At 69.8% G+C, this 223,673-nt stretch carries 207 protein-coding genes and 1 tRNA gene (1 of these 208 running past the window's edge); 101 read left to right on the top strand and 107 right to left on the bottom strand.

Translation table 11 applies throughout. From position 1 onward, the window contains the following. Window positions 1-531 carry the 5' portion of a glutamate racemase gene (gene murI, locus ACFY5A_RS18220; protein ID WP_105675289.1) on the bottom strand. The gene continues 306 nt to the left of window position 1, outside the view, so only the first 531 of its 837 coding nucleotides appear in the window; it begins with the start codon at window positions 529-531; its stop codon lies beyond the left edge, outside the window. A 63-nt stretch (window positions 532-594) separates the two neighbouring features. On the opposite strand from murI, the gene ACFY5A_RS18215 reads away from it, so the two are divergent. Beyond that, window positions 595-1,920, top strand: coding sequence for a nicotinate phosphoribosyltransferase (locus tag ACFY5A_RS18215; RefSeq protein ID WP_223586172.1), 1,326 nt, complete (start codon window positions 595-597; stop codon window positions 1,918-1,920). 6 nt (window positions 1,921-1,926) lie between these two features. Here ACFY5A_RS18215 and ACFY5A_RS18210 read toward each other — a convergent pair whose 3' ends face one another. Genes ACFY5A_RS18210 through ACFY5A_RS18200 form a run of 3 tightly spaced genes read right to left on the bottom strand, consistent with a single transcriptional unit; the run spans window position 1,927 to window position 5,487 of the window. Then, entirely contained in the window at window positions 1,927-2,193 is a 267-nt protein-coding gene (locus ACFY5A_RS18210) for a DUF3039 domain-containing protein (RefSeq protein WP_028503536.1), read from the bottom strand. Between the two features lie 40 nt (window positions 2,194-2,233). Next, the gene (locus ACFY5A_RS18205; RefSeq protein WP_387236341.1) at window positions 2,234-3,799 is read right to left on the bottom strand and encodes a hypothetical protein; all 1,566 of its coding nucleotides are present in this window, start codon (window positions 3,797-3,799) and stop codon (window positions 2,234-2,236) included. Further along, complete coding sequence (locus ACFY5A_RS18200) at window positions 3,775-5,487, bottom strand: ABC transporter ATP-binding protein (RefSeq protein WP_387236338.1); 1,713 nt, start codon at window positions 5,485-5,487, stop codon at window positions 3,775-3,777. The genes ACFY5A_RS18205 and ACFY5A_RS18200 overlap by 25 nt, the downstream gene beginning before the upstream one ends. Before the next feature lie 251 nt (window positions 5,488-5,738). Here ACFY5A_RS18200 and ACFY5A_RS18195 point away from each other — a divergent pair, with 251 nt between their 5' ends. From ACFY5A_RS18195 to ACFY5A_RS18170, 6 genes are all read left to right on the top strand, one after another. Next, window positions 5,739-6,431 carry an NTP transferase domain-containing protein gene (locus ACFY5A_RS18195; protein WP_105675295.1) on the top strand — a complete coding sequence of 231 codons (693 nt, stop codon included), beginning with the start codon at window positions 5,739-5,741 and terminating at the stop codon, window positions 6,429-6,431. 84 nt (window positions 6,432-6,515) lie between these two features. Then, a complete protein-coding gene (locus ACFY5A_RS18190) occupies window positions 6,516-7,505 on the top strand; it encodes a hypothetical protein (RefSeq protein WP_341941713.1) in 990 nt (329 codons plus the stop codon). Window positions 7,506-7,582: 77 nt separating this feature from the next. After that, a complete protein-coding gene (locus ACFY5A_RS18185; protein WP_341941712.1) occupies window positions 7,583-7,885 on the top strand; it encodes a hypothetical protein in 303 nt (100 codons plus the stop codon). 119 nt (window positions 7,886-8,004) lie between these two features. Next, complete coding sequence (locus ACFY5A_RS18180) at window positions 8,005-9,393, top strand: sugar porter family MFS transporter (protein ID WP_341941711.1); 1,389 nt, start codon at window positions 8,005-8,007, stop codon at window positions 9,391-9,393. A 94-nt stretch (window positions 9,394-9,487) separates the two neighbouring features. Then, complete coding sequence (locus ACFY5A_RS18175) at window positions 9,488-11,077, top strand: acyl-CoA carboxylase subunit beta (RefSeq protein ID WP_181155916.1); 1,590 nt, start codon at window positions 9,488-9,490, stop codon at window positions 11,075-11,077. Beyond that, the gene (locus tag ACFY5A_RS18170) at window positions 11,077-11,298 is read left to right on the top strand and encodes an acyl-CoA carboxylase subunit epsilon (protein WP_341941710.1); all 222 of its coding nucleotides are present in this window, start codon (window positions 11,077-11,079) and stop codon (window positions 11,296-11,298) included. Before ACFY5A_RS18175 ends, ACFY5A_RS18170 begins: the two co-directional genes overlap by 1 nt. A gap of 233 nt (window positions 11,299-11,531) precedes the next feature. Here ACFY5A_RS18170 and ACFY5A_RS18165 read toward each other — a convergent pair whose 3' ends face one another. The 5 genes from ACFY5A_RS18165 to ACFY5A_RS18145 all read right to left on the bottom strand — a co-directional run bounded on the left by ACFY5A_RS18165 (window position 11,532) and on the right by ACFY5A_RS18145 (window position 17,199). Further along, entirely contained in the window at window positions 11,532-12,731 is a 1,200-nt protein-coding gene (locus tag ACFY5A_RS18165; protein ID WP_341941709.1) for an ROK family transcriptional regulator, read from the bottom strand. Window positions 12,732-13,033: 302 nt separating this feature from the next. After that, complete coding sequence (locus ACFY5A_RS18160; RefSeq protein ID WP_223586168.1) at window positions 13,034-14,044, bottom strand: hypothetical protein; 1,011 nt, start codon at window positions 14,042-14,044, stop codon at window positions 13,034-13,036. Beyond that, window positions 14,041-15,276, bottom strand: a complete 1,236-nt coding sequence (locus ACFY5A_RS18155) for an ATP-binding protein (RefSeq protein WP_341941708.1) — start codon at window positions 15,274-15,276, stop codon at window positions 14,041-14,043. Before ACFY5A_RS18155 ends, ACFY5A_RS18160 begins: the two co-directional genes overlap by 4 nt. Next, window positions 15,266-15,928 carry a response regulator gene (locus tag ACFY5A_RS18150; protein ID WP_386954791.1) on the bottom strand — a complete coding sequence of 221 codons (663 nt, stop codon included), beginning with the start codon at window positions 15,926-15,928 and terminating at the stop codon, window positions 15,266-15,268. Before ACFY5A_RS18150 ends, ACFY5A_RS18155 begins: the two co-directional genes overlap by 11 nt. Before the next feature lie 44 nt (window positions 15,929-15,972). Beyond that, the gene (locus ACFY5A_RS18145) at window positions 15,973-17,199 is read right to left on the bottom strand and encodes a TRAM domain-containing protein (protein WP_341941706.1); all 1,227 of its coding nucleotides are present in this window, start codon (window positions 17,197-17,199) and stop codon (window positions 15,973-15,975) included. A gap of 23 nt (window positions 17,200-17,222) precedes the next feature. On the opposite strand from ACFY5A_RS18145, the gene ACFY5A_RS18140 reads away from it, so the two are divergent. Together ACFY5A_RS18140 and ACFY5A_RS18135 are read left to right on the top strand one after the other, a co-directional pair. Beyond that, on the top strand, window positions 17,223-17,861 hold the full coding sequence (locus ACFY5A_RS18140; protein ID WP_341942559.1) for a Maf family protein: 639 nt from the start codon (window positions 17,223-17,225) through the stop codon (window positions 17,859-17,861). A gap of 77 nt (window positions 17,862-17,938) precedes the next feature. Then, window positions 17,939-19,705 carry a biotin carboxylase N-terminal domain-containing protein gene (locus ACFY5A_RS18135; RefSeq protein WP_105675316.1) on the top strand — a complete coding sequence of 589 codons (1,767 nt, stop codon included), beginning with the start codon at window positions 17,939-17,941 and terminating at the stop codon, window positions 19,703-19,705. Window positions 19,706-19,770: 65 nt separating this feature from the next. Here the strand turns inward: ACFY5A_RS18135 and ACFY5A_RS18130 are convergent, their stop codons facing one another. After that, window positions 19,771-21,225 carry an NAD(P)H-quinone dehydrogenase gene (locus ACFY5A_RS18130; RefSeq protein WP_181155917.1) on the bottom strand — a complete coding sequence of 485 codons (1,455 nt, stop codon included), beginning with the start codon at window positions 21,223-21,225 and terminating at the stop codon, window positions 19,771-19,773. Between the two features lie 48 nt (window positions 21,226-21,273). Here ACFY5A_RS18130 and ACFY5A_RS18125 point away from each other — a divergent pair, with 48 nt between their 5' ends. From ACFY5A_RS18125 to ACFY5A_RS18115, 3 genes are read left to right on the top strand one after another with little or no spacing between them, the layout of a single operon-like run. Beyond that, on the top strand, window positions 21,274-22,107 hold the full coding sequence (locus tag ACFY5A_RS18125; RefSeq protein WP_105675320.1) for a purine-nucleoside phosphorylase: 834 nt from the start codon (window positions 21,274-21,276) through the stop codon (window positions 22,105-22,107). Continuing rightward, window positions 22,104-23,774 (top strand): phospho-sugar mutase, encoded by a 1,671-nt coding sequence (locus tag ACFY5A_RS18120; RefSeq protein ID WP_387236330.1) that lies wholly within the window; start codon window positions 22,104-22,106, stop codon window positions 23,772-23,774. Before ACFY5A_RS18125 ends, ACFY5A_RS18120 begins: the two co-directional genes overlap by 4 nt. Before the next feature lie 19 nt (window positions 23,775-23,793). Continuing rightward, complete coding sequence (locus ACFY5A_RS18115) at window positions 23,794-24,060, top strand: HPr family phosphocarrier protein (RefSeq protein WP_387236327.1); 267 nt, start codon at window positions 23,794-23,796, stop codon at window positions 24,058-24,060. A gap of 3 nt (window positions 24,061-24,063) precedes the next feature. On the opposite strand, the gene ACFY5A_RS18110 is transcribed toward ACFY5A_RS18115, so the two are convergent. Beyond that, entirely contained in the window at window positions 24,064-25,986 is a 1,923-nt protein-coding gene (locus tag ACFY5A_RS18110) for a transcription antiterminator (protein WP_223586165.1), read from the bottom strand. A 165-nt stretch (window positions 25,987-26,151) separates the two neighbouring features. On the opposite strand from ACFY5A_RS18110, the gene ACFY5A_RS18105 reads away from it, so the two are divergent. The 9 genes from ACFY5A_RS18105 (at window position 26,152) to ACFY5A_RS18065 (ending at window position 34,960) form a co-directional block, all read left to right on the top strand. Further along, window positions 26,152-26,469 (top strand): PTS sugar transporter subunit IIB, encoded by a 318-nt coding sequence (locus tag ACFY5A_RS18105; RefSeq protein WP_387236324.1) that lies wholly within the window; start codon window positions 26,152-26,154, stop codon window positions 26,467-26,469. After that, window positions 26,466-26,747, top strand: a complete 282-nt coding sequence (locus ACFY5A_RS18100) for an HPr family phosphocarrier protein (RefSeq protein WP_387236321.1) — start codon at window positions 26,466-26,468, stop codon at window positions 26,745-26,747. The genes ACFY5A_RS18105 and ACFY5A_RS18100 overlap by 4 nt, the downstream gene beginning before the upstream one ends. After that, window positions 26,744-28,411 (top strand): phosphoenolpyruvate--protein phosphotransferase, encoded by a 1,668-nt coding sequence (gene ptsP / locus ACFY5A_RS18095; protein ID WP_387236318.1) that lies wholly within the window; start codon window positions 26,744-26,746, stop codon window positions 28,409-28,411. Before ACFY5A_RS18100 ends, ptsP begins: the two co-directional genes overlap by 4 nt. Before the next feature lie 11 nt (window positions 28,412-28,422). Continuing rightward, a complete protein-coding gene (locus ACFY5A_RS18090; RefSeq protein ID WP_387236315.1) occupies window positions 28,423-30,039 on the top strand; it encodes a PTS mannitol transporter subunit IICB in 1,617 nt (538 codons plus the stop codon). A 61-nt stretch (window positions 30,040-30,100) separates the two neighbouring features. Beyond that, a complete protein-coding gene (locus tag ACFY5A_RS18085; RefSeq protein ID WP_341941699.1) occupies window positions 30,101-30,532 on the top strand; it encodes a PTS sugar transporter subunit IIA in 432 nt (143 codons plus the stop codon). Next, a complete protein-coding gene (locus ACFY5A_RS18080; protein WP_387236312.1) occupies window positions 30,532-31,689 on the top strand; it encodes a mannitol-1-phosphate 5-dehydrogenase in 1,158 nt (385 codons plus the stop codon). Before ACFY5A_RS18085 ends, ACFY5A_RS18080 begins: the two co-directional genes overlap by 1 nt. Window positions 31,690-31,782: 93 nt before the next feature. Then, window positions 31,783-33,075: a flavin-containing monooxygenase gene (locus tag ACFY5A_RS18075; RefSeq protein ID WP_387236309.1), complete on the top strand. Its 1,293-nt coding sequence runs from the start codon at window positions 31,783-31,785 to the stop codon at window positions 33,073-33,075. Further along, window positions 33,072-34,013, top strand: coding sequence for a bile acid:sodium symporter family protein (locus tag ACFY5A_RS18070; RefSeq protein ID WP_387236306.1), 942 nt, complete (start codon window positions 33,072-33,074; stop codon window positions 34,011-34,013). The genes ACFY5A_RS18075 and ACFY5A_RS18070 overlap by 4 nt, the downstream gene beginning before the upstream one ends. Next, the gene (locus ACFY5A_RS18065; RefSeq protein ID WP_387236303.1) at window positions 34,010-34,960 is read left to right on the top strand and encodes an SDR family oxidoreductase; all 951 of its coding nucleotides are present in this window, start codon (window positions 34,010-34,012) and stop codon (window positions 34,958-34,960) included. Before ACFY5A_RS18070 ends, ACFY5A_RS18065 begins: the two co-directional genes overlap by 4 nt. 8 nt (window positions 34,961-34,968) lie before the next feature. Here the strand turns inward: ACFY5A_RS18065 and ACFY5A_RS18060 are convergent, their stop codons facing one another. The 10 genes from ACFY5A_RS18060 to ACFY5A_RS18015 form a co-directional block, all read right to left on the bottom strand. Then, on the bottom strand, window positions 34,969-35,826 hold the full coding sequence (locus tag ACFY5A_RS18060; protein ID WP_387236300.1) for a carbohydrate kinase family protein: 858 nt from the start codon (window positions 35,824-35,826) through the stop codon (window positions 34,969-34,971). Between the two features lie 27 nt (window positions 35,827-35,853). Beyond that, on the bottom strand, window positions 35,854-36,957 hold the full coding sequence (locus ACFY5A_RS18055; protein WP_387236297.1) for a polysaccharide deacetylase family protein: 1,104 nt from the start codon (window positions 36,955-36,957) through the stop codon (window positions 35,854-35,856). Between the two features lie 6 nt (window positions 36,958-36,963). Continuing rightward, entirely contained in the window at window positions 36,964-38,079 is a 1,116-nt protein-coding gene (locus tag ACFY5A_RS18050; RefSeq protein WP_387236294.1) for an adenosine deaminase, read from the bottom strand. Between the two features lie 51 nt (window positions 38,080-38,130). Then, entirely contained in the window at window positions 38,131-39,423 is a 1,293-nt protein-coding gene (locus tag ACFY5A_RS18045) for a thymidine phosphorylase (RefSeq protein ID WP_341941692.1), read from the bottom strand. Next, window positions 39,423-39,821 (bottom strand): cytidine deaminase, encoded by a 399-nt coding sequence (locus ACFY5A_RS18040; protein ID WP_341941691.1) that lies wholly within the window; start codon window positions 39,819-39,821, stop codon window positions 39,423-39,425. Before ACFY5A_RS18040 ends, ACFY5A_RS18045 begins: the two co-directional genes overlap by 1 nt. A 7-nt stretch (window positions 39,822-39,828) precedes the next feature. Then, window positions 39,829-41,103, bottom strand: a complete 1,275-nt coding sequence (locus ACFY5A_RS18035) for an ABC transporter permease (RefSeq protein ID WP_341941690.1) — start codon at window positions 41,101-41,103, stop codon at window positions 39,829-39,831. After that, entirely contained in the window at window positions 41,100-42,362 is a 1,263-nt protein-coding gene (locus ACFY5A_RS18030) for an ABC transporter permease (RefSeq protein ID WP_341941689.1), read from the bottom strand. Before ACFY5A_RS18030 ends, ACFY5A_RS18035 begins: the two co-directional genes overlap by 4 nt. Further along, window positions 42,359-43,873, bottom strand: coding sequence for an ABC transporter ATP-binding protein (locus ACFY5A_RS18025; RefSeq protein ID WP_341941688.1), 1,515 nt, complete (start codon window positions 43,871-43,873; stop codon window positions 42,359-42,361). The genes ACFY5A_RS18030 and ACFY5A_RS18025 overlap by 4 nt, the downstream gene beginning before the upstream one ends. Window positions 43,874-43,977: 104 nt before the next feature. Further along, window positions 43,978-45,060, bottom strand: coding sequence for a BMP family ABC transporter substrate-binding protein (locus tag ACFY5A_RS18020; RefSeq protein WP_341941687.1), 1,083 nt, complete (start codon window positions 45,058-45,060; stop codon window positions 43,978-43,980). Between the two features lie 148 nt (window positions 45,061-45,208). After that, window positions 45,209-46,324 (bottom strand): mannose-1-phosphate guanylyltransferase, encoded by a 1,116-nt coding sequence (locus ACFY5A_RS18015; RefSeq protein ID WP_105675399.1) that lies wholly within the window; start codon window positions 46,322-46,324, stop codon window positions 45,209-45,211. 215 nt (window positions 46,325-46,539) lie between these two features. On the opposite strand from ACFY5A_RS18015, the gene sdhC reads away from it, so the two are divergent. The 6 genes from sdhC to ACFY5A_RS17985 are packed head-to-tail and all read left to right on the top strand — an operon-like array spanning window position 46,540 to window position 52,148. Then, complete coding sequence (sdhC, locus tag ACFY5A_RS18010; protein WP_105675364.1) at window positions 46,540-46,974, top strand: succinate dehydrogenase, cytochrome b556 subunit; 435 nt, start codon at window positions 46,540-46,542, stop codon at window positions 46,972-46,974. Next, the gene (locus tag ACFY5A_RS18005) at window positions 46,974-47,417 is read left to right on the top strand and encodes a succinate dehydrogenase hydrophobic membrane anchor subunit (protein WP_105675367.1); all 444 of its coding nucleotides are present in this window, start codon (window positions 46,974-46,976) and stop codon (window positions 47,415-47,417) included. Before sdhC ends, ACFY5A_RS18005 begins: the two co-directional genes overlap by 1 nt. A 20-nt stretch (window positions 47,418-47,437) precedes the next feature. After that, window positions 47,438-49,264: a succinate dehydrogenase flavoprotein subunit gene (sdhA, locus tag ACFY5A_RS18000; RefSeq protein ID WP_341941686.1), complete on the top strand. Its 1,827-nt coding sequence runs from the start codon at window positions 47,438-47,440 to the stop codon at window positions 49,262-49,264. Between the two features lie 2 nt (window positions 49,265-49,266). Continuing rightward, a complete protein-coding gene (locus ACFY5A_RS17995; RefSeq protein WP_105675371.1) occupies window positions 49,267-50,034 on the top strand; it encodes a succinate dehydrogenase iron-sulfur subunit in 768 nt (255 codons plus the stop codon). 49 nt (window positions 50,035-50,083) lie between these two features. After that, window positions 50,084-51,298 carry a YihY/virulence factor BrkB family protein gene (locus ACFY5A_RS17990; protein WP_341941685.1) on the top strand — a complete coding sequence of 405 codons (1,215 nt, stop codon included), beginning with the start codon at window positions 50,084-50,086 and terminating at the stop codon, window positions 51,296-51,298. A 10-nt stretch (window positions 51,299-51,308) separates the two neighbouring features. Then, window positions 51,309-52,148, top strand: a complete 840-nt coding sequence (locus tag ACFY5A_RS17985) for an exodeoxyribonuclease III (RefSeq protein ID WP_341941684.1) — start codon at window positions 51,309-51,311, stop codon at window positions 52,146-52,148. On the opposite strand, the gene ACFY5A_RS17980 is transcribed toward ACFY5A_RS17985, so the two are convergent. Genes ACFY5A_RS17980 through ACFY5A_RS17970 form a run of 3 tightly spaced genes read right to left on the bottom strand, consistent with a single transcriptional unit; the run spans window position 52,142 to window position 54,134 of the window. Further along, complete coding sequence (locus ACFY5A_RS17980; protein ID WP_387236286.1) at window positions 52,142-52,816, bottom strand: DUF4166 domain-containing protein; 675 nt, start codon at window positions 52,814-52,816, stop codon at window positions 52,142-52,144. The genes ACFY5A_RS17985 and ACFY5A_RS17980 overlap by 7 nt on opposite strands. Window positions 52,817-52,818: 2 nt before the next feature. Then, a complete protein-coding gene (locus ACFY5A_RS17975) occupies window positions 52,819-53,502 on the bottom strand; it encodes a DUF4166 domain-containing protein (RefSeq protein ID WP_341941683.1) in 684 nt (227 codons plus the stop codon). Then, window positions 53,499-54,134, bottom strand: a complete 636-nt coding sequence (locus ACFY5A_RS17970; protein WP_387236283.1) for an SRPBCC family protein — start codon at window positions 54,132-54,134, stop codon at window positions 53,499-53,501. The genes ACFY5A_RS17975 and ACFY5A_RS17970 overlap by 4 nt, the downstream gene beginning before the upstream one ends. Window positions 54,135-54,194: 60 nt before the next feature. On the opposite strand from ACFY5A_RS17970, the gene trpS (ACFY5A_RS17965) reads away from it, so the two are divergent. Both trpS (ACFY5A_RS17965) and ACFY5A_RS17960 read left to right on the top strand, forming a co-directional pair. Beyond that, on the top strand, window positions 54,195-55,199 hold the full coding sequence (gene trpS / locus ACFY5A_RS17965) for a tryptophan--tRNA ligase (RefSeq protein ID WP_341941681.1): 1,005 nt from the start codon (window positions 54,195-54,197) through the stop codon (window positions 55,197-55,199). A 24-nt stretch (window positions 55,200-55,223) separates the two neighbouring features. Then, window positions 55,224-55,979 (top strand): hypothetical protein, encoded by a 756-nt coding sequence (locus ACFY5A_RS17960; protein ID WP_387236280.1) that lies wholly within the window; start codon window positions 55,224-55,226, stop codon window positions 55,977-55,979. Window positions 55,980-55,991: 12 nt separating this feature from the next. On the opposite strand, the gene pth is transcribed toward ACFY5A_RS17960, so the two are convergent. Then, complete coding sequence (pth, locus tag ACFY5A_RS17955) at window positions 55,992-56,573, bottom strand: aminoacyl-tRNA hydrolase (RefSeq protein ID WP_105672233.1); 582 nt, start codon at window positions 56,571-56,573, stop codon at window positions 55,992-55,994. Window positions 56,574-56,672: 99 nt separating this feature from the next. Continuing rightward, window positions 56,673-57,275 (bottom strand): 50S ribosomal protein L25/general stress protein Ctc, encoded by a 603-nt coding sequence (locus ACFY5A_RS17950; RefSeq protein WP_105672234.1) that lies wholly within the window; start codon window positions 57,273-57,275, stop codon window positions 56,673-56,675. Window positions 57,276-57,498: 223 nt separating this feature from the next. Between ACFY5A_RS17950 and ACFY5A_RS17945 the strand changes: the two genes are divergently transcribed. Beyond that, a complete protein-coding gene (locus tag ACFY5A_RS17945; protein ID WP_341941679.1) occupies window positions 57,499-57,624 on the top strand; it encodes a hypothetical protein in 126 nt (41 codons plus the stop codon). Between the two features lie 118 nt (window positions 57,625-57,742). Beyond that, complete coding sequence (gene gndA / locus ACFY5A_RS17940; RefSeq protein WP_105672235.1) at window positions 57,743-59,191, top strand: NADP-dependent phosphogluconate dehydrogenase; 1,449 nt, start codon at window positions 57,743-57,745, stop codon at window positions 59,189-59,191. A 57-nt stretch (window positions 59,192-59,248) separates the two neighbouring features. Here the strand turns inward: gndA and ACFY5A_RS17935 are convergent, their stop codons facing one another. The 3 genes from ACFY5A_RS17935 to ACFY5A_RS17925 form a co-directional block, all read right to left on the bottom strand. Continuing rightward, complete coding sequence (locus tag ACFY5A_RS17935; protein ID WP_387236276.1) at window positions 59,249-59,974, bottom strand: ABC transporter ATP-binding protein; 726 nt, start codon at window positions 59,972-59,974, stop codon at window positions 59,249-59,251. Window positions 59,975-60,003: 29 nt separating this feature from the next. Then, window positions 60,004-61,458, bottom strand: a complete 1,455-nt coding sequence (locus tag ACFY5A_RS17930; protein WP_387236273.1) for an ABC transporter permease — start codon at window positions 61,456-61,458, stop codon at window positions 60,004-60,006. An 87-nt stretch (window positions 61,459-61,545) separates the two neighbouring features. Then, window positions 61,546-62,430, bottom strand: coding sequence for an SMP-30/gluconolactonase/LRE family protein (locus ACFY5A_RS17925; protein WP_387236272.1), 885 nt, complete (start codon window positions 62,428-62,430; stop codon window positions 61,546-61,548). Window positions 62,431-62,542: 112 nt separating this feature from the next. Between ACFY5A_RS17925 and ACFY5A_RS17920 the strand changes: the two genes are divergently transcribed. Both ACFY5A_RS17920 and ACFY5A_RS17915 read left to right on the top strand, forming a co-directional pair. After that, complete coding sequence (locus ACFY5A_RS17920; RefSeq protein ID WP_105672239.1) at window positions 62,543-63,460, top strand: dihydrodipicolinate synthase family protein; 918 nt, start codon at window positions 62,543-62,545, stop codon at window positions 63,458-63,460. Further along, window positions 63,457-64,176, top strand: a complete 720-nt coding sequence (locus ACFY5A_RS17915) for an SDR family oxidoreductase (protein WP_341941675.1) — start codon at window positions 63,457-63,459, stop codon at window positions 64,174-64,176. The genes ACFY5A_RS17920 and ACFY5A_RS17915 overlap by 4 nt, the downstream gene beginning before the upstream one ends. Before the next feature lie 73 nt (window positions 64,177-64,249). On the opposite strand, the gene ACFY5A_RS17910 is transcribed toward ACFY5A_RS17915, so the two are convergent. From ACFY5A_RS17910 to ACFY5A_RS17900, 3 genes are read right to left on the bottom strand one after another with little or no spacing between them, the layout of a single operon-like run. Further along, the gene (locus ACFY5A_RS17910; protein ID WP_105672241.1) at window positions 64,250-65,557 is read right to left on the bottom strand and encodes an ABC transporter substrate-binding protein; all 1,308 of its coding nucleotides are present in this window, start codon (window positions 65,555-65,557) and stop codon (window positions 64,250-64,252) included. A gap of 50 nt (window positions 65,558-65,607) precedes the next feature. Beyond that, the gene (locus ACFY5A_RS17905; RefSeq protein WP_105672242.1) at window positions 65,608-66,465 is read right to left on the bottom strand and encodes a carbohydrate ABC transporter permease; all 858 of its coding nucleotides are present in this window, start codon (window positions 66,463-66,465) and stop codon (window positions 65,608-65,610) included. Beyond that, on the bottom strand, window positions 66,465-67,295 hold the full coding sequence (locus ACFY5A_RS17900) for a carbohydrate ABC transporter permease (RefSeq protein WP_223586148.1): 831 nt from the start codon (window positions 67,293-67,295) through the stop codon (window positions 66,465-66,467). The genes ACFY5A_RS17905 and ACFY5A_RS17900 overlap by 1 nt, the downstream gene beginning before the upstream one ends. A gap of 331 nt (window positions 67,296-67,626) precedes the next feature. On the opposite strand from ACFY5A_RS17900, the gene ACFY5A_RS17895 reads away from it, so the two are divergent. Together ACFY5A_RS17895 and ACFY5A_RS17890 are read left to right on the top strand one after the other, a co-directional pair. After that, a complete protein-coding gene (locus tag ACFY5A_RS17895; protein WP_105672244.1) occupies window positions 67,627-68,430 on the top strand; it encodes an IclR family transcriptional regulator in 804 nt (267 codons plus the stop codon). 91 nt (window positions 68,431-68,521) lie between these two features. After that, a complete protein-coding gene (locus ACFY5A_RS17890) occupies window positions 68,522-69,682 on the top strand; it encodes a mandelate racemase/muconate lactonizing enzyme family protein (RefSeq protein WP_341941674.1) in 1,161 nt (386 codons plus the stop codon). A gap of 66 nt (window positions 69,683-69,748) precedes the next feature. Here ACFY5A_RS17890 and ACFY5A_RS17885 read toward each other — a convergent pair whose 3' ends face one another. After that, the gene (locus ACFY5A_RS17885; RefSeq protein WP_387236266.1) at window positions 69,749-73,771 is read right to left on the bottom strand and encodes a hypothetical protein; all 4,023 of its coding nucleotides are present in this window, start codon (window positions 73,769-73,771) and stop codon (window positions 69,749-69,751) included. A gap of 101 nt (window positions 73,772-73,872) precedes the next feature. On the opposite strand from ACFY5A_RS17885, the gene ACFY5A_RS17880 reads away from it, so the two are divergent. The 3 genes from ACFY5A_RS17880 to ACFY5A_RS17870 are packed head-to-tail and all read left to right on the top strand — an operon-like array spanning window position 73,873 to window position 77,122. Further along, complete coding sequence (locus ACFY5A_RS17880; protein WP_387236264.1) at window positions 73,873-74,859, top strand: acetylxylan esterase; 987 nt, start codon at window positions 73,873-73,875, stop codon at window positions 74,857-74,859. Between the two features lie 44 nt (window positions 74,860-74,903). Then, the gene (locus tag ACFY5A_RS17875) at window positions 74,904-75,632 is read left to right on the top strand and encodes a response regulator transcription factor (RefSeq protein WP_105672248.1); all 729 of its coding nucleotides are present in this window, start codon (window positions 74,904-74,906) and stop codon (window positions 75,630-75,632) included. A gap of 26 nt (window positions 75,633-75,658) precedes the next feature. Beyond that, a complete protein-coding gene (locus ACFY5A_RS17870; RefSeq protein ID WP_223586144.1) occupies window positions 75,659-77,122 on the top strand; it encodes a cell wall metabolism sensor histidine kinase WalK in 1,464 nt (487 codons plus the stop codon). A 31-nt stretch (window positions 77,123-77,153) separates the two neighbouring features. Here the strand turns inward: ACFY5A_RS17870 and ACFY5A_RS17865 are convergent, their stop codons facing one another. The 6 genes from ACFY5A_RS17865 to ACFY5A_RS17840 all read right to left on the bottom strand — a co-directional run bounded on the left by ACFY5A_RS17865 (window position 77,154) and on the right by ACFY5A_RS17840 (window position 82,698). After that, window positions 77,154-78,701: an FAD-dependent oxidoreductase gene (locus ACFY5A_RS17865; RefSeq protein ID WP_387236259.1), complete on the bottom strand. Its 1,548-nt coding sequence runs from the start codon at window positions 78,699-78,701 to the stop codon at window positions 77,154-77,156. Window positions 78,702-78,729: 28 nt separating this feature from the next. After that, complete coding sequence (locus ACFY5A_RS17860) at window positions 78,730-79,581, bottom strand: FAD:protein FMN transferase (protein ID WP_387236256.1); 852 nt, start codon at window positions 79,579-79,581, stop codon at window positions 78,730-78,732. 15 nt (window positions 79,582-79,596) lie between these two features. Further along, window positions 79,597-80,067 (bottom strand): FMN-binding protein, encoded by a 471-nt coding sequence (locus tag ACFY5A_RS17855; RefSeq protein ID WP_223586141.1) that lies wholly within the window; start codon window positions 80,065-80,067, stop codon window positions 79,597-79,599. Between the two features lie 86 nt (window positions 80,068-80,153). Continuing rightward, the gene (locus ACFY5A_RS17850; protein WP_105672252.1) at window positions 80,154-81,188 is read right to left on the bottom strand and encodes a ribose-phosphate diphosphokinase; all 1,035 of its coding nucleotides are present in this window, start codon (window positions 81,186-81,188) and stop codon (window positions 80,154-80,156) included. A 6-nt stretch (window positions 81,189-81,194) separates the two neighbouring features. Continuing rightward, complete coding sequence (gene glmU, locus ACFY5A_RS17845) at window positions 81,195-82,625, bottom strand: bifunctional UDP-N-acetylglucosamine diphosphorylase/glucosamine-1-phosphate N-acetyltransferase GlmU (protein WP_387236252.1); 1,431 nt, start codon at window positions 82,623-82,625, stop codon at window positions 81,195-81,197. Window position 82,626: 1 nt separating this feature from the next. After that, window positions 82,627-82,698: transfer RNA gene (locus ACFY5A_RS17840), tRNA-Gln, on the bottom strand. Window positions 82,699-82,771: 73 nt separating this feature from the next. On the opposite strand from ACFY5A_RS17840, the gene ACFY5A_RS17835 reads away from it, so the two are divergent. Beyond that, window positions 82,772-83,266 (top strand): MarR family winged helix-turn-helix transcriptional regulator, encoded by a 495-nt coding sequence (locus tag ACFY5A_RS17835; protein ID WP_105672254.1) that lies wholly within the window; start codon window positions 82,772-82,774, stop codon window positions 83,264-83,266. Window positions 83,267-83,272: 6 nt separating this feature from the next. On the opposite strand, the gene ACFY5A_RS17830 is transcribed toward ACFY5A_RS17835, so the two are convergent. After that, complete coding sequence (locus ACFY5A_RS17830; protein ID WP_341941667.1) at window positions 83,273-83,737, bottom strand: Rrf2 family transcriptional regulator; 465 nt, start codon at window positions 83,735-83,737, stop codon at window positions 83,273-83,275. A 61-nt stretch (window positions 83,738-83,798) separates the two neighbouring features. On the opposite strand from ACFY5A_RS17830, the gene ACFY5A_RS17825 reads away from it, so the two are divergent. After that, entirely contained in the window at window positions 83,799-84,548 is a 750-nt protein-coding gene (locus ACFY5A_RS17825; RefSeq protein ID WP_387236249.1) for an SDR family oxidoreductase, read from the top strand. Window positions 84,549-84,566: 18 nt separating this feature from the next. On the opposite strand, the gene ACFY5A_RS17820 is transcribed toward ACFY5A_RS17825, so the two are convergent. Continuing rightward, window positions 84,567-85,508: an NADP-dependent oxidoreductase gene (locus tag ACFY5A_RS17820; RefSeq protein ID WP_341941665.1), complete on the bottom strand. Its 942-nt coding sequence runs from the start codon at window positions 85,506-85,508 to the stop codon at window positions 84,567-84,569. 107 nt (window positions 85,509-85,615) lie between these two features. Between ACFY5A_RS17820 and ACFY5A_RS17815 the strand changes: the two genes are divergently transcribed. Both ACFY5A_RS17815 and ACFY5A_RS17810 read left to right on the top strand, forming a co-directional pair. After that, complete coding sequence (locus tag ACFY5A_RS17815; RefSeq protein ID WP_387236246.1) at window positions 85,616-86,554, top strand: GlxA family transcriptional regulator; 939 nt, start codon at window positions 85,616-85,618, stop codon at window positions 86,552-86,554. Between the two features lie 16 nt (window positions 86,555-86,570). Then, a complete protein-coding gene (locus ACFY5A_RS17810) occupies window positions 86,571-87,491 on the top strand; it encodes a pseudouridine synthase (RefSeq protein WP_387236243.1) in 921 nt (306 codons plus the stop codon). On the opposite strand, the gene ACFY5A_RS17805 is transcribed toward ACFY5A_RS17810, so the two are convergent. The 6 genes from ACFY5A_RS17805 to ACFY5A_RS17780 all read right to left on the bottom strand — a co-directional run bounded on the left by ACFY5A_RS17805 (window position 87,478) and on the right by ACFY5A_RS17780 (window position 94,618). Next, on the bottom strand, window positions 87,478-88,137 hold the full coding sequence (locus ACFY5A_RS17805) for a methionine ABC transporter permease (protein WP_105672260.1): 660 nt from the start codon (window positions 88,135-88,137) through the stop codon (window positions 87,478-87,480). The genes ACFY5A_RS17810 and ACFY5A_RS17805 overlap by 14 nt on opposite strands. Further along, window positions 88,137-89,180, bottom strand: coding sequence for a methionine ABC transporter ATP-binding protein (locus ACFY5A_RS17800; protein WP_387236240.1), 1,044 nt, complete (start codon window positions 89,178-89,180; stop codon window positions 88,137-88,139). The genes ACFY5A_RS17805 and ACFY5A_RS17800 overlap by 1 nt, the downstream gene beginning before the upstream one ends. A gap of 74 nt (window positions 89,181-89,254) precedes the next feature. After that, window positions 89,255-90,166: a MetQ/NlpA family ABC transporter substrate-binding protein gene (locus ACFY5A_RS17795; protein WP_341941662.1), complete on the bottom strand. Its 912-nt coding sequence runs from the start codon at window positions 90,164-90,166 to the stop codon at window positions 89,255-89,257. Window positions 90,167-90,257: 91 nt separating this feature from the next. Continuing rightward, window positions 90,258-91,985, bottom strand: a complete 1,728-nt coding sequence (locus ACFY5A_RS17790) for a Na+/H+ antiporter (protein ID WP_387236237.1) — start codon at window positions 91,983-91,985, stop codon at window positions 90,258-90,260. Between the two features lie 53 nt (window positions 91,986-92,038). Then, window positions 92,039-93,832 (bottom strand): ABC-F family ATP-binding cassette domain-containing protein, encoded by a 1,794-nt coding sequence (locus tag ACFY5A_RS17785; protein ID WP_387236234.1) that lies wholly within the window; start codon window positions 93,830-93,832, stop codon window positions 92,039-92,041. Window positions 93,833-93,859: 27 nt separating this feature from the next. Then, on the bottom strand, window positions 93,860-94,618 hold the full coding sequence (locus ACFY5A_RS17780) for an alpha/beta hydrolase family protein (protein WP_341941660.1): 759 nt from the start codon (window positions 94,616-94,618) through the stop codon (window positions 93,860-93,862). Between the two features lie 101 nt (window positions 94,619-94,719). Here ACFY5A_RS17780 and ACFY5A_RS17775 point away from each other — a divergent pair, with 101 nt between their 5' ends. From ACFY5A_RS17775 to ACFY5A_RS17765, 3 genes are all read left to right on the top strand, one after another. Beyond that, window positions 94,720-96,105: a DUF222 domain-containing protein gene (locus tag ACFY5A_RS17775; protein ID WP_387236230.1), complete on the top strand. Its 1,386-nt coding sequence runs from the start codon at window positions 94,720-94,722 to the stop codon at window positions 96,103-96,105. 106 nt (window positions 96,106-96,211) lie between these two features. Next, window positions 96,212-96,763 (top strand): hypothetical protein, encoded by a 552-nt coding sequence (locus ACFY5A_RS17770; RefSeq protein WP_387236227.1) that lies wholly within the window; start codon window positions 96,212-96,214, stop codon window positions 96,761-96,763. 323 nt (window positions 96,764-97,086) lie between these two features. Next, window positions 97,087-97,557, top strand: coding sequence for a hypothetical protein (locus ACFY5A_RS17765; protein WP_105672268.1), 471 nt, complete (start codon window positions 97,087-97,089; stop codon window positions 97,555-97,557). An 89-nt stretch (window positions 97,558-97,646) separates the two neighbouring features. Here ACFY5A_RS17765 and ACFY5A_RS17760 read toward each other — a convergent pair whose 3' ends face one another. The 4 genes from ACFY5A_RS17760 to ACFY5A_RS17745 form a co-directional block, all read right to left on the bottom strand. Further along, the gene (locus ACFY5A_RS17760; RefSeq protein ID WP_386954944.1) at window positions 97,647-98,765 is read right to left on the bottom strand and encodes a substrate-binding domain-containing protein; all 1,119 of its coding nucleotides are present in this window, start codon (window positions 98,763-98,765) and stop codon (window positions 97,647-97,649) included. 60 nt (window positions 98,766-98,825) lie between these two features. Continuing rightward, window positions 98,826-100,175, bottom strand: a complete 1,350-nt coding sequence (gene mmsB / locus ACFY5A_RS17755; RefSeq protein ID WP_386954946.1) for a multiple monosaccharide ABC transporter permease — start codon at window positions 100,173-100,175, stop codon at window positions 98,826-98,828. Next, the gene (gene mmsA / locus ACFY5A_RS17750) at window positions 100,172-101,692 is read right to left on the bottom strand and encodes a multiple monosaccharide ABC transporter ATP-binding protein (RefSeq protein ID WP_263294988.1); all 1,521 of its coding nucleotides are present in this window, start codon (window positions 101,690-101,692) and stop codon (window positions 100,172-100,174) included. The genes mmsB and mmsA overlap by 4 nt, the downstream gene beginning before the upstream one ends. 154 nt (window positions 101,693-101,846) lie before the next feature. Then, the gene (locus ACFY5A_RS17745) at window positions 101,847-102,860 is read right to left on the bottom strand and encodes a LacI family DNA-binding transcriptional regulator (RefSeq protein ID WP_105672272.1); all 1,014 of its coding nucleotides are present in this window, start codon (window positions 102,858-102,860) and stop codon (window positions 101,847-101,849) included. A 180-nt stretch (window positions 102,861-103,040) separates the two neighbouring features. Here ACFY5A_RS17745 and ACFY5A_RS17740 point away from each other — a divergent pair, with 180 nt between their 5' ends. The 14 genes from ACFY5A_RS17740 (at window position 103,041) to ACFY5A_RS17675 (ending at window position 122,131) form a co-directional block, all read left to right on the top strand. After that, a complete protein-coding gene (locus ACFY5A_RS17740) occupies window positions 103,041-104,528 on the top strand; it encodes an amidohydrolase family protein (protein ID WP_387236224.1) in 1,488 nt (495 codons plus the stop codon). After that, entirely contained in the window at window positions 104,525-105,856 is a 1,332-nt protein-coding gene (locus ACFY5A_RS17735) for a serine hydrolase domain-containing protein (RefSeq protein ID WP_387236221.1), read from the top strand. The genes ACFY5A_RS17740 and ACFY5A_RS17735 overlap by 4 nt, the downstream gene beginning before the upstream one ends. A gap of 141 nt (window positions 105,857-105,997) precedes the next feature. Beyond that, window positions 105,998-107,386, top strand: coding sequence for a serine hydrolase domain-containing protein (locus tag ACFY5A_RS17730; RefSeq protein WP_387236219.1), 1,389 nt, complete (start codon window positions 105,998-106,000; stop codon window positions 107,384-107,386). Next, the gene (locus ACFY5A_RS17725) at window positions 107,383-108,306 is read left to right on the top strand and encodes a serine hydrolase (protein WP_387236216.1); all 924 of its coding nucleotides are present in this window, start codon (window positions 107,383-107,385) and stop codon (window positions 108,304-108,306) included. The genes ACFY5A_RS17730 and ACFY5A_RS17725 overlap by 4 nt, the downstream gene beginning before the upstream one ends. A 55-nt stretch (window positions 108,307-108,361) precedes the next feature. Then, window positions 108,362-109,954, top strand: coding sequence for an ABC transporter substrate-binding protein (locus ACFY5A_RS17720; protein WP_223586128.1), 1,593 nt, complete (start codon window positions 108,362-108,364; stop codon window positions 109,952-109,954). Between the two features lie 16 nt (window positions 109,955-109,970). Next, window positions 109,971-110,969, top strand: a complete 999-nt coding sequence (locus ACFY5A_RS17715; protein ID WP_387236213.1) for an ABC transporter permease — start codon at window positions 109,971-109,973, stop codon at window positions 110,967-110,969. Further along, a complete protein-coding gene (locus ACFY5A_RS17710; protein ID WP_387236210.1) occupies window positions 110,969-112,357 on the top strand; it encodes an ABC transporter permease subunit in 1,389 nt (462 codons plus the stop codon). The genes ACFY5A_RS17715 and ACFY5A_RS17710 overlap by 1 nt, the downstream gene beginning before the upstream one ends. Before the next feature lie 14 nt (window positions 112,358-112,371). Beyond that, entirely contained in the window at window positions 112,372-112,878 is a 507-nt protein-coding gene (locus tag ACFY5A_RS17705) for an oligopeptide/dipeptide ABC transporter ATP-binding protein (RefSeq protein WP_387236433.1), read from the top strand. Further along, window positions 112,875-113,918: an ABC transporter ATP-binding protein gene (locus tag ACFY5A_RS17700; protein WP_105672280.1), complete on the top strand. Its 1,044-nt coding sequence runs from the start codon at window positions 112,875-112,877 to the stop codon at window positions 113,916-113,918. The genes ACFY5A_RS17705 and ACFY5A_RS17700 overlap by 4 nt, the downstream gene beginning before the upstream one ends. Before the next feature lie 19 nt (window positions 113,919-113,937). Continuing rightward, window positions 113,938-117,270, top strand: a complete 3,333-nt coding sequence (locus ACFY5A_RS17695) for a serine hydrolase (RefSeq protein ID WP_387236207.1) — start codon at window positions 113,938-113,940, stop codon at window positions 117,268-117,270. Next, complete coding sequence (locus ACFY5A_RS17690; RefSeq protein ID WP_341941650.1) at window positions 117,270-118,385, top strand: M20 family metallopeptidase; 1,116 nt, start codon at window positions 117,270-117,272, stop codon at window positions 118,383-118,385. Before ACFY5A_RS17695 ends, ACFY5A_RS17690 begins: the two co-directional genes overlap by 1 nt. After that, a complete protein-coding gene (locus ACFY5A_RS17685) occupies window positions 118,382-119,257 on the top strand; it encodes a GNAT family N-acetyltransferase (protein ID WP_387236204.1) in 876 nt (291 codons plus the stop codon). The genes ACFY5A_RS17690 and ACFY5A_RS17685 overlap by 4 nt, the downstream gene beginning before the upstream one ends. Further along, window positions 119,254-120,360: an o-succinylbenzoate synthase gene (menC, locus tag ACFY5A_RS17680; RefSeq protein WP_341941648.1), complete on the top strand. Its 1,107-nt coding sequence runs from the start codon at window positions 119,254-119,256 to the stop codon at window positions 120,358-120,360. Before ACFY5A_RS17685 ends, menC begins: the two co-directional genes overlap by 4 nt. Window positions 120,361-120,508: 148 nt before the next feature. Beyond that, window positions 120,509-122,131, top strand: coding sequence for a helix-turn-helix domain-containing protein (locus ACFY5A_RS17675; RefSeq protein ID WP_341941647.1), 1,623 nt, complete (start codon window positions 120,509-120,511; stop codon window positions 122,129-122,131). A gap of 197 nt (window positions 122,132-122,328) precedes the next feature. On the opposite strand, the gene ACFY5A_RS17670 is transcribed toward ACFY5A_RS17675, so the two are convergent. The 5 genes from ACFY5A_RS17670 to rsmA all read right to left on the bottom strand — a co-directional run bounded on the left by ACFY5A_RS17670 (window position 122,329) and on the right by rsmA (window position 126,721). Then, a complete protein-coding gene (locus ACFY5A_RS17670; protein ID WP_105672283.1) occupies window positions 122,329-122,748 on the bottom strand; it encodes a hypothetical protein in 420 nt (139 codons plus the stop codon). A 111-nt stretch (window positions 122,749-122,859) separates the two neighbouring features. Next, a complete protein-coding gene (locus tag ACFY5A_RS17665; protein ID WP_387236199.1) occupies window positions 122,860-123,708 on the bottom strand; it encodes a universal stress protein in 849 nt (282 codons plus the stop codon). Window positions 123,709-123,846: 138 nt separating this feature from the next. Next, window positions 123,847-124,779 carry a 4-(cytidine 5'-diphospho)-2-C-methyl-D-erythritol kinase gene (locus ACFY5A_RS17660; protein ID WP_387236196.1) on the bottom strand — a complete coding sequence of 311 codons (933 nt, stop codon included), beginning with the start codon at window positions 124,777-124,779 and terminating at the stop codon, window positions 123,847-123,849. 7 nt (window positions 124,780-124,786) lie between these two features. After that, the gene (gene mgrA / locus ACFY5A_RS17655; RefSeq protein ID WP_105672285.1) at window positions 124,787-125,854 is read right to left on the bottom strand and encodes an L-glyceraldehyde 3-phosphate reductase; all 1,068 of its coding nucleotides are present in this window, start codon (window positions 125,852-125,854) and stop codon (window positions 124,787-124,789) included. Between the two features lie 9 nt (window positions 125,855-125,863). Continuing rightward, entirely contained in the window at window positions 125,864-126,721 is an 858-nt protein-coding gene (gene rsmA / locus ACFY5A_RS17650; protein WP_105672286.1) for a 16S rRNA (adenine(1518)-N(6)/adenine(1519)-N(6))-dimethyltransferase RsmA, read from the bottom strand. A gap of 36 nt (window positions 126,722-126,757) precedes the next feature. Between rsmA and ACFY5A_RS17645 the strand changes: the two genes are divergently transcribed. Next, the gene (locus ACFY5A_RS17645; RefSeq protein ID WP_387236193.1) at window positions 126,758-127,984 is read left to right on the top strand and encodes an MFS transporter; all 1,227 of its coding nucleotides are present in this window, start codon (window positions 126,758-126,760) and stop codon (window positions 127,982-127,984) included. Here the strand turns inward: ACFY5A_RS17645 and ACFY5A_RS17640 are convergent. The 5 genes from ACFY5A_RS17640 to rsmI all read right to left on the bottom strand — a co-directional run bounded on the left by ACFY5A_RS17640 (window position 127,966) and on the right by rsmI (window position 133,540). Further along, the gene (locus tag ACFY5A_RS17640) at window positions 127,966-128,841 is read right to left on the bottom strand and encodes a TatD family hydrolase (protein WP_105672288.1); all 876 of its coding nucleotides are present in this window, start codon (window positions 128,839-128,841) and stop codon (window positions 127,966-127,968) included. The two genes, ACFY5A_RS17645 and ACFY5A_RS17640, sit on opposite strands and share 19 nt — an antisense overlap. Before the next feature lie 93 nt (window positions 128,842-128,934). Further along, window positions 128,935-130,512, bottom strand: coding sequence for a methionine--tRNA ligase (metG, locus tag ACFY5A_RS17635; protein ID WP_387236190.1), 1,578 nt, complete (start codon window positions 130,510-130,512; stop codon window positions 128,935-128,937). A gap of 42 nt (window positions 130,513-130,554) precedes the next feature. Continuing rightward, a complete protein-coding gene (locus tag ACFY5A_RS17630; RefSeq protein ID WP_387236187.1) occupies window positions 130,555-132,072 on the bottom strand; it encodes a molybdopterin-dependent oxidoreductase in 1,518 nt (505 codons plus the stop codon). After that, window positions 132,069-132,722 carry a class I SAM-dependent methyltransferase gene (locus ACFY5A_RS17625; protein ID WP_387236184.1) on the bottom strand — a complete coding sequence of 218 codons (654 nt, stop codon included), beginning with the start codon at window positions 132,720-132,722 and terminating at the stop codon, window positions 132,069-132,071. Before ACFY5A_RS17625 ends, ACFY5A_RS17630 begins: the two co-directional genes overlap by 4 nt. Continuing rightward, the gene (gene rsmI, locus ACFY5A_RS17620; RefSeq protein ID WP_387236181.1) at window positions 132,719-133,540 is read right to left on the bottom strand and encodes a 16S rRNA (cytidine(1402)-2'-O)-methyltransferase; all 822 of its coding nucleotides are present in this window, start codon (window positions 133,538-133,540) and stop codon (window positions 132,719-132,721) included. Before rsmI ends, ACFY5A_RS17625 begins: the two co-directional genes overlap by 4 nt. Window positions 133,541-133,575: 35 nt before the next feature. Here rsmI and ACFY5A_RS17615 point away from each other — a divergent pair, with 35 nt between their 5' ends. Both ACFY5A_RS17615 and ACFY5A_RS17610 read left to right on the top strand, forming a co-directional pair. After that, window positions 133,576-135,129 (top strand): dolichyl-phosphate-mannose--protein mannosyltransferase, encoded by a 1,554-nt coding sequence (locus ACFY5A_RS17615; RefSeq protein ID WP_387236178.1) that lies wholly within the window; start codon window positions 133,576-133,578, stop codon window positions 135,127-135,129. Then, complete coding sequence (locus ACFY5A_RS17610; RefSeq protein ID WP_387236175.1) at window positions 135,129-136,019, top strand: DUF2262 domain-containing protein; 891 nt, start codon at window positions 135,129-135,131, stop codon at window positions 136,017-136,019. The genes ACFY5A_RS17615 and ACFY5A_RS17610 overlap by 1 nt, the downstream gene beginning before the upstream one ends. Here the strand turns inward: ACFY5A_RS17610 and ACFY5A_RS17605 are convergent. From ACFY5A_RS17605 to ACFY5A_RS17595, 3 genes are read right to left on the bottom strand one after another with little or no spacing between them, the layout of a single operon-like run. Then, the gene (locus tag ACFY5A_RS17605) at window positions 136,016-136,498 is read right to left on the bottom strand and encodes an Lrp/AsnC family transcriptional regulator (RefSeq protein WP_105672295.1); all 483 of its coding nucleotides are present in this window, start codon (window positions 136,496-136,498) and stop codon (window positions 136,016-136,018) included. The two genes, ACFY5A_RS17610 and ACFY5A_RS17605, sit on opposite strands and share 4 nt — an antisense overlap. A 3-nt stretch (window positions 136,499-136,501) precedes the next feature. Further along, on the bottom strand, window positions 136,502-137,890 hold the full coding sequence (locus tag ACFY5A_RS17600; RefSeq protein WP_387236172.1) for an amino acid permease: 1,389 nt from the start codon (window positions 137,888-137,890) through the stop codon (window positions 136,502-136,504). Continuing rightward, complete coding sequence (locus ACFY5A_RS17595; RefSeq protein WP_387236169.1) at window positions 137,887-138,948, bottom strand: histidinol-phosphate transaminase; 1,062 nt, start codon at window positions 138,946-138,948, stop codon at window positions 137,887-137,889. The genes ACFY5A_RS17600 and ACFY5A_RS17595 overlap by 4 nt, the downstream gene beginning before the upstream one ends. A gap of 310 nt (window positions 138,949-139,258) precedes the next feature. Between ACFY5A_RS17595 and trpS (ACFY5A_RS17590) the strand changes: the two genes are divergently transcribed. Both trpS (ACFY5A_RS17590) and ACFY5A_RS17585 read left to right on the top strand, forming a co-directional pair. Continuing rightward, the gene (gene trpS / locus ACFY5A_RS17590; protein ID WP_387236166.1) at window positions 139,259-140,308 is read left to right on the top strand and encodes a tryptophan--tRNA ligase; all 1,050 of its coding nucleotides are present in this window, start codon (window positions 139,259-139,261) and stop codon (window positions 140,306-140,308) included. 22 nt (window positions 140,309-140,330) lie between these two features. Continuing rightward, window positions 140,331-140,549, top strand: coding sequence for a hypothetical protein (locus ACFY5A_RS17585; RefSeq protein ID WP_105672299.1), 219 nt, complete (start codon window positions 140,331-140,333; stop codon window positions 140,547-140,549). Between the two features lies 1 nt (window position 140,550). Here the strand turns inward: ACFY5A_RS17585 and ACFY5A_RS17580 are convergent, their stop codons facing one another. From ACFY5A_RS17580 to ACFY5A_RS17565, 4 genes are all read right to left on the bottom strand, one after another. Further along, entirely contained in the window at window positions 140,551-142,350 is a 1,800-nt protein-coding gene (locus tag ACFY5A_RS17580; RefSeq protein ID WP_387236163.1) for a thioredoxin domain-containing protein, read from the bottom strand. 25 nt (window positions 142,351-142,375) lie between these two features. Further along, window positions 142,376-142,945, bottom strand: a complete 570-nt coding sequence (msuE, locus tag ACFY5A_RS17575; RefSeq protein ID WP_105672420.1) for an FMN reductase — start codon at window positions 142,943-142,945, stop codon at window positions 142,376-142,378. A gap of 76 nt (window positions 142,946-143,021) precedes the next feature. Beyond that, a complete protein-coding gene (locus ACFY5A_RS17570) occupies window positions 143,022-143,858 on the bottom strand; it encodes an aldo/keto reductase (RefSeq protein WP_223586111.1) in 837 nt (278 codons plus the stop codon). A 20-nt stretch (window positions 143,859-143,878) separates the two neighbouring features. After that, the gene (locus tag ACFY5A_RS17565; protein WP_223586110.1) at window positions 143,879-144,466 is read right to left on the bottom strand and encodes a TetR/AcrR family transcriptional regulator; all 588 of its coding nucleotides are present in this window, start codon (window positions 144,464-144,466) and stop codon (window positions 143,879-143,881) included. Window positions 144,467-144,545: 79 nt separating this feature from the next. On the opposite strand from ACFY5A_RS17565, the gene ACFY5A_RS17560 reads away from it, so the two are divergent. Further along, a complete protein-coding gene (locus tag ACFY5A_RS17560) occupies window positions 144,546-145,331 on the top strand; it encodes an SDR family NAD(P)-dependent oxidoreductase (RefSeq protein WP_105672301.1) in 786 nt (261 codons plus the stop codon). A gap of 5 nt (window positions 145,332-145,336) precedes the next feature. Here ACFY5A_RS17560 and ACFY5A_RS17555 read toward each other — a convergent pair whose 3' ends face one another. Beyond that, window positions 145,337-146,473 carry a heparan-alpha-glucosaminide N-acetyltransferase domain-containing protein gene (locus ACFY5A_RS17555; protein ID WP_387236158.1) on the bottom strand — a complete coding sequence of 379 codons (1,137 nt, stop codon included), beginning with the start codon at window positions 146,471-146,473 and terminating at the stop codon, window positions 145,337-145,339. Between the two features lie 43 nt (window positions 146,474-146,516). Between ACFY5A_RS17555 and hrpA the strand changes: the two genes are divergently transcribed. From hrpA to ACFY5A_RS17540, 3 genes are all read left to right on the top strand, one after another. After that, window positions 146,517-150,347, top strand: coding sequence for an ATP-dependent RNA helicase HrpA (hrpA, locus tag ACFY5A_RS17550; RefSeq protein WP_387236155.1), 3,831 nt, complete (start codon window positions 146,517-146,519; stop codon window positions 150,345-150,347). A 95-nt stretch (window positions 150,348-150,442) separates the two neighbouring features. Next, window positions 150,443-151,387, top strand: a complete 945-nt coding sequence (locus ACFY5A_RS17545; RefSeq protein ID WP_387236152.1) for a zinc-binding alcohol dehydrogenase family protein — start codon at window positions 150,443-150,445, stop codon at window positions 151,385-151,387. Beyond that, the gene (locus ACFY5A_RS17540) at window positions 151,384-152,187 is read left to right on the top strand and encodes an alpha/beta fold hydrolase (RefSeq protein ID WP_387236149.1); all 804 of its coding nucleotides are present in this window, start codon (window positions 151,384-151,386) and stop codon (window positions 152,185-152,187) included. Before ACFY5A_RS17545 ends, ACFY5A_RS17540 begins: the two co-directional genes overlap by 4 nt. A 3-nt stretch (window positions 152,188-152,190) precedes the next feature. On the opposite strand, the gene ACFY5A_RS17535 is transcribed toward ACFY5A_RS17540, so the two are convergent. From ACFY5A_RS17535 to ACFY5A_RS17500, 8 genes are all read right to left on the bottom strand, one after another. Next, a complete protein-coding gene (locus ACFY5A_RS17535) occupies window positions 152,191-152,799 on the bottom strand; it encodes an alkylhydroperoxidase domain protein (protein ID WP_387236146.1) in 609 nt (202 codons plus the stop codon). Then, the gene (locus tag ACFY5A_RS17530; RefSeq protein WP_387236143.1) at window positions 152,796-153,380 is read right to left on the bottom strand and encodes a CMD domain protein; all 585 of its coding nucleotides are present in this window, start codon (window positions 153,378-153,380) and stop codon (window positions 152,796-152,798) included. Before ACFY5A_RS17530 ends, ACFY5A_RS17535 begins: the two co-directional genes overlap by 4 nt. Further along, window positions 153,377-154,393 carry a putative FMN-dependent luciferase-like monooxygenase gene (locus ACFY5A_RS17525; protein ID WP_105672307.1) on the bottom strand — a complete coding sequence of 339 codons (1,017 nt, stop codon included), beginning with the start codon at window positions 154,391-154,393 and terminating at the stop codon, window positions 153,377-153,379. Before ACFY5A_RS17525 ends, ACFY5A_RS17530 begins: the two co-directional genes overlap by 4 nt. After that, complete coding sequence (locus ACFY5A_RS17520; protein ID WP_387236140.1) at window positions 154,390-156,081, bottom strand: dipeptide ABC transporter ATP-binding protein; 1,692 nt, start codon at window positions 156,079-156,081, stop codon at window positions 154,390-154,392. Before ACFY5A_RS17520 ends, ACFY5A_RS17525 begins: the two co-directional genes overlap by 4 nt. Further along, window positions 156,078-156,956: an ABC transporter permease gene (locus ACFY5A_RS17515; protein ID WP_387236137.1), complete on the bottom strand. Its 879-nt coding sequence runs from the start codon at window positions 156,954-156,956 to the stop codon at window positions 156,078-156,080. The genes ACFY5A_RS17520 and ACFY5A_RS17515 overlap by 4 nt, the downstream gene beginning before the upstream one ends. Next, complete coding sequence (locus ACFY5A_RS17510) at window positions 156,953-157,900, bottom strand: ABC transporter permease (protein ID WP_387236134.1); 948 nt, start codon at window positions 157,898-157,900, stop codon at window positions 156,953-156,955. Before ACFY5A_RS17510 ends, ACFY5A_RS17515 begins: the two co-directional genes overlap by 4 nt. After that, window positions 157,900-159,534 (bottom strand): TIGR04028 family ABC transporter substrate-binding protein, encoded by a 1,635-nt coding sequence (locus tag ACFY5A_RS17505; protein ID WP_341941626.1) that lies wholly within the window; start codon window positions 159,532-159,534, stop codon window positions 157,900-157,902. The genes ACFY5A_RS17510 and ACFY5A_RS17505 overlap by 1 nt, the downstream gene beginning before the upstream one ends. Window positions 159,535-159,644: 110 nt before the next feature. Beyond that, window positions 159,645-161,015 (bottom strand): NtaA/DmoA family FMN-dependent monooxygenase, encoded by a 1,371-nt coding sequence (locus ACFY5A_RS17500; RefSeq protein WP_341941625.1) that lies wholly within the window; start codon window positions 161,013-161,015, stop codon window positions 159,645-159,647. A gap of 117 nt (window positions 161,016-161,132) precedes the next feature. Here ACFY5A_RS17500 and ACFY5A_RS17495 point away from each other — a divergent pair, with 117 nt between their 5' ends. From ACFY5A_RS17495 to ACFY5A_RS17485, 3 genes are read left to right on the top strand one after another with little or no spacing between them, the layout of a single operon-like run. Next, the gene (locus tag ACFY5A_RS17495) at window positions 161,133-162,425 is read left to right on the top strand and encodes an O-acetylhomoserine aminocarboxypropyltransferase/cysteine synthase family protein (protein ID WP_387236130.1); all 1,293 of its coding nucleotides are present in this window, start codon (window positions 161,133-161,135) and stop codon (window positions 162,423-162,425) included. Window positions 162,426-162,454: 29 nt separating this feature from the next. Then, a complete protein-coding gene (locus ACFY5A_RS17490; RefSeq protein ID WP_341941623.1) occupies window positions 162,455-163,465 on the top strand; it encodes a Gfo/Idh/MocA family oxidoreductase in 1,011 nt (336 codons plus the stop codon). Further along, window positions 163,458-164,408, top strand: coding sequence for an NYN domain-containing protein (locus tag ACFY5A_RS17485; protein ID WP_387236126.1), 951 nt, complete (start codon window positions 163,458-163,460; stop codon window positions 164,406-164,408). The genes ACFY5A_RS17490 and ACFY5A_RS17485 overlap by 8 nt, the downstream gene beginning before the upstream one ends. A 13-nt stretch (window positions 164,409-164,421) precedes the next feature. On the opposite strand, the gene ACFY5A_RS17480 is transcribed toward ACFY5A_RS17485, so the two are convergent. Next, window positions 164,422-165,561, bottom strand: a complete 1,140-nt coding sequence (locus tag ACFY5A_RS17480; protein WP_387236123.1) for a Gfo/Idh/MocA family protein — start codon at window positions 165,559-165,561, stop codon at window positions 164,422-164,424. After that, window positions 165,561-166,367 (bottom strand): sugar phosphate isomerase/epimerase, encoded by an 807-nt coding sequence (locus ACFY5A_RS17475; protein ID WP_341941620.1) that lies wholly within the window; start codon window positions 166,365-166,367, stop codon window positions 165,561-165,563. The genes ACFY5A_RS17480 and ACFY5A_RS17475 overlap by 1 nt, the downstream gene beginning before the upstream one ends. A 112-nt stretch (window positions 166,368-166,479) precedes the next feature. On the opposite strand from ACFY5A_RS17475, the gene ACFY5A_RS17470 reads away from it, so the two are divergent. From ACFY5A_RS17470 to ACFY5A_RS17460, 3 genes are read left to right on the top strand one after another with little or no spacing between them, the layout of a single operon-like run. Then, entirely contained in the window at window positions 166,480-167,106 is a 627-nt protein-coding gene (locus ACFY5A_RS17470; RefSeq protein WP_341941619.1) for a helix-turn-helix domain-containing protein, read from the top strand. 9 nt (window positions 167,107-167,115) lie between these two features. After that, complete coding sequence (locus tag ACFY5A_RS17465) at window positions 167,116-167,736, top strand: DUF4166 domain-containing protein (RefSeq protein WP_387236119.1); 621 nt, start codon at window positions 167,116-167,118, stop codon at window positions 167,734-167,736. Then, window positions 167,733-168,692 (top strand): epimerase, encoded by a 960-nt coding sequence (locus ACFY5A_RS17460; protein WP_387236116.1) that lies wholly within the window; start codon window positions 167,733-167,735, stop codon window positions 168,690-168,692. The genes ACFY5A_RS17465 and ACFY5A_RS17460 overlap by 4 nt, the downstream gene beginning before the upstream one ends. On the opposite strand, the gene ACFY5A_RS17455 is transcribed toward ACFY5A_RS17460, so the two are convergent. From ACFY5A_RS17455 to ACFY5A_RS17445, 3 genes are all read right to left on the bottom strand, one after another. Beyond that, entirely contained in the window at window positions 168,689-169,063 is a 375-nt protein-coding gene (locus ACFY5A_RS17455; protein ID WP_387236114.1) for a PLDc N-terminal domain-containing protein, read from the bottom strand. The two genes, ACFY5A_RS17460 and ACFY5A_RS17455, sit on opposite strands and share 4 nt — an antisense overlap. A gap of 44 nt (window positions 169,064-169,107) precedes the next feature. Next, window positions 169,108-170,037, bottom strand: coding sequence for an aldo/keto reductase family oxidoreductase (locus tag ACFY5A_RS17450; protein ID WP_387236111.1), 930 nt, complete (start codon window positions 170,035-170,037; stop codon window positions 169,108-169,110). Between the two features lie 98 nt (window positions 170,038-170,135). Then, a complete protein-coding gene (locus ACFY5A_RS17445; RefSeq protein WP_387236108.1) occupies window positions 170,136-170,387 on the bottom strand; it encodes a hypothetical protein in 252 nt (83 codons plus the stop codon). Between the two features lie 93 nt (window positions 170,388-170,480). Here ACFY5A_RS17445 and ACFY5A_RS17440 point away from each other — a divergent pair, with 93 nt between their 5' ends. Genes ACFY5A_RS17440 through ACFY5A_RS17430 form a run of 3 tightly spaced genes read left to right on the top strand, consistent with a single transcriptional unit; the run spans window position 170,481 to window position 171,893 of the window. Then, window positions 170,481-170,864 (top strand): helix-turn-helix transcriptional regulator, encoded by a 384-nt coding sequence (locus ACFY5A_RS17440; protein ID WP_341941613.1) that lies wholly within the window; start codon window positions 170,481-170,483, stop codon window positions 170,862-170,864. An 8-nt stretch (window positions 170,865-170,872) separates the two neighbouring features. After that, complete coding sequence (locus tag ACFY5A_RS17435) at window positions 170,873-171,256, top strand: ImmA/IrrE family metallo-endopeptidase (protein WP_105672324.1); 384 nt, start codon at window positions 170,873-170,875, stop codon at window positions 171,254-171,256. Window positions 171,257-171,290: 34 nt separating this feature from the next. Continuing rightward, on the top strand, window positions 171,291-171,893 hold the full coding sequence (locus ACFY5A_RS17430) for a GNAT family N-acetyltransferase (protein WP_105672325.1): 603 nt from the start codon (window positions 171,291-171,293) through the stop codon (window positions 171,891-171,893). 10 nt (window positions 171,894-171,903) lie between these two features. Here ACFY5A_RS17430 and ACFY5A_RS17425 read toward each other — a convergent pair whose 3' ends face one another. Both ACFY5A_RS17425 and ACFY5A_RS17420 read right to left on the bottom strand, forming a co-directional pair. Continuing rightward, complete coding sequence (locus ACFY5A_RS17425; RefSeq protein WP_341941612.1) at window positions 171,904-172,107, bottom strand: hypothetical protein; 204 nt, start codon at window positions 172,105-172,107, stop codon at window positions 171,904-171,906. Between the two features lie 53 nt (window positions 172,108-172,160). After that, the gene (locus ACFY5A_RS17420) at window positions 172,161-173,165 is read right to left on the bottom strand and encodes a hypothetical protein (protein WP_341941611.1); all 1,005 of its coding nucleotides are present in this window, start codon (window positions 173,163-173,165) and stop codon (window positions 172,161-172,163) included. Between the two features lie 23 nt (window positions 173,166-173,188). On the opposite strand from ACFY5A_RS17420, the gene pgi reads away from it, so the two are divergent. After that, window positions 173,189-174,868 (top strand): glucose-6-phosphate isomerase, encoded by a 1,680-nt coding sequence (gene pgi, locus ACFY5A_RS17415; RefSeq protein ID WP_387236103.1) that lies wholly within the window; start codon window positions 173,189-173,191, stop codon window positions 174,866-174,868. A 31-nt stretch (window positions 174,869-174,899) separates the two neighbouring features. Here pgi and ACFY5A_RS17410 read toward each other — a convergent pair whose 3' ends face one another. The 5 genes from ACFY5A_RS17410 to ACFY5A_RS17390 all read right to left on the bottom strand — a co-directional run bounded on the left by ACFY5A_RS17410 (window position 174,900) and on the right by ACFY5A_RS17390 (window position 179,257). Further along, a complete protein-coding gene (locus ACFY5A_RS17410) occupies window positions 174,900-175,265 on the bottom strand; it encodes a cupin domain-containing protein (protein ID WP_105672328.1) in 366 nt (121 codons plus the stop codon). Beyond that, the gene (locus tag ACFY5A_RS17405) at window positions 175,262-176,227 is read right to left on the bottom strand and encodes an acyltransferase (RefSeq protein ID WP_387236099.1); all 966 of its coding nucleotides are present in this window, start codon (window positions 176,225-176,227) and stop codon (window positions 175,262-175,264) included. Before ACFY5A_RS17405 ends, ACFY5A_RS17410 begins: the two co-directional genes overlap by 4 nt. A gap of 84 nt (window positions 176,228-176,311) precedes the next feature. After that, window positions 176,312-177,676: an NAD-dependent succinate-semialdehyde dehydrogenase gene (locus ACFY5A_RS17400; RefSeq protein ID WP_387236097.1), complete on the bottom strand. Its 1,365-nt coding sequence runs from the start codon at window positions 177,674-177,676 to the stop codon at window positions 176,312-176,314. 95 nt (window positions 177,677-177,771) lie between these two features. Then, complete coding sequence (locus tag ACFY5A_RS17395) at window positions 177,772-178,506, bottom strand: cache domain-containing protein (RefSeq protein ID WP_105672331.1); 735 nt, start codon at window positions 178,504-178,506, stop codon at window positions 177,772-177,774. Then, window positions 178,490-179,257: a FadR/GntR family transcriptional regulator gene (locus tag ACFY5A_RS17390; RefSeq protein ID WP_387236093.1), complete on the bottom strand. Its 768-nt coding sequence runs from the start codon at window positions 179,255-179,257 to the stop codon at window positions 178,490-178,492. Before ACFY5A_RS17390 ends, ACFY5A_RS17395 begins: the two co-directional genes overlap by 17 nt. Window positions 179,258-179,362: 105 nt before the next feature. On the opposite strand from ACFY5A_RS17390, the gene ACFY5A_RS17385 reads away from it, so the two are divergent. Genes ACFY5A_RS17385 through ACFY5A_RS17375 form a run of 3 tightly spaced genes read left to right on the top strand, consistent with a single transcriptional unit; the run spans window position 179,363 to window position 183,163 of the window. After that, window positions 179,363-180,526, top strand: coding sequence for a CaiB/BaiF CoA transferase family protein (locus ACFY5A_RS17385; protein WP_387236090.1), 1,164 nt, complete (start codon window positions 179,363-179,365; stop codon window positions 180,524-180,526). Further along, window positions 180,523-181,713, top strand: a complete 1,191-nt coding sequence (locus ACFY5A_RS17380) for an acyl-CoA dehydrogenase family protein (RefSeq protein ID WP_387236087.1) — start codon at window positions 180,523-180,525, stop codon at window positions 181,711-181,713. The genes ACFY5A_RS17385 and ACFY5A_RS17380 overlap by 4 nt, the downstream gene beginning before the upstream one ends. A 1-nt stretch (window position 181,714) precedes the next feature. Then, window positions 181,715-183,163 (top strand): aldehyde dehydrogenase (NADP(+)), encoded by a 1,449-nt coding sequence (locus ACFY5A_RS17375; protein WP_387236084.1) that lies wholly within the window; start codon window positions 181,715-181,717, stop codon window positions 183,161-183,163. Window positions 183,164-183,229: 66 nt separating this feature from the next. On the opposite strand, the gene ACFY5A_RS17370 is transcribed toward ACFY5A_RS17375, so the two are convergent. After that, entirely contained in the window at window positions 183,230-184,651 is a 1,422-nt protein-coding gene (locus ACFY5A_RS17370) for a flavin monoamine oxidase family protein (RefSeq protein WP_387236081.1), read from the bottom strand. A gap of 206 nt (window positions 184,652-184,857) precedes the next feature. On the opposite strand from ACFY5A_RS17370, the gene ACFY5A_RS17365 reads away from it, so the two are divergent. Next, window positions 184,858-185,553 (top strand): helix-turn-helix domain-containing protein, encoded by a 696-nt coding sequence (locus tag ACFY5A_RS17365; RefSeq protein ID WP_341941602.1) that lies wholly within the window; start codon window positions 184,858-184,860, stop codon window positions 185,551-185,553. Window positions 185,554-185,657: 104 nt separating this feature from the next. Here ACFY5A_RS17365 and nrdF read toward each other — a convergent pair whose 3' ends face one another. The 5 genes from nrdF to ACFY5A_RS17340 all read right to left on the bottom strand — a co-directional run bounded on the left by nrdF (window position 185,658) and on the right by ACFY5A_RS17340 (window position 190,694). Beyond that, the gene (nrdF, locus tag ACFY5A_RS17360; protein WP_105672337.1) at window positions 185,658-186,638 is read right to left on the bottom strand and encodes a class 1b ribonucleoside-diphosphate reductase subunit beta; all 981 of its coding nucleotides are present in this window, start codon (window positions 186,636-186,638) and stop codon (window positions 185,658-185,660) included. Between the two features lie 31 nt (window positions 186,639-186,669). Further along, complete coding sequence (gene nrdE, locus ACFY5A_RS17355; protein ID WP_223586103.1) at window positions 186,670-188,814, bottom strand: class 1b ribonucleoside-diphosphate reductase subunit alpha; 2,145 nt, start codon at window positions 188,812-188,814, stop codon at window positions 186,670-186,672. Then, complete coding sequence (gene nrdI / locus ACFY5A_RS17350) at window positions 188,811-189,263, bottom strand: class Ib ribonucleoside-diphosphate reductase assembly flavoprotein NrdI (RefSeq protein WP_341941601.1); 453 nt, start codon at window positions 189,261-189,263, stop codon at window positions 188,811-188,813. Before nrdI ends, nrdE begins: the two co-directional genes overlap by 4 nt. Before the next feature lie 6 nt (window positions 189,264-189,269). After that, entirely contained in the window at window positions 189,270-189,503 is a 234-nt protein-coding gene (nrdH, locus tag ACFY5A_RS17345) for a glutaredoxin-like protein NrdH (protein ID WP_067118559.1), read from the bottom strand. Window positions 189,504-189,833: 330 nt separating this feature from the next. Next, window positions 189,834-190,694 (bottom strand): GNAT family N-acetyltransferase, encoded by an 861-nt coding sequence (locus ACFY5A_RS17340; RefSeq protein ID WP_387236076.1) that lies wholly within the window; start codon window positions 190,692-190,694, stop codon window positions 189,834-189,836. 213 nt (window positions 190,695-190,907) lie between these two features. Here ACFY5A_RS17340 and ACFY5A_RS17335 point away from each other — a divergent pair, with 213 nt between their 5' ends. The 5 genes from ACFY5A_RS17335 (at window position 190,908) to ACFY5A_RS17315 (ending at window position 195,937) form a co-directional block, all read left to right on the top strand. After that, window positions 190,908-192,071 (top strand): MFS transporter, encoded by a 1,164-nt coding sequence (locus ACFY5A_RS17335; RefSeq protein ID WP_387236073.1) that lies wholly within the window; start codon window positions 190,908-190,910, stop codon window positions 192,069-192,071. Between the two features lie 20 nt (window positions 192,072-192,091). Further along, entirely contained in the window at window positions 192,092-192,850 is a 759-nt protein-coding gene (locus ACFY5A_RS17330; protein ID WP_387236071.1) for an alpha/beta fold hydrolase, read from the top strand. After that, window positions 192,847-194,007 (top strand): acyl-CoA dehydrogenase family protein, encoded by a 1,161-nt coding sequence (locus tag ACFY5A_RS17325; RefSeq protein WP_387236068.1) that lies wholly within the window; start codon window positions 192,847-192,849, stop codon window positions 194,005-194,007. Before ACFY5A_RS17330 ends, ACFY5A_RS17325 begins: the two co-directional genes overlap by 4 nt. An 80-nt stretch (window positions 194,008-194,087) precedes the next feature. Further along, the gene (locus tag ACFY5A_RS17320) at window positions 194,088-194,555 is read left to right on the top strand and encodes an Lrp/AsnC family transcriptional regulator (protein ID WP_105672344.1); all 468 of its coding nucleotides are present in this window, start codon (window positions 194,088-194,090) and stop codon (window positions 194,553-194,555) included. Beyond that, a complete protein-coding gene (locus tag ACFY5A_RS17315; RefSeq protein WP_387236065.1) occupies window positions 194,552-195,937 on the top strand; it encodes an aspartate aminotransferase family protein in 1,386 nt (461 codons plus the stop codon). The genes ACFY5A_RS17320 and ACFY5A_RS17315 overlap by 4 nt, the downstream gene beginning before the upstream one ends. Here ACFY5A_RS17315 and ACFY5A_RS17310 read toward each other — a convergent pair. Further along, entirely contained in the window at window positions 195,934-197,472 is a 1,539-nt protein-coding gene (locus ACFY5A_RS17310) for a PucR family transcriptional regulator ligand-binding domain-containing protein (RefSeq protein ID WP_387236062.1), read from the bottom strand. The genes ACFY5A_RS17315 and ACFY5A_RS17310 overlap by 4 nt on opposite strands. A gap of 97 nt (window positions 197,473-197,569) precedes the next feature. Between ACFY5A_RS17310 and ACFY5A_RS17305 the strand changes: the two genes are divergently transcribed. After that, window positions 197,570-199,054, top strand: a complete 1,485-nt coding sequence (locus tag ACFY5A_RS17305; protein WP_387236059.1) for a CoA-acylating methylmalonate-semialdehyde dehydrogenase — start codon at window positions 197,570-197,572, stop codon at window positions 199,052-199,054. Window positions 199,055-199,082: 28 nt separating this feature from the next. Continuing rightward, window positions 199,083-200,471: an aspartate aminotransferase family protein gene (locus ACFY5A_RS17300; protein ID WP_341941595.1), complete on the top strand. Its 1,389-nt coding sequence runs from the start codon at window positions 199,083-199,085 to the stop codon at window positions 200,469-200,471. A 69-nt stretch (window positions 200,472-200,540) separates the two neighbouring features. Here ACFY5A_RS17300 and ACFY5A_RS17295 read toward each other — a convergent pair whose 3' ends face one another. From ACFY5A_RS17295 to ACFY5A_RS17265, 7 genes are all read right to left on the bottom strand, one after another. Further along, window positions 200,541-201,383, bottom strand: coding sequence for an ABC transporter permease (locus ACFY5A_RS17295; RefSeq protein WP_105672349.1), 843 nt, complete (start codon window positions 201,381-201,383; stop codon window positions 200,541-200,543). Further along, on the bottom strand, window positions 201,380-202,270 hold the full coding sequence (locus ACFY5A_RS17290) for an ABC transporter permease (RefSeq protein WP_105672350.1): 891 nt from the start codon (window positions 202,268-202,270) through the stop codon (window positions 201,380-201,382). The genes ACFY5A_RS17295 and ACFY5A_RS17290 overlap by 4 nt, the downstream gene beginning before the upstream one ends. Then, window positions 202,263-203,441 (bottom strand): spermidine/putrescine ABC transporter substrate-binding protein, encoded by a 1,179-nt coding sequence (locus tag ACFY5A_RS17285; protein WP_387236054.1) that lies wholly within the window; start codon window positions 203,439-203,441, stop codon window positions 202,263-202,265. Before ACFY5A_RS17285 ends, ACFY5A_RS17290 begins: the two co-directional genes overlap by 8 nt. Continuing rightward, a complete protein-coding gene (locus ACFY5A_RS17280) occupies window positions 203,438-204,556 on the bottom strand; it encodes an ABC transporter ATP-binding protein (protein WP_387236051.1) in 1,119 nt (372 codons plus the stop codon). The genes ACFY5A_RS17285 and ACFY5A_RS17280 overlap by 4 nt, the downstream gene beginning before the upstream one ends. 136 nt (window positions 204,557-204,692) lie before the next feature. Continuing rightward, on the bottom strand, window positions 204,693-204,965 hold the full coding sequence (locus ACFY5A_RS17275) for a metal-sensitive transcriptional regulator (protein WP_387236048.1): 273 nt from the start codon (window positions 204,963-204,965) through the stop codon (window positions 204,693-204,695). Between the two features lie 38 nt (window positions 204,966-205,003). After that, complete coding sequence (locus ACFY5A_RS17270) at window positions 205,004-205,414, bottom strand: type II toxin-antitoxin system VapC family toxin (protein ID WP_341941592.1); 411 nt, start codon at window positions 205,412-205,414, stop codon at window positions 205,004-205,006. 3 nt (window positions 205,415-205,417) lie between these two features. Continuing rightward, the gene (locus ACFY5A_RS17265; RefSeq protein ID WP_341941591.1) at window positions 205,418-205,693 is read right to left on the bottom strand and encodes a type II toxin-antitoxin system prevent-host-death family antitoxin; all 276 of its coding nucleotides are present in this window, start codon (window positions 205,691-205,693) and stop codon (window positions 205,418-205,420) included. Between the two features lie 126 nt (window positions 205,694-205,819). On the opposite strand from ACFY5A_RS17265, the gene ACFY5A_RS17260 reads away from it, so the two are divergent. The 3 genes from ACFY5A_RS17260 to ACFY5A_RS17250 are packed head-to-tail and all read left to right on the top strand — an operon-like array spanning window position 205,820 to window position 208,563. Then, complete coding sequence (locus tag ACFY5A_RS17260) at window positions 205,820-207,097, top strand: DUF445 domain-containing protein (protein WP_387236045.1); 1,278 nt, start codon at window positions 205,820-205,822, stop codon at window positions 207,095-207,097. Window positions 207,098-207,100: 3 nt separating this feature from the next. Continuing rightward, window positions 207,101-208,018 carry an arginase family protein gene (locus ACFY5A_RS17255; protein WP_341941589.1) on the top strand — a complete coding sequence of 306 codons (918 nt, stop codon included), beginning with the start codon at window positions 207,101-207,103 and terminating at the stop codon, window positions 208,016-208,018. Further along, window positions 208,015-208,563, top strand: coding sequence for an AAA family ATPase (locus ACFY5A_RS17250; RefSeq protein WP_344011359.1), 549 nt, complete (start codon window positions 208,015-208,017; stop codon window positions 208,561-208,563). Before ACFY5A_RS17255 ends, ACFY5A_RS17250 begins: the two co-directional genes overlap by 4 nt. Here ACFY5A_RS17250 and ACFY5A_RS17245 read toward each other — a convergent pair. After that, window positions 208,538-209,542 carry a LacI family DNA-binding transcriptional regulator gene (locus ACFY5A_RS17245; RefSeq protein WP_387236042.1) on the bottom strand — a complete coding sequence of 335 codons (1,005 nt, stop codon included), beginning with the start codon at window positions 209,540-209,542 and terminating at the stop codon, window positions 208,538-208,540. The two genes, ACFY5A_RS17250 and ACFY5A_RS17245, sit on opposite strands and share 26 nt — an antisense overlap. 169 nt (window positions 209,543-209,711) lie before the next feature. On the opposite strand from ACFY5A_RS17245, the gene ACFY5A_RS17240 reads away from it, so the two are divergent. Genes ACFY5A_RS17240 through ACFY5A_RS17225 form a run of 4 tightly spaced genes read left to right on the top strand, consistent with a single transcriptional unit; the run spans window position 209,712 to window position 214,748 of the window. Beyond that, the gene (locus tag ACFY5A_RS17240; RefSeq protein ID WP_387236039.1) at window positions 209,712-210,962 is read left to right on the top strand and encodes an extracellular solute-binding protein; all 1,251 of its coding nucleotides are present in this window, start codon (window positions 209,712-209,714) and stop codon (window positions 210,960-210,962) included. Between the two features lie 2 nt (window positions 210,963-210,964). After that, entirely contained in the window at window positions 210,965-212,050 is a 1,086-nt protein-coding gene (locus ACFY5A_RS17235; RefSeq protein WP_341941585.1) for a sugar ABC transporter permease, read from the top strand. Next, window positions 212,047-212,886, top strand: a complete 840-nt coding sequence (locus ACFY5A_RS17230; RefSeq protein ID WP_258132419.1) for a carbohydrate ABC transporter permease — start codon at window positions 212,047-212,049, stop codon at window positions 212,884-212,886. The genes ACFY5A_RS17235 and ACFY5A_RS17230 overlap by 4 nt, the downstream gene beginning before the upstream one ends. Continuing rightward, window positions 212,883-214,748, top strand: coding sequence for a glycogen debranching N-terminal domain-containing protein (locus ACFY5A_RS17225; RefSeq protein ID WP_387236036.1), 1,866 nt, complete (start codon window positions 212,883-212,885; stop codon window positions 214,746-214,748). Before ACFY5A_RS17230 ends, ACFY5A_RS17225 begins: the two co-directional genes overlap by 4 nt. 18 nt (window positions 214,749-214,766) lie before the next feature. Here the strand turns inward: ACFY5A_RS17225 and hutI are convergent, their stop codons facing one another. The 3 genes from hutI to hutH form a co-directional block, all read right to left on the bottom strand. Continuing rightward, the gene (hutI, locus tag ACFY5A_RS17220) at window positions 214,767-215,933 is read right to left on the bottom strand and encodes an imidazolonepropionase (protein WP_105672363.1); all 1,167 of its coding nucleotides are present in this window, start codon (window positions 215,931-215,933) and stop codon (window positions 214,767-214,769) included. A gap of 88 nt (window positions 215,934-216,021) precedes the next feature. After that, a complete protein-coding gene (gene hutU, locus ACFY5A_RS17215; protein WP_387236032.1) occupies window positions 216,022-217,674 on the bottom strand; it encodes a urocanate hydratase in 1,653 nt (550 codons plus the stop codon). Beyond that, complete coding sequence (gene hutH, locus ACFY5A_RS17210) at window positions 217,671-219,209, bottom strand: histidine ammonia-lyase (protein ID WP_387236029.1); 1,539 nt, start codon at window positions 219,207-219,209, stop codon at window positions 217,671-217,673. The genes hutU and hutH overlap by 4 nt, the downstream gene beginning before the upstream one ends. A 52-nt stretch (window positions 219,210-219,261) precedes the next feature. On the opposite strand from hutH, the gene ACFY5A_RS17205 reads away from it, so the two are divergent. The 5 genes from ACFY5A_RS17205 to ACFY5A_RS17185 all read left to right on the top strand — a co-directional run bounded on the left by ACFY5A_RS17205 (window position 219,262) and on the right by ACFY5A_RS17185 (window position 223,468). Continuing rightward, the gene (locus ACFY5A_RS17205) at window positions 219,262-220,041 is read left to right on the top strand and encodes an IclR family transcriptional regulator (protein WP_387236026.1); all 780 of its coding nucleotides are present in this window, start codon (window positions 219,262-219,264) and stop codon (window positions 220,039-220,041) included. A gap of 70 nt (window positions 220,042-220,111) precedes the next feature. After that, window positions 220,112-221,302, top strand: coding sequence for an OmpA family protein (locus ACFY5A_RS17200; protein ID WP_387236023.1), 1,191 nt, complete (start codon window positions 220,112-220,114; stop codon window positions 221,300-221,302). Between the two features lie 20 nt (window positions 221,303-221,322). Next, entirely contained in the window at window positions 221,323-221,832 is a 510-nt protein-coding gene (locus ACFY5A_RS17195) for a hypothetical protein (RefSeq protein ID WP_387236020.1), read from the top strand. Window positions 221,833-221,834: 2 nt separating this feature from the next. Beyond that, on the top strand, window positions 221,835-222,542 hold the full coding sequence (locus ACFY5A_RS17190; RefSeq protein WP_105672369.1) for a response regulator transcription factor: 708 nt from the start codon (window positions 221,835-221,837) through the stop codon (window positions 222,540-222,542). Further along, window positions 222,539-223,468, top strand: a complete 930-nt coding sequence (locus ACFY5A_RS17185; protein ID WP_341941579.1) for a HAMP domain-containing sensor histidine kinase — start codon at window positions 222,539-222,541, stop codon at window positions 223,466-223,468. The genes ACFY5A_RS17190 and ACFY5A_RS17185 overlap by 4 nt, the downstream gene beginning before the upstream one ends. Window positions 223,469-223,673 lie beyond the last annotated feature (205 nt).

Below are 223,673 nucleotides of genomic sequence, written 5' to 3'. Positions count from 1 at the left end.
GTCGACGCCGGCATCCCGCAGCGGAGCCAGGTACTCCTCCGCCACCGCGAGGACCTCGGGGGTGCCGGTGATGCCGGCCTCCACGAACTCGACGAACCGCGGGCACGCGGCCGTGAACACCTCGAGGGTCTCGTTCACCTCGAGCATGTCCTGATAGGCGCGGGAGCCGATCGTCCCGACCGTGCCGATCACGCCGACGCGCCCGTTGCGCGTGGTCGAGACGGCGCGGCGCACGGCCGGGCCGATCACCTCGACCACGGGGACGTCGTAGCGCTCTCTGGCGTCGCGGAGCATCGCGGCAGAGGCGGTGTTGCAGGCGATCACCAGCATCTTCACGCCCTGGTCGACCAGGGTGTCGAGGACCTCGAGCGAGTAGCGTCGCACGTCGGCGATCGGCTTGGGACCGTACGGCGAGTGCGCCGTGTCGCCGATGTACACGAACGATTCACGGGGCAGCTGGGCCCTGATGGCCCTCGCCACCGTGAGCCCGCCGACACCGGAGTCGAAGATTCCGATCGGGGCGTCATTCATGACTCCCCAGCCTACCCGCGCGCACGCGACGCGCTCTCCGCCGCGCTCACTAAGCTGAAGCCCATGACGACGTCGACGGCGCTTCTGACCGACCGCTACGAACTGACCATGCTCGCCGCCGCGCTCCGCGACGGCACCGCGTCGCGCCCGAGCGTGTTCGAGCTGTTCTCGCGCCGCCTGTCGGGTGGACGCCGTTTCGGCGTGGTCGCCGGTACAGGGCGCCTGCTGACCCTCCTGCGGGACTTCCGCTTCGGCGACGACGAGCTGCGGTTCCTGCGCGACAACGACGTGGTCGATGCCGACTCGCTGACCTACCTCGAGAACTATCGCTTCACCGGATCGATCCGCGGCTACCGCGAGGGCGAGCTGTACTTCCCCGGCTCCCCCATCCTGACGGTGGAGGGCACCTTCGCAGACGCCGTCGTGCTGGAGACTCTGGCCCTCAGCGTCCTCAACCACGACTCCGCCGTCGCGACCGCGGCATCGCGCATGAGCATCGCCGCGGGCGAGCGCCCGCTGGCGGAGATGGGATCGCGACGGGCCGCCGAGCACTCCGCCGTGGCCGCCGCACGTGCCGCGTACATCGCCGGCTTCGGCGCAACGAGCAACCTCGAGGCCGGTCGCCGATGGGGTCTGCCCACCATGGGAACCGCCGCCCACTCCTGGACGCTTCTCCACGACAGCGAGGAGGACGCCTTCCGCGCGCAGATCGACAGCCTCGGCACCGGCACCACGCTGCTCGTCGACACCTACGACATCCGCACCGGCGTCGAGACCGCGATCCGCGTCGCCGGCACCGGACTCGGCGGAGTGCGCATCGACTCCGGCGACTTGCCGATCGTCGCGGCGGAGGTCAGGGCGCAGCTCGACGAGCTCGGAGCCACGGGCACCAGGATCACCGTCACCAGCGACCTCGACGAGTACGCGATCGCGGCACTCGCCGCCTCACCCGTCGATGCCTACGGCGTGGGAACGTCCGTCGTCACCGGCTCCGGCTACCCCACGGCGAGCATGGTCTACAAGCTCGTCGCCCGGCAGGACTCCGACGGCGCCTGGATCGGCGTCGCCAAGGCCTCGGCCGACAAGGCGTCACACGGAGGCAGGAAGGCGGCGTTCCGCACGCTGACCGACGGCGTGGCGTCGGAGGAGACCGTGGTCGTCTCCGACGGTTTCGAGAAGCTCGACACCCCGTCGGAGCATCCGCAGGGCCGCCCGCTGCAGGTGACATTCGTCGAAGCGGGAGACATCGACACCTCTTACGAGGGCGTCGAAGGCACGGCATCCGCTCGCGCGCACCATCTTCGAGTGCGCGAGGAACTGCCCGTTCGCGCCCTCGCGCTCAGCAAGTCCGACCCGGCGATCCCGACGGTGTTCGTCGACGCCGACTGACGTCGGTCAGCCGACCATCGACTCGTAGATCTCCTTGCAGGTGGGGCAGATCGGGAACTTCTCCGGGTCGCGACCCGGCGTCCACTTCTTGCCGCACAGCGCGCGCACCGGCTTGCCGGTGATCGCGGACTCGAGGATCTTGTCCTTCTTCACGTAATGCGAGAAACGCTCGTGGTCGCCCGGTTCGAGGTTCTCCTCTCGGAGGAGCTCTTCCAGTTCGCGATCAAGCGTTGCCACGCCGCCCTGATCGGGGCTGTCCAGCGGAGTACTCATCCCGCGAGTCTAGTCGCGCGAGGAGCTCAGCGGGCGGGTCTCACGCGGTCTCGACGAACTCCATGAGACGTTCGCCTCCGCGCTCGAACACGCGACCGCCGACGGCGACCCCGATCACCAGCGCACCGGCGCCTGTCGCGATCCCTGCCCACAGCGTGGCGGGGGCGAACTCCGAGCCCTCGACGATCGTGAGCACGAACAGCCAGATCGTCGGGATGCTCAGGACGATGGCGCCGAGGAACGCGGCCGCCGGACCGAACGCTCCGCGCGAGGTCGGCCGCTGCGGCTGCTGGAACGGGCTGTCGCCGGGGCGCGACACCGCGTAGGGCGCGACGACGGAGACGATGCTGGAGATGCCGAGCGCCGAGAAGAGCAGGCTCGCGGCGAGGCCCGTCAGGGGCAGGAGCAGCCGCCAGTCGGAGATCCAGAGCAGCGTGAGCGGCACCGCGATCGCGAGCACGGGCACGGCGACGAGCACGACGGGCACCAGACGTCCCAGCCGATCCGGGATGCCGCGCACCCCGCTCGCGATGTGCGTCCACAGGGCGGTCGAGTCGTAGGCGACGTCGTTGTGCGGCAGCCAGCCGAAGAACAGGGCCATCACCGGCACGGGGACGAGCGCGGCGATCTCGAGCGGGACGCCCGCGACGAGAAGCGGGAACACCGTGAGGACGCCGGCGACGGGCACCACGATGAGGTTCATGATGTAGCGGCGGTCGCGGAGCCAGTAGACCAGACTGCGGGCCGCGATCGCGCCGAACGCGTTGGAGGGCAGGAGCCCGAACCAGCCGAGTCCGGTCCGCTCCCGAGAGGTCACCGGCCGTTCGGTCGTGGTGAGCAGCCGCCTGACCAGCCAGCTCCAGACGACCCAGAGCACTGCGGCCGTGAGAACGGCGATGATGCCGGCGACCCAGGATCCTGCCGTGTCGTCGACGGCCACGGCGAAGAGGAAGCCGGGGCTCGCTGCGAGCGGCGTGAGGCCGACGGTGTCGGTGATCGACGCGACGGCGCCCGGCACGTGCCCGTCCCAGCGAAGGGAGGCGAGGAAGACGGCGACGGGGAACGCGATGATGACGAGGGCGAGGGCGAACAGCGCCGTGAGCTCACGGGAGCGCCGCTCCGGGAGCACCAGCGCGTTCACGGCCATGCCGATGCGCGAGGCCAGCAGCGTGGTCAGCACCCCGAGCAGGGTCATCAGGACGGCGGCGGGCCAGGGGGCGCCGAGCTGCACCGCGACGACGCACACGCAGACGTTCACCGCGAGGAGAGCGAGGCTCGGCACGCTGACGAAGGCGGCCAGCACCAGGATCCACGGCATCTGCTTCTCATCGACGCCGAACACGGCGAACCGACGGGGATCGAGCTGGTCGACGGCTCCGACGAGGATCGGACCGACCAGGAAGCCCAGGAGGATCGCGGCGCTGCCGAGCACGATCACGGTGCGCGCGACGGCGACAGGCACGTCGTCGAGGCTCAGGACCGCGGCGCAGACGACCGCCGTGATCGCCACGACGACGGCGAGCATGACGAGGGTGCGTCCCCGTCGTTCGCCGCGCAGCGCCCCGATCAGGAGCGCAGCCCTCAGTCGGAGAACGTGTGCAGCCACTCGAGCCCCTCCACTTCGCCGATACCGCCGGAGAGCTCGACGAATCGCGCTTCCAGCGTCTGTCCGGCGCGCACGTCCTCGATCGTCCCCTCGGCGAGCACGTCGCCGCCGACGATGATCGCGACCCGCGAGCAGACGCGCTCCACGAGGTCCATGCCGTGGCTGGAGAGGATGACGGTTCCGCCGTGCGACACGTAGGCCCGCAGGATGTCGAGGATGACAGCGGAAGAGACAGGGTCGACGGCCTCGAAGGGCTCGTCGAGGACGAGGACCCGCGGTGAGTGGATCATCGCGCCGGCGAGCATGATCTTCTTCGTCATGCCCGCTGAGTAGTCGGAGACGACACGGCCGAGCGCGTCGCCGAGATCGAACGCCCTGGCCAGGTCTCCGACGCGCTTCTCGATGACGTCGGAGGCGAGCCCCCGGAGAAGTCCGTAATAGAAGAGGAGCTGACGACCGGTGAGCCTGTCGAACGTGCGGAGCCGGTCGGGAAGCACGCCCATCACGCGCTTGGCGGCGAGGGGCTGAGCGGCCTGGTCGATGCCGCAGATCACCACGCTGCCGGCATCGGACCTGAGCAGCCCGGCGACGATCGACAGCGTGGTCGTCTTGCCCGCGCCGTTCGGTCCGACGATGCCGTAGAAGGATCCGGCCGGGACGGTGAGATCGATGCCGTTGACCGCGGTATGGTCGCCGAAGCTCTTCACGAGGCCGCGGATGCGGATCGCCTCGGTCCCCGAATCCGCGGGCACGTCGCGCGCAGGCTCGGAGGCCTCGGCAGGATCGGATGCCGCCGCCCCCGGGGCGATCTCCTCGACGATGTCCGCCCCGGGGCTGTCCGTCTCGGGGCTGTCTGCCTCCTCGATCACGACCTCGTCGGCCGGAACGTGCTCGGCCACAGGGAGGTCCTCCTGCGTCGGAGACTCCCCCGGCACCGATGCGTGCTCGACAGGTTCGCGCTCTTCGGCGACGATCTCCTCGATCGGCTCCGACGTCGACTCCACGGCGACGAGAGCCTCCGCGGCCTCAGCGGCCTTCGCCTCCTCGGCCACCTTCGCCTCCGCAGCCTTCGCTTCCGCGAGGGCCTTCGCTTCTGCGACGGCCTTCGCCTCTTCAGCGGCCTTCGCCTCTTCAGCGACCTTCGCCTCCTCGGCGGCCTTCGCCTCAGCCGTCTTCGCCTCCTCGGCAGCCTTCGCCTCGGCGCGCTTCGCAGCTGCGGTCTTGGCAGCTGCGGTCCTGGCGGAGTTGGTCTTCGCCGTGGCCGTGCGCGCGGAGGTCTTCGCCGCCGCCGTGCGTTCGGCTGCGGCTTTCGCCGCGGCGGTCTTCGCCGGCGTGGTCCGGGGAGCCGGGCTCTTCGCCGCGGCGGTTCCGGCCTTCGCGGCCGCGGCTCGAGCCGTCGACGAGGTGCCACGCGGAGCGGTCGCTCGCGCGGCCGAGTTCTTCGCGGCAGCGGTGCGCGCCGCGGCCGCGGTCGTCCTCTTCGGCGTGCGCGGCGTCTCCGCGTCCTCCGTGCGAGCCGGCTCGGCGATCGCCTCGACGGTGGTGGCGGCCTTCGAGGCCGCTGACTTCGCGGGCGCGCGCTTCACCGGAGGCTTCTTCGCCGGCGCCTTTCGCGCCGGTGTCTTCTTCGCAGGCGTGCTCGCGGCGTCGCCCACCTCTTCGGTGCGGTCGTCGGGGGAAGCAGTCACTGTTCGAGGGTATCAACGGGGTCCCGCCATATCCGGTCCGACGCAACATTTCGCCCTCCGAATCAGCCGTATATCCTGAGTCCTGACGGATGCCGCTCGAATCTGAGTGTTCCGTGTGTACTCGATCACGAAATGGCAACGGGGCCCCAAAGCCCCGGGGCTTCCCAGCCCGAATCGCTACCATGAACTCGGCACGAAGAAGTGTCTGGTCGGTGAACCGACCGTGAACACACTTTCCTTTAGGAGCACTCGTGACTCTTCAGACCGTCATCCTCGCCGCAGGCATGGGCTCGCGCCTCGGCCGTGCACTGCCGAAGCCGCTCACCGAACTGAGCGACGGCCGCACGATCATGCGCCAGCAGCACGACAACATCCGTGCAGCCTTCGGTTCCGACGCTCGCATCACCACGGTGGTGGGCTATCGCGCCGAGACCGTCATCGAGGCGTTCCCTCACGTCAACTACGTCCACAACGAGCGCTACGACGAGACCAACACGTCGAAGAGCCTGCTGCGCGCACTCGGAGCGACGGGCAAGTCCGGCGTGCTGTGGATGAACGGCGACGTCGTCTTCGACCCGATGATCCTCGGCCGCGCCGCCGCGTACATCGAGCGCGACCAGTCGTTCGTCACGGTCAACACCTCCAAGGTCAGCGACGAAGAGGTGAAGTACACGGTCACCGCCGAGGGCTTCATCAAGGAGCTGTCCAAGACCGTCAAGGGCGGTCTCGGCGAGGCCGTCGGCATCAACTACATCTCCTCCGCTCACAAGAAGGCCTTCATGCGCCAGCTGCAGCGTGTCGAGGACCAGGACTACTTCGAGCGCGGCCTCGAACTCGCGATCGCCGAAGACGGCATCCTGCTCGAGCCGATGGACGTCTCCGACCTGTACGCGGTCGAGGTCGACTTCGCAGAAGACCTCGAGCGAGCGAACCTCTTCGTCTGATCCGCTGCTGCTTCGTCCGAATGCCCGCCCCTCCAGGGGCGGGCATTCGGCGTTTTCGCGGGTGCGCTCCCTAGTATCTGAGTCATGGGGACGAAGGTGCAGAAGATCCATTCCCTCCCTGACGGCTCGCCGTGGGACAAGGGAGTACCGCCGACCGGTTCGGACGAGCATCCGTTCGCGATCCGCGGTCTCGATCGCGTGCTGTCGATCCAGCGGCCTCTCGTGCTCGCGCACATCCGGAGCATCCGTCTTCGGCACCCGCACGCGACGCCGGCGGAGATCATCCGCATCCTCGAGATGCGATACCTCGCAGCCGTGACGACCGGCGGCGCCGCCGTGGGGGCGACGGCGGTGATCCCCGGCATCGGAACAGGCGTCACGCTCGCGCTCTCCGGGGTCGAGACGTTGGGCTTCGTCGAGTCGACCGCACTCTTCGCTCAGTCCGTCGCGGAGGTGCACGGCATCGCCGTCTCGAATCCCGATCGTGCGCGAGCTCTGGTCATGACTCTGATGCTCGGCAAAGAGGGCGTCGCGCTGGTCGGCCAGCTCGCCGGACAGGCAGCCGGGCGCGGAGGCACCAGAACGGCCTATTGGGGCGAGCTCGTGACGAAGTCGCTCCCCCGCGCCGCCGTCGGGCCCATGGTCGATCAGCTCAAGAGCATGTTCGTGAAGCAGTTCGCAGCGAAGGGCGGGGCGTCGTTCATCGGAAAGGCATTGCCGTTCGGTGTCGGTGCGGTCATCGGCGGCACCGGCAACCACATTCTCGGCAGGAGGGTGTTGACCACTTCGCACCGCGCTTTCGGCGCCGCTCCTGTCGGACTGCCGCTCGAGTTGGAACCGGTGGACGGCGCGGAGAAGCTCGAGTTGCGGATGCTGCACGGCGCGCAGTTCGTCGGCGGCGCTGTGGCGAGCGCGGCCGGCACGGCTGCACGCGGAGTGACCTGGGCCGGCCGCAAGGCGCTCTCCGTCGGTCGACGCCCGAAGTCGGACACAGCGGAGGTGGAGAGCTTCGGTTCACACGCCCTGCCCGATGACCTCGGAGCCGATTCATCGTCCACAGCGACCGATCGCTGATCCGTTCTCCACAGATCCTTCGGGCTCGGGTCCGACGCGGGGACAGAAGGTCGGCGGCCGCTCCTAGCGTGACCCGCATGCCGAGACCCGCTGTCCCTTCCTTCGTTCCGTTCCCCTCCGCGTACCGCGTTCCCTGGCACGTCTCGCGTGCGGATCCCGCCCACCCCCTCGTGATCAACCACGCGGCAGAACCCGCCGACTTCGTGCGAGTGTTCCGCGATGACGCCGGTCGGGATCGCACGCAGCTGTGGGGGCAGGTCCTCCCCGCCGAGCAGATCGAGGTGTGCCTGTGCGCGGCTGACCTCGACGAGGTGATCGTGACCGTAGCCTGGTTCCGTCAGGCAGACGGGTTGGAGTACGTGTGGAGGTTCGTCGCATGACGACGATCGATCACGCATCCGATCCGTCGGCATCGGTCCGAGTTGACACGAAACCGTCGCGAGGGCCATTCTCACCACACAGGCCGCATCTGATGCATCGGCCGAAGGAAGGCAGCGAGATGCACGCACTCACGGAGACGCCGAAGTTGACGCGTCTCGCGATCATGATCGGCGTCGCGGCCGCAACCGTCGGGATCATCTACGGCTACGACTCGTCGAACATCGGCGGAGCGCTCATCTACCTCACCGAGGAGTTCAGACTCGACGCGGCAGGACAGGGCCTTCTGGCCACCACGGTGGTCGTGGGAGAGATCGCCGGCGCACTCTTCGGCGGCGCACTGGCGAACCGCATCGGCCGGAAACCGACGATGGTCCTCGTCGCATCGACCTTCACCCTCTTCTCGCTGCTGAGCGGCATCGCTCCGAGCCTGGAGTTCCTGATCGCGGCTCGCTTCCTCCTCGGACTCACGATCGGAGTCTCGGTCGTCGTCGTCCCGGTGTTCGTTGCGGAGTCCGCACCGACCCGCTCACGAGGCGCCTTCCTCGTGCTGTATCAGGTGGCGACGGTGTCGGGCATCGTCCTCGGCTATCTCATCGCCATGGCGCTCGCGCCGACCGGGAGCTGGCGATGGATGCTGGGGCTCGCCGCCGTTCCGGGAATCATCATCACCGTGCTGCTCCTGCGCCTCCCCGACACGGCGCGCTGGTACATCATGAAGGGGCGCACGGCCGAGGCGAGAAAGGCCCTCACGGAGATCGAGGGCGACGCCATCGACATCGATGCCGAGATCGAGACCATCACCGCGGGATTCGCGACCGCCCACACCTCCGGCTGGCTCGACCTGCTGCGACCGCCCTTCCTTCGCGCCACGCTCTTCGTGGTCGGACTCGGGTTCTTCGTGCAGGCGACCGGCATCAACGCGATCGTCTATTACAGCCCGAGCATCTTCAAGTCGATGGGCTACACCGACCACGTGACCCAGCTCGGGCTCAGTGCCCTCGTCCAGGTCGCCGGTCTCATCGCGGTCTTCATCGCTCTGCTCGTGATCGACCGCATGGGGCGCCGCCCCGTGCTCCTCATCGGCATCGGAACGATGATCGCGGCGAACGCCCTCCTCGTCGGCGTGTTCCTCGTCGGCGGCGGGGCGTTCGACGGAGCGCTCACCGTGCTGGGCTTCATCGGGCTGATCCTCTTCACCGCCGGTTTCACCTTCGGCTTCGGATCCCTCGTGTGGGTGTACGCCGGAGAGGCCATGCCCGCGCATCTGCGTGCTCTCGGCGCGACCGTCATGCTCACTGCCGACCTCGTCGCGAACGTCATCGTGGGACTCGTCTTCCCCTCTCTCCTCCAGTCGGCGGGCGGCGCGGGCACCTTCGCGATCTTCGGCGTGATCGCGGTGCTCGCCTTCGGTTTCGTCACCTGGCTGGCACCGGAGACCAAGGGACGCCCGCTGGAGGACATCGGCCGGTTCTGGGAGAACGGCGGGTCCTGGACGGCGAAGAGATGAGCCGGATCCTTCGACGAGAGTCGCCAAAGGATCCGGCGCCCCGTTGTGGCGAGCATCCAACGGTCATGCCCGCCCCGACGCTAGGGTGGAAATCGTGACGGAAAAGCCCGAACTCTTGACCACCGCCGGCCGCATCGCAGACCTTCGCGCGCGCTACAACGAAGCCGTTGTCGACGCCGAAAAGGTCGCGCAGGAGAAGCAGCACGCGAAGGGCAAGATGACCGCCCGCGAGCGCATCGAGCTCCTCGTCGACCCCGGCAGCTTCGTCGAGTTCGACGAGTACGTGCGCCACCGCACGACCGCGTTCGGCATGGACCGCAACCGCCCGTACGGCGATTCCGTCGTCACCGGCGTCGGCACGATCCACGGACGCACCGTCGCGGTCTACTCGCAGGACTTCACGACCTTCGGCGGATCGCTCGGAGAGGTCTCCGGCGACAAGATCATCAAGATCATGGAGTTCGCCCTCACCGGAGGCATGCCCATCATCGGCATCCTCGACTCGGGCGGCGCGCGCATCCAGGAGGGCGTGCTCGCCCTCAGCAAGTACGGCGAGATCTTCCGCCTGAACACCCGCTCCTCCGGTGTCATCCCGCAGATCTCGATCATCATGGGGCCGGCAGCCGGCGGCGCGGTGTACGGGCCCGCGCTCACCGACTTCGTCATCATGGTCGACAAGACCAGCCAGATGTTCGTGACCGGCCCCGACGTCATCAAGACCGTCACCGGCGAGGACGTGGGCATGGAGGAGCTCGGTGGCGCACTGACGCACAACACCCGCTCCGGCGTCGCGCACTACCTCGCAGAGGATGAAGACGACGCGATCGACTACGCGCGCACGCTGCTCGGTTTCCTTCCCGACAACAACATGGCGGAGATCCCGGGGTATGAGAGCGGCTTCGAGTGGGAGACCACGGATGCCGACCGCACGCTGAACACGATCATCCCCGACTCCGCGAACCAGCCCTACGACATCCACACCGTCATCGAGCACGTCGTCGACAACGGCGACTTCATCGAGGTCCAGCCGCTGTTCGCCCCGAACATCGTGATCGGCTTCGGCCGCGTGGAGGGCCGCTCCGTCGGCATCATCGCCAACCAGCCGTCGCAGATGGCCGGAACGCTGAACATCGAGGCCGGTGAGAAGGCCAGCCGGTTCGTCCGCTTCTGCGATGCGTTCTCGATCCCGATCGTGACGCTCGTCGACGTGCCCGGCTACCTGCCGGGCACCGATCAGGAGTGGACGGGCGTCATCCGCCGCGGTGCCAAGCTCATCTACGCCTACGCCGAGGCGACGGTGCCGCTGGTCACCGTGATCCTGCGCAAGGCCTACGGCGGCGCGTACATCGTGATGGGCTCGAAGCAGCTCGGCGCCGATGTGAACCTCGCCTGGCCGACGGCTGAGATCGCGGTCATGGGCGGCCAGGGCGCCGTGAACATCCTGTACCGCGGCGAGATCAAGAAGGCCGAAGAGGCCGGCGAAGACGTCGCGGCCGTGCGCACGCGCCTCGCGAACGAGTACACGTACAGCGTCACGAGTCCGTTCCTCGCCGCGGAACGCGGAGAGATCGACGGCATCATCGAACCCGCGAACACGCGCGTCTCGATCGCGAAGGCCCTGCGAGCGCTCCGGGGCAAGCGTGCGGAGCTGCCCCCGAAGAAGCACGGGAACATCCCGCTGTGATGGATCCGTCAGAATCGCTGCCGCCGACCGTCGAGATCACGCACGGCACGGCGACCGAGGAAGAGCTCGCCGCCCTGATCGCGGTCGTCAGCGACGCCTACGCACGCGAAGAGGAAGCCGCGGTCGCGGCGGAGACCCGCGTCTCCGCCTGGTCGCGCACCCAGCGATCGCTGCGCACGCCGTTGCGCCGCGACATCCCGTGGGGGCGCTTCTCGGGGTGATCCCGCGATCCCCTGCGCGGTGCTCCGCGTCCGCATGAGAGAGTCTGCGGATCCGCGGGCCCCCCAGCCCACGGATCACGCAGACACACTTTCGCCGAATCGACTGCGGAATCAGATACCGCGGTCTCCCCAGATCGGCGTACACGCAATAATACATCGATTAGAGTTATTGATGTCAAGAGGACGCGTCGAAATCCTCGCGCCGGAGTTCACTCCTCCAGGCAGAGGGGAAGTCACTCCTCCAGGTAGAGGTCGGACGCCCGCGGGGTGAGCACCGAGTCGAGCACGACGCATGCCGCACCGACCGCGCCGACGTCATCGCCGACCACCGTGCCGTCCACGGGGAGCGTGTGCACGGCTCTCGTGGCGCTGAGCCTGTCCAGGAGCGTCGGGATCTCGGCCAGGTACACCTCGGCCAGGCGAGACCAGAACGGGCCGCCCAGCACGACCCTGTCGACGTCGAGGACATTGGTCAGGGCCGCGATCAGCACCGTCAGATGCTCGGCTGCACGACGCAGCACCTGCAGAGCGGGCTCGTCACCGGAGGCAGCCCGCTCGCACAGCAGCGTGAACCGCGCCTCGACGGCCTCGACATCGCTGCCCTCCCGGTCGTCGACGAAGACTCCGGCGCGCTCGGCCTGCTCGACGATCGCCTGCGGGGTGCACACCACCTCGACGCACCCGCGCATCCCGCACAGGCAGGACGGTCCGTCGGGGTCGACGATGATGTGCCCGATCTCGCCGAAGTTCCGCGTCGAGCCGCGCGCGGGGTCCCCGTCGCGCACCAGGGCCGCTCCGATCCCCGTTCCGAGGTACACGAACAGGAACGAGTCGTCGGCGGGCCCGTGGCCGGTCCACAGCTCCCCCACCGCGGCCGCCGTCGTGTCCTTCTCCAGAGTCACGTCGAATCCGGTCGCCTCCGCCAGGACGGCTCGCAATGGGACCCGGTGCCATCCGTGCAGTTTCGGAGGATCGATGACGGTGCCCTTGGCGGCGTCCAGCGGCCCAGGCGCCGCCACGCCGATGCCTGCGACATCCTCGCGAGCCACACCGGCATCGGCGATCAGCATGTCCACGGCCTGCGCCATGATATCGACGATCCGTCGCGGATCCTTCGCGGGCGTCCGGACGACCCGGCGGCGCACGACGGATCCGGTGAGATCAAGGAGCACGAAGGTGATCACGGCCGGATCCAGGTGGATGCCGATCGAGAAGCGGCTGTCCGCGACCAGGCGCAGGGTGATCCGGGGCTTCCCTGGTCCGTTGATCGTGCGCCCTGCTTCGGTGATCAGACCATCCTCGAGCAGTCGCCGCGTGATGTTCGTCACCGTCTGCGCCGAGAGGCCCGTGGCGTCGGCGAGCTCTATCCTGCTGAGTCCCTCACCGGAACGACGAATCGCCTCCAGGATCACGGATTGATTGAAGTCACCCATGCGGGGGAGATTCGTACCTCGGCGTATGCCCATCGTCCTATCCTTCCGCATCCGCCGCCGATTCGTGTCCCCCAAAATACCTACAGACAACGTTTCCCCGAAGGGAGAGACTTAGGGGGACGCTTCGCGTTCGGCTGGTCTCTCTGTCCCAGGGTAGACAGACGATGATCGGCCACCAGCGGACAGTTTTCGGGTAACTGGGCCGCAACGGCGAGGGGCGGGCGGCTTCGCCGCCCCTCGCCCACTCTCTTCACTCTCGGCTCTGACCCCCTCCCCCGATCAGAGCCGAGATGGGGGCGCCGTTATCGCGCCGCCGGGTCTCGCGGAATCTCGTGCCAGAGATCGACGGAGTCGTCGTCGCTCGACGAGCCGGCGCTGGCACGGCCCACGACCGTCACCGCGACTCTCTCGTCGCGTGCGGCGCGGACGATGACGCGATCGGCATGAGCATCCGCGAGCACCCTGGCGAGCTCATCGCGGATCTCGGCGCGACGCTCCTCCCCGATCTCGTCGAGACCGCCCTCGTCGAACACCGTCACCGCGACGCCCCGGCGCCGAGCGTCGGCGATCGCGTCGCGCACCGCGTCGTTCAGCAGATCCGCCCCGCGGAGCTCATCCCTGAGCCGCCCTTCGGCCAGCCTCGCCTCGAGGCGTTCCTCCTCCGTGAGGTCGCCGTGCGCGGCCACCGTGCGGCTGAGCACCGGACCGGCGACGGCCAGAGCGAACTGGGTGCGAAGCCGCCGTTCGCGCTGACGGACCTGCTGGGTCGCATGCCATGCGGAAACGGCCTGCTGGATGTCGGCCAGTCTCTCGGTGTCGCGGATCGCCCGATCCCAGAACAGCACGAGGAGCCGCGCCACGACGACCCACATGATCGACCCGACGAGCCCCAGGGAGAGCGAGACGAGCAGACCCAGATGGATCGACGAGACCACGACGAGCCCCAGCAGCGTGATCCATCCGATGAGGAAGCGTCGACGGACGATGCAGACGACGCCGAGCAGCCCGATGCCGCCGATGTACCACGTCGCGAACGGGGCCGTGCGGTAGGCGGCGTCCAGCGAATGGGTGGCGAGGCTCGGGATCAGGAAGCTCGACACCGCCGCGGAGACACCCGCCCAGAGCGGCATCCGCACGGTCGTGGCCGAACCCCAGAGGATCGCGATGTTCACGACGACGAGGTACACCGCGATCGCGGCGACCATCAGCAGGGGCGCGCTGGGCTGCTCGATCCACCACACCCCCCTGGCAGCGAAGTACATCGCGAAGCCGACGGCGAGCAGCGTCGCCACACTGCGCACGGTGCGGTTCATGAGCGCTCCCAGCCGAGAGTGACGACCGTGCCGGCCTCACCGGAGTCGATCGACGCGGTTCCGGCGACGCCGGCCATGCGCGCGAGGATCGACGCGCGGATGCCGAGTCTGTCGGCCCCGATCGCCTCGATGTCGAACCCCGGGCCGCTGTCGCTGATCGTGACCCGGATCCCCTCGTCCCCGCGCCCCTCGGCGATGATGTGCAGCCCCCTGCCGCCCGCGTGCGTGACGGAGTTGCCGAGCGCCTGCCTCGCGGCGAGGACGAGCGCCCGTGCCACGCGCCCTGGAAGGAGCCCGATGCCGCCGCGCTCCTCGACGATCGCATCGGCGCCGAGCTCGGAGAGGGCTCTGCGCAGCTCCGCGACGATCTGCGCGACGGCGACCGGTTCGTCGCTGCCCTCCTGGGCGACGGCCGCCTCGGTGTTGGCGAGCCTCGTGAGCGCCTCCCGAGCCATGGCGACGGCAAGATCCTTGGCGCGCTCCCCCTCCGCGCGCTCAGCGGCGATCAGTGCGGCCAGCACGCTGTCGTGCATGAGCGCGGACATCGCCACGCGCTCCTCCTCCGCCGCGGCTGCCGCTGCGGCCGCGGCATAGGCCGACACCGCCCGCCCGCGGACGTCGTCGACGCCGGAGGCCACCGAGCGGAACATCCAGCCGAGGGAGATGATCACGATGCCGAGGATCAGCGTGAACGACACATCGAACGCGGTCGTCACCCAGAACTCCCGAGAGAACTCGCCCTGCACGAGGCGCACGTAGCCGTAGACGAACGGCATCCCCGCGGCCCAGGTGAACTGGAGCCAGAGCGGGAACGCGAGCATCGCCGCCACCACTCCGACGTTGACGAGGAAGAAGATCCACGGCTGCTCCGCGGCGACCTTGATCCGCTGGTCGACGACCACGGGCCAGACGGCGAGCGCGAGCACGTAGGCGACCGCGAAGATGCCCGATGTCGTGCGGACTCCGCGTCCGATCAGACAGGCGATCAGCATCGCGATGAGCGGCACGAAGACCACCAGCAGCATCGCCACCTGCGGAGCGTCCGGGAGAGACAACGATGCGAGCGCGGCGATCAGTGCCTGAACCCCCAGCGCGGCGGAGCCGATCGCGGCCACGGTCGCGAGGATGCGCTCCATGCGCTTGCCCGTGAACCTCTCGAAGCCGGTCTCGGCCCCGCCGGGAGAAGGGATCTTGCTCCAGGCTTCGCGAATGCTGAGCGTGTCAGCCGGCACTCGGCGCACCGCCGGCGGCCACGATTCCGTCCTCCATCGCGCGCCGGAGCAGATCGACCTTCGTCGAAGCCGGGCGCCCGACGCTGACGTACTTCACGCGGATGCGCGAGATGTTCTCCTTCGCGGTGGAGTATGCGACGCCCAGCCGTTCGGCGACCGCCTTGAGCGGCAGACCGGTGGCGTACAGGCGCAGCACCTCGCGCTCTCTGGAGGAGAGCTGCGCGTCGGCGAAGTCCCTGTCCCCGTCGACCGCACTCGCCCACTCGACGTTGTTGAGCGCTTCGCCCTGCGCCACCGTGCGGATCGCGTCGAGGACGTCGTCGAGCGCGGAGGACTTGCTCACCACTCCCGCAGCTCCGGCGGAGAGCGCTTCCCGCACAGCCGCGGGCCGATCGGCCACGCTGTGGATGACCACGCTCGCGCCGTCGTTGACGACCGCCGTGACGTTCTCGGTCACGGTCGTGCCGTCTCCGAGGGTGAGATCGAGCACGACGACATCCGCCGGCGCCTCTCCTGAGGCCGCACGCCAGTCGAGGTACGAGGCGACCGTGCTGCCGGAGAAGACCACCGTCTGCTCGCCGTCGCGCGCGCACGCCGCCTCGAGTCCGAGGCGGACGGACTCGTGATCATCGATGAGTGCGACCCTGCTCATCCGTCCAGCCTACTGAGTTCGTCCAGATGCTTTACGGTCTCGTGTCACCGAGTGAGAAGAGCGACCACCTCGAAGTGGTGGGAATGGGGGAAGAGATCGAAGGCGCGCAGCGTGGAGACGGTCCATCCGTGACCCCGGAACGTGCCGAGATCCCGCGAGAGGGCGACCGGATCGCATGCGACGTAGGCGATGGCGTCGGGCGCCAGCGCGTGCAGCGCGTCGACGACCGCCCTGCCCGCGCCAGCGCGCGGCGGGTCGAGCACGACGGCGCCCGCGTTCGCGTTGGAGGGGAGCGACGCCAGGTAGCGGTCGACTCGGGCGGTGACGGCGGTGGCGTCGATGCTCGAGAGGTTTTCGCTGGCGTGGGCGGTGGCCCTCTTGCTCGATTCGACGGTGACGACGTCGGTGGCGCCGAGATCGCCCAGTGTCGCCGCGAACAGCCCGACGCCCCCGTAGAGGTCGTAGTGCGTGGACGCCTCGTCGACGTGTCCGTCGAGCACTCCGTAGACGGCAGCGTCGAGCACGGATGCGGCACGCGGATGCACCTGCCAGAAGCCGCCTGCGTCGACCTGGAAGCGACGGTCGCCGACCGTCTCGTAGACGACCTCCGGGTCGCGGCGGCGTCCGCGCTGCGGCATCCGCCCCGAGTCCTCGTGCCGGATGATCCGCACCCGCCCGTCGCCGGGCTCGACGAGATCGATGCGGCCGGGCTTGCCACCCTGGAGCGCGAGAGCGGCCTGGGCGACCGCCGGCCGCGCAAGGGGGTGGGATGACACGGGGATCACACGGTGACTGCGCGCGGCGTAGGGGCCGACGATGCCGTCGTCGTCGACGTGCAGGCTCACCCGCGTGCGCCAGCCGGTGCCGTCGCCGGAGTCGACGGCCTCGATCTCGGGCGCCTCGATACCACCGCCCGCGAACCGGTCGAGCGCCTCGGCGAGAACCTGCTTCTTCAGGGTCCGCTGGTGCGGCAGGGCGATGTGGCCGAGGTCCGCGCCGCCTGCACGGTCGTCGGGGTCGCGCGAGACGTCGGCCTCTGCCCACACGTGCGGTCGGCGATGCTCCGACGGCTCCAGAACCTCGACCGTCTCCGCGCGCCAGAAGCTGCGCGACTCGTCGGTCGACGAGGGGTCGAGCCGCGCCCGCACCCGCTCGCCGGGGATCGCATCGGAGACGAACACGACGCGGCCCTCGTGGCGGGCGATGAAGGTGCCGCCGTGAGCGATCCCCGTGATGTCGAGATCGAGCAGCGGTCCTGCGGAAGATGTCATTCTTCGAGGATACGGTGGTGGACATGCGCGTCTGCCTCGCTTCCACCTCCCCCGCCCGCCTCATGCTGCTGCGTCAGGCGGGTATCGAGCCGCTCACCCTGTCTCCCGACGTGGACGAGGACGCGGTCGCGGCAGCGGCAGCCGCCGAGCGCGGTGCGGAGCTGCCTCCGGCCGAGCTCGTGCTCCTCCTCGCCAGGGCGAAGGCCGCGGACGTCGCGCACCGGCTCGCCGCCGAGGGCGGGTTCGACGGGCTCGTGATCGGCGGGGACTCGATGTTCGCGCTCGGCGGGCGCGTCTACGGCAAGCCCTACACGGCGGAGGAGGCGACCAGGCGCTGGCGGGAGATGCGCGGCGCCACCGGCATCCTGCACTCCGGCCACTCCGTGTACCGGGTCTCTCCCGGCGTGGTGCCGACGGAGGCGACGGCGGTCGCCGAGGCGTCCGTGACCTTCGCCGACGACATCACCGATGCCGAGATCGCGGACTATGTGGCGACGGGAGAGCCCCTCCACGTCGCGGGCGCGTTCACCGTCGACAGCCTGGGCGGTGCGTTCATCACCCGCGTCGACGGCGACCCGTCGACCGTGGTCGGCATGTCGCTGTCGACCGTGCGACGCCTCGCCGCCGAGCTGGACGTGCCGTGGACCTCGCTGTGGTCGTAGCACCCCGACACGTTTCTCGTCTTTTCTTGTGGAGAGTCGTCAAATAGATCGGCGGGCTTCTCGCTAGGCTGGCAAGCATGCCTGATATCGCCAAGGTTCTCATCGCCAACCGCGGCGAGATCGCCGTACGCATCATCCGCGCCGCACGCGACTCCGGTATCGCCTCGGTCGCCGTCTACGCCGACCAGGATCGGGATGCTCTGCACACGCGGCTCGCCGACGAGGCGTACGCCCTCGGCGGAGCCACCAGCGCAGAGACCTACCTGCAGATCGAGAAGATCCTGTCGATCGCGCGCCGTGCCGGAGCGGATGCCGTGCACCCCGGCTACGGCTTCCTCGCCGAGAACGCCGAGTTCGCGCGCGCCGTCATCGGCGCGGGTATGACCTGGATCGGCCCGTCCCCCGAGGCCATCGAGGCGCTCGGCGACAAGGTCACCGCACGTCACGTCGCCGAGAAGGTGGGCGCACCGCTCGCCCCCGGCACGCCCGGTCCGGTGTCCGGCGCCGACGAGGTCATCGCGTTCGCGCAGGAGTTCGGTCTTCCCATCGCCATCAAGGCGGCCTACGGAGGCGGCGGACGCGGCCTCAAGGTCGCCCGTGAGCTCGACGAGGTCGCTGAGCTCTTCGAGTCCGCGACGCGCGAGGCGGTCACCGCCTTCGGCCGCGGCGAGTGCTTCGTCGAGAAGTACCTCGACAAGCCGCGTCACGTCGAGACCCAGTGCCTCGCGGATGCCGAGGGCAACGTCGTGGTCATCTCGACTCGCGACTGCTCGCTGCAGCGCCGCCACCAGAAGCTCGTCGAGGAGGCGCCGGCCCCGTTCCTCACCGAGGAGCAGAACCGCCAGCTGTACGCGTCGTCGAAGGCGATCCTCAAGGAGGTCGGCTACGTCGGCGCCGGCACGTGCGAGTTCCTCATCGGCGCCGACGGCACCGTGTCGTTCCTCGAGGTGAACACGCGCCTGCAGGTCGAGCACCCCGTGTCCGAGGAGGTCACCGGCATCGACCTGGTGCGCGAGCAGTTCCGCATCGCCGCCGGCGGCACCATCGACTACGACGACCCCGAGCCCCAGGGCCACTCGATCGAGTTCCGCATCAACGGCGAGGACCCCGGTCGCGGGTTCCTCCCCCAGCCGGGCCCGATCCACGTCTTCAAGACGTTCGGCGGCCCCGGCATCCGCCTCGACTCCGGCGTCACCGCCGGAGACTCGGTCTCCGGTGCCTTCGACTCGCTCCTCGCGAAGATCATCGTCACCGGCAAGGACCGCGCCGAGGCGCTCGAGCGCTCGCGCCGTGCTCTCGACGAGTTCGAGGTCGCTGGCCTTCCCACGGTCCTCCCGTTCCACCGCAAGGTCGTGAACGACCCGGCCTTCACCGCGGAGGACGGCGTCTTCGGCGTCTACACGCGCTGGATCGAGACCGAGTTCGTGAACGACATCCCCGCCTGGGACGGCGAGCTGGAGCCGCTGGCCGAGACCAGCGGGCGCCACACGGTCGTCGTCGAGGTCGGGGGCAAGCGCCTCGAAGTCAGCCTCCCCGACCGTGTCGCCGCCGCCGTGGGCACGGCAGGGCGCCCCGCGGCTGTTCCGCCGTCGCGCCGCAGCCACTCCACGACCGTCAACGCGGGCGCCTCCGGCGACGCGGTGAAGTCCCCGATGCAGGCCACAGTGGTCAAGATCGCGGTCGAGGAGGGGCAGCAGGTCGTCAAGGGCGATCTCGTCGTCGTCCTCGAGGCGATGAAGATGGAGCAGCCCCTGCAGGCCCACAAGGACGGCGTCGTCGGCAACATCAACGCGGATGCCGGCGCCACGGTCTCCGCAGGGCACCAGCTGCTCACGATCAGCTGAGCCACCGGTACGGAAAAGGCGCCCCGCTCCGGCGGGGCGCCTTTTCCGTGCCGGCGTCGGTCCGCTCAGGTGATGTTCGCGTTGACCAGGTGCATCGCGCGGCTCGCGTCGGTGATGCTGCTGGACAGCGAGGGGTAGGCCGCGAAGACGCGCGAGACCTGGTCGACCGTCAGGCGACGCTCGACGGCGACAGCGATCGGGTAGATCAGCTCTGAGGCCTTCGGCGCGACGATCACGCCGCCGATGACGGTGCCGGATCCCTTGCGCGCGATCAGCTTGACGAAGCCGTCTTTGATGCCCATCATCTTCGCGCGGGGGTTCGCGGCGAGCGGCAGCTTGTAGACGAGGCCGTCCGCGACGCCGTCCTCCACGTCCTTCTCCGAGAACCCGACCGTCGCGATCTCCGGCGCCGTGAAGATGTTCGAGGTGATCTTGATCTGCTCGAGCGGGATGACGATGTCTCCGAGCGCGTGGAACACCGCCGTGCGGCCCTGCATGGAGGCGACGGATGCCAGCGGGAAGAAGTTCGTGCAGTCGCCGACCGCGTAGATGTTGGGCACGGACGTGCGCGCCACCTTGTTGACCCGGACGTGACCGGACTCGGTGAGCTCGACCCCCGCGTCCTCCAGCCCGATGCCCGCGGTGTTGGGGATCGAGCCGACCGCCATCAGGCAGTGGCTGCCGTCGACCGTGCGGCCGTCGGAGAGCGTGACCGTCACGCCGTCCTTCGTGACCTCGACGCGGTCGGCACGCGCCTTGGAGAGCACCTGCATCCCCCCGCGCTTGAAGACCTTCTCCAGGACGCGCGCCGCATCCTGGTCCTCACCGGGGAGCACCTGCTCGCGGCTGGAGACGAGCGTCACCTTCGCGCCGAGGTTCATGTATGCCGAGGCGAACTCCGCCCCGGTCACACCGGAGCCGACCACGATGAGGTGCTCGGGGAGCGCCTTCATGTCGTACAGCTGAGTCCACGTGAGGATCCGCTTGCCGTCGGGCTTCGCCGAGTCCAGCTCGCGGGGAGAGGCGCCGACCGCCACCACGATGGTGTCGGCCTCGACGCGGTCGAAGTCGGTTCCGCCCTGACCGGTGGAGACGACGATCGCGTTCGCTCCTTCGATGCGACCGTGGCCGGAGAGGATGCGGACGCCCGCCTCCAGCAGGGTGGAGCGCATGTCCTCGGACTGCTGGCCCGCGAGGGCGATGAGCCGCTTGTTGACGGCGGCGAGGTTGATCGCGATCTCGGGCTTGAGCGGCTTGCCGTGCTCGCCCTTCGCGTAGAACTGCACGCCGAGGTCGCTGGCCTCGGAGATGGCGACGGCGGCGTCGGCCGTCGCGATCAGGCTCTTGGAGGGGACCACGTCTGTGAGGACGGCGGATCCTCCGACGCCGACGCGCTCGACCAGTGTCACCTCGGCTCCGAGCTGGGCGGCGGCGAGAGCCGCCTCGTAGCCGCCGGGACCGCCGCCGAGAACGGCGACGCGCTGAGTGCGCTCGAAAGTGGTGGAAGACATGGAATCCATTCTTCCGCAATCCTGGCGGGGAGCCCTCCACCTTCCTAGAGTGGATCCATGCCCGAGATTCACAGCAACCCCCTCGATGACCCCACCGCGAACCCGTTCGAGGTGGCGGCGACCGCCGCCGCCGACATCGCGCGGCTGAGCGGCGTCGAGAAGCACGACATCGCCCTCACCCTCGGCTCCGGATGGGGCAAGGCCGCCGACATCATCGGCGAGACGGTCGCGACCATCCCGGCCACCGAGGTCACCGGCTTCTCCAAGCCCGCCCTCGAGGGCCACGTCGGCACCCTGCGCAGCATCCGCACTCCCGACGGCAAGAACGTCCTCGTCATCGGCGCGCGCACCCATTACTACGAGAAGCACGGCGTCCGTCGCGTCGTCCACTCCGTCCGCACCGCCGCGGCCACGGGGGCGAAGATCATGGTCCTCACCAACGGCGCCGGAGGCATCCGCGAGACCTGGAAGCCCGGCCAGCCCGTGCTCATCAGCGATCACATCAACCTCACCGCCGACTCCCCTCTCGAGGGTGCGACGTTCGTCGACCTCACCGACCTGTACTCGACGCGTCTGCGCGACATCGCCAGGACCATCGACCCCACCCTCGACGAGGGCGTCTACACGCAGTTCACCGGTCCGCACTACGAGACCCCCGCCGAGGTGCAGATGGCGAAGCACATGGGCGGCCACATCGTCGGCATGTCCACCGCCCTCGAGGCGATCGCCGCCCGCCAGGCCGGCATGGAGATCCTCGGGTTCTCCCTCATCACCAACCTGGCCGCCGGCATCCAGAAGACGCCGCTCAGCCACGCCGAGGTCATCGAAGCCGGTCAGCTCGCCGAGCCGGTGATCACCAAGCTGCTCGCCGACGTCATCGAGGCGCTATGAGCGAGGAGCTTCTCGCCACGGCCCGTGCCTGGCTGCGTCAGGACCCCGATGCGCAGACGCGCGACGAGCTCGCCGGCATCGTCACCCGCGCCGCGAGCGGCGACGAGGCGGCAGCCGCCGACCTGGCCGACCGCTTCGGCGCCCGGCTCGCCTTCGGCACCGCAGGGCTCCGCGGCGAGCTCGGAGCGGGCAGCAACCGGATGAACAGGGTGCTCGTCGCCCAGGCCGCCGCGGGATTCGCCGCGTACCTGCGCGAGAAGGCCGATGGCCGCACGCCGACCGTCGTGATCGGCTATGACGGCCGACGCAACTCCCGGGTGTTCGCGACGGATTCCGCCGAGATCTTCGCCGGGGCCGGCCTGCGCGCGATCCTGCTCCCCCGTCTGCTGCCGACGCCCGTGCTCGCCTTCGCGGTGCGCCACCTCGGCGCCGACGCCGGGGTCATGGTCACGGCGAGCCACAACCCGCCGAACGACAACGGCTACAAGGTCTACCTGGGCGGCGGGAATCAGGGATCGCAGATCGTCGCCCCCGCCGACGCGGAGATCGCCGCGCACATCCAGCGGATCGCGGATGCCGGCGACGTGAAGGCCCTTCCGCGGTCGTCGGCGTACGAGACGGCCGGTGAGGACGTCGTGACGGCGTATGTCGAGGCCACCGCGGCCGTCGCTCCGGCGCCCTCGTCGGCGATCGGCCTGCGCTGGGTCTACACCGCGATGCACGGCGTCGGATGGGAGACGCTCTCGCGCATCCTCCGCGTCGCCGGCTACCCGCAGCCCATGGTGGTCGGCGAGCAGCTCGACCCCGACGCGACCTTCCGCACGGTGTCCTTCCCGAACCCGGAGGAGCCGGGCGCGATGGATCTGGCGTTCGCGCGTGCACGTCGCGTGCAGGCGGACTTCATCCTGGCGAACGATCCGGATGCCGATCGCCTCGCCGTCGCGATCCCCGATGAGACCGCCGAGGGCGGCTGGCGTCGCCTCACCGGCAACGAGGTGGGGCTGCTGCTCGGCGCCCGTGCGGCACGCGCGGCGGCCGGAACGCCCGGCGCGTCCCTCGCGTGCTCGCTGGTGTCCTCCCCCGGCCTCGGCGCCATCGCGGCGCATCACGGACTGGACTTCCATGAGACGCTCACGGGGTTCAAGTGGATCTCCCGCGCACCGGGGATCGCGTTCGGATTCGAGGAGGCGCTGGGCTACCTCGTGAACCCGGAGACCGTCCGCGACAAGGACGGCATCTCCGCGGCGATCGCGATCCTCGGCCTTGCGGCAGAGGCGCGCGAGCGGGGTGCGACCATCGCGACGCTCCTCGCCGAGCTGGGCGAGACCTACGGGCACTTCGCCAGCGGCCAGGTGTCGGTGCGAGTCGACGACCTCTCCGTCATCGGCAACGTCATGCTCTCGCTGAGGACCCTGCCGCCGACCCAGATCGGCTCGCACGCGATCGCCTCCGCCGAGGACCTGCTCCTGGCCGCACCGGGGGCACCCTCCGGAGACGTGCTGCGCTACCGGCTCGCCGACGGGTCGCGCGTCATCGTGCGCCCGAGCGGCACCGAGCCGAAGCTCAAGGTGTACATCGACGCGAAGGGCGACACCGCCGACGCGGCGGCGCAGGCCGTCGCCGACCTCGAAGCGGGAGTCCGCGCGCTGCTCGGAGACCGCTCCTGAGCTGCCGACGGTGGTGACGATGCAGACCAGACGGATCACGATCAGCGCCCACAACGGCGTCCACGCGCGCCCTGTGGCCGAGCTGGCGCGGCTGGCGATGTCGTCCGCGCACCCTGTGATCGTCCGCACGGCTGCGGGCGCGGAGGCCGACCTGAGCAGTGTGCTCGCGGTGATGGACCTCGCCCTCGGCGAGGGCGACGTCGTCGAGCTGGAGACGGCGGATGCCCCGGCATCCGCCGCTCTCCTCGACTCGATGGCGGCCGTGCTCGACCCTCGAGATCGGTGACCGTCAGCCGTCGATGACGGAGACGAGCTCATCGAGGAACGACTCGAACGTCGTACCCCTGCGGACGATCCTCTGCACGCTCTCGCGTTCGCTGAAGACCTCGACGAGCTGCTCGAACACGGTCTGGAATGCAGCGCGGTCGCTCTCGCTGAACGCGGCGAGGGCGACCACCTGCACGCGGCCGTCGCCCCATGCCACCGATCCGTCGGCGACGCCGATCGCGATCGCGGTGCGGGTCGCGGTCATCTGCAGCGCGTGCGGGACGGCGAGCGCGTCGGTGAACGCCGTGGACGACATGCGCTCGCGCACGATCGTGTTCTCGACGTAGTCCTCGCCGATCAGTCCGCTGCGCACGAGCCGATCGCCGAGGCGGCGGATGATCTGCTCCTCGCCCTCGTCGGGGAGAGGGTGCACGAACGCCTCGGCGTCGAAGTAGCGCGACAGCTCCTCGCGGAGCCTGTTGAGACGCCTCGCTCTCCTCAGCCGCGCCGCCGCCTGCTGCACGCGTTCGGCGTCGGTGTCGGAGAAGAACGGGTGGATGCGGACGAACCGCTCCCCCGCGATCCCCGGCTCGATCGTGCTGAGCACCAGGTCGGTCCCGAAGGACGCCCAGTCGGGGTCGACGCTGGTCACGACGCTGGTCACCTCGATCGAGGACCCCAGCGACCGGTCGACACTGGAGCGGAGCAGCTCGTGCAGCTCGTAGTAGCCGGGGCAGACGATGGTCGCGGTGAGGATCGACGCCGCCGCACGGCTGCGTTCCAGTCGCCCGCCGACGTGCATGGCGATGTAAGCGATCTCGTCGTCGTGGATGGGCGAACCCACCCGGTCGTGCAGCCCGCTCGCGATCGAGACCGCGACCTCGAAGATCATCGGATACGTCGACTTGAGCGACCGCGTGAGCGGGTTCCGCGACAGCGCCTGCGTCTCGGCGCGGCGGAGCAGATTCTGGATGTGCAGCGCGAGCCGGAGCACGAAGGTGTCATCGACGAGGTCGAGCTGGTACTCGGATGCCGCCCGCTGCAGCTCCTCGCGCACGGCCCGCTCGACGCGCGGCTCGACGCCGCTGCGTGCGACGTCTCTGGTGGCCGTGTCGCCGGGTGCGACGACGCGCGTGAGCACGAGCGAGGCCAGGTGGGCGCTGTCGCCGTCGCCGAGCGGCACGCCGAAGTGCTCCTCGGCGAGGCGGGCGAGGACTCTCCCGACCTGGGGTATCTCGTCGCGGACCCCTTCCGCCTCCGCGGCGAGCGCATGCCCCGCCGCGACGCGGTCGGCCGCGATGGCGATGTGCAGCAGCACGTCGGAGATCGCGAGCTCGTTGACGAAGTAGCCCAGCGCTCCCAGTTCGTCGACCAGCGCGGACTTGAACGGCCCGACGGCACTCGCGTCGACCGCGTTGCCGACGAGCGCGGTGCGGAACACCTCGGGATGGAAGGACGCGGCATCCGACTCGTCGTGGGCGAGCCTGCTGATCAGGCGGCGCCGCGCCTCCTCCGAGCCGCGGAGCCTCACCTGCTCGCGGTCCCGCTCCAGGGAGAGCCCTGAACCGTCGAGAAGGCCGCGCACCCTGGTGAGATCGGCCTCGAGCGTCGCCTCGCTGACGTGCAGCCGGTCTGCGGCCTGGAAGACGTCGATTCCGCCCGCGTCGTCCAGGAGCATGCGCACCACGGCGTGCAGGCGATGCCGTGGGGTGCTCTCGGCGCCCGTGCGGGTGCGGAGAGCATCGCGTGCGGATGCCCCTGCCCGGTAGCCGGCGGGACCCGACTCGACGGCGTCCGCGCCGGTGACTCTCGCGTTGAGAGCCGCCACGTAGGAGCGGATGCTGCGCGGGGTGACGCCGACCTGATCGGCGAGACTCGCCGCCGTGACCCAGGTGTCATGACGGAGCAGGGTGGTGAGGAGCTGGTCCTGGCGCTGGCGCGACATGTTCCTCCGATCCTCACTCGCGGGTGACGGCCCTGTCCCGCGCATCCCATGATGTCAGCATCCGGGGAGCCAGGGGCGGAAGGCGACGTTCCGCGGGGGCGGAAAGGTTCGTGTTGGCCGCGCACCCCCATCGGCTCACAGACTGTTCTCAGGAAGGCGGAATCAATGAAGATCCTCGTGATTTGCGGTGCGGGCGCGTCGAGCACCTTCGTCGCGCAGCGTCTTCGCCGCGCAGCCGAGACTGCGGGGTTCGACTGGGAGACCTCCGCGGGCACCGCTCAGGCGGTCACCGAGTCCAGCGCCGACCTGATCCTCGTCGGACCGCACCTGAAGGACCGCGCCGCCGATCTGCAGGAGGTCCTGCCGATGCCGGTCGCCGTGCTCCCCGACGATGTCTTCTCCGACCGTGACGGGCGCCGCACGTTCGCGCTCGTCCGCGCCCTCCTCGCTGACAACCGGACCTCTTCGGAAGGAAGATCATGACCGCCACACGCACCGTACGGATCGGCTCATCCCACGGCCTGCACGCCCGCCCCGCGAAGCTGTTCGCCCAGGCGGCGAAGGATTCGGGCATCACCGTCACGATCGCGAAGGACTCGGGCAAGGCCGTCAACGCCGCCAGCATCCTCGGGGTGATCGCCCTGGCGATCGAGTTCGGCGACTACGTGACCCTCACCGCGGACGGCGAGAACGCCGAGGGCGTGCTCGACACGCTCACGGAGCTGCTGACCACCGACCACGACCAGGAGAGCGCCGGATGACCGAGCTCAGAGGAGTCGGGATCGGCCTGGGCGTCGCCCAGGGCCCCGTGGTGCGCATGACGGAGGCCATGCCCGCGCCGCAGAACACCACGAGCACCCTCGGCGCGGACGCCGAGCGGACGCGCGCCCGCGAGGCCGTCGCCGCCGTGGCGCAGGAGCTGACCGCCCGAGGCGCGACCGCAGGAGGATCGGCGCAGGAGGTGCTCGAGGCCCAGGCGATGATCGCCGAGGACCCGACCCTCCAGGACGAGATCGACGAGCGTCTGAACGCCGGCGGCACCGCGGAGTGGGCTGTGCACGACGCATTCGCCGGCTTCCGAGCGACTCTGGAGGCTGTCGGCGGCTACCTCGGCGAGCGCGCCGCAGACCTCGACGACATCGCCCAGCGGGTGCTCGCGCGGCTGCGCGGGATCGACGCCCCCGGCGTGCCCGATCCCGGTCACCCGTTCGTCCTGGTCGCCCGCGACCTCGCTCCCGCTGACACCGCTCTGCTCGACCTGGAGAAGGTGCTCGCCCTCGTCACGTTCGACGGCGGACCCACGTCCCACACGGCGATCCTGGCCAGGGAGAAGGGCATCGTCGCGATCGTCGGCGCCGCAGCGGCCGCAGACCTCGCCACCGGCCAGACGGTCATCGTCGACGCCGCAGCCGGGATCGTCACGGCCGACCCGAGCGACGAAGAGAAGACCCGCGCCGCCGAGCGCGCCGCCGCACGCCTCTCGGCGGATGCGGCACCACTGACTCCCGGCGCCCTCGCCGACGGCACGCGCATCGCGCTGCTGGCGAATCTGGGAAAGCCTGCAGACGCGGCCGATGCCGTCGCGCGCGGGGCCGAGGGCGTCGGGCTCTTCCGCACGGAGTTCCTGTTCCTCTCCTCGGCGCAGGCTCCGACGATCGCGCAGCAGCGCGAGTCCTATCGCGAGCTGCTCGCGGCGTTCCCCGGCAAGAAGGTGGTCGTGCGGATGCTCGACGCGGGCGCCGACAAGCCGCTGGCGTTCCTCAACGACTCGCACGAGGAGAACCCCGCACTGGGGCTTCGCGGCCTGCGTGCTCTGCGCGCCAGCGAGGACATCCTTCGCGAGCAGCTCACGGCACTCGCGGAGGCGGATGCCGAGACCGACGCCGACCTCTGGGTCATGGCGCCGATGGTCGCCACCGTCGAGGAGACCGTGTACTTCACGACCCTCGCGCGTGAGTACGGCCTGAAGACGGCGGGAGTGATGGTCGAGGTGCCGTCGAGCGCGCTGCTCGCCGATCGGGTCCTGGCACACGCGGACTTCGCCTCGATCGGCACGAACGACCTCACACAGTACACGATGGCCGCCGACCGCCTGCTCGGTTCGGTGGCGGGCTTCCAGGACCCCTGGCACCCCGCCGTGCTGCGCCTCGTCCGCGAGGTGGGCACCGCCGGCGCCCGGCTGGGCAAGCCCGTCGGGATCTGCGGAGAGGCCGCGGCCGATCCGCTGCTCGCCGTCGTGCTCATCGGCCTGGGAGCGACGAGTCTCTCCATGGCTCCGTCGGCCCTGGCCGACGTCCGCCGCATCCTCGCCACCCGCACCCTCGACGAGGCGCGCAGCCTCGCTGAGGCCGCCCTCGCCGCAGACGATGCGGCATCCGCCCGAACCGCCGTGACCACCCTCGCGGCTACCCTCCCTCAACACTGAAAGAGACCATCATGACGACGACGTCACCCGCCACCAAGCCCGGTGGCCTCCGAGTGGGCGTGCAGCGCTTCGGCACGTTCCTCTCGGGCATGATCATGCCGAACATCGCCGCGTTCATCGCGTGGGGCTTCATCACGATGCTGTTTATCACCGTCGGCTTCTTCGGCGCCGAGAGCCCGTTCGGCTGGCATTGGTTCCCGGTCTCGGAGATCATCGGCGGTGGAGGGGACTCCGCCACCATCGGTTGGAACGGCGCTATGACGGCGCTGGCCGAGAGCGACGGCAGCAACATCATGGCCTACGTCGGCCTGGTCGGCCCGATGGTCACGTACCTGCTGCCGCTGCTCATCGCCAACACCGGTGGGCGCATGATCTACGGCGAGCGCGGGGGCGTCGTCGCCTCGATCGCGACGGTGGGCGTCATCGTCGGCACGAACATCCCGATGTTCCTCGGCGCGATGATCATGGGTCCGCTCGCCGCGTGGATCACGAAGCAGATGGACAAGCTCTGGGACGGCAAGATCCGTCCGGGCTTCGAGATGCTCGTAAACAACTTCTCGGCCGGAATCCTCGGCATGGTGCTCGCGATCCTCGGCTTCTTCGGCTTCGGTCCGATCATGCTCGGGATCAGCGGCGCTCTCGGAACTGCGGTCGACTGGCTCGTCTCGCTGCACCTGCTTCCGGTCGTCTCCATCATCGTCGAGCCGGCGAAGGTCCTGTTCCTCAACAATGCGATCAACCACGGTGTGTTCACGCCTCTCGGCATCGAGCAGGCGACCGAGGCCGGCAAGTCGATTCTCTTCCTCATCGAAGCCAACCCCGGCCCCGGGATCGGACTGCTGCTTGCATTCACCTTCTTCGGCGTAGGAGCTGCAAAGGCCTCCGCGCCCGGTGCGGCGATCATTCACTTCTTCGGCGGTATCCACGAGATCTACTTCCCGTATGCGCTGAGCAAGCCGACCACGATCCTCGCCCTCATCGCCGGCGGAGCCGCCGGTGTCACGACGAACATGGTTCTCGGCGGCGGCCTCGGCTTCCCAGCTGCTCCCGGCAGCATCATTGCCGTCACTGCGGCGGCCATCGGTTCGGGCGTCGGCAACCTGCTGGTCGTCTACCTGTCCGTCGTCATCGCCGCGACCGTGACGTTCCTCATCACCGGCGTCATCCTTCGGGCCTCTCGTAAGCGGGATCTCGAGGCCGAGGACAACTTCGGCGCAGCCATCGCCCAGACCGAGGCGAACAAGGGCAAGTCCTCGGCGGCGATGGACGCGCTGCGCGGCGCCACCGCAACCGCGACGTCCGAGTCCTCGACGACCGCGACACTCACCGCTCCGATCTCGAAGATCGTGTTCGCGTGCGACGCCGGCATGGGGTCCTCCGCCATGGGCGCGAGCGTGCTGCGCAACAAGTTCAAGAAGGCGGGCATCGAGGACCTCACGATCATCAACCAGGCGATCGCGAACCTCGACGGCACGGCCGATGTTGTCATCACCCAGCAGCAGCTGACCGACCGCGCGAAGGCGCAGTCCCCGAACTCGCTGCACGTCTCCGTCGACAACTTCATGAACTCTCCGAAGTACGAAGAGGTCGTCGAGATGGTCCAGGAACAGCGCGCCTCCGACGCGTGACAGACCGGCGGGGCGGATGCTGCGGCACCCGCCCCGCCACCACACTCAGAAAGGAAACACCATGAGCGTTCTCACCCCCGGACAGGTCCGCATCCACGCGGGGTCCGTCTCGCAGGAGGCGGCTCTCCAGGAGGCCACCGACATCCTCGTCTCCGTCGGCGCGGTGACGCCCGCCTACGTCGAGGCGATGCGTCAGCGTGAGGAGACCGTGTCCACGTTCATGGGCAACGGCCTGGCGATCCCGCACGGCACCAACGAGACGAAGGACGAGATCCTCGCCTCGGCCCTGTCCGTCGTGCGCTACGACGGCGGAGTCGACTGGGCGGGAGAGCAGGCCAACTTCGTGGTGGGCATCGCCGGCAAGGGCGACGAGCACCTCGAGATCCTCTCCCAGATCGCGATCCTGTTCTCCGATGACGACGAGGTCGCGAAGCTCGCGGCGGCGCAGACGGCCGACGAGCTGTACGCCCTCCTCTCGGCGGTGAACGCCTGATGAAGGCGGTCCACTTCGGCGCGGGCAACATCGGCCGCGGATTCGTCGGACTGCTGCTGCACGACGGCGGGTACGAGATCGTGTTCTCCGACGTCGCCGACGAGCTCGTCGACGCGATCAACGTGGCCTCGGAGTACACCGTGCACGAGGCCGGCCCCGGCGGAGTGGATCACGTCGTCACCGGCTTCCGGGCGGTCAACAGCCGTCTGGACCCGGATGCCGTCGCCGACGAGCTCTCCACGGCGGACGTCGCGACGACCGCCGTCGGCCCCACGGTGCTGCGATTCGTGGCTCCGTCGATCGTCGCGGGGCTCCGTCGCCGCAGCGCGGACGCTCCTCCGCTGCAGATCATGGCCTGCGAGAACGCGATCGGCGCCACCGACCAGCTGCGTGCGGAGGTCGAGAAGGCCGCGGGGGCGGATGCCGCGGAGCTGCTGGCGAAGGCCGTGTTCGCGAACACCGCCGTCGACCGCATCGTTCCCGCTCAGGCGCCGGGGCAGGGCGTCGACGTCACGGTGGAGCCGTACGTCGAGTGGGCGATCGAGGCGGGGCCCTTCGGCAAGTCCCGTCCGTCGATCCCCGGGGCGCACTTCGTCGACGATCTCGCTCCGTACATCGAGCGCAAGCTCTTCACGGTCAACACCGGCCACGCGGCGACGGCGTACTTCGGCGCCCGCGTCGGCGCCACCTCGATCGCCGCGGCGCTGGCGGATCCCGATGTGGCGAGAAGCGTCGAAGCCGCCCTGGAGGAGACCTCTGCCGTCCTGACGGCCGAGCACGGGCTCGACCCGGCCGATCTCGCCGCGTACCGGGCGAAGATCCTGGAGCGCTTCCGCAACCCCGAGCTGGAGGACAGCGTCGACCGCGTCGGTCGTCAGCCGCTGCGCAAGCTCTCCCGCCACGAGCGCTTCATCGGCCCCGCCGCGATGGCGAGCGAGCGCGGCCTCTCCACGGCGGGGCTCGTCGCCGCGGTGTCGGCTGCACTCGAGTTCGTCGAACCGGCCGATCCGCAGGCTGTGGAGCTGCAGCAGAGGCTGCATGACGAGGACGCCACGGCGCTGACCGCCGAAGTCACCGGACTCGATCCCGAGCATCCGCTGTTCCGCTCGATCCGGGATGCCGTGATCGCCCGCCAGGGGCAGCTCGGCGTCGTCTAGAGACTTCCTCCTGTGCTCCGGCCGGGGCGGTGCGATACGGTTACGATCGATTCACCGGACCCGACCGGAGCACAGCGATGTGCAGGGAGACTCATGAACACGTACGCCGTCATCGGCGCGGGGCCCTCCGGCCTCGCCGCCGCCAGAGCCCTGACCAGCCGTGGAATCCCGGTCGACGGCTACGAGGCCTCGCACGGGGTCGGCGGCCTCTGGGACATCTCGAACCCGCGCAGCACCATGTACGAGTCGGCGCACCTCATCTCCTCCCGGACGACGACCGAGTTCGCCGAGTTCCCGATGCGCTCGGACGTCGACTACCCGGGCCACCGGGTGCTGCTCGAATACTTCCGCGAGTACGCCGAGCAGTTCGGGCTCACCGGGCTCTTCCGCTTCGAGACCACGGTCACGCGTCTCGAGCCGCGTGACGGCGGCTGGGATCTCACCGCCACCGGTCCCGACGGGACGAGCACCCGCTGGTACGCGGGCGTCGTCCTCGCGAACGGCACCCTCGCCGAGCCGAACGTGCCAGTCTTCCCCGGCGAGTTCACCGGGGAGATCCTGCATACGAGCGCGTACAAGAGCGCGGCGCAGCTCGCCGGCAAGCGCGTGCTGCTGATCGGGGCGGGCAACTCCGGCTGCGACATCGCCGTGGATGCCGTGCACCACGCGGCATCCGTCGACATGAGCGTCCGCCGCGGCTACTACTTCGTCCCGCGCTACCTGTTCGGCAGGCCCAGCGACACACTGAACCAGGGGCGCCCCCTCCCCGCGCGCATCAAGCAGGCCGTCGACACCCGCGTGCTGAGGGCGTTCACGGGAGACCCCGTCCGGTTCGGATTCCCGGAGCCCGACTACCGCATCTACGAGTCGCACCCGATCGTGAACACGCTGATCCTCAACCACCTGGGGCAGGGCGATCTGCGTGTCCGTGCCGACATCGAGAGGTTCGACGGCCCGGTCGTGCGCTTCCGCGACGGGAGCACCGGAGAGTACGACCTGGTGATGCTGGCGACCGGCTACACGCTCGACTACCCGTTCGTCGACAAGACGCACCTGCACTGGCGCGGCGCCTCGCCGCGTCTGTTCCTGAACCTGTTCCCCGCCTCGTTCAACGGACTCTACGTGATGGGCATGGTCGAGGCGTCGGGCATCGGCTGGCAGGGGCGCTACGAGCAGGCCGATCTGCTCGCCGCCTACCTGGATGCCGTCGAGACCGACCCCGCGCGCGCCGCGCGGTTCCGCGACCGCGTGACGGGCTCGCCGTGGCCGGACCTCACCGGCGGGTACCACTACCTGGGCCTGGACCGCATGGCGTACTACGTCAACAAGGACGCCTACCGCGGAGCCGTCCGCCGCGAGAAGGACGCGCTGGAGGCGGGAGCATGAACGTCGACGACGTCGTGCTGACGTTCTCCCCCGGGTCCCTCACCATCCTCAACATCGTCCTGGGCCTCATCATGCTGGGCATCGCGCTGGACACCTCCCCCGAGGACTTCCGGGTGGTCGCCAAGCATCCGAAGCCGTTCGTCATCGCGATCCTCGCGCAGCTGCTCCTGCTTCCCATCGCGACCTTCCTGCTCACCCTCGTGCTTCCCGTGGCGCCGTCGATGGCGCTGGGGATGCTGCTCGTGGCCTGCTGCCCGCCGGGCAACATCTCTCAGGTCCTCACGCACCGCTCCGGGGGCAACGTCGCGCTGTCGGTCTCGCTCACCGCCGTGGGCAACCTCGTCTACATCGTCGCCATGCCCCTCAGCATCACGTTCTGGGGGTCTCTGCACCCGACGGCCCGCACGCTGCTCCGCTCCGTCGAACTCGACCCGTGGCGGATGCTCGTCGAGATCCTGCTGATCGTCGGCCTGCCGTTCGCGGTCGGGCTCCTGATCCGCGCGAAGCTCCCCGCACTCACCCGACGGGTGCAGCCCTTCGTGAAGTGGTTCAGCCTGCTCACCCTGCTCGGCTTCATCCTCGTGGCGCTCGTGGGCAACTGGGCCGTCTTCGTGCAGGTGCTCGGGATCATCCTGCTCGTCGTCACGGTGCACGACGCGGTGGCGCTGGCGCTCGGCTACGGCACGGCCGTGGTCGGCGGGCTCGGCACCCGGGAGCGCAAGGCCATGACCTTCGAGGTCGGCATCCGCAACGCCGGTCTCGGTCTCGGCCTCGTGTTCCTGTTCTTCGACGGTCTCGGCGGCATGGCGATCGTCGCGGGCTGGTGGGGCATCTGGGACATCATCGCCGGCCTCGTGGTCGCCGGTCTCTGGGCGCGGCACACGAAGCATCGGACCGGCTCCGCCACCGGAGACGCGACGCTGAAGGCGGCGTCATGAGCCGCGTGCTCATCACCGGGGGCGGCGGGTTCCTCGGGTCGCACGTGGTCGCGGCTCTCGCCGTTCGCGAGGACGTCGAGCTCGTCGTCTCCGCCGATGTCCGCGCGGGAACTCCGCGCGACGGCATCGTCGACGAAGTGCTGGACGTCACGGATGCCGACGCGATCGCACCCGTGCTGCGGGCGCACCGGATCGACACGGTGGTGCACCTCGCCGCCATCGTCAACCCCGGACGCGACGTCGAGCTCGAGTACCGCGTCGACGTGACCGGCTCCGCCCAGGTGCTCGCGGCCTGCGTCGAGACCGGTGTGCGCCGGATCGTCGTGTCCAGCTCCGGGGCGGCCTACGGCTACCACCCTGACAACCCGGACTGGATCGACGAGGACCAGCCGCTGCGGGGCAACGATGCCTTCCCGTACTCGCGGCACAAGCGCCTGGTCGAGGAGATGCTCGCCTCCTACCGAGACGCGCACCCTGAGCTGGAGCAGGTGGTGTTCCGCATCGGCACCATCCTCGGTCCGACCGTGCGCAACCAGATCACCGCACTCTGGGACGGCCGGCGCCTCCTGCGCATCGCCGGCTCCGACTCCCCTTTCGTGTTCGTCTGGGTCGACGACGTGGCCGCAGCGATGGTGCGCGCGGCGACGGACGGCCCTGCGGGGATCTTCAACGTCGCCGGCGACGGACGGATGACGGTGCCCGAGATCGCCGCACGACTCGGCAAACCCCTGCTCGTGCTGCCCGCCTGGGCGTTGTCGGCCGGCCTGCGGATCGGAAGGACGCTGCGGCTCACCGAGCGCGGCCCGGAGAAGGTGCCGTTCCTCCGCTACCGTCCGGTGCTGGCCAACGCACGGCTGAAGGATGTCTTCGGGTTCGCTCCCTCACGCACGTCGGCGGAGGCTTTCGAGGAGTATCTTGCGACGCATCCGGGGGTCGCTCGCCGCTGACGAGCGGATCAGCCGAGCACGGTGTCGAGGAGCGGATGCAGGTGTCTCGTGCCGAGCACCGTCGCCGCCGACCGCGCCCCGGCTGCCAGCGCCTCCGGAACCGCAGCGCCCGACAGCCGCGCGTCGAGGACGCCCGCGAGGAACGCGTCGCCCGCGCCGTTCGTGTCGACCACGTCAACGGGCTCCGCCGCCACACGGTGCTCGACGCCATCGGCATCCACCCCGACCGCACCGTCGGAGCCGAGGGTGCACACCGCGAGTCCGGCGCCACGATCGATGCACGAGCGCAGGAAGGCGACAGGATCGGCGAGCCTGTCGGCATTGCAGAAGACGGCATCCGCCGCCTCCAGGAAGGGCAGGTGGAACTCCGCCTCGCCGTCGTAGTCGTGCACGTCGACCCAGAGCGGTCGTCCGCTCTCTCGGGCGAGGGGCAGCATCCGCAGCGGCTCGGCGGCGAGATCGAGCACGATCGCATCTGCTGCGGCCATCGCGGCGCGCAGCTCGTCGTCATCGTCGCCCGCGGTGGCGGCGGGGGTCGAGAGGTACAGCGAGACCCGCGCGCCCGCTCGGGTCATCAGGTTGATGTGGCGTTCGGTCGTACCGATACCCCAGCGCACCGGCACTCCGGCAGCGCTCAGTGCGGCGCGCACACGGTCTCCGTGCTCGTCAGCCCCCGACTGCGCGTAGAGCAGCACGGAGCGACCGAGCCCGGTGAGACTCAGCGCCTTCCCCGCGCTGGTGCCGCCGACGGTGTCCCAGCCCGCCTCGGCGAACTGCATGTGCGGCACCGGTTCGGGGAGCCTGTCGAGCACCACGATCGAGTTCCAGGAGGCAGGACCGGCGATCACGACGGAGGCGGAGGGCATGCCCCCATCCTGCCGCAGCGGGCGCACTCAGCCGATGCGCTTGATCAGCGAGTCCACCGTCATCCCGTAGTCGATCCGCACCACCGGCAGCGCGAGCTTGTCGGTGCCGATCCCCACGAGTCCCGGCTCGATGGTGCGTGCCATCTCGTAGCCCGCCTGCGTCACGCCCTGCTTCGCCGTGTCGTTGTAGTGTCCGTACGGATAGGCGATCACCTGGCGCACACCGAGGATGTCCCCCGAGGTGTTGAGATCGGCGGCGATCTGATCCGCCGTCCAGTTGACCATGCGGCCCTTGCCGTTGTCGCCGGCCTGGTGCATGTCGTGGGTGTGCGAGCGCCGCTGCACGTAGATCGACGGCGCAGGATCCTGTCGAGCGGCCGTGATCATGAACGACGTCGACAGCAGCTTGTACTTGTCGATCACCGGGACGGCGAGATCGAACCAGGTCTGGTCGGCGTCGTCGTCGGTGATGATCACGGAGCGCGCAGGCAGATAGAGCTTCCCGTCGATGAAGGCGCTGAGCTCGTCCCAGGTGGGGAGGTAGAAGCCGGTCGTCGCGATGTGGTTCATCTGCGCGTCGAAGTCGCCGATGTACGCGTAGTTGCCGCGCAGCCAGCCCTTCTCCCCCTCGGGGTTCGCCGTGAACTGGTGGTACATGAGGATCGGGATCTTCGCGTTCTCCGCGACGTTCTCCTCCGGCGTCTTCCACGAGGCGAAAAGCTCGACTTGCTGGTCGGTGCACACCACGGGATCGGCGCCGTTCACACGGGCCGCCGGGTCGAACGCCGCCGCTGCTGCCGCCGTGGGATACCAGCCCGCGAACACCTTCCCCTCGATCGCCGGGATCGGGAGGTTCTGATACAGCGCCGCCTGCGACTGCAGCAGGGGATCGGCGGGAGCGCCCTCTCCCGAGAACGTCACCGCGCACGCCTGCGGATCGTCGGCATCGGCGACCAGCTGCTGGGCAGGGGTGAGCGGATGCTCGATCATCCCCGCCTCCGCGCGCGGGACAGGCTCCTCGGGAGCGCGTCCAGCAATCCAGGCGTAGGCCCCGGCCGCTCCCCCTCCCAGGAGCACTACCGCGGTGATGATGAATGCGATGACCTTGCGCTTGCGCTTCCCCCCGGCCATCGTGATCTAGATGTCGAAGCCTTCGGCGATCATCTCAACGAGCTCTTCCCGCTCCTCGACCGGGAGGAAGGCCGCAGCAGCGGCGTTGAACTGGAAGGTCTCCAGGTCGTCGAGGTCGTACTCGAAGGCCTCGACGAGCAGGGCCAGCTCGCGGGTGAGCGAGGTGGCGCTCATGGTGCGGTTGTCGACGTTCACCGTCACGGCGAAGCCGAGCTGGTAGAGCAGGTCGAAGGGGTGGTCGGCGAGCGTCCTGCCCCACTTCTCGATCGCGCCGGTCTGCAGGTTCGACGAGGGCGAGAGCTCGAGCGGGATCTCGCGATCGCGCACCCAGCGGGCGAGGTCGCCGAACTGCACCTGCACCTCGTCGCCCTCCTCCGTGATCACCTCGAGGTCCTCGGCGATGCGCACGCCGTGACCGAGGCGCAGCGCGCGGCCGTCGAGCAGTGCAGAGCGGATCGATGCGAGACCGGCCGCCTCTCCGGCATGCACGGTGACCGGGAAGAAGTTCCCGGCGAGGTAGTCGAAGGCCGCACGGTGGTTGGACGGCGGGAAGCCGTCCTCCGGACCGGCGATGTCGAAGCCCACGGCTCCGCGACCGCGGAAGTCCACCGCGAGCTCCGCGATCTCACGCGCACGGTCGGTGTGCCGCATCGCGGTGATCAGCTGGCCGACGCGGATGCTGCGACCCGCGCGGTCGACGGCGTCCTCGCCCTCCTCGATGCCCTGCTGCACGGCCTCGACGGTCTGCTCCAGCGTGAGGCCGCGCGCGAGATGCTGCTCCGGCGCCCAGCGGACCTCGCCGTAGATGACGCCGTCGGCCGCCAGGTCCTGCACGAACTCCCGGGCGACCCTGGTCAGGCCCTCCTGCGTCTGCATGACGGCGGTCGTGAGGTCGAAGGTCTTCAGGTACTCGACGAGCGACCCGGAGTCGCTCTTCGTCGCGAACCACTTCCCGAGTTCGACGGGGCTGCTCTCCGGCACCTCGAGCCCGATGGCATCCGCGAGCTCGATGATGGTGGCCGGGCGCAGAGCGCCGTCGAGGTGGTCGTGCAGCGACACCTTCGGCAGGCTGCGCAGTGACGCTCCCTGAATGGAGACGTCGCCGTTCGCGTCGATCGACATGGAAGTTCCTCTCGGTCGCAGGTTCGCTCTGTACAGGCTAGCGGTCGGCGCTCAGGCCGTGATGCGCTCGCGCACGATCGGGCCGGAGGCCGGAGCCTCGTCGCCGATCTCCCACGAGCCCGCGAGAGCCTCGAGCGCGCGGGGGAACCGCGCCTCGTCGGCCGCGGACAGCGTGAACAGCGGCTGCCCCGCCACGACACGGTCGCCGGGCTTGGCGTGCAGATCGATGCCCGCCTCGAAGACCACGGGGTCCTCGGCCCTGGCACGGCCGGCGCCGAGACGCCACGCGGCGATCCCGAACGGGAGCGCATCCATGCGCGACACGACGCCGTCGGCGTCCGCCGTGACGACGTGCGTCTCGCGAGCGGTCGGCAGCGCGGCATCCGGGTCGCCGTCCTGGGCGCGGATCATCGCCTTCCAGCTGTCCATCGCACGTCCGTCGTCGAGCGCCTTCTCCACATCGGCATCCGGCTGTCCGGCGAGGGCGAGCATCTCCTTGGCCAGAGCGAGGGTGAGCTCACGCACGTCGGAGGGGCCGCCGCCGGCGAGCACCTCGACCGATTCGCGCACCTCGTTGGCGTTGCCGATCGCGAGTCCGAGCGGCACGTTCATGTCGGTCAGCAGCGCCGTGGTCGCCACGCCGGAGTCGGTGCCCAGCGCGACCATCGTGCGGGCCAGCTCGCGGGCGCGGTCGATGTCCTGCATGAACGCGCCGGAGCCGAACTTCACGTCCAGCACCAGAGCATCGGTGCCCTCGGCGATCTTCTTCGACATGATGCTCGACGCGATCAGCGGGATCGCCTCGACCGTGCCGGTGACGTCGCGCAGGGCGTAGAGCTTCTTGTCGGCGGGGGCGAGGCCGGAGCCCGCCGCGCAGATCACGGCGCCGACGTCGCTCTGCATCTGCGCGAACATCTCCTCGTTGCTGAGCGCCGCGCGCCAGCCGGGGATCGACTCGAGCTTGTCGAGCGTGCCGCCCGTGTGGCCGAGACCGCGTCCGGAGAGCTGCGGTACCGCGACGCCGAACACGGCGACGAGCGGGGCGAGCGGAAGGGTGATCTTGTCGCCGACGCCGCCGGTGGAGTGCTTGTCGACGGTCTTCTTGCCCAGGCTCGCGAAGCTCATGCGCTCCCCCGTGGCGATCATCGCGTCGGTCAGCACCCGGATCTCGTCGCGCTCCATGCCGCGCTGGAACACGGCCATCGCGAACGACGCCATCTGCGCGTCGGACACGTAGCCGCGGGTGTAGGCGTCGACCATCCAGCGCAGCGCCGGCTCGGGGACCATCCCGCCGTCGCGCTTCGCGCGGATCACGTCGACGGCGTCGAAGGGCTCAACAGACATCAGCGAACGTCCTCAAGGTCTCGGGGGCCGAACGCATCCGGCAGTACTTCATCGATGGTGCGGATGCCGGAGACGGTCTCCAGGAGCATCCCGGGCATGGCGTGCTCGAACAGCAGCTGGCGGCAGCGGCCGCACGGCATGATCGTCTCGCCGTCGTTGTTGACGCACACGAAGGCGACGAGCTTGCCGCCGCCCGACATGTGCAGATCGCCGACCAGCGCGCACTCCGCGCACAGCGTCACTCCGTAGGAGGCGTTCTCGACGTTGCATCCGGCGACGACCCTGCCGTCGCTGACCAGTGCGGCGGCGCCGACCCGGTAGCGCGAGTACGGCGCGTACGCCTTCGTCATGGCATCGGTCGCGACCTGTCTCAGGTCGTCCCAGTCGATGTCGGTCATGTCTCTCCTAGGACTTGATGTACGGATCGCCGTCGGCCGCCGGCGGACGGGAGCGTCCGACGAGGCCTGCCACGGCGAAGATCGTGACGACGTACGGCAGCATCAGCATGAACTGGCTGGGCACCGGGGAGCCGATGACGCTCAGCACGCCCTGCAGGTTCGTCGCGAAGCCGAACAGCAGCGCCGCCAGCGTGGCCTTGATCGGGTCCCACTTTCCGAAGATCACGGCGGCGAGGGCGATGAAGCCCGCACCAGCGGTCATCTCGGGGTTGAACCGCGGCACGGAGACGAGCGTGTAGAACGCGCCGCCCATGCCGGCGATGGCGCCGGCGATCAGCACGTTCATGTAGCGCGTGCGGGCGACGTTGATGCCCACGGTGTCGGCGGCCTGCGGGTGCTCGCCGACGGCACGCATGCGCAGACCCCACCGGGTGCGGTACATGCCGAACCACACGACGAACACGACGATGTACATGAGGTACACGACGATCGTCTGTCGGAACAGGATCGGCCCGAGGATCGGGATCTCGCTGAGGAGCGGGATCGGCAGCACCTCGAACGGGGTGACCGTGTTCAGGGTCGCCTGGTTGGGCGCGAGCACCTGCCGGAACAGGAAGGTCGTGACGCCGATGACCAGCACGTTCAGCACGACGCCGACGATGACCTGGTCGACGTAGTAGGTGATGGCGAAGACGCCGAGGATCAGCGCGACGAGCACGCCCGCCGCCATCGCGGCGATGAGCCCAGCCCACGGGGAGCCGGTGGCCGACCCGACGATCGCCGCCGTGAAGGCGCCGGCCAGCAGCTGGGCCTCGATGGCGATGTTCACCACGCCGGCCCGCTCGCCGATCACGCCGCCCAGGGCACCGAAGATCAGCGGAGTGGCGAGTGCCAGTGCACCGCCGAGCAGACCGATCATCGGCAGCGTGCCCGAGCTGCCTGCGGCGGCCCATGACAGGAAGCCGAAGATCAGCGCGATCGCGAAGACGGCGGTGAGCCACAGCGGGATGGCGCGTCGCTTCGACGCCAGGAACCACGCCGCAGCGGAGATCGCGGCCGCGATGATCACGGCGATCCACGCGGTCGCGGTACCGGGCACGACGAGGTTCGGGATCGCGATCAGCTCGGAACCAGCGGTGAGCTTGAACGTCGAGTCGCCCGGACGGGACACGAGCAGCGGAAGCAGCGCGAACAACACGGTGACCACGCTGAAGATGATCGGTGTCTTCCAGGAGACGACCGCGACGGTACGGGGCTCTGCATCGAGAGTCTGCACGCTCATGCCGACACCTCCTTCTTCGCGGCGCGACGCTGTCGGCGGCTCGCGCGACCGGGCTGCGGGAGACCGAACATGGCCCGCACGAGCGGCGGCGCCGCGATGAACAGCACGATCAGGGACTGCACGACGAGGACGATCTCGATCGGCACCCCCTGGGACGCCTGCATCGTGAATCCGCCGGTCTTGAAGGCGCCGAACAGGAGTCCTGCGCCCAGGATGCCGAGCGGGCGCGAGCGCCCGAGCAGGGCGACCGTGATCGCATCGAAGCCGATGCCCGCGTCGATGCCGCCGCTGAAGCCCTTCGGCTCGGTGCCGAGCACCTGGCTGACGCCGGCGAGGCCGACGAGGGCTCCGGCGATGAGCATGACCGTGAAGTACATGCGCCCCACCGAGATGCCGGCGGTGCGGGCGGCTGCGGGGTTCTCCCCCACGGCGCGGAAGCGGAAGCCGAGGCTCGAGCGCTCCAGCAGCCACCACGTGATGGCCACCGCGACGAGGGCGAGGAGGAAGCCGAGGTGCAGCTTGTACATCGGGCCGAGGATGAGCGGGAAGATCGCGTTCTCCGCCATGGGCGCGGTCTTCGGGTTGTTCGAGCCCGGCGCCTGCAGCAGTCCCTGCGTCGCCAGCATCCAGGCCAGGAGGTAGAACGCGATGTGGTTGAGCATGATCGTCACGATCACCTCGTGCGCACCGGTGCGAGCCTTGAGGAGACCGGCGATGCCGGCCCAGATCGCACCGGCGACGATGCCGGCGATGAGCGCGGCGATCATGTGCAGCGGGAACGGGAGGTCCCATGCGGTGGCGACGTATCCGGCAGCGGCAGCCGCCATCAGCATCTGCCCCTGGCCGCCGATGTTGAAGAGGCCGGCGCGGAACGCGAGTCCGACGCCGAGGCCGGCCGCGATCAGCGGCGTGGCGAACTTCAGCGTCTCCGTCAGCGGACGGATGCCGATGAGGAAGGAGTCGGCGTTGAAGTTGTAGATCGATCCGCGGAAGAGAGCGGCGTACGCGCCTCCGACGGCGCTGCCGATCGCGTTCAGCGTGTCCATGGGCGCCGCGAAGAAGTAGCTCGACGCCGCCTGGACCTCGGGGTCCGTCAGCGCGATCATGAGCGAGCCGACGATGATGGCCGCGAGCACGGCGAGGACCGAGACGAGGGCGTTGCCGCTGACGATCTCGGTGAGAGCGGCGCGCCACTTCGAGGGCGCCGGAGCCTCCGGCGCGGTCGTGGCCGCGTCGGGCTGGGTCTGGGCGGAGGTCATGCCTGGGCTCCTTCGTTCGCGGCGCCTGCCATCATCAGACCGAGGGTGTCGCGCGGGGTGTCTCCCGGGACGATGCCGACGATCTTGCCGCGGTACATCACCAGGATCCGATCGGCGAGGGCGGTGACCTCGTCGAGCTCGGTGGAGATCACGATCACGGGGACGCCGGAGTCGCGCGTCTCGATCACGCGCTTGTGGATGAACTCGATCGAGCCGACGTCGACGCCGCGGGTCGGCTGCGCTGCCACGAAGAGCGACAGGTCGCGGCTCAGCTCGCGGGCGAGCACGACCTTCTGCTGGTTGCCGCCCGAGAGACGCCCTGCGGCCTGCGTCGGCCCCTGGGTCCTGATGTCGAACTCGGCGATCTTCTCGCGGGCGAAGTCATCGCGCACGCGCAGCTGGAGGGCGCCGTTTTTCACGAACGGGGCGCCGTTGGAGCGGTCGAGCATGAGGTTCTCGGCGATCGAGAACTCCTTCACGAGACCGTCGACGCCGCGGTCCTCGGGGACGAAGCCGACGCCGACGTCGAGGATCTGCTTGACGGTGCGGCCGACCAGCTCCTCGCCGTTCAGGCGGATGCTGCCGCGGACCCTGTCCTGCAGGCCCATCAGCGCCTCGGTGAGCTCGGTCTGGCCGTTGCCCTGCACGCCGGCGATGGCGAGGACCTCGCCGCCGCGGACCTCGAAGGAGGCCTCGTCGACGAGGACCGCTCCGGTGACGTCCGTCACGGTGAGGTTCTCGACCACCAGGGAGTTGGTGCGGAGGTTCGGGGCGTCCTTGTGGACGGTGAGCTCGACCGCACGGCCGACCATGAGGGAGGCGAGCTCGGTGTTCGACGCGGTCGGGGAGGCCTCTCCGACGACCTTGCCGAGACGGATCACCGTGATGCGGTCGGCGACCTCGCGGACCTCACGGAGCTTGTGGGTGATGAAGACGATGGCGGTGCCCTGCTCCTTGAGCTGGCGCATCGTCGCCATGAGCTCGTCGGTCTCCTGCGGGGTGAGCACGGCGGTCGGCTCGTCGAAGACCAGGATGCTGGCCTCGCGCGACAGCGCCTTGATGATCTCGACCCGCTGCTGCACGCCGACGGGGAGGTCCTCGACGACGGCGTCCGGATCGACGTCGAACCCGAAGCGGTCGGAGATCTCCTTGACCTGGCGGCGGGCGGCGGCGAGGTCGAGGCGACCGCCGAAGGTGGTCTTCTCGTGGCCCAGCATCACGTTCTCCGCCACGGTGAAGACGGGGACGAGCATGAAGTGCTGGTGCACCATGCCGATGCCCGCGTTCATCGCGTCGCCGGGGCCGGAGAAGTGCTGCACGACGTCGTCGATGAGGATCTCGCCCTCGTCGGCCTGGTAGAGGCCGTAGAGGACGTTCATCAGGGTCGATTTTCCTGCGCCGTTCTCGCCGAGAAGGCAGTGGATCTCTCCGGGCTGGACGACCAGGTCGATGTGGTCGTTGGCCGTCAGTGCGCCGAACCTCTTCGTTATGCCGCGCAGCTCGAGCTTCATGTGTCCGATCCTATTCATGACATCGCCGTGCTGCCCAGAGATCGCCCGGGCAGACGACATCGGGGAGGCCGACTGGGCCGGCCTCCCCGATGCTGTGGTGGTTGTTACTCGCTGAGGTACGAGGTGACCTTGATCTTGCCGGAGATGATGTCCGCCTTGATCGTGTCGACCTTCTTCACGAGCTCGGCGTCGACCTTGCTCTCGAAGTTGTGCAGCGGGGCGATGCCCACGCCCTCGTTCTCGAGGGTGCCGATGTACGGCTCACCGGAGAACTTGCCCTCTGCGCTGGACTTGACGGCCTCGTAGGTCGAGACGTCCATGGCCTTGAGCACCGAGGTGAGCACGAAGTCGGCCGTGGTCGGGTCGGTGTTGAAGAGGTCGGCGTCGGCGCCGATCAGCGCGATGTCCTTGCCCGAGTCCTTGATGGCCTGGAGGCCGGACTGGTAGATCGGACCGCCGACCGGGAAGAGCACGTCGACACCCTGGTCGATGATGTTCGTCGCGGTGGTCTTCGCGTCCTGGTTGGCCTCGAAGCCACCCGTGAAGGAGCCGGTCTTGCCGTCCCAGCCGATGACCTCGACGGCCGTGCTGTTCTCGGTGTTGTAGTAGTCGACGCCCTGCTTGAAGCCGTCCATGAAGATCGTGACGGTCGGGAACTCCATGCCGCCGTACGTTCCGACCTTGCCGGTCTTGCTGTAGCCGGCGGAGAGGTAGCCCGCGAGGAACGCGGCCTCGGCCGTGTTGTAGAGCAGCGGCTTGACGTTGTCGGGCTTGCTGTCGCCGCCCGCGTCGTCGATGAGGATGAAGTCGGTGTCGGGGTTGGCGGTCGCCGCGTCGACGGTCGCCTGCGAGAGCGCGAAGCCGACGGTGACGATCGTGTTGCAACCCTCGGAGACCATGTTGTCGATGTTGGGGCCGTACTCGGTCTCGGCGTTCGACTCGGCCTTCTTGAGCGTCACGCCCAGCTCTTCGGCGGCCTTGTTCGCGCCCTCGAAGGAGAGCTGGTTGAACGACTTGTCGTCGAAGCCTCCGGCGTCGGAGACGATGCACGGAGTGAAGTCGGATGCAGCGGGCTTGTCAGAGCCGCCCGGCTTGTCGGTCGGAGCCTGGCCACAGCCGGCGAGGGCGAAGATGACGCCCGCGGCGACGGCTGCGCTCAGCAGCTTCTTGGTGGTGGAGATGGTCAACTCATGCCTCCCTCAGCGAACCCGCGGCCATCGCGGATCGCTCAAAGTTACCTACTGTTTCGACGTTTGGGCATATCCGGCCCGCACCTGCTGGCGAATGGTTACAAAGCTGAAATCAATCCAGCAGATGAGCATGCAAGCGTGCTCATCAGAGCACGTCGCCTCGCCCCGTCAGCTTCAGCGACTCCACGACGCCCTTGACGCGCTGCGCGTGCTCGACCGTGGTCACCAGCAGGGCGTCCGGGGTGTCCACCACCACGATGTCCTTCACCCCGACCAGGCTGATCACGCGGCTCGTCTGACTCACGAGGATGCCGCTCGCCGCATCCGACAGCACCCTGGCCTTGGGGCCGAGCACGGCGAGGTCGTTCTTGCGGCCGTTGGTGATGAGCTTGGTGAGAGAGGCGAAGTCGCCCACGTCGTCCCAGTCGAAGTGGCCGGGCACCACGGCGAGGCGGCCGCGTTGGGCCGCGGGCTCCGCGACGGCGTAGTCGATGGCGATCTTCTTCAGGCGGGGCCAGATGCGGTCGACGGCGGGGCCGCGACGGTCCCGGTCGTCCCACGCCTCGGCGAGCTCGATGAGCCCCGCGTGCAGCTCCGGCTCGTTGATCGCCAGCTCGTCGAGCAGCACGCTCGCCTTGGCGATGAACATGCCCGCGTTCCAGAGATAGCTGCGGTCGGCGATGTACGCCTTCGCGGTCTCCAAGTCGGGCTTCTCGACGAAGCTCTCCACGAGAGACGCCTCGCGGGCGCCGTCGACGACGAGCTCCTCCCCCTGCTTGATGTAGCCGAAGCCGATGGCGGGCTCGGTCGGCGTGATGCCGATCGTGCAGATGTACCCCTCGCGCGCGACCTCGACGGCATCCCGCACGGCGAACTCGAACACGCGGGTGCCGCGGATCACGTGGTCGGCGCTGAACGAGCCGATGATCACGTCGGGGTCGCGGCGGTGCAGGATCGCGGCGGCCAGGCCGATCGCCGCCGCCGACTCGCGCGGCTCCGACTCGAGGAAGACGTTGAGATCGGGGATGTCGGGGAGCTGCTCCTCCACCGCGGCGCGATGCGCGCGGCCGGTGACCACGGCGATCCTGTCGTGCCCGGCGAGCGGCTCCAGCCTGTCCCACGTGTCACGCAGCAGCGAATGACCAGAGCCGGTGAGGTCGTGCAGGAACTTGGGGGCGTCCGCCCGCGACAGCGGCCAGAGCCTGCTCCCGATGCCGCCAGCAGGGATCACCGCGTAGAAGTCCTTGATCGGTTGGGTCACCTGGCCAGAGTACCCGCCGCCCATCATGCGCACAGGCTCTCGACACCATGCGGAAATCCTCTCGACATCGAGACACTTAGGTTGCCCTTCGTCGCTCTCAGCGATCTGACAGGAATAGGATGGACACCGATCGGCCGTGCCTGATGTGATGACAGGCTCACACTTGGACCACGCACTGCACGCGACCGAGTCACTTCGATCCAGGGAGGACGACCGTGTCCACAAGCGCTCGCTTGACACCGTCGATTTCGGAAACCACGTCAAAGACCCCGCGCGGCACCCTCTATCGGGGCCGCGAAGGCATGTGGTCGTGGGTGCTTCATCGCATCACCGGAGTCGCCATCTTCTTCTTCCTGTTGGTGCATGTGCTCGACACAGCGCTCATCAGGGTGTCGCCGGAGGCGTACAACGCGGTGATCGGCACCTACAAGAACCCGATCATGGCGCTGGGCGAGGTCGTACTGGTCGCCGGCATCGTGTTCCACGCGATGAACGGCCTGCGCATCATCGCGGTCGACTTCTGGTCGAAGGGCGCCAAGTACCAGCGTCAGCTGTTCTGGGTCGTCATCGGCGTCTGGGCCGTGCTGATGGCCGGCTTCGTGCCGCGCCACCTCGCGCTCGCGTTCGCCGGCTTCGGAGGAGGACACTGATGACCGCTCAGACCGTCGCGGCCCCGATCCGCCGTCAGCGCGGATTCAACCTCGAGAAGTGGGGCTGGCTCTTCATGCGCGGCTCCGGCATCGTGCTCGTGGTGCTGATCTTCGGCCACCTCTTCATCAACCTGATGGTCGGCGAGGGCATCCACGCCCTCGACTTCGCATTCATCGCCGGCAAGTTCGCCACGCCGTTCTGGCAGTGGTGGGACGTGCTGATGCTGTGGCTCGCGCTCATCCACGGCGCCAACGGCATGCGCACCATCGTCAACGACTACGTCACGAACAACACGGCACGCAAGGTGCTCATCTGGGCACTGGGCCTCGCAGCCGGCCTCCTCATCCTCCTCGGCACGCTCGTGGTCTTCACGTTCGACCCGTGCCTCGGAGTGACCGAGTCGAGCACCCTGTGGGACACCTGCCAGGCCGTGGCTAACTGATAGAGAAGGCATACGAAAAAGTGACTACTGAGGCGCAGGAGTCCGTCGTCCGCGACGGCGTGCACTACCACCAGTTCGACATCGTCATCGTGGGCGCCGGCGGCGCCGGCATGCGCGCCGCCATCGAGGCGGGTCCCGGGGCCAGGACCGCGGTGATCTCCAAGCTCTACCCGACGCGCTCCCACACGGGAGCAGCGCAGGGTGGCATGGCCGCCGCCCTCGCGAACGTCGAGGAGGACAGCTGGGAGTGGCACACCTTCGACACGGTCAAGGGCGGCGACTACCTCGTCGACCAGGACGCGGCGGAGATCCTCGCCAAGGAGGCGATCGACGCGGTCATCGACCTCGAGAACATGGGCCTGCCCTTCAACCGCACCCCCGAGGGCAAGATCGACCAGCGCCGCTTCGGCGGTCACACCGCCGAGCACGGCAAGACCCCTGTCCGCCGCGCCTGCTACGCCGCGGACCGCACGGGGCACATGATCCTGCAGACGCTGTTCCAGAACTGCGTCAAGCTCGGCATCAACTTCTTCAACGAGTTCTACGTGCTCGACCTGCTGACGGTGAAGGATGCCGACGGCAAGACCCAGGTCTCTGGCGTCGTCGCCTACGACCTCGCCACGGGCGAGCTGCACGTCTTCCAGGCCAAGGCCGTGATCTTCGCGACCGGCGGCTTCGGCAAGATCTTCAAGACCACCTCGAACGCGCACACCCTCACGGGAGACGGCGTCGGCATCGTGTGGCGCAAGGGCCTCCCCCTCGAGGACCTGGAGTTCTTCCAGTTCCACCCCACCGGCCTCGCCGGCCTCGGCATCCTCCTCACCGAGGGCGCCCGCGGCGAGGGCGCGATCCTGCGCAACGCCTCGGGCGAGCGCTTCATGGAGCGCTACGCCCCGACCATCAAGGACCTCGCTCCGCGTGACATCGTCGCCCGCTGCATGGTGCAGGAGGTCCTCGACGGCCGCGGCGCCGGGCCCCACAAGGACTACGTGCTGCTCGACTGCACGCACCTCGGCGCGGAGGTCCTGGAGACCAAGCTCCCAGACATCACCGAGTTCGCCCGCACGTACCTGGGCGTCGACCCGGTCGTCGAGCCGGTCCCCGTGATGCCGACCGCGCACTACGCGATGGGCGGCATCCCCACGAACAACAACGGAGAGGTGCTGGCGGACAATGACACGGTCGTCCCCGGTCTCTACGCCGCCGGCGAGTGCGCGTGCGTCTCGGTGCACGGAGCCAACCGCCTCGGCACCAACTCGCTGCTGGACATCAACGTGTTCGGCAAGCGCAGCGGCCGCAACGCGGTCGAGTACGTCAAGACCGCGGAGTTCGTCCCGCTGCCCGAGAACCCGGCGGCATTCGTCTCCGACATGCTCGAGGGACTGCGGAACAACCAGGGCACCGAGCGCATCGCCGTGCTGCGCAAGACGCTGCAGGACGAGATGGACAAGGGCGCTCAGGTGTTCCGCACCCACGAGTCCCTGCAGCACGTGCTCGGCGTCATCGCCGACCTGCGCGAGCGGTACAAGAACGTCCACGTCGACGACAAGGGCCACCGATTCAACACCGATCTGCTCGAGGCCGTCGAGCTGGGCTTCCTGCTCGACATCGCCGAGGTCGTCGTCTACGCGGCGCAGAACCGCGAGGAGAGCCGCGGCGGCCACATGCGCGACGACTTCCCGAAGCGCGACGACGAGAAGTACATGCAGCACACGATGGCGTACCTCACGGGAGACGCGCACTCCGCCGACCCGAGCGACCACATCCGGCTGGACTGGAAGCCCGTCGTGTTCACGAAGAACGAACAGGGCGAGTTGAACTACCCGCCGATGGAGAGGAAGTACTGAGCATGGCGAACGCAGTCGCAGAAGCACCGGCAGCAGACTCGGCATCCGAGGTCATCCAGTCCTTCATCGTCACCTTCAACATCCGCCGTTTCGACCCCGAGGTCGACGCGGAGCCGCACTGGGTCGACTACGACGTGGAGCTCTACTCCACCGACCGCGTGCTCGACGCGCTGCACAAGATCAAGTGGGAGGTCGACGGCTCGCTGACCTTCCGCCGCTCGTGCGCCCACGGCATCTGCGGCTCCGATGCGATGCGCATCAACGGCCGCAACCGCCTCGCCTGCAAGACGCTGATCAAGGACCTCGACATCTCGAAGCCGATCTACGTCGAGGCGATCAAGGGTCTGCCGCTGGAGAAGGACCTCGTCGTCGACATGGAGCCGTTCTTCGCCTCCTACCGCGAGGTGCAGCCGTTCCTGGTGGCGAGCTCCGTGCCCGAGAAGGGCAAGGAGCGCATCCAGACCATCGCCGACCGCGAGATCTTCGACGACACCACCAAGTGCATCCTGTGCGCCGCGTGCACCTCGTCGTGCCCCGTGTTCTGGACCGACGGGCAGTACTTCGGCCCGGCCGCGATCGTCAACGCGCACCGCTTCATCTTCGACTCGCGCGATGACAACGCCGCCGTGCGCCTCGACATCCTCAACGACAAGGAGGGCGTGTGGCGCTGCCGCACGACCTTCAACTGCTCCGAGGCCTGCCCCCGCGGCATCGAGGTGACCAAGGCCATCGCCGAGGTCAAGCAGGCGGTTCTCCGCGGTCGTCCCTGACCTCTCTCACGCTGTTCGACACGCCTCCGCCCTTGGATAGGGTGGAGGCGTGTCTGATTCCGGTGGCGCCGCGCCCGAAGCCGGTCGCCTCGATGTGGCCGTCGAACGCGCCACGGCGCTGACCCGGCGCACGCTCGGCCTCTTCCCCGTGCGCGTCTGGCGCCACTTCCTGCAGCACAACGGGTTCCTCCTCGCCGCAGGCGTGAGCTATCAGGCGCTGTTCGCGATCTTCGCAGCGATCTACCTCGCGTTCGCGATCGCCGGCCTGTGGCTGGGAGGGAGCACGGAGGCGGTCGAGGGGATGATCGGGGTCATCAACAGCTACATCCCCAACCTGATCGTCCCTCATGGTGGCCTCATCACTCCCGATCAGGTGCAGGAGATCGCTGCGAACACGACAGGGGTCCTCAGCGTCACCGGTCTGATCGCCCTCGGCACCGTGATCTGGACGGCGATCGGGTGGGTCACCTTCTCCCGACGCGCGACGAGGGACATCTTCGGCCTGCCACCGGACCGCCGCAGCTACGTGCTGTTGAAGGCGAGAGACCTGCTGGCCGCGCTGATCTTCGGCGTCGCACTGATCGCCGGCTCGCTGCTCAGCTCGGCGAGCGCGGGGATCCTGAGCTGGCTCCTCGACCTGCTGGGCTGGGACACGGGCTCCGGCGGACTGAACCTCAGCATCCACATCGGCACCGTCCTCATCTCGTTCGTGCTGCTGTCGTCGGCTCTGGCCGCCATGGTCCGCTTCCTCACCGGAACGTCGCTGCACTGGCGCATCATCTGGCCCGGTGCTCTTCTCGGCGGCGGCGCGATGACGATCCTCCAGTTCGGGGCCGGCTTCCTGCTGAGCTACACGCCCTCGAATCCGCTGCTGGCGACGTTCGCGATCTTCATCGGCCTCCTGCTCTGGTTCCGCATCAACGGCGTCGTGATGCTGGTGGCCTCCTCCTGGATCGCGGTGGCGGCGTCCGACCGTGACGTCCCGCTGTTGCAGCAGACCGAGGCGGAGAGGCGGCTGGCGGAGTACCAGGCGCTGCTGACCGCGGCGCGGATCCGCGTCCGTGAGGCCACGGCCGCGCTCGACGCCGCTCCGTGGCACCGCGCCTGGGCGGCGGGGCGCGACCTGCGCGCCGCCGAGGCCGACCTCGAGGCTCTCGAGGCCGCCGCTCCCCCGCCCGCCGAGCCCAGCACGCCGATCGCACAGCGCCTCCTGAGCGAGCTGAACCGGCCCAGGTCCCCCCGGAATGTCGGCGGCGCCCCATAGGCTTGTGTCCATGTCTCATCTGCGCATCGCCACGGTCAATGTCAACGGGATCCGCGCAGCGGCTCGCAACGGGATGAGCGGATGGCTCGACACCGCAGACGTCGACATCCTGACGCTGCAGGAGGTCCGCGGGCAGGACGAGCACCTGGAAGCGGCCCTCCCCGGTTGGACCTTCGTGCACGACGAGGCGAGCGCCAAGGGTCGCGCGGGAGTCGCCATCGCCAGCCGCACCCCCGCGATCGCCTCGCGCACCGACTTCGGCGACCAGGACTTCGATTCGAAGGGCCGCTGGATCGAGGCCGACTTCGAGATCGGCGGGCGTCCGCTCACCGTGGTGAGCGCGTACGTCCACACGGGCGAGGCCGACACCCCGAAGCAGGACGAGAAGTGGAAGTTCCTCGACGCGTTCTCGACCCGTCTCGCCGAGCTCGGGAAGGATGATGCGCTCGCGCTCGTCACCGGCGACCTCAACGTCGGGCACCGCGAGCTCGACATCAAGAACTGGCGCGGCAACCGCAAGAAGGCGGGCTTCCTCCCCCGTGAGCGCGCCTACTTCGACCGCTTCCTCGGCGAAGCCGGTGCGGATGTCGAAGGGGTCGACGGCTCCGTGGGCACCGGTCTCGGCTGGGTCGACGTGGGGCGCCGGTTCCACGGTGAGGTCGACGGCCCGTACACCTGGTGGTCCATGCGCGGCCAGGCCTTCGACAACGACTCCGGCTGGCGGATCGACTACCACCTCGCGACTCCGGCCCTCGCCGAGCGCGTCACGGCCTATCACGTCGCGCGCGCCGCGGCCTACGACCAGCGCTGGAGCGACCACGCGCCGGTGGTCGTCGACTACAGCTACTGATCCTCGACGCTCGAGTACCGATACCAGCCCCGGTACTCGAGCAGGGTTCCTGCGAGCGGATTCCGCACGGTGACGGCGATCGTGCGTCGGGCGTTGTCGTCGTCCCATCCGTCTTCGACGTCCACGTGCACGGCGAGGATGCCGCGGAGGGCGATCCGGCGGCCGCCGAGACGCAGTGCCGCGCGGCGGGTTCGCATGCGCAGGGTCCCGCCGTCTCCGACCGCGCACTCCTCGATGAGCTCGACGCGTCCGCGCTCGCCGAGCAGCGTGCGCACGAGTCCGGGGTGCACGCTGGTGGTCATCACATCGGAGACGCGCTGCGCACCGCTCGGGAAGCGGAACTCCCGCGTGGTGTGGAGCGTCACCCTCTCGATCACAGCGTCCCCGACCGCCACCGTCGTCACGGTCGACTCGGTGAGCACCGAGAACGGCACGTCCGAGGCGATGCGCGTCACGACGGCATCCCTCCCCAGCAAAGGCATCGCGAGGGCGTTGAGCAGACGGTATCGGCTCCCGGCGCGCGCGAACACGCCCTCGCCCCGGGCGTGCGACGCTGGTGTGCGCATCTGGGCGGCGATCTCGGGGTGCAGCAGCGCGGCGTCGGCGCCCAATGCCCGCAGGAACGCCTCTCCGCTCCCGACCGGAACGCCCTCCCGATCGCCGGGCATGATCACTCTCGCCGTTCCTCGCGGTACGGCTTCACCGTCTCCGGCATGCCCTGTCCGTCGACGAAATCGCAGGTGAACGTGCCCCGGTACCCGAAGAGGAAGCCCAGCACGTCGTTGCGCACCTCCAGATCGATGACGTAGCATCCCCGCTCGTCATCGAAGCGCTCGGTGAGGTGGGCCCGTCCGCTGAACAGCATCGGGAAGCGGAACGCGATCGGCCCCTCGTAGAAACGCTGGGAGCCCGAGGTGAGCCGCAGCCCGCCGTCGTCGGTGACGGCGAGGTCGAGGTCGACGGCCAGGTGCTGGTGCGTACCCAGGTAGTCGACGATCCGGCCCCTGCTGTCGCTGTAGATCATCGTGGCATCGAAACGGCGTCGGAGACCCGGCCTGATCTCCATGGTCCGCACGAACGTGACGGTCTCGCGCCCCAGGCTGTCGACGTACGCATGGTTGTCGATCTGGAAGGGGATGTCGGTCCCTCGGTCGGGGAACAGGATGTTGCGCAGCGTGCCGATGGCGAGGAACGGCAGTGTCCACCACGGGCCTCGGCGCACCTCGTTCATCACGCCCCGTCCGACGCAGCCATAGCCTGCGGCGACCCCCACGCCGAAGCGGCGCTGCATCTCCGGATGCAGGCGCGCGAAATCGGCGCCGAGCGCCCTGGCGAAGATCCCGTCGGCGCTCATGCGTGCAGCTCCGACAGCGAATCCGGCGCCTGCTGCATGATCGTGCCTCCTGCGGCGACGGGACGTGACAGGCACCTCCTCGCGTGGGCGCGCTGTCGCCGACCGGGCATGACGGAACGCCAGAACCCGGTGGCCTCCGGCGGCACGTCCTGCTCCGCCCAGAGCCGCAGCCTGTCGAAGCTCCATGCGGTGAGCCACCACACGAACGGGCGCGTGACGAGCGGATCGAGGAGGCGTCCGAGCAGCCCCCACCCCGGCGCGTAGTCGTATCCGGTGATGAAGCGGACGCCGTCGCCGGTGGGAACATACCGCCAGTATCCGCGGCCGGCGCCGAGCGGCGAGAGCGGGTCGGCGGTGTCGAAGAGGAGGGCGGAGGTGCGCTCCCCCGCGCGACCGCGCCTGTCCCCTCGCGAGACGCCGGTGCCGCGGATGGTGTGGATGCCGAGGTCGAGCTCGTACGCGAACTCCTGCGCGCCGTCGTCACGGACACGCGTAGGCCGGATCGTCGTGAAGCGGCCGTCCCAGCGCACGTGGTGCTCCGGGGTCTGCGTCAACTCCCAGACGCGCTCGATCGGCGCATCGATGAGGATCTCGACGTACAGCGCTCGTTCCCTCCTGCGTCGTTCTCCCATAGCCACAGGGTAGAGGATGCGGAACGCGGCGCCTCGTCGCACGGCGCATAGGATTGACGGGTGAACAAACCTCGCCTGTACTCCGGAATGCAGCCCTCCGCCGACTCCCTCCAGATCGGCAACTACATCGGCGCGCTCCTGCAGTGGCGAGAGCTGCAGACCTCCTACGACGCGTACTTCTCCGTCGTCGATCTGCACGCGCTCACCGTCGCGCAGGACCCGGCCGAGCTCCGCGAGAAGACGCGCCGCACCGCGGCGCAGTACATCGCAGCCGGCATCGAGCCCTCGCAGTCCACTCTCTACGTGCAGTCGCACGTGCGGGCGCACGCCGAGCTCGCCTGGATCCTCTCCACGATCACGGGCTTCGGCGAGGCCGGGCGCATGACGCAGTTCAAGGACAAGTCGGCGCGTTACGGAGCCGACGCGACGAGCGTGGGACTGTTCACGTATCCGGTCCTGATGGCCGCGGACATCCTGCTGTATCAGACCGACGTGGTGCCTGTGGGAGACGACCAGAAGCAGCACGTCGAGCTCACCCGTGACCTCGCCGAGCGCTTCAACTCGCGCTTCGGCGAGACGTTCGTCGTACCGCGCCCCGTGATCCAGAAGGACACGGCGCGCATCTACGATCTGCAGAACCCGACCTCGAAGATGTCGAAGTCGGCCGAGAGCGATGCCGGCGTCCTGTGGATGCTGGACGACCCCGCCAAGTCGGCGAAGAAGATCATGCGCGCGGTGACCGACACCGAGGGCTCGGTGCGCTTCGACCGCGAGACCAAGCCCGGGGTCTCGAACCTGCTGACGATCTATGCGGCCCTCACCGGTCGTCAGGTCGCCTCGATCGAAGACGAGTACGCGGGCCGTGGCTACGGCGACTTCAAGAAGGGTCTGGCCGAGGTCGTCGTGAACGAGTTCGAGCCCGTCCGCACCCGCGCGCTCGAACTGCTGGACGACCCCGCCGAGCTCGACAGGATCCTCGCGGCCAATGCGCAGCGCGCGGATGCCGTCGCCGACGCCACCCTGGGCGACGTCTATGATCGCGTCGGGCTGCTGCGGCGCATCTGATCGCGGCGGCCCTAGGATGGGGGCGTGACTGATCCGCAGCTGCCCCCGCCCTCCGGCGCCCTTCCTCCCGTGCCCCCTGCCCCGCAGGGTGCGGATACGACGTCACCGCAGATGCCGCCGGTTCCTCCGGTCGCTCCCCCTGTCGCGCAGCCTTCGCCCGCCTTCCCGGCAGAGCCGCCCGCGTACCCGGCGCAGCCTCCGGCATACCCGGCGCAGCCGCCGGCTTTCACGGCGCAGCCCCCGGCGTTCCCGGCGCAGCCCCCGACATACCCGGCGGCGGCGCCCGGCGTTCCCGCTCCCGGCCCCGCGTACCAGGCTCCTCCCGGTGCGTATCAGGTCCCGGTGGGCGGCTATGCGGCCCCCGCAGGAGCCTACGCCGCACCGGAGGCGGCATCCGCGAAGCCCTCGGGCCTGCTCGGCACCCTCTCGCTCATCTTCGCCGTGGTGGCCGCGATCGTGATCCCGATCATCGCCGGAGTCTCCGGCTTCGAGATCGGCCGCCACCTCCCCTCGTCGGGGTTCGACGCGAGCGATCCCGAGTTCCTCTCGCTGCTGTCCCCCGCGCGGGACCAGGTGCTCTGGACGGAGATCTCGTTCTGGGTCGGCACGGTGCTCGGCATCGCTGCGATCGTCGTCGGCATCATCGCGATCGCCAAGAAGCAGCGGCGTGGCCTCGGCATCGCCGGCCTGATCCTCGCCGTGATCGGCGCCGGAGGCTTCTGGGTGATCCTGCTGTTCTCGGTCTCGATCGGCACCGCGACGGGCCTCGGCGGCTCCTGAGCCCCGACAGGATCAGCGCGGCGCGTGGTGCTTCTGCTGCGCCGCGAGCAGTCCTTCTGCGACGAGGAGCTCGACGGCATCCGCCGCGTCCGAGACGAGGATGGGCAGGTTCGCACGCTCGTCCTTGCCGAACGGAGACAGCACCCAGTCCGCGGGATCCTGTCGTCCGACCGGCCGTCCGATGCCCACGCGCACGCGCGGGAAGTCGGGGGTGGTGATGGCGCGCGCGATGTCGCGGACGCCGTTGTGCCCTCCGTGGCCTCCACCGGTCTTCAGCTTCACGGTGTCGAAGGGGATGTCGAGCTCGTCGTGCACGACGATGATCTGCTCCGGCGGCACCGAGTAGAAGCGCGCGAGGGCCGCGACCGGTGTGCCCGACACGTTCATGAAGGTGTTCGGCTTCGCGAGCACGAGCTTGTCGCCGCCGGGCCGCAGCCAGGTCTCCACGACCCGCGCTCCGCCCTTGTGCTCGCGGAAGCTCTCGTTCCGACGGGAGGCGAGCTCGTCGACGACCATCTGCCCGATGTTGTGCCTCGTCGTCTCGTACCGGGGTCCCGGGTTGCCGAGTCCGACCACCAGCCAGGTGGATGCCATCTCATCGTCCTTTCGCCCGCGCGTCCGCAGGACTCGGTCAGGATACGACAGAGGGGGCGCGATCTGCTCGCGCCCCCTCTGCGGTGAATCGGTCGGAGATTACTCCGCGGCGGCCTCGGCCTCGGCGGCGGCGTCCGCCTCATCGTCCGCGGCGGTGCCGGAGGACGGGACGGAGATCGCGACGACGAGCACCTCGGGGTCGGAGAGCAGCGTCGAGCCCTTGGGCAGGACGACATCGGCGGCGGTGATGTGCGCGCCGTCCTCGAGACCCTCGATCGACACCTCGAGGTTCTCCGGGATGTGCGTGGCCTCGGCCTCGATGGACAGGGTGGTCGCGTCGAGGTTCGCGATGGTTCCGGAAGCGGACTCGCCCACGAGAACGACGGGGATGTCGATCGTGACCTTCTCGCCCTTCTTCACCACGAGCAGGTCGATGTGCTCGATGATCTGGTGCACCGGGTCCTTCTGCACGTCCTTGACCAGGGTGAGCTGGTCGCCCTTGCCCTCGATCTGGAGCTCGAGAACGGCGTTCGCGCGACGGATGATGAGCGAGACCTGGTGGCCGGGCAGTGCGACGTGCACCGGCTCGGTGCCGTGGCCGTAGATGACGGCGGGGATCTTGCCGGCGGCGCGGAGGCGGCGGGCGAAGCCCTTGCCGAAGTTGCTGCGCAGCTCGGCCTGGACCTTGGTGTCTTCAGACATGTGGTTCTCCTTCGGGACACGCAGCGGTGCGCCACGCGGTGGTCTCTTCGTCATGATCTCGAACGCAGACGCGCGAGAAAGCCACCGGGCCTGCTCCGCCGCGTCGATAACGGACGCCTGCGCACGCGCAGAAGCGTCCCTCGCCGAGGTACATCCTCAATGGTACCCGATCACCCGATAGGCTGTAGCCACCGATCATCCCACCCAGATCACGGAGAATCCCATGCTCGACGGCGCCTTCCTCTCACACGCACTCGCATGGCTGATCGGCGCGATGACGGTCTGCGCGGCGGTGTTCACTTTCGCCGCGCTGTTCTCCCTCGGCCGCTCGGGCTACCGCAAGGACTGACTCCCCCGCGCCTCCTCGTTCGTCGGATGCTCCGCGCATCCACGACACACGCGCGCTCCCGCTCTCCACGTCGCGATAATCTGGGTTCATCCCCTACTTCACGATCGAGGAGCCCTCTGTGCCCGAAGCATCAGCGAACATCGGAGTCGTCGGACTCGCCGTCATGGGTTCGAACCTCGCCCGCAACCTCGCGAGCCGCGAGGGCAACACCGTGGCGATCTTCAACCGCAGCTACGAGAAGACGCAGTCCGTGCTCGACGCGCACCCGGAGGCGGGCTTCATCCCGGCCTCCACCTACCAGGAGTTCGCGGACTCTCTGCAGAAGCCGCGCACCGCGATCATCATGGTCAAGGCCGGCGGCCCGACGGATGCCGTGATCGACTCCCTGGTCTCGGTCTTCGAGCCCGGCGACATCATCGTCGACGGCGGCAACGCCTTCTTCCCCGACACGATCCGCCGCGAGAAGGCCGTCCGCGAGACCGGCATCAACTTCGTCGGCGCCGGTATCTCCGGCGGTGAGGAGGGCGCACTCCTGGGCCCGTCGATCATGCCCGGCGGTTCCGACGAGTCGTGGGTGACCCTCGGCCCGATCCTGAAGTCGATCGCCGCCGTCGCCGAGGGCGAGCCGTGCGTCACGCACGTCGGCCACGACGGCGCCGGCCACTTCGTCAAGATGGTGCACAACGGCATCGAATACGCCGACATGCAGCTCATCGCCGAGGCGTACGACCTCATCCGCCGCGGCACGGGCAAGTCGCCGGCCGAGATCGCCGAGATCTTCGCCGAGTGGAACAAGGGCGAGCTGGAGAGCTACCTGATCGAGATCACCGCCGAGGTGCTGCGCCAGATCGACGCCGCCACCGGCGAGCCGCTGGTCGACGTCATCGTCGACCAGGCGGGCGCGAAGGGCACCGGCGCATGGACCGTGCAGACGGCCCTCTCGCTCGGCGTCCCGGTCTCTGGCATCGCCGAGGCCACCTTCGCCCGCTCGCTGTCCTCGCACCCCGAGCAGCGCGCCGTGGCATCCGCCCTCCCCGGCCCCGACGAGGAGTTCGCCGTCGCCGATCAGGAGGCGTTCATCGAGGACGTGCGCCTCGCGCTGTACGCGTCGAAGATCGTCGCGTACTCGCAGGGCTTCGACGAGATCCGCGCCGGTGCAGCGGAGTACGACTGGAAGATCGACCTCGGCGCCATCTCCAAGATCTGGCGCGGCGGCTGCATCATCCGCGCGCAGTTCCTCAACCGCATCGCCGACGCCTACGACGCCGAGCCCGGTCTGCCCGTGCTGATGACGGCGCCGTACTTCGCCGAGGTCTTCGGTCGCGCCCAGGCGGCGTGGCGCCGCGTGGTCGTCGCCGCTGCCGAGGCCGGCATCCCCGCTCCCGCGTTCTCCTCGTCGCTGTCGTACTACGACGGCATCCGGGCCGACCGCCTGCCGGCCGCCCTCGTGCAGGGCCAGCGCGACTTCTTCGGCGCGCACACCTACAAGCGCATCGACAAGCCCGGCACCTTCCACACTCTGTGGTCGGGCGACCGCACCGAGATCGAGGCGGAAGACACGCACTGAGCGCGTCCGACACCATGACGAAGGCCCCGGCTCACCGCCGGGGCCTTCGTCATCTGCTCAGCGCGTGATGTCCTGCACGCGTCCGTTCGCCAGACGCAGCCGCCGCGTCGCCCGACGGGCCACGGCCGAATCGTGGGTGACGACGATCATCGTGATGCCCTCGGCGCACAGGTTCTCCAGCAGCGTGAGGATCTCGTCCCGCATGCTCTCGTCCAGATTGCCCGTCGGCTCGTCGGCCAGCAGCACCCGAGGGCGCTTGACGATGGCCCTGGCGATCGCGACCCGCTGCTGCTGTCCTCCGGAGAGCTCGGTCGGCAGGTGCCTACCCCGGTCGTCGAGGCCGACGTGGGCGAGCGCGGCGGCGACCCGCGACTCCCGCTCCGCTCGTCCGAGCGACAACGGCTCCAGCGCCATGTTCACGTTCTCCGACGCGGTGAGCGTCGGGATCAGGTTGAAACCCTGGAACACGAACCCGATCTCCTCGGCGCGAATCCGATTGAGCTCGCGCGCGGACGCACGGGCGAGCTCCGCTCCGCCGAATCGGAGCGATCCGGATGACGGCCGGTCGAGAGCGCCGAGGAGCTGCAGGAGCGTCGACTTCCCTCCGCCCGTCGGCCCCTGGATCGTGACGAACTCGCCCGGCATGATGGCGAGGTCGACGCCGGTCACTGCGGTGACCGTGCGCCCCTTCTGCGCGTAGGTGCGGGTGAGACCCTCCGCCTGGTAGAGCGGAACCCCTGGTTCCGTGTCCTCCGCCGAGTGCACTGCTTCTGCGATGCTCATGTCTGATTCTCCTTGTCCGTATGAGTCCGTCATGCGACCGAGCGCAGTGCCTCGGCCGGGCTGAGCCGTGCGGCCCGCCATCCTCCGAAGGCGCCGGCGACCAGTCCACCGAGGACGGCGAGGCCCACCGCGGCGGCGAGCACCCAGGGGGTGAACGGCGCGTGGAGCACGATGTCCGCCGCCTGCTGCACCTGGAACATGCCGCCTCCCGTGGGGCCGCCCTGACCCCCGGGACCGCCCTGTGCACCGCCGCTCGAGGCGGCGACCGTCGGCTTCAGCACGTTGATGAGCACGATCCCCGCGATGCCGAGGACGAGGCCCGCCGCTCCGCCGATCAGCCCCTGGAGCATCGACTCCACGGCGACCTGACGGACGACCCTGCCGTTGGACCAGCCGATCGCCTTGAGCGTGCCGAACTCCCGCGTGCGTCGCGAGACGCCGGAGAGCGTGAGCAGCACCGAGATGAGCACGGCCACGGCGAGCACGATGACCGACAGCCACGTGCCGAGGTTCGTGATCAGCGAGGTCGCGCTCGAGAGCGACGCGGACACGGTGGAGGCGAGCTCGGACTGCGAGGTGACCGTCGCATCGGGCAGCTCCTTCGTCAGCGCCGTCTGCACCGCATCGATCCCCGATGCGGAGTCGGCCTGCACGTAGATCGTCGAGACGACGTCGCCCGCGCCGGAGAGCTCCTGCGCGGTGTCGAGCGGCAGATAGACGTTCGCCGCGGTGTCGGCGGTGTCGGAGGTCGAGGCGACGATGCCGACGACCTGCACGGTCGAGCCGGCGACGTCGATCGTGCCGCCGACGGCGATCTCGTTCGTCGCCGCGTAGGTCGCATCGACGAGCGCGACGAGCGCCCCCGCATCGCCGCTGGTGAAGGCGCGGCCGTCGCTGACTTCGACCGAGGCCAGCGGTCCGACGGATGCCGTCCCCGGGTCGATCCCCAGCACGGAGAACGAGTCGATTCCGAACGAGCCGCCGCCCGATCCGTCTGCGCCGCCCTGCGGGGCGGTCTCGCCCTCCTGGGGAGCACTCTGGCCACCCTGCGGAGAGAATCCTCCGCTCGGCATCTCGCCCGTGAACGTGGAGTCGGTCAGGCTGAGCGCCGCGGATGCCCCGGCAACGCCCTTCGTCGAGGACACCGTGTCGAGCACCGAGCTCTCCAGAGTGCCGCGCATGAAGTCGGTCCGCAGCGTCGAGCGACTGAGGGTCGTCGTCTCTCCGTCTGTGCTGCCGTCGTCAGCGCCGAAGTCGAAGCGCTGGGGTCCGCCCTCCCCCGGCTCTGCTGCGGCGCCGGTCACGGTGAGGTCGGTGCCGACCCCGTACACCGACTCCAGCGCCTGGGCCTGCGCATCGCGGACTCCCGTGGTGAGCGCGTTGACGACGATCACCAGGCCGATGGCGATCGCCAGGCCGATGGCGACGATCAGCGTCTGTCTCTTGCGGCCCGCCAGTTCGCGCCGCAGATATGTCCCGTACATGTGTCTCCTTCCTCCGCGCGATTTCGCGGGTGAGGATGACGGTATGCACCACCGCTATGGGGACCTGAGGGACGCCCGATGGGAAGCCTATGGACGCGGATGCCGCCCGCGCCACGGCAGCGCGGGCGCGCCGGGAGCATCGACCTCGACACCCAGCAGCGCGCCGTCCGCGGTCGATGGATGCTCCAGCCCCACGCTCGCCGTCGTGATCACGAGGAGTCGGTCGACGAGGGCGACGGCGGTCGGTCGCTTCGCGGGGAGCTCGATCGTCTCCACGAGCCGACCCGCGGGAGAGTAACGACGCACTTCTGCGGCATCCCAGACCGCGACCCAGAGCATGCCCTCCTCGTCGATGGTCATGCCGTCGGGGTTGCCGCCGTCGACGCGGCACACGGTGCGCCGTCCGGAGAGGCGCCCGTCCGGGGCGACGTCGAAGGCCTCGATGCTGCGATGGGGCAGCGTGTCGATGTAGTAGAGCGTCGAACCGGAGTCGTCGAAGACGAGCCCGTTGGACACGGTGACCCCGCCGAGCCTCTCGGTGGCGACGCCGTCCGCGTCGATGCTCCACAGTGCGCAGTGCGGGTCGCGGGGCATCGACTGACTGCCCACCCAGAAGCGTCCGGCGGGGTCGCACCCGCCGTCGTTCATGTAGTCGCCGGGTGCGGCGAGGTCGGCGATCAGCGGGACGACCGACCCGTCGTCCCCGACGTGGACGAATCCGCGGTCGACGGCGACCGCCCACCCCGCTCCCGCATCGGCGAGCGGAGCGGGAGCGCCGATCTGGGCGCCGACGACGACGGAGGGGCCGGCCACGACCCTGCCGTCGGCGATGCTGCCGCGATGGAACCTGCCGGTCGACATGTCGATCCACGCCAAGGTTCCGTCGCGCGCGTCCCAGCGCGGGGACTCCGCCTGAACGTAGCGTTCCTCGGAGAGGATCTCGACACGGCGTGAGCGGGGGGAACGCGACATCGGGGCCAGCTTTCAGTGGTAGTCCATAACCGTTATGTGGCAGACTATCTCACAATGTGCATAACGCTTGCGTGAATGCGAGACTCCGATTGCGAAAGCAGGGAACTGGCCAATGCCTCCGACACTCCACGGCTTGATGCCGATCCTGGCGACCCCGTTCGACGAATCGGGCGCGCTCGACCGGCCGGGCCTCCGACGCCTGGTCGAGTTCCAGCTCGCCTCCGAGGTCGACGGCGTCGCCGTCTTCGGGATGGCCAGCGAGGGGTTCGCCCTCACGACCGACGAGCGGCGCACCATCCTCGCCGACGTCGTCGAGGTCGTCGACGGGCACGTCCCCGTCATCGCCGGCGTGAACGGCACCTCGACGGCCACCTCGATCGAGCAGGCGCTCCTGGCCGAGGAGGGGGGCGCTCACGCCCTCATGGTCCTCCCGCCGTTCATGGTCAAGCCCCCCGCGGCGACCCTCGTCGACTTCTACGGCGATGTCGCCGCGGCGACATCGCTGTCGGTCATGGTGCAGGACGCCCCCGGCGTCACCGGCGTCGTCATGCCGCCCGCGCTCATCGCGCAGCTCGCCCGCCTCGACAACGTCGACTCGGTCAAGGTCGAGGCTCCGCCCACGGCCCCCAAGGTGGGCGCCGTCGTCGAGGCGATCGGCGACGCCGACTTCGCCGTGCTCGGCGGGCAGAACGCCCAGTTCTGCCTGGAGGAGTACGCCCGCGGCGCCGTCGGCACCATGCCGGCGTGCGAGTTCCCCGATCTGCTCGGCCCTGTGCTCGCCGACTTCGTCGCGGGGCGCGTCGACGAGGCGCGCGCCGGCTTCCGTCGTATGCTCCCTCTCGTGCTCATCGGACTGCAGGGCGGCATCGCGTGGGCGGTGCACAAGGAGATCCTCGTCGCGCGCGGCATCATCGAGCACGCGACCGTGCGGTACCCGGCATCGCGACTCGACGAGGGCAGCCGCGCCGCGGTCGACCTCGTGATCGAGGAGCTCGCTCTTCCCGCCGTCCCGTCAGCGGTGCGCGTGTGAGCGGCCGCGGCGTCCTGCTCATCGGCGCCAGCTCCGACATCGGCCTCGCGATCGCGCGCGCGTTCGCGTCCGACGGCGACGCCGTCGTCGGCGTCGGCCTCGAGCCCTCCGACGATCCAGTCTTCGCCCGCTACCTCGTCGCCGACTGCAGTCGGCCCGAGGCCGCGGACACCGCTGTCGCAGACGCCGTGCAGGCGCTGGACGGCCTCGACGTGGTCGTGCTCGCCGCAGGACGGATGCCGGTCAGCCCCGCGCACTCGACGAGCGACGACGACTGGCGCGGGGCGCTGGGCGCGACCCTCGACTCCGCGTTCTTCGTCGCTCGCGCGGCGCTCCCGCATCTCGCTCGCGGCGCGGCGATCGTCGCCGTCACGTCCGTGAACGCCTCCCTCGCCGCGCCTGGCCTGCCCGCGTACGCGGCGGCCAAGGCCGGCGTGGCCGGCCTCGTGCGTCAGCTGGCCCTCGAGTACGGCCCCCAGGGCATCCGCGTCAACGCGGTCGAGCCCGGCAGCATCTCCGCGATCGACACCGGAGAGAGCGAGGGCTACCCGCTCGGACGGATCGGCAGACCGGAGGAGGTCGCCTCCGTCGTCGCGTTCCTCGCATCCGACGCCGCGTCGTTCGTGACCGGCGCCTCGATCGCGGTCGACGGCGGTCTCTCCATCTCCTCCCCCGCCGCGTGGCTCAAGCCCGTGCTGCGCGAGCGCTGGCTCTGAGACCTCACTCCTCACATCGAGACGACGAATGCCCCGCCGGAGAATCCGGCGGGGCATTCGTGTGCGGTGGCTGCTACTTGTTGGAGTCGAGCAGCCCCTGCACCTCCTTCTTCAGAGCGTTGAGGCCGGCCTGCACGTCGACCTGGCCGGCGAGGATCGTGGCGATGCCACCGCCGATCGCGGCGTCGATCTGCGCGGTCACGGCCACGCGATCCCACGCAGCGCCTCGCGCGTGCTCGGAGACCTCGGTCCGGAACGCCGCCTGGAACTTGTCGGCGGCGAGAGCGGGGATCTGGTCGGCGACCGTCTTCGCCGCCGGCGCCACGGCCGACCGCTCGTACAGCGCCGTCGCCGCCTTCACGTTGGTCGCGGCGTAGGTGATGAACTCGCGGCTCGTGAGCTCGCCCTCACCCGCACTCGCGAAGAGGCCGCTGCCCCACGCCCGGTTGTACGACTTCTTGCTGCCGACGGTCGGACGGGAGATCGCGCCGATGTTGTCGACGATGTTCTGCGCCCCGCCGTTGGTCTTCACGAAGGTCGACGCGAGGGGCGCGTCGTCGTACAGGGCCGTCCTGCCGCTGGCGAACAGGATGCGGGCATCGCTGCGCGCCACGTTGGTCTGTGTGAGGCCGTCGTCCTGCAGGGACTTGTACCAGGTGATCGCCTTGACGCTCTCCGCGTCGCCGAGCGTGCAGACGAGGTCATCGGTCACGACATCGCTGCCGAACCCCCACATCCAGTGCACGGCATCCTTCAGCTCCGAGGCCTTGGTCACCGCGGCGTACGGGATGAGCGAGGAGTCCTGGGACTTGATCTTCTCGAGCGCCGTCGCGAACTTCTCGACGGACATGCCGGAGGTGATCCCGACGCTCTTCGCGATCTCGCCGTTGGTGATGAGGCCGATGCCGGCCGCCGTCAGCGGCAGGACGAGCAGCTTGCCGTCCATCGTGTACGAGTCCAGCACGCCCTGCGGGATGCCGAGGCCCTTGGCGAGGTCGGTGAGGTCGGCGAGCACGTTCATCGGGGTGAGCACCTGCCATCCGCCCGACTGCCCGACGCCGAGGAGCTTGCCGGAGCGTCCGGTGAGGGCGAGCTGCGTCGCGGCCTGGTCGTACGGGTAGATGACCGGTGCCACCTTCACGCCGGCCTTCGACGAGAACCCGTCGAGGATGCCCTGCCACGCGGGCTTGAGCGCCTCCTCACCGAGGGAGTTGCCGTAGAAGTTGATGGTCTTCGCCTTCGTCGCCGCGTTCGTCGCGGTGACGGAGCCGGGACCGGCGGGGGTGGCGCAGCCCGCGAGGGTGAGGGCGCCGAGGGCGACCAGGGCTGTGCTTCCGCCGAGGAAGGCACGGCGGCTCAGCTGCGTGTTCGTGATGGTCATGGAGACTGCTCCTTCATCGAGTTGTTCGGGTCGAGATGGTCATGGCGGCGCTATCCCTTCACCGCTCCGGCGGCGAGGCCGGAGACGAAGTAGCGCTGGAGGAGGACGAAGATGATCACGAGGGGAAGGGACGTGATGAGCGATGCCGCCATCAGCGCCGGCCAGTCGGCCGTCCCCTCGCGGATGAACGCCTGCGTGAGCCCCGCGGGCAGGGTCTGCTTGTCCGGTCCGGCGAGGGTGAGTGCGAAGAGCAGATCGCTCCAGCCCCGCATGAAGGCGAACATCGCGGCGGTGATGAGCCCCGGCACGACGAGGGGGAACACGATGCGGAACATGGTCCCCGTGCGCGAGAGTCCGTCGACCTTCGCGGCCTCGAGGATGTCGTCCGGCAGCCCGTCGATGATGCCCTTGAGCAGGAACACCGTGAGCGGGAGTGTGAACGTCGTGAACGAGATGATCAGACCCGTGTAGGTGTAGAGCAGCCCGGCGGAGCTGAGCATCAGGTAGAGGGAGATCAGCAGCAGCGCTCCGGGGATGAGCTGCCCGATGAGGAACATGAACATGATCGCGTTGCGCCCGCGGTAGCGGAACTTGGAGAGCGAGTAGGCCATGAGCCCGCCGACCAGGACGGCCAGCACCGCGGTGCCGGTCGAGACCACCACGCTGTTGCCGAGGTTCTTGATCAGCGCATCGTTCTGGAAGAAGCCGATGAAGTTCTCGAACGTCGGATCGACCGGGAAGAACGGACGGTCCTGCGCGAAGACGTCCTCCTTCTTCGTGAACGCCGTGGCGGTGAGCCAGTAGATCGGCAGCAGTCCGAACAGCGCGAGCAGCACGAGGCCGATGCGTCCGGGGAGCGAGAGGCGGGGGCGGATGATCGACTCTCCGATGTCGCGGCTGCGGCTCATCACTTCTCCAGTCGTCGGTTGAGGAGCAGGTACCCGCTCGAGATGATCGCGAGGAGGACGAGCCAGAGGGCGCCCATCGCGGAGGCCTTGCCGAGTTCGTAGCTGCCGAACGCGAGCTGATAGAGGCTGAGCGCCAGGGTGGTCGTCGAGTCGCCGGGGCCACCGCCGGTCATCACGAAGATCGTGTCGAAGTTGCCGAAGTTGTAGATGAACTCCAGCACTGCGACGAGGGCGACGGGACCGGCGATGTGCGGGAGCGAGATGTAGCGGAATCGCTGCGACCGCGTGGCGCCGTCGATCGTGGCCGCCTCGATCTGCTCGCTGGGGAGCGTCTGGAGCACGGCGAGTGCGACGACCATGATCCAGGGGAACGAGTGCCAGGTCTTCGCGATGATGACCGCGGCCATGGCGCCGACGGGGTTGCCGAGCATGCTGATCTCGGGAAGACCGAAGACGGCGAGCACGTGGTTGACCACGCCGTAGCTGTCGTTGAAGATCCAGGCCCAGAGGAAGGACACCACGACGCCGGGCAGCAGCCACGGGAGCATGAGCGCGCCGCGGAGGATGTTGCGTCCGCGGAGGCGGGAGTTGAGCAGGATCGCGAGCGCGACGCCCAGCACGAGGGGGAAGATCGTGGAGAGCGACGAGAAGACGAGGGTGGTGCCCAGCCGGGCGACGAACTCGTCCCACACCGCGACGTAGTTGTCGAACCCGACGAAGGTCCGCTCCGGGCGGAGGAGCGACTGGTCGTACAGGCTCGTGCCGATGCTCGACACGAGCGGGAAGATCGCGATCACGAGGAACAGCAGGACCGCGGGAAGTGCGATCATGAATCCGAAGGTGCGATCCTTCGCGCCCAGCGTCGAGCGTCGCCCGGAACGCGGTTCGACCCGTTCGCGTGTCTCGGGCCGCTCGAGGGTGGCTTGTGGCATTGCTTTCACTTTCGAGTAGGGAAGATCCCGTACGGGATCGTGCGCGTCGTCGTCACAGTCGTCGACGTTGACGTGCGGCTAGTCAACCACAATGCGGATGCGAAATCCACAAAATGCATAAGACACCCACATTTGCCTTGCTCGATGCCACTTCTCTCATTAGGATGACTGGCAGCGGCGTGGAGCCGCGACGCCGCTGATGCGGCGCCAGCAAGGAGGAGGAGTCGACATGGCATCGGAATCGGTGGGAGGCACCCAGACCGTCGAACGGGCGATGTCGCTGCTCGCATGCTTCACCGAGGAGTCGGGAGAGCTGCGCGTCTCCGAGCTCTGCACGCTGACGGGCCTCGGCCAGTCCACGGTCTCGCGCATGATGTCGGCACTCGACCGCATGAAGTTCGTGGTGCAGGACGCACGCACCGGCCTCTACCGCCTCGGCCCCGCCGCGGTCGCGCTCGGCACGATCGCCCTCAACGGCTCTCCGATCCACCGCGCCTCCCGGCAGATCGCGCAGAACCTCGCCCGCCGCATCGAGATCGGCGTGAACGTCGCCGAGCTCAGCGGCTTCACCTTCACCTACCTCTGCAACTTCGAGGGCGCGCTCGCACCGAAGTCGTTCGCGATGGCCGGCCGCACCGGCCCGCTGCACGCCACGGGCCTCGGCAAGGCTCTGCTGGCCGGGATGCCGTCGGCCGCGGTCGACGAGTACTTCCAGCAGTCCCCGCAGCGCTTCACCCCCCACACGATCGTCGACCGCGACGCCATGCAGACAGCCCTCGACGAGACCCGCAGCCGCGGGTACGCGACGGAGATCGAGGAGCTCGCCTTCGGCCGCGCCTGCATCGCGGCGCCGATCCGCAACAGGGCGGGAGAGGTCGTCGCCGCGCTCTCCGCGAGCGGACCGCTCTCGGTGCTGGATCTGCACGCACCCCATCAGGAGCTCGCGCTGCAGCTGATCGAGGCGGCCGACGAGATCTCCGTGGCCCTGGGCTACAGCCCCTCCCGCTCCGCGTCGGCGTTCGCCGCGCTCTGACCCGCGGCGCGGCATCGACCGCGACGCTCGAATCCCCCGCCGAGGCACCCGCCATCGGCCTCTTCCCTCACGACTGTCTTCGGAGACCCCTGTGAAAATCGCGCGCGTGCAGACCTTCCCGCTCTTCCTGTCGAGGGAGGAAGCCGACGACTCCTACGCGGGCGACACGGGCGTGGCGCATCGCGGCTACGTCATCCGACCGCCGTGGCGGAGCCTGTACTCCCCCGGCTACGAGACCCTGATGGTGAAGATCGAGACCGACGACGGCCTGGTCGGGTGGGGAGAGGCGCTCGCCCCCGTCGCCCCTGAGGTCGCCGCGGCGATCGTGGATCGCCTGCTCGCGCCGCTCATCATCGGGGAGGACCCCCGTTCGGTGCGGACGCTCTGGCACCGCATGACGGAGTCGATGCGCGAGCGCGGCCACCTCACCGGTCATCAGGCCGACGCGATGGCGGCGGTCGACATCGCCCTGTGGGACCTCTGGGGGCGCGCGACCGGACTCTCGGTGTCCGAACTCGCCGGCGGACGCTTCGCCGAGGTCCTGCCCGCCTACGTCTCCGGCATCCGCGGGGACGACGACGTGGAGCGCGCCGACAAGGCCGCCGCGCTCGTCGAGGCCGGCGTTCGCCGCATCAAGCTGCACCTCGGCACCGACATCCGCACCGACCTCGCGACCTTCGACGCGATCAAGGCGGTGCACCCTGACCTCGATCTCGCGCTCGACGCCCACTGGACGTACCGCCTCGGGGAGGCGAAGGCGCTCGGCCGGGAGCTCGACGACCGCAGGGCCTGGTTCTTCGAGGCGCCGCTGGCTCCGGAGGACGTCGAGGGGCACCGCGACCTCGCGGCGAGCCTCGCCACCCCCATCGCCGTGGGCGAGGCGATGCGCAGCCGCTTCGAGTTCGCCGACTGGCTCAGCCGCCGGGCGGTCGGGCTCACGCAGCCCGACATCGGACGCACGGGCATCACCGAGGGTCTCGCGATCGCCGCCGTCGCCGACGCGTTCCACGCCCAGGTCGCCCCTCACCACTCGGCCGCGTTCGGCATCGCGATGGCTGCGGGCGTGCACGTCGCGGCGAGCTCCGCCTCCCTGCTCGCGTTCGAGTACCAGCCGTTCACGCTTCCGGTGGCGAACCGCATCCTCACCACTCCGCTGGAGGTGCAGCCCGACGGCGGCTTCATCGTCCCCACCGGCCCCGGCCTCGGCGTCGAGGTCGACGAGGACGCGGTCCGCGGGTACGTGCGCAGCTGAGCGCAGCCGACCACGCACACGAGAAGGGGTGCGCCGGGATCTCTCCCGGCGCACCCCCTTCTCGTGTCAGTCGCCGATCCGGACGAACTGCGCCGCGCTCACGCGGTGGATGCTCGTGTTGCGCACCTCCAGCTTCACGACGCCGACCGCGCCTGCGCCGTAGCGGAACGTCCCCAGCGAGCGCCAGGCCGCGGCGCCGACGGTCTGGTCCACGATCACCTCCGTGCTGCCAGACTCGTGCTGGACGATGTAGGCCGCAGACGTCGTGGTCGTGGGGTTCGTCGGGTACCACACCGACACCCGGTAGAGCCCCGCCTGCGGCAGGTTCGCGTTCCAGGTGACCGTGCTGCCCACCGAGTCGGCGTCGCTGTAGCGGGTGCGCGTGCCGTTCCACCCGGAGAGCCCGCTCGGGTACCACCGCCCCGCCTCGAGATACCCGGGCCACGGGGACTGCGTGTGGGCGATCACGCCCTCGTCGGCGACCCGCACGAGCACCCCTCGCCGCAGTGTCTGATCCAGCCGCGCCTCGAACCTGATCGTCGATCCGGGCGCGACGGTCGGTCCCGCCGTGACCGTCCACGAGTGCGTGAGGTCGGACCGCGGCGGCACCGTCACGACGGCATCCCGCTGGGCGATGCTCCACGCCGTGGTTCCGTACAGCGACAGCGTCGCCTGCAGCGGGGTGACGCCCGTGTTGATGACGAGCGCGGTCAGGGTGGCGACGGCGCCGGGACCGCTCACGATCTCCTTGTCCGAGGTCAGCGACACGAGGCGGCGCCTGTCGATCACCTCGATGGGAGCCGGACGCAGAGCGATCGGCGCCCCTCCGGGCACCGACAGGGATGCCGTGATCTGCACCTCCCCGAGCGGAGCAGCCGCCGCGATGACCGCCGCCGCCTCCACGCGGGCGGTGCCGTGCGCCGGGACGGACACCGCCGGCACCGGGCCCTCGAGCTGCCACCCGGTCGGGAGGGTCGCCGTGACGGACCCGCTGATCGCCGCGTTCGTGGCGTTGCGCACCTCGATCGTCAGCGGCACGCGATCCCCCGCCGTCCCCGTGGCCTGGGCGACGACGTCTCCCGCGACGCCGGAGTGCGCGCCGCTGATGCGCGACGGCAGCCGCAGCGTGACCTCCGACGTGGTGACGCCACCCGCCGTGACCGTGTAGCTGAAGCTCTTGGTCGGGTCGTCGACCCCGATCGTCCATTCGTAGGGGTAGCCCTTGGCCGGCGCCTGCTGCACGGGCTGCGAGCCGATGCGATAGCTCAGCGTGGCCGCCTGCTCGGTGTCGATCTGGACGTAGGCGTCGTACCCCTCCCCGCCCGGCCTGACCAGCAGCAGCCCGCGGACGAGCCCGTACTCCCCCGACGGATCGGAATCGACCTCGCTGAAGCTGTCGGATCCGTGGTCGACGATGTCGTCGGAGGGCAGCGCGGGGCGCTCGACGGTCACATTGCGCACGACGAGTGCGAGCAGGCCGTGCCCCGGGACCGTGACCGTGACCCTGCCGTTGTGCCCCGAGACGGACGAGCGACTGCCGTCCGCCGCGACCAGTTCGACGACGGGTGCGGAGCCGCGAGGGATTCCGGTGAGGTCGCTGGACAGGTCGACCACGACCTGCTGCGCACCGGCGGCGGAGTTGGTGAGGCTGAGGTAGAGCGCGTCGTTGCCGACGCCGCCGATCCAGTTGACCAGGGGGTTGTCGAGCGAGATGAGACCCGCCGGGAGGTACGGCCAGACCCCGGTCTCGCCGAAGAACGTCCCGGGGGCGTGACCGTACGCGAAGAACTTGAAGTACGCGAAGTCGGCCTCGAACACGTGCGGGAAGTCGATGCTGCCCGAGCTGCGGTAGAAGCTCTCGCTGATGAGGTAGTCCATCGCGAGCCCCAGCTGCGCGGGGGCGTGATGGAAGTAGTACCCGGTGATCCCGACGGGCCCGCTCGTGGCGAAGTCGGGCTTCATGTGGGCGACCTGGAACTGACGTCCGTAGTAGCCGGGGTAGGTCGTGAAGCGTCCGATCACCATGTTGTGCGCCACATCGGCGAGCAGATCGTCACCGGTGTGGTGCGCGAGCCGGAGCAGCGCCCCGGCCCAGCACGGGTTGAAGACGTAGCCGCCTCCCGGATCGGTCAGCGAGCTGACGCCCAGCTTGAACGACGAAAGGGCCTCGAACGTGAGTCCTGACGGCGAGACGTACCACGCGGGAACGGTCTCGGTCGCGACGCTCGTCGTCGGATAGCTCGGGAGCGAGCTGCGCGTCTCCCAGTCGTACTGCTGAGTGATCACGTGACCCTCGGGGACGGTGACGTTCTGATCGGGGACCGGACGCACGGCCGTCTGGGTGATGAACCGCTGGGCCTCGCGGTACGCGCCGTCGAGGAACTCCGTGTCGCCGGTGACCTCGAACAGCTCGAGCAGGTCGACCCAGTACTTCGAGAAGCTGTAGGCGAATCCGCCGGGCGGCTGGCCGTTGCTGCGGTACGGGGTGAGGATCTGCTCGCGCGTGTACCGCTTGCCGATCAGGCTCGCCTCCGCGAGGTACGCGGGGTCTCCGGTGATCCGGTACGTGGCCAGGGCGTTCGAGAAGGGCGCCCTGCTCTGCCCGACGACGCCGGCCTTCGTGGCCTGCACGGCGAGGCGCTGGATCGACGCGTTGCGCCCGTGCGTGAGCTGATAGAGGGACGCGAGGTTCACGGCATCCGTGGCGATCTTGCCCAGCCGGTACTGCGTCGTGTCGTTGTACACGGGGCTGCCGATCACCGGCGAGTGCCCGATGCCCTTGCGGGAGAGCTGGTACTCGATGAGCGGTCGCGCTCGCCGCTCGTACAGGGTGCTGTCCGCCGTGCCCGTGAGGTAGTGCGCCGCCAGCACGACGCCGCTCGCGGCGGTGCGGACGGCATCCTCGTTCTCGACGTCGACGAATCCCTTGGCCCGGCTCCACCAGCCGGAGAACGACGGGATGTAGTCGGTCGAGTCGTCGCCGTTCGGCTCGATGGCGATGAGCTCGGTCATCGAGTGCACGGCGTCGGTCAGGGAGCGGTCGTAGACGTTCCGCCGATACGCGGTGAGCCCGTACTCGTCGCGGCACAGCCGGGTGTAGGTGCCGTACAGGGTGTCGGCGCGGGCGGCGATGCCGAAGGCGAACCCGCGCTGCTGTCCCACCGTCATGGCGGTGCGCAGCCCCGGTTGCGGGGAGTACATGCTCGGCACGACGTCGAGGCTGTCGTTGCGCAGGCTCATGCCGTAGGGCTGGCGATCCGACATGAGCTGACGCTCGTGCACGAACTCGGCGACCTCGGCAGGGAGGTACAGCCCCGAGGTGACCGCGACCCCGCCGACCTCGTACTGGGTCAGCGCCATCGGCGCGAAGAGCTCCCATGCGCCGAGGGGCGCCGAGCCGTCGAGGACGGAGAGCGCGTGCTGGTACGAGCCGCAGAGCACCTCGTCGACGTCGTCCAGCGACCTCGTGTCCTGGCTCTGGTACCCGACGATGTAGTCGCCCGCCGTCTTCGCCGTCAGCACGTAGTGCGCCTCCGGGTTGTCGCCTTCGAGCCGCCAGCGCACGACCAGGTCGACGTCGTCCGTGCTCGTGCGGAGCTCGATCGCCTGCGGTCCGAGCACCTGATACGACGTGAAGCCCAGCCAGCTCGTCGCCAGCGGTCCGTAGAGCTCTGGAGCGCTGCCGGACGGCAGGGTGCCCGTCAGCACGACCCACTGCTCGTCGAAGCGGTGCGCCTGATCGGTGATGGGCAGCCAGGCGCCGTTCCGCTTGACCTCGAGGTCGCGGACGATCGTCTCCCCGCCGTCCCATGTGGCATGGTGGAACGTCATCCGGTGGTTCTGCCCCACGAGCTGTGCGACCTGCGTCAGTGCCAGGTTGGGCTTCGTCAGCCGACGCAGCGCGTCGGGAAAGGCCCCGCCGGTTCCGGTGACCGTGGCTCCGACGCCCGTCATCGACGCCGAGGCCGATGACGGGCTGCCCCCGAGGACCGGAGGCAGCACCCCGGCGATCACCAGCATCCGCAGAACCGCCCGACGACTCCAGAGCGTGGCGTCGTCGCCGGGCCCCGTGTTCGAAATTGAATCCATGATGCACATGATGCAATCTGTATGCGACAATGTCAACGGATGCCCACACGCCGATACGATGGCGCCGTCGGATCGCCCTCACCCCCGAGAGGACTCACCAGGTGCCCCAGGACACGCCGGAAGAGCTGACGGAGTACGCACTGAGCGCTCTGCTCCTGCCGCCGGCTCCGCCGATCGAACCGGACGACTTCGACGAGTTCTGGACGGCGACCCACGAGGAGTTCGGCGTCGGCACCGTGGAGTGGGCGACGACGCACGAGCTCGCCCCGACCGACACGCATCGCGTCTCGGCGCTGGCCTTCGCCTCGTCCGCGGGCGAATCCGCAGCGGCCTACCTGATGCTGCCCCTCGACCCCTCGGCGATCCGCCGTGGTCTCGTCGTCGGTCACGGCTACGGGGGCCGCACCGCCCCGGATCCCGATCGCGTCCCGTCGGATACCGCCGCGATCTTCCCGTGCGCCCCCGGCACGCACCCCGGCACGCCCAGCCGCTTCCCCGCCGTCCCCGATGAGCACGTGATCGCCGGGATCGCGCACCGCGACACGTACTCGCACCGCTTCGCCGCCGCCGACATCTGGCGCGCCGCGACGATCCTGCTCGACATCGCGCCGTCCGCCGCGCCCGCCCTCGACTTCAGCGGCAGCAGCTTCGGCGGCGGCATCGGCGCGATGGCCCTCCCCTGGGATCCGCGGTTCCGCCGCGCTGTCCTCGACGTCCCGAGCTTCGGTCATCACGCGATCCGCCTCACCCGGCGGTGCACGGGCAGCGGAGAGGCCGTCCGCCGGATGCTGCGCGAGCATCCGGAGCACCGACCCGTCATCGACTACTTCGATGCCGCCATCGCCGCACGGCGGCTGCGCATCCCTACCCTCACGACCGCCGCGGTGCTCGATCCCGCCGTGGATCCGCGCGGGCAGTTCGCCGTGCATCACGCGATCCCGGCGCCCTCGCGCCTCGGCGTGAGGGCGAACGGACACCTGGACGGCCCCCTCGGCGCCGCGGCCGATCGCCTCGCCCTCCAGCAGGGCATCGACTTCCTCGCGCTCCCGGCGGATCGCCTCGCGCCGGAGCTCCCAGACAACACATAGCGCTCTCCATAGAAATCACATAGGAGATTCCGCAGAATGGGTGCATGAGCACTGTGCATCCCGATCTGCGCCGCCCCGACGGCTCCCCCCTGCGCATCCTCGCCGTCGACGACGAGCAGATGCTGACCGACCTGCTCGCGATGGCGCTCCGCATGGAGGGCTGGGAGGTGCGCACCGCGTCCTCCGGCCTCGAAGCGCTGCAGGTCGCACGCGAGTTCGAGCCCGATGCGCTCGTGCTCGACATCATGATGCCCGACCTCGACGGCATGTCGGTGCTGCGGCGGCTGCGCGAGTCGGGGAGCCTCGTCCCCGTGCTCTTCCTGACCGCGAAGGATGCCGTCGGCGATCGCGTCGCCGGGCTCACCGCCGGCGGCGACGACTACGTCACCAAGCCGTTCAGCCTGGAGGAGGTCATCGCCCGCCTCCGCGCGATCATCCGGCGCACGGGGCACGCCACGGCCGACGACGGTCAGTCGATCCTGCGCGTCGCCGACCTGACGCTCAACGAGGACAGCCACGAGGTGGTCCGCGACGGCACCGAGATCGAGCTCACCGCGACGGAGTTCGAGCTGCTGCGCTACCTCATGCGCAACGAGCGCCGCGTCCTGTCGAAGGCGCAGATCCTCGACCGCGTCTGGAGCTACGACTTCGGCGGCAAGTCCTCCGTCGTCGAGCTGTACATCTCCTACCTGCGCAAGAAGATCGATGCGGGTCGCACGCCGCTGCTGCACACGGTGCGCGGCGTCGGCTACATGATCAAGGCCCCTCAGTGAGCATCGCGAGGATGCCGCGGCGCCCGATGAGCCTGCAGACGCGGCTGATGTCCGCCGTGATCGGGTTCGTGTCGCTCATCCTCGTGATCGTCGCGGTCATCACCAGCGCCATCCTGGGGCGGACGCTGGAGGATCAGCTCGATCAGAAGCTGTTCACCACCGCGAGCGAGGTCGTCGGACGCATCGATCAGCTCCCCGGGAGCTTCGCCACCACCGAGCAGGCACTCTCGGGGATGCCCGTGGAGAACGGGTCGCTGTTCGCCGTCTCGAGCCAGGCGGGCACGGGCGGCATCGTGCTGAGCAGCCAGAACAACGAGCTCACCGGGGGCGCCCGCAGCCTGACCAAGGCGCAGCTGGTGCAGATCAACGATGCTCTGAACGGCGGTCGCACCGCGACCGTGACGATCGAGAGCCTCGGCTCCTACCGCGTCGTCGTGGCCACATCGCCCGTCTCCCACTCCGTCGTCGTCGCGGGTCTTCCCCGCACCGGCATCCAGAACCAGATGGCCACCCTGTTCACGGTGATCGTGCTCGCGACGCTGGGCGGGCTGATCCTGCTCGCGCTCACCACGGCCATCACCATCCGCCTGAGCCTGCGCCCGCTCCGGGCGATGGCCGCGACCGCGACCCGCGTCGCGAACCAGCCGCTCGACCGCGGCGAGGTCGACATCACCGAGCGCATACCCGCATCCGAGGCCGACCCCCGCACCGAGACGGGGCTGGTCGGCGCCTCCCTGAACAAGCTGCTCGACCACGTCAACACCTCCCTGGCCGCGCGCCAGAAGAACGAGGAGCGGATGCGGCGCTTCGTCGCCGACGCGAGCCACGAGCTGCGCACTCCCCTGGCGTCGATCCGCGGGTACTCGGAGCTCTCTCTGCGCGCGCTCGGCCAGCAGGAGGGCCCGGCGGTGATCGAGAGCACGACCACGTCTCTCGAACGCATCCAGGCGCAGTCGCTGCGGATGACGCGCCTCGTCGAGGATCTGCTGCTCCTCGCTCGCCTCGACGAGGGCAGGGAGCTCGTCTACGGTACGGTCGACCTCACGCAGCTGGGGCTGGAGGGCGTGTCGGATGCGCGCCCCACCGCACCCGATCACCGCTGGAACATCGAGGTCCCCGACGAGCCCGTCGTGATCGTCGGGGATGCCGGCCGCATGCACCAGGTGGTCACGAATCTCCTCGCCAACGCGCGCACCCACACTCCCGCCGGCACCGAGATCACGCTCAGCGTGAGCCGTGAGGGCGAGGAGGCGGTGCTGCGGGTGCACGACGACGGCCCCGGCATCGACCCGGCCGTCCGCGAGGAGCTGTTCGCGCGGTTCGCCCGCGGGGACAGCTCGCGCGCCAGGCAGACCGGAGGCACCGGCCTCGGGCTCGCGATCGTCAAGGCTATCGTCGAGGGGCACCACGGGCACATCACGGTCGAGAGCGTTCCGGGGAGCACGACGTTCAGCGTCCGCCTCCCGATCGAGCCGGTCGTCGGCGCTTGAGCCCGGTGCGGGCGTCGCGTCCTCGTGACGCTCAGTACCCGGCGAAGGCGTCGGTCGTGAGGCTGTGCGCCTTCTGCAGGGCCGGAGCGAGGTCGGCGATCAGCCGCGGAGGGCCGGAGATGAAGGCGTGCCGAGCCGCGATGTCGGGAACGTACCGGTCGAGCTCCGCGGCGTCGAGACGCACGCCCCGCGCCCAGGTCCAGTGCGCGGGGAGATCGGCCGGCTCCTCGCGCGTGAACACGACGACCCGGGCGCCCGTGGCGGCCAGCTCGTCGCGTAACGCCAGCTCGGCGGGCTCCGACGCCACGTAGACCAGCACGACGTCTCGGGTCTCCCCCGCCAGCTGCAGCTGGCGCAGCTGGGAGACGAACGGCGTCACGCCGATGCCGGCCGCCACCATGAGCACCGGCGCCTGCGAGCGCGGCAGCAGGAAGTCGCCCCAGGTGCCGGTGACGGCGAGAGTCGCACCGGGCTGAGCGGCCGCCAGCGCGCGCTTGTAGCTGGACGGATGCTTCTGGTCGCCGTCCTTGTAGGCGATGCGCAGCGTCGGCAGATCGCCCGGGGCCGACACGATGCTGAACTCGCGCCTCGTTCCGCGAGCGTCGGGACGGCGGTGCGGCACGTCCAGCTCGAGGTACTGCCCCGGGAGGAACCTCAGCCTGCTCCTGGTGCGGAACGTCAGCTCCTGCACGGTCGGGGTGATGAACTCCCGCTTCTCGAGGGTGAGCCGCACCGAGCCGCGCACGGCGAACGCGAAGGCGAGCAGGTTTCCGATCAGCAGCGCCCGCTCCTGACCCAGGGTGATCCCGCCGATCAGGATCGGCCAGCCCGCGAGGACGCCGACGAGCGCGGCCACGGAGAACTGCTGCCACCGCCGCGGCGGCAGGGTCAGCGGCTCGGAGAGCATGAACGCGCCGAGGAACAGGTAGGGCGACTGCATCAGCGCGAACGACAGCGCCGTCGCGAGGTCGAAGGGAAGCCCTCCCTGCGACAGCTGGACGTACTGCCGCAGCAGCGCGACGACGATCGCGACGAGGAGGAAGACCAGCACGATCCGCACCTTCTCGGTGCGCCAGAGCACGATCAGTCCGAGGAGCGCGACGGGGACGAACAGCGCCGGCGTGCCGACCCACCACGACGAGAAGGTGCCGAGACCGGTGATCGTGACCACCGCGGCGCCGAACGCCGCCGGGTTGAGGATGTGACGGCCACGCCAGGCGATCACGTACTTCGAGATGCTGGCGAGCGCCCCGGCCAGAGCCAGTCCGCCGAGAGAGGGGAGATCGGCGCCCGGCTGCAGCACGAACAGCAGGATGAGCGCCGTGACCAGAGACGACTCGATGCGCCACGGCAGCCGCAGCACCCGCTGCGCGGCGGCATCCACCGCCGAGATCACGACCGCCAGCACGGCGAAGGAGACCACCAGCGCGAGCGGAGTCGGCGAGACGAGCCCGAAGAAGGAGAGCACCTCGGCGAGTGCGGCCAGCGCGAGCAGCGAGAACAGCACGAGCCGGTACATCGACAGTGCCCCGAGGAGCGCGAGGACTCGCTGCCTGACAGTGGTGAAAGCGGTGATCACGGCTTCTACTCTTCCCTACTTCTCCGGGTCAGGGGCGGGCGACGAACAGCTCGGCCCTGCAGTCCGCCGAACGCTCGATGCGTCCGTCGGTCGTCATCCGCACCCACTCGACGCCCCAGTCGTCGGCGAGCTCGGGGCCGCCGTCGAAGAAGAGCGCGGTGGCGACGGCATCCGCTCTCATCGCATCCGCGCCGATCGCCCAGGTCGCCGCCCAGGTCTGCACCGGGACGCCGGTGCGCGCGTCGAGGACGTGGTGGAGTCCGTCGCCCCAGGCCCGGCGGTTGATCGCGGACGCGCAGAGCGCCGCATCCTGCAGGGAGACGATGCCGACGGCCTTCGTGGGGTCGAACGGATGCTCGAGGCCGATGCGCACCGCACTCCCCCGCACCCTGAGGTCTCCCGCCGCGTCGACCACGAGGTCTCCCGGCACGTAGGCCAGGAGCCCGAACACGAGGTCGACGAGCCGGCCCTTGCCGAGCGCGCCGACGTCGAGGAGCACGGGAGACGAGACCTCAGCATCCCGGTCGCTCCACGAGACGAGAGACGTCCAGTCGGACGGAGCGGCGACGGGGTCTCCGGCGCGCAGCGAGTACGCCGCGTCGTAGCCGAGGGCTTCGAGACCGGCGCCGACCAGCGGGTCGACGGCCCCCGCGGTCGCCGTGGAGAGCTCGCGGTAGAGGCTCAGCATCGGCCCCGCGTCGGGAGACGTCAGGCGCCCTCCGTGCGCGGCCAGCCGCGTGACGTCGGAGTCGGACCGGAAGCGGGACCACTCCCGATCGAACCGCTCGATCTCCGCCGCGACCGCCGCGCGATCGTCGGACGAGAGCTCCCCCTCGATCTCCCAGCGGGTGCCGATCGCGTCGAAACGCCAGATCGTCATCGCCCCGTCAGGCGCCTAGGAGGCCGCCTGCTCCTTGATCGACTCGACCGCCTGGTTGAAGCCGCCGCTGGTGAGCGAGGAGCCCGCGACGCGGCTGACCTTCAGATCGGAGAGCGGGACGCCGACCGCCTCGTCAGCGATGCCGCCGATGAACTTGCCCTGGTACTCCTCGGTCTCGCGCGCCTGCGGGTCGCCCGTGACCTCGACCTCCGTCACGACGCCGTCGGCGATGGTGAGCGACACCGAGATCTTCTCGACGGTCTCGGGGGTCTGGTAGGAGCCGTCGGCCGTGTAGGTGCCGTCCTTGTAGGTCGTCGAGCTGCTGTCGCTCGGCGCCGAGGAGGAGCCGGAGCCGGTGTCTCCCCCGGTGGAGGCGCTGTTGTCCGCGTCTGCAGCACCGGAGCAGCCGGCCAGGACGAGGAGTCCTGCGACGCCGACGAGAGCGGATCCCTTGCGGACGGAGGTCGGTACGGTCGTGCGGATCATGATGGTCCTCCCGGCTGTGTGCTGGTCGACGATCTGTCGATGCATTCGACCGTATGCATTCGTCCTATGTGGCCGCTGTGCCTCTGCTACGCGTCTCCGCCGAACATGCTCGTCACGGAGCCGTCCTCGAAGACCTCGTGGATGGCGCGAGCGAGCAGCGGGGCGATCGGGAGGATCGTCAGCTTGTCCCAGCGACGCGACTCGGTGAGCGGGATCGTGTCGGTGATGACGACCTCGTCGATCGACGAGTCCTGCAGACGCTCGGATGCCGGGTCGCTGAAGATCGCGTGAGTCGCGGCCACGATGACGCGGTGCGCGCCGTTGGCTTTGAGCGCCTGCGCCGCCTTCACGATCGTGCCGCCGGTGTCGATCATGTCGTCGACCAGGAGGCAGGTGCGCCCCTCGACGGTGCCGACGATCTCGTGCACGGAGACCTGGTTGGCCACCTTCGGGTCGCGACGCTTGTGGATGATCGCGAGAGGAGCGCCGAGGCTGTCCGACCAGGTGTCGGCCACGCGGACGCGGCCCATGTCGGGCGAGACGACCGTGAGGATCTCGCGGTCCTCCTTCGACAGCGTGCGCTGGAAGTAATCCAGCAGCACCGGCTTGGCGAAGAGATGGTCGACGGGGCCGTCGAAGAAGCCCTGGATCTGCGCGGCGTGCAGGTCGACGCTCATGACGCGGTCGGCGCCGGCCGTCTTGAGCAGGTCGGCGACGAGACGGGCGCTGATCGGCTCACGACCGCGGCCCTTCTTGTCCTGACGCGAGTAGGGGTAGTACGGGGCGACGACGGTGATGCGCTTGGCGGACGCGCGCTTGGCCGCGTCGATCATGATGAGCGTCTCCATGAGCCACTCGTTGACCGGCTCGCCGAACGTCTGCACGAGGAAGAGGTCGCAGCCGCGGATCGAGACCTCGAAGCGCGCGTAGATCTCCCCGGACGCGAACGTGCGGTGCTCGACCGGAGCGATCTCCGTGCCGAGATCAGCGGCGACGGCCGCTGTCAGCTCGGGGTGGGAGCGTCCGCCGGCGATGACCAGCCGCTTCTTCGTCTTGGCGACGAGACCGGGGGCCACATCGTTGTCGCGGTCCAGTTCGACCGTCTTCTTCTTGCGCGCCATTGGTCCCTACTCCGCCACTCGGGCCCGGGCTGCGGCATCCGCAGCGTCCGTGCCTGCCCTGTTCTTCTCGACCCAGCCCTCGATGTTGCGCTGAGGCGCGACGCTCATGGCGAGCGATCCGGCGGGGACGTCCTTGCGGACGACGGCGCCGGCGCCCGTCTTGGCGCCTGCCCCCAGCCTAACGGGCGCGACGAGGGTCGTGTGCGACCCGGTGTGCACCTCGTCCTCGACGATGGTGCGGTGCTTGTTGACGTCGTCGTAGTTGGCGGTGATGGTGCTCGCGCCGAGGTTGACGCCCCGCCCGATCGTGGCGTCGCCGACGTACGAGAGGTGCGGGACCTTGCTGCCCTCGCCGATCTCGGCGTTCTTCGTCTCGACGTAGGCGCCGATCTTGCCCTTGGCGCCGAGGACGGTGCCCGGACGGAGGAAGGAGAAGGGGCCGACCGTGGCCTCCGCGCCGATCACGGCGAGGGTGGCGTCGGTGCGGCGGACGATCGCGCCCTCCCCCACCTCGCAGTCGACGAGAGTCGTGTCGGGGCCGATCACCGCACCGGCGGAGATGGCGGTGGCCCGCAGGATCTGCGTGTGCGGGAGGATCGTCACATCGGGTGCGAGGGTCGCATCGTCGTCGATCCACGTCGTCGCCGGATCGATGATCGTGACGCCCTCCAGCTGCCAGCGGCGCACGATGCGCTCGTTGAGGAGCCGGCCCACCAGGGCGAGCTGCGCACGATCGTTGACCCCGAAGGTCACGGTGGCGTCGGAGACGACGGATGCCGCGACTCGGTCGCCGTCGCGGCGGAGGAGTCCGGGGACGTCGGTGAGGTACATCTCGCCCTGGGCGTTGTCCACCCCGATCTCGGGGAGGTAGCGGCGCAGCGTCTCCGCGCGGAAGACGTACATGCCGGCGTTGATCTCGCGGACGGCGGCCTCGTCGGCGCTGGCGTCCTTCTGCTCGACGACGCGGTCCACGCCGCCGTCGGCGTCGCGGATGACGCGCCCGTAGCCCGTCGGGTCGTCGACGACGGCGGTCATCAGCGTCGCCGGGGCGCCCGCCGCGCGGTGCTCGTCGAGGAAAGAGGAGAGCGTGTCGGCATCGGCGAGCGGGCAGTCGCCGGAGAGCACGAGGACGTCGCCGTCGAAGTCGGTCGGGAGCGCGTCGACCGCGACCTGCACGGCGCGGCCGGTGCCCGGCACGTCATCCTGGTCGACGAAGATCGCGTCGGGGTAGTCGGCGGAGAGCGCCGCGACCACCTGGTCGCGCTCGTGACGCACGACGACCTCGATGTGGTCGGCGCTCAGCCGTGCGGCGGTGGTGAGCACATGCCCCACCAGCGGACGCCCCCCGATCGGGTGCAGCACCTTCGGCAGGCGCGACTTCATGCGCGTGCCCTGGCCTGCGGCGAGGATGATGATGGCGAGATTGTTCCCAGTCATGCTCCGCCGCCAGGACTCGAACCTAGACCTCACAGCTCCAAAGGCTGTCGTGCTGCCATTACACCACGGCGGACCGCGGCATCCGAGTGGGGGCCGCCCGTCAAGTCTGCCATGCTCGCCCCTGTGCGTACGGCGATAATGGACGGATGAGCGAGGCGGATGAGGTCGACCGGATCGTCGGAGCGTGGAACACCCAGCGCCCCGACCTCGACTTCTCCCCCCTCGAGGTCCTCTCCCGCATGGACAGGCTGACCCGGCTGCTCGACCGCGCCCGCCGCGACGTGTTCCGGCGCAGCGATCTGGAGCCGTGGGAGTGGGACGTGCTGTCCGCCCTCCGTCGGGCGGGGGCGCCGTTCCAGCTCTCCCCCAAGCAGCTGCTCCAGCAGACGCTGGTGTCGAGCGGAACCATGACGAACCGCATCGACCGGCTCGTCGGACGCCGCTTCGTGCGCAGGGAGGCCGACCCCGGCGACGGCCGCAGCGTGCTGGTGATCCTGACGGACGACGGGCGGATCAGGGTGGATGCCGCGATCACCCGTCTCGTCGATGTGGAGGCCGACCTGCTGCAGGGTCTGTCCCGCGGCGACCGCGATCGTCTGGCGGGGCTGCTCCGCAAGCTCAGCCTGAGCTTCGACGCCTGAGAGCCGTCAGCCGAGGAGCCGACGGTTCTTCTCGATGACCGACGCCGGCAGTCCGTCGACGATCCCGGCGAGGGTCACGTTCGCCAGCGACGCCCGCCAGGCCTCGTGCGCCGCACGCATGGCGGACGCCAGCGCACAGGGGTTCCGGCAATCCTCCGGGCGGGCGGCGCCGCGCCCCTGCTGACGCAGCTCTCGGCACACGTAGGGGTCCGCCGCGCCGTCGACCGCGGTGACGAGGTCGAGGATGCTGATGCGCTCCGGCTCCCGCGCCAGCCGGAAGCCGCCGCGCGGCCCCGTGCTCCCGGTGAGGATCCCTGCGCGCACGAGCTTGGCGAGCTGCTTGGAGAGGTACGGGCCGGCGACGCCGAAATGCTCGGACAGCTGCGCCGCGGACACGGTCGAGCCCGGCGGGAGCTGTGCGATCACCGTGGCGGTGTGCAGCACCCATTCCGACGTCTCGGGAAGCTTCACTTGCTCATCCTACGCGACACCCATATTGTGGACATGCAATATCCATGATTAGGGAGCGGACATGCGCATCGCAGTGGCAGGCGGAACGGGACGGATCGGACGACTGGTGGTCGCCGAGCTCGAGAAGGAGGGACACGACGCGGTGTCGCTGACCCGCGGAGAAGGCGTCGACCTGCGCAGCGGGGACGGGCTCGCCGCACGACTCGAGGGCGTCGACGCGGTGATCGACGCCACGAATCCCCCGGTCGCGGACCAGGCCGAGGCGGAGGCCACGTTCACGACGATCTCGCGCGTCCTCCTCGAGGCGGAGCGGTCCGCCGGAGTCGGGCACCACGTGGCGCTCTCGATCGCCGCACTCGACACGGTTCGAGGCAACGCCCACTACTTCGGCAAGCGCGCCCAGGAGCGCGAGGTGGCGGCGGGTGCCGTGCCCTTCACGATCGTGAGGGCGACCCAGTTCCACGACTTCCCCGCGATGATCGCCGAGTGGTCGGTCATCGACGGCGAGGGCGTCGTCCCACCGCTGCTGCTGCAGCCGATCGCCCCCGCCGACGTCGCCTCGACCCTCGTCGCCGCCGCGATCTCGGCACCGCTCCAGGGGTCGTTCGACCTCGCGGGCCCCCGAACGGAGGATGCGGTGGACATGGCGCGCCGCACCCTCGCCGCGAGGGGAAGCACCCTGCCGCTGCGCGCGTCCTGGCGCGGCGCCGCACTGGGGATCGAGTTCGCCGGCGAGGTGCTGCTCCCCGGCGAGGACGCCCGGATCGCGCCGACCACGTTCGACGACTGGCTCGCCGCCGGGGCGCGCTGACGCGCCCCGGCGCACGGCTCACAGGCGGGGATCGACGACCACGACCACCTTGCCGGTGACACGGCCGGACTCGACGCGCTCCTGCGCGGCGGCGAGCTCGTCGAGGCCGAACTCGGAGTCGAGGTGCACGGTCACCGCCTCGGACTCGGCGAGGGCGGCGATCTCCGCGAGCTGCCCGCCGTTCGCGGAGACGAGGATGCGCTCGACCGGTCCGGCGCCCCACGACGCGAGCTCGGCCCTGCGCTCGTCCGTCAGCCCGGTGATCGTGACGACGGAGGTCCCGGCCGCGACCGCCCCGCGCGGAGGCAGGGTGTCGTCGACCGTGATGATCACGGCATCCACCGGGGCGATCGCCGCGAGTGCGGCCTCGTCGCGGTAGTCGACGGTCTCGCTCGCACCCCAGGAGCGCAGCAGCTCGTGCTTGGCGGGGCTCGCGGTCGCGACCACCTCCGCGCCCCTCGCGGCGGCGAGCTGGATGGCCAGATGGCCGACGCCGCCCGCGCCGCCGAGCACGAGCACCCGTTGCCCCGAGCGGACGCCCGCGGTCTCGAGCGCCTGCCATGCGGTCAGGGCGGCGAGCGGGGCAGCCCCTGCCTGCGCGGTGCTCCATGTGCTCGGCGACGCGGCGAGATCCCCGGCGGCGACGACGGCGTACTCGGCGAGGGTGTGCGCGGCGGCGGGGAACGCGGCGAGCGCGAACACCCGGTCGCCCTCCGCCCACTCGTCGACGCCGGGCCCGACGGCCGAGACCACCCCCGCGACGTCCCACCCCGGGAGGTCCGTGTAGATGATGGGCCCGAAGTCGACGGCGGCGGCGCGGATCTTCACGTCGACGGGGTTGAGGCCGGCGGCGCCGACCCTGACGAGCACTTCTCCGGGGCCGGGAGACGGGATCTCGGTGTCGATGACGGAGACGACCTCAGCCGCCGCCCCTGCACCCGAGTACTTCGCTGAACGCACTGGTCTGCCTTTCTCTCGTGCGGCCGATCCGACCGCTCCACCCAGCCTGGCCTGTCGATCATCGCCCCGACAGTGGCCGGATGGTCAATATGTGTCACGATATAGCCATGCACCGCATCGTCGTCGTCGCCCTCCCCGGAGTCTTCCCGTACGAGCTGGGGATCCCCGCCCGCTTCTTCCGCGCTGCCCACCGTGACGGCGAGCCGCTGTACTCCGTCACCACCTACACCCTCGACGGACTCCCCGTGCCCACGAACGCCGATTTCACGGTGACCCCGGCCTCCGACCGGCGCGCGCTCGACACCGCGGACACGATCATCGTGCCCCCGTGGAGCGCCGCAGAGACCTCCGACGACCCGATCGGACTGGCCGAGTTCGGCGACCGGCGGATCGTCAGCTACTGCACCGGCGCGTTCACGGTCGCGGCATCCGGACTCCTCGACGGCAAGGAGGCGACCACCCACTGGTGCTCGTCGGACGAGTTCGTTCGGCGCTTCCCGCTGGTGCGCATGCGCGAGGACGAGCTCTTCGTCGACACCGGCCGCGTGCTGACCGCCGCCGGGGCGTCTGCCGCGGTCGACGCCACCATGCACCTGATCGCGAACGACTTCGGCGCGGCGGTCGCGGCGACGGTCTCCCAGGTCACGCTCGCGGCACCGCACCGCGGCGGCGGTCAGCGGCAGTTCGTCGCCAGGCCGGCGGTGGCGTCCTCTCCGACGGTCGGCTCGGCGAGCGACATCCAGACCTGGCTGATCTCCCGCATCGACGAGCCGCTGTCGCTCACGGACGTCGCCGATCGCTTCGGGATGAGCGTGCGCACCCTGACCCGCCGTTTCCGCGCCGAGACGGGGCGGACGGTGGGCGACTGGTTCGCCGACGCCAGGGTCGACCGCGCCCGCGAGCTGCTGGAGACGACCGACCTCCTCGTCGACGACGTGGCCGCGCGTTCGGGCTTCGCCACCGGGGCGGCGCTGCGCAAGCACTTCCGCGACCGGATCGGACTGGCCCCGCAGCAGTACCGCTCCCGGTTCACGCAGGCCGCGTAGGCTTGACCGAATGGGCATGCCCTCCCCCCTCCCCATGCGCGACGGCGTCGGCGCGACCCGTCTGCACGTGCCGATGAGCGGCGCCTGGCCGACGATCTCCGCCTACATGGTCGAGCGGTTCTTCCATATGGACCCGGAGCGGCTGCTCGTGCGCTTCGACCGCGGTGAGATCGTCGCCCGCGACGGCAGCGTACTGGCCAGGGACACCCCGCTCGGCGCCGAGGAGTTCGTCTGGTACTACCGCGATCCGCCGCCCGAGAAGGACATCCCCTTCGAGATCGTCCTGCTGCATCAGGATCGCGACCTCGTCGTCGTCGACAAGCCGCACTTCCTGCCGACGACACCCGGAGGCAGGTTCCTGCAGAACTCGGCGCTGGTCCGCCTGCGGAACCTCCTCGACATCCCGGAGCTCACCCCCATCCACCGCCTCGACCGCGCCACCGCGGGTCTGCTGATGTTCTCCGCGCGTCCCGAGACGCGGGGCGCGTACCAGCTGCTGTTCGAGAACCGTCAGGTGCAGAAGGTGTACGAAGCGGTGTCGGCGCGACCGGCGGACTGGGATGCCGCGATGCTCCCCCTGGTCTACCGCAACCACATCGTGAAGCACCGCGGCGAGGTGCGCGTGCGGGTGGATGCCGAGCGCGAGCCGAACGCGGAGACCCTGATCGAGCTGATCGCCGCCGATGAGCGCGTCGTGCACACGCTGCTGCGCCCGCACAGCGGCAAGATGCACCAGCTGCGCGTGCATCTCGCCGCCCTCGGTCTCGGCATCCTCAACGACGGGTTCTATCCCGTGCTGCAGCCGGAGAAGCCCGACGACTTCGACGCCCCCCTCCAGCTGCTGGCGCGGGAGCTGCGCTTCGTCGATCCGCTGAGCGGCGCCGAGCGCGAGTTCGCGACCGGACTCGCCCTGAAGGACGCCCCTAGCGCCGCATGACCTTGCGCGCCAGACGGGTACCGAGCACCTGCACGAGGTGCACGAACACGACGATGAGGATGATCGCGGCCCACATCACGACCGGCTCGAACTGCCGGAAGCCGTAGATCTGGGCGAACGCACCGAGGCCGCCGCCGCCGATCAGACCCGCCATCGCGGTCATGTCGATCAGCGCCACGACGATGAACGTGTACCCGAGGATCAGCGGCCCGAGCGACTCGGGGATCGCCACGGTGAACAGGATGCGCAGGGGCCCCGCGCCCATCGACCTCGCCGCCTCGATCACGCCGGGCGAGACCGACACGAGATGCTGCTCGACGATGCGCCCGATGGCGAAGGAGGCCGCGAGGCCGATGATGAAGGCGCCGGCGGTGGTGCCGATGCCGACCCCGACCACGACGCGTGCGAGGGGCTGCGCGACCGCCATGAAGATCACGAACGGGATCGGGCGGAAGAAGTTCACGACGAGGTTGATGAGGAACGAGACGACGCGGTTCTCGACGAGTCCGCCGGGCCGCGTGACGTAGAGGATCACGCCGATCAGGAGGCCGAGGATCCCGGAGATCACGAGGGCCACGGAGGTCATGTACAGCGTCTCGAGCGCGGACTTCCAGAACTCCGGCCACAGTTCCATCAGACGTTCCATCAGCGGACCTCCTCTCCGGCGATCTCGGTGACGTCGACGCGCGTGCCGATCTCGGCGAGCGCCCGGTCGATCGCGGCGCCGTCGCCGCGGATCGCGAGCGTGAGATGCCCGAAGGCGCGTCCGCGGATGTCGTTGATGCCGCCGAAGATCAGCTCGAAGTCGAGTCCGGCGCCGGCGAGATCGAGGAACACCTGCGCCTGGGAGGAGTCGCCGTCGCGGAACGAGAAGGTCACGATGCGACCCCGGTGCCGCTCACGCAGCACCGCCAGCTCTGAGGGCGAGGGGATGCCCTTGACCACCGTGCCGACGAAGCGCTGGGATGCCGGGTTCTGAGGCGAGGAGAACACGTCGAACACATCTCCCTGCTCGATGACACGGCCGTTCTCCATGACGGCGACCTTCGTCGCGATGGTCTGGATGACGTCCATCTCGTGCGTGATCACGACGATCGTGACGCCCTGCTCTCTGTTGACCCTGGAGAGGAGCTCGAGCACCTCGTGGGTGGTCTGCGGATCGAGGGCGCTGGTGGCCTCGTCGGCCAGCAGGATCGCCGGGCCGGTGGCGAGGGCGCGGGCGATGCCCACGCGCTGCTTCTGCCCGCCGGAGAGCTGCTCGGGGAACGCCTTCGCCTTGTCGGCGAGACCGACGAAGCTGAGCAGCTCCGTCACACGCGCGTCGATGTCGTCCTTCGACCAGCCGGCGAGCTTGAGCGGATAGGCGATGTTGGCCCTGACCGTCTTCGCGGCGAAGAGGTTGAACTGCTGGAAAATCATCCCGATGCCGCCGCGGATCCTGCGCAGCTCCCGTTCGCCGAGCGCCGTGATGTCGACGCCGTCCACGGTGATCGTGCCGCCGGTCGCGGGTTCGAGGGCGTTGATGAGTCGGACCAGGGTGGACTTGCCCGCCCCGGAGTAGCCGATGATGCCGAAGACGTCGCCCTTCTCGATCGAGAGGGTCACGTCGTCGACGGCGACGACGTCGCCCGCCCCGGCGGACCGCGAGGGGTACGCCTTGGAGACGTTCGAGAGGGTGACGATCGGCATGTGCTGCTCCGTGTGGTGCGTGGCGACGAAGAATCGGGTGGCGCTGAGCGCCACCCGATTCTCTCAGTCGCTGACTACTTCTTGTCCTTCGCGTCCTTCTGGACCTTCTCGAGCGAGGCGACGAGGTCGGCGACGGGCGTCTGCAGCGGCACCGCCGTGTTCCCGGACGACTCCTGGAGTCCGGCCTGGACGTCCTTGTTCGTCTGGAAGATCTCGACGAGCTTCTTGTAGGTCGCGTTGTCGGCGTCTTCGGCGCGAGCCGCGAAGATGTTCACGTACGGCAGCGCGTTCGGGGACTCCGGGTCGTCCTTCGCGATCGCGTCGTCGAAGGTCAGACCGGCGTCCTTGACGAAGTCGTTGTTGATGATCGCGGCCGCGACGTCGGGCAGCGAGGTCGGGATCAGGGCCGCCTCCAGCGCCTTCACCTGGACCTTCGACTTCTCCGTATCGACGTCGGCGAGGTCGGAGTAGGGCGTGCCACCGCTCTTCAGCTCGACGAGACCCGCCGACTGCAGGACGTTGAGCGCGCGAGCCTGGTTGGACGCGTCATCCGGAACGGCGACGGTCTCGCCCTTCGGGATGTCCTTCACGTCGTCGTACTTCTGCGAGTACAGGCCGAGCGGGTAGATCGCGGTGGAGCCGACCGGCACCAGGTCCTTGCCCGAGGCGTTGTTGTACTCCGCGAGGTACACGATGTGCTGGAACTGGTTGAGGTCGATCTCGCCCTCGGCGAGCGCCGGGTTCGGCTGCTCGTACGAACCGAAGTCGACGAGCTCGACCGTGATCCCCTCGTCCGCCGCAGCCTCGACGAAGGGCGCCCACTGCGCGTCGCCCTTGCCGACGACGCCGATCTTGACGGTCTCGTCCTTGGCGGAGTCGCCGCTGCCGGCGCCGGCGTCGCTGGACGCCGTGGCGCAGCCCGCGAGGGCGACGAAGAGCGGGACCGCGGCCAGCGCGGCGAGGATGGACGTTGTGCGACGAGTCATGTGAAGAGTTCCTCTCTTGGGGGGACTCTTCAACGGTAGGCAGGGCCTCCCCGCCCCGAGGAATCGGGTGTCACACGGCGTCACAGCCGGATCAGTCGAACTCCTCGATCCCCTGCAGGCGCACCTGCTCGAGGTCGAGACGCGCGGAGATGCGGCGCACCACCACGTCGTCGACCGTGCCCGAACGGCGAAGCCCCAGCAGCACCTCGCGCTTGCGGTCGAGCAGCGCGAGCTTGAGGCGCGTGTGCTCCTCGTGGCGGATGAGCGGGGACCGCTGCGCGACGTCGACCGCGGTCGATGTCGCGATGATCTGCAGACTCGAGCCGTCGACGGCATCCTCCCGCTGCTCCACGAGCTCCAGGCCCGCGCTGCCGCCGCCGTAGGGGTCCGGCTCGTCGAGCATGGCGTCGAGGGCGCTGGCCTCGGCATCCACCGCCGCTTGCTCCCTGGCGAGAGCGCGCGCGTTCGCGTACTCGAGCATCAGGTAGCCTTCACTGCGCACGCGGTCGAGGATCTCCTGGCCGACGCCGTGCTCGGCCGCGAGGTCGTCGAGCGCCGCGAGCGCCGCACCCGAGATGGTGCGCTCGGCGAGCTCGTACTCCTCGACCTCCGCCGTGTCGACGGGGAGCTTGGCCCAGCGCACGACGGCCGGCAGGAGCGGACCCTGTACGAGCAGGCTGAGCAGGATGACGCCGGCCGTGACGACCACGACCTCGTCGCGTCCTTCGCCGCCGATCTCGACGGGGATGGAGAGCGCGATCGCGAGGGACACCGCTCCGCGCATGCCGGCGAACGTGGAGAGGAGGCGGACGCGTGCGGCGAGACCCCGTGGTGGTCGCGCGTCGGTCGGGCGGCGCACCACGGCGCTCAGCAGCTGGAACAGGTAGCGCACCGCCAGCAGAGCGATCCACACTCCGAGCGTGATGAGCACGAGGCGGCCCACGGCTGCGGCAGAGATCTCGTGCACGACGTACTGCACCTCGAGCCCGATCAGCACGAAGAGCGCGCCGTTGAGCAGGTAGACGCCGAACGGGAAGGCGGCCTCGGACTGGCGGCGGGAGGATGCCGTGGTGATGCGCGGAGACACGTACGCGATGACGAGTCCAGCCACGACGACCGCGAGCACACCCGAGGCGTGCATGATCTCCGCCAGCAGGAACGCCGTGAACGGCACGAGCAGCAGGGTCACGTTGATGACCGCCGTGCTCGTCGACCGGCGCAGCAGCAGATACGCGAGGGCCGCGATCACCGCGCCGGCGAGCACGCCGCCGACGTACGAGACCAGGACGGTCCAGGTGATGCTCAGCGGCGTGACGTCACCGCCGACCGCGAGCGAGATCGCGATGGCGTACAGCACGAGGGCCGTGCCGTCGTTCGTCAGGCTCTCCGCCTTCAGCTTCATGAACATGCGCCGCGGCAGCAGTCGCCCGAGGGCCGCGACGGCCGTGGCGTCAGGAGGGGCGACGGCGGCGCCGAGGATGAGCGCGATCTCCCACGGCATCCCGAACAGCACGCCCACTCCGGCGACGGCGAAGGCCGAGGCCACGACGAGCAGCGTGCTCATCGGCAGGATGTAGCGGAAGTCGCGCCGGATCGACCGGAGCGACGTCGTCAGGCTCTCCCAGAACAGCATCACGGGCAGGAACAGCAGCAGCACCGTCTCCGGCGGCAGCTGCACCTCGCGCAGCTGCGGCACGAAGCCGAGCAGCAGCCCGAAGACGACGAGGACGAGGGGCAGTGCGACGCGGATTCGCGGAGCGAGCAGGGTTCCTGCGAGGATCGTGAGTCCGAGCAGGACGGTGACTTCTAGACCTTCCATCTCTACCTCCCAACAGCGGTGAGAGAAGGATATTCCCCGTTCGGGGGTTCAGGTCAGCCGATCTCCTCCGTGAGCTCGAACCAGCGCAGTTCGAGCTCCTCGATCTCCGCCTCCCGATCCCCGATCGCCTTCATCTTCTCGCCGAGTCCGGCGTAGTCGGACTGGTCGTGGTCGGCGAGCGAGTGCTTGGCGGCATCCACCTGCTCCGTGAGCTTCTGGATGCGCCGCTCCAGGGCGGAGACCTCCTTCTGCGCGGTGCGCAGCGCCGCTCCGTCCAGCCCCTTCGGAGCAGCCTTCGCGGCTCCGGTGGACGCCTTGGAGGGCTCGGCGTCCTGCAGCTGACGCAGGCGCAGGTACTCGTCGACTCCGCCGGGGAGGTGCCGGAGTCTGCCGCCGAGGATCGCGAACTGCTGGTCGGTCACGCGCTCGAGGAAGTACCGGTCGTGGCTGACGACGAGCAGCGTGCCCGACCACGAGTCGAGGAGGTCCTCGATCGCGGCGAGCATGTCGGTGTCGAGGTCGTTCGTGGGCTCGTCGAGGATCAGCACGTTGGGCTGGTCGAGCAGCACGAGCAGCAGCTGCAGACGGCGCTGCTGACCTCCGGAGAGGTCCTTCACCGGGGTCGAGAGCTGGGCGGACGAGAATCCGAGGCGCTCCAGCAGCTGCCCGGGAGTGAGGTCCTGCGCCTTCGAGCCGTTGCCCATCGTGTACGAGGTGCGCAGACCCGAGATGACCACGCGCACCGGGTCGTTCCAGTGCTGGTCGAGCTCGTCGAGGCGCTGGGTCAGCGTCTGCACCTTGACGGTCGTGCCGCGCTTGACACGCCCGACCGTGGGTTCGACGGTGCCGGAGATCAGGCCGAGCAGCGTCGACTTGCCCGCGCCGTTGACCCCGAGGATGCCGGTGCGCTCCCCCGGCGCGATGCGCCACTCCACATCGCGCAGCACCTCCTTGTCGCCGTAGGACACCCCCACGTCGAGAAGGTCGACGACGTCTTTGCCGAGGCGGGAGACGGCGAGCGACTGCAGGGAGATCTTGTCGCGGATCTCGGGGACGTCGGCGATGAGCTCGTTGGCGGCGTCGATGCGGAACTTCGGCTTGGCCGTGCGTGCCGGGGCGCCGCGGCGCAGCCAGGCGAGCTCCTTGCGCGCGAGGTTCTGCCGCTTCGCCTCGGTGGCTGCGGCCATCCGGTCGCGCTCGACGCGCTGCAGGATGTACGCCGCGTAGCCGCCCTCGAAGGGCTCGACGATCCGGTCGTGCACCTCCCAGGTCTCGGTGCAGACCTCGTCGAGGAACCAGCGATCGTGGGTGACGACCATGAGGGCCCCGGAGTTCGGGCTCCACCGCTTCTTCAGGTGCCCGGCGAGCCAGGTGATCGCCTCGACGTCGAGGTGGTTGGTGGGCTCGTCGAGCGCGATGACGTCCCAGTCGCCGGTGAGCAGCTTCGCGAGCGAGACCCGTCGGCGCTGGCCGCCCGAGAGCGAGCCGATCTCGGCATCCCACGGCAGATCCCGCAGCAGCCCGTCGATGACGTCACGGACCTTCGCGTCGCCGGCCCATTCGTGCTCGGGGGTGTCGCCGACGACGGCCTGGCTGATCGTGAGACCGTCGCCGAGGGTGTCGGCCTGGTCGAGCACGCCGATCGTGGTGCCGCCGCGGACCGTCACGCGGCCGGAGTTGGGTTCCTTGATGCCTGCCAGCATCCCGAGGAGGCTGGACTTGCCGTCGCCGTTGCGGCCGACGATGCCGATGCGGTCGCCCTCCTCGATTCCGAGGGTCACGGAGTCGAAGACGACCCTGGTCGGGTATTCGAGCTGGAGGGCTTCTGCCCCGAGAAGATGTGCCATGTCACTTCAAGGGTAGTCGCGCTCGCCTCACCCGACGGCCGGGCCTCCGAACAGCTCGGGGAGGGAGGCAGTGAACTCCTCGAAGTGGCTGTACCAGACGGTGTGCGCAGCGCCGGGGATGCTGCGCACGTCGACCCCGTGCTCCGTGAGCCTCCGCACGTCGGCATCGCTCACCCACGAGCTCGGCTCGGCCCTGACGACGATCGACCCCGGAGCCGGCGGCCACTCGCCGTCGGTTCCGCAGGAGACGGATGCCAAGGTCTCCGGGTCGAACCGCTCGGCGGCACGAGCCTCGACCTCGGCATCCCTCTCGGAGTAGAAGGGGCGGCTCCGGCGCAGGGCATCGGCATCCACGCGTGCGAGGCGGTCGCACTCGTACCGGTCGACGAGCTCAGCGCGGTCATGACCGCCCTCGATCGACAGCGCGGCATCGACGTAGACGGTGAGGCTCGGGTCGAGAGCCGCGGCGGCCGCTGCCAGCACGGTGGCCCCGTAGGAGTGCCCGACGGCGTGGAGCGGCCCCTCGGGCGCGAGCCGCCTGATCGTCTCGACGACGGCGGCTGCGGCCTCGTCGACGGTGAGCTGCGGGTCACGGGGAGAGCGTCCGTGGCCGGGGAGATCGAGGGCGAGCACACGGTATCCCCGGTCGACGAGGAGCGGGATGACGCGCCACCAGCTCTCGGCTGATCCCATCGCTCCGTGCAGGAGCAGGGCGGTGCGGAGCGGGGGCGTCGCCGCACCGCCCGAGTCGGCGGAGTCGGCCGTGTCGAGGGCGTGGAGGAGCATCCGGTCAGTCAATCACGGTCGTTATCCTTCTGTGACATTTCGAAGTCTGCGAGCTGTGGAATCTTTGTTCGAATGTCGGTGGCCCCTGGTGTACTGGACTCATGACCGCACTGATCGACGCGACCGACTCCCAGATGGCGATGCTCGCCGATCTGGTCGAGTCGCTGGAGATCGCCGATGCGACGGTGAACGCGATGATGGCGGCCCGCGACGGGCTGTTCGCGCTGGCGGGTCGGATGGCCGTCGACATCGCGAAGCAGGGCGATCACCCCGATCGGGGCGACATGACGATCCGCGCGGTGGCGGCCGAGATCGGGCAGCGGCTCCGGGTCAGCGACCGCACGGTCGAGCGGAAGATCGGCGAGGCGTCGTGGCTGGTCGACGGCTTCCCCGCGGTGTGGCAGGCACAGGGCGCGGGGCGCATCACGGCCGCGCACACGCACGTCATCATCGACGCCGGCGCCCAGCTGACCGACGACGACCAGCGGGCGGAGTACGCCGAGGCCGTGCTCGCCGTCGCCGAGGTCGAGTCTCCGAATCGGCTGCGGGCACTCGCGAAGCGCATCGCCGAGAGGTTTCAGGAGCAGACGATCGACGACCGGCATCGGGCCGCCCGCGAGCGGAGGCGCGTCTGGGCGACGGAAGGCGAAGACGGCATGGCCGATCTCCACGTGCACGCCCCGGCCGTGCTGGTGCACGCGATGAAGGACCGCGTGTCCGAGATGGCCCACCGGATCCGCACCGAGAACATCCGCGAGGCGCGCGAAGCAGCAGCCGACGGCATCCCCTTCGACCCCGACACCCGGTCCGTCGACGAGATCCGCGCCGATCTCTTCGCCGACCTCGTGCTCTCCGGCACCCCGGTCGCCCACGACAGCGCAGACGGCCTGCTCGGCGAGATCCGCGGGCGTGTGGAGATCACCGTGCCCGTGCTCACCCTGATGGCGGAGGATGCCGCGGAGGCGACCTCGGCCGACGGGGACGCGTCCTCGACGACGCCGCCTGCGCTGCTCGACGGTGTCGTGCCCATCGACGCCGACACCGCTCGTGCGCTCGCAGGCTCTGCGACGGGGTGGGACCGAGTGCTCACCCACCCGATCACGGGTGCGATGCTCGCGGTCGACCGGTATCGCCCGTCGGAGCAGCTCAGACGGCACCTGAGGGCACGCGATCAGCGGTGCCGGTTCCCGACCTGCGGGATCGCCGCCAGGAAGTGCGACATCGACCACAACGATCCGGCGTCCACGGGTGGCGCGACCGCCGAGTGCAACCTCTGCTGCTTCTGCCGCAGGCATCACACGCTCAAACACGCCTCGCCGTGGCATGTCGAACATCACCCCGGCGGAGTGCTCGAATGGACGAGTCCCGCCGGCCGCACCTACACCGACACTCCCCCGGTACCGCACACGGTGTTGTTCGTCGCCGAGGCCGACGGTGCGCCCCCGACGGGGACGGCACTGCTCGCACGCGCCCGGGCGCCCTTCTGAGTTTTCGGTCTTCTGATCTCCTGAGCTCACGCGCGCGCATTCCCGCACGATCATGGCCTGTGGATAACTCCGGCGACGCATTCGCGAATCCGGTTACCGTGTGCGAGTGATTCTCCAGAGAACAGCCGCCCACTCCCTCAGCGGACTCGGCGCCCTCGCACTCATCGCGGGAGCAGTCGCCGGATGCGCACCCACTCCCACCCCGACGCCGACGCCCACCGCGGCCTTCGCGAGCGAGGAGGAGGCTTTTGCAAAAGCCGAGGAGGTGTACCGGGCGTTCAATGCTCGATTGAATGAAGTCGATCTCAGCGATACGAGGACCTTTGAACCATTGTTCGAGCTCTCCAGCGGTTCATTCGAGGCTGCAGATCGCGAGGCCTACTCCACGATGCATGCCGATGGTTTCATCATGAGCGGAGAAACAAGGGTTCTCTCCTTCGACGGAGTGAGGTCCAAACCACCCTTTACCACCGTCGTTGCGAACGTCTGCCTCGATGTGTCATCAGTTTCCATCGTCGACTCGTCCGGGGTGTCCCAAGTGAGCTCCGACCGTCCTTCTACTTACGCACTTGAGATCACCTTCGTGTCCGAGAAGAACCACAGCCTCTCAATCGACTCCGCAGCGGAACGAGAGGATGTCGCATGCGTAGTGGAGTAGCAGCGATTTTCGCGATCGGAGGTGTCCTGCTCATGACCCAGCTTCCGTCCCAAGACTCGACAACTGATCCGGAAAACCCCTTGGGGAGCGCGGCCATTGCAACGGGGCGATCATCGCTCACAGTCAGCAGCTCAGCGACCCAAATGGGCACGACTCCATCTACGGGCCAGAGGGATGTCAGCTCTGACGACTCCGACTCCCCTTCGTCGCCCCCGTCGTCCTACGACGCCGACGGGTGTCTCATCACGACGGACGAGGATGGCCGCTGCATCCGCGCGCGGATACGGGCCAACCCTGACGGGACCCCCGCGCCCTCGATCACGATGACCGACCTCGCGCAGTTCGCCCCTCCGGCCGCGGACTTCGCCGTCGAGCCCGGCAACGCCGGAATCGCGGGCATGCCGACGAACCTCCTCGGAGCCGCCTCCGTCCGGACACAGACCGGGACGCTGTTCGGCAACCCGATCAGCGTTCGCTTCACGCCCATCGCGTACGACTACTCCTACGGCGACGGCTCCACCGCCACGGTCACCGTCCCCGGCCGCACCTGGGAAGAGCTCGGCCAGGCGCCGTTCACCCCGACGCCGACCAGCCACGTCTACTCCGCACGCGGCACCTACACGGCCGCCCTCAGCATCCGCTACTCCGCCCAGGTCGACCTCGGCGGCGGCTGGTTCCCCGTGATCGGCGAACTCACGATCGACAGCCCCAGCCAGCAGATCCGCATCTTCGAGGCCCACACGGCCCTCGTCGCACGCACCTGCCTCGAGAATCCCGCCGCGGTCGGCTGCTGACCCGACCATCGCCTCATACAAGAAGACGAGCCGTCCGGACCAGAAGGTCCGGACGGCTCGCGCGTCCCCAGGAATCGGAGCGCTGCTGCTTACTGGTACGACTTCACGATCTCGAGCAGGCTCGGGACGTTCGCGTACGCCTCAGCGGCGTTGGCCTTGGTGACGATGATCGGCTTCAGCAGGAACGCCGGGACGACCTTCACGCCGTTGTCGTACGACTCGGTGTCGTTGACGTCGACCTTCTCGCCCTTCTGCAGCTGCTGGACCATCTTGATGGACTGCTCGACGAGCAGCGTGGTGTCCTTGTTGATCGTGGAGTACTGGATGCCCTCCATGATCGACTTGACCGACTCGACCTCGGAGTCCTGACCCGTGACGACCGGAACCGGCTTGCCCGCGCCCTGGACGGACGTGATGATGGCGCGAGCCAGCGTGTCATTCGGCGACAGGACGCCGTCGAGCGTCTCGGTGCCGTACGACGAGGTCAGCAGCGAGTCCATGCGACGCTGGGCGTTCTCGGCCTTCCAGCCGTCGGTCGCCGTCTGCGCGATCTCGGTCTGACCCGAGACGACCTTCAGGTCGCCCTTCTCGATCTCCGGCTTCAGCACGCTCATCGCACCGTCGAAGAACACCTTCGAGTTGGCGTCGTCAGGCGAACCCGAGAACAGCTCGATGTTCCACGGCGCGTCGTGACCCGAGCGCTCCTTCAGACCGTCGAGCAGAGCCTGGCCCTGCAGCTCGCCGACCTTGAAGTTGTCGAACGCGACGTAGTAGTCGACGGCCTTGGTGTTCTCGATCAGACGGTCGTAGGCGATGACCGTGACGCCCTTGGACTGAGCATCCTCGACCTGGGTCGCGAGCTGCTTGCCGTCCTTGGCGCCGATGATGATGACCTTGGCGCCGCTGGTCACGAGAGCCTGGATCTGGTTCTGCTGCTCGGCGACCGTGTTGCTCGCCGGGGCGTACTGCACGTCGGCCTTGAAACCGGCCTTCTCGAGTCCGCTCTTGAACAGGTCGCCGGCCAGCACCCAGTTCTCACTGGTCTTGTCGGGAAGGGCGACGCCGATCAGGGCATCGGCGGCGAAGCCCTTGCTGGCCTCCGTCGAGGTGCCCCCGCCGGTGTCTCCCCCGCGCTCCGAGGAGCACCCGGTGAGAGTGAAGGCTGCCGCTGCGACAAGCGCTGTCGCGGTGACGATGATCTTCTTCATGTGATCTCTTTCTGTGGTGAGGGACAGATGCTGCACGCGGGCGGCGCGTGCAGCATCCGCCTACTTTCCGCTCGTCTTCTCGACGGCGGGGGCCTGATAGGTCTGAGTGGGGTCGAAGGTCGCGCTGCCGGGTTCGTTCCTGCGACCGAAGTTGCGCATGATGAACCCCGTCACGGAGGGGCGTCCCTGCCGCTTGTTCCACACGTCGACACCGACGGCGAACAGCAGCACGAGACCCTTGATCATCGACACGAGGTCGGCGCCGGCGCCCATGAGGGCGAGTCCGTTGTTCAGGAACGCCATGACCAGACCACCGATGATCGATCCGATCACCGTGCCGATGCCTCCCGACACCGCGGCGCCACCGATGAACACCGAGGCGATGGCGTCGAGCTCCCAGCCGTTGCCGTCCTGAGGTCCGGATGCCGCAGCGCGGGCGACGTAGATCATTCCGGCGAGCGAGGCGAGCACGGACATGTTCATCATCACGAAGAAGTCGACCCAGCGGTCCTTGACGCCCGACAGGCGGGCCGCCTGCCGGTTGCCGCCGACGGCGTAGATGTGACGGCCGAACACCGTGCTGTTCGTGACGAACGAGTACAGGATGACCAGCACGAGCAGGATGATGCCCGACACCGGGAAGCTCGTGCCGGGGCGCCCGGTGGCGAACAGCCAGCCCGCGACGAGGATGACGGCGGAGAGCACGACGACCTTGACGACGCTCACCCACAGGGGCGCGGAGTCAGAGCCCATCTTCTTCTGCACGCGGCGGGTGCGGATCTCCCAGAACACGATCCATCCGGCGCCGAGGATGGCGAGGATCATGGTCGGCACGTTGAACGGGACGGGCAGAGCGACCTCGGGCAGGTAGCCGGCGCCGATCACGCGGAACCCAGGAGGCACGGGGATCGTCGTGGACTGGCCGATGAACTGGTTCGCCCCGCGGAAGAGCAGCATGCCGGCCAGCGTCACGATGAACGCCGGGACCCCGACGTACGCGACCCAGAAGCCCTGCCAGGCGCCGACGACCACGCCGACCCCGATGCCGAGCACGATCGCGAGCGGCCAGGGCAGGCTCCACTCGGTCATCGCCTTCGCGACGATGATGCCGGTGAAGGCCGCGACCGAGCCGACGGACAGATCGATGTGCCCCATGATGATGACCATCACCATGCCGATCGCGAGGATCAGGATGTAGGAGTACTGGTTGACGACGTTGATCAGGTTCTCGGGCGACAGCGTGAGACCCGTCCCCTTCGCGAGCCAGGTCAGGATCTGGAAGAACACCAGGATCACGATCAGGCTGCCGAGGATGCCGAACTGGCGGAGGGTGGACTGTCCGCCGCCGAACATCTTCGTGATGTCGCCGAAATGGAACGGGCGCTTCGTAGGAGTGAGATCGGTACTCATGCGGATGCCTTCTGGTTCGTGGAGGTCATGCTGCGCATGAGAGCCTCGGGTGTCGCCTGGTCGGCCGGGATGCAGTCGGTGACCCGACCTTCGAAAACGGTGTAGATGCGGTCGGAGATGCCGAGCAGCTCGGGGAGCTCGCTGGAGATGACGATGACGCCCTTGCCCTGCGCGGCGAGCTGGTTGATGATCGCGTAGATCTCGTACTTCGCGCCGACGTCGATGCCTCGCGTCGGCTCGTCGAGGATCAGCAGGTCGGGGTCGGTGAACATCCACTTCGCCAGCACGACCTTCTGCTGGTTGCCGCCGGACAGCTTGCCGACGCCCTCCTCGACCGACGGGGTCTTGATGCGCAGCGCCTTGCGGTAGTCCTCGGCGATCGCGAACTCGGCCCGCGAGTCGACGACCCCGCGCTTCGCGATCTTCGAGAGCTTCGCGGCGACGACCGAGCGCTTGATCGTGTCGAGCAGGTTGAGCCCGAGCACCTTTCGGTCCTCGCTCACGTACGCGAGACCGTGCTTGATGGCCGACGCCACATCGGGCAGCTCGATCTCCTTGCCGTCCTTCACGATCGTGCCGGAGAGGAACGTGCCGTACGAGCGTCCGAAGATGCTCATCGCGAGCTCGGTGCGTCCTGCACCCATGAGGCCGGCGATGCCGACGACCTCGCCGCGGCGGACGTTGAGGCTCGAGCCCTTCACGACCATGCGCTCGGAGACCGTCGGATGCTGCACCCACCAGTCCTTGACCTCGAAGAACACCTCGCCGATCTCGGGCTCGCGGTCGGGGTAGCGGCTCTCCAGCGAGCGGCCCACCATGCCGCGGATGATGCGGTCCTCGTTGATCTCGCCGCGGGAGATGTCGAGGGTCTCGACCGTGCGTCCGTCGCGGATGATCGTGATCTCGTCGGCGATCTGCTCGATCTCGTTGAGCTTGTGGCTGATCATGATCGACGCGATCCCCTTGGCCTTGAGGCCGAGGATCAGGTCGAGCAGGTGCTGCGAGTCGTTCTCGTTGAGCGCGGCGGTGGGCTCGTCGAGGATGAGCAGCTTGACGTCCTTGTTGAGCGCCTTCGCGATCTCGATGAGCTGCTGCTTGCCGACGCCGAGGGTCTTGATCGGCGCGTCGGGGTCTTCGTCGAGGCCGACCCTGGCGAGCAGCTCGATCGCACGCTGCTTCTGCGCCTGCCAGTCGATGCGCCCGAAGCTGCGGATCTCATTGCCGAGGAAGATGTTCTCGGTGACGGACAGCTCGGGGATCAGCGCGAGCTCCTGGTGGATGATCACGATGCCGGCCTGCTCGCTCGCGGCGATGTCCTTGAAGCGCTGCTCCTGCCCGTAGAGCAGGATGTCGCCGTCATAGGTGCCGTACGGGTACACACCCGAGAGGACCTTCATGAGGGTGGACTTTCCCGCGCCGTTCTCACCGCAGATCGCGTGGATCTCTCCCGCGCGGACGGTGATCGACACGTCGGACAGTGCCTTGACGCCCGGGAACTCCTTGGTGATGTCTCGCATCTCCAGGATCGGGCCTGACACGACCGGCAACGTTGCTGTGGTGCTCACGGATCTTCCTCGCGCCTTTGCGGTCATCTTCCATGTGACCGTTCACATTGGTTTATATGGTCCACTCTCCACGGGGCAGTGTCAAGCCCGTGATCGAATCGTGCCCTTATCGCGGCGCGGACGACTCCCGCGGACGCAGCATCGTCTGCAGCGCGCCGAACTCCGGCACCGCCTCACCGCGGATCTGAGCGAGCAGGATCCGCACGGCTCTCCTGCCCAGCTCGGGGAAGTCCTGATGCACCGTCGTCAGCGACGGGGCGACATGTGCCGCGACCGGAATGTCATCGAAGCCGACGACGCTCACATCCTCCGGCACCCGCACACCCGCGACCCGGAAGCCGTGCATGAGGCCGATAGCCATCTGGTCATTGGCCGCGAAGATCCCGGTGAAGTCCCGGCGCCGCGACAGCTCCTGACCGGCGAAGAAGCCGAAGTCCGCCGTCCAGTCGCCGCGGATCGGCGGGAACGTGGGCAGATCGGCCTCCCTCAGCGCATCGAGGTAGCCCCGCATGCGCGACTCCGCCTCGATCCAGTCCTGCGGCCCGGCCAGATGGAGGATGTCGGTGTGCCCGAGGGATATGAGGTGCTCCGTGGCCGCCCTGGCTCCGGCGACCTGGTCTGCGGAGTGGCTGACGCCGTCGGATCCGGACGCCGTCTGCAGCGTCACGAAGGGCATGTCGACGGTCATGCCGCGCAGGACATGGAACACCCGCACCTGCGGGGCGAGCACCACGATGCCGTCGACCTGCTCCCGCGACAGCTGTCGCAGCGCATTGCCGATCGCCTCCGGCGTGGTGGCCGAGAGGTTCAGCGTCGAGACCGAGTACCCCTCCTCGCGCGCGGCATCCTCGATCCCCACGATCGACGAGGTGGGACCGAACTCCCCCACCGTCGCCGACAGGATGCCGAGCATGTTGGACTTGCTCGTCACGAGCGCCCTGGCCGCGAGATTGGGCCGGTAGTCGAGCACGGAGATCGCGTCGAGGACCTTGGCCTTGGTCTCCGGACGGATGCTCGGATGATCGTTGAGCACCCGGGAGACGGTCTGGTGCGAGACCCCTGCCAACCGGGCGACGTCGCGGATGCTGGGCATCCGTGCGCGCTCTGAGGCCGTCGACATCACAGCCTCCTCGCATGTGCACGGTCACATCTATCGTCCCCATTATGTCTCTCCCCGCCCTCCGGCGCACCTCCGAGCTGCGCGGCGGGGTGCGCGGCTTGTGCTCCGGTACCGGATGACCCGTCTGATTTCGTGCCCGCGCACCGGACTCCCCCGCACCCGTGATGCCACGCTGGGCGCGTGAACACACTGCTGCGCGGCGGCCGGGTCGTCGACCCGAAGACCGGCGCCGACCGGATCGCCGACCTCCTCATGTCCGACGGACGCATCGCCGCCGTTGGCGTCGATCTGATCGCTCCCCCCGGCACCGCGGTCGTCGACGTCCGCGGGCTGATCGTCGGCCCCGGCTTCGTCGATCTGCACAGCCACGTCCACTCCATCGCCGGACAGCGGCTGCAGGCGATGGACGGCGTGACCACCGCGCTCGACCTCGAGGCCGGCCTCATGCCGGTGGCCGAGGCGATGGCCAGGGCCGCGGCCGACGGTCGCCCGCTGAACTACGGCTTCTCGGCATCCTGGGCGCAGGCGCGGGCGTTCGCGCACCTCGACCGCGTCCCCGTCGCCGACTTCACCGCGTCGATGGACCTGCTCGGCAACGGGGAGTGGCAGCGATCGTCGAGCGCCCCCGAGCGCACGCGTTGGCTCGGCCTGCTGGAGGGCGAGCTGGCCGCCGGGGCCCTCGGCATCGGAGTCCTCATGGGCTACGCGCCCCGCTCCGATCCCGACGAGTACCTCGCGCTCTCCCGCCTGGCCGCGGCGGCGCACGCCCCCACCTTCACGCACGTCCGAGAGCTCATCGAAGCCGATCCGGCGACACCGATCGACGGGTCGGAGGAGCTCGTGCGCGCCGCCGCCGAGACCGGGGCGGCCATGCACCACTGCCACGTGAACAGCACGTCCCTGCGGCACGTCGACCGCGTGCTCGCGCTCCTCGATCGCAGCCGTGCGGCCGGGTCGCGCGTGACCGTCGAGGCGTACCCGTACGGCGCGGGGAGCACCGCGATCGGCGCGTTCTTCCTCGCCCCCGAGAAGCTGCGGGGACTCGGCATCACGCCGAGCTCGCTCGTCCTGGTCGACACCGGCGAGCGCATCGCCGACGAGGCGCGCCTCCGCGAGGTGCGCGCCGCCGACCCCGGCGCCACGTGCATCGTCACCTTCCTCGACGAGGCCGATCCGCTCGACCGCGCGCATCTGCACCGGGCCCTCGCCTACCCCGACTCGATCGTCGCGAGCGACGCCATGCCCGTGTCCTGGACCAGCACCGCCGGCGCCCCGACCGCGTACGAGCAGCGGGAGTGGCCGCTGCCTCCCGGCGGTCACACGCACCCGCGCACGGCGGGCACCTTCGCGAAATCGCTGCGCCTCATGGTCAGGGAATCCGAGACCTGGACCTGGGTCGAGGCCTTCCGACGCTGCTCCTACCTTCCGGCGCGGGTCCTCGACGAGGTCTCGTCCGCCATGCGCGGCAAGGGGCATCTCGCCGTCGGCGCCGACGCCGACGTCGTCGTGATCGACCCCGTGACGATCACCGATCGCGCCACCTACGCCGATCCCACGCGGCCCTCCCAGGGCGTGCGGCAGCTGTACGTGCACGGCATCCCCGTCGTGCACGCCGGGGAGATCGTGACCGATGCCTTCCCCGGTCGCGCGATACGAGGAGACGCATGATGACCGAAGACCTGCAGTCCTTCCTGGACGCCACCGCCGCCGAACTCGGCGTGCCGGGGGCCGTCGTCGGCGTGCTCGACGGCGACGACGAGCTCATCGCCGTCACGGGCGTCGCCTCCACCGAGACGGGTGCGCCGGTGACCGCGCGCACCCTGTTCCAGATCGGCTCGACGTCGAAGACGTTCACCGGCACGGCGGCGATGCGCCTCGTCGACGACGGGCTGCTCGACCTGGACGCCCGTGTGACCGACATCCTCCCCGACTTCCGCCTCGGCGATGCCGCGGCCCTCGACGCCCTGCGCGTTCGACACCTCCTCACCCACTCCGGCGGATTCCTCGGCGACGCCGACGAGCAGCCGGGATGGGATGCCGACTCCCTCGCCCGCAACGTCGCGAGCTTCGCCGAGCTCCCCCAGTTCTTCGCCCCCGGCACGATCGCGTCGTACAGCAACGCCGGGATCCGCCTTCTGGGGCGCATCGTCGAGGTCGTCGCGGGCGAACCGTTCGAGCAGGCCGTACGACGCGTCGTCCTCGATCCCCTCGGGATGGCCGACACCTTCTTCTTCCCGTGGGAGGTGATCGCCCGCCCCCACGCGCTCGGCCACGTCACGGCGGAGGACGGCACCGTCTCCCCCCTCGGCCAGTGGCCGATCACGCGCGACATCGACCCCGAGGGCGGGCTCGTCTCCTCCGTGGGCGATCAGCTGCGCTATGCGCGGTTCCAGATGCGCGGGGAGAGCGAGGGCACTCCGCCCGTGAGCGAGGCGACCAGGCTCCGGATGCAGCAGCCGCAGCTCAGCGCCGGTCCGCCGGTCGACGCGATCGGCTTCCCCTGGCTCCTCTCACACCACGGCTCCGCCCGGCTCGTGATGCACGGCGGCAACATCGCCGACACCCAGCTCAGCGAGTTCGTGATGGCCCCGGACCAGGATCTCGCGATCACGGTGCTCACCAACAGCAGCGCGGGCAAGGCACTCGGGACGAGGGTCATCGACTGGTGCTTCGAGCACCTCCGCGGGATCGCTCCGGAGAAGACGCCGGTCGGCCAGCGCACCACCGATGCGCTCGACCAGACGGTCGGGCGGTACGACGCCGGCCAGTGGCACTACGACGTCACGCGGGTCGGAGACGCACTGGAGTTCACGATGGTGCTGCGCGAGGACATCGCCGCCCTCGGCATCCCGCCGCGCCCGCCGCTGCGGCTGGGCGTCCGCGGAGACCGGGCGCTCGTGACCGACGAGGGCGTCGCCGTCGGCCGGCTGCTCGACGCCGCGGAGGGCGGCCCCGACCTGCTGCACATCGGACTCCGCGCCGTGCGACGACGGTGATCCGCGGGGCTTCGTCCGCGAGCACCAAGCTCCCGGCAAGTCTCGTCGCCGCCGACCAACGGCGTCTCCGCACACGCGAATAGTCTCGGCCCATCGCCGTCGCACCCCTATCGACGGCGCACTCGATGAAGAGGAGCGCACATGTCCGACCTGAACGAGATCGGCGTCTGGCTGCGGGACAACCTTCCCGCCCTGATCGCCGACGCGCACATCCCCGCCGCATCCGTGGGAGTCCTCGCCGGAGGCGAGATCTTCACGACGTCGGCCGGCATCCTGAACCGGAACACCGGAGTCGAAGCCGATGACGACTCGGTCTTCCAGATCGGCTCGATCACGAAGACGTGGACGGCGACGCTCATCATGCAGCTGGTCGACGACGGCCTCCTCGACCTCGACGCCCCCGTGCGCGACGTCGTGCCGGAGTTCGCCATCGCCGACGACGCCGCAGCCTCGGCGATCACCGCCCGGCAGCTGCTCAGCCACGTGAGCGGCTTCGAGGGCGACCTGTTCAACGACACCGGGGTCGGCGACGACGCCGTCGAGAAGTACCTGGCGACCATCGCCGACGCGCCGCAGCTGTTCGCACCCGGCGAGCGCTTCTCGTACAACAACGCCGGATTCGTCGTGCTCGGCCGCATCATCGAGGTGCTGCGCGGCATGCCCTTCGACCAGGCCCTCCGCACCCACCTGATCGCCCCGCTCGGGCTCACGCACGTCGCCACCTCGGCGCCGGAGGCGATCATGTTCCGCGCCGCGCTCGGCCACGTCCCCTCCGGCGACGGCGACGAGCCCGTCCCCGCCCCGGTCTGGAGCCTGGTCCGCTCGAACGCACCGGCGGGCTCCATGCTCGCCATGACGCCGCGCGACCTGCTCGGCTACGCCCGCATGCACATCGAGGGAGGGATCGCCGCCGACGGCACCCGCGTGCTCTCCGAGCAGAGCACGCGCGCCATGCAGGAGCAGCAGGTCGAGCTGCCCGACCTCGGCGTCCTCGGCGACGCATGGGGCCTGGGCTGGGAGCTCTTCGACTGGGACGGTGCACCGGTCATCGGACACGACGGCGGCACGATCGGACAGAGCGCCTTCCTGCGCATCGTCCCGTCGGCCGGAGTGGCCGTGGCGATCCTCACCAACGGAGGACGCGCGGTCGAGGCGTACCAGACCATCACCGCGAAGGTGCTCAGCGCCCTCGCCGGGGTCACGATGCCCGCCCTCCCCGAGGTCCCCGCCTCCCCCGTCGAGGTGGACCTCGATCGCATCCTCGGCACGTACTCGTCGTCGGTCTCGGATTCGGTCGTGAGCGTCGACGACGACGGACGGATCTGGCTCGAACGCACGATGAAGGGCATCTTCGCCGAGCTCGGCCCCGCACCCGAGCCCGTCGAGCTCGTCGGGTGGAGCGGCGACAGCCTGCTCCCGCGCGAACCGCAGCACGGCATGCACATGCCCCACGCCTTCGTCGGAGACGACGGAGAGGGTCGCGCTCTCTACCTGCACACCGGCCGCGCCGACCGTCGGATCGACGCGTGAGCGCCGCGCCCGCGGCGACGGCTTCCACCGCGGTGGAGGCCGACATCGCCCGGATCTTCGCGGATGCCGGAGCCCGAGGCTTCCTGCACGCCCGCGAGATCGGCGTCGAGGACGGTCCGGAGGTCGGCGTGGGATCGGACGACCCCGTCGCGCTCGCCTCGGTGTTCAAGATCCTCGTGCTCACGGCCTTCGTCCGTGACGTCGCCGCGGGCGCGCTCGACCAGACCGCGCGCACCACCGTGACGGCGCGGTACCGCATCGGCGGCGTCGGGACCGCAGGGTTCGCCGACGATGTGGAGGCCAGCTGGCGCGACCTCGCCCTCCTGATGATGACGATGAGCGACAACGCCGCCACCGACGTCATCTACCACCGCCTCGGCGGCGACGCCGTCGACCGCGTGATCTCCGACCTCGGTCTCGATCGCACGGCCCTCATCGGCTGCTGCGAAGACCTGTTCGCCTCGGTGGTGGAGGACCTGGGCGGCTCGCCCGATGACGACCTCGACGAGCTGCTCCTCTCGGCCTCCGCGGAGGACCTGCTCGCACTGCGCGCCCTCGACCCCCCTCGCACGTCCCACTCGACGCCGCGGGACGTGACCACGCTTCTCACCGCCCTCTGGACGGATGCGGCGGCTCCGGCATCCGCGTGCGAGCAGGCGCGCACGATCATGGCGCAGCAGATCTGGCCGCACCGGCTCTCGTCCGGATTCCCGAACGGGGTGCAGATCGCGGCCAAGACGGGCACGCTGCCCCGCTGGCGCAACGAGGCCGGCGTCGTGACCTACCCCGACGGACGGCAGTTCGCCGTCGCCGTGTTCACGCTCGCCGACACCCTCGCCGACCGTCAGCCACTCGTCGACGCGTCGATCGGCCGTGCGGCGCTGGCCGCGGTCGAGCACCTGCGCGGACTCGCGGACTGACCGTCGTCACCTCTGTCCCCCCACACCTCACCCGACTCACTGCTGGAGGCTTCTGATGCGTTCTCGTACCCCGCTGGTCGCGCTGTTGAGCGTGACGGCCCTCGCCCTCACCTCGTGCGCCGCCGGCGCGAACACCGGCGGTGGAGGGAGCTCCGGCACCCTCGTCGACGGCAAGACGTTCACCTCGGTCATCTCGACCGACCCCGGCAGTCTCGATCCGTTCGTCACGGTGATGTCGGTCGCCCGCTCCATCGACCGGTTCCTCTACGGGCGGCTCGTCGAGGTGCTCGAAGACGGCAGCGTCGTCTCCGGCCTCGCCGAGAAGTGGGAGTCGGACACCACCCAGGCTGTCTTCACCCTCCGCGAGGGTCTCACCTGTGAGGACGGCACTCCGCTCACGGCATCCGACGTCGCGGCGAACATCACGCACATCACCGACCCGGCCAACGGCTCACCGCTGATCGGCCTTCAGGTGCAGCCGGGCACGACCGCGACGGGCGACGACGACGCGCGCACCGTGACCGTCACCAGCGGGCGCCCCGATGCGTTCCTCGTGGAGAACATCGGCAGCATCTCCATCGTCTGCGGCTCCGTGATCGACGACCCGAAGGCTCTCGCCGCCGGCGAGGGCTCCACCGGGATGTTCACGATGGGCGAGATCGTCCCGAACAGCCAGTACACCCTCACCCGCCGCAAGGACTTCACCTGGGGTCCCGGCGACTGGGACCCCGACCAGAAGGGGCTCCCCGACGAGGTCGTGTTCCGCGTCGTGCCGAACGAGACGACATCGGTGAACCTCGTGCTCTCCGGCGAGGTGAACGCGGCGCTCGTGCTCGGCCCTGACAAGAAGAGGCTGCAGGATGCGGGCCTGTTCCACACCGAGATCCCGACGCCGGGCGGACAGCTCGTCTTCAACCAGAACGAGGGCCGCCCCACCGCCGACCAGGCCGTGCGCGAGGCACTGGTCGAGTCGCTCGACCTCGACCAGCTCCGCAAGGTGCTCACCGGCGGCGAGGGCACGGTGCCCACCGGCCTCGTCACGGTCTCGCCGAACCCCTGCCGCGCCGATGTGGTGAGCGGCTTCCTGCCGAAGTTCGACGCGAAGGCGGCTGCCGCAGCCCTCGACGACGCGGGCTGGACGCTCGGCGCCGACGGCGTCCGCAGCAAGGACGGCGCCCCGCTGGAGCTGCGGATGATCTACCCCTCGCTGTTCGGCGACGCCGGCAACGCCGCCGCCGAGCTCATCCAGTCGACCTGGAAGGAGCTGGGCGTCTCGCTCACCGTCACCGCGGTCGACTCCCCGAAGCTCAGCGAGACCCTGTTCTCCACCGGCGACTGGGACGTCTCGGCCGCACCCCTCACCGTGGCGCTGCCGAGCATGCTCGTTCCCTTCTACTCGGGCCCCACGCCGCCGAACGGCACGAACTTCGCCGGCGTCGACAACCCCGAGTACACGGCAGCGGTCACCGCCGCGGCGCAGAAGGCCGGCGCAGACGGATGCGACGACTGGGGCGCGGCCGAGCAGGCGCTGTTCTCCACGACGAGCGTCGTCCCCTACGCGAACATCGTGCGCTCGACCTTCGCGAACAAGGCGACGTTCACCGAGGGCGACGGCATCGACCCCACGTCGATCCGCATGTACGAGTAAGGACCGGAAGCAGCCGATGGCCAGCTCCACCACCACTCAGGCGATCCTGATCAGATCCGCACGGTCGGACAACCCGTGGGTGTCCTTCCTGGTCCGTCGCGGAGGACAGTTCATCCTCTCGGTGTGGGTGCTGGTCACGGCTGCCTTCCTCATGATCCACCTGGTCCCGGGCGACCCGGTGCGCGCGGCGCTGGGGATGAACGCCCCCGTCGAGCTGGTCGAGGCGCGCCGCGCGGCGCTCGGCCTCGACCAGCCCCTCGCCGTGCAGTACGTCCGCTACATCGGCGGACTGTTCACGGGAGACATGGGCTCGTCGATGCTCACGAGCCAGCCGGTCTCCGAGATCATCTCCACCCGTCTGCCCGCGACCCTCCAGCTGGCGATCCTCGCCGTCCTTCTCGTCCTGCTCGTCTCGGTCCCGCTCGGCGTGACGATGGCCGTCGCCACGCGCGGCGGCCGACGACGCGGCCTCGAGCTGGGCTTCGCGACCGGCAGCGTCGTGCTCGCGGCCATCCCGGAGTTCCTGCTCGCGGTCGGGCTCGTCTACATCTTCGCCGTCTCCCTCGGCTGGTTCCCGGTCGCGGGCAACACGGCGCCGTTCGCTCTCGTGCTCCCGATCGTGGCGCTCGCGCTCGGACCGATCGCCGTGTTCTCGCGGATCATCCGCGTGGAGGTGCTCTCCGTGCTCGGTCAGGACTTCATACGCACCGCGAGGGCCAAGCGGCTGGCACCTCATCGCATCTACTCCCGCCACGCCCTCCCCAACGCGATGACCGCGACGCTCACGCTCACCGGTCTCCTGCTGACGGGGATGGTCGCCGGCACCGTGCTCGTGGAGAACGTGTTCGCGTGGCCAGGACTGGGCACCATGATCGTGCAGTCGATCCTGTCGAAGGACTACTCGGTCGTCCAGGGCATCGTGCTCGTCTACGGCATCGGCGTGCTGCTCGTGAACCTCGTGATCGACGTCATCCTCGCGATCCTCGATCCTCGATCCACCATCCGGGAGGCCTGATGTCCGCGCGCACCGTCTGGGCGGGCATCGTCCGCTCGCCCCTGGGGATCACCTCCCTCGCCCTCGTGACCCTCGTCGCACTGACCGCGATCCTCGCCCCGATCCTCTGGGGCGCGCAGGCGGAGCAGGTCGACCCCACCGCCATCACGCAGGGCCCCAGCGCCGCCCATCTCCTCGGCACAGACGCCCTCGGCCGCGACGTGCTCGCCAGGGTCATGGTCGCCACGCGGCTGTCCGTGCTCCTGGCCGTCATCGCCGTCGTCATCGGCGTGACCGTCGGCGCGGTCCTGGGGACGGCCCCGTCCGTGCTCCCCCGATGGGCCGGCCGGCCGATCGCCGGGTTCGTGAACATCGCCGTCGCCTTCCCCGGGCTCCTTCTCGCTCTGTTCTTCGCCGTGATCTTCGGCGTCGGGACGACCGGCTCCGTGCTCGCGATCGGCTTCGCGATGGCCCCGGGCTTCGCCCGCCTCACCCAGACGCTCTCCTCGGCGATCGCCGGGCGCGACTTCATCTCCGCGGCGCAGGTCGCGGGCGTCTCCCGATTCCGGATCCTGATCAGGCACATCCTCCCCAACATCGGAGAGCCGCTCATCGTGAACGCCACGGTCGCCGCCGGCTCTGCCCTGCTCGCCTTCGCCGGGCTGTCGTTCCTCGGACTCGGCGTGCAGGTCCCCGCCTACGACTGGGGCCGACTGCTCGGGGAGGGCCTCAACCGCATCTACCTCAACCCGGCGGCCGCACTCGGCCCCGCGGTCGCGGTCGTGATCGCCGGACTCGCCTTCAACCTCCTCGGTGAGACCGCGGCCGCCGCGCTCGGCGGACGCTCCGCCCGGCGCCGTGCGCGACTGCCCCTCGTCGCCCGCAGCGGCGCCCCCGTGCCCGCGCAGGTCGACGGCGAAGAAGTGGTGCTCCGCGTCGACGACCTGCGCGTCTCCTTCCCCTCCCCGGCCGGATGGCTCACGCCGGTGCGCGGCGTGACCTTCGACATCCGCCGCGGTGAGGCGATCGGCGTCGTCGGCGAGTCCGGCTCCGGCAAGAGCCTCACGGCGCTCGCGGCCGCGAAGCTCATCGAGACCCCGGGACATGTGTCGGCGGCAGCCCTCGACTTCTGCGGCACCTCGCTGCTCACGACACCCGACCGCGCACTCCGCGGGCTCCTCGGCACGTCGCTGGCCATGGTGTTCCAGGACCCGATGACCTCGTTCAACCCGACGCGGCGGATCGGATCGCAGCTCGCGGAGGCCGCATCGGAGCATCAGGGCCTGAGCAGACGTGCGGCGATGGCCAGGGCGGTGGAGCGGCTGCAGGCCGTGCGCGTGCCCGCGGCCGAGCGGCGGGTGCGCCAGTCCCGCACGAGTTCTCCGGCGGCATGCGCCAGCGCGCGATGATCGCGATGGGTCTGATGAACCACCCTCGTCTCATCATCGCCGACGAGCCGACCACGGCCCTCGACGTCACCGTCCAGCGCCAGGTGCTGCAGCTGCTCGCCACGGTGCGGCGCGACACGGATGCCGCGATCCTGCTCATCAGCCACGACATCGCCGTCGTCGCGCAGACGTGCGACCGCGTGCTGGTCATGTACGCCGGACGCATCGTGGAGGATCTCCCCGCCGGCGTCCTGCACTCCGATGCGCAGCATCCGTACACCCGTGCCCTCCTGGATGTGATCCCGGAGCTCGACACCGACCGCGACATCCCCCTCCGCACCATCCCCGGGCGACCGCCCGCACCCGGCGCCTTCCCCGCCGGGTGCGCGTTCGCGGATCGCTGCCCGATGGCATCCGCGCTCTGCCGCGAGAGCGACCCGGAGCTGACGGCCGCCTCCGACGGCCACCGGGTCGCGTGCTGGCATCCGATCACGAAGGACCCCGCGACTCCGCGGCTCGAACGAGAGGCGGCGACCCGATGAGCGAACTGCGCTTCGACCACGTCAGCGTGCGCTTCGGCTCGCACCGGTCGGGCCTCACGGCCGTCGACGACGTGAGCCTCGTCGTACCGACCGGATCGGTCGTCGGCCTGGTCGGCGAGTCCGGTTCGGGCAAGTCGACCCTCGCCAGGGCGGCGATCGGACTGGCCCCGATCAGCGAGGGCGCGATCACCCTCGACGGCGCCGACGTCCGCGGATTCCGTCGGCGCCGGCCGATCCAGATGGTGTTCCAGGACCCCTTCTCGTCTCTCGATCCGAGGATGACGATCGGCGAGTCGATCTCCGAGGCCCTCCCCCGCGAGCTTCGTCGACCCGCTGCGCGCCGCGCCGAGGTCGCGCGGCTGCTCGAGCTGGTGAGCCTCGACCCGGAGCGCGCTTCCTCGCTGCCCGCTGCACTGTCCGGAGGGCAGCGTCAGCGCATCGCCCTCGCCCGAGCTCTCGCGGCCCGCCCCGAGGTGATCATCGCCGACGAGATCACCTCTGCTCTGGACGTGTCGGTGCAGGGCTCCGTGCTCAACCTCGTGCGGGAGCTGCGGGGCGAGCTCGACCTCACGATGCTCTTCATCTCCCACAACCTCGCCGTGGTGCGCTACCTGTGCGATCGCATCGCCGTGATGTACCTCGGGCAGATCGTCGAGACAGGACCCACCGAGCAGGTGCTCGCCGATCCGCAGCATCCGTACACGAAGGACCTGCTGCAGGCCGCGCCGACCAGGACAGGCGATCTGCTCGCGATCGACCCCCTCGCCCCGATCGGCGTCGAGCCCGCCGATCCGCATGCGCCGCCGAGCGGATGCCGGTACCACCCGCGCTGCCCGATCGGGCCCGCCGCTCGCCCCGACCGTCAGCTCTGCCTGACGTCGGCCCCCGTGCGCCCCCACGGTCTGCACGGCGCGGCCTGCCACTTCGCCGGCACGGATTCGACCCTCCCGATCGGAACTGTGCCCGAACCCCAAAGCACCTCCGCTGTTTCGGACGCGGGCACAACACGCCACGCCCTCGCAGCGGACACAGTGGACTGACCTTCCGATTGGAGCCCTCATGACCCGCGTCACCGTCGACGACCTCCTGTCCATCAGCTCGCCGGAGCAGCCCGCCCTCTCCCCCGACGGGTCGCGCGTCGTCTACGTGCTGCGCACCGCGGACAGGGAGGCCGACGGCTACACCCGCTCGCTCTGGCAGGTGCCGGCCTCGGGAGGCGATCCCGTCCGGCTGACCCGCGGCACCGCGGACACGTCGCCCGTGTGGAGCCCCGACGGATCGAAGCTCGCGTTCCTGCGTGCGCAGGACGGTCCGGCCCAGCTCTGGCTCCTGCCCGCAGACGGTGGGGAGGCTCGTGGCCTGACGACGCTGCCGCTCGGTGCCGGAACCCCGGTGTGGAGCCCCGACGGCACCCGGCTCGCCTTCGCCGCGCCGGTCGACAGCGCTGCGCTCCCCGGTGACGACGCCGCGGCGATCCTCGCCAGGCGCTCGGCGCCGAGCGCCGCGGATCGTCTCGGCTACAAGGCGGACGGCGCGGGGAACCTGGGCACGCTCGTGCAGCAGCTGCACGTCGTTGATGCGGAGTCCGGCGCCGTCACCGCGCTCACCCGCGGTCACGCGCACGCCTCCGACCCGTTCTGGTCGCCGGACGGCGGCCGGCTCGCCTTCTCATCGTCCCCCGACGACGACGCCGACCTGACGATGCGGATCCAGGTATACGTCACGTCCTCGACCGACCCCAACAGCGCCCCGGTGCGGGTCAGCGCCGACGACGTCCAGGCGAGCGCGGTCGGCTGGACGCCCGACGGGCTTCACATCGTCGCCGTCGGGCGCACGAACACCGCGGTCGGCAACGCCGGTCTCCTCCTGTTCCCCGTCGGCGGCGGCTCGCCGGTCGACCTGACCTCGTCGGTCGACCGCAACGTGATGCCCGGCGGGCCGGGCTACCCGGGCGGCATGCCCCGGTTCTCCGACGACGAGACGCTCGTGTTCTGCCTGCGCGACAACGGGTACACCCACCTGTACCGGGTCGCCGTCGACGGCTCCGGCATCCGTCCCCTCGTGGACGGCACCGCGAACGTCTCCGGGCTCTCGGTGGCGGGTCCGACCGCGGCGATCGTGCTCGCGACGCCGGACTCCTTCGGCGACGTGGCCGTCGTCGACATCGCAGACGGGGAGATCCGCACCCTCACGTCCTACGGCACGACCGACCTGCCGATCCTCCCCGCCGAGGAGCGCCGGTTCACCATCTCCGACGGCACCGTGGTCACCGGCTGGCTGCGACGGGACCCGGATGCCGAGGGCCCGGTGCCGCTGCTGCTGGATGTGCACGGCGGCCCCCACAACGCCTGGAACGGCGCCGCGGATCTGACCCACCCGTACCACCTGGTGCTCGCGCAGCGCGGCTGGGCGATCCTCACGATCAACCCGCGCGGCAGCGACGGCTACGGCGATGCGTTCTTCTCCGCCGTGTCCGGAGGGTGGGGCGTGCGCGACGCGAACGACTTCCTGGAGCCGATCGACCAGCTGGTCGCCGAGGGGGTGGCCGACCCCGCCCGCCTCGCCGTCACCGGCTACAGCTACGGCGGCTTCATGACCTGCTACCTCACCTCCCGCGACGATCGCTTCGCGGCTGCCGTCGCCGGCGGCGTCGTCACCGACCTCTTCTCGATGGGCGGCACCTCCGACGTCGGCCACTACCTCTCCGCGAAGGAGAACGGGGGCCTCCCCTGGCGCGACGAGGAGCGCATCTCGGCGCAGTCCCCGTACGCGCACGTGGACAGGGTCGTCACCCCGACCCTGATCCTGCACGGTGCAGCCGACGAGCGCTGCCCCGTCGGACAGGCCGAGCAGTGGTTCGCCGCCCTGCGCGAACGAGACGTCCCCACGCGCCTGGTGCTCTACCCCGGCGGTGCTCACCTGTTCCCGCTGTCGGGTCCGCCGTCCCACCGCGCCGACTTCTCGCAGCGGCTCATCGACTGGGTCGAGCAGTACGCCCCCGCCGCCGGAGTCCGCGGCCGCGCTCGGCTCGACGCCCGGCACTGGCAGCAGCGGCTCAGCGTCCTCGCCGCCGCGCACAAGGTCCCCGGAGCGACCCTCGGCATCCTCCGCCTCGGCGAGGATCCGGTCTACGCGCATCACGGCATCCTGAACGCCCGCACGGGGGTCGCCGTCACCGACGACTCGCTGTTCCAGATCGGCTCAATGACCAAGGTGTGGACGGCGACGGCTGTCATGAAGCTCGTCGACGAGGGACGCCTCGACCTCGACCGTCCGGTCGTGGAGTACGTCCCCGAGTTCCGCTCCTCCGACGACGACATCACCCGCACGGTCACCATGCGGCACCTGCTGAACCACACCAGCGGCATCGACGGAGACGTGTTCACCGACACCGGACGAGGCGACGACACGCTCGAGAAGTACGTCGCGCTGCTCGACGGGGTCGCGCAGAACCACCCGATCGGCGCGACGATGTCGTACTGCAACTCGGGCTTCGTGCTCGCCGGCCGTGTGATCGAGAAGATCACCGGCACGACGTGGGACCAGGCGCTGAAGGATCTGGTGATCACCCCGCTCGGGCTCACCCACTCGGCGACCCTCCCCGAGGAGGTGCTGCTGCACAGCGCGGCCGTCGGGCACACCGAGATCGGCGAGGACGGCCCGCAGGTCGCCCCCGCGTGGATGCTGCCGCGGGCGATGGGCCCCGCAGGTCTCGTCTGCTCCACGACGGCCGACGTGCTCGCGTTCGCGCGACTGCACCTCACCGGCGGGCTCGCCGCCGACGGTACCCGTGTGCTCTCCGCCGCGAGCGTGGAGCGCATGCAGCAGCGCGAGGTCGACGTGCCGAACCCCTACACGCTGGGCGATGCGTGGGGCGTCGGCTGGATCCTCTTCGACTGGAGCGGCCGCAGGCTCTACGGTCACGACGGCAACACGATCGGACAGTCCGCGTTCCTGCGCGTGCTGCCCGACGAGGGGGTCGCCGTCACGCTGCTGACGAACGGCGGCAACGCGCACGACCTCTACCTCGAGCTCTACGAGGAGATCTTCTCCGAGGTCGCCGACGTGCATCTGCCCGCGGAACAGGCTCCGCCGCAGGAGCCCTACGACGCCGACGTCTCCGAGCTGCTCGGCACCTACGATCGCGAAGGGGTCCGTTCCGAGGTCTTCGCATCCGAGGACGGCGTGCGGCTGCGCACCACGATCACCGGGCCCCTCGCCGCGCTCCTCCCCGACCCCGTGCAGGAGCACCCGCTCGTGCCGGTCAGGGAGAACGAGTTCGTGCTCCGCCCCGAGGGGATGCAGGCCTGGAGCTCCGTCGTCTTCTACCGCCTCGCCACGGGTGAGCAGTACATGCACTACGGCGTCCGCGCGGCGCCGAAGGTCTCGTGATGAGCGTCGGAGAGGTCGTCGGCATCGACCGGCTGATCGCCGACGTCGAGGAGCTGATCCGGTGCGAGTCTCCCTCGGGAGACCTGGATGCCGTGGCCCGCAGCGCCGAGGTCGTCGCCGCCCTCGGAGAACGAGTGCTGGGCGTCGGCCCCGAGCGCATCGTGATCGACGGCAGGACGCATCTGCGCTGGCGCTTCGGCGAGCCGCGGGTTCTCCTGCTCGGACACCACGACACGGTCTGGCCGGTGGGCTCGCTGGAGACGCACCCGTTCGCGGTGCGCGACGGCGTCCTGCGCGGCCCCGGCTGCTTCGACATGAAGACGGGTGTGGCGATGGCCCTGCACGCGGTGGCCGCGCTGCCCGACCGCGACGGGGTGAGCATCCTCATCACGGGTGACGAGGAGCTCGGCTCGCCGACGTCGAAGGAGCTCATCACGACCGAGGCCGACGGGTGCTCCGCCGTGCTCGTGCTCGAAGCCGCCGCCGAGGGCGGTCATCTCAAGATCGCCCGCAAGGGGGTGTCGCTGTACCGCGTCGTCGTCACCGGTCGCGCGGCCCACGCGGGTCTCGAACCGGAGCGCGGCGTGAACGCCTCGATCGAGGCTGCGCATCTCGTCCTCGCCGTCGCGGCGCTGGGCGACGCGGATGCCGGCACGACGGTGACCCCCACGCTCCTGCGCTCGGGGAGCACGACCAACACGGTGCCGGCCGATGCGGAGTTCGCGGTCGACGTGCGCGTGCGGACCGTCGCGGAGCAGGACAGGGTCGAGGCCGCGATGCGCGCCCTCCTTCCACGCACCCCCGGCGCGCTCGTCCGCATCGACGGCGGGCCGAACCGGCCTCCGATGGAGACCTCCTCCTCGGCCGCGCTCTTCGCCCGCGCCCGCGACATCGCGGAGCGCCTGGACCTGACCCCGTTCGACGGAGTCGCCGTGGGCGGCGCGTCAGACGGGAACTTCACGGCGGGGCTGGGCGTGCCCACCCTGGACGGTCTCGGCGCCGTCGGCGGAGGAGCCCACGCCGACGACGAGCACGTCGAGGTCGACATGATCGCCCAGCGGCTCGCCCTCCTCGAGACGCTCGTCGTCGAGGTCCTGGCTGGAGAAGGGGCATGACCATGACGGACGACGTCGCACAGAGGTCCGCGCGCGACGAGGCCGCCGACCTCGCGAGGGCCGCGGCCGACGCCGCGGGCGTCGAGATCCGCCTCCTCTCGACGGTGACCGAGTTCGCGCAGGTCGCCGCGCTCTTCCAGAGCATCTGGAGCGCAGGCGGTGATCGGATGCCGGTGAACGTGGAGACCCTGCGCGCGCTGTCGAAGTCGGGCAGCTACGTCGGAGGGGCGTTCGACGGCGACGAGCTCGTCGGCGCGTGCTTCGGCTTCTTCGCGGCCCCGGAGCGGCGTGCGCTGCACAGTCACATCGCGGGCGTCTCGCAGCGCATGCGCGGCCGCAGCGTCGGCTTCGCCCTCAAGGTCCACCAGCGCTCCTGGGCGATCGACGAGCAGCTCGACGAGATCTCCTGGACCTTCGACCCGCTGATCAGCAGGAACGCGTACTTCAACCTCGTCAAGCTCGCCGCGACGCCGACCGCGTACCACCGCAACTTCTACGGCCACATGAGCGACGCCCTCAACGGCGACGACGACACCGACCGGATGCTCGTCACCTGGTACGTGCACGATCCGCGGGTCGCCGCGGCCTGCCGGGGCGAATCCTCGCGGGACTCCGACCCCGCTCCGGAGGGCGAGCCCCTGCTCACCGTCGGAGACGACCAGGACCCCGTGCGGCATCCGACCGGGGCGCGCTTCGTGCGGGTCTCGCTCCCCCGCGACATCGAGGCGCTGCGGGTGACCGCTCCCGAGCACGCGACGCACTGGCGTCTCGCGCTGCGCGACACCCTCGGAGATCTGCTCGACGACGGAGCGCGCGTGCTCTCCTTCGATCGCACAGGCACCTACACCATCGACAGAGGAGAACTGCAATGAAGCTCACCGGATTCGAGCTCCGCGTCATCGAGATGCCGCTGGTGTCGCCCTTCCGCACCTCGTTCGGCGTGCAGACGGTGCGCGAGGCGCTCATCGTGCGCGCCGTCACCGACGAGGCTGAGGGCTGGGGCGAGGGCGTGGCGATGAACGACCCGCTCTACTCCTCGGAGTACGTCGGGGCGAGCGTCGACGTGATCACGCGCTTCCTCCTGCCCGCGCTGGCTCAGGTGAAGGACCTCGACGCGAACGCCGTGGCGCCGACGCTGGCGAAGTTCAAGGGCCACCGGATGTCCAAGGCGGCCGTCGAGCTGGCGATCCTCGACGCCGAGCTGCGGGCGAAGGGCGTTCCGCTGTCGCGAGAGCTGGGCGCGGTGCGCGACGCCGTCGACTGCGGCGTCTCGGTCGGCATCATGGATTCGATCCCCGAGCTGCTGGATGCCGTGGGCGGGTACATCGACGAGGGCTACGTCCGCATCAAGCTGAAGATCGAGCCCGGCTGGGACATCGAGCCGGTGCGCGCCGTGCGGGAGCGCTTCGGCGACGACGTGCTGCTGCAGGTCGACGCGAACACCGCGTACCACCGCGGAGATGCGCGGCACCTCGCCCGACTGGACCCGTTCGATCTCCTCCTGATCGAGCAGCCCCTCGACGAGGAGGACCTGATCGGCCACGCCCAGCTCGCCGAGGCCATGACGACCCCGATCTGCCTGGACGAGTCGATCGTGTCGGCCAGGGCCGCTGCGGACGCGATCGCCCTCGGCGCCTGCTCGATCGTGAACATCAAGCCGGGCCGGGTCGGCGGCTACCTGGAGGCCCGCCGCATCCACGACGTCTGCGTGGCGAACGACATCCCCGTGTGGTGCGGAGGGATGCTGGAGACGGGCATCGGCCGCGCCGCCAACGTCGCCCTCGCCGCCCTCCCCGGCTTCACCCTCCCCGGAGACACGTCGGGGTCCGGCCGCTACTACTCGAGCGACATCACCGATCCGTTCGTCGTCGAGAACGGCGCGCTCCGCGTGCCGACCGGCGCCGGCATCGGCGTGACGCCGCACGCGGACGCTCTGGACGCCGTGACCACCCGGACGGAGTGGATCACGTTCTGACGCGCTGATCCCACCCGGACCTGTGGGGCACGACGAAACATCGGTATTCTTTCGTCGTGCCCCACAGGTCCCCCCTCCCCGCACGCCGCCTACTGTGGGGTCCGTGCTCATGTCAGTGACGACACGACCCCGCGCCAGCCTCGGCCGTGTGATCGAAGATCTCGGCAACACCCTGCTCGAGGTGGTGAGCGGCGCGGCCGACCGCGACGTCGAGATCGAGACGGTCATCATCCACGACGTGCTCGACGACGCGATGCCGATGCGCGGCGCCCTCGTCCTCGGCGTCGGGCTGAGCGATCCGGAGGAGATCGCCGAGCTGCTCAGGGCCCTGGGCTCCCAGCAGGCTTCCGCGCTCGTGCTGCGCGCCCCGGTCAGGGCCGAGCCCTCGGTCACCGCCGCGTCGGAGGAGACCGGGATCCCCGTGCTGGCGCTCACGCGAGGCGCGTCGTGGGCGCAGCTGACCGCCATGCTGCGCTCCCTCATCGCGGAGGGCGACGTCGGAGACCAGGGGGCCCAGACGCTCGGAGGGATGCCGTCGGGCGACCTCTTCGCGCTCGCCAACGCGATCGCGACGCTGCTGAACGCCCCCGTCACGATCGAAGACCGCAACTCCCGCGTCGTCGCGTTCTCCGGGCGACAGGACGAGGCGGACCCGGCCCGCATCGAGACCGTGCTCGGGCGGCAGGTGCCGGAGCGATTCGCGCGTCAGCTCGAGGAGCGCGGCGTCTTCCAGGAGCTCTACCGCAGCGAGGACCCCATCGACGTCGGCCCGGTCGAGAACACCGAGGGACTCCCCTCGTATCCGCGGGTCGCCCTCGCGGTGCGCGCGGGCGACGAGATTCTCGGGTCGATCTGGGCCGCCGTACAGGAGCCGCTGTCGTTCGATCGGGTGCAGGCGCTGAAGGACTCCGCCGGTCTCGTCGCCCTGCACATGCTGCGTCTGCGGGCCGGCGCCGATGTCGAACGCCGCCTGCGGGCGGACCTGCTCGCGACCATCCTGGAGGGCGGTCCCGGCGCCTCGGACGCGACCGCCCGGCTGCGGTTGAACGACCACAGCTGCGTCGTGCTGGCCCTGTCGGCATCGGATCAGCTCGGCGCGGATGCCTCGGCGGACGCCCGCAGCATCGCCGAGCGCCACCGCATCGCCGACGCGTTCGCGGTGCACCTGGGCGCGGTCTACCTCCGGTCCGCGGTCGCCCTGATCGGCAACGTCGTCTATGCCGTCGTCGGCATACGCCCTGGACACAGCGACGCCGACATCCGGGCCGCCAGGGTCGCCGCCGACTTCCTCGGGCGCCTGGGGGCCACCAGCGAGATCCGGGTCGGCGTCGGAACCGTCGCAGACGACAGCACCGGCATCCCCTCATCGCGGGCGAACGCCGACCGCGCACTGCGGGTGCTGCGGCAGTCACCGCAGCGCGAGCCGGTCGCGCTCTTCTCGGCGGTGCAGATGGAGGCCCTGCTCGTCGAGCTCGGCGACCTCGTGCGCGCACGTGGGGAGCGCCCGACCGGTCCGGTCGCTCTCCTGATCGAGCAGGACAGAGAGCGCGGCACGCGTCTCGTCGAGACGCTTCGGGCCTGGCTCGACGCCTTCGGCGATGTGAGCGTCGCCGCCGCGCGCGTCTACACGCACCCGAACACCTTCCGCTACCGGCTTCGTCGGCTGTCGGAGATCAGCGGTCTCGATCTCTCCGACCCCGATGCGCGGTTCTCCGCGATGGTGCAGCTGCGGCTGCTCGCCGCCGACGCGAGCGCAGGCTCCCCGCGATAGTCCGATATTTCTCCCAGCGATCTCCCAGGTCGAAAGCATGTCCCCCATTTGGGGGACATCGGAATATCGGGTTAGTCTCGAAGAGCAGCTGGGGCTGTCTGCTGGGTTCTGGGGACGCAGCGTGACTGACGCACTCCGCAAGGAGGCTCGCGCCCTCCCGGGGACCCGAAACCCGAGAGGGCGCGATACGCGCCCGATCAGCCGCGGGGAGCGAGACCCGCATACAGCAGCCCCCCGGACTGCGGGTCCGCGAGCACCAGCACCTGCTCCCCCACCCGCGGGATCTCCAGTCGCGACACCAGCGCCTGGATCGCCACCGCCTGCGCCCCCACCTGGAGCGTCAGCACGATGCTCGGATTGTCGTTGATCGTCTGCCCGGTGTCCTGCATCCCGAGCACGGTCGCCTCCTGCGTCGGCACGCCGGCCGCCCGCAGGGCCGCCACGTGCTCCGCCTGATGGATCGACGACGTCGCCTGCTTCATCGCGTCGGTGAACTCGCTGCCCATGAAGGCCTTCGTCATCTTGCCCATGAACCCCCGCCCGGCCGCGATGTCGTCGGCCATCTGCATGGCCTCCTCCTGGCGGTCCTGCGGCGACTTGCGGTTGAACAGTCCCATGATCACTCCCTGTGGTGGTTTGCGTACCGCCACGCTAGGAGACTCCGGCGTCTACCGATCACGGGTCCGGATGAACCGCCGATGAACGTCCGGCTTCGGCGGAGAGCCCGGTCACCGGACGATCGCGGTCGCGGTCGCGAGCCTCGCGAGCACCTCATGGCTGATCGAGCCGAGCAGGAACCTCGCGATCGCCCCCCGGCCGTGCGAACCGAGAACGGCCAGCCGGGACGTCGCCGCGATGCCGTTGATCACCTCCGACGGATATCCGCGCTGCGTCCTGGCGTCGATCCGAAGGTCGGGATAGTCCTGGCGGAGACCGGCGAGAGCGAGGGCGAGCGTCTCCTCGGCCATCGCGCTCATCGACTCCAGATAGCCGTGGGGGTAGGCGCCGCTGTGCCGGGGCGCGGGGAGGGGAGTCCAGGTCGTGACCGCGATGAGCGGCTCGCCCAGCCGGTCGGCCTCACTCGCAGCGAAGCGGACCGCGGCCTCCGACACGGGCGATCCGTCGACGCCGACGACGACACCGGTCCGTCCCGCGGCGTCGAGGTCGTGGTCCGGCACGACGACGACAGGGCAGTGGGCGCCCGCGGCGATGCGGATGCCGTGCACCCCGCGCGCAGGACCCGTCCCTGGACCGCGATAGTCGCTGCCGATGACGAGCAGAGCGGACGACCTCGACGCCTCGATGAGGAGCGCGACCGGGTCTCCGGCATCCGTCCGCGTCTCGACCGACAGCCCGCGGGCACGCAGCGTCTCCGCCTGCCCCTGGAGGAACTCCTCCGTCGCCTGCAGCGCGTCGGAGATCACGGACGACGCGCCGACGGCGCCTGCCGCGCCTCCGACGATCCCGTACAGCACGATGCGCTGCTCCCGGTCCGCTGCACGCTGGGCGGCCCAGGCGATCGCATGGGCTCCCGCCGACGACTCCACCGCTCCGACGATGATCGCTTCAGACATCATGACTCCCGTCCGGAACGCCGCCATGACGGCACCTGACCGTCGAAGGACGTCCTCTCCTCACCGTACCCTCGGGGCCGTCGCAGGTGTGGGCCGCAGAGCCGGGGATAATCCCCCTCCAGCGTGGCTCGGCGGTCGGGCTCAGCCCATGATGCGGGCGCCGGGCACCGGCCCGTGCACGTGCAGCGCATCCACTCCGGTCTCACGCAGCGCGGCCTGGACGTGCTGCGCGCCCTCCGGATCCGCGCACAGCAGCGCGATGGTCGGGCCGGAACCCGACACGATCCCCCGCAGCGCCCCTGCGCGGATGCCGTCAAGGATCGTCTGCTCCAGATCGGGGCGCACGTCGAGCGCCGCCGCCTCCAGATCGTTGAAGAGGCACTCCGCGAGCGCCTCGGGGTCGCCGGACCTCAGCGCCTGCAGCACCGCGACAGGGACGTCGAGGGACAGCGGAGGATCGTCGGCGAGCGCGCCCTCCTCATCGCGGAGGGCGTCCAGACGTCCGTACACGACCGGCGTCGACAGCCCCTCCTCGCTGGTCACGAGCACCCAGTCGAAGCGTCCGCGCGCGAGCGCCGGATTCAGTTGATCGCCGCGCCCCGTGCCGACGGCCGTGCCGCCGTGCAGCGCGAACGGCACATCGGCGCCGAGCCGCGCCGCGAGCTCGTGCAGGCGCGCCTGCGAGAAGCCCGTGCCCCACAGCGCATCGCACGCGACGAGCGCCGCCGCCGCGTCCGCCGAGCCGCCGCCCATCCCGCCCGCGACGGGGACGCTCTTGCGGATCTCCAGAGCGACGCCCCCCTCGTAGCCGGCGGCGGCCGCGAGCAGCTTCGCCGCCCTCATCGCGAGGTTGCGGTCGTCGAGGGGCACCGTATCCGGGTCCTCCACTCCGCGCACGACGAGGGAGAAGTCATCCGCGTGCCTCGCGATCACGTCCTCGTAGAGGGAGACCGCCTGGAACACCGTCGCCAGCGCGTGATAGCCGTCGTCATGCCGTCCGCCGACGCCGAGGTACACGTTGATCTTCCCCGGTGCGCGCACGTGCACGCGGGGCGACGACGATGCCATGCTCATGACCCGCTCAGAGCTCCGAGGACTTCGCCCACAGGTTCACGTCGATCGCGCCGGCCAGCTCATCGATGCGCGCGAGCTCCTCGACGGTCAGCTCCGGACCGTTCACCGCGGCGATGTTCTCGTCGAGCTGCTCCGGACGGGAGGCGCCGATGAGCGCCGAGGCCACCACCGGGTCGCGCAGCGTCCACTGCAGCGCGAGCTGGGCCAGCGACTGGCCGCGCTCGCGCGCGACCTCGTTCAGCGCGCGGAGCGTCTGCACGGCCTCCTCGGTGAGAGGGGCGTCCGGCAGCGATCCGCGCTTCTGCGCCCGGGTCGCCGTGCCGTCGCCGAGGTACTTGTCGGTGAGCAGCCCCTGCGCGAGCGGGGTGAAGGCGATCGCGCCGAGCCCGCTCTCCCGGAGGGTGTCGGTCAGGCCGTCCTCGACCCAGCGATTCAGGATCGAGTAGGCCGGCTGGTGGATGACCAGCGGGGTGCCGAGCTCCCTCGCCACCTCGACGGCCTCCGCCGTGCGCTCCGCGCTGTACGAGGAGATGCCGACGTAGAGCGCCTTGCCCTGACGGACGAGCGTGTCCAGCGCGCCGACGGTCTCGGCGATGGGCGTCACGGGGTCGACCCGGTGCGAGTAGAAGATGTCGACGTAGTCGAGCCCCATCCGGGTCAGCGACTGCTCGGCGCTCGCGAGGATGTACTTGCGGCTCGCGAAGTCGCCGTAGGGGCCGGGCCACATGTCCCATCCCGCCTTCGACGAGATGATGAGCTCATCGCGGTACGGACGGAAGTCCTCGGCGAAGATGCGGCCGAAGTTCTTCTCCGCTGATCCGTAGGGCGGGCCGTAGTTGTTCGCGAGGTCGAAGTGCGTGATGCCGTTGTCGAACGCGTGACGCAGCAGCGCGCGCTGGTTGTCGAGCGGGATGTTGTCGCCGAAGTTCCACCACAGGCCGAGCGAGATCGGCGGGAGGTACAGGCCAGAGCTGCCGACCTGGCGGTAGCCGAACCGCTGGTAGCGGCTCTCGTCGGCCGCATACGGGCGATGCAGTTCGGGGACGTCGGGTCGGAAGCGCGGAGACTCTGTCACCGTGCCAGATTAGTCCTCCGCGGCGGACAGGGCGTGCTGAGCGATGCGCTGATAGTCATCGACCGTAAGATCCTCGCCGCGCGCCGTCGGGGCGACGCCGGCGGAGACGAGCACGGCGGATGCCGCGGCGGAGCTGCCGAAGAGCCCGGACAGCGCCTGGCGGAGCATCTTGCGACGCTGGTTGAAGGCCGCGTCCACGATCTCGAAGGTGCGCCGTCTCTCCTCGATCGGGCCGCGCTCGCCCTCGGCGCGGTCGAACCCGACCAGGAGGCTGTCGACGTTCGGCACGGGCCAGAAGACCTGGCGCGACACGGTGCCCGCGAGCTTCCACTCGCCGTACCAGGCCGCCTTCACACTGGGGGCGCCGTAGATCTTGGACCCCGGCTTCGCCGCGATCCGCTCGGCGACCTCGGCCTGGACCATGACCACCCCGCGCTGCAGATAGTCGAAGTTCTCCAGGAAGTGCAGCAGCACGGGGACCGAGACGTTGTAGGGCAGGTTCGCGACCAGCACCGTCGGCTCGCCGGGCAGCTCGGTGATGCGCAGCGCATCCGCGTCCACCACCGTCAGCCGCTCGGGGTCGACCCCGTGCTCGACGGCCGTCTGCGCGAGACGGGCGGCGAGACGGTGATCGATCTCGACGGCGGTGACGGATGCCCCCGTCTCGAGGATCGCGAGGGTCAGCGACCCGAGGCCGGGACCGACCTCCACGACGCGCTCCCCCGGCTGCACGCGGGCCGCGTGCACGATCTTGCGCACGGTGTTGGCGTCGACGACGAAGTTCTGTCCGAGCTTCTTGGTGGGGGTGACGTCGAGCTCGGCGGCAAGACTGCGGATCTCGGTGGCGCCGAGGAGGGTGACGGTCATCCTCCCATTGTCCCCTACCCTCAGTAGTCTTCTGGGATGCCCTCCATCGGTGAACTGATCGCGCCCCGCCGCATGGGTCGGGACTTCCGGTGGCTGCTGGCGTCGTCGTGGACGAGCAACGTCGGAGACGGGGTGGCTCTCGCCGCCGCTCCCCTGCTGATCGCGTCGATGACGTCCTCGCCGATCCTCGTCGCCGCCGGCGCCATCCTGCAGTTCCTGCCGTGGCTGGTCTTCGGCCTGCACGCGGGGGCCATCGCCGACCGCTTCGACCGCCGCCGCCTGGTGATGATGGCCAACACGGCGAGAGCGGTCGTGCTGCTCGCCCTGTGCGTCTTCCTCGTGACGGGCACCGCGAACATCTGGGTCGTGCTCGCGGTGGCGTTCCTGTACGGCACGGCCGAGGTGTTCGTCGACACCGCGGGCAGCACGCTGCTGCCCATGCTGGTGCAGCCGGCCGACCTCGGGATCGGCAACGCACGACTGCAGGCCGGATACCTCGTGGCGAACCAGTTCGCCGGCCCTCCCCTCGGCGCGTTCCTCTTCGCCGCGGGCACGGCGTGGCCGTTCCTGCTGGAGGTCGTGTGCGTGGGGTTCGCCGTCGTGCTCATCTCCCGCATGGCGAAGACGCCGGTGCCGCCGCGCGAGACCCACGCCCCCGTGCACACCGACATCGCAGAGGGCGTGCGCTGGCTGTGGCGCAATCCCCCGGTGCGGATGCTCGTGCTGATCATCCTGCTCTTCAACGTCACGTGGGCCGCCCCGTGGGGCGTGCTGGTGCTCTACGCGACCGAACACCTGCACATGGGCGCCGTGGGCTACGGCGCCCTCACGACGGCATCGGCGGCCGGCGGTCTGCTCGCCACGGTGAGCTTCGGCTGGCTGGAGCGCCACGTGTCGTTCGCGACGCTCATGCGCGTGGTGCTGTCGCTCGAGGTGGTCATGCACCTCGCGTTCGCCCTCACCACCGCGGGCTGGGTCGCCCTGATCATCATGTTCGTCTTCGGTGCGTACGCGTTCGTGTGGGGCACGATCTCCACGACCGTCCGGCAGCGGCTCGTCCCCGCGGCTCTGCAGGGCAGGGTGGCCTCGGTCAACATGGTCGGGGTGTTCGGTGGCATGGTCATCGGCCAGGCGCTCGGCGGAGTGATCGCCGAGGTGTGGGGTCTCACCGCGCCGTGGTGGTTCGCCTTCGCCGGAGCGGCCCTCACGCTGCTGTTCGTGTGGCGGCCGATCTCCGCCATCGTTCAGGCGAAAGCGCCGTAGACGCGGAGCGTGTTGGCGGCCAGCTGCGCGCACAGCTCGTCGACGTCGACCTCGAGCTCGGCGGCCATGAAGCGCACCGTGATCGGCACGAGGTAGGGCGCGTTCGGGCGCCCGCGCAGCGGAGTCGGGGTGAGGAACGGCGCGTCCGTCTCGACGAGGATGCGCTCGATCGGGGTGACCTTGAGCGCATCGCGGAGGTTCTGCGCGTTCTTGAAGGTCACGTTGCCGGCGAACGACAGGTGGTAGCCGGCATCCGCGCACGTCCTCGCCATGACGTCGTCGCCGGAGAAGCAGTGGAAGACCGTGCGCTCGGGGGCGCCGACCCTCGTCAGCGTCTCCAGCACGGCGTCGTGCGCGTCGCGATCGTGGATCTGCATCGCGATGCCGTGCTTCTTCGCGAGCGCGATGTGCGCCTCGAACGACTCGAACTGCGCATCCCTGCGGTCGGGCTCCGTGCGGAAGAAGTCGAGCCCCGTCTCGCCGATCGCACGCGTGCGGGGGTGCGCCGCGAGCTCGTCGATCACCGCGATCGCCTCGTCGAGGCGCCCCTGCTCCGCGTACACCGGGGCGTCGTTGGGGTGGATCGCCACGGCCGCGAGGACGCGGGGGTCGGATGCCGCCGCCTCAACCGCCCACCGCGACGACTCGATGTCACCCGAGGCCTGCACGACACCGGCGATGCCGACGGCCTGCGCCCGATCGAGCTGCTCCGTCAACGAGAGCGGCTCGTCGCCGTCGAGGATCTCCAGGTGCGCGTGGTTGTCGTACACCGGGACGGCGAGGGGCTCAGGAGCCGCGGGGTACCGCAGATCCTTGCGCCCGTCGCCGTCCCGGGACTGCACGTAGGTGTGAGCCACAGCGTTTCGTCTCCTCGCTTCGCTCGTCGCTCAACGACCGGGTGGTTCCTCATCCCGTTCGTTGAGCGAGCGAAGCGAGACGAAACGCAGGTGTCAGACGGTCGACTCCACCCGCGGGAACAGCGGTGCGAGACCGTTGACGCTCGTGCCGGGGCGCAGCACACCCCAGGCTCCGGCCTCGCGGATCGGCTGGTCCTGCAGACGTCCGAGCGTCTCGGCCGCGCCCAGCGCGATCCACAGCTTCTCGGTCGACTTCGGCATCACCGGCGAGAGCAGCACGGCGAGGGCGCGCAGCCCCTCCGCGCACGTGTACAGCACGGTGCCGAGGCGGGCGCGCTGATCCTCGTCGCGGGCCAGCGCCCACGGCTCGTTCTCGGTGATGTAGCCGTTGAGCGCGTCGACGATGGTCCAGATCTCCTTGATGGCCTCGTCGATGCGGAACTGCTCGATCGCGGCGTCCGCGTTCGACGCGGCATCCGCGACGATCCGCTGGATCTCCAGGTCCTTCTCGGTGTACTCGGCCGCGGGCGGCACGATCCCCTCGAAGTACTTCTCGATCATCGCCGTGGTGCGCGAGGCCAGGTTGCCGAACCCGTTGGCGAGCTCGGCCTGGTAGCGGGCCGACAGGTCCTCCCAGGAGAACGATCCGTCCTGCCCGAACGCGATCGCCGACAGGAAGTAGAAGCGGTACGCGTCGGAGCCGAAGACGTCGGTGATCTCGGTCGGCGCGATGCCGGTGAGCTTCGACTTGGACATCTTCTCGCCGCCGACGAGCAGCCAGCCGTGCGCGAACACGCCCTTGGGCACGTCGAGCCCCGCGGCCATCAGCATCGCGGGCCAGATGACGGCGTGGAAGCGGAGGATGTCCTTGCCGACCACGTGGTACGCGGGCCAGCGACGGGCGAACATCTCCTCGTCCTCGCCGTAGCCGACGGCGGTGGCGTAGTTGAGCAGCGCGTCGACCCACACGTAGATGACGTGGGAGCTGTCCCACGGGACCTCGATGCCCCAGTCGAACGCGGACCGCGAGATCGACAGGTCCTTGAGGCCCTGGCGCACGAACGAGACGACCTCGTTGCGCGCCGACTCGGGGCGCACGAAGTCGGGCTCGGTCTTGTACAGCTCGAGCAGGCGGTCCTGGAACTCGCTGAGCTTGAAGAAGTAGTTCTTCTCCTGAAGCAGCTCCAGCGGCTTCGAGTGGATCGCGCAGACCTTCAGCCCCTCGAACGGTCCGGTGCCGTCGAGGATCTCGGACTCGGGCTTGAACTCCTCGCAGCCCACGCAGTACAGCGCCTCGTACTCGCCCGCGTAGATGTACCCGCGGTCGTAGATGGCCTGTACGAACTTCTTGACGCGCTCCTCGTGCCGCGCCTGCGTGGTGCGGATGAAGTCGTCGTTCGCGACGTCGAGGGTCGCCAGCTGCGGGAACCATGCCTCGGTGACGAGCTTGTCGACCCACTCCTGCGGCGTGACGTTGTTCGCCGCCGCGGCGCGGAGCATCTTCTGCCCGTGCTCGTCGGTGCCCGTCAGCATCCAGGTGTCGTCACCGCCCTGGCGGTGCCAGCGCGCGAGCGCGTCGACAGCCACCGACGTGTACCCGTGGCCGATGTGAGGCACATCGGAGGGGTAGTAGATGGGCGTGGTGATGTAGAACGATTCGCCTGCGGGCATGGGGACAATTCTAGGTGGGATGCCGAGGGTCGTTACGCCGCGTCAGCGCACCGTCACCGAGATGCGGTGCCACCCCGTGGCGCCGTCCGGAGCAGGAGGCGCGAGCGCGTCGGTCTGCGTGACGCCGTCGGCGCCGACCGCCCGGCATTCGATGTCGTGCTGCCCGCTCTCGGCCGCCCACGGGAGGCTCCACTGCACCCAGGTGTCGTCGGAGATGGCCGTCGCGAGCGTCGCGGGCCGCCACGGTCCTCCGTCGATGCGCACCTCGACGCCGCGGACGCCGACGTGCTGCTGCCAGGCCATGCCGGCGATGACCGTGTCGCCCGCGTCGACCGAGCCGCGCGGCACGTCGATGCGCGACTGCAGCTTGATGGGTCCGCGCTCCGACCACCCCCGGGTCGTCCAGTACGCCGTCGCGCGGTCGAAGCGGGTGACCTCGAGCTCGGTGACCCACTTCGTCGCCGACACGTAGCCGTAGAGCCCCGGCACCACGAGCCGCACGGGAAAGCCGTGCGGGATGGGCAGCGGCTCGCCGTTCATCCCGATCGCGAGCAGCGCATCGCGATCGTCGGTGAGCGCTTCGAGCGGGGTGGACGCCGTGAAGCCGTCGATCGACGTGGACAGGACCATGTCGGCATCCGCATCCACCCCGGCGCGGGCGAGCACCTCTCGCACGGGGAGGCCGAGCCACCGCGCGTTGCCGATGAGATCGCCGCCGACGGTGTTGGAGACGCACGCGAGCGTCACATCGGCCTCGGTGAGCGGCGAGGCGATCAGCTCGTCCCACGTGAGCACGACCTCCCGATCGACCATCCCGTGCACCCGCAGCGACCAGTCCTTCGGGTCGACCTGGGGAACGACGAGCGCCGTGTCGATGCGGTAGAAGTCGGCGTTCGGCGTGACGACCGGCGCCAGGCCGGGGATGCCGAGCTCCGCGGTCGCAGGGACGGCCGGCGCCGACGTCGCGGGCGCGGGCAGTCGGAGGGCGGCGCGCACGGCCTCGACGGCCCTGGATGCTCCCGTCGCGATGCGCGACGCCGCGACGGCCAGGAGGCCCGCGGCCGTCGCAGCTCCCGTCCAGATGAGGAACCGCCGCCGATCCTGGTCCTGGGCGCTCTCCTGCTCGGTCTCGCCGAGAGACACGAGCGCGCGCAGCGTCATCGCTCCGGCGCCGCCCGCGACGAGGGAGGGCAGCGCCGCCAGCAGGCCGAGGTCGGTGCGGATGACGGCGATGACCGCACCGGCGACGCCGATCGCCGCGACGACGGCCGCGCCGACGGAGCGACGCCGTCGCTCCAGCATCCCCGCACCGAAGGCGACGGCCGCGAGGACGATGGCGATCCCGGTGAGCAGGGCGATCTTGTCCCCCGTGCCGAACAGGGCGATCGCCGTGTCCTTCGCCCAGGCCGGGGCGAGGTCGATCAGCGCGCCGCCGACCGCGGCGAACGGGCTGGCCGACGCGGCGAAGAACGCGGCGACGAGCTCGCCGAGGCCGGCGCCGAGCAGCACGGCGACGATGCCGAGCACCCCCGGCCGAAGCCCCGATCGCCTGCGCGTCATGGAGAGAGCGTACGCTCTCGCCGCGTCGACGGAGAGCGGACCGCCGCGACCGCCGCATGCGGGCGCACGCTGATCTCCGCCGCGTCGCACCCGCGGACCTCGGTGCGTGTCACCTCGAATCCGGCATCCGCGAGCATCTCACCCACGGTCGCCGGCGTCCAGAACCAGGCCGGCGCCACACGATGGTCGAAACCCTGCCGCGACGGCCCGTCGAAGAAGCCGAGCAGAAGACCTCCGCCGGGCGCGAGCGCGCGGGCGAACTCCGCGAGCACGGCGGGGACGTCGTCCGGTTCGGTGTGGATCAGCGAGTACCAGGAGAGGATGCCGCCCAGCGAGCCGTCCTCGACGGGGAGCGCGCGGAACGAGCCGACGTCGAACCTCAGCTGCGGGTGCGCGGCGCGAGCCGCGGCGATGAACGCGGCCGACAGGTCGATGCCGCGCACCTCGCGTCCCCCTCGGGCGAGGAACTCCGCCCACAACCCCGGACCGCATCCGGCGTCGAGGAGCGGACCGGAGCACGTGTCCCGCCACTGCGCGATCGTGTCACGGTCGCGCTGATCCATCTGCGCGAGCGTGCCGGCCACATCGATGTACTGGTCCGCACGCTCGTCGTAGGCGGCGCCGACCGCGGCATCCGCGGAGAGCGTCACGGCTTCTTCGCGGCGAGCGCGGCCTGGTACAGATCGCGCGAGGACAGGCCGGTGAGTCCGGCGACCTCGGCAGCGGCCTCCTTCAGCCTGACGCCCGACGCCACGAGCGACTGCACCTGCGCCAGCGCGTCGTCGGGCGAGGCCTCGCGGCGCGGTGCGCCCTCGACGACGACCACGATCTCGCCCTTCACGCCGTCGGCGGCCCACGCTGCGAGCTCGGATGCCGAGCCGCGGCGCACCTCCTCGTAGAACTTGGTCAGCTCGCGGCACACGGCGATCCGCCGGTCGTCTCCGAAGGCGGCGCCCATGTCGGCCAGCGACGAGGCGAGCCGGGACGGGGACTCGAAGAACACCATGGTGCGCGGCTCTGCGGCGAGCGCGCGGAGCGTCGAACGCCTCTCCCCCGGCTTGCGAGGGAGGAAGCCCTCGAAGGTGAAGCGGTCGGTCGGCAGGCCCGAGATCGCGAGCGCCATGAGCACCGCGCTCGGGCCGGGGATCGCCGTGACCGTGACCCCCTGGGCGACGGCCTCGGCGACGAGACCGTAGCCGGGGTCGCTGATGGCCGGCATCCCTGCATCGCTCACCACGACGACGTCCGATTCGAGGGCGAGTGCCGCGAGCTCACCGGCCTTCTGCTTCTCGTTGTGGTCGTGCAGGGCGATCAGCCTCGGGCGGTTCGCGATCTGCAGCGCCTGCAGCAGCCGGCCGGTCGTGCGGGTGTCCTCCGCGACCACGACCTCGGCGTTCTCCAGCACCTCGATGAGGCGGCGAGAGACGTCGCCGAGATTTCCGATGGGCGTGGCGGCGAGGATGATCACACGCTCAGCCTATGCGCGTTGTCTAGGCTGTACCCGTGACCGCGCCCGTGCCCCTGCTGCCCGCCCCCGAGGAGCGCCTCACCCGCTACGGACAGCTGCGCGACAGCATCCTGCGCAGCCCCGACTGGGGGCGGATGATCCACTGGTTCGCGCCGCTGGTCATCACCCTGCTCGCCGGTGTGCTGCGACTGGTGAACCTCGGGCACCCCCATCAGCTGGCCTTCGACGAGACCTACTACGTCAAGGACGCCTGGTCGCTGTGGACCCTGGGGTACGAGGGGACGTGGGGTGAGAACGCGAACGAGGCGTTCATCACGCTGCAGCAGCTCCCGCTCGACGCGAAGGGCGCGTTCATCGTCCACCCGCCTCTGGGCAAGTGGCTGATCGCTCTCGGCATGGCTCTCGGCGGACCCGACAACAGCGTCGGCTGGCGCCTCGCCACCGCTCTCCTCGGCACCGGGACCGTGCTGCTCACCTACCTCATCGCGCGCAGGCTCACCGGCTCGGTCGTCGTGGCGACGGTCGCGAGCGGGCTGCTCGCGATCGACGGGCTCAGCATCGTGCTCTCGAGGATCGCCCTCCTCGACGGCATCCTCACCTTCTTCATCATGCTCGGCGTCCTGTTCGTCCTGTACGACAGGGAGCGCACGATCCCTGTCCTGGAGCGCAGGGACGACGACGCCCCCGATCCGATGTGGGGGCGCGTGCTCTGGCGGCGCCCGTGGCTCGTCGCCGCCGGGCTCGCCTTCGGCGCCGCGTGCGCCGTGAAGTGGTCGGGGCTGTACGTCCTCGCGGCCTTCGGACTCTACGTCGTGGTGACGGATGCCCTCGCCCGGCGCCGGGCGGGAGTCGTGCTGTGGCCGACCGCCGCCGCCTTCAAGCAGGGCCCCGTGTCGTTCGTGCTCCTGGTGGTCCCGGCGTTCGCCGTGTACCTCGCGAGCTGGACGGGCTGGCTCGTCACCTCTGGCGGCTACAACCGCGACCTCGACCCGAACCCCTTCGCCTCCCTCTGGCGCTACCACCAGGCGATCCTGAACTTCCATGTCGGCCTCACCAGCGGGCACCCGTACGCGAGCCCCGCGTGGGAGTGGCCCCTCCTGCTGCGTCCCACCGCGGTGTGGGTCGGCGCCGAACCCAGCGGGTGCGGCACCGACCACTGCATCGCGGTGATCTCCAGCATCCCGAACCCGCTCATCTGGTACGCGGCGGTGGCGGCATCCGTCTACCTGCTCTACCGTCTGGTGCGCAGCTGGATCGCGAAGCAGCCGCTCGACCCCGCGCTCACCTACCCGCTGATCGGGCTGGCCGCGACCTACGTGCCGTGGCTGCTGTTCCCCGAGCGCACGATCTTCCAGTTCTACACGGTCGCGATGATGCCGTTCATGGTGATCGGGCTCGCCGTCACGATGCGCGTGATCGCGGGGCGCCGTGAGGATCCTCTGCACCGGCGGCAGTCGGGTGAGCGCACCGTGCTGATCTTCCTGGCGTTCGCGGTGCTCGTCTCGGCGTTCTTCTACCCGGTGTGGACCGGCATGAGCGTGCCCTACGACTTCTGGCTGCTGCACAACTGGCTGCCGGGCTGGGTGTGATGGACGCCGCTCACCAGCTCGCCCTGCAGGATCAGAAATTCGCGCAGAGCACCGAGGACATCACCGTCGTCACGGGCCCCAACGGCGTCTCCGCTTCGAAGCACGGCGCACAGCACCCGTCCGGACCGGCCGAGCTGTGGGCCGCGTCGATCGAGATCGCGGCCTGGATCGACGGGGACATCGACGCCGGCGCTCCCCTCATCAGCGAGAGCTGCCGACTGGAACAGCTCGTCGACGACGACGGCCTGGCCACTCTGCGCGGGCGGCTCACCGGCGACAGCATCCTGACCGTGCGGGTGCGGCGCTCGAACGGCTACCTCTCCCCCGAGGAGGCCGATGCGCGACGCCAGCTCGAAGAACGAGGCTTCTCGTTCGCCGACCCGCGCCGCTTCCTCCTGGTCGAGGTTCTTCCCGCCAGGTCCGTCCCCGCGCTGGAGTCGTTCCTCGCGGCGCGGACGACGCCGAAGACCTTCCTGTCCGCCGATCTCGGCGCGCTGACCGAGGACCGCTCCACGGGGTGGTACTCGATGCGGCGGGGGTGGATGGGACACGACGCCGAGGTGTCGATCGTCTCGTCGACGGATGCGCGGATGGCGACGATGTGCGGCACGATCGCCACGCTCCTCTCCGCACCCTCGGAGTGGCAGTCGGCGGCCACGGGGTTCGCCGCCGAGGCGCTCCTCGCGCTATACAACGAGAGCTGGGCGGAGAGCGAGGAGGCGCGGCTGACGGGCGACGAGTTCGCCGCCCGGTTGCGACTCATCTCGATCCACGTCGCGCACGACGACGGCTCGTTCTCGCTGGAGTTCGATGACGCGGACATGTTCGGCGGGCACGGCGTGCATCTGGACGGCACGCTGACCGGCGAGTTCTCGAACGCGGGTATCTAGCCGTTCTCCGCCTCGGCGACGTGCTCGACGAGCGGGAGCACGCGGCCGGACAGGTGGGTGCGCATCGCGATCGAGGATGCTGTGCGCGCCACCCCCGGCACCAGCGCCACCCTGTCGAGGACCTCCTGCAGCTGGGCGGCGTCCCGAGCGACGAGGCGCAGCTGCATGTCACTCGCCCCGGTGACGGTGTGCATGTCGACGATCTCGGGCACTGCGTCGGCGAGGGCGACCGCGACCTCGTCGTGGCCGACCTTCTGGTCGATCTCCACCAGGCAGAACGCCACGACCGCGTAGCCGAAGCCGGCGGGGTCGAGCTGCGGCACGATCGCCTGGATCACGCCTCCCTCGTGCAGACGCGCGAGCCTGCTCGTCGCGGTGCCCCTGGCGACGCCGAGCCGCCGTGCGCACTCGAGGATCGGCAGCTGCGGCTCCTCGGTGAGCAGGCGGATCAGCGCCGCATCGAGACGGTCGATCCGCACGGGCTACTCCCGCACCACGCCGGGCCGTGCGACGCCGCGCGTGAGGCGGGCGACGACGAGGAGCACCGCGGTGAGGCCGATCGTGAGCAGCAGCTGCACGCGGGCGCCCTCGTCGATCATCGCGAGGGCGATGACGACGCCGAGCAGCACCAGGCACACCCACGACAGCCACGGGAAGCCCCACATCCGCATCGGCATCGCCTCGCCGTCGCGGTCGGCGCGACGACGGAGGATGATCTGCGACACGGCCGTCGCGGTCCAGATGACCAGGATCGTCGAGCCGACGACGTTGAGCAGCGCGGGCAGCACGGCGTCGGGGTAGATCCAGTTCAGTGCCACGGTCACGAAGCCGAACGCCACCGAGGCGAGCACGGCGATGTAGGGCACGCCCTTGACGCTCGTGCGGGTGGCGACGAGGGGGGCGAGGCCGCGCTCCCCGAGCGAGTACGCCATGCGCGAGGCGCCGTAGATGTTCGCGTTCATGGCCGAGAGCAGCGCGATGACGACGATGAGGTCCATCACGAGCCCCACGCCGGGCACGTTCAGCGTGTCGAGCACCGCGGAGAACGGCCCCTTCTTCACCGCCGGGTCGTTCCACGGGAGCACCGCGACGATCACGAAGATCGAGCCGACGTAGAAGATGAGGATGCGCACGAGCACCTCTCGGACGATGCGGCGGATGTTGCGAGAGGGGTCATCGGACTCCGCCGCGGCGATGGCCACGACCTCGGTGCCGCCGAACGCGAACACCACGATGAGCAGCGCGGCGGCGATCCCTGTCATGCCGCTCGGAGCGAAGCCGCCGTGGTCGACGATGTGGGAGACGCCCGTCGCGGGGACGCCGGGGATCAGCCCGACGATGGCGCACACGCCCACCACGAGGAAGGCGATGATCGCGGCGACCTTGATCGCGGCGAACCAGAACTCGAAGCGTCCGTAGTTGCGCACGCCGAACAGGTTCACCGCGGTGAGGGCGACGACGAAGACCAGCACCCAGGCCCAGGCCGGGATGCCGGGCACCCACTGGGCGATGATGCCGCCGGCACCCGTCGCCTCGGCGGCGATCACGACGACGAGCTGGATCCAGTACAGCCACCCCACGGCGCTGCCCGCGCTGCGGCCCATCGCCTTCTGCGCGTAGGAGCTGAACGCCCCGGAGCTGGGGCGGGCGGCGACCATCTCGGCGAGCATCGCCATCACGAGGACGACGATGCCGCCGGCGACGAGGTAGGAGACGAGCACGGCGGGACCCGCGATGCTGATCGCCTGGCCGGATCCGACGAACAGGCCGGCGCCGATCGCGCCGCCGAGCCCCATCATGGAGATCTGCCGACGGGTGAGTCCCGGATGCAGGCCCTTGGTCGTGGTCGTGGTGGTGGGCACCTCGGTCATACGGTCGCCTCCTTGCGAACGAGCGTGGCTGCCACGCGGTCGATGTCGTCGATGCCGCCGGACGAGATGCGCACGCCCTCGCCGGGGAAGGCGCGGGCGATCACGCCGCCCTCGTGGAGCAGCGCCTCCAGCTCCGAGGTGCGCTCCCCCGCGGGCACCCACACGAAGTTCGCCTGAGAGGCGACGGCCGGCCACCCGGCATCCACGAGGAGAGCCTGCAGGCGGTCGCGCTGAGCGACGACCTCCTCGATGCGCACGGCGAGCTCGTCCTCGGCATCCAGAGATGCCCTGGCCGCCGTCTGCGCGAGGTCGGTGACGCCGAACGGCACCGCGACCTTGCGCTGATTGTCGGCGACCTCGCGCGGGGCGATCGCGTAGCCGACGCGGAGACCGGCCAGCCCGTAGGCCTTCGAGAACGTGTGCAGCACCGCGACGTGCGGATGCCGTCGGAACAGCTCGATGCCGGCGCCGTAGCTGTCGGTGCGGTCGAAGTGCACGTACGCCTCGTCGATCACGACGAGGATGTCGTGCGGCACCGCGGCGACGAAGCGCTCCAGCTCCGCCGCGCTCACGACGGTGCCGGTGGGGTTGTTGGGGTTGCACACGAAGATCGCACGGGTGCGCGGGGTGATCGCGGCGAGCATCGCGTCGAGGTCGTGCGCGTGCTCGGCGTCCAGGGGCACGGCCACGGGGACGGCCCCGGCGATGCGCACGAGCGAGGGGTAGGCCTCGAACGATCGCCACGCGAACATCACCTCGTCGCCCTCGCCCGCGACGGCGTGGATGAGCTGTGCGGCGAGCTCCACCGAGCCCGCGCCCACCGTGACGAGCGCGGCGTCGACGTCGTACCTGGCCGCGAGGGCGTCGCGCAGCGCGGCGGCGCTCATGTCGGGATAGCGGTTGATCGTGCCGAGACGATCCTGCACGGCGGCCACCACCGAGGCGAGCGGCGGGTGCGGAGACTCGTTCGAGGAGAGCTTGGACGCGCCGGCCGGCGCCGAACGGCCCTGACGATAGGCGGGAACGGCCTCGAGGCCTGGACGGGTGGGGAGGGTCATCGTCAGAGCATCCTTGCTGAGATCGGAGGCGACCGGCGTCGGCCGCTGTCGCGCAACACTAGACCGGATGCCGCCCGCTGGGCAAACGGTGCAGCATTCCCTGCGCAGGGCGCGCAGCCGAGCGGGTACTTCCCTCGAATCGCTGAGCAGTCTGCACACTGATCCCCCCGACGTAGGATGGATGCATGCGTTCTCTCCTCTCGGTGAGCTGGCGGCTGCGGTAGCAGCCCTCTGACGCATGTCTCGCGGGCTGCACGGCGGCCCGCGACCCGCGGATGTCCGTTCGTGCACCCATCGACCTGGAGCACACATGGATTCCTTCACCGCGACCGCCGCACGCATGCCCTCCCTGGAGCGCCGCATCGCCGACGACCCGTCCGGCTTCCGCATCCTCACCGGAGAGCGCCCCACCGGCGCCCTCCACCTCGGCCATCACTTCGGCACGATCAGGGAGCGCGTGCGACTCCAGGAGCTCGGGGTCGAGACCTTCGTGATCCTCGCCGACTATCAGGTGATCACCGACCGCGACGCGTCGGACGGCGTCGCCGCGAACGTCCGCTCGGCGATCCTCGACTACCTGGCCGCGGGGCTCGACCCCGAGCACACGACGATCTTCACGCACTCCGCCGTGCCGGAGCTCAACCAGCTCGTGCTGCCGTTCCTCAGCCTGGTCAGCGAGGCGGAGCTGCACCGCAACCCGACCGTGAAGGCCGAGCACGCGGCATCCGGCAGGTCTCTGAGCGGACTGCTGCTGACGTACCCCGTGCACCAGGCCGCCGACATCCTCTTCTGCAAGGGCACCCTCGTGCCCGTGGGGAAGGACAACCTCCCCCACGTGGAGATCACCCGGCTCATCGCCCGACGGTTCAACGAACGCTACGCCGAGGTGTTCCCCGAACCCGAAGCGCTCGTGACGGAAACGCCGGAGCTGCCGGGACTCGACGGACGAAAGATGTCGAAGAGCTACGGGAACGCGATCTCCCTCTCGATGACGGCGGACGAGACGGCTGCCCTGATCCGCCGCACCCCGACCGATTCGGAGCGCCTCATCACCTTCGACCCCGAGCGACGCCCCGGAGTGTCGGGGCTGCTCCAGGCCGCGGCGGCATGCCTCGGCACGACCCCGGAGCGCGTCGCGGAGGAGGTCGGCGCGGCGGGCTCCTCCGGACTCAAGACCCTCGCGACCGAGGCCGTCAACGGCTTCCTCGCCGGGCATCGGTCCCGCCGGGCCGAGCTCGCCCAGGAGCCGGGTCTCGTCGACGACGTGCTGCGCAGGGGCAACGCCCGCGCCCGCTCGATCGCCGACGCCACCCTGCGCGAGGTCAGGTCCGCGATGGGCATGGGCTACGCCAACGTCTGATCTCACGGTCTACGATCGCCTCATGGCGGCCCCGGCAGGATTCGAGTACGTGGTGCGCGGAGGCGACGTCGTCATCCGCCACCACGGCACGACGGCGACCGTGCTGCGCGGAGCGACGGCCGCCGCCTTCCTCGCCGAGGTCGACGCCGGCGACCCGCAGCTGCTGATGGCGCGGGTCACCGGCAACTACCGCCGCGGCAACGAACGCGCGGCGAAGCGGCATCCGCGCAACGCGAGCTGACTCAGCGCGTCGCGACGACCTCCGCCGGATCGCTCACGGGGAGACGGCCCACGAACGCACGGCAGTCGTGCACGCGCTCCGGCACCGCGTCCTTGCCCTCGAACAGCTCGAACCCGGCCTCCGCGAAGGCGCGCGCCTGCGCGGGCGAGACCACGGCGACCGCCTCGGCATCCGCCGCGCGCGCCGCGACCGCGAGAGGGCCGTCCGGCGCCGATGTCACGGCGACGACCTGCCGCGGCGGATCGACGAGCCCCGCGGCCGCGCGCAGCATGCTGCCGTGCGCGAAGGGCTGCGCCACCGAGGCCGCGCCGTGGACGCGCACGATCTCGGACGCCGCCTCCCGATAGCGCTCCCCCGCTCCCAGCCGCCACGCCGTCAGAGCGGCCGCCGCCACGGCGGACGCATCCGACGGGAGGTCGCCGTCGGAGTGATCGGGTGAGGCGGCGATGCCCTGCGCGGACAGCAGCGGATCGCCCGCGACACCGGCGAGCGCCTGGTCGAGCAGCTCCCGCGCCGTGACCGCCCATGAGACCTCTCCTCTCGCCAGGGCGAGCGCGAAGAGCCCGTCGGCGAGCAGAGCGAGATCGGATGCCGTCGCGGCGGCGGACGACGGGATCCCCGCGAGCGATGTGCGCACGAGCCGGCCGTCCGGGGCGCGGTTGGCGCGCAGCACGGACTCCGCCGCCTCCGCCGCGGCGTCGATCCAGGTGCTCTCCCCGAGGCGGGCTCCCGCCCGTGAGAGCGCCCCGATCGCGAGTCCGTTCCAGCCCGTGATGATCTTGCCGTCGACCTCCGGGGGCTCGAGACCGGCGCGCTCCTGCGCGGTCCTCGCGTAGTAGCCGCCCTCGCTGCGGGTTCCGTCGATCCACGACTCCGAGTCCTGGGCGGCGCCGAACCCTCCACCCTCGCGGCGCAGGGAGCCCCGCAGGAACGAGACCACTCCCTCGGCCGTCGCATCGTCGCCCGAGGCGAGAGCGACGTCGAGAAGCTGCGCGTTGTCGGTCAGCATCCGCTCGTAGTGCGGCACCGTCCAGTCGCGCTGGGTGGCGTAGCGGAAGAACCCGCCGTCCCGATCCCGCAGTTCGGAGCCGACCATCGCGAGGAGCGCTCTCTCGGCGGCGGCGGCCGCCTCGGGAGCCTCCCGGCGCACCAGCGGCGTCTGCAGGAAGCTCAGCGCGGTCGCCACCGGGAACTTCGGCGCTCCGCCGAACCCTCCGTGGACCCGGTCCTCCCTATGGGCGATCGCCGTGGCCGCAGCGGCCAGGTCAGCGGCGGTCGGCAGGTCGGAGGGCGCCGACCCCGTCGCTCTCGCGAGCGCGGCGGACACCGCATCCGCCGACTCCTCCGCCTGCGCGCGCCGCAGCGTCCAGGCCTCCCGCACCGCCGCCAGCACCTCGCGGAACGACGGCATCGGCGGACGCGGCTCCGGCGGCCAGTAGGTGCCGGCGTAGAAGGCGCGGCCGCGCGGGGTCGCGAACACGGTGAGCGGCCAGCCGAGGCTCTGCGTGAAGGCGGATGCCGCCGCCATGTAGGCGCCGTCGACGTCAGGGTGCTCCTCCCTGTCGACCTTCACCGCGACGAACCCCTCGTCGATCAGCGCCGCGATGGCCGGATCGGCGAAGGACTCGCGCGCCATCACATGGCACCAGTGGCAGGTGGAGTAGCCGATCGAGATCAGCAGCGGCACATCCCGTCGCTGGGCCTCGGCGAAGGCCTCGGGACCCCAGGGGTACCAGTCGACCGGGTTCTCGGCGTGCGCGCGCAGGTACGGGCTGAGGGTGTCGGCGAGCCGGTTGGTCATAGCCTCACCGTACGCCGCCGTCGGATCAGCCGGCGAGCAGCTCCACGGGTCTCGTGGCCGCGTAGCCGACGAGGGGCAGCGCACGCTCAGCGGCGAGGGCGATCCTGCTGTGCAGGACCTCGGAGCTGATCTCGTACCCCGCGAAGTCCGTGTCGCTCGCGTACACGCCGAGCGGAAGCGTGAGCGCCTGGAAGAACGCGAACAGCGGACGCAGCTGGTGCTCGATGATCAGGGCGTGGCGCTCGCCGCCGCCCGTGGCAGCGAGGAGCACCGGCTTGCCGACGAGCTCGTACTGCCCCACGAAGTCGAACAGGTGCTTGAACAGACCTGTGAACGACGCCCGGTAGACGGGGCTGCCGACGATCAGCAGATCGGCCTTCTCGACCGCGAGGAGCTTGTCCTCCACCCGCGCGGGCAGCTGGTCGCGGCGCAGCGCACCGGCGAGGTCCGGACCGATGTCGGTGAGCTCGATGAGCTCGAACTCGATGTCGGCGCGCTCGGCGATCGCGGCGCCGATGGCGCGGATGAGAGCGGTGGTCTTGCTCGGTTCGTGCAGGGAACCCGAGACGGCGACGACACGGTAGGCAGCTGTCATGCCGACGAAGCTACCCGCGACGACGCCCTGTGTCGCGGGCCGCGACACAGGGCGTCATGCAAGGAACGAGAGGGACTCAGTTCACGTCGTCGGGGTGGGAGCCGACGCGGCCCGACCCGTCCAACGGGTCGAGTGCGTCGATCGCGGCGATCTCGTCCGCGGTGAGCTCGAAGCCGAAGACGTCGAGGTTCTCGCGCAGGCGCTCGGCGCGCACCGACTTCGGGAACACGATGTTCCCCTTCTGCAGGTGCCAGCGCAGCACCGCCTGTGCCGGGGTGACGCCGTGGGCGGCCGCGGCATCCGCGACAGCGGGCACGCCGAAGAGGTCGTACTTGCCCTGGCCGAGCGGACCCCACGCCTCGATGCGCACGTCGTGGGCTTCGGCCCACGCGACGACATCGCGCTGTTGGTAGGCCGGGTGCAGCTCGATCTGGTTCACCGCGGGCACGACCCCCGTCTCCGCCACCGTGCGCTCCAGGTGGGGCACCAGGAAGTTCGAGACGCCGATGCTGCGCGTGAGCCCCGCCTCGCGCAGCTCGATCAGCTTCGCGAAGGCGTGCACGTAGTCGTCCTTCGCCGGCGTCGGCCAGTGCACGAGATAGAGGTCGACGCTGTCGAGGCGCAGCTTGTCGAGGCTCTCGCGGATCGCGGCACGGGGCTCGTCGTCGTGGTGGCGGTCGTTCCACAGCTTGGTGGTGACGAACAGCTCCTCGCGCGGGATGCCGGATGCCGCGATCGCCGCCCCCACGCCCTCCTCGTTGCCGTAGATCGCGGCCGTGTCGATGTGCCGGTAGCCGATCTCGAGCGCCTCGCTCACCGCGCGCTCGGTCTCCGCCGGCGGCACCTTGAAGACGCCGTAGCCGAGCTGCGGGATGGAGTGGCCGTCGTTCAGTTCGAGAGCAGGAATCGTCATGATCTCCACCCTACGACCGCTCAGTCGAGCCCGGAGATCCCCGCGGACATGAGCCGGAACATCTCGACGGCGAGCACGTCGGGCCGTGGTCCGTCGTCGGTGGAGGCCCACTCCTCGAAGGCGATGCGGATCGCGTCGGTCGCGACGGCGGCGAGGATCCGCGCATCGGCTCCGGCCGCACCTCGGCCCTGCAGGATCTCCCTCAGCCGCCGTTCGGAGTCGTCGTTGACGCGCAGCCACACGTCGCGCAGCGCATCGTCGGACTCGATCCCGATCAGCAGCGCGCGCATGACCTGGAGGTCTCCCTCGCCGTCGGCGCCGAGTTGTCCGGCGATCACGGCGGGGATGCGCTCGCGGAGGGCACCGTCCCCCGCCTCCGCGAACGCCGCCTGCCAGCGGGCGGCGCCGACCGTGAGGATCGGCGCGATCGCGTCCTCCTTGCGCGCGAAGTAGCGGTAGAACGTGCGCACAGACACCCCGGCGCGCTGGGCGATCTGCTCGGCGGTGACCTGCGCCACGCTCTGCTCCGCGAAGAGGGCGGCCGCCGCGCCCGCGATGTCGCGCTCGGTCGCAGCCTTGCGCCGCGCGGTCAGGGTCTGCGTCTCCACCGCCCCAGAGTACTGGTTGGCACATCGTGCCACTCAGGCATATCCTGCCAGGTGATCACACATCGACGAAGGGAAGATCATGAACCGCTACGAAGGACGTCGGGCGCTCGTCACCGGCGGAGGCTCTGGCATCGGCCAGGCCACCGTGCTGCGGATGCTGAGCGAGGGCGGCAGCGTCGTCGCCGCCGACGTCAGCGCCGCCGGCCTCGACGACACGGTCGCGAAGGCAGGGGCGCTCTCCGACCGCCTCACCACCGTCACCATGGACATCGGAGACGAGGCGTCCGTCCGCGCCGGGGTCGCCGCCGCCGTCGAGGCCCTCGGCGGGCTCGACGTGCTCGTCAACGCCGCCGGCATCCTGCGCTCCTCGCACACGCACGAGACGACGCTCGACCAGTTCGAGCAGATCATCCGCATCAACCTGGTCGGCACGTTCCTCGTGATCCGCGAGGCGATCCCCGCGCTGCGCGACGGCGCCTCGTCGGCCGTGGTGAACTTCAGCTCGACGTCGGCCGGCTTCGCGCACCCCTACATGGCCGCCTACGCGGCCAGCAAGGGCGGCGTGCAGTCGATGACCCACGCGCTCGCCGCGGAGTACGCCAAGAGCGGCATCCGCTTCACGGCCGTGCAGCCGGGCTCGATCTCCTCCGGCATGACGGACGGCTCAGGCCAGAGCCGGCAGAGCGTGGGCCCCGGCCTGCCCGAGGACGCCGACATGAGCCTCTTCATGAAGCTCGCCCCCGCGATCGGCCAGGGCTTCGCCGGACCGGAGTCCGTCGCCGGCGTCGTCGCGATGCTGGCGAGCGAGGACGGCGCCTTCATCACCGGCACCGAAGTGCGCATCGACGGCGGCACGCACTTCTGATCGACTCACCTCGTCGGCACCGCAGCCATCGCCGTGGCCGCGGTGCCGACGAGCCGCTCCAGCGGACCACGTCCGAAGAAGATCGAGCACACGGTGGCGAGCAGGAGCAGGACGATGGCCGTGAGCGCCCAGAACGCGTTGCTCTGGATGAAGCCGCCGGGGCCCGCGATCAGCGACACCGACACGACGTGCAGGCTGTATGCCGACAGCGGCATGGACCCCAGGGCGCCGAGCGGCAGCAGCACCCGACGCAGCGGGCGGCTCAGCAGCAGGCACAGCGCGATCACCACGAGCACGAATCCCCCGGAGCCGAGGATCTCGGCTGTGCCCCCGGAGTGCGGGTACGACGCGAAGATCGCCGACAGCACGGCGCCGAAGGGATCGGCATCGGCCAGCGCGTCCGGATATCCGCTCCAGCCGTCGCCTCCCGACCACGCCCCCTCGGACTCCGACGTCCCGATGCCCGCGACCGCTCCGACCACCTCGAGCGCGAAGCCGATCACCGCGAGCCCGAGCCCGACGCCGAACGCGACGAGGGCGGTCTCGACGCGCTCGACCCGCAGACGGCCGAGTGCCAGGCCGCCGAGGACGAACGCCAACCAGACGGTGATCGGATAGGAGCCGTACAGGGCGAAGGAGATCCCCGCGCCGTAGGGATGCAGCGTCACGGCGGTGATCAGCGCCAGCACCGCGGGCCCGGCGACGGCGAGCAGCCCCGCGAGCAGGAGCAGGTGCGAGGGACGCCACCGCAGGAACGGGATGATCGCGACGTAGAGGATGCCGTAGAGGGTGAGGATCACCGCGATCGGGGTGTTGAACATCTCCAGCACCAGGCCGATCGCGAAGATGACGGCGCCCCGGCCGACGAGGTTGAGTCGCAGCGCCGGCATCCTGGCGGGATCCGGCAGCTCGCTGCGCCCGGTCATGAGCGCGATCGAGACGCCGGCGAGCACCGCGAAGAGGATCGACGAGCGGCCGTGCACGATCGCCAGCCAGGTCGAGGGGTCGAGCAGATCGAACTCCCCCGTCTCGCCGACGTGGGCGCCGGCCATGCCGAGGATCGCGAGGCCGCGGGCGATATCGAGCCCCAGGATCCGCGGAGGGAGGCCGAACTCGCGGAACCATCGCAGCACTCTCGTCACCCGATGATCGTATGCGCTCGATCCCGGCATACGATGGAGGGCTATGTCTTCTCCCGTGATCTCCTACCCCCCTGAGCTGCCCGTCAGCGCGGCCAGGGAGGAGATCGCCGACGCCATCCGCGACCACCAGGTCGTGATCGTCGCCGGTGCGACGGGATCGGGAAAAACGACGCAGCTGCCGAAGATCTGCCTCGAGCTGGGCCGTGAGCGCATCGCCCACACCCAGCCGCGCCGCCTCGCCGCGCGCACGATCGCCGAGCGCGTCGCCGAGGAGCTGCAAGTCGAGCTCGGCGGCGCCGTCGGCTACAAGGTCCGCTTCACCGACCAGGTCTCCGACGCCACGCGCATCGCGCTGATGACCGACGGCATCCTGCTCAACGAGATCCACCGCGACCGGCTGCTCCGCCGCTACGACACGATCATCATCGACGAGGCCCACGAGCGCTCCCTCAACGTCGACTTCCTGCTCGGCTACCTCGTGCGGATCCTCCCCGAGCGCCCCGACCTCAAGGTCGTCATCACCTCGGCCACGATCGATCCGGAGAGCTTCGCGGCGCACTTCGCCGATGCCGACGGGCGCCCCGCGCCGATCATCGAGGTCTCCGGCCGCACCTACCCCGTCGAGGTCCGCTACCGCGCGCGCACCGAGGAGACGGAGGACGACGAGGTCGCCGAGATCGTCACGGCGCTGCGCGAGCTCGACCGGGAGGCCCCGGGCGACGTGCTCGTGTTCCTCCCCGGAGAGGCGGAGATCCGCGATGCGGCCGACGCGGTGCGCGGCGCCTACCGCTCGCAGACCTCGCCGGTCGAGGTGCTGCCCCTGTACGGGCGGCTCTCCGCCGCCGAGCAGCACCGGGTCTTCGAGCGCTCCACGGTCGCGGGGCTGCGGCGTCGCGTCATCCTCGCCACGAACGTCGCCGAGACCAGCCTCACGGTGCCGGGCATCAAGTACGTCGTCGACACCGGCACCGCGCGCATCTCGCGCTACAGCAACCGGTCGAAGGTGCAGCGCCTGCCGATCGAGCCGGTGTCGCAGGCGTCGGCCAACCAGCGCTCCGGTCGCGCAGGGCGGACGAGCTCCGGCATCGCCATCCGCCTGTACGGCGAGGACGACTACGACAAGCGCCCCGAGTTCACCGAGCCCGAGATCCTGCGGACGTCACTCGCCTCCGTCGTGCTGCAGATGCTGTCGCTCGGCTTCGGCGACATCACCGAGTTCCCCTTCCTCACCCCTCCGGATTCCCGCGGGGTCAAGGCCGCGTTCGATCTGCTCACCGAACTGGGAGCGGTCGCCGACGGCAGGCTCACCCGCATCGGCCGGGACCTCGCGCGGATGCCGATGGACCCGCGGTTCGCCCGGATGCTCGTCGAGGCCTCACGCACCGGCGTCACCGCCCAGGTGCTGCCGATCGTGGCCGGCCTGACGATCCAGGACGTGCGCGAACGCCCGTCCGCAGACGCCCCACAGGGGGTGCGCGACGAGGCGGAGCGGATGCACGCGCGCTTCGCGGATCCGACCAGCGACTTCCTCGCCGTGCTGAACCTGTGGAACCACCTGCGCGAGCAGCAGCGGGAGCTCGGCTCCAGCGCGTTCCGTCGGATGTGCCGCAGCGAGCACCTGAACTACGTGCGCGTGCGGGAGTGGTTCGACGTGCACCGGCAGCTGCGCTCCCTGGTGCGCGAGAAGGACGGCTCCGGCACCGCCGACCCCGACGCGATCCACAGGGCGCTCCTGTCCGGGCTGCTCTCGCAGATCGGCATCATCGACGAGCGCAGCACCGGCAAGGGCAGCACTCCGAAGAAGCGGACGGTGTCTGAGTACCGCGGGGCCCGCGGCATCCGCTTCTCGATCTTCCCCGGGTCAGGGCTGCGCAAGAAGAGCCCGCGCGCCGTGATGGCGGCCGAGATCGTGGAGACCTCGCGGACGTTCGCGCGCACGGTGGCCGAGATCGACCCCGCATGGGCCGAGTCCCTCGCCGGAGACCTCGCGAAGCGTCAGATCAGCGAACCGCACTGGTCGAAGGATGCCGGAGCGGCCGTCGCCTTCGAGAAGGTGACGCTGTTCGGCGTGGAGATCATCCCCCGGCGCCGCGTGCAGTTCGCCCGTATCGACCGCGCCGCCTCTCGGGAGATGTTCGTGCGGCACGCGCTCGTCGAGGGCGAGTGGGACCCGACCCGGATCGACAGGAGGGTGAGCGCGTTCTGGCGCAGCAACGCCGAACTGCGCAAGCGCCTCGAGAAGCTGGAGGAGCGCGAGCGCCGCCGCGACATCCTCGCCGGAGACGAGGCGGTGTTCCGCTTCTACGACGAGCGCATCCCGTCCGACGTCTTCGACGTGCGGTCCTTCGAGAAGTGGTGGCGCGAGGCCCTGACGTCGACGCCGAAGCTCCTCGTGATGCGCGAGGCCGATCTGCTCGACGACGACGGCCGCGCGGACCAGAGCGAGTTCCCGACCCGGTGGACGCAGGGCGACCAGGTGCTCGGGCTCGCCTATCGCTTCGAGCCCGGCGCCGCCGACGACGGCGTGAGCGTCGTGGTGCCGCTCGCACTCCTCGCGCAGATCGAGGACACGGGCTTCGACTGGCAGGTGCCCGGACTGCGCGCTGAGCTCATCACCGGACTCCTGCGCGCCCTCCCGAAGGCCATCAGACGGCACGTGGTGCCCGCAGCGGACTGGGCGGAGAAGTTCGGCGTCGAACTCGCAGGACAGGGACCGGAGTCGCACGACGGCCGCCCGTCACGCACCCTCAAGGAGGCGCTGGCCCGTCTCATCCAGCCGCTCGCCAACCAGCTCGTCTCGGCTGCGGAGTTCGAGGACGATCGGGTGCCGGCGCATCTGCGCATGAACTTCCGCGCGGTCGATGAGCGCGGACGCGTGGTCGGCTCCGACCGCGACCTCGCCGCGCTGCAGAAGGGTCTGGCCGACCGCGCGCGCAGCAGCGTGGCTCGTTCGGTCGCCTCCCCTCGTCCCGCGGGCGCGAAGGGACCGTCGGCACCGGCCGCCACGGCCTCCATCGAGCGCAGCGGGCTCACCACGTGGACCTTCGGCGATCTCCCCGAGGTGCTCGACACCAGGGTCGCCGGCGGAGTCGTGCGCGGATACCCGGCGATCGTCGACCAGGGCAGGACCGTCGCGGTGCGGGTCGAGGCGACGGCGGATGCCGCGGCGGCGGCGACCCGCGACGGCGTGCTGCGCCTCGTGCTCCTCGCCGTGCCGACGCCCTCCTCGTACATCCAGGAGCACCTGACCAGCCAGGAGAAGCTGGCGCTCGCGGCATCCCCGTACCAGAACGCGGCGGCGCTCATCGAGGACGCCCGCACCGCCGTCGCCCGCCGCGTGCTCGATGCGCGAGGGCCGCTGCGCACCGAGGCCGCGTTCGCTCAGGCGAGGGACGCCGTGTCCGAGACGCTGGTCGACGACCTGTTCGCGTGCGTGTCGCTGGTGGCGCGCATCCTCACGAAGGCGCGCGAGGTGGAGCGCGGCATCAAGTCGCAGAACTCCCTCTCCCTCCTCGGGCCGCTGAACGACATCCGCACCCAGCTCGCAGGGCTCCTGCACCCCGGGTTCATCTCGGCGGCCGGTGTCGACCGGCTGGCGCACTTCCCGCGCTACCTCGACGGCATGCTCGACCGGCTGAAGACGCTCGCGAGCGAGCCGGGCAAGGATCGTTCGCGCATGAGCGAGTTCGAGCGGATGGCGAAGGCGTTCGAGGATGCCGGCGGCACGATCCCGCTCGCCGCCGACGCCGCGCCCGCCCTCGTGGAGACGCGGTGGCTGCTGGAGGAGTACCGGATCAGCGTGTTCGCGCAGCGCCTCGGCACCGCGCAGCCGGTGTCACCGCAGCGCATCACGAAGGCGCTCGCGGCCCGCTGAGGGGTTGCCGGAGCTAGCCTGGAGACATGGCTCGCGCGATCGTCTACACAGCGCCATCCGCCCCCTTGATCGGTTCCCGGAGCTAGCCTGGACGCATGGCTCGCGCGATCGTCTACACAGAGTTCGGTTCCCCTGACGTCCTCCACCTCAGCGACATCCCCGACCCGGTCGCTGGTGCCGGCGAGGTCGTCGTCCGCATCGAGGCAGCGGGGGTGAATCCGATCGACGCGAAGCTCCGCGGAGGCAGGAGGCCCTCGGCCCCGATCACCGAGCCGCGCAGAATCGGCTTCGATGGCGCCGGCGTGGTCGAGGCCATCGGCGAGGGCGTGGAGGGGTTCGCCGTGGGAGACCGCGTCGCGATCCGCGACACGCTCGGCACCTACGCCTCGGCGCTCGCGGTCCCGGCTGCTCATCTCGCCCCGCTCCCCGACAGCGTCACCGTCGCCGAGGGCGCGGCGATCGCGATCCCCGCAGGTACGGCGTATCAGGCGCTGCGCTCACTCGCCGTGACCGCCGGCGACGTCCTCCTCATCCACGCGGGCTCCGGGGCTGTCGGCCAGGCGGCCGTGCAGTTCGCGGTGGCCTGGGGTGCGACGGTCATCGCGACAGGGAGCCCGGCACGACACGATCAGCTGCGCGAGCTCGGCGCGATCCCCGTCGCCTACGGGGACGGGCTGCTCGATCGCGTGCGCGCCGCCGCGCCGCACGGAGTGACCGTCGCCCTCGACTGCGCAGGCACCGACGAGGCGATCGAGACCTCGCTCGCCCTCGTCTCCGACCGCGACCGCATCGCGACGATCGTGCGCGGACCGGACGCCGCGTCCTTCGGCATCCGCGCGTTCTCCGGCGGATCGCCGATCCCGCTCACGGAGCAGGAGCTCGCCTGGCGCGCCGAGGCGCTGCCCGCCACGATCGCGCTCATCGCCGCGGGCGACTTCACGATCGAGCTCGGTCAGGAACTGCCGCTCGCCGAGGCGGCGCGGGCCCACGAACTCGTGGAGTCCCACGCCGCCGACGGCAAGCTCATCCTCGTCCCGTGACTCTGATCACCGTCGCCTCCGGGCGCGCGCAGCTCGCCGCCGAGGCGACCGGTCACGGCGGCGCCGTGCTGATGATCCACGCCGGTGTGACCGACAGGACATCGTGGGACTCCCTGGTCGCGCGGCTCGGAGACGGTTTCCGCACGGTCAGGTTCGACGCCCGAGGGTACGGGGAGACCGCCTACGAGACCGAGGACGGGTGGTCACCCGTCGCAGACGCGCTCGCCGTCTTGGATGCCTGCGAACCGGGCGCCGCAGTCGTGATCGGATGCTCGATGGGCGGCAGAACGGCGCTCGATCTGGCGCTCGCGCACCCGGACCGGGTGTCGGCGCTCGTGCTCATCGCACCAGCCGTGAGCGGTGCTCCCACGCCCGTACTCGCCCCGAGGGTTGCTGAGCTGGATCGACTGATCGACGCAGCGGACGCCGACGGAGACGTCGATGAGGTGAACCGCCTCGAGGCGATCGTCTGGCTCGACGGGCCGGAACGCCCCGGTCGCGCCTCGCACACGGCCCGCGAGCGCTTTCTGGCGATGAACGGCGTGGCCCTGCGCGCAGCCGATCCGGGTGAGCAGTCCGAGCCTGGTGACGCCTGGACGCGCCTCGGCGATATAGCGGTGCCGACGCTCGTCGTCGTCGGCGACCTCGACCTCGACCACATCCGGCGCTACGCCCTCCACGTCGCCGCGAGTATCCCCGATGCGACGTTCCTCGAGCTGCGGGATGTCGCTCACCTCCCCCATCTGGAGGCGCACGACGGAGCACTCGACGCCGTCGCGGGGTTCCTTGCGGCGCGATGAGGATCAGTCCGGCGCAACCGGACGCCCGATCGACAGCATGAGCCGGTTGGCCCAGTTGAAGAACGCGGCGCCGTGGATGACGTCGGAGATCTCGAGATCGTCGAGACCCGCCGCACGCAGCCGGGCGACCTCGGCGGGGCCGAAGGCGCTCGGAGTGTCGGTGAGGGCGACGGATGCCGCGACCACGGCGTTCCACCGCTCGCCGAGATCGGCGTCCGTCCCCTCGTCGAGCAGGAGGTCGACGTCGTCGGGCCGCTTGCCGTAGTGCGCTGCGAACCGCGAGTGCACGGAGGCGCAGAACACGCAGCCGTTGCGACGAGACGCGGCCGTCGCCGCCAGCTCGCGCTCCGCACGGGGAAGCCCCTCCGCGACGTTGTAGAAGATGTCCTTGTCGACCAGGGTGCGCGCCTTCAGCACCTCGGGGTCGCGCGCCAGCAGCCGGAAGTAGTCGTTCTTCGCGCGCGCCGCCTCGACGAGTCCGTCGTAGTGGCGCTCGGTGAGCTCCTCCTCGGCGAGCGGCGCGAGGTGGGGTCGCCAGCCGACCTCGGCACGCGTGAAGGCGTGCGGATGCGGGGCGTCGTGGTGCACGAGCAGGGAGTCCGCGACGGTCATGCCGCCGCCCCCAGAACGCGGAGGCCGGTGACGACTCGCTGCTGGAAGGCGAGGAAGGAGACGAGCTGCGACAGCGTGACGATGCCGTCGGCCGACCAGCCGGCGTCCAGCAGTCGCTCGATGTCGTCGCCCGACGCCTCGCGCGGCCGGAGCACGAGCAGGTGCGTGTGCGCGAGCGCAGCGGCCAGCCGCGACCCGAGCGCATCGACGACGTCACCGTCCGGCGTGTAGCGGGGCCCGTCCGTGCTCTCGGAGCGCAGCCCCTCCTCCGTGTAGGCGCCGTACGGGCCCGTCGTCGCGGCCTCGGCGGCCTCCGCGAGGACGATCGCCGCTCGCCGCGGGTCGGCGGCGAGCGCGCGGTCGGCGTAGAACGTGCCCGTGGCGTCGGTGTCGCCGGCGAGCCGCGTCGCGAAGGCCGCGACCAGCTCCCGCTCCTCCTGCGAGACGTGCGCGACGGAGACGGGCCGGAACAGCGCATCGAAGCTCGCCTGCAGCTGCTCCCTGGTCACCGGACGGCGGCGCCGCAGCTCGTCGAGCTCGGGCGTCACCCCCGCGATCTGATCGACGATGTCGGTGGTCATGCCTTCTCCTTGATGGTGTCGAGGGTGTAGCCGAGGGCCGGGGCGACCCTGTCGGCGAAGAGCTCGATCGAGCGCAGCACGTGCTCGTGCGGGGCGTCGACCGAGTGCACCTGGAACGCGACCTCCGTGGCCCGCGCGAGCGTGGTGTCGGCGGCGAGCGACTCGGCGACCTCGTCCGGCGTGCCCAGGTGGGTGTCGAGCGCCGCGATGAGGTCGTCGAGGTCGTCGCCGGGGATCGTCTGCCCCTGACTCCGGAAGCCTTCGGCGGCCCGGCGCAGCCCGACCTCGGCGAAGCGCAGCGCCTCGGCCCTGTCATCCGCCACGAACACGGTGCGGGACGCCGTGATCCGCGGCGCGACGCCCTCGGGCAGCGCCTCGAGGTAGGCGTCGATGATCGGGTCCTGCAGTGCCGACAGCGGGGCGTGCAGGTCGTCGGCGCGACGCGGCTGCGTGCGCGAGAGCAGCAGGCCGTGACCGTGCACGCCGGCCCTGTGACCGCCCGGCGCCGAGAAGGTCGCCTGCCAGATGCGGTCGGCGAGCGAGCCGGCATCCGGGTAGAGCGTGTTGTCCGCGCCGATGTCGCGTCCGGCGAGCGCGTCGAGCAGCACACCGAGCTTGCGGTCGTAGGTCGCCGCCTTCGCGCGCACGTCCTCCCCGAAGGGCGCGAACGACGACGGCGTGCCGCCGCTGCCGAGACCGAGGTCCAGCCGCCCACCGGAGAGCAGGTCCGTCACGACCGCGTCCTCGGCGACCCGCACGGGGTCCTCCAGAGGCAGAGTGATGACGCCGGTGCCGAGGCGGATGCTCGTGGTGCGCGCCGCGACGTTCGCGAGCAGGACGAGCGGCGACGGGAGCCCTCCCTCCGCCGCGCGGAAGTGGTGCTGCGCGACCCAGGCGCGGCCGACGCCGTACCTCTCCGCCTGCTGGATCTGCTCCGTCGCGAGCGCGTAGCGCTCCGCCGGGGCGGCGTCGTCGAGCAGCCGGGTGAAGAAGGCGACGGTGGGCGCGGTCATGAGAGGGCTCTTCCTGTGAGTGCGGCGGTGAGTGAGGCTGCCGGTTCGGCTGTGCGCTCGGCTGCGCGTCCCGGGACCGCGGCGAGCAGTTCCCTGGTGTAGTCGTGCTGCGGGTCGCGGAAGAGCTCCTCGGTGGCGCCCTCCTCGACGATCCGGCCGCGGCGCATGACCGAGACCGTGTGGCTGATCCTGCGGACCACCGCGAGGTCGTGCGAGATGAACAGGTACGTGAGCCCGAGCTCCGCCTGCAGCGAGGCCAGCAGCTCGAGGATGCGCGCCTGCACGGTGACGTCGAGGGCGGACACCGCCTCGTCGAGCACGAGGATCTCGGGGTCGATGGCCAGCGCCCGCGCGATCGCGACGCGCTGCCGCTGGCCTCCGGAGAGCTCGCGCGGAGTCCGCCTGGCCAGATCGGCGGGCAGCGCCACCCTGTCGAGGAGGGCGAGAGCGCGCTCGCGCCGCTCGGCCTTCGACCCCACGCGGAAGTTCTGCAGCGGCTCGGCGACGATGTCGGCGACCTGCTGTCGCGGATCGAGCGAGGCGAAGGGGTTCTGGTACACGAGCTGGATCCGTCGTCGCAGCGCCCGCAGTCCCTCGCCGGACACCCCGGTCACGTCCTCCCCGTCCAGCCGTATCGTTCCGGCATCCGCCCGCTGGAAGCGCGTGATCAGCCGCGCCGTCGTCGTCTTGCCCGACCCCGACTCCCCCACCAGCGCGTGGGTCGTGCCGCGGCGCACGCGGAAGGAGACGTCGTCGACCGCACGGAAGCTCTCGCGCCTCTTGACCCGGAACTCCTTCACGAGCCCCTCCGCGACGATCGCGTACGGATCCTCCGCGGCGACGGCGGCGGCATCGCGCAGGAACGGCGGCGCCTCGGGACGACGGAAGCCGGTGACGAACGCCGGGGCGTCGGCGAGGAGCTGCCGCGTGTAGGCGTCGGAGGGGGCCGCCAGCACGTCGGCGCTCGCGCCCTGCTCGACGATGGCGCCGTCCTTCAGCACCACCAGCTGCTGGGCGCGGTCGGCGGCGACCCCGAGGTCATGGGTCACGAGCAGGATGCCGGTGCCCTCCTCGCGCCGCAGCTCGTCGAGCAGATCGAGCACGCGCCGCTGCACCGTGGCGTCGAGCGCACTGGTCGGCTCGTCGGCGATGAGCACGCGCGGACGCAGGGCGATCGCCGTGGCGATCAGCACGCGCTGGCGCATGCCGCCGGAGAGCTCGTGCGGGTACTGGCGCGCCCGCAGGTCGGGGTCGTCGATGCCGACCCGGTCGAGCAGCTCGAGCACGCGGGCGCGGCGACGGCGGCGGTCACGATGGCCGTGCAGGCGCAGGATCTCCTCGACCTGCGCGCCGATCGGCCGCACGGGGTCGAGGGAGGTCACCGGATCCTGCGGCACGAGGCCGACGATCGGACCGCGGATGCCGCGCAGCGCCCGGTCCGACCACCCCGAGACGTCGAGGTCGCCGAGGCGCACCGAGCCCGCGTCGACGCGGCCGCCCTCCGGCAGGAGCCCCAGGATCGCGTGCGCGGTCGTGGACTTGCCCGATCCGGACTCCCCGACCAGGGCGAGGGTCTCCCCCTCGTTCAGCTCGAACGACACCCCGTGCACGACCTCTCGGCCCGCATAGGAGACCCGCAGGTCGGTGGCGGTGAGAACGGTCCCGCCCGTGGGAGCGTTGACGGTCATCGGATGTTCCTTCCGAGACGGTGGCTGATGCGGTTGGCGCTGAGCACGACGGCGACCACGACGAGACCGGGGAGGGCCGTGAGCCACCACGACGTCCCGATGTAGTTGCGTCCCTCCGCGATCAGCAGACCCCACTCCGGGGTGGGCGGCGGGGCTCCGTACCCCAGGAAGCCCAGGGTGGAGATCGCGAGGATCGCGGTGCCGAACTGCAGGGCGGCGAGCGCGACGATCGGCGTGAGCGAGTTCGGGAGCACGTGCCGGCGGAGCACGGCGAAGAAGGTGCCCCCGCTCCCGTACGCGGCCTCGACGTACTCGGTGCGCCGCACCCGCGCGACCTCGGAGCGCATCAACCGCGCGAAGGCGGCGATGCTGCCGAGACCGACGGCGATCGCGGCGTTCACGGTCCCGAACCCGAGGAGGATGATGACCGAGAGCGAGAGCAGCAGTCCGGGGATCGCGAGCAGCACGTCGACGACCCGCATGAGGATGTCGTCGACGATGCCGCCGAGCGCCCCGGCGACCGCGCCGATCAGGGTGCCGAGGCCGAGCCCGACCGTGACGGCGATGAGCGCCCCGGAGAGCGAGTGCACCGACCCGTGCACGACGCGCCCGAACAGGTCCCTGCCGAGGGCATCGGTGCCGAACCAGTGCGCCCCGCTCGGCGGGAGGAGCTTGTCGGCCGGCGCCCCGGAGAGCGGATCCCCCGGAGCGAACGCCCCGGGGATCACGGCCCACAGCACGACCAGCGCGACGAGGGCCACCGCGACGTAGAGGCCCCACGGGCGACGAGGCCGACGGGGTCGACGGAGGGCGACGACCTGGGCGACGTCCTCGGACACCGGCGCGGGGGCGGGAGGAGCGACGAGGGCGGTCATGAAGGGACTCCGATCGCGGGGCGGACACGCTGACGCGGGTCGATGAGCGGGGTGACCAGATCGACGGCGAAGGAGATGAGCACGAAGCCGAGGGCGGACAGCAGCACGACGCCCTGCAGCACCGGGATGTCCTGGTTCGCCACGGCCTGTTCCGTGAGCCTGCCGATGCCCGTGCGTCCGAACACCGTCTCGGTCACGACGGCGCCGCCGACGAGCTCGCCGAACAGGACGCCGGCGATCGTGAGCGCGGGGACGGCCGCGTTGCGCGCGACCGATCGCGTGAGCACCCACGCCGGAGGGGCGCCCTTCGCGCGCACCACGGTGATGAAGGGCTGCGCCTGCACCTGATCGACGGCGCGCACGAGCACCTGGGCGAGAGGAGCCGAGATCGGGACGGCGAGCGTGAGCACCGGCAGGATCAGCCCCCGCACCGGATCGGCGCCCACGATCGGCACCCAGCCGAGGCCGAAGGAGAACACCTGGATGAGGAGGATGCCGAGCCAGAACACCGGCACGGCGACGAAGAGGCCGGGCACCTGACGCAGTCCGTCGCGGAGCCACGCGAACGGGGCCAGAGACGACACGGCCGCGATGAGCACGGCGAGCAGCAGGGCGACGACGAGACCGAGCGCGGCCAGCAGCAGCGTCGCGGGCAGCGCCTCGGCCAGCATCCTGAGCACCGGGGTGCCGAACTGGGTCGAGTAGCCGAAGTCCCCGGCGACGAAGCCGAGGCCCGCGTGCAGGTACTGCTCCCACCACGGCACGTCGGCGCCGTAGGCCGCGCGGATGCCGTCTAGCTGCTCGGGCGAGAGCCCCAGACTCGGGTCGGAGAACTTGATGAGGATCGCATCCCCCGGCAGCAGCTGCAGCAGGAAGAAGGTGGCCGTGAAGGCCGCGATCAGAACGATCGCGGCCTGCCCGGCTCGTCGGAGGACGAAGGCCATCAGTGCTCCTGGAGCCAGACCTCGGAGAAGGTCGGGCGGCCGACCGATTCGGACGCGAAGCCCTGCACGTAGGTCGCCGCGCCGTACACCTGCGGCTCCTCGAACAGCGGGATGACGTACGCCTGCTCGGCGATGTAGTCCTGCACCGCCTGCGACGCCTTCACGCGCTTGTCGGCGTCGGGCTCGGAGGCCACGGCGAGCAGCAGGCGGTCGAGCTCGGCGTCCTCGGAGATGAGCACGTCGCGGTTCTTCGTGAAGAACTGGCTCTTGATCACATCGAGATCGGCGCGGCCGACCATCGAGTGATAGAAGCCCGTCTTGAGCGGATCGCGCGTGTCCTCGGCGTAGCTGCCCGCGTCTCCGGGCTTGACGATCAGCTCGACGCCCGCCTTGGCGAGCTGCTGGGCGACGAGCTCGAGCGTGGCCTTCGACTGCGGCTGCGGCTTGGCCTCGTAGACGGTGATCGAGAGTCGCTGGCCGTCCTTCTCGCGGATCCCGTCGCCTCCGACCTCCCACCCGGCCTCATCGAGGAGCTTCTTCGCCTTCTTGAGGTCGTAGACGTAGTGCTCGGACTCGTCCTTGTAGCCGAGCGCCTCGGAGGAGAGCACCGACGTGGCCACCGGGTAGTTCTCGGTGAAGAGGGTGTCGACCACCTCCTTGGCGTCCACCGCCGCGACGAGCGCCTGCCTGACCGTGATGTCGCTCAGGATCGGGTTCCCCGGGCGGAGGGCGATCGAGTTGTTCACACCGCGGGTCTGCGGCGCGTACAGCGTGAAGCCGGCGCCCGAGACGCGGGCCTCGTCGAAGGCCTGGACGTACCGGACGAGGTCGGCCTGGCCGGCGAGCAGCGAGCCGATGCGCACGGAGTCCTCCGGCGTCACGATCACGTGCACGTCGTCGAGGTACGGGCGACCCTGGTTCGCGGCGCTCTCGGGAGCCCACGCGTAGTCCTTCCGCGCCTGGAGCGTGTACTCGGTGCCGAGCTTCTCCCCCGTCACGGTGAAGGGCCCGGAGCCGATGATCTCGGCCGCGTTGCCGGCGCCGAAGTCCTCGATCGTGCCGTCCAGCGTCTCCGGCGAGAGCAGCCCCGAGTTGATGGTCGACGTCGCCTGCAGGAACCCGGGCGACGGGGCGGAGAAGCGGAACGTGACGGTGTCGTCGTCGACGACCTCGCTGCTGGCGTAGTTGTTCACCGCCTCGGAGACCGTGAGCCCCCGATCCGGGGCTCCGAGCCCGTAGGTGTCGAAGTTCTTCGCGACCGCCGCGGCGTCGAGCGGGGTGCCGTCGGAGAACGTGACCCCGGGGCGGAGGTCGAAGGTGTACTCGGTCGCGTCGTCGTTCACGGTCCAGTCGGAGGCGATCCAGGGCTCGATCTCGAGCGTCTCCGGGTTCTGCCACGTCAGACGAGCGGTGATGTTGTTGACGATGCCGCCGTTCGGGTAGAAACCGGCCTGCGGCGGGTACAGGTTCGTGTACGTCTGGTGCTCGAGGTAGGTGAGCGTGCCGCCCGTGACGGGGTCGCCGCCGGCGGAGGGTGCGTTCGCCGGCGCCGGAGACGAGGCGCAGGCGGCGAGACCGGCCGCCATGACGAGCGGGAGTGCGACGGCGACGGCGCGGACAAGGCGACGATTCATGCGGGGGCCTCCTGGAGGGTTCGGGTATGCAGGGTGCGACTCACGTTAGGGACGAGGGATGCCGGGCGACGATGCGGCGGACACGACCGTTCACGAGCGGTCACCCGCTGTCACGCATCGACATGCGACGTAATGCGCAGGCGGTCGCGGAGGGTGCCGCCGTCGCGTCCGAGCAGCCCTCTGCGGCGCAGCTCGGGGGCGGCGAGCCGGGTGAACGCCTCGAACTGCGCGGGTTGGAAGGCGGAGAGGACGTTGAATCCGTCGGCCGCCCCCTCGTCGCGCCAGGTCTCGAAGTGGTCGGCTATCGCCGAGGCGCCGCCGACCACGAAGGCCGCCGGCACCGCGTGCGCGGCCACGAGATGACGCCAGGTCACCGGACGCTCTCCGCCGACGCCGAGCCCGGCGATGCGCGCGACACGGGCGATCAGCGCCTCTCCCGCCGATCCGAGCCGCGCGGCCTCGTGGGCGGTCACCGGCGCATCGAAGGACGCGGCCCTGAGCGGGTCGTCGGCGGCGACCCCGAGCGCATCCGCCACCGCCTCGACCGTGCGGTTCGGAGGGAAGGCCGTCCGATCCCGCTGATGCCCCTCCGCCAGCGGCACGAGGAAGAGCAGCCTCTCGACGATGCGGTGGGCCTCGGCATCCGACTCCGCGACCACCGGGAGCACGGGGGCGATGACCTTCACGTCGTCGGGAGAGCGTCCGGCCTCTGCCGCGATGTCTCGCAGAGTGCCGCGCGTCGCGATCGCGTCCGCGAGGGTCGGCGCCGCGATGAGCGCGAGATCGGCCTCGGTCGCGGCGAGGTGACGCGACCGGGGCGAGGTGCCGGCGTGCACGATCGGGATCTGCCCCTGGGGAGGTCGGGCGACGTTGAGAGGACCGTCCACCCGCACGTGGTCGCCGCGGACGTCGGCGGGGCGCAGACCCTCCGGATCGATGAGCACGCCGCGCTCGGCATCGGCGACCCAGGCGTCCTCCCTCCACGAGTCCCACAGCCGGCGGAGAGCGGTGACGAACTCCTCCGCCCTGTCGTAGCGGCCCTCGTTGTCGGCGTGCGCGTCGCGGCCGTGATTGCCCGCAGCCCGCGGCTCGGCGCCGGTGACGAGGTTGACGCCGGCGCGGCCCCCGGAGAGCACGTCGAGCGAGGCGAGCGAGCGCGCCGTCGTGTAAGGGTCGGCGTAGGTGGTGTTCACCGTCGCGATGAGCCCGATGCGGGAGGTGAGCCCGGCAAGGAACAGCACGGCGCTCACCGGGTCGATCCGCGCGAGCAGGTAGGGGTCGCGGAACTCGAGGTCGGGCCCGGTGGCCAGCCAGTCGCCGAAGAAGAGGTAGTCGAGACCGGCATCCTCCCCCTCCTCCGCGATGCGCCGCAGGACGGCGTGGTCGGCGGACGGGTCGCGGTGGGCGCCGGGGTGACGCCACCCGGAGGGGTACGCGCCGAGAGTGCGCACCATGGCGCCGATGATGAGCGGTTCGGTCATGGCGGCCACGGTACGAGCGGTCGCTCCACCGCGCCACGGCGGCGATTCGGGGGTTCACGCGGTGCAACAGTTCGACACACGCCGAAGCACGGACCGCTCGCTCATCACAATGGTCTGATGAGCGAGTTCGCGACCCGGCAGATCCAGGCCGGCTACGTCCCAGGGACACCCCAGAACAGCGCCGTGCCGCCGATCTACCAGACGGCCGCGTACCAGTTCTCCTCGCTCGCGGATGCTGCGGACCTGTTCGCGCTGCGCACCACGGGCAACCTCTACAGCCGCAACGCCAGCCCGACCCAGCAGGTTCTGGAGGAGCGCGTCGCGGCGCTCGAGGGCGGCGCCTCCGCGGTCGCCGTCGCCTCCGGTCAGGCCGCCGTCGCGGTGACCCTGCTCGCGCTCGTCGGCGTGCGCGGCCACATCGTCGCCGCGAACCAGCTCTACGGCGGCACCGTCGACCTGTTCCAGGACACGTTCGAGGACTTCGGCATCGGGGTGACCTTCGTCGATCAGGACGACCCTGATGCCTGGCGGGCCGCGATCCGTCCGGAGACCCGCGCCCTGTTCGCCGAGTCCGTCGCGAACCCGGTCGCTCAGGTGCTCGACATCAGACTCGTCGCCGACATCGCGCACGAGGCCGGTGTGCCGCTCGTGATCGACAACACCGTGGGGACGCCGTACCTGGTGCGCCCCGGCGAGCACGGCGCCGACTTCGTCGTGCACTCGGCGACCAAGTTCCTCTCCGGGCACGGCACCTCCCTCGGCGGGGTCGTCGTCGACCAGGGCACGTTCGACTTCGGAGCCGAGCCCGACCGCTGGCCGCAGTTCACCGCCCCGTACAAGCGCTTCGGCGAGCTCGTGCTGTGGGAGCGGTTCGGCATCGGGCAGGCGTTCGCGGCGCTGGTGAAGTCGAAGTACGTGCACGACCTCGGCCCGTCCCTCTCGCCGTTCAACGCCTGGCAGATCCTGCAGGGTATCGAGACCCTCGACCTGCGCGTGTCGCGGCAGAGCGCCACCGCCCTCGCCGTCGCCCGCTTCCTCGCCGAGCACCCCTCGGTGTCCAGGGTCAACCACCCCGGTCTCGAGGGCAATCCGTGGCACGGGCTCGCGCAGCGCTACCTGCCGGACGGCGTGCCGTCGGTGTTCTCCTTCGACCTGGCCGGCCCCGCGGACGAGGGCGCCCAGGAGCGCGTCGGCCGGGTGATCGACGCCCTGCGGGTGGTCCGTCTCGTCGCGAACATCGGCGATGCGCGCAGCCTGGTGGCGCACCCCGCGTCGATGACGCACTCGCACCTGAACGCCGAGCAGCGCGAGGCGGCCGGCATCTCGCTCACCACCATCCGACTGTCCGCCGGCCTCGAGGATCCCCGCGACCTCATCGCCGACCTGGATCTGGCGCTCGCGAAGGCCTGACCGCGCCCCTCACCCTCTACGCTGAGACCATGACTGGTCTTCGTTGGGGAATCCTCGCGACCGGCGGCATCGCCGGCGCGTTCGCATCCGATCTGCGCAGCGCAGGGCTCGATCTGGTGGCTGTCGGCTCACGCTCCCAGGAGTCCGCCGACGCCTTCGCCGCCGCGCACGGCATCGCCCCCGAGCACACCCATCCCACCTACGAGGCGCTCGTCGCCGACCCCGACGTCGACATCGTGTACGTCTCGACGCCGCATCCGATGCACCACGACAACGCGCGACTCGCGCTCGAGGCCGGCAAGCACGTCCTCGTCGAGAAGGCGTTCACGGTCAACCGGGCGGAGGCCGAGTCCCTGCAGCGCCTCGGCGCCGAGCGCGGCCTGCTCGTGATGGAGGCCATGTGGACCCGCTATCTCCCGCAGATGGTGCGGATGCGCGAGCTCATCGCCTCTGGCGCCCTGGGCGAGATCCGCACGGTGTCGGCCTCGCACACCCAGCTCCTCCCCTCCGACCCCGCGCACCGCCTCAACGCGCTGGAACTCGGCGGCGGCGCTCTGCTCGACCTCGGCATCTACCCGATCTCGTTCATCTGGGACGTGCTGGGCGCCCCGACCAGCATCCAGGCCGCGGGCCGTCTCGTCGAGACCGGCGCCGACGCCGAGGTCGCCACGGTCATGGTCCACGAGGGTGGCGCCGTCTCGACGAGCTTCTCCTCGTCGAGAGCGGCTGGGTCGAACACGGCGTCGATCCTCGGCACCAGGGCGCGCATCGAGATCCAGCCGGCGTGGTCGTCGGCATCCACCCTCCGCCTCATCGCCCCTGACGGCACCGTCCTCGAGGAGATCGGGGGGCCGCCGGCTCCGGATGCGCCCCGCGGCATGGAGCACGAGGCGCACGCCGCCGAGCGCCTCGTGCGCGACGGGCTCCTCGAAGGAGACATCCTGCCGATCGCCGAGACCGTGGCGATCATGGGCACGCTCGACGAGATCCGCGCTCAGATCGGCGTGACCTACCCCACAGAGGAGTCGCACAATGGCTGAGGCATCGGAGGCCCGCGTCGCGGTCTACCTCGACTTCGACAACATCGTCATCTCCTGGTACGACCGGGTGCACGGGCGCAACGCCTACGGCAAGGACCGCCAGCGCATCACCGAGCGCCCCGACGACCCTGAGGTGACCGAGCGCCTGCGCGCCGCGATGATCGACGTCGGCGCCATCATCGACTACGCCGCGTCGTTCGGCACCCTCGTGCTCACGCGCGCCTATGCGGACTGGTCGTCGCCGGTGAACGCCGAGTACCGTACGCAGCTCGTGGCCCGCGCCGTCGACCTGGTGCAGCTCTTCCCCGCCGCGGCGTACGCGAAGAACGGCGCCGACATCCGCCTCGCCGTGGATGCCGTCGAGGATATGTTCCGTCTCCCCGACCTCACCCACGCCGTGATCGTCGCCGGCGACAGCGACTACGTGCCCCTCGCCCAGCGCTGCAAGCGGCTGGGGCGCTACGTGATCGGCGTCGGCGTCGCCGGCTCGACCGCGAAGTCCCTCGCGGCCGCGTGCGACGAGTTCGAGTCTTACGACTCGCTGCCTGGCGTGGTCAGGCCGACGCGGATCGCCGCCCCTGCCCCCGTGCCCGAGACCGTCGAGCCCGCCGCCAAGGCCAAGACGGCGCCCAAGGCCAAGGCCTCTCGCACGAAGGCCGCATCGACGGCGGATGCGCCCGCTCCCGCGAAGCTCGACGAGCAGGGCGAGGCGACCGCGCTGCTGCAGCGCGCGCTGCGTCTGGGCCACGACAAGGCGGATGCCGACGAGTGGCTGCACAGCTCGGCGGTGAAGACCCACATGCGGCGCATGGACCCGTCCTTCAGCGAGAAGGCCCTGGGCTATCGCTCGTTCTCCGACTTCCTCAAGTCGCGCGATGACATCGCCGAGCTCGAGGAGACCGGCCACGAGCGCCTGGTCAGGCTCCGCGAACCCGCGGCCTGACCAGGCGCCCGCCTCAGAACGTCCTGGCGTACGGGTCGAACGACGCGTCCAGCGCCCCGACCTCGTCGAGAGTGCTCTCCACGGCGACGAAGGAGCGCGAGGCCGCGGCCTCCTCGATCGACAGCAGCGTGTCGAGCACGTGGTAGCCGAACTCGCCGGTCGCGACGTGCGGACGGCCGTCGCGCACCGAGCGCACCATGTCGAGCAGTCCGATGCCGCGGCCGGAGAGCACGCCCTCCTGCTCGACGTCGACGATCTCCTGCTGGATGGGCTCCGGCGGGATGAACATCCGCGTGAGCGGGCGGGTGATCGAGATCGCACCGCCGAAGGTGTTCGGATCGGGGATCACGAGGGTCCCCTCCGTGCCGGTGATCTCGACGATGCCCTGACGGAGCATCGGGGAGTCGGTGCTGTACAGGCTCTGCGCCTGACCGCCGCCCTCGAAGTCCATCAGCACGCTCAGCGTCGAGGGCACCTCGACGGGGAACTCCTGTCCGGCCAGAGGCCCCTGCTGCACGCGCCGCGTCTCTGCACCCTTCAGCCCGAGTGCGGCCACGGTCGCGACCGGGCCGAACACGTGCACGAGGGTGGAGACGTAGTACGGTCCCATGTCCAGCAGCGGACCGCCGCCCTTGGCGTAGAGGAAAGCGGGGTCGGGGTGGAAGATCTCCGGACCCTGCCACTGGAAGGTGGTCTGCGCGAAGAGCGGACGGCCGATGTCGCCGCGGGCGATCAGACGCTTGGCGGTCTGCACCCCCGGGCCGAGCACGGTGTCGGGCGCCGCGCCGACGCGGAGGCCTGCGGCATCCGCCTTCTCCAGCAGTCCGCGCGCCTCCTCGCGGCTCACGCCGAGCGGCTTCTCGGTCCACACGTGCTTGCCGGCGGCGATGATCGCCTCGGAGACCTCGACGTGCACGGCCGGGATCGTGAGATTCACGACGATGTCGATCTCGGGGTCGTCGAGCACGACATCGACGCCCCCGGAGCGTGGCACTCCGTATTTCGCCGCCTGTGCAGCGGCGCGCTCGACGATCACGTCTCCGATGGCGAGCACCCGTACGTCGGGAAAGGTGGTGAGGTTGCTGAGGTACTGGTCGCTGATGTTGCCGGCGCCGATGATGCCGACACCCACCGTCGCGCTGTCGGCGGCCATCAGCCGGCCACGTTCTCGTCGAGGTAGACGCGGCTGCGCTCGACGGCGTCGAGGAGGTCGCCCTCGTAGTGGTCGAACTCGACGATCGCGAGCTCGAGCGCCGGTGCGGCCGCGATCGCCGCGACGAGCGGCACGGCGCCGTCTCCTGCGGGGACCTGGTCGGCGGGCGGGTACGCGTTCACGAGCTCAGGATCGAGCGTGCCGTCCTTGGCGTGCACGGCGATGACACGGCTGCCGAGGCGCTGCAGCAGGGCGACGGGATCGACGCCGCCTCGGGCGACCCAGTACAGGTCGACCTCGAGCACGACGCGCTCGTCGAGGAGCCCGGCGAGGACTTCGAGACCGGTGACGCCGTCGAAGACCGCCTCCAGCTCGTGGGCGTGGTTGTGGTATCCGACGCGGATGCCGGATGCGGCGCCGATCTCTGCGGCCGCGTTGAGCAGGCGCGCGGTCTCCGCGATCTGCTCGACCGATTCCCAGCGGGCGGGCTCGGTGTAGGGATCGATGACGGTGCCCATGCCGAGCGTCTTCGCCGCAGCGAACACCTCGGCGGGGGTCGGCACGGGGACGCTGGTGCCGCTGCCGTCGGGGTTGACGAAGGACTCCGAGGCGAGGAAGGCGTGACCGCTGGGTGCGACCAGGCCGGCGGCGGCGAGGGCCGCGGCGAGCGGCTCGGCGCGGTGCACGAAGTCGTAGGGCTCGACGGCGACGAATCCGCGGGCGACGACGGCGGCGAGCGTGCCGTCGAGATCGGCGTCGAGCTCGTTCTTGAGCGTGAACAGCTGGATGGATGTCTGAACCGTCATCGGTGGTGCTCCTTCGTGGTCTTCGGTGACGCGCGGGCCGGTGCCGCCCTGTGCACAGGAGGCTATCACCGAAAACCTCCAAGCGGAAGTTTTAATTCGATAGACTCGCGTCATGTCCGGACAGAACGAGCGCCCACGCCAGCGGGGGGCCTACGCCAAGGGCGTCGCGCGCCGCCAGGAGATCCTGGACAGGGCGATCGAGGTGTTCGCGGCGAGAGGCGCCGACCGCACGAGCCTGCGCGCGATCGCCAAGGAGGTCGGCGTCACGCACGCCGCCCTCACCCACTACTTCGGCTCGCTGGAAGAGCTCCTCGTCGCGGTCTACCTCGCCAGCGGCGATGAGGACGACGAGCGCCAGCCCATCCCCGACGACATGACGCCGGTCGAGCTCATGATCGAGTCGGCCCGCACCAACCGCGAGGTGCCGGGGCTCGTGCAGCTGTACTCCTCGCTCATCGCCACCGCCCTGGAAGAGGGGCACCCCGCCGCGCGGGAGTTCGCGACCACCCGCTTCGCCCGGCTGCGCGACGAGCTCTCCGAGCGCGTACGGCTGCAGCAGGAGTCGGGCCTCATCCGCGACGACGTGCCGCCGGACGCGGTCGCCGCTCTCGTCATCGCGGCATCCGACGGCCTGCAGACGCAGTGGCTGCTCGACGACAGCGCCCCGCAGCACGACGCCCTCGCCGCGCTCGAGCGGATGCTCCGCTCCCCGGCACGACCTCCCGCACGAGGTCGGTAGGCTCGGAGCGTGACGCCGGTTCCGCAGTCCCCGTATGCCAGGGCGCTCGGCGACCGCATCGAGGAGCTGCATCCGCGCCTCCGCGAGTACTTCCGCGGCGTCCCCGACGGTCATGTCGGCATCGGCGAAGGGGTCTTCCAGCGCGTCGGCACTCCGCGCCGCTGGCTGTGGCCCCTGCTGCGCACACTGGAGCGCCGCGGCGTCGTGGCCGCCCGGTGGGAGCGCGACGTGCCGTTCCGGGTCGAGAACGTGACCGTGGCCTCGCGGGCGATCGGCATGCGCCGGTTCGACTTCCCCACCGGCGCCTGGACCATGCGCGATGCCGTCGTCCTCTCCCGCCACGGCCGCGTCGTCGATGAGCTCGGCGAACCGGGCGTCGTCGTCGCGTGCTTCGACGTGGACGTGCGAGACGGCGCCCTCCGCCTCACGAGCCGCGCAGTCGGCGTCCGCCTCGGTCGTCTGCGGCTCCGCGCGCCGCGCGCGCTCTCCCCCGTCGTGCGCCTGACCGAGAGGTTCGACGACGAGGTCGGACGCCAGCGCATCGCCCTGACCGTCGATGCGCCGTTCATGGGACGCGTGTACGAGTACCGCGGAGACTTCGACTATCGCATCGAGGAGGCACAGGGATGAGCACGGGTCACGTCGTGATCGGCGGTTCCACCGGATTCATGGGCGGATACCTGCAGCAGCGGCTGCGCGAGGCCGGGCGAGAGGTCATCACGATCTCCCGCTCGAACGCCGACCTCCACTGGGGCGACCAGGCGGGCATCGACCGCGCTGTCGACGGCGCCGCTCTCGTCATCGGCCTCGCGGGCAAGAGCGTGAACTGCCGCTACACCCCGGAGAACCGGGCGGAGATCTTCCGGTCGCGCCTGGACACGACCTCCTCCCTCGCCACAGCCATCGCTCGGGCCGACACCCCGCCGCCGCTGTGGGTGAACTCCTCGACCGCCACGATCTACCGCCACGCCGAAGACCGCCCGATGACCGAGTCCACGGGCGAGATCGGAACGGGCTTCTCCGTCGAGGTCGCCACAGCGTGGGAGAAGGCCCTGTTCGCGCAGGATCTCCCGTCGACACGCAGGGTGGCCCTCCGCAGCGCGATCGTGCTGGGCGACGGCGGAGTCCTCGGCCCGCTCCGCGCCCTCGCGAAGCTCGGCCTCGGCGGCCCCCAGTACGACGGTCGCTGGCCCGTGAGCAGAGCGCGGCGTGCGGCCGGCACCGGCCACTTCCCCGGGGCGAAGCGTGGACGGCAGCGGTTCAGCTGGGTGCACGTCGAAGACATCGCCCGCATCATCGACTTCCTCGAGCAGACCCCGTCGCTCGACGGCCCGGTCAACGCGGCGTCACCGAACCCCGTCGACAACGTCGGCTTCATGGCGGCGGTCCGGTCCGTGCTCGGGGCGCGCATCGGGCCGCCGATGCCGCGATGGATGCTCGAGCTCGGAGCCATCGGCATCCGCACCGAGACGGAACTCGTGCTGAAGAGCCGCTGGGTGCTGCCCGAGAAGCTCACCGCCGCGGGCTTCGAGTTCCGCTATCCGCTTCTCGACGAGGCGCTGCGGGAGTCCTTCGCGCGGGCTTAGCTCTCTGCCGCCGGCGGCTGGTCGCGCTTGCGCTTCTCGAGCTCCTCGCGGAGCCGCCACTCCTCGATCTCACGGTCGAGGTCGGCGATCTGCTGCTCTGTGGTCCGCAGATCGGCGGGCGGAGCCGGCGGAGCGGGCGCCGTGCGGGTCGTCGGAGCGGCGCGGCGCATCTGCGGGATCCGGATGCCGCCGTCGCCGTAGTCCCTGCCGAGCGCGAACCAGAGCAGGCCGCCGATCAGCGGCAGGAGGATGACGAGGATGATCCACACCATCTTCGGGAGGTACTTCACCTGCGAGTCCTCGCGCGTGATGATGTCGATCAGCGCGCCGACCATCAGCGCGATGACGAGGAGCGAGAACAGGAACGGCATGATCTCAGGGTAGACGACGCCCGCCGGATCAGGGCAGCACCGGATCAGGGCAGCAGGTGCCCGGCCGCCCGGAACAGCTCGTACCACTCCGCCCTGGTCAGCTCCACGTCGGCTCCGGCCGCGGCATCCCGCACCCGCTCGGGCGTCGTGGTGCCCAGCACCACCTGCATCTTCGCCGGGTGGCGGGTGATCCACGCCGTCGCGATCGCGATCGGGGCGACGCCGTAGGAGGCCGCGAGCCGGTCGATCACCGCGTTGAGGTCGGCGTACTCGGGGTTGCCGAGGAACACCCCGGTGAAGAAGCCGCCCTGGAACGGCGACCAGGCCTGGATCGTGATGCCGTTGATGCGGCAGTAGTCGACGATCCCGCCGCCGTCGCGGACGACGCTCTGCTCCTCGCCCGCCATATTGGCGGCGATCGGCTGGGCGATGATCGGGGCGTGGGTGATCGACAGCTGCAGCTGGTTCGCGATGAGGGGCTGACGAACGGCGGTGCGCAGCAGGTCGATCTGCCGGGGCGTGTGATTCGAGACGCCGAAGGCGCGGACCTTGCCCGCGGACTCCAGCTCGTCGAAGGCGCGAGCGACCTCGTCGGGCTCGACGAGGGCGTCGGGGCGGTGCAGGAGCAGCACGTCGATGTACTCGGTCTGAAGGGCCCGCAGCGAACCCTCCACCTGGCCGATGATGTGCTCGTAGGAGAAATCGAACATCCCTCGATCGGGGACGATGCCGCACTTGGTCTGCAGCACGATCTCCTCGCGCTCCGCCCGGCTGAGCTGCAGCGCTCCGGCGAACCGCTCCTCACAGAAGTGTATTCGCCCGCCGTAGATGTCGGCGTGGTCGAAGAAGTCGATCCCCGAGGCCCTGGCCGTGTCGTAGAGCGCGCGGATCTGCGCATCATCCTTGTCGTCGATGCGCATCAAGCCGGCGATGACGGCGGGGGCGGCGGCGGAGCCGAAGGGCACAGTCTTCATGCGTGCAACGCTACCCTCATGCGCGCAGCGCTACCGGGCGGAATGGTGAGGGAGCGCGCGCTCATCCTCTCGCTGATGCGGCCGTGCGCCGCTGATCATCAGCGCTGATGATCAGTCGCTCGCGAGGCGTCGCCGCTCGACTGCGGGAACAGGGTCGCTATCGGGATGCCGAGCGCGACGGCGATGTCTGCGAGGTCGGTGACGGTGAAATCGGTGCGCAGCGTGAGCTTGTCACGCAGGTCGTCACGGTCGATGCTCGCCCGTGCGGCCAGCCATCGCTCCGTGTGCCCGGAGGCGGCGAGCGCGGACCTGACGGCGTCAGCCACCTTTCGTCGCACTTCTGTCGTCACCTGACGACACTATCGCCCCGACTGTGAGCGATCAAGCGTTCAGCAACCAGAATGACGGCATCTTGGCTTCACCCCGGTGCTATCGTGACACGGGTGAAGACACAGGGCGAGCAGTTCAACGCGGCCGTGGGTCGCCAGCTGCGGGCCGAGATCGCCGCCGGCGGCAGCAGCATCGCCGCGATGGCGCGCGAGGTCGGCATCGCGAGAAGCGGACTCGACAACTACGTCACCGGCAAGCGCTCCATCCCGATCCCCGTGCTCTACGGCGTCTGCGTCGCCCTCGACGTCGAGCCGCACGTCGTCCTCGCCCGCGCAGAGGAGCGGCTCCGCGCCGACGACGCCCGGCGAGCGGGCGCCGGAACGGTCACGCCCATCCGCCGCCGCTCCGATGTCCCCGGTCGACGCGAAGATGATGCTGAGGTCGCCTTCGAATCGCGCCTCACCCACGACGGCGACACGGACGACCTCTACCAATAGGAGAGCGCATGGACCAGCTCCTTCCCCTCATCGAGGAGCATGGCCTGCGCATCGTCGAGAGGCCCGGAGGAACCCCGGGCGGTTTCGACCCGTGGTCACGCACGATCCGCCTCGCTCCCGGCATGAGCGAGCGAATGAAGAGGAGCGTGCTCGCGCACGAGCTGGCGCACGCCGTCCTCGGGCACCTTCCGACGACGAGGGCCTCGCTCCGCGACAGACAGGAGCGTCGAGCCGACGAATGGGCGGCTCAGCTGCTGATCACGCCCGCCTCGTACGCCGAGGCGGAGGCGACCCGCGGCCCCCACGCGCCCAGCATCGCCTTCGAGCTGGGGGTCACCGTCGAACTGGTCTTCGGGTTCCAGCGTCTGCTCCAGCGGGCCCGTGCGGCGTGACGCCGCATCGTCGCCGCGCTGGTTGAATGGCCGCATGGCCTTCCGCACCGCTCCGCTCCCCGTCACCCTCACCGGACGCCTCGTCGAACTGCGCCCGCTCGACCGCTCGCACCATGACGGCCTCCTCGACGCCCTGCAGGAGGGTGACCTGTGGCAGACCGCCTGGTACACGTCCGTGCCGTCTCCCGACGGCCTCGCCGCGGAGATCGACCGCCGTCTCGGTCTGATCGAGTCGGGTGAGATGGTGCCGTTCACCGCGTTCGATGCGTCCGGCCGGGTGCTCGGCCTCACCTCGCTGTACGATCTGGTCGCCGATGTGCCCCGTGTGCACATCGGCTACACATGGAATCGTCCTTCGGCGCACGGCACCGGCACGAACGCCGAATCGAAGCTGCTCCTGATGCAGCACGCGTTCGAGACGCTCGGCGCGTTCCGCGTCGGACTGACGACCCAGTGGGTGAACTTCCAGTCGCGCGCCGCCATCGAGCGACTCGGCGCCAAGCAGGACGGCGTGATGCGGGCGATGAGCCGCTACCGCAACGGCGCCCTGCGCGACAGCGTCGAGTACTCCGTCATCGAGCCGGAGTGGCCCGCCGTCAAGGCGAACCTCGAGGCGCGTCTCGCGAAGAGGCGCTGAGGCGCGGGTGCTACTCCGCGGCCTTGCCAGACCAGTTGTTCGAGCGGCGCGTGGCCGAGCCGCCCTGGCGCATCATGAACGCGAGCGACAGGCTCACGATCAGCAGGCCCGCGACGAACACGATCGCCTGGAAGTCCTCGAGCGACTGTGCGAGACCCATCAGGTAGATGCCTCCGAGGAAGAGGATCATGAAGAAGATGAAGCTGAGGATCACGGGGTCTCCTGTCGTAGCGGCCGCCTACCAGGATACCTCCGCCCGTTCGCTGCTCAGACCGCGCGCGAGAACGTGATGACCTCGTCCCGCCGGGACTTCGCCACGACGAGACCCGCGAGCTCCAGCCTGCGGAAGACGCGTCGAGGCAGCACCGGCAGCTCGGCGGTGCGCCCGGGAGGCGCCTTGGCCAGACCGGCGAACAGCGACAGGTCGACACCGGGACCGCGCACCTCGATGCGCGCGTACTCGCTGCGGCAGCGCCAGCGCAGGTGCTCCAGCTCGGAGAAGCGCACGACGGATGCCGAATCGCCGAGCCGGATGCGGATCTCGTCGTTCCCGAACGCCACCGTGCACTCCTTCGTGCGCTTCCTGAGCGTCGCGGTGAGCACGAGGTAGGCGGGAAGCCCGAGCACCAGCCCCATGAGGACGATGGCCAGACGGGGCGGGAAGCGCATCACGACGTCGCTGAAGGAGATGAGCAGGGCGATGCCGATGAGACCGACGAAGACCGTGATCCCGATGATCGACAGGGTCAGCTCGCGCATCCGCATCTCGATCGCCGGGAACCGCACGAACGAGCCGTCGCCGCGCTCATCGCGCTCCCACTCCGGAGGGACGCGCACCGGAGTCCTCTTGCGCTCGCGCCGGGTGAGGGCATCGGTCACCCGGCCCAGAAGACCCAGCACGATCCACCCCGTCGCGGGGATCGCCGCCATCCAGAGCACGAGGAGCACGCCCTTCACCGTGTCGGGGAGCGGGTCGAGCAGGCGCGACCCGTACTCCGTGACGACGAGCATGGTCGCCACCAGGACGATCGCGACGGCGAGGTGCAGCACGAGCCCGTTGCGCCGCATCCCGAAGGTCGCGTTGACGAACGCGAGGCCGAAGCACCACCCGCCGACGAGCATGAGGAGGAACTGCGGGAGGTCGATGTCCTGCGTGCCCAGTGTCAGCGCGGTCGCGGCCGCGAGCAGTGCCGTCCCCCAGAGCACCGGGTTGAACAGCATCCGCCGCCACAGCGGCACGACGATCCGTGCCGGTGCCGTCGTCTCGCTCATCCTCGCAATCCTAGGATGTACCCATGACCGCTCCCGTTGACCCGACCCGCACGTCCGCCTGGTCCGAGCTCACCGCGCTCCGCGGCGGGTTCGTCCCCGACCTTCGCGGCTGGTTCGCCGCCGACCCCGCGCGTGCGGAGCGCTTCTCGCTCCCCCTCGCCGATCTGCACGTCGACCTGTCGAAGAACCTCGTCACCGACGACGTGCTCGCAGCGCTCCTCCGCCTCGCGGAGGAGACCGGGGTCGCCGAGCGCTACGCCGCCATGCTCTCGGGGTCGCATCTCAACACCACCGAGGACCGTGCCGTGCTGCACACGGCGCTGCGCCGCCCCGCGAACGCCTCTCCGGCCCTCGTCGTCGACGGGCAGGACGTGGATGCCGATGTGCACGAGGTGCTCGGCGCGCTCTCGGCCTTCGCCGACCGCGTCCGCTCCGGCGACTGGCGCGGCATCACCGGCAAGAGGGTGACGCACGTCGTGAACATCGGCATCGGCGGCTCCGACCTCGGCCCCGTCATGGTCTACGAGGCGCTCAAGCCCTATGCGGATGCCGGCATCCAGGCCCGTTTCGTGTCGAACATCGACCCGACCGACCTCGCGCAGAAGACGTCGGACCTCGACCCCGAGACGACGCTGTTCATCGTCGCGTCGAAGACCTTCACGACCCTCGAGACGCTCACCAACGCCCGGCTCGCCCGCGACTGGCTGTGGGCCGGTCTCACGGCATCCGGAGCGATCGACGGCGGCGAGCAGTCCCGCACCGATGCCGTCGCGCACCACTTCGTCGCGGTCTCCACCGCGCTCGACAAGGTCGCGGCCTTCGGGATCGACCCGACGAACGCCTTCGGCTTCTGGGACTGGGTGGGCGGTCGCTACTCGGTCGACTCCGCCATCGGCCTGTCGCTCGCGATCGCCCTCGGAGCCGACACGTTCCGCGACCTCCTCGCGGGCTTCCACGCCGTCGACGAGCACGTGCGCACCACTCCCCTGGAGCGCAACGTCCCGGTGCTGATGGGGCTCCTGAACGTCTGGTACGTGAACTTCTTCGACGCGCAGTCGCATGCGGTGCTCCCCTACGCGCAGCAGCTCAGCCGCTTCCCCGCGTACCTGCAGCAGCTCACCATGGAGTCCAACGGCAAGTCGGTGCGCTGGGACGGCACGCCCGTCACCACCGACACCGGAGAGGTCTTCTGGGGCGAGCCCGGGACGAACGGCCAGCACGCGTTCTACCAGCTGATCCACCAGGGCACCCGGCTCATCCCGGCCGACTTCATCGCCTTCGTGAACCCGGCCTACCCGCTCACCGACGGCGGGCAGGACGTGCACGCGCTGTTCCTGGCGAACTTCCTCGCGCAGACCAAGGCGCTCGCGTTCGGCAAGACGGCCGCCGAGGTCGAGGCCGAGGGCACCACAGGGGCGCTCGTGGCCGCCCGCACCTTCGCCGGCAACCGGCCGACGACGTCGATCTTCGCGCCGGCGCTCACCCCGCAGGTGCTCGGCCAGCTCATCGCGCTCTACGAGCACATCACGTTCACGCAGGGCACGATCTGGGGCATCAACTCGTTCGACCAGTGGGGCGTCGAGCTCGGCAAGCAGCTCGCCATGCAGATCGCCCCGGCGATCGAGGGCGACGCGGATGCCGTCGCCGCGCAGGACCCGTCGACGAAGGCGCTGCTGGAGTACTACGCGGAGCACCGGAACTAGTTCCCGGCCGCGGTGCGGAGGACCGGTCAGGTCAGCGGAGCTCGCGCAGCTCCGAGGTCATGTCCCCTCCGGCATCCCCGGTGTTGACCGTGCCCTTCGGCTCGAACAGGAGGGCGTGGACCTCGTCGTCGGCCTTCGGGCAGTGCTCGACGCCGCGCGGCACCACGTACACGTCGTTCGGGCCGAGGACAACGTCGCCGTCGCGGAGCTGGATGGTCAGGGTGCCGCTGATCACCATGAACAGCTCGTCGGTGTCGGGGTGGGTGTGCCAGACGAACTCGCCCTGCAGCTTCACCACCTTGACGTCGTAGTCGTTCACGCTGGTCAGCCGATGCGGCTGCCAGTGCTCGGTGATGGCCGCGAGGGCGTCGTGCACGTTGCGAACGTCGTCTGTCATACGGCGGAGCCTATCGCCCGTGCACCCGGCACCCTGGTCTGCCCGGTGATCCACGGGGAGAGCGGGGTGCGCAGCGCGACCAGCCCCAGGGCGAGCGGCACGAGGATGCCGAGGGCGAACTGCGCCCACGGCGGCGCTCCCAGCCAGAGCACGAGCGGATGCAGCAGGACCACGGTGAGCAGCGGCAGGGCGAGAAGAGTGCAGGCCCTGGCGAAGCGCCCTGGGCGCACGACGCTCTCGGCCACGAGGATCAGGCCGATCGAGATCGCGCTCGACGCGAGAGCGGACACGGCCGGTGTGCCGTCGTCGCCGAGTTTGATGTCCAGCGGCGCCGCCGCGCCGACCGCGACGAGCACGGCGCCGACGGTCAGGGCCACCACGCCGGAGACCAGCGGCATCGCGATCCGGTCCCGCGCCCGACGCAGCGCATCGCCGACCAGCAGGTAGAGCAGACAGGTGGCGATGTAGCCGATGCCCAGGGGCGTGCGCGACAACGGTCCGCTCCACGCCCACGCCGCGAGGGCGCCCGCGATGCCGATGCCCCACTGCACGGCGTACGGGAGCCGCTCCATCGCCCGGAACACGACGGCGGTGAAGAACAGCGCCGAGACGAACCACAGCGTCACGTAGGGCATCTGCGCGAACCGGCCGCCCTCCACACCTCCGGCGATCGTGTGCAGCGCATCGACCGGCTTCACGAGCAGCAGTACCGCGGTCAGCACGGCGAACGCCGCCAGGTAGGGGCGCCCAAGGCTGAGCGCGCGACGGGAGACCTCCGTGCGCAGCATCCGTCCGGGTTTCCAGAGGTACCCCGTCAGGATGAAGAACACGGCCACGTGCCACGAATACAGCCACGCCTGCGTGACGTCCTTCGTGAACGCGTGCCCAGCGACGATCGCGGCGACCGCGAGGAGCCGCACGAGGTCGATCGCACCGGAACGGTCGGGGAGCTGATCGAACATCACCCCAGTATTCGCCGGGCTCCCTATGAGCGCAGCGGGCTTGACGGATGCGTGCGAGCGACCCTCTTGGGCGATCCGATCCGATCAGCCGATGCGGATCATCTTCTTGTTCACGAACTCGTCGGCCCCGAAGCGGCCGAGCTCACGGCCGGAACCGCTGCGCTTGACGCCGCCGAACGGCAGCTCGGCTCCGTCGGCGCCGACGACGTTGACGAAGACCATGCCGGCCTCGATCCCATCGGCGACGCGCAGTGCCTGCTCGGGGTCGGTGGTGAAGACGTACGACCCGAGACCGAAGGGCGTGTCGTTGGCCAGCTCCACGGCCGCCGCCTCGTCGGCCACGCGGAAGACCTGGGCGACCGGGCCGAAGAACTCCTCATGGAACGCGTCGCTGCCGGGAGCCACGTCGGTCAGGATCGTCGCCGGGTAGTAGTTCTCCCGACGAGTGCCGCCCGAGTGCAGCGTGGCCCCCTGGGCGACCGCGCGGTCGACCTGCTCGGCGAGGATCTCGGCGGCGCGAGCCGACGAGAGCGGCCCGAGAGCGGTGCCCTCCTGCGCGGGGTCGCCCTCGACGACAGCGTTCATCGCTGCGGTGAACCTGTCGAGGAACGGCTGGTAGAGCTCGTCGACGATGATGAAGCGCTTCGCCGCGTTGCACGCCTGTCCGTTGTTGTCGACGCGGGCGAGCACGGCAGCCTCGACGGTCGCGTCGAGATCGTCGGTGGAGAGCAGGATGAACGGGTCGGATCCGCCGAGCTCGAGCACGACCTTCTTCAGGTGTCGTCCCGCGATCTCCGCGACCTTGGCTCCGGCGCGCTCGGACCCGGTGAGCGAGATGCCCTGCACCCGCGGATCGGCGATGACCGTCTCGATCTGCTCGTGCGAGGCGTAGAGGTTGACGTACGCCCCCTGCGGGTACCCCGCGTCGAGGAAGATCCTCTCGATCGCCGCGGCGGACTCGGGGCACTGCTCGGCGTGCTTGAGCAGGATCGGGTTGCCGATCACGAGGTTCGGGCCCGCGAAACGCGCGACCTGGTAGTACGGGAAGTTCCACGGCATGATGCCCAGCAGGACGCCGAGCGCAGAGCGTCGCACGAAGGCCGACCCCTCTCCGGCGAGGAGCTCGATCGGCTCATCCGCCAGCAGCGACTCGGCGTTGTCGGCGTAGTACTCGAAGATCGCGCTGGCGAACTCCACCTCTCCGACGGCCTGCTCGATCGGCTTGCCCATCTCGCGGACGATGATCTCGCCGAGCTCCTGGGCGCGCTCGGCGTGCAGCTCGGCCACGCGGCGCATCAGCGCCGCCCGCTCGGCCACCGTCGACGTCTTGGTCCAGGTGAGCCGCACCCGCTCGGCATCCGCGATCGCCTGCTGGAGGGCGTCCTCACCGATGGTGTCGTACGTGCGCTCGATGACGCCGGTCGTCGGGTTCGTCACTGCGTAGGTCATGGGGCTCCTTCGATCCATGCGGGCGCGCGCTCGATCCGCACGCTGTTGAAAAAAGATACTACACAGGATGTTTCAGGAGGAGGCGTGACCCCTGATCATCCTCGCACCGGGTCCGGCTGCGGGTCCATGACGACCGCGAACGGCGCGCTGCGGCACGCCAGCGCGGCGCCGTCCTGCCATCGAGCCCGCGAGCCCGGCACGATCTCCGGCACCGTGGAGAGCACCACCCGGCCACCCGCTCCGACCAGCGCCAGCGGGGCGGAAGAAGCGGCGAAACCGGGAAGGAGTTCGCGCTCGAGGGTGCTCACGGCGATGTCGGCGCCCACGACGCCGACCACGGTCGCGGATTCCGACGCCCCCGACGACAGCGGCATCGTCACCGTCACGATGTAGTCGCAGGTGCACAGATGATCGACATAGGGCCCGGTGACATGAGCCCGCCTGGTGTCGACGGGCACGCGATACCACTCGCGATCACGGAAGTCCCGCACGTACTCGACGTAGCCGCGGGCGGACAGGTCGAGCGGCGTGGGCTCTGTCGTGGTGCGAAGCACCGGGTTGGTGCTGAGGGGCCCCAGCCACCACGCGAAGTGCATTCCGCCCGGCCCCTCGGATGCGTCGTCCGCGATCGCACCGGCACCGACGAGGAGCGGATTCGCGCGCGCCAGCTCCGGCACCACCAGAGACTCCACGCAGGCATCGAGTTCGACACGGCGGTCTCCCCCCTCGGCCAGCACCTGCTCTGCGCGCTCCCGCCAGCCGTGCAGGGTCGCCACGACGCCGTCGAAGAGGTCGTCGGCGTGCGCCGCGGCGTCAGCTCGTGCGTCCATCGCTCACCTCCTGCCGTGCGCCCTCGATGCGGCTGGCCAGCACGCGCCGGAGGAGCGCCTGCTCGAGCGCTTCCACCGCAGAGCGCGCAGCCCCCGGCTGCCGCCGCTGGACCGCACGGAGGATGCGCCGATCGGCTGCTCTGACGTCGCTCCGCGTGGCCTCGTCGTCGAGACCCGCCAGCAGCACGGAACCCGACTCCGCCTGGAGACGGATCTGCTCGCGCACGAGTCGCGGAGACTGGCTCAGCACGGCGAGCTCGAGCTGGAAGCCGCCCTGGTTCATCCGCGCAGCCGCAGCCGAGGAGTAGTCCGCCGCATCCAGCCAGCGCGTCACTCTGGCGACCTCGTCCTCGGTGGCGCGCCCCGCGGCGGCGGCCGCCGATGCGGACGCGAGCGCTCCGAAGATCACGGCGATGTCGGCGAGCTCCATCGGACTCAGACGCCGCACTCTGGCAGCGAGCATGTCGTCCTGGTCTCCGCCCTGCCCGACGACGAAGCTCCCTCCTCCGCGACCGCGGCGGGTCTCCAGAACCCCGGCCGTGCGGAGGATCCCGAGGGCCTCGCGCACCGTGATGAGCGCCACGCCGAAGCGGCGCACCAGCTCCGGCTCGCTGGGCAGCCGCTCACCGGGCTGCAGCACACCGAGCGCGATGCCGTCGGCGAGCCGCTGCGCCACCTGCTCTGCGCGACCGGCGTCGGTGAGCTGAGCGAACACGGCCGCCTTCACGCCGGGTCCAAGGTTCGAGGGCATGTCCTCACGATAGTCGAGCCCGGCCTCACCGAACGCTTGAGCGCTTTGAAAGATTCCATATAGGATCAATACCGGTTGCACGCTGCACCCGACATGCGAAGGCGGATGACGATGACCGATTCAGCGCGCTCCGGACGACACGGAGTCCTCGACGGCGTGCGCGTCGCGGACTTCTCCCGGGTGCTGGCCGGCCCCTACGCCACGATGACTCTGGCCGACTTCGGCGCCGACGTCCTGAAGATCGAGCCGCCGCTCGGCGACGACACCCGGCACTGGCTGCCTCCGATCGACGAGAACGGGATGGCCACCTACTTCGGCAGCGTGAACCGCAACAAGCGGTCTGTCGCGCTCGACCTGACCGACGAGACCGATCGCGCGCGCGCACTGCGGCTGGCGGCATCCGCCGATGTCGTCGTCGAGAACTTCCGTCCAGGCGTGATGGCGCGCTTCGGCCTGGACCACGACGCCGTGCGCGCGGTCAATCCGGCTGTCGTCTACTGCTCGATCACCGGTTTCGGCGACGGGGCCGGCGCAGCCCTGGCCGGCTACGACCTGCTCGTGCAGGCCGTGGGAGGGCTGATGTCGATCACCGGAGACCCCGACGGCCCCGCGGCCAAGGCCGGCGTCGCTCTGGTCGATGTGCTGTGCGGGCAGAACGCCGTCGCGGGGATCCTCCTCGCCCTCCGCGAGCGCGACCGCAGCGGGGTCGGACAGCGGATCCAGGTCGACCTCCTGCACAGCCTGCTGTCGGCTCTGACCAACCAGGCCGCCTCCACCCTCGCCACCGGCACGCCCCCGCGGCGCCTCGGCAACGAGCATCCGTCGATCGCGCCGTACGCGCTGTTCCGCGCCGCCGATCGCGACCTCGTGATCGCCGTCGGCAACGACAAGCAGTTCCGCGCGCTGTCCGCCGCGCTCGGCCTGCCGGATCTCCCGACGGATCCGCGCTTCGCGAGCAACGCCGACCGCGTCGCGCACCGCGACGAGCTCACCGCCATCCTCGAGCATCGCCTGGCGACCGCCCCGGCGACGGAGTGGGTCGCGCACTTGAGCGCCGCGGGCATCCCCGCCGGCCTCGTGAACGACGTGGCCGAGGCGATCGCCTTCGCCGAACGGCTCGGACTGGACCCGGTCGTCGAGCTCGGCGCATCGCGCACGATCGCGAGTCCGATCGGCCTGAGCGAGACCCCCGCGGACTACCGCACCGCGCCCCCTGAACTGAACGACGCGCACCCCGCCGCATGGCTCACCGGAGAGGAACTCCCATGACACACGCCCCCCGCATCGACACCGTGTTCGACTTCGACGCGCTGCTCACCGACGAAGAACGCGACTGGCAGCAGCGAGCGCGAGCGTTCGCGCAGGAGCGCATCCAGCCGGTCATCGAGCAGGACTTCGAGGACGCGCACTTCCGTCGAGAGCTGATTCCCGAGCTCGGAGCACAGGGCTTCCTCGGCATGCACATCAGCGGATACGGATGCGCGGGCGCCGGCGCCGTGTCGTACGGCCTGGTGTGCCTGGAGCTGGAGGCCGCAGACAGCGGCTGGCGCACCTTCGTATCGGTCCAGGGTTCGCTGGCGATGAGCGCGATCGCCAAGTACGGCTCCGAAGAGCAGAAGCAGCAGTGGCTGCCGCGGATGGCGACGGGAGAGGCCGTCGGATGCTTCGCCCTCACCGAACCGCAGGGCGGGAGCGACCCCGCAGCGATGACCACCACCGCTCGGCGCGACGGCGACGACTGGGTGATCGACGGCGCCAAGCGCTGGATCGGACTGGCGTCGCTCGCCGACGTCGCGATCGTCTGGGCACGCGTCGACGACCCCGCGTACGGCGAAGGGGGACGCGCGGTGCGCGGCTTCCTGGTTCCGACGAGCACGCCCGGCTTCACGGCGACGCCGATCGCAGGAAAGCTGTCGATGCGCGCATCCGTGCAATGCGATGTCACGCTCGACGGCGTGCGGCTGCCGAGCGACGCGATCCTCCCCGGCGCCGAAGGGCTCTCCGGCCCGTTCGGGTGCCTGAACGAAGCACGGTACGGGATCATCTGGGGCGCCATGGGCGCCGCCCGCAGCTGCCTGGAGGCGGCGCTCGGGCGATCGATCTCCCGCGAGGTGTTCGGCAAGCCGATCGGCGCGAACCAGCTCACCCAGGCCAAGCTCGCCGACATGCTGCTCGAGGTCGAGAAGGGCACGCTCCTCGCACTGCACCTCGGCAGGCTGAAGGAGCGCGGTGCTCTGACTGCGGCGCAGATCTCCGTCGGCAAGCTGAACAGCGTGCGCGAAGCGCTGAAGATCGCGCACCAGGCCCGCACGATCCTCGCAGGAGACGGGATCACGAACGAGTTCCCGGTGATGCGGCATGCCGCCAACCTCGAGTCCGTACGCACCTACGAGGGCACCGACGAGATCCACCAGCTCGTCATCGGACGCGCCCTGACCGGCCTGAGCGCGTTCTGACATGAGTGCGCACGATGCCATGGAGCGCGCCGTCCTCGCCGCCGCCCGTTCCGGCCTCGCCGAGTCCTCGCGTGCCGATCGCGCGGTCTGGCTGCGCGCGATCGCCGATGCGCTCACCGCGCACGCCGACGAGCTGATCGCGCTCGCCCACGTCGAGACCCATCTGAGCCTCGCGAGACTCGGCGGAGAAGTGGTGCGCACCGCCACCCAGTTGCGCTTCTTCGCCGACGTGATCAGCGAGGGCTCCTACCTGGAGGCCACGCTGGACAGCCCTGACCCAGCGTTGATCCCGCCTCGGCCCGACCTGCGCCGCATCCTGCGGCCGCTCGGGGTGGTCGCGGTGTTCGCCGCGTCGAACTTCCCGTTCGCGTTCTCCGTGCTCGGCAACGACACCGCCTCGGCGCTGGCCGCGGGGTGCCCCGTCGTCGTGAAGGCCCATCCCGGCCACCCCGGGTTGTCCCGCCGGGTGGCCGAGATCGCCCGCGAGGCGCTCGTGGCCGCGAACGGCCCCGCAGACGCGCTGACGCTCGTGGAGGGCCTCAGCGCAGGAGCCGCGCTCGTCCAGCATCCGCTCATCGCCGCCGTCGGATTCACCGGATCCACCCGCGGTGGGCGCGCGCTGTTCGACCTCGCCTCCGCCCGCCCCGCGCCGATCCCGTTCTACGGCGAGCTCGGCTCGGTGAACCCGGTCGTGATCACGCCGCGGGCGGTCGCGGCATCCGGCGCCGGCATCGCGGCCGGCCTGGCCGGCTCGTTCACGCGCGACGGCGGGCAGTACTGCACCAAGCCGGGGCTGGTGTTCGTGCCGCCGAGCGCCGAGTTCGACGAGGCCTTGACCGCAGCCGTCGCCGCATCAGCCGGGCAGCAGTTGCTCACGAGCGGGATCTCCTCCGCGTTCGGGGAGGGCGCGGCGGAGCTCGAGGCGGAAGCCGACGTGGAGGTTCTCGCGCAGGCGCCGCCCGTGGACGGGGAGGCCGCGCCCGTGGTCGCCGCGATCGGCGCCGACGCCTTCCTCGCAGAGCCGGAGAGGTTCCAGCAGGAGCACTTCGGTCCGCTCACCCTGCTGGTGCGGTACGACTCCCCCGCACAGCTCGATGCCGCCCTGGCCGTGCTCGAGGGGAGCCTGACCGGCACGGTCTGGTACGCACCGGATGACGACGATGACGCTCTCGTCTCGGCGGCGACGACGGCGCTGTCACGGATCGCCGGGCGCGTGCTCTACAACGGCTGGCCGACCGGCGTCGCGATCGCGTGGAGCCAGCACCACGGCGGCCCCTGGCCGGCCTCCACGGCGTCCGTGCACACCTCGGTCGGAGCGACGGCGATCCGACGCTTCCTCACTCCGATCGCGTACCAGGACGCCCCGCAGAGCGTGCTCCCCGCGGAGCTGCGCGACGGCAACCCGCTGTCGGTGCCGCGTCGCGAGGACGGACGTCCGGTCAGGGGCTGACCCGCTGCGGAGGAACGACGAAGGGCGGTGCCGATCGGCACCGCCCTTCGTCCTGTCACATCGAGGTCACACGCGTTCGGACAGACCCTCCGCGATCCGCGCGGCGGTGTCCGTGCCGATCCGCACACCACCGTCGACGTGCTGGTATCCGCTGCCCTGGATGTCGCTGCTCGCGAAGAACATCGGCCCGACCGGCTGGTTCTGCTGGTGACCCCAGCGGCTCAGACCGCCCAGATCGTAGCTCGTGGCGAATGCTCCGCGGGTCCACTGCTCGCTCCCCCAGTCGGAGACGTAGTAGGCCACGGGCTGCGTCGCCTCCTCGCCGAAGTACGCGGCGAACGAGTGCAGGATCGCGCGGCGACGTTCCTCCTCAGGGAGCGCCCATGCACGGTCCGCGGCCTCCCCCGCGATGAATCCGACGAGCATCCCTCTGCTCTCGTGCGGAGAGCTGTTGTCGTAGACCTCGCAGACGAGCTCGTGGGAGGCGAAGCCGGTCCCGCTGAGACCCCTTTCGCGCCAGAAGGGACGATCGTAGGCGGCCTGCACCTTGATCACGAGACCCATCGACACGTGCTGATGAGCGACCTGCCTCTCCCGCGGCAGCTCCGGCACGTAGTCGATGCGCGAGTACAGGTTCGGCGGGACCGCCACGACCGCGAAGCGCGCCCGCACCCGCAGTCCGTCGCTGACGGCGAGCACCTCGCCGGGTGCGCCGTCGCCGTCCGCACTCCAGTGCAGCGAGCGCACGGGGGCGTTCACGCGCACGACGTCCGCGCCCAGTTCGGCGGCGATCTGCTCCGAGACCGACTGCATGCCTCCGACCACGCGCTCGTCCAGCAGCAGATCCTCGTCGATGAGGTTTCCGAAGTTCTCCGCCGAGGCGATCATCAGCAGCGCCTGCAGCACGGAGAAGGCATGGGCAGGCTTGGTGAGCATGCCGGCGGCGATGTAGTGCTCCACGATGCGACGGGCCTGAGGGTCGCCGGAATGCTCGGAGAGCCAGGTGGCGAATGAGATCCGATCCAGCTCCGCCGCCCGAGGGTGCGCCCACGGCGCACTCACGTCCATCTGCGCCGCCAGCTCGTCCAGCCCCTCGACCAGACGCCCGATCTCGGCCAGCGTGGCCGGAGCGACCGGGAAGTCCCCGTCGAACTCGTGGCGCACCCCGTCGGGGGTCACGAAGACGGAGTCGCCCTCTCGGTACCGGTGGAAGGTCTCCTTGCCCAGCTCGGCGAGCAGGTCCTTCAGCGCAGTCTGCTCGACCGAGATCCACTGCCCGCCGATCTCGAAGAACGAGCCGTCGATCGTCTGAGACCAGGTGCGTCCGCCCACGCGATCCCTGGCCTCCAGCACGGCGACCGAATGCCCGGCCTGCGTCAGGCGGCGCGCGGTGACGAGACCGGATATGCCCGCACCGATCACCACGACGTCACGGTCGAGGACCTCCGTTTCGTTCACGTCTCCGGCAGTGGATCGTGCACCCGTCATGGTCTTCCTCTCGCTCCGGACCGCGCAGGGCGGACCCGCTCACAGCGTGGCCGGAGTACCGAGCCGAATCAGCGCTGATGGCCCTCCGAGCCTAGGCAAGCGGTCGCATCACGCTCCATGAGATCACCGGGAACGTACATTTATCGGGCCCAGGAGCGCATAGAATCAGCTCGAGTTCACTTCCGATCGTTCATTAATGAGAACCCATGTCGACATCGCGTGCCGCCGCTGCGCCGTCCGTCCGGCGCGCGCCGGGAAGGCCCCGCGAGCGCGTGCTCGATCGCGACCTGATCGCCGAGGCGGCGTTCGCCGAGATCCGCGCCGCGGGGATCCGCGGACTCACGATGCGTGCGCTCGCGCGACGATTGGGGGTGACTCCCAGCGCCCTCTACAACCACGTCTCCTCCCGAGACGACGTGCTGGCGCTGCTGCAGGAGCGCTTCGCCGCCACCGTGGACACGACGGGCTTCGGCGTCGTGCCCCTTCGCGAGGCGCTCTCCCGCTGGGCCTGGAGCTATCTGGAGAGTCTTCGCGCACGTCCGGAGCTGGTGCCGCTCATCGTCGCGGTCCCTCTGGCTCATACGCCCTACACGGCGCTGATGTATCAGCGCGTGGTGACCGGGTTCACCGAGGCGGGGTGGCCGGACGAGAGCATCATCACCGCGATGAGCATCCTGGAGACCTACATCTTCGGCGCCACCGCCGATTCGGAATCCCCGGATGACGTGTATCAGCCCAAGGATCCGGGCCGCTCTCCTGTGCTGGCGCGCACGGCAACGGCGTTCGCCGCCACGGTGGCCGAACGCGACCTACGCCCGCGCGACCTGCTGTTCACGATCGGCCTCGATGCGCTCCTGACCGGGATGCACCACCGCTGGGGGGCGAGCGGACGCGCCCGCTGACGCAGAACACCGCGGACACGACGAAGGCCCCAGGGTGTTCGCTCAGCTCGAGCGAACACCCTGGGACCTTCGTCGTCACAGAGTCTGCGAACGGCGAGCTCCGTCTAGAAGTCCCAGTCGTCGTCTTCCGTGGCCTCGGCCTTGCCGATGACGTAGGACGAACCCGAACCGGAGAAGAAGTCGTGGTTCTCGTCGGCGTTCGGCGAGAGCGCCGACAGGATCGCCGGGTTCACGTTCGTGACGGTCGACGGGAACATCGCCTCGTACCCGAGGTTCATCAGCGCCTTGTTGGCGTTGTAGTGCAGGAACTTCTTGACGTCTTCGGTGAGGCCGACGCCGTCGTAGAGGTCCTGCGTGTACTGCACCTCGTTGTCGTAGAGCTCGAACAGCAGGTTGAAGGTGTAGTCCTTCAGCTCCTGACGGCGCTCCTCGGTCTCGTTCTCGAGCCCCTTCTGGAACTTGTAGCCGATGTAGTACCCGTGCACGGCTTCATCACGGATGATGAGGCGGATCAGGTCTGCCGTGTTCGTCAGCTTCGCCTTCGACGACCAGTAGATCGGCAGGTAGAAGCCCGAGTAGAACAGGAACGACTCGAGCAGAGTCGAGGCGACCTTGCGCTTGAGCGGGTCGTCGCCCTGGTAGTAGTCCATGATGATCTGAGCCTTCTTCTGAAGGTTCGGATTCTCGGTCGACCAGCGGAACGCCTCGTCGATCTCCTTGGTCGACGCGAGCGTCGAGAAGATCGAGGAGTAGCTCTTCGCGTGCACCGACTCCATGAACGCGATGTTGGTGTACACCGCCTCCTCGTGCGGAGTGATCGCATCGGGGATCAGCGACACGGCGCCGACGGTGCCCTGGATCGTGTCGAGCAGCGTCAGGCCGGTGAACACGCGCATCGTGAGCAGCTGCTCGTCAGCGGTCAGCGTGTTCCACGACTGGATGTCGTTCGACAGCGGCACCTTCTCCGGCAGCCAGAAGTTGTTCACCAGACGGTTCCAGACCTCGAGGTCCTTGTCGTCGATGATGCGGTTCCAGTTGATCGCCTGCACGCTGTCGACCAGCTTGATCGGGGTGTGGGGAGTCATCTTCTCGTCGTTTCTCGGGTTCAGGGACAGGTCAGAGCATGCAGGAGACGCACTCGGTCATGTCGGTGCCCTCGAGCGCCATCTGACGCAGGCGGATGTAGTAGATCGTCTTGATGCCCTTGCGCCATGCGTAGATCTGCGCCTTGTTGATGTCGCGCGTGGTGGCCGTGTCCTTGAAGAACAGCGTCAGCGACAGGCCCTGGTCGACGTGCTGCGTGGCGGCGGCGTACGTGTCGATGACCTTCTCGTAGCCGATCTCGTACGCGTCCTGGTAGTACTCCAGGTTGTCGTTCGTCATGAACGCAGCCGGGTAGTAGACGCGACCGAGCTTGCCTTCCTTGCGGATCTCGATCTTCGACGCGATCGGGTGGATCGACGACGTCGAGTTGTTGATGTACGAGATCGAGCCGGTCGGCGGCACGGCCTGCAGGTTCTGGTTGTAGATGCCGTGCTCCTGGATCGACGCCTTGAGCGCGACCCAGTCCTCCTGCGTCGGGATGTGCTTGCCCGCGAAGAGCTCCTTGACCTTCTCGGTCGCCGGCACCCACGCCTGATCGATGTACTTGTCGAAGAACTCCCCCGATGCGTAGGTCGAGTCCTCGAACCCGTCGAACGCCTGCTTGCGCTCGATCGCGAGGTTGTTCGAGGCGCGCAGTGCGTGGAACAGCACCGTGTAGAAGTAGATGTTCGTGAAGTCGATGCCCTCTTCGGAGCCGTAGTACACGTGCTCGCGAGCGAGGTAGCCGTGCAGGTTCATCTGGCCGAGGCCGATCGCGTGGGAGCGGTCGTTGCCGTCCTCGATCGAGCGCACGGAGCGGATGTGGCTCTGGTCGCTGACCGCGCTCAGCGCGCGGATCGCCGTCTCGACCGTCTGGCCGAGGTCATCGGCATCCATCGACAGCGCGATGTTCATCGAGCCGAGGTTGCAGGAGATGTCCTTGCCGATCTGGTCGTACGACAGGTCGTCGTTGTACGTGGTCGGCGTGTTCACCTGCAGGATCTCGCTGCAGAGGTTGGACATGTTGATGCGGCCCTTGATCGGGTTGGCCTTGTTCACCGTGTCCTCGAACATGATGTACGGGTAGCCCGACTCGAACTGGATCTCGGCGATCGTCTGGAAGAACTCGCGCGCGTTGATCTTCGTCTTCTTGATGCGGGGGTCGTCGACCATCTCGCGGTACTTCTCGGTGACGGAGATGTCGCCGAACGGCACCCCGTAGACCTTCTCGACGTCGTACGGCGAGAAGAGGTACATGTCCTCGCCGTTCTTCGCGAGCTCGAACGTGATGTCGGGCACGACGACGCCGAGCGACAGCGTCTTGATGCGGATCTTCTCGTCGGCGTTCTCGCGCTTGGTGTCGAGGAACCGCATGATGTCGGGGTGGTGCGCATTGAGGTACACCGCACCGGCGCCCTGACGGGCGCCGAGCTGGTTGGCGTAGCTGAAGGAGTCTTCGAGCAGCTTCATCACGGGGATGATGCCGGAGGACTGGTTCTCGATCTGCTTGATCGGCGCACCCGCCTCGCGGATGTTCGAGAGCAGCAGCGCCACTCCGCCGCCGCGCTTGGAGAGCTGGAGGGCGGAGTTGATGCCGCGGGCGATCGACTCCATGTTGTCTTCGATGCGCAGGAGGAAGCAGCTGACGAGCTCGCCGCGCTGGGCCTTGCCCGCGTTGAGGAACGTCGGGGTCGCCGGCTGGAAGCGGCCGGAGATGATCTCCTCGACCAGCGCGACGGCGAGCTTCTCGTCGCCGTCGGCGAGACCGAGGGCGGTCATCACGACGCGGTCCTCGAAGCGCTCGAGGTAGCGCTTGCCGTCGAACGTCTTGAGCGTGTAGCTCGTGTAGTACTTGAAGGCCCCGAGGAACGTCTCGAAGCGGAACTTCTTGCCGTACGCGAGATCGTTGAGCTTCTGGATGAACTCCATCGAGTACTGCTCGATCACGGCGGGCTCGTAGTACTCCTTCTCGACGAGGTAGTCGAGCCGCTCCTTGAGCGAGTGGAAGAACACCGTGTTCTGGTTGACGTGCTGCAGGAAGTACTCCCGCGCCGCGCGCTTGTCGGCGTCGAACTGGATCTTGCCGTCCGCGTCGTACAGGTTCAGCATCGCGTTGAGCGCGTGATAGTCGAGGCCCTCATAGTTGGGGTTGGCCTTGAACGCCACTGTCTCGGTCACTGCGTCCTGCTCGTCAACTGTGGTACCCACCGTCGCTCCAATCCGTCGGTCACCCGATCGACATCGTCCTGTGTGCCGAAGATTTCGAGCCGGTACAAGTGAGGCACGTGGCACTTGCGGCTGATGATTTCGCCGGCGAGGCAGAAGGACTCGCCGAAGTTGGTGTTGCCCGCGGAGATGACTCCGCGGATGTGACGCCGGTTGTTCTCGTCGTTGAGGAACCGGATCACCTGCTTGGGCACGGCTCCGCGCTCGACGCCGCGCCCCTCACCCCCGCCATAGGTGGGGGTGATGAGCACGAACGGCTCGTCGATGACGAGCGGTTCTTCCTGCGGTCGAAGCGGAATACGACGGGCCGGAAGCCCGAGCTTCTCAACGAAGCGTGCGGTGTTGCCCGACACGCTGGAGAAGTAGACCAGGAGCGGCGCAGCGGTCGCGACGGCGCTCATGGGTGATCAGGCCAGACGGGACGCGAGCTCGTCGATCTTGTCGGGACGGAAGCCCGACCAGTGGTCCTCATCGGTCACGACGACCGGCGCCTGCATGTAGCCGAGCGACTTGACCTGCTCGAGCGCCGCCGGGTCCTCCGACAGGTCGTGGATCTCGTACTCGATGCCCTTGGCATCCAGCGCACGATAGGTGGCGTTGCACTGAACGCAGGAAGGCTTCGTGTAGACCGTGATCGACATCGTGAATCCCCTCAAATCTCTGGTTTATCCGGCAGACCCCCGCCGGGAGTTCAATACTACATATAGGGACGGACATTGGAGGCGACCACAAGGGGTAGTAGTTACATCCGTGTAGTTTTCCACCGTTCTCCACCGATACAACACAGGTTCTCCACCGTTTCTTCCACAGCCCCGAGGGTGTCGAACCGGGCGTCGAAACGCGTAATCTCGCGGCTCCGGAGAGCCCCGCTCGGATCCATCCACAGGGGGCACGCTACGCGCGGCATCCGACATTCGATTTTCTGTGGAAACTGCGTTCCGGCGTGTCGCGGCGTGTCCGCGACACGGACCTCAGCGCACCGACGGACGACGCTGCCAGGTGGTCGTGACGGGCCGGTAGCCGAGGCGCGACCAGAACGGCCCCGACTGCGGATTCGCCACCGAGTAGTCGAGCCGCACGGAGCCCGTCCCCTCCCCCGCGAGGATGCCGTGGACGGCGTCGATCACCCTCCGGCCCAGTCCGGCGCCGCGCGCATCCGGGGCGAGGTACATGGCGTCGAGGTAGGCGCGAGGCGGAGAGCCGGGGGTCTCCGCCTCGGGGAAGGCGTGCACGTAGCCGAGCGCCGCGCCGTCCTGCTCGATCAACCACGTCCAGTCCGGCCAGGACCGCAGCCGATCCGTCATCGACGCCAGAAGGAGCTGCTCCGCCCCCGGCCTGCGGAACACGGCGCCGAAGTCGGCCTCATGGGAGAGGAGAAGGGCGTCGAAGGCGGCGAGCGCCGGGGTGTCGGATGCCGAGGCCGCACGCAGCAGCGCCCCGTCTCCGAGTCCGTGCGCGTCGGCGAGTCCGTGCGCGGCATCCGATCGGCCGGAGGAGGACAGCCTGCGGACCGCGTCGATCGTGACGGGAGCGAAGCCCCTCGTCAGCAGGGCGAGGACGAGGTCGGTGTCGTCGCTCGGCAGCCGCACCGTGCAGGACGACTCCTCATCACCGGGCTCCTCGACGGCGATCACGTCGTCCAGCCAGACGTCGAGCACCTCCCCCACGGCCGCGCGGCGGGCGTCCCGGTCGCCGTCTCCGCAGGTCAGCTCGAGGGTGTGGCGACGCAGCGCGCCCCACAGCGCCTCCGCCTCGTCGGCGCGGAAGGAGGAGAATCCAGCCGTCGCCTCGGCCGGAACAGCTCCTCGTCGGGCTCTCAGCACCTCGGTCATGGGGTCCTCCTCGGCGACCCGACCGGGTGCCGGGTCCGCGGTCCACGTTCGCGCGCATGCCCGCGAGTGAGCAAGAGGACGCGATCAGCCGTTCACCAGGAGGCAAGCGCCGTGCGCGACCGCACACGCGGGTTCCTCCGTGTCCCCGCCGCCCGGTAGCGTTGACCCGTGGCGGGATATCGGGATCTTCTTCGCACGCCGGGAGTGGCGCGCATGATCGCTGCTCAGCTGACCGCGCGCTTCCCGAACGGGATGAGCTCCCTCGCGATCCTGCTGCACGTCGAGCAGCAGACCGGCTCGTACGGCGCCGCCGGTCTCGTGCTCGCGGCGACCAGCGTCGGTCAGGCCGTCGCCGGTCCGATCACGAGCCGGTGGATGGGTGTCTGGGGCATGCGGCGCGTGCTCATGCTCACGCTCAGCGTGTGCGTCGTCGCCGTCCTGGGTCTCGCCCTGCTGCCTCTCACCCTGCCGGGATACATGATCCTCGGTCTGATCGCCGGGCTCTCCACCCCGCCGATCCAGGCAGCGGTGCGGACGATCTACCCCAAGCTGGTGAACTCGTCCCAGCTGACGCCGCTCTTCTCCCTCGACGCCTCCCTGCAGGAGATCATCTGGATCCTCGCTCCGGTGGTGATCACCCTCGTGTCCACGCAGATCGGCACGGTGGAGGGCCTGCTGCTCGTGGCGATCGTGCTGGTCGGCGGCGGCTCGTGGTTCATCCTCTCCCCCGAGGTCGGCCGCGTCCGCATCCCGCGCAGCCGCAACCCCCTCGGCACGGTCGTGCTCAAGCCTCCGGTGATGCTGGCGACCGTGATCGGCTTCCTCCTGATCGGCGCGTGCGCCGCGGTCGAGGTCGGCGTCGTCGCCACCTTCGAGCACGGAAGCCTGGAGGCGGGGCTCGTCCTCGCGGTGTTCTCCGCGGGCAGCTTGGCCGGCGGACTCGCGTTCGGCCACCTCCCCATCGGCCCCTGGGCGATGGCCAGGCGACTGCTGATCGTCACGGTCGGCCTCGCGCTGACGATGGTGATGCTGAACGTGTTCTGGCTCGGCGGCACCCTGATCCTCGCGGGGATCGGCATCGCCCCCGCCCTCGCGATGCTCTTCGCGATCACCTCGGCGAGCGTGAAGTTCAGCGAGACCGCCGAGGCGTTCGGCTGGGCGGGTACCGGTCAGCTCATCGGCGCGGCTGCGGGCTCCGCGGTCGCCGGCTTCCTCGTCGACGTCACCGACTGGCGCGGCGCGTACCTCGCGGCCACGCTGTTCGCCGCGGTCGGGCTGGTGGTGTCGATCGTGTTCGTCCGTGCCTTCCCCGACCTGCGCGGCCGCGACGCGAGCCCTCGCCCCGACACGGAGCCGCTCGCCGTCACCCCGTCCTGAGCGGATCGTAAGCTGGGCTCATGCCCGCGCCGCTCACCCTCCCTCGCATCTCCTGGGGAGATCCCGCGTCCTCCAGACGAGCGCTCCTCGTGCACGGTCTCGGCTCCTCGGCCGCTCTCATGTGGCGTCTGGGCGACGCCCTGGCCGGGGCCGGATGGCACGCCACCGCCGTCGACCTGCGCGGCCATGGAGACGCACCCCGCTCCCTCGACTACACGATCGCGGCGTACGCCGCCGATCTCGCGGCGACCCGCCCCGAGGGCGACGGGGCCTGGGATGCCGTGATCGGCCACTCCCTCGGCGGCGCCTCCAGCACGGTGGCCGCGGCGTCCTCTCCCGGATGGACGCTCCGACTCGTCCTCATCGACCCTGCCATCGTGCTCGACGGACGCGATGCGAACGTCATCCGCAAGAGCCAGGAGCGCGCGTTCGCCGACAACCGCATCGACGCCGTGCGCGACGAGCATCCGCACTGGCACCCGCAGGACGTCGAGCTGAAGGTGGACGCCGTGCACCGCGCCAGCCGCTGGGCGGTCGAGCAGACGAGCGTCCAGAACCGGCCGTGGGATGTCCGCCCAGAGGCTGCGCAGCTGTCCGTCCCCACGCACGTGATCGCCGCGGATCCGACCGTCTTCAGCCTGTTCCGCGGAGACTCGGCCGCGGAGATCATCGCATCCAATCCGCGTCTCACGATGAGCGTGGTCGAGGGAGCCGGCCACTCGCTGCACCGCGACAAGCCGGAGGAGTCCGTGCGTCATCTGTTGGAGGCCCTGTCATGAGCGAATTCGATCCCGCCGCGTACCTGCCGGACGACCTCCTGGAGCGCATCCGCGGGCGCGCACCGATCCACGACCGCGAGAACACCTTCCCCCAGCAGGACCTCGACGAGCTGCGGGATGCCGGCTACCTCTCGATCCTCGTGCCTGCCGAGCGCGGGGGCGCAGGGCTGAGTCTCGCCGAGGCCGCGCTCCTGCAGCAGCGGCTCGCCGGTGCGGCCCCGGCGACCGCGCTGGCGATCAACATGCATCTCGTCTGGACGGGCGTCGCGAAGGTCTTCTCCGACCGTGGGGTGCCTGGCCTCGAGTTCGTGCAGGACGGCGCCGTCGCCGGGGAGGTCTTCGCGTTCGGCATCAGCGAGGGCGGCAACGACCTCGTGCTGTTCGGCAGCGACACCGCCGCCGAGCCGACAGGAGACGGCGGCTACTCCTTCACGGGGACGAAGATCTTCACCTCCCTGGCCCCGGTCTGGACGAAGCTCGGACTGCACGGGCTCGACACCACGAGCGACGACGCCCCGAAGCTCGTGTTCGCCTTCGTGGATCGCACGGCGGCCGTCGAGACCGGAGACGACTGGGACACCCTGGGCATGCGTGCGACCCAGTCGCGCACCACCCGGCTGAAGGGCGCGGTGGCGGATGCCGCGCACGTGGTCCGCCGCATCGACCCGGGGCCCACGCCCGATCCGATCGTGTTCGGCATCTTCTCGGTGTTCGAGATCCTGCTCGCCTCGGTGTACACGGGCATCGCACGCCGCGCCCTCGATCTCGCGGTGCTGACCGCGCAGAAGCGCACCTCGAAGAGGACCGGCCTCGCCTACGCGCAGGACCCGGACATCCGCTGGCGGATCGCCGACATGGCCCTCTCCTACGATGCGCTGCCGCCGCAGATCGCCGCGCTCGCGCGCGACGTCGACGAGAGCGCAGACCACGGCGCCCGCTGGTTCTCGCTGCTGTCCGGTGTGAAGCATCGTGCGATCACCACCGCCAAGCACGTCGTCGACCAGGCGATGCTCACGGCGGGCGGCGGATCGTACTTCTCCTCCAACGAGCTGTCGCGGCTCTACCGCGACGTGCTCGCCGGGGCGTTCCATCCCTCCGACCCCGAGTCCGCGCACGCCACGGCGGCGAGCGCGTGGCTGGGCCCGATCGAGGCCTGAACCCGCGATTTCGCAGATTTTCTGAATTTCTCCTGCGGAATCGGTTGCCGATCGACCCTTGATGATGCGAGGATCGCACCATGGGTTCGACGAAGAAGCTCCCCACCCTCGACGACGTCTCCAAGACGATCATCGAGCTGCTCCAGGAGGACGGGCGCCGCTCGTACTCCGATATCGGGCGCGTCGTCGGCCTCAGTGAGGCCGCCGTCCGCCAGCGCGTGCAGCGCCTCACCGACTCCGGGGTCATGCAGATCGTCGCGGTGACCGATCCGATGCAGCTCGGCTTCAGCCGGCAGGCGATGATCGGCATCCGCGTGACCGGCGACACCCGGGTCGTCGCCGAGGAGATCGCCGCGATCGAGGCGATCGACTACGTCGTGATCACGGTCGGTTCGTTCGACATCCTCGCCGAGGTCGTGTGCGAGGACGACGACGATCTGCTCGCGCTGATCAACGACAGCATCCGACCGATCGACGGAGTCCTGTCGACCGAGACCTTCATCTACGCCAAGCTGCAGAAGCAGCTCTACAACTGGGGGACCAGATGAGCACCACACCCACCGAAGCCGAACTCCAGGCGATGGCCAAAGACCACCTCTGGATGCACTTCACCCGGCAGTCCACGATGGAGAAGTCGGGCGTGCCCATCATCGTCAAGGGCGACGGCCACCGCATCTGGGACTCGAAGGGCAAGGAGTACTTCGACGGCCTCGCCGGCCTGTTCGTGGTCAACGCCGGTCACGGCCGTCGCCGGCTCGCCGAGGCTGCGGCGAAGCAGGCGTCTGAGCTGTCCTTCTTCCCGCTGTGGTCGTACGCCCACCCCGCGGCGATCGAGCTCGCCGATCGGCTGGCCGAGGAGGCGCCGGGCGACCTGAACCGCGTCTTCTTCTCCACGGGCGGCGGCGAAGCGGTCGAGACCGCCTTCAAGCTCGCCAAGCAGTACTGGAAGCTGATGGGCCAGCCCACCAAGCACAAGGTCATCTCGCGCGCGGTCGCCTACCACGGCACCCCGCAGGGCGCTCTGGCGATCACCGGCATCCCCGCCATGAAGGCGATGTTCGAGCCGGTCACCCCCGGTGGATTCCGCGTGCCGAACACGAACTTCTACCGCGCCGCCGAGATGGGCGCGCCGTCTGACGACATCGGGCTGTTCGGCCGCTGGGCCGCCGACCGCATCGAGGAGATGATCCTCTTCGAGGGCCCGGAGACGGTCGCCGCGGTGTTCCTCGAGCCCGTGCAGAACTCCGGCGGATGCTTCCCGCCGCCTCCCGGCTACTTCGCCAGGGTCCGCGAGATCTGCGACAAGTACGACGTGCTGCTCGTGTCCGACGAGGTCATCTGCGCCTTCGGTCGTCTCGGCCACACCTTCGCGTGCACGGGACTCGGCTACGTGCCCGACATGATCACGTGCGCCAAGGGCATGACCAGCGGCTACTCCCCGATCGGCGCGACCATCGTCAGCGACCGCATCTACGAGCCGTTCTCGAAGGGCGACACGACCTTCTATCACGGCTACACCTTCGGCGGGCACCCCGTGTCTGCGGCGGTCGCGCTGGAGAACCTCGCGATCTTCGACGAGGAGAACCTCAACGCGCACGTGCGGGAGAACTCCCCCCTGTTCCGCGCCGAGCTCGAGAAGCTCAGCGACCTGCCCATCGTGGGCGACGTCCGCGGCGACGGGTATTTCTTCGGCATCGAGCTGGTCAAGGACAAGACGACCCGCGAGACGTTCGACGACGCGGAGTCCGAGCGCCTGCTGCGCGGCTTCCTCTCCCCCGCGCTCTACGAGGCGGGGCTGTACTGTCGTGCCGACGACCGCGGCGACCCCGTGATCCAGCTCGCACCGCCGCTCACGATCGGGCCGTCCGAGTTCCGCGAGATCGAGCAGATCCTCCGCGATGTGCTGACCCGCGCGCAGGGGGTCCTCTAGTTCCCCGCGGTGCTCCGCCTCGCCAGCAGCGCGAGGTGGAGCGCCGCGAGCGTCTCGCCGTCGTCGAGGTCGGCGTCCAGCAGATCGCCGATCAGCGTGATCCGCTGGTAGAACACCGACCGGGAGAGATGGCTGGCGGATGCCGCCGCAGAGCGGTTGCCCGGATGAGCGACGAGTGCGCCGAGCACGTCGAGCAGATCGCCTCGGCGTTCGCGGTCGTACGCGACGAGGGGTGCGAGCATCCGCTCGCTGTGCGCGTGCAGGCGGTGGTCGTCGCGCAGTGAGGCGACCAGGCGCTCGAGTGGACGATCGTCGACGCGACGCACCCGAGCGCCCGCGTCGGAGCGATCGCTCGCCGCCAGGTCGCGCGCGGCGCGGAGGGAGGAGAGCAGATCGAGCACGCCGTCGGCCGGCGGCCCGACGAAGACCGCCCGCTCGCCGCCCGCGATGCGGACCACCAGCTCATCGGTGAGCATGTCGGATGCCGGCAGCGACAGCAGCGCCACGTCGTCGTCGCCCACCCGGGCGGCCACCACGGCGCATCCCGCCTGCCTGGCGCGATACGCGAGCTCGCTGGCCGAGCGTGCGCCGCGAGCGACGATTCCGTGGCACTGTCGATCCGCGACGGCGAAGCCCCCGGCGGCGAGGCGCGCGGCGATGTCGTCGGGGCTCGCGAACCGCGCCCCCAGCAGGTCGTCGATGATGCCGCTCTGGGCGAGCACCGACCACTCGGCGTCGCCACCGTCGGCGAGGCACCCGAACGCGAGCGCGGTCGCCCCCTGCTCCAGCACTGTGAGGCGACCCGCAGGATGCGCGGGTCCTGGCAGCGCCAGGAGCGTCCCCCACCGCACCCCTCTCGCCTGCACCGGGACGCGATCGGCATCCCCGAGATCCCTCAGCGCCTCGGCCACCGGCATCCGCAGCGCCTCCAGCGCGATCACCTCGTGAGCGAGGTTCTCCAGGACGACAGGGGCGCCCAGCGCCTTCGCCGTCTCCGACACCACGACGTCGGCCGGGGCTCCCTGAAGGCTCAGCGCCGTGAACAGCTCGTGCAGTCGCTGGCGCTCACGAAGCGCGTCGGTCTGCGCCGCGATCAGCGCCCGGTGCACGGCCTCGGTGACCGTGACGAACTTGATCTCCGCGTGCAGCGCGATCAGCGCCAGCTCCACCTCGACGCACACGTCGATCACGGGATCGGGGACGCGCGCGTGCCCGGAGCCGAGCTCGACGACGATGCCCGCGATCCCCGCACGATGCAGCGCCTGTGCGAACGAGCGGAGCTCCCCCGCATCCGACGGCCACCCCGCCCCGGTGCTGAGCAGCAGCTCTCCGCCGTCGAGCAGACGGGCGACGGCGGCGCTGTCGGAGACATGCGCCCAGCGCACCTCGGCGTCGAGGGCTCGTCCCCCGATGATCACCTCCGGAGAGCCTGCCTGCAGCACCGGCTCGGCGAGCACGTCCGCCACGGTCAGCAGCGCATCCCGTCGCGCCGGACGATCTGTCTGATCTGCGCCGAAGTCCTGACGTTCTGACATCGCTGATCGCTGTTCCCCTCTGTGATCATTGAGAAGTACCAGCGTATCGAACCCCGGTCAGAGTGTTCGATCAGCGCTTCCAGCTCGAAGGAGAACCGTGGACATCGTTCGTCACGTCATCGACGGAGTGGAGACCGCCGAGGCGGCCCGCACCGGCAAGATCTTCAACCCCGCCACCGGCGAGGTCGCCAGGGAGGTCGCGTTCGCGTCGACCGCCGAGGTCGAGACCGCCATCGCCGCCGCTGCCGCCGCTCTGCCCGCGTGGCGCGAGACGAGCCTGATCAAGCGCGCCGACGTGTTCTTCCGCCTGCGCCAGCTTCTCAAGGAGCGCACCCCCGAGCTCGCCGCGATCGTCACGAACGAGCACGGCAAGGTGCTGTCGGATGCCGCGGGCGAGGTGTCGAGAGGCATCGAGAACGTCGAGTTCGCCGCCGGTCTCGTGCACCTGCTCAAGGGCGAGCGCAGCGAGCAGGTCGCCCGCGGCGTCGATGTGCACTCCGTGAAGCAGCCGGTCGGCGTCGTCGCCGCGATCACCCCCTTCAACTTCCCGGTCATGGTGCCGCTGTGGATGGTCGCCTCCGCGATCGCCTGCGGCAACACGGTCGTCCTCAAGCCCAGCGAGAAGGACCCGTCGGCGGCGATCTGGCTCGCGAAGCTCTTCCAGGAGGCGGGTCTGCCCGCCGGCGTCCTCAACGTCGTCAACGGCGACAAGGAGGCGGTCGACGCGCTGCTCGAGTCGCCGCGCGTGAACGCGATCAGCTTCGTGGGGTCCACCCCCATCGCCCGCTCGATCTACCAGCGCGCCTCTGCCGCCGGCAAGCGCGTCCAGGCGCTGGGCGGCGCGAAGAACCACATGGTCGTGATGCCGGATGCCGACATCGACGCCGCGGCCGACGCGGCGATCTCGGCGGCCTACGGATCAGCCGGCGAGCGCTGCATGGCCGTCTCGGTGCTGGTCGCGGTCGGCGACGTCGCCGACGACCTCATCGCCGCGATCTCCTCGCGCATCCAGGGGCTCACGATCGGCGACGGAACGGATGCCGCGAGCGAGATGGGTCCGCTCATCACGCGCGAGCACCGCGACCGCGTCGCCTCCTACGTCACGGGCGCAGCGGCCGAGGGCGCGACCGTCGTCGTCGACGGCACCACTCAGCAGTTCGACTCCGACGGGTTCTTCATCGGCGTGAGCCTCGTCGACCACGTCCGTCCCGGCATGAAGGTCTACGAGGACGAGATCTTCGGCCCCGTGCTCTCCGTGGTCCGCGTGGAGAGCTATGCAGACGCCGTGGAGCTCGTGAACTCCAACTCCTACGGCAACGGCACCGCGATCTTCACGCGCGACGGCGGCACCGCACGTCAGTACGAGTTCGACATCGAGGTCGGCATGGTCGGCGTGAACGTGCCGATCCCCGTGCCGATCGGCGCGTACTCCTTCGGCGGCTGGAAGGACTCGCTGTTCGGCGACTCCCACATCTACGGCCCCGAATCGGTGCACTTCTACACTCGGTCCAAGGTCGTCACCACCCGCTGGCCCGACCACACCCCCTCGCAGATCGACCTGGGCTTCCCTAGCAACCACTGATCGGACACGGTTCTCGAAAGGCACCGACATGACGAACTACACCGACCGACACGGAGCCGCGCACGCGCTGCCCGACGCGGCTGCCGAGGCTCAGGTGCGTGCGGACGACCGCGGGCACGTCTTCCACTCGTGGAGCGCGCAGGGTCTCATCGACCCGCTTCCGGTCGCCGCGGGCGAGGGCTCGACGTTCTGGGACTACCAGGGCAACGCCTACCTCGATTTCTCCAGCCAGCTGGTGAACCTGAATCTGGGGCACCAGCATCCCGATCTCGTCTCCGCGATCCAGCAGCAGGCCGGGCGCCTGGCGACGATCCAGCCGTCCGTGGCGAACGACGTGCGCGGTGAGCTCGCACGGCTCATCGCCGAGGTCGCGCCGGACGGCATGGAGAAGGTCTTCTTCACCAACGGCGGCGCCGAGGCCAACGAGTACGCCGTGCGCATGGCGCGGCAGTCGACCGGGCGCCGCAAGGTGCTCTCGATGTACCGCAGCTACCACGGCTCCACGGCCACGGCGATCTCGCTCACGGGCGACCCTCGGCGCTGGGCGAACGACACCGTCGACTCCGGCGCCGTGCGCTTCTTCGGGCCGTACCTGTACCGCTCGCCGTTCCACTCGGAGACGCAGGAGCAGGAGGCCGAGCGCGCGCTCGCCCACCTCGAGCAGACCATCCAGCTCGAGGGTCCGCAGACGATCGCGGCGATCATCATCGAGACCGTCGTCGGCACCAACGGCGTCCTGATCCCGCCGCCCGGCTACCTGCGGGGCGTGCGCGAACTGTGCGACCGCTACGGCATCGTCTACATCGCCGACGAGGTCATGGTCGGCTTCGGTCGTCTGGGCGAGTGGTTCGGCATCGACGCGTTCGACGCGAAGCCCGACCTCATCACCTTCGCGAAGGGCGTGAACTCGGGCTACGTCCCGCTCGGCGGCGTCGTCATCTCGGACTCCATCGCGAAGGCGTTCGACACCGTGCCCTTCGCCGGCGGCCTGACCTACTCCGGTCACCCGCTCGCGTGCGCTGCCGGTGTCGCCACGTTCGAGGTGTTCCGTCGTGACGGCATCCTGGAGCGCGTGCGCGACCTCGGCGCCCGCGTGGTGGAGCCGACGCTGCGATCCTGGGCCGAGAAGCACCCGAGCGTCGGCGACGTCAGAGGACGCGGCCTGTTCTGGGCGATCGAGCTGGTGCGCGACAGGGAGACCCGAGAGCCGCTGGTGCCCTTCAACGCCTCGGGAGCGGATGCCGCGCCCATGGGCGCCTTCGCCGCCGCCGCGAAGAAGGCCGGCGTCTGGCCGTTCACGCACTTCAACCGCGTCCACGTCGCTCCCCCGCTGGTCATCTCCGAAGAGGAGCTCGTGCGCGGCCTGTCCGCGATCGACGAGGCCCTCACCGTCGCGGACGAGCACGCCGCGAGCTGACCCGTTGCAGAGAACTCCTCCCGAGCCGCACAGGTTCGGGAGGAGTTCTCGCGTTCGGGAGGTGACCTCTCAGCCACCCGCCATCGTGCGGGCGATGTCGGTCGCGGAGTCGCCGGCCTTCTTCAGCACCACGGCCACCAGCGCGAGCGCCAGCAGCGTCACGAGCAGCATGATCGTCGACACCGCGGCGATCTCGGGGCGCAGGCCGCTGCGCAGTGCGCTGAGCACGTAGACCGGCCACGGGGTCGTGCCCGAGACCTGGACGAACGCCGAGACGACGGTGTTGTCGAGCCCGAGTGTGAACGAGAGCAGGAATCCGGCGAGCACGGCCGGCATCGCGAGCGGCAGCGTCACCTTCATGAACGTGCGGAACGGCGGGGCGTACAGATCCGCGGACGCCTCCTCGAGCCGCGCGTCCAGACCCACCAGCCTCGCCCGCACGATGTACGACACGATCGCGATGGAGAACAGCGACTGCCCGACGACGAGCCGCACCGTGCCGTCGTTGAAGACGCTCATCCCCAGGTCCTGCCCGAGGAACACCATCCACGGCAGCAGCGCCACCGCATCCACGATCTCCGGCGTCACCGAGATCAGCAGCAGCATCGCCAGGAACCAGCCGACCCACCTGCCGGGCGTCCGCGCCATGGCGATGCCGGCGAGCGTTCCCAGGGCGGTCGCGAAGACCGCCGCGAGCAGGCCCGTGCGCAGAGACACCAGGACGGCGTCGCGGATCGCGGGCTTCGTGACGATGGCGGCGAACGAGTCGAACCCGAAGTGGTCCCACGACACGAGCAGCCGACCGACGTTGAAGGAGTACACGATGATCACGATGATCGGCAGGAACAGGAAGAGGAACACCAGAGTCGCCCAGATCGGCAGAAGGTGTCGTGCGATGCCGCGCCTGGTCATGATGCCTCCCCGAGGATGAGCCGGTTGCGTCGTCGCACCGGGATCGTGACGAGCCACAGCAGCAGCGCCGCCACCCCGATCGACAGGGCGATGGTGAGGATGAGCAGCACAGCCATCGCCGAACCGAGCGCCCAGTTCTGCGCCGTCTGGAACTGGCTGGCGACGATCTGGCCGACCATGTTGCCCTTCGCGCCGCCGAGCACGGTCGCGGTGATGTAGTCGCCCATGAGAGGGATGTACACCAGAAGGATGCCGGCGATGATCCCGGGGCGCGCCATCGGCACCGTGACCCGCAGGAACGTCGTGACGCTGTTCGCGCCGAGGTCCTTGCTCGCCTCGCGCAGCGGTCCGCTGACGCGGTCGAACGCGACGTACAGCGGGAGGATCATCAGCGGCAGATAGTTGTAGACGACGCCGAGGAGCACCGCCCCTCTGGTGTTGAGCATCTCGAGCGGGCCGGGGATGACGCCGATGAACTGCAGCGCCTGCGAGAGCCACCCCTCGGGGGCGAGGATCACCTGCCATCCGATGGTCCGCACCAGGAAGTTCGTCCAGAACGGCACCATGACGAGGGCGAGGAGCATCCCCCTCCGCGACGGCGCGGCCTTCACCGCGATCCAGTAGGCCACGGGCGCGCCGATCAGGAGGCACAGCAGCGTGCCGGTGACGCCGACCCAGAGCGTGTTCTGGAACGTCGTGAAGAAGGTCGGCGACAGCGCCTCGACGTAGCGGTCGAACGACAGCCTGTCGTTCGAGTTCGTGGCGAAGATGCTCGGCTTGTAGCCGAAGCTGTACCAGATCACCACGCCGATCGGCACGAGGAAGAAGATGATGAGCCACACCCACGCGGGGAGGGCGAGGCCGAAGCGGATCCTGAGCTTACGCACCGGCGGCCGCCTTCGTCGCGTTCCAGATCGAGACGATCCGCTCCTGCGCCTCGGTGAACTCCTGCTCGTGCATCGTCTCCACCTGCGTGTCGTCGAAGTAGACCATGTCGAGCCTCTCGAGCCCGGCGTCCTCCGCCTTCTTCTGCGTGCCCTGCACACCCGTGTCGTAGCCGATGTAGTCGACCTGCGCGAGCTGCACGTCGGGCGCGATCATGAAGTCGATGAACGCGTGGGCGGCCTCGGGGTGCGGTGCGCCCTTGGCGATCGCCCAGTTGTCCATCCAGAGCTCGGTGGCGGGGGCGCCGAGCACCCACTGCCAGCGTTCGGGGTCGTCGGACTCGTTCATGCCGGTGCGCGCGTCGCCGCTGTACGACTGCACGAGCGCGGCGGAGGCCTGCGGGATCACCTGCCCTCCCGGCGCGGAGTCGAAGGTCGAGACGTGCGGGGCGAGCTCCTTCACGAGAAATCTCTCGCACGCGTCGAGGTCCGCCTTCCTCGTGGTGTTCCAGTCGATGCCGTGCGACCAGAAGTAGATGCCGCACATCGGAGCGGGATCGTCGAGCAGCGACACCTTGCCCGACGCCTCGTTCTGCGCCGCATCGATGAAGTCCGCCCAGTCGGTCAGCTCCCTGGAGATGACGCGGCGGTCGTAGACGAACCCGGTCGTGCCCCATGCCTTGCAGATCGAGTACCTGTTGTCGGGGTCGAAGGAGCGATGGATGAAGTTCGGATTCATCGTGGCGAAGTTCGGGATCAGGTCGAGGTCGAGCTCCTCGAGCAGCCCGTTCTCGGCCATCGGCGTGACGAACAGGCCGCTGGGCACGACGATGTCGTATCCGCTGGTGCCCCGCGCCGCGACCAGCTTCGCGATCAGCTCCTCGTTCGAGTTGAAGGCGTCGACGACGATCCTGGGCCCCTTCTTCGCGCTGAACGCCTCGAGGATCTCGGGGGCGTCGTAGTCGCTCCACGTGTAGATCGACAGCTTGTCCTCGAGCGGACCGCCGTGAGCCTGCGGGGCTGCGCCGACCTGGCCGGGAGCGCACGCGGTGAAGAGCACCGTCCCGGTCGCGGCGAGCGCCGTCGCGAGGAACCCTCGCCTGGTCAGCTCGGTGCGGATGATGTGCGCCGCTCCGCGGTTCGCCAGCACGCGCACCGGGGGCGCCCCGGTCATGCGGCGGCCTTCGGCAGCGCGATGACGTGCGTCGCCGTGGCGGGGATGCCGTCGGCGGCGAACAGCCGCACGTCCGCGGCATCCCATACGCAGCGCACATCGTCATCCACCTGGATCCGCGGCGCCGTGGGGGCGGGCATCCTCGAGAGGAAGGTGGACTCGCCGCCGACCTGCACGGCGACCTGCAGGGTCTCGCCGAGGTGCGACACCCCGAGGACACGACCGGGGATGCCGGCCTCTCCCTCCGCCTCGAGGCGCACGTACTCGGGCCGAATCGCGGCCACCGCCGGCTGCCCCGATGCGACCCTCTCGCCACCCCACCGTCCGCCGATCACGCCGATCCCGGTGTCGAGGGAGGAGCCGTCGGCGCGCACGGCGCCGTGCACGAAGTTCTGCTGTCCGATGAAGGACGCCACGTACGCGGATGCCGGTTCGGCGTAGATCTCCGCGGGCTCGGCGAGCTGTTCGATGCGGCCGGCCCGCATCACCGCGATGCGGTCGCTCATCGACAGCGCCTCGGCCTGATCGTGGGTGACGAAGACGAACGTGGTGCCGAGCCTCGCCTGCAGCAGCTTGAGCTCGAGCTGCATCTCCTCGCGGAGCTGACGGTCGAGCGCGGCGAGTGGCTCGTCGAGCAGGAGCACGCTGGGCCGGTTGATCAGCGCGCGCGACAGGGCGATGCGCTGCTGCTGCCCTCCGGAGAGCTGGGTGGGCTTGCGATCGGCGAAGCGGCGCAGCTGCACCATGTCGAGGGCCTCGGCGACGCGCTCGCGCTGCTCGGCCTTGGGCACCCTGCGCTGCTGCAGGCCGTACGCCACGTTCTCGGCGACGGTCATGTGCGGGAACAGCGCGTAGGCCTGGAACACGGTGTTGACCTCGCGCTTGTGCGGAGGCAGGTCGAGGACGCTGCGACCGGAGATGCGGATGTCGCCGGCATCCGGATACTCGAACCCGGCGATCATCCGGAGCGTCGTCGTCTTGCCGCAGCCGGAGGGCCCGAGCAGGGAGAGGAACTCGCCGGGCCGGATGTCGAGAGTCAGATGGTCGACGGCCGTGGCTGCGCCGTAGAGCTTGGTGACGCCGTCGATGCTGACGCCGCCGGTGGAATCGGGCATGAAGCCTCCCCATTGAGAATCACTGGGGGACAGTCAAACACACGAATCGCGTCAGGTACAGCGAAAACCGAGGCAAGTTGGGCTTCTCGCAACGATTTCCGTTGCGAGATTACGAATCAACGTGCGATCAAGTCGTCTACTTCGAATCGAAGTCGAACGCCTTGAGGAGCTCGACGACCGCCTTGTCGCGTTCGTCGCCGCCCTCCTCGAACATGTGCGTGACGTGCGTGCGAAGGTGGTTCTCCAGCAGGAGCCTGTTGAGGGAGTCCAGGGACTTCTGGATCGCACGGGACTGCGTGATGATGTCCATGCAGTACTCCTCGTTCTCGATCATCCGCGCGACTCCGCGCATCTGGCCCTCGAGGATGCTGGTGCGGTGCAGGGCGCGCTTCTTGATGTCTTCGATCACGGAATCGAGCGTACTCGCGTGGGCCGGACGTCGGCCGATCAGCTCGAGAAGGGGTTGATGACCGCGAGCCCGGGGACGTCGAAGTCCTTCTCGTTGCGAGTGACGACGGTCAGCCCGTGGTGCAGTGCGGTGGCGGCGATGAGCGCGTCCGCCCACGGCCGCCGATTCGGCACGTTGAGCGCGGCGCACGTCCGCGCGATCTCGGGAGAGACGGGGAGGATCCGCGGGCCGAGGCTCTGGCGGATCACACTCAACCACTGCCTGAGCGCCCTCGCCTGCTGCGGGTCGCGTCTGTGAAGGCCGAGAACTCCGAGCTCCAACTCGTAGTCCGTGATCGCACTCATGTGCAGGGCGTCAGGGTCCACTCCTTCCATCCACGTCCGCGCAGCGCTTCCGATCTCTCCCCCGCGCCGCGCCTCGGAGAAGGTGTTCGTATCGACCAGATACATCGCTCAGAACTCGATCGGAGGGCGACCGAAGTCGTTCTTCCGGTCGGCGACGATCTCGTCGATGATGCGGTCGAACGCGCCGTCGTCGTGCGCGAGGTCGTCATCATGCATCGCGAGAAGCTCGAGCATCGACCCCGGTCGGGCTGGAACGATCCGTTCGTACTCCTCGATGCTGAGCAGCACATACGCCGGCTCGCCGTGCTTGGTGATCAGCACCGGCTCACCGTCGGCGACGCGCTGCGCACGCGCGACGGACTGATTGAACTCTCGAGCGCTCATGGTGAACATCGTGCACCTCGATTCAGAATGTAGTGATGGTACTACACAGGTGACCCTGTCTGGGCGCCGAGACGCTTCATCCCCCCGACCACGCCCCGCCCGGTGATCGCGTGAAAGGATGACTCCATGCCGCGAACACCGATGACGCAGCTCTCTCCCGCCGACCAGGACCGACTGCGCGCGCTCCGCCGCATGAAGGCCGTCGCGCTCGGCGCGCTGATCTTCATGGCGCTCGCCTTCGTCATCGCCTTCGCCCTTCAGGAGCGCGTCGGCTGGCTCTCCTATGTGCGGGCCGCGGCAGAGGGCGGCATGGTCGGCGCCCTGGCCGACTGGTTCGCCGTGACGGCGCTGTTCCGGCATCCGCTCGGCATCCCGATCCCGCACACGGCGATCATCCCGAGCCGCAAGGACGAGATCGGCCGCACGCTCGGAGAGTTCGTGGAGACGAACTTCCTCGCGGCGGACGTCGTGCGCACGAAGCTCTCCAGCACCCCGATCGCGCTGCGGGCCGGCGAGTGGCTGCGCGAGCCCGCGCACGCCGAACGCGTCGGCACGGAGGGAGCGACGGTCGCCACCGCGGTGCTCAACGCCCTCAGCGACGACGACGTGCGCGACCTCATCACCGACCTCGCCCGCGAGCACCTCGTCGCCCCTGAGTGGGGCACACCGGCCGGAGTGTGGCTGGAGAAGATCGTCGCGGCCGACGCCCACCACGGCGCCGTCGACCTCGCCGTCGACAGCATCGCCACCTGGCTGAACGCCAACGCCGTCGCCTTCAACGGACTCATCTCCCGCCGCCTGCCCTCGTGGGTGCCTCGCCTGGCGCATCGGTTCGTCGACGAGACCGCCTACAACGAGGCCGTGCGGTTCGTGAACGCGGTGAAGGCCGACCCCCGGCATCCCGCCCGGCTCGCGATCGACGGCTACCTCACCCGCCTCGCCGACAACCTGCAGCACGACCCGGCGACCCGCTCCAAGCTCGAGAACGCGAAGGCCTCCCTGTTCGACAGTCCTCGGGTCGGCGCCCTCGCCGCCGAGGCGTGGAACACGGCGAAGAACGGGCTCCTCTCCGCCCTCGCCGACCCCGAGAGCGGACTGCGGCGACGGCTCGTGCAGGCGCTCCAGGAGGTCGGCGAGCGCCTCACGACGGATGCCGCGCTGCAGCACCGCGTCGACACCTGGGTATCGGATGCCGCGGTCTTCCTCGTCGACCGCTACCGTCACGACATCGCCTCGATCATCACCGACACCGTCGAACGCTGGGACCCGGCCGAGACCACGGAGAAGATCGAGCTCATGGTCGGACGCGACCTGCAGTACATCCGTCTGAACGGCACCGTCGTCGGCGCTCTCGCCGGACTCGCCATCTTCACCATCGCCCACGCCCTGATCCCCGGAGTCTGAACCATGGCACTGTCGCACGATCCCCGCTGGCCGCGCGCAGGAGGCTGGCCGGCCCTCGACTCCACGGCGGATGCCGTGCTGCTCGGCGTGCCGGTGTGGCGCACCTCGCTCTCCCCGACCGGCGCCCACGCGACCCCGGCCGCGATCCGCGAGGCACTGCCCCGCTACGGCGCCACGCTGATGGGGCCGCCGATCGTCGATCTGAACGAGGCGCTGCGCATCGCCGACGCCGGCGACGTCCACGAGCCGGACGGCGACGAGGGAGAGTCCGATGTGATCTCCCGCGTGCGGGAGCTCGCGGCATCCGCCGAGCTCGTGATCGCTCTCGGCGGCGACAACTCCCTCACCTACCCCGTGGCCCTCGGCGCCGAGGCCACCGGCCTCATCACCTTCGACGCGCACTTCGACCTGCGCGACGGCGTCTCCAACGGCACGCCCGTGCGCAGACTCGTCGAAGACGCTCCCGCTGCGGCCACGGTGGAGACCTCGCGCATCGACCCCGCGCGCATCGTGCAGATCGGCATCGCCGACTTCGCGAACTCCGCGGCGTACGCGAAGCGGGCGGCCGACTGGGGCATCCGGGTGATCACGCTCGACGAGCTGCGCCGCCGCGGCATCGACGACGTCGTCGCGGAGGCGCTGGAGATCGCCGGGGCCGGAGCCGCGCCCCGCGTGCACCTGGACATCGACGTGGACGTGTGCGACCGCTCGGTGGCGCCGGGGTGCCCTGCGAGCATCCCCGGCGGGCTCGCCGCCTGGGAGCTCCGTGCGCTGACGCGCGCCGTGGCCGCGGACCCCCGGGTCGTCAGCGCCGACCTGGCGGAGGTCGACGCGACGGCGGACGCCGACGACGCCCGCACCGTCCGCCTCGCCGCGCTCTGCGTGCTGGAGCTGCTCGCAGGACTGCACTCCCGACGGTGAGGATCGTCGTCTCCGGAACCCACGCGAGCGGCAAGAGCACCCTGATCGCCGACCTCCGCGCCGCGCTGCCCGAGTACCTCGTGCTCGGGGACCCCTTCGACGACATCGACGACGACGCCCCCACCGGAGAGCGCAGCTTCGCCGCACAGCTGGCGGTCACCGCCGCACGGCTGCGCGAGACCGCGCACGAGCCCTCCGTCGTCTCCGAGCGGGGGCCGCTGGACTTCGTCGCCTACCTCACCGCCCTGGAGTCCCTGGGGCGCAGCGACGGGTCTCTTCTCGCCAGAGCCACGGAGATCGCCGCCGCCTCCCTGCGCGAGATCGACCTCGTCGTCGTGCTCCCCCTCGACAGGCGGCATCCGATCCTCGTCCCCGACGATGAGGACCCCGAGCTGAGGGACGCGATGGACGATGCGCTCCTGGAGATCGTCGACGACCTCGAACGCGACGGAGCCCTGCCTGCTCTCCTGGTCGTCTCCGGCGATCCGCAGGAGCGCCTCGCGCACGTGCTCGAGGCGGTCAGCGCACCACGAGCTCAGGGGTGATCAGGGCGTGCGCCGAGCCTGACTGGACACGGCGCGGGGCGACGACGTCGCCCGTCGGACCCATCATGAGCTCCAGGATGGCCGCGGCCACGTCCTCCGGGCGCTGCTCGACGCTGGAGAACCCCAGCGCCTCCGCGGTCGGGGTGTTGTCGAAGCCGATGACGGGAACCGACCGCCGCGCGTCGGAGAGCGCGAGAAGAGCGCCGACGGCGAGCGAATCGCTCGCGCAGACGACGGCGTCGGCATCCAGTCCCTCGTCGAGGGCGCGCGCGACGCTCGCCCTCACCTGCGGCACCGAGTCGTCGGCGACGACCCGTGCACCCTTCACGCCGGCCGCGCGCATCGCCTCGATCCACCCGCGCTCGCGGTCGTCGCCCGTGCCGGAGCCGGATGGCCAGCCGAGGAACGCGACACGGCTGCCGAAGGTCAGCGCGTGCTCCGTCGCCGCGCGGGTGCCGGCCGCGCCGTCGACGTCGACCCACAGGTGCCGCGGGTCGGCGATGTCGTCTTCTCCCCACGGCCGTCCGAACGAGATGAACGGCAGTCCCGAATCGTCGAGCCGGCCCACGCGGGGGTCGTCGCGCATGGTGCCGGTGATGATCGCCGCGTCGATCTCCGACCCCTCCCACAGCTCCGCGAGGCGGGCGATCTCCTCCTCCGGAGTGCGGGCGGCGTAGACGAGCATGCGCATGCCCCGCTCACTCGCGTGCTCCGTGATGGCGTGCACGAACCTGTCGAGCACGACTCCGGAGATGCCGCCGACGTAGGGGTCGAGGCGGATGCCGATGGTCGAGCTGCGCCGCAGTCGGAGCTGTCGCGCGGCGGCATGGCGTCGGTAGCCGAGGGCGTCGATGGCGGCGAGCACGCGCTCCCTCGTGGCCGGACGCACGATGTCTGGAGTGTTGAGCACGTTCGAGACCGTCTGGCGGGAGACTCCGGCGTGCTCGGCGACGTCTTCGACAGTGGGCGCCTTCGCCATCGCACCTCCTCGTTCACGGCCTGGGTCACAGGTGCGGGGTTGACACTTCCGCGCCCTCGCCCCTAGCCTATTCCACACAGGATTTGATCGTTCAAATTCCTACCCTTCCCGAACTCGCACGAGCCGCACGCGGCCGTCGCCCGCAGTGACTCATCAAAGGAGAGAGACCATGACACGGCACATCACACGCGCAGTCCTCGGCACCGGAGCGGTGCTGATCAGCAGCACCCTGGTGCTCACCGGCTGCGGATCCGGCTTCTCCGGAGGAGACGCGAAGCCGGATGCCGGCGGCCTCACCTCCTCCGACGACGCGCTCACCGTCCTCATCGGCTCCTCGGGCGATGCCGAGACCGCCGCCGTGCAGAAGGCGCTGGACGACTGGACCGCGAAGTCCGGCACGAAGACCTCCCTCCAGGTGGCCAGCGACCTCAACCAGGAGCTCTCCCAGGGGTTCGCCGCGGGCAAGCCCGCCGACCTCTTCTACCTCTCCACCGACCAGATCGCCGGCTACGCATCGAACGGCTCTCTGAAGGCCTACGGAGACGACCTGAAGAACAAGGACGACTTCTACCCCTCGCTCGTCGAGAACTTCACCGTCGACGGCGACTTCTACTGCGCGCCGAAGGACTTCTCCACCCTCGCGCTCGTCATCAACACGAAGATGTGGGCGGATGCCGGCCTCTCCGACGCCGATCTGCCGAAGACCTGGGACGATCTGGCGTCCGTCGCGCAGAAGCTCACGACGCCCGAGCACGTGGGCCTCGCGTTCGGCGCCGAGTACCAGCGCGTCGGCGCCTTCATGGCGCAGGCGGGCGGCGGCCTCGCGAAGGACGGCAAGGCCATCGCGAGCGACCAGGCGAACGTCGACGCTCTGACCTACGTGAAGTCGCACCTCGCGGACGGCACCTTCGCCTTCGCCAAGGACGTCGGCGCCGGATGGGGCGGGGAGGCTCTCGGCAAGGGCTCCGCCGCGATGGTGATCGAAGGCAACTGGATCACCGGGGCGATGACCAACGACTACTCGTCCGTCGACTACACCGTCGCGGAGCTCCCCGCCGGCCCCAGCGGCCAGGGCACCCTGCAGTTCACCAACTGCTGGGGCATGGCGGCCGACAGCCCCAACCAGAAGGCTGCCCTCGACCTCGTGGAGTACCTCACGAGCGCCGACAGCCAGCTGGCCTTCTCGAAGGCGTTCGGCCCCATGCCCTCGATCAAGTCGGCAGCCGACGCCTGGACGGCCGACAACGCCGCCCTCGCCCCCTTCCTCGCGGGCGCCGACTACGCGCAGTTCCCGCCGAACCAGGACGGGGCGGCCGACGTCGTCTCCGACTTCAACGCGCAGCTCGAGTCGCTGAAGACCGCCGACCCCGCGACGATCCTCGACTCCGTCCAGTCCAACCTCGAAGCGGTCGTCAAGTAACCATGACCGCTCTGGCCACGCCTCGTCGCGGCGGATCCTCCGGGCTCCGCCGCGGCGAGGCCGCAGCCGGGTGGCTGTTCACCGCGCCGGTGATCGCCATCCTCGGCGTCTTCCTCCTCGTCCCGGTGCTCATGGCGCTGTGGGTGAGCGTCTCCGACTGGGCGGGCCGCGGAAGCCCCCTCGCCGGCTCGGTGTCGTTCGTCGGCGCCGACAACTACGCCGCGGTCCTCACCGACGGCGGACTCGCCACCAAGGACTTCGGCACCGCGCTGCGCAACAACGCCTGGTACGTCGTGCTGGTGGTGCCGCTGCAGACGGCGCTCGCGCTGTTCCTCGCGGTCCTCGTCAACAGGGCGATGCTGCGCGGCCGCGGCTTCTTCCGCACCGCCTACTACTTCCCCTCCGTCACCAGCTCCGTCGCGATCACCGTGCTGTGGATGTTCCTGTTCTCGGCGAGCGGAGCGGTCAACGACGTGCTGTCCTGGTTCGGCCTCAACGGGCCGAACTGGTTCAACGATCCGCGCGGCATCCTGCATCTCCTCCTCGGTGACAGCGGACCCGCTGCGCTCGCCCAGGGCGGGATGCTGGGGGTCTCCTGGTGGGACTGGCTTTCCGGCCCGTCCATCGCGATGAGCGCCTACATCCTGATGGCGGTCTTCACGACGTCCGGGACGTTCATGCTGCTCTTCCTCGCCGGGCTCCAGAACCTCGGCGGCGACGTCGAGGAGGCAGCGATGATGGACGGCGCGAACGGCTGGCAGCGCTTCTGGCGGATCACCCTCCCCCAGCTCCGGCCGACCCTGTTCACGGTCCTGACCCTCGGCCTCATCGGATGCTGGCAGGTCTTCGACCAGATCTACGCCGGAACCCGCGGCGCGCCGAGCAAGACCACCCTGACGCCCGCCTACCTCTCCTACCAGTCGGCGTTCAACAACCAGGAGTGGGGCCAGGGCGCCGCGATCGCCTTCATCCTCTTCGTGATCATCGTCGTCTTCACTCTCGTGCAGCGCTGGGTGCTGCGCGACCGCCCCGTGTCCCCGCGCCGCATCCGCGCGTACCAGGTCACGGAGAAGGGCGGTGCATCATGAGGCTCTCCCGCAAGCAGCTGACCTGGCAGATCGTGCTGTACGCCGTGCTCATCGGGCTCGCGCTCATCTACATCTACCCCTTCCTGGTCCAGGTCGCGACGAGCTTCAAGACCGACGAGGACGCGGCATCCAGCGGCATCTCGCTCATCCCCCAGGTGTGGACCTTCGCGGCCTATGAACGCCTGTTCGCGAACTCCGACTTCCCGTCGTGGTTCGTCAACAGCGCGATCGTGACGATCTTCGTGACGGCGGGCCGGGTCTTCTTCAACTCGCTCGCGGGGTACGCGCTCGCACGTCTGCACTTCCGAGGGCGGGGCGTCGTCTTCGCGGCTCTGGTCGCCGTCATGTCGGTGCCGGCGGTCGTGCTCCTGATCCCCAAGTTCCTCGTGATCAACCAGCTCGGGATCTTCAACTCCTATGCGGGGATGATCCTGCCGCTGCTTGTCGACGCCGCCGGGGTCTTCATCATGAAGAACTTCTTCGAGTCGATCCCGGTCTCCGTCGAGGAGCAGGCGCGCATCGACGGAGCCGGCACGTTCCGGCTGTTCTGGTCGGTCGTCCTGCCGATGGCGACCCCGGCGCTCGTGACGATCGTGATCCTGTCGTTCCAGGGCTCGTGGAACGAGCTGAGCCATTTCATCGTGTCCACCAACGATCCCGCTCTGACCACGCTGACGAAGGGCGTCGCCTCGCTCGCGAGCGGCCAGCTCAGCCAGGGCACGCAGTACCCGATCAAGCTCGCGGCGGCGCTCCTCATGACGATCCCCGTCGCCGTGATGTTCTTCATCTTCCAGCGCCGCATCATGAACACCACAGAAGGAGCCGTCAAGGAATGACCCCCACCCCGCCGCTGCAACCGCTGCTGCACGACGCAGTGATCGCCCTCGAGGCGCCGACCCAGGTGTGGTCGGATGCCGAGGGGCGCATGGGAACCGCACCCATCCACGGGGTCTATCACGGCGACGTGCGGCACATCAGAGCGATCGACGTCGCCGTGCGCGGCACCGAGCTGGAATCGATCGGCTGCGCCTCCCCCACCCCCCGCCGGGTGCTCCTCGTCGACGTGCTGCGCGGCATCGACGACGACTCGGCCGACCCGAAGGTGCGGCTCGACCGCGAGCGCACCGTGACGGCCGGCGCGTTCTCGGAGCGTCTCCGCGTCTCCGCTCACCTCGATGACGGTGTGCCCGTCGACCTCACGGTGCGCATCGTCCCCGACTTCGCGCCCATGCAGGAGGTGAAGGCCGGGCTCTCCGCCGAGGCGTCCTGGTCGTGGGACGGCGCGGTCTGCCGTGCCGACGAGGCGTCCTTCACGCTCGCCGCCGCCGGAGCGACCGTGACCGCCGACGAGCACGGCATCACGTTGACCTGGGGTGCGGTGATCCCGCCGCACGGCTCGCTCGATCTCTCCTGGTCGGTGACCATGGACGATCCGACGCTCGTCGTCTCCGCGGCAAACCCCGCGGAACCCCACCGGTTCCCCTCCCCGGTCGACCCCCGAGCGTCCCGCTGGCTGGACAGGGCGACCGCCGATCTCGACGCGCTGCGGCTGGCTCTGCCCGACCACCCCGACGATGCGTTCTACGCCGCGGGCGCCCCGTGGTTCTTCACCCTGTTCGGCCGCGACTCGATCTGGGCGGCGCGACTGGCTCTCGCCGCCGCGCCGGAGATGGCGGCCTCGACGCTGCGGGTGCTCGCCCGCCTGCAGGGGACGACGACGGATGCCGACTCGGCGGAGGCCCCTGGAAAGATCCCGCATGAGCTCCGCAGCGGCATCCTCTCCCTGCCGAACGAGGGCGTGCACCTGCCGCCCCTCTACTTCGGCACGGTGGACGCGACGCCGCTGTGGGTGTGCCTCCTCGCCGACGCGCGGGACGCGGGGATGCCCGACGACGAGCTGCGCGAGCTGCTTCCCGCCCTGCGTGCGGCGCTGGACTGGATGATCGTGCACGGGGACGCCTCGGGCAGCGGCTTCATCGATTACGCCGACGAGTCAGGGCACGGCCTCGCCAACCAGGGCTGGAAGGACTCGGGCGACTCGATCCAGTGGCGCGACGGCCGGCTCGCCGACGGTCCGATCGCCCTCAGCGAGGTGCAGGCGTACGCCTACGAGGCGGCGGTGCGCGGGGCCGGGCTGCTCGATCAGCTGGGAGAGACGGGCGGCACCGCACTGCGCGAGTGGGCGGCCGATCTGCGGGCCCGCTTCCGCGCCGCGTACTGGGTGCGCACCGAGGAGGGGCACTATCCTGCCATCGCGCTCGATGCGCACGGGGCCGCGGTCGATTCCCTGACGAGCAACATCGGCCACCTGATCGGCACCGGCATCCTCGACCCCGAGGAGGAGCGCGCCTGCGCAGCTCTGCTCACGGGACCGTCGATGTCCAGCGGCTTCGGCATCCGGACCCTCTCGACCGGAGCCGCCGGCTACTGGCCGCTGAGCTATCACGGCGGCAGCGTATGGACCCACGACACGGCCATCGCCGTCCACGGCATGCTGCGCGCCGGCCTCGCCGACGAGGCGCGTGCGGTCGCGGCGCAGCTGATCGACGTCGCCGAGGGATTCGACTACCGGGTTCCCGAGCTGCACGCCGGCGACGAGAGGGTGCCCGGCGGGCGCCCTGTCCCCTACCCGGCTGCGTGCCGCCCGCAGGCCTGGTCGGCCGCCGCGGCCGTGGTCTGCGCTCGCGCGCTCGCCTGAGCGGACGGGGTCGTCCGCTCAGGCGACGACGACCCCGTCCTTCCACACCTGGTCCACGAGCGGCACGCCGGGACGGTACGCCAGGTGGATGCGCGTGGGGGCCTTCAGCAGCACGAGATCCGCACGATACCCGGGGGCGATGACGCCGACGTCGTCGCGGCGCAGCGCCGCCGCGCCTCCGGCGGTGGCGGCCCAGACCGCCTCGGCCGGCGTCATCCCCATGTCGCGGACGGCGACGGCGATGCAGAACGGCATGGAGCTCGTGAAGCTCGACCCGGGGTTGGTGTCGCACGCGAGCGCCACTGTCACGCCCGCGTCGATGAGACGCCGGGCGTCGGGATAGGGCTGGCGCGTGGAGAACTCCACGCCGGGCAGCAGCGTCAGCACCGTGTCGGACCCCGCTAGCGCCTCGACGTCGGCATCCGTCAGGTAGGTGCCGTGGTCGATGGATGCCGCGCCCAGCTCGACGGCGAGGCGCACACCGTCGCCGGGGCCGAGCTGGCTCGCATGCACGCGCGGCGCGAGTCCGCGGGCGATGCCCGCTTCGAGGACCCGGCGGGACTGCTCCACCGAGAACGCACCGGTCTCGCAGAACACGTCGATCCACTTCGCGTGGGGAGCGCAGGCGTCGAGCATGGGCCCCGTGACGAGGTCGACGTACTCGTCGCCGCGGTCCGCGTACTCGGCGGGCACCACGTGCGCGCCGAGGAACGTGACCTCCGGCGTCACCTCCGCGGCGAGGCGAACGAGCCGCTCCTCGTCGACGACGCTCAGGCCGTAGCCGCTCTTGATCTCGACGGTCGTCGTTCCCTGAGCGCGCAGCTCCTCGATGAAGCCGCGCAGACGCGCACGCAGCTCATCGTCCGTCGCGGCCCTGGTCGCGGCCACCGTGGAGCGGATGCCTCCCGCCGCGTACTTCTGCCCCGCCATCCGCGCCTCGAACTCGACGGCGCGATCGCCGCCGAACACGAGGTGGCTGTGGCTGTCGACGAATCCGGGGATGACCGCGGCGCCGCCGGCGTCATCCGTCTCGTCGGCCTGAGGGGCATCGGCCGCAGCGCCGACCCAGACGATCCGCCCGTCGTCGATGAGGACGGCGGCGTCGTGCAGGGTTCCGGTCGGGTCGCCGTCGGCCGAGCGGACGTTGGTCGTCAGCTCGCCGATGTTCGTGATCAGCACGGTCATCCGGGGTCTCCCTTCCGTGAGGGGTCAGAGAGCGTCGCCTGCCGGGGTCCGGGGCGACGTCCTCTGACCTCTCATGAGGTTGTCACAGTCAGAGCATCGGGACCTTGAGGCCGCGCTCACGGGCGACCTCGCGGGCGTGCTCGTAGCCGGCGTCGACGTGGCGCATGACGCCGGTGCCGGGGTCGTTCGTCAGCACGCGCTCGAGCTTGTCGGCGGCGAGCGCTGAGCCGTCGGCCACGGTGACCTGACCGGCGTGGATGGAGCGGCCGATGCCGACGCCCCCGCCGTGGTGCAGCGACACCCAGGAGGCGCCCGATGCCGTGTTCAGCAGCGCGTTCAACAGGGGCCAGTCGGCGATCGCGTCGGAGCCGTCCTTCATGGCCTCGGTCTCGCGGTACGGGGAGGCGACGGAGCCCGAATCGAGGTGGTCGCGGCCGATCACGATCGGAGCCGACAGCTCGCCCGACGCGACCATCTCGTTGAACCTGAGTCCGGCGAGGTGGCGCTCCTTGTAGCCCAGCCAGCAGATGCGGGCGGGAAGACCCTCGAAGTGGACCTTCTCGCCGGCCTTCTCCAGCCAGCGGTGCAGAGCGGCATCCTCGGGGAACAGCTCGGCGATCGCACGGTCGGTCTTGCGGATGTCCTCGGGGTCGCCGGAGAGCGCAGCCCAGCGGAACGGGCCGCGGCCCTCCTCGAACTGCGGGCGGATGTACGCCGGCACGAAGCCGGGGAACTCGAACGCCCTGTCGAAGCCACCCAGCTGGGCCTCCGCGCGGATCGAGTTGCCGTAGTCGAACACCGCGGCCCCCGCATCTTTGAAAGCCACCATGGCCTCGACGTGCGCCGCCATGGCGAGACGGGAGCGACGCGTGAACTCCTCGGGGTCGCGCTCGGCCTCGGCCTTCCAGTCCTCGACCGAGATGCCGATCGGCAGGTAGGCGAGCGGGTCGTGTGCGCTGGTCTGGTCGGTGACGATGTCGATCGGGACGCCGCGGCGGAACAGCTCGGGGAAGACCTCGGCGGCGTTGCCGACGATGCCCACGGACAGCGCCTCGCCGGCCTCCTTGGCGGCCACCGCCCGAGCGATGGCCTCATCGAGATCGGTGTAGTAGACGTCGAGGTAGCCGTGGTCGACGCGACGGGCCAGACGGGTCTCGTCGACGTCGACGATGAGCACGGCGCCGTCGTTCATCGTGACGGCGAGCGGCTGCGCGCCGCCCATCCCGCCGGCGCCGCCGGTGAGCGACAGGGTGCCCTTGAGCGATTCCCGTCCGAGCGACCGCGCGACGGCGGCGAAGGTCTCGTAGGTACCCTGCAGGATGCCCTGCGAACCGATGTAGATCCACGACCCGGCCGTCATCTGCCCGTACATCATGAGACCGAGCTGCTCGAGACGGCGGAACTCAGGCCAGTTCGCCCAGTCGCCGACGAGGTTGGAGTTCGCGATGAGAACGCGAGGAGCCCACTCGTGCGTGCGGAACACGCCGACCGGCTTGCCCGACTGCACCAGCAGGGTCTCATCGGGCTCGAGCTCGTCGAGCGTGCGGACGATCGCGTCGTACGCCTCCCAGTTGCGAGCGGCCTTGCCGGTGCCGCCGTAGACCACGAGGTCCTCGGGGTGCTCGGCGACCTCGGGGTCGAGGTTGTTCATCAGCATCCGCTTGGCGGCCTCGGCGCCCCAGCTCTTGGCGGTGCGCTCGTTGCCGCGCGGCGCCCGGATGTTCGTGTGGGTGGTGCTCATTTCGCGTGCTCCTTTGCGATGCGTGCGATGGCGCCGGACTGCACGAGGGCGGTCACGGCCTCCATCTCGGGAGAGAGGAAGCGGTCGGGGCCGGGTCCGGCGGCGACCGTACGGACGAGGTCGCGGACGGCCCCGGTGGCCGCTCCGGCCTGGAGGGGCGCGCGCAGGTCGAGGGCGCGCGCCCCGGTGAGGATCTCGATGGCGAGGACGCGACCGAGGCCGTCGATCGCACGGCGCAGCTTGCGTCCGGCTGCCCAGCCCATCGACACGTGGTCCTCCTGCATGGCCGACGACGGGATGGAGTCGACGGATGCCGGGACGGCGAGGCGCTTGAGCTCGGACACGATGCCGGCCGCCGCGTACTGCGCGATCATGAGACCGGAGTCGACGCCGACCTCGTCGGCGAGGAACGGCGGGAGGCCGTGGTTGCGCGCAGGGTCGAGGGCGCGGTCGGTGCGGCGCTCGGAGACGGAGGCCACATCGGCGACCGAGATGGCGAGGAAGTCGAGGACCGCCGCGACCGGGGCGCCGTGGAAGTTGCCGTTCGACTCGATGCGTCCGTCGAGCGTGATCACGGGGTTGTCGATGACGCTGGCGAGCTCGCGGTCGGCGATGGTCGCCGCGTAACCTGCGGTGTCGCGCGCGGTGCCGTGCACCTGCGGCGTGCAGCGCAGCGAGTAGGCGTCCTGCACACGGCCGTCCTCCGGGCCCTTGTGACTGTGCACCATCGGGGAGTCGCCGAGGAACGCGCGCAGGTTCGCGGCGGAGGTTCCCTGACCGACCTGCGGACGCAGCGCCATGAGGTCGGCGGCGAACACGGCGTCGGTGCCGAGCTGCGACTCGATCGACATCGCGGCCGCGATGTCGGCGGTGATCAGGAGCTCCTCCAGGTCATGCAGTGCGAGCACCAGGGTGCCGAGCATGCCGTCGGTGCCGTTGATGAGGGCGAGGCCCTCCTTCTCGACGAGGGTGAGCGGCTCGATCCCCGCAGCGGCGAGCGCCTCGGATGCCGGGAGCAGCGTGCCTGCGGCGTCGCGGACGTCTCCCTCGCCCATGGTGGCGAGCGCGATGTGCGCGAGCGGAGCGAGGTCGCCGGAGCAGCCGAGCGAGCCGTACTCGCGCACGATCGGGGTGATCCCCGCGTTGAGGAGTGCCGCGTAGGTCTCGACGACGACCGGTCGCACGCCGGTGCGCCCCGAGGCGAGCGTCTGCAGGCGCAGCAGCTGAAGGCCGCGCGTGACCTCGCGCTCGATCTCCGCGCCGGTGCCGGCGGCGTGCGAGCGGATCAGGCTGGCCTGCAGCTGCAGGCGGCGCTCGGGGGCGATGAACGTCGTCGCGAGCGCGCCGAAGCCGGTAGAGACCCCGTAGTGCGGGTTCGGGTCCGCGGCGAGGCCGTCGATCACGGTGCGGGTCTCGGCGACGCGGGCGAGAGCCTCGGGGGCGATGACGACGGGGGCGCCGTGTCGGGCGACGGCGACGACGTCGGCGTGGCGCAGGGGCTCGACGCCGACGAGAACGGGGGACTGATCACTCATACGTCGATTCCACACCGTCGCGGTCGCGCGCGGCACCGGTTCATGGCATCCTTTGTCTGTGATACCAGACATATCGGATGGCGCCTCCGCCCAGGTGCCGGCGGCGGAGAACACGCTCCGCATCCTGCGCTACCTCGCCGGACGACCGGCGCCGGTCGCGGCATCCGCCATCGCCAGGGAGCTCGCACTCCCCCGGTCGACCGTGTACCACCTGCTGACGACGCTCGCCGCGCACGGCTTCGTCCTCCATCTCCGCGAGGAGCGGCGCTGGGGTCTCGGCACCTCGGCGTTCGAGCTCGCCGGCGGCTACGCACGGCAGCAGCCCCTCGCCCGTCTCGGGCGTCCGCTCGTGGCCTCCCTCTCCGATCGCCTCGGCGAGAGCACGCACCTCGCCGTGATGAGCGGCGGAGACGTGCTCTACATCGTCGAGGAGCGCGCTCCGCGACGGCCCGCGCTGATCACCGACGTCGGCGTGCGGCTCCCCGCGCACCTGACGGCGTCGGGGCGCGCCATGCTCGCCTCCCTCCCCCGTGAGCAGGTGCGCGCGCTCTACCCGAGTGCCTCCTCGTTTCCCGACCGCACCGGCCTCGGCCCCCGCAGGCCGGGTGAGCTCCGCGAGCTCCTGCGCGAGGTGCGCGCCCGCGGATACGCCACGGAAGACAGCGAGGTCGCCGACGGGCTGCGCAGCGTGGGCGTCGCGGTGCGCGATCACGCCGGATGGCCGATCGCCGCCGTGGCCGTCACCTGGGCGGACGGCGACCTCGACGAGAGCGCTCTGGCGGATGCCGTGCGCGACACCGCGGCGACGCTGGAGTCCCGCCTGAAACGCTGAGTATCGGAATGTCGCAGACCTGCGACACGATGGCGACAGTCCCGCCACACCCACTGGCTACTGTCGAAGCATGACCTCCTCGACCAGCACCATCCGTCGCCGCGGCCTCGTTCTCGGCCTGGCCGCGACCCTCCTCTTCACCGGCTGCGCAGCCGAGCCGGCCTCCGGCGGGAAGAAGCCGCCCGCGTCGTCCACTCCATCGGCCTCCGCTCCCCGCACCTCCGTGGTGCCGGGGTACGACGTGGGACAGTTCCCGGCCGTGCCGCTGTTCGTGCTCCCCGATCTGGCGCTGCTCGACACCTCGGCATCCGCCTTCACGATCGAGGTGAACGACGCGCTCTCCGACATCCCCGGCGTCACGGCCACCCCGGCGCACTGCGATGCGTCGGGCGGCGTGGTGTCCGGCAACGGCACGTCGTTCCTCTACGGCGACGGCTCCGGCACGTTCACCGGCGCAGACGGAACCGTGCAGAACTTCGGCGACGGGTCCGGCAACTCCACGATCAACGGCGTCACGATCCAGAACTTCGGAGACGGCTCGGGCAACTACTCGGACGGCACCGTCACGATCCAGAACTTCGGCGACGGCTCAGGCAATTACTCCGACGCGACGAAGACGGTGCAGATCTTCGGAGACGGGTCGGGCAACTACTCCGACGGCGCCGTGACGATCCAGAACTTCGGAGACGGCTCCGGCAACTTCTCCGACGGGACCGTCACGATCCAGAACTTCGGAGACGGCTCAGGCAACTACTCCGACGGCAGGATCAGCATTCAGAACTTCGGAGACGGCACCGCGCTCGTCGACGGCGAGACGGTCGACGCCGACAAGCTCCCTCCCGTGCCGAAGCTCGGCTCCTTCCCTCCCCTGGGCGCACTCGCCCCGATCGAATCCTGCGGCACGACGCTCACGTTCGACGATGGCGTCCTGTTCGACTTCGATCGGAGCGACATCCGCCCGGACGCGGCCGCCACCCTGGATGCCGTCGCCGAGGTGTTCGGCTCACTGTCCGTCGCCCAGGCACAGGTCTCGGGCCACACGGATGCGATCGGCTCGGACGACGCCAACCAGAAGCTCTCCGAGGACCGAGCTCAGTCCGTCGTCGCGGGGCTGGAGAAGCGTGGCGTGACGGCCTCGCTCACTGCGGAGGGCTTCGGCGAGTCCCGCCCCGTCGCTCCCAATGAAGTGGACGGAGCAGACAACCCCGCCGGTCGGCAGCTCAACCGTCGGGTGGAGATCTTCATCCCGGCGACGCTCTGAAAAGACGAGAGGATAGAACCATGCGAGCACCGCGTCTGATGCCCCTCCTCCCCCTCGCCCTTCTCGCGGCGGGGTTGACCGGATGCACAGTGGGGATCGTCGATCCGTCCGAACCCTCGCAGAAGGCCCCCACGCAGGAGCAGACGTCGCAGGCTCCGGATGCCGAGAAGGAGACGCCGGAGGCCGAGACGCCCGCGACCTCCGGGCTGAGCACCGACGGGCAGGAGGAACGCGATCGGCTCATCGCCGCGGCCACCACCACGATGCCGTGCCCTGACGGTCCGCTGACCGCCGACGGCGCGATCGTTCGGGTCGAGGGCGCATGCCCCGAGCTCGTGATCGAGATCGACGCGGGCGTCGTGATCGCCGACGACGTCGACGAGCTCACACTCGAGGGCAGCGGGACCATCGTGTACGCCGAGAACCTCGGCGTCGTCACGGTCACCGGCAGCGCGAGCTCGATCTTCTGGTCGGGCGCCACCCCGACGGTGCACGACAGCGGCTCGTCCAACACGCTGCGAAAGGGCTGAGCATGGACGCGCCGGACCGCCCGCGGATCCTCATCGTTGACGACGACGAGGCGATCACGGGGGCGCTCGGTGCGTTCCTCGGGCGCAGCGGATTCGACGTGCGCATCGCGGAGGACGGACGCGCAGGCCTCCTCGAGGTCGAGCGCGACGCCCCTGACCTCGTCGTGTGCGATGTGCTCATGCCCCATGTCGACGGGCGCGAGTTCGTGCGCCGCGTACGTGCGCGCCAGCTCTGGCTGCCGATCATCCTGCTCACCCAGGTGGGCGAATCGTGGGAGCGCAGTGCCGCGCTCGACGAAGGCGCCGACGACTATCTGAACAAGCCCTTCGATCCTCACGAGCTGATCTCCAGGATCCGCGCCGTGCTGCGCCGTACCGAGCAGGGCGCCGGCTCGCTCCGTTCCGCGCCGCGACTGCGCGCCCTCGACCTGACGCTCGACCGTACGGCGCGCAGGGTATGGCGCGGTGATGCAGAGCTGACGCTCACGCCCAAGGCGCTGACGCTGCTCGAGTACCTCATGCTCCACCCGCAGGAGGTCCACACGCGCGAGCGCCTCCTCTCCACCCTCTGGGGCTTCGACTTCGCCACGTCGAGCAGAGCCGTCGATCACCGGATCGCCGAGCTCCGACGGGTTCTGGGAGACGGGCGCTTCATCGAGACCGCGCAGAGCATGGGCTATCAGTTCGTCCCGAAGGTCGTGGCCGGATGAACCGCCGCGGCGACGTCGCCCTGGGCATCGCGACCGCCGTGCCGGTGACGCTGTGCACGCTCGCGGCCGGCGGGATGCTGGTGGCCGGAGACGAGCGACTCCTGACGATGAGCACGACCCTTCCTGCCGCGACCTTTGCAGCGGGGCTCGTCCTGTCCGCGGTCCCGCTCACCGTGCTGGTGGCGCGCAACCGCGCCCGGCGCCGCGACGTCCGAAACGACGCGCGCGCGAGGGATGCGGCGGATGCGGCAGCCCTCCACGAGCGCGCGACCCACCAGCGCTTCCTCGCCCGGCTCGATCATGAGCTGAAGAATCCGATCACTGCGATCCGTGCGACCGCCGTCGCGGCTCAGGACGGCTCGCAGACCGACGCGTGGCGCACGATCGACGCCCAGGCCGCGAAGCTCAGCACTCTCGTCCGCGATCTGCGGAAGCTCGCCGAACTGGAGACGCGGCCGCTCGACAGGGAGCGAGTCGACCTTGAGCAGCTGCTGAACGAATCCGTCACCGCGCTCGCGCAGCAGAACCCGACGGCCGGCGCCAGGGTCGTCCTCGCCGTCACCAGGGTCCCGTGGGCGGTCCCGCCTCTCTCCGTCGACGTCGATCTCCTCTCCGTCGCGCTGGACAACGTGCTGGGCAACGCCGCGAAGTACTCCGAGTCCGGCCCCATCGAGGTGCGTCTGCGTGAACAGGACGGCTGGGCGGTCATCGAGGTGGCGGATGCCGGTCGCGGCATCCCCTCCGCCGATCTGTCCACGGTGTTCGACGAACTGGCACGTGCCCAGAACGCACGCGATGTGAGCGGCTCAGGCATCGGTCTCACGCTCGTGGCGACGGTGATGCGTCGTCACGGCGGCGACGTGTCGATCCGTTCGGCAGAAGGCGCCGGCAGCGTGCTGACGCTTCGCCTGCCGATCGCCCGCTGACAGCTCGAGCCGCACACACTGCGTCGACACTGAAGATCCGCTAACGCAGAAGAGCCACCCGGTGACGGGTGGCTCTTCTCACTGAGCGTGCGACGTACTGCGCACACGATCTGTTTTGTTCGTGTATATGCAAAATGGCCACCCAGCGATGGGTGGCCATTTTGACTAAAAGGAGTCCGGCGGTGTCCTACTCTCCCACAGGGTC

This window comes from Microbacterium sp. NPDC012755 (genome assembly GCF_042901325.1).
Taxonomy (GTDB): domain Bacteria; phylum Actinomycetota; class Actinomycetes; order Actinomycetales; family Microbacteriaceae; genus Microbacterium; species Microbacterium natoriense.
Note: the sequence above shows the minus strand (reverse complement) of the source record. Positions and strands in the feature narration are given on the sequence as shown.

Bases quoted from the DNA above. Each gene is read 5' to 3' on its own strand.
- ACFY5A_RS18215 (WP_223586172.1), top strand. From the start codon at position 595: ATGACGACGTCGACGGCGCTTCTGACCGACCGCTACGAACTGACCATG.
- ACFY5A_RS18210 (WP_028503536.1), bottom strand. From the start codon at position 2,193: ATGAGTACTCCGCTGGACAGCCCCGATCAGGGCGGCGTGGCAACGCTT.
- ACFY5A_RS18190 (WP_341941713.1), top strand. From the start codon at position 6,516: ATGGGGACGAAGGTGCAGAAGATCCATTCCCTCCCTGACGGCTCGCCG.
- ACFY5A_RS18185 (WP_341941712.1), top strand. From the start codon at position 7,583: ATGCCGAGACCCGCTGTCCCTTCCTTCGTTCCGTTCCCCTCCGCGTAC.
- ACFY5A_RS18180 (WP_341941711.1), top strand. From the start codon at position 8,005: ATGCACGCACTCACGGAGACGCCGAAGTTGACGCGTCTCGCGATCATG.
- ACFY5A_RS18170 (WP_341941710.1), top strand. From the start codon at position 11,077: ATGGATCCGTCAGAATCGCTGCCGCCGACCGTCGAGATCACGCACGGC.
- ACFY5A_RS18165 (WP_341941709.1), bottom strand. From the start codon at position 12,731: ATGGGTGACTTCAATCAATCCGTGATCCTGGAGGCGATTCGTCGTTCC.
- ACFY5A_RS18160 (WP_223586168.1), bottom strand. From the start codon at position 14,044: ATGAACCGCACCGTGCGCAGTGTGGCGACGCTGCTCGCCGTCGGCTTC.
- ACFY5A_RS18150 (WP_386954791.1), bottom strand. From the start codon at position 15,928: ATGAGCAGGGTCGCACTCATCGATGATCACGAGTCCGTCCGCCTCGGA.
- ACFY5A_RS18145 (WP_341941706.1), bottom strand. From the start codon at position 17,199: ATGACATCTTCCGCAGGACCGCTGCTCGATCTCGACATCACGGGGATC.
- ACFY5A_RS18140 (WP_341942559.1), top strand. From the start codon at position 17,223: ATGCGCGTCTGCCTCGCTTCCACCTCCCCCGCCCGCCTCATGCTGCTG.
- ACFY5A_RS18135 (WP_105675316.1), top strand. From the start codon at position 17,939: ATGCCTGATATCGCCAAGGTTCTCATCGCCAACCGCGGCGAGATCGCC.
- ACFY5A_RS18130 (WP_181155917.1), bottom strand. From the start codon at position 21,225: ATGGATTCCATGTCTTCCACCACTTTCGAGCGCACTCAGCGCGTCGCC.
- ACFY5A_RS18125 (WP_105675320.1), top strand. From the start codon at position 21,274: ATGCCCGAGATTCACAGCAACCCCCTCGATGACCCCACCGCGAACCCG.
- ACFY5A_RS18120 (WP_387236330.1), top strand. From the start codon at position 22,104: ATGAGCGAGGAGCTTCTCGCCACGGCCCGTGCCTGGCTGCGTCAGGAC.
- ACFY5A_RS18115 (WP_387236327.1), top strand. From the start codon at position 23,794: ATGCAGACCAGACGGATCACGATCAGCGCCCACAACGGCGTCCACGCG.
- ACFY5A_RS18110 (WP_223586165.1), bottom strand. From the start codon at position 25,986: ATGTCGCGCCAGCGCCAGGACCAGCTCCTCACCACCCTGCTCCGTCAT.
- ACFY5A_RS18105 (WP_387236324.1), top strand. From the start codon at position 26,152: ATGAAGATCCTCGTGATTTGCGGTGCGGGCGCGTCGAGCACCTTCGTC.
- ACFY5A_RS18100 (WP_387236321.1), top strand. From the start codon at position 26,466: ATGACCGCCACACGCACCGTACGGATCGGCTCATCCCACGGCCTGCAC.
- ptsP (WP_387236318.1), top strand. From the start codon at position 26,744: ATGACCGAGCTCAGAGGAGTCGGGATCGGCCTGGGCGTCGCCCAGGGC.
- ACFY5A_RS18090 (WP_387236315.1), top strand. From the start codon at position 28,423: ATGACGACGACGTCACCCGCCACCAAGCCCGGTGGCCTCCGAGTGGGC.
- ACFY5A_RS18085 (WP_341941699.1), top strand. From the start codon at position 30,101: ATGAGCGTTCTCACCCCCGGACAGGTCCGCATCCACGCGGGGTCCGTC.
- ACFY5A_RS18080 (WP_387236312.1), top strand. From the start codon at position 30,532: ATGAAGGCGGTCCACTTCGGCGCGGGCAACATCGGCCGCGGATTCGTC.
- ACFY5A_RS18075 (WP_387236309.1), top strand. From the start codon at position 31,783: ATGAACACGTACGCCGTCATCGGCGCGGGGCCCTCCGGCCTCGCCGCC.
- ACFY5A_RS18070 (WP_387236306.1), top strand. From the start codon at position 33,072: ATGAACGTCGACGACGTCGTGCTGACGTTCTCCCCCGGGTCCCTCACC.
- ACFY5A_RS18065 (WP_387236303.1), top strand. From the start codon at position 34,010: ATGAGCCGCGTGCTCATCACCGGGGGCGGCGGGTTCCTCGGGTCGCAC.
- ACFY5A_RS18060 (WP_387236300.1), bottom strand. From the start codon at position 35,826: ATGCCCTCCGCCTCCGTCGTGATCGCCGGTCCTGCCTCCTGGAACTCG.
- ACFY5A_RS18055 (WP_387236297.1), bottom strand. From the start codon at position 36,957: ATGGCCGGGGGGAAGCGCAAGCGCAAGGTCATCGCATTCATCATCACC.
- ACFY5A_RS18050 (WP_387236294.1), bottom strand. From the start codon at position 38,079: ATGTCGATCGACGCGAACGGCGACGTCTCCATTCAGGGAGCGTCACTG.
- ACFY5A_RS18045 (WP_341941692.1), bottom strand. From the start codon at position 39,423: ATGTCTGTTGAGCCCTTCGACGCCGTCGACGTGATCCGCGCGAAGCGC.
- ACFY5A_RS18040 (WP_341941691.1), bottom strand. From the start codon at position 39,821: ATGACCGACATCGACTGGGACGACCTGAGACAGGTCGCGACCGATGCC.
- ACFY5A_RS18035 (WP_341941690.1), bottom strand. From the start codon at position 41,103: ATGAGCGTGCAGACTCTCGATGCAGAGCCCCGTACCGTCGCGGTCGTC.
- ACFY5A_RS18030 (WP_341941689.1), bottom strand. From the start codon at position 42,362: ATGACCTCCGCCCAGACCCAGCCCGACGCGGCCACGACCGCGCCGGAG.
- ACFY5A_RS18025 (WP_341941688.1), bottom strand. From the start codon at position 43,873: ATGAAGCTCGAGCTGCGCGGCATAACGAAGAGGTTCGGCGCACTGACG.
- ACFY5A_RS18005 (WP_105675367.1), top strand. From the start codon at position 46,974: ATGACCGCTCAGACCGTCGCGGCCCCGATCCGCCGTCAGCGCGGATTC.
- ACFY5A_RS17995 (WP_105675371.1), top strand. From the start codon at position 49,267: ATGGCGAACGCAGTCGCAGAAGCACCGGCAGCAGACTCGGCATCCGAG.
- ACFY5A_RS17985 (WP_341941684.1), top strand. From the start codon at position 51,309: ATGTCTCATCTGCGCATCGCCACGGTCAATGTCAACGGGATCCGCGCA.
- ACFY5A_RS17980 (WP_387236286.1), bottom strand. From the start codon at position 52,816: ATGCCCGGCGATCGGGAGGGCGTTCCGGTCGGGAGCGGAGAGGCGTTC.
- ACFY5A_RS17975 (WP_341941683.1), bottom strand. From the start codon at position 53,502: ATGAGCGCCGACGGGATCTTCGCCAGGGCGCTCGGCGCCGATTTCGCG.
- ACFY5A_RS17970 (WP_387236283.1), bottom strand. From the start codon at position 54,134: ATGGGAGAACGACGCAGGAGGGAACGAGCGCTGTACGTCGAGATCCTC.
- pth (WP_105672233.1), bottom strand. From the start codon at position 56,573: ATGGCATCCACCTGGCTGGTGGTCGGACTCGGCAACCCGGGACCCCGG.
- ACFY5A_RS17950 (WP_105672234.1), bottom strand. From the start codon at position 57,275: ATGTCTGAAGACACCAAGGTCCAGGCCGAGCTGCGCAGCAACTTCGGC.
- ACFY5A_RS17945 (WP_341941679.1), top strand. From the start codon at position 57,499: ATGCTCGACGGCGCCTTCCTCTCACACGCACTCGCATGGCTGATCGGC.
- ACFY5A_RS17935 (WP_387236276.1), bottom strand. From the start codon at position 59,974: ATGAGCATCGCAGAAGCAGTGCACTCGGCGGAGGACACGGAACCAGGG.
- ACFY5A_RS17930 (WP_387236273.1), bottom strand. From the start codon at position 61,458: ATGTACGGGACATATCTGCGGCGCGAACTGGCGGGCCGCAAGAGACAG.
- ACFY5A_RS17925 (WP_387236272.1), bottom strand. From the start codon at position 62,430: ATGTCGCGTTCCCCCCGCTCACGCCGTGTCGAGATCCTCTCCGAGGAA.
- ACFY5A_RS17920 (WP_105672239.1), top strand. From the start codon at position 62,543: ATGCCTCCGACACTCCACGGCTTGATGCCGATCCTGGCGACCCCGTTC.
- ACFY5A_RS17910 (WP_105672241.1), bottom strand. From the start codon at position 65,557: ATGACCATCACGAACACGCAGCTGAGCCGCCGTGCCTTCCTCGGCGGA.
- ACFY5A_RS17905 (WP_105672242.1), bottom strand. From the start codon at position 66,465: ATGAGCCGCAGCCGCGACATCGGAGAGTCGATCATCCGCCCCCGCCTC.
- ACFY5A_RS17900 (WP_223586148.1), bottom strand. From the start codon at position 67,295: ATGATCGCACTTCCCGCGGTCCTGCTGTTCCTCGTGATCGCGATCTTC.
- ACFY5A_RS17895 (WP_105672244.1), top strand. From the start codon at position 67,627: ATGGCATCGGAATCGGTGGGAGGCACCCAGACCGTCGAACGGGCGATG.
- ACFY5A_RS17885 (WP_387236266.1), bottom strand. From the start codon at position 73,771: ATGGATTCAATTTCGAACACGGGGCCCGGCGACGACGCCACGCTCTGG.
- ACFY5A_RS17875 (WP_105672248.1), top strand. From the start codon at position 74,904: ATGAGCACTGTGCATCCCGATCTGCGCCGCCCCGACGGCTCCCCCCTG.
- ACFY5A_RS17870 (WP_223586144.1), top strand. From the start codon at position 75,659: ATGAGCCTGCAGACGCGGCTGATGTCCGCCGTGATCGGGTTCGTGTCG.
- ACFY5A_RS17860 (WP_387236256.1), bottom strand. From the start codon at position 79,581: ATGACGATCTGGCGTTTCGACGCGATCGGCACCCGCTGGGAGATCGAG.
- ACFY5A_RS17855 (WP_223586141.1), bottom strand. From the start codon at position 80,067: ATGATCCGCACGACCGTACCGACCTCCGTCCGCAAGGGATCCGCTCTC.
- ACFY5A_RS17850 (WP_105672252.1), bottom strand. From the start codon at position 81,188: ATGGCGCGCAAGAAGAAGACGGTCGAACTGGACCGCGACAACGATGTG.
- glmU (WP_387236252.1), bottom strand. From the start codon at position 82,625: ATGACTGGGAACAATCTCGCCATCATCATCCTCGCCGCAGGCCAGGGC.
- ACFY5A_RS17835 (WP_105672254.1), top strand. From the start codon at position 82,772: ATGAGCGAGGCGGATGAGGTCGACCGGATCGTCGGAGCGTGGAACACC.
- ACFY5A_RS17825 (WP_387236249.1), top strand. From the start codon at position 83,799: ATGCGCATCGCAGTGGCAGGCGGAACGGGACGGATCGGACGACTGGTG.
- ACFY5A_RS17815 (WP_387236246.1), top strand. From the start codon at position 85,616: ATGCACCGCATCGTCGTCGTCGCCCTCCCCGGAGTCTTCCCGTACGAG.
- ACFY5A_RS17810 (WP_387236243.1), top strand. From the start codon at position 86,571: ATGCCCTCCCCCCTCCCCATGCGCGACGGCGTCGGCGCGACCCGTCTG.
- ACFY5A_RS17805 (WP_105672260.1), bottom strand. From the start codon at position 88,137: ATGGAACGTCTGATGGAACTGTGGCCGGAGTTCTGGAAGTCCGCGCTC.
- ACFY5A_RS17800 (WP_387236240.1), bottom strand. From the start codon at position 89,180: ATGCCGATCGTCACCCTCTCGAACGTCTCCAAGGCGTACCCCTCGCGG.
- ACFY5A_RS17795 (WP_341941662.1), bottom strand. From the start codon at position 90,166: ATGACTCGTCGCACAACGTCCATCCTCGCCGCGCTGGCCGCGGTCCCG.
- ACFY5A_RS17790 (WP_387236237.1), bottom strand. From the start codon at position 91,985: ATGGAAGGTCTAGAAGTCACCGTCCTGCTCGGACTCACGATCCTCGCA.
- ACFY5A_RS17785 (WP_387236234.1), bottom strand. From the start codon at position 93,832: ATGGCACATCTTCTCGGGGCAGAAGCCCTCCAGCTCGAATACCCGACC.
- ACFY5A_RS17780 (WP_341941660.1), bottom strand. From the start codon at position 94,618: ATGCTCCTCCACGCCCTCGACACGGCCGACTCCGCCGACTCGGGCGGT.
- ACFY5A_RS17775 (WP_387236230.1), top strand. From the start codon at position 94,720: ATGACCGCACTGATCGACGCGACCGACTCCCAGATGGCGATGCTCGCC.
- ACFY5A_RS17765 (WP_105672268.1), top strand. From the start codon at position 97,087: ATGACCGACCTCGCGCAGTTCGCCCCTCCGGCCGCGGACTTCGCCGTC.
- ACFY5A_RS17760 (WP_386954944.1), bottom strand. From the start codon at position 98,765: ATGAAGAAGATCATCGTCACCGCGACAGCGCTTGTCGCAGCGGCAGCC.
- mmsB (WP_386954946.1), bottom strand. From the start codon at position 100,175: ATGAGTACCGATCTCACTCCTACGAAGCGCCCGTTCCATTTCGGCGAC.
- mmsA (WP_263294988.1), bottom strand. From the start codon at position 101,692: ATGCGAGACATCACCAAGGAGTTCCCGGGCGTCAAGGCACTGTCCGAC.
- ACFY5A_RS17745 (WP_105672272.1), bottom strand. From the start codon at position 102,860: ATGTCGACGGCCTCAGAGCGCGCACGGATGCCCAGCATCCGCGACGTC.
- ACFY5A_RS17735 (WP_387236221.1), top strand. From the start codon at position 104,525: ATGATGACCGAAGACCTGCAGTCCTTCCTGGACGCCACCGCCGCCGAA.
- ACFY5A_RS17730 (WP_387236219.1), top strand. From the start codon at position 105,998: ATGTCCGACCTGAACGAGATCGGCGTCTGGCTGCGGGACAACCTTCCC.
- ACFY5A_RS17720 (WP_223586128.1), top strand. From the start codon at position 108,362: ATGCGTTCTCGTACCCCGCTGGTCGCGCTGTTGAGCGTGACGGCCCTC.
- ACFY5A_RS17715 (WP_387236213.1), top strand. From the start codon at position 109,971: ATGGCCAGCTCCACCACCACTCAGGCGATCCTGATCAGATCCGCACGG.
- ACFY5A_RS17710 (WP_387236210.1), top strand. From the start codon at position 110,969: ATGTCCGCGCGCACCGTCTGGGCGGGCATCGTCCGCTCGCCCCTGGGG.
- ACFY5A_RS17705 (WP_387236433.1), top strand. From the start codon at position 112,372: ATGAACCACCCTCGTCTCATCATCGCCGACGAGCCGACCACGGCCCTC.
- ACFY5A_RS17700 (WP_105672280.1), top strand. From the start codon at position 112,875: ATGAGCGAACTGCGCTTCGACCACGTCAGCGTGCGCTTCGGCTCGCAC.
- ACFY5A_RS17695 (WP_387236207.1), top strand. From the start codon at position 113,938: ATGACCCGCGTCACCGTCGACGACCTCCTGTCCATCAGCTCGCCGGAG.
- ACFY5A_RS17690 (WP_341941650.1), top strand. From the start codon at position 117,270: ATGAGCGTCGGAGAGGTCGTCGGCATCGACCGGCTGATCGCCGACGTC.
- ACFY5A_RS17685 (WP_387236204.1), top strand. From the start codon at position 118,382: ATGACCATGACGGACGACGTCGCACAGAGGTCCGCGCGCGACGAGGCC.
- menC (WP_341941648.1), top strand. From the start codon at position 119,254: ATGAAGCTCACCGGATTCGAGCTCCGCGTCATCGAGATGCCGCTGGTG.
- ACFY5A_RS17670 (WP_105672283.1), bottom strand. From the start codon at position 122,748: ATGGGACTGTTCAACCGCAAGTCGCCGCAGGACCGCCAGGAGGAGGCC.
- ACFY5A_RS17665 (WP_387236199.1), bottom strand. From the start codon at position 123,708: ATGATGTCTGAAGCGATCATCGTCGGAGCGGTGGAGTCGTCGGCGGGA.
- ACFY5A_RS17660 (WP_387236196.1), bottom strand. From the start codon at position 124,779: ATGAGCATGGCATCGTCGTCGCCCCGCGTGCACGTGCGCGCACCGGGG.
- rsmA (WP_105672286.1), bottom strand. From the start codon at position 126,721: ATGACCGTCACCCTCCTCGGCGCCACCGAGATCCGCAGTCTTGCCGCC.
- ACFY5A_RS17645 (WP_387236193.1), top strand. From the start codon at position 126,758: ATGCCCTCCATCGGTGAACTGATCGCGCCCCGCCGCATGGGTCGGGAC.
- metG (WP_387236190.1), bottom strand. From the start codon at position 130,512: ATGCCCGCAGGCGAATCGTTCTACATCACCACGCCCATCTACTACCCC.
- ACFY5A_RS17630 (WP_387236187.1), bottom strand. From the start codon at position 132,072: ATGACGCGCAGGCGATCGGGGCTTCGGCCGGGGGTGCTCGGCATCGTC.
- ACFY5A_RS17610 (WP_387236175.1), top strand. From the start codon at position 135,129: ATGGACGCCGCTCACCAGCTCGCCCTGCAGGATCAGAAATTCGCGCAG.
- ACFY5A_RS17600 (WP_387236172.1), bottom strand. From the start codon at position 137,890: ATGACCGAGGTGCCCACCACCACGACCACGACCAAGGGCCTGCATCCG.
- ACFY5A_RS17595 (WP_387236169.1), bottom strand. From the start codon at position 138,948: ATGACCCTCCCCACCCGTCCAGGCCTCGAGGCCGTTCCCGCCTATCGT.
- trpS (WP_387236166.1), top strand. From the start codon at position 139,259: ATGGATTCCTTCACCGCGACCGCCGCACGCATGCCCTCCCTGGAGCGC.
- ACFY5A_RS17585 (WP_105672299.1), top strand. From the start codon at position 140,331: ATGGCGGCCCCGGCAGGATTCGAGTACGTGGTGCGCGGAGGCGACGTC.
- ACFY5A_RS17580 (WP_387236163.1), bottom strand. From the start codon at position 142,350: ATGACCAACCGGCTCGCCGACACCCTCAGCCCGTACCTGCGCGCGCAC.
- msuE (WP_105672420.1), bottom strand. From the start codon at position 142,945: ATGACAGCTGCCTACCGTGTCGTCGCCGTCTCGGGTTCCCTGCACGAA.
- ACFY5A_RS17570 (WP_223586111.1), bottom strand. From the start codon at position 143,858: ATGACGATTCCTGCTCTCGAACTGAACGACGGCCACTCCATCCCGCAG.
- ACFY5A_RS17560 (WP_105672301.1), top strand. From the start codon at position 144,546: ATGAACCGCTACGAAGGACGTCGGGCGCTCGTCACCGGCGGAGGCTCT.
- hrpA (WP_387236155.1), top strand. From the start codon at position 146,517: ATGTCTTCTCCCGTGATCTCCTACCCCCCTGAGCTGCCCGTCAGCGCG.
- ACFY5A_RS17545 (WP_387236152.1), top strand. From the start codon at position 150,443: ATGGCTCGCGCGATCGTCTACACAGAGTTCGGTTCCCCTGACGTCCTC.
- ACFY5A_RS17535 (WP_387236146.1), bottom strand. From the start codon at position 152,799: ATGACCGTCGCGGACTCCCTGCTCGTGCACCACGACGCCCCGCATCCG.
- ACFY5A_RS17530 (WP_387236143.1), bottom strand. From the start codon at position 153,380: ATGACCACCGACATCGTCGATCAGATCGCGGGGGTGACGCCCGAGCTC.
- ACFY5A_RS17525 (WP_105672307.1), bottom strand. From the start codon at position 154,393: ATGACCGCGCCCACCGTCGCCTTCTTCACCCGGCTGCTCGACGACGCC.
- ACFY5A_RS17520 (WP_387236140.1), bottom strand. From the start codon at position 156,081: ATGACCGTCAACGCTCCCACGGGCGGGACCGTTCTCACCGCCACCGAC.
- ACFY5A_RS17515 (WP_387236137.1), bottom strand. From the start codon at position 156,956: ATGACCGCCCTCGTCGCTCCTCCCGCCCCCGCGCCGGTGTCCGAGGAC.
- ACFY5A_RS17510 (WP_387236134.1), bottom strand. From the start codon at position 157,900: ATGGCCTTCGTCCTCCGACGAGCCGGGCAGGCCGCGATCGTTCTGATC.
- ACFY5A_RS17505 (WP_341941626.1), bottom strand. From the start codon at position 159,534: ATGAATCGTCGCCTTGTCCGCGCCGTCGCCGTCGCACTCCCGCTCGTC.
- ACFY5A_RS17500 (WP_341941625.1), bottom strand. From the start codon at position 161,015: ATGACCGAACCGCTCATCATCGGCGCCATGGTGCGCACTCTCGGCGCG.
- ACFY5A_RS17495 (WP_387236130.1), top strand. From the start codon at position 161,133: ATGAGCGAGTTCGCGACCCGGCAGATCCAGGCCGGCTACGTCCCAGGG.
- ACFY5A_RS17490 (WP_341941623.1), top strand. From the start codon at position 162,455: ATGACTGGTCTTCGTTGGGGAATCCTCGCGACCGGCGGCATCGCCGGC.
- ACFY5A_RS17485 (WP_387236126.1), top strand. From the start codon at position 163,458: ATGGCTGAGGCATCGGAGGCCCGCGTCGCGGTCTACCTCGACTTCGAC.
- ACFY5A_RS17480 (WP_387236123.1), bottom strand. From the start codon at position 165,561: ATGGCCGCCGACAGCGCGACGGTGGGTGTCGGCATCATCGGCGCCGGC.
- ACFY5A_RS17475 (WP_341941620.1), bottom strand. From the start codon at position 166,367: ATGACGGTTCAGACATCCATCCAGCTGTTCACGCTCAAGAACGAGCTC.
- ACFY5A_RS17470 (WP_341941619.1), top strand. From the start codon at position 166,480: ATGTCCGGACAGAACGAGCGCCCACGCCAGCGGGGGGCCTACGCCAAG.
- ACFY5A_RS17460 (WP_387236116.1), top strand. From the start codon at position 167,733: ATGAGCACGGGTCACGTCGTGATCGGCGGTTCCACCGGATTCATGGGC.
- ACFY5A_RS17455 (WP_387236114.1), bottom strand. From the start codon at position 169,063: ATGCCGTTCCTGTTCTCGCTCCTCGTCATCGCGCTGATGGTCGGCGCG.
- ACFY5A_RS17450 (WP_387236111.1), bottom strand. From the start codon at position 170,037: ATGAAGACTGTGCCCTTCGGCTCCGCCGCCGCCCCCGCCGTCATCGCC.
- ACFY5A_RS17435 (WP_105672324.1), top strand. From the start codon at position 170,873: ATGGACCAGCTCCTTCCCCTCATCGAGGAGCATGGCCTGCGCATCGTC.
- ACFY5A_RS17430 (WP_105672325.1), top strand. From the start codon at position 171,291: ATGGCCTTCCGCACCGCTCCGCTCCCCGTCACCCTCACCGGACGCCTC.
- ACFY5A_RS17420 (WP_341941611.1), bottom strand. From the start codon at position 173,165: ATGAGCGAGACGACGGCACCGGCACGGATCGTCGTGCCGCTGTGGCGG.
- pgi (WP_387236103.1), top strand. From the start codon at position 173,189: ATGACCGCTCCCGTTGACCCGACCCGCACGTCCGCCTGGTCCGAGCTC.
- ACFY5A_RS17410 (WP_105672328.1), bottom strand. From the start codon at position 175,265: ATGACAGACGACGTTCGCAACGTGCACGACGCCCTCGCGGCCATCACC.
- ACFY5A_RS17405 (WP_387236099.1), bottom strand. From the start codon at position 176,227: ATGTTCGATCAGCTCCCCGACCGTTCCGGTGCGATCGACCTCGTGCGG.
- ACFY5A_RS17400 (WP_387236097.1), bottom strand. From the start codon at position 177,676: ATGACCTACGCAGTGACGAACCCGACGACCGGCGTCATCGAGCGCACG.
- ACFY5A_RS17395 (WP_105672331.1), bottom strand. From the start codon at position 178,506: ATGGACGCACGAGCTGACGCCGCGGCGCACGCCGACGACCTCTTCGAC.
- ACFY5A_RS17390 (WP_387236093.1), bottom strand. From the start codon at position 179,257: ATGCCCTCGAACCTTGGACCCGGCGTGAAGGCGGCCGTGTTCGCTCAG.
- ACFY5A_RS17385 (WP_387236090.1), top strand. From the start codon at position 179,363: ATGACGATGACCGATTCAGCGCGCTCCGGACGACACGGAGTCCTCGAC.
- ACFY5A_RS17380 (WP_387236087.1), top strand. From the start codon at position 180,523: ATGACACACGCCCCCCGCATCGACACCGTGTTCGACTTCGACGCGCTG.
- ACFY5A_RS17375 (WP_387236084.1), top strand. From the start codon at position 181,715: ATGAGTGCGCACGATGCCATGGAGCGCGCCGTCCTCGCCGCCGCCCGT.
- ACFY5A_RS17370 (WP_387236081.1), bottom strand. From the start codon at position 184,651: ATGACGGGTGCACGATCCACTGCCGGAGACGTGAACGAAACGGAGGTC.
- ACFY5A_RS17365 (WP_341941602.1), top strand. From the start codon at position 184,858: ATGTCGACATCGCGTGCCGCCGCTGCGCCGTCCGTCCGGCGCGCGCCG.
- nrdF (WP_105672337.1), bottom strand. From the start codon at position 186,638: ATGACTCCCCACACCCCGATCAAGCTGGTCGACAGCGTGCAGGCGATC.
- nrdI (WP_341941601.1), bottom strand. From the start codon at position 189,263: ATGAGCGCCGTCGCGACCGCTGCGCCGCTCCTGGTCTACTTCTCCAGC.
- nrdH (WP_067118559.1), bottom strand. From the start codon at position 189,503: ATGTCGATCACGGTCTACACGAAGCCTTCCTGCGTTCAGTGCAACGCC.
- ACFY5A_RS17340 (WP_387236076.1), bottom strand. From the start codon at position 190,694: ATGACCGAGGTGCTGAGAGCCCGACGAGGAGCTGTTCCGGCCGAGGCG.
- ACFY5A_RS17335 (WP_387236073.1), top strand. From the start codon at position 190,908: ATGATCGCTGCTCAGCTGACCGCGCGCTTCCCGAACGGGATGAGCTCC.
- ACFY5A_RS17330 (WP_387236071.1), top strand. From the start codon at position 192,092: ATGCCCGCGCCGCTCACCCTCCCTCGCATCTCCTGGGGAGATCCCGCG.
- ACFY5A_RS17325 (WP_387236068.1), top strand. From the start codon at position 192,847: ATGAGCGAATTCGATCCCGCCGCGTACCTGCCGGACGACCTCCTGGAG.
- ACFY5A_RS17320 (WP_105672344.1), top strand. From the start codon at position 194,088: ATGGGTTCGACGAAGAAGCTCCCCACCCTCGACGACGTCTCCAAGACG.
- ACFY5A_RS17315 (WP_387236065.1), top strand. From the start codon at position 194,552: ATGAGCACCACACCCACCGAAGCCGAACTCCAGGCGATGGCCAAAGAC.
- ACFY5A_RS17310 (WP_387236062.1), bottom strand. From the start codon at position 197,472: ATGTCAGAACGTCAGGACTTCGGCGCAGATCAGACAGATCGTCCGGCG.
- ACFY5A_RS17300 (WP_341941595.1), top strand. From the start codon at position 199,083: ATGACGAACTACACCGACCGACACGGAGCCGCGCACGCGCTGCCCGAC.
- ACFY5A_RS17295 (WP_105672349.1), bottom strand. From the start codon at position 201,383: ATGACCAGGCGCGGCATCGCACGACACCTTCTGCCGATCTGGGCGACT.
- ACFY5A_RS17285 (WP_387236054.1), bottom strand. From the start codon at position 203,441: ATGACCGGGGCGCCCCCGGTGCGCGTGCTGGCGAACCGCGGAGCGGCG.
- ACFY5A_RS17280 (WP_387236051.1), bottom strand. From the start codon at position 204,556: ATGCCCGATTCCACCGGCGGCGTCAGCATCGACGGCGTCACCAAGCTC.
- ACFY5A_RS17270 (WP_341941592.1), bottom strand. From the start codon at position 205,414: ATGTATCTGGTCGATACGAACACCTTCTCCGAGGCGCGGCGCGGGGGA.
- ACFY5A_RS17265 (WP_341941591.1), bottom strand. From the start codon at position 205,693: ATGAGCGCTCGAGAGTTCAATCAGTCCGTCGCGCGTGCGCAGCGCGTC.
- ACFY5A_RS17260 (WP_387236045.1), top strand. From the start codon at position 205,820: ATGCCGCGAACACCGATGACGCAGCTCTCTCCCGCCGACCAGGACCGA.
- ACFY5A_RS17255 (WP_341941589.1), top strand. From the start codon at position 207,101: ATGGCACTGTCGCACGATCCCCGCTGGCCGCGCGCAGGAGGCTGGCCG.
- ACFY5A_RS17245 (WP_387236042.1), bottom strand. From the start codon at position 209,542: ATGGCGAAGGCGCCCACTGTCGAAGACGTCGCCGAGCACGCCGGAGTC.
- ACFY5A_RS17240 (WP_387236039.1), top strand. From the start codon at position 209,712: ATGACACGGCACATCACACGCGCAGTCCTCGGCACCGGAGCGGTGCTG.
- ACFY5A_RS17235 (WP_341941585.1), top strand. From the start codon at position 210,965: ATGACCGCTCTGGCCACGCCTCGTCGCGGCGGATCCTCCGGGCTCCGC.
- ACFY5A_RS17230 (WP_258132419.1), top strand. From the start codon at position 212,047: ATGAGGCTCTCCCGCAAGCAGCTGACCTGGCAGATCGTGCTGTACGCC.
- ACFY5A_RS17225 (WP_387236036.1), top strand. From the start codon at position 212,883: ATGACCCCCACCCCGCCGCTGCAACCGCTGCTGCACGACGCAGTGATC.
- hutI (WP_105672363.1), bottom strand. From the start codon at position 215,933: ATGACCGTGCTGATCACGAACATCGGCGAGCTGACGACCAACGTCCGC.
- hutU (WP_387236032.1), bottom strand. From the start codon at position 217,674: ATGAGCACCACCCACACGAACATCCGGGCGCCGCGCGGCAACGAGCGC.
- hutH (WP_387236029.1), bottom strand. From the start codon at position 219,209: ATGAGTGATCAGTCCCCCGTTCTCGTCGGCGTCGAGCCCCTGCGCCAC.
- ACFY5A_RS17200 (WP_387236023.1), top strand. From the start codon at position 220,112: ATGACCTCCTCGACCAGCACCATCCGTCGCCGCGGCCTCGTTCTCGGC.
- ACFY5A_RS17195 (WP_387236020.1), top strand. From the start codon at position 221,323: ATGCGAGCACCGCGTCTGATGCCCCTCCTCCCCCTCGCCCTTCTCGCG.
- ACFY5A_RS17190 (WP_105672369.1), top strand. From the start codon at position 221,835: ATGGACGCGCCGGACCGCCCGCGGATCCTCATCGTTGACGACGACGAG.
- ACFY5A_RS17185 (WP_341941579.1), top strand. From the start codon at position 222,539: ATGAACCGCCGCGGCGACGTCGCCCTGGGCATCGCGACCGCCGTGCCG.